The sequence below is a fragment of the Haloarcula onubensis genome (assembly GCF_031624605.1).
Lineage (GTDB): Archaea > Halobacteriota > Halobacteria > Halobacteriales > Haloarculaceae > Haloarcula > Haloarcula onubensis.
Window position 1 is genome coordinate 1 of the sequence record NZ_JAMQOS010000008.1, and the last position, 224581, is coordinate 224581.

A 224581-nucleotide genomic window follows, 5' to 3' on the forward strand; every position below is an offset into this window, starting at 1 on the left:
CCGCGTCCATGCACGAACAGAAGTGTTTCTTGCGCTTTGCCTACGGCTTGTCGTTGCAATCACCAACTACGAGCGAGGAAACGATCCGGGCTGTGAGAAGCTATGAGATTGATTCTATGACACGCTCCCCTAACCAAGTGGGGAACGAGCATCCATTCGCGGAGATCTATGTCGACGGGGCCCTCCGTATCCTCTCCCGGGCTAGCGGATTCAAGGGAAATCTGTTTGAACTGGTCGCCCGTCCTATACCTCATGTCAGAGAACGTCTCGTCGCGATTCGGGAGCCAAGACACATATTCACAACAAATGTCGGAACGGTCTCCGCAAATACACAGCGTCGCAGTGATCGGCGGAGCCGTCGGCGGCCTCGCCGCTGCTGAAGGCTTTTCCAAGCGAGGGTTCGAGGTAGACCTTTTTGAACGCCAGTCGTACGATGACAAACGAGTCAACTGCGGGGAAGCGATGACGGCCGTCTCTAAGATTCCACTTAGTTCGACGCCAACGAATGGGTTCGTCAATGCTCTTCCGGAGTTACGTGTAGAGATCTACGACGGAACGGCATCCCGAAGACAGCTCACCGGAGAGGGAACGTTCCCGGCCTCCGATACGTACATCACTGACAGAAACGTCGTCGAACGGCGATGGGCCGAACGCCTCGCTGAAAAGGGCGTTTCGATTCACGAGAACCACCAGATCACGAAGGCGAAGTTCCGGACGTTGGCCGACGAATACGACCTCTTGGTTGACGCGACTGGCCAACCGTCGATCACCAGCAAGATTCGAGGGAGAACGGACGAGTACGCGGGTCGGATGATCGCCATTAACGCTGACGTGGAGGGCGACTTTTCGGATCTCTACCCGAATAGCCAGATCATTCTTGAGGGCTATACCGGGTACGCGTGGGCGTTCTCGAAATCGCCCGAGCGGGCAAACGTCGGCATCGGGTGGACTGAGAGCGAACGCCCAGCCGATTACATGGCCGAATTTGTGGCGGCATGCGAACGAAACGGCTGGCCGATGCCATCTCGGAGTCAGACGAATATTGCTATTATTCCCGAAGGACCGAGTCTCGATCCTGCGCTGACCTATCTACCTGAGTGGCCCGTCGTTCGTGTCGGGGATGCGGCTGGACTCGCGAATCGGCTGACCGGGAAGGGGATCTCGCAAGCAATTCAGTCGTCGTATCTCGCAGCCAAGTTGACGGCGGAGGGAAGTCTACAGGAGTATCCAGACCGACTCTATCGGATGATGAAAGGGGAGTACCTGCTCGCCCGGATTATGCGGCACCTCGTCGAGACGCGTCAGATGACCGTTCTCGGTGATGCCGTCCAAGTGGTGTCTGGAATCGACATTGAAGACATCGATCGATCCCCACGGGCGGTTCTTCGTCGCTTCTTGGGGCATCCACGGGTGGCTGCTCGGATCTTCTCCAACCCGGCTGTAATCAAGCAGACGTATGCCGCCGTCACAGACGCCTGGGAATACGATACTATTCAGCCAGTATGACGGTATCGGAGAGATCACCCCGAAAAGGGCGCTCTATTCCGGTATGGCGAGATCCCACCGCGATTTTATAACACCTTCCCGGGAATTAGCACGATATGGCATCTCAAGAAGTTCAATTAGAAAGTACGATCGGGGGGTTCACCGCAAGCGGTCGACTACACACGTTGAGTGTCTGGTTTATCTTCGCGCTTCGGTTGATGATGGGACTGGCGTTCTTCCAGAGTGGTCTCGACAAGGTCCTCTCGGGGAGTTTTAGTGCCGGTGGATATCTCACCGGGGCCGTTCCGAATAGCGGGAGTCCACTCGCTGATCTGTTCGTCGCGATGGGGAACACGCCGTGGTTTGTTGACTTCGTGAACGTTGCAGTACCGTGGGGAGAGCTGCTTATCGGCCTCGGGTTGTTGTTCGGTGCCCTCACTCGGCTCGCTGCGTTCTGGGGGGCATTTATGATGCTCATGTTCTATTTCGGCAACTGGGATGTCACACATGGCTACATCAACGGTGATTTCGCGTACATGCTCGTGTTCCTCTCAGTCGCCGCGTTCGGTGCGGGACGGATACTCGGCCTTGACGCGTACATTGAACAGTACGAGGTTGGTGGAGTGCCGCTTGTCGAACGGCATCCCTGGACTCAGTATCTACTCGGGTAAGTAAGCGTGTCATCAATAGATACCACTATTACGAATCCCGGTGCTTGGGGCCTCGCGATTATCTTCATTGTCGTCGTTTCTTGGTTCTTCTATCGGTACTTCGCTCCTGACAGCTGGCGGGAGTGGGTCGGCGCAGGAGTGGTACAGGCGTTCATCATCGCATTATATGCGGAGATGTACGGGTTTCCACTGACGATCTATCTGCTGGTCCGGTTTTTCGGTCTGGACCGCGAGTACGTCAGTACCAATCTCTGGTCTACACTGATCGGGTTTGGCGAAACGGGTATGTTCGTATCAATGCTCCTCGGCTACGCTGTGGCGTTTGTCGGCATCGGCCTGTTTGCTCAGGGATGGCGACAAGTCTATCGTGCCCGACAGGACGACCGACTGGTCACAGACGGGCTTTACAGGTACGTCCGCCATCCACAATACACCGGTCTGTTCATCGCTCTGTTTGGCGAGGGCATCATTCACTGGCCGACAATCTTCTCTGTCGCTCTATTTCCGCTCGTCGTTGTGATTTTTACGTGGCTTGCACGGAGAGAAGAGCGTGATATGATCGATACATTCGGTGAGGACTACCGCACTTATCAGCGCAAAGTGCCGATGTTTATCCCCCGCTGGGAGCAGTGGCGCGATCTCGTGGCTGAGTCTCGTAGCAGCAGTGACGATCTCAAAGACCCATGACTTCGACGAGACCGCTCTGGAATGAATGGTATTCGTATCGAAACTGTGGTTGGGCAGTGGAAGGGAGTCAGGGATTAATTGCCCGACACCGTAGATGTTCCTTGTCTGTGTCGTCGAATTATTGATAGACGAAATTCATATTGTGAACTACGTGAGAAGGTAGATACCCGTCAGTCCGTCATTGCCGCATGTCTCTCGTCACCGCGTTCCCCACCAGCCACCGAATCCTGGTTGTGGAGCCAGTAGAGGAACGCGAAGAACGCCGTCGCGAGGACGTTCAACACGAGCTTGTAGTTGAGCTCGATGGACACTTCGGCGATCTGCGCGGAGGCCCGCGACGGGATGAGGCCCAGGCCCAGGAACAGGAAGTGAACCACGAACCCGGCGATAACGGCGGTGACGAAGATCATCAGACTGAGTACCGCCGCGAAGGTCGTCCCGTAGTACTCGTCGTAGGCTTTCATGATCGGCGGAACGATGAGGTCCGCGAAGATGTACGAGAGCACCGAGCCGAAGGGGAGCCCGCGCGTCCAGAGGACGGTCCCGAACGGGACGTTCCCGACCGAGCAGACGAAGGTGACGACGCCGATGATCGCACCCAGCGCGGCCGTCCAGAGGACGTACACCGGCAAACCGAATACGGCTCCGGAGAAGACGCTCGTCCAGACCGACTCGGGGATGAACCCGGCGATGAGGCCGGCGAAGATGAACCCGATGGCGATCTCGTCCCACAGCATCGCCCACTCCTTCCACTGTTTGTCCGCGAGCGATTTCCACCCCGACCACGAGGTCGCCTTTTCCGGAATCGACGTGTTCGCTTCCTCCGGGTCGAAGGAGTCCTTGCAGGACTGCGAGCAGAAGTAATACGTCTGGCCCTCGTGCTCGATGGAGTAGTCGGTTTCCTCAGGGTCGACCTCCATTCCACAGACCGGGTCTTGGACAGTGATGCCCTCGTCGTCGGTGACGTTCTCGCGTGCTTCGTCGAGGATCTTGTCGGGGACGACGTAGACGAAGCCAACCGACATCAGGCCGATGAGGAGCAGGCCACCGACCACGTCGGCCAGCAGGAACTCCCAGCCCAGCAACAACCAGATGACGATGCCGATTTCGATGACGAGATTCGTCGAGGCGAACTGGAACGCCGCCAGCGCCGCCGCCGCGGACGCCCCCTTCTTGTAGAGGTTCTTCGCCGTGGCGATCGCCGAGTACGAACACGACGAGGAGACGAACCCGAAGAACGTCGCGAGGCCGATGGAGCGGGGTCCGTGGCCTTCGAGCAGCTCCGAAATCTGCTGGGTCGAGACCCATGCCTCGACGCCGCCGGCGATAGCGAACCCGATGACGAGCGCCCACCAGGTGATCCACGCCATCGCGGCGGTCGTCGTCGCGGCCTGCCTCGTGCTCTCCACGACGAACGTCCCGAGCGGTTTCGTCGTCGTGACGATGCCGATGGCGACGGTGATTACGGCGATGACCGAGAGGATCGCGTAATCTGATCTGTCCATTGTCTTGGTGGCCTACATCTAGGGGCTCCTCTCCTAATGCGGTTGTGGCTACATCTGTGGGATATTTCGTTTGTGATCCTTTGGATACCGGCGTCACAACCCTGGTGGAATTTGGAATCAAGGGATACGCCACTTCGGGTGCGGAGTAATTGACTTGTGGCTGGCGGGGGAGGATAGCCGTATGCACACGTCCTTCAGTGAACTTCTCGTGACGGGTATCGTTCTCGCGAGCACCGTGTACACAGTGAGCAAAACGCCCGCTATCTGGCACCAGTACGAGGGAATATATGGGCACCTACTCGTTGGCGTACCGCTCGTTGGGTTACTGTTCGGGATCGCCCATCTCGGGATGCTCACGCCGCTTCCGCATGGTCTGCTCGCTGCAGTGGAAACCGGTGCTCTCCTTAGTCTCGTGGCCGTACTCGGCGGACTCGGATACATTCACCCGCGCCTTAGATATTCCGAGGGAGACCCCCGATGACGGCACTCCTGTTCTCGTTACTCTCGGCAGTCGTCGCTAGTGGGCTTGCGTTCCTTTGTTACATCCTGCTCTACGGGGACACCGTGTTGGTGATTCAGCGCCCGTTCTTTTTCAGAATCGGCGTTGGAGCGCTCTGTGCTGCCGTCCTCGGGGCGAGTGCGGTAGTGGTCGGCTGGATTCCGACACATCTTCTTCACGCTATCTTCGCAGTATCAATCGCTGCGGCGGTCCGGACAGTCCATAACGGTCTCCATCCGGACACTGAAGCGTGGTTCTACTCGCTCTTCCGAACCTGAGCATGGAAGCAGACGGTTTCTACTCCCCGGGCTGAGGTGGTTTGGATTCGTAACGACAAGACGTCTAAAGATGGCACCCCAACGGAGAGACGATGAGCGAGAAGCTGGGCCGTCTCGGTGCAGTCTCGATTGCGCTCGGGGGTATGATCGGAGGTGGGATCTTCGCCGTACTTGGCGTCGTTGCGGAAATGTCGGGGCCTGCGGCGTGGCTCGCCTTTACCGGCGGCGGTGTCGTCGCGTTCTGCGCTGGCTACTCGTACGTTCGTCTCCAGCGGCTTGGCGACGTGTCCGGCGGCTCGGTCAGTTTCTTACAGGAGTTCGGTGAGTCGACGACGGTCGCTGGGATGGTCGGCTGGACGCTTCTGTTCGGCTATATCGGGTCGATGGGAATGTACGCGTTCGCATTCGGTAGTTTCGCGACGAAACTTCTCGGCGTCGAAACAGCCCTCGGGGTTCCACTCCGCCCCGTCGTGTCGGTTCTCAGCGTCCTGGGGTTTGTACTGCTGAACGTCCTCGGCGCCCGGGCGAGTGGCGTGACCGAGGTGCTCCTCGTCGCGGCAAAGGTCGGGATTCTCCTCATTTTCGGTGTGTGGGGGTTCTATTTTGGAGCGCGGACAGGACAGTTGACGACCGGGTTCTCCTCCGTTGCGACGGGCGGGTTGCTCATGTCCGCCGCCCTCTCGTTCGTCGCCTTTCAGGGTTGGCAGCTACTCTTTTACGACGAGGGAAGTCTTCGGAACGCCCGGACGACCATCCCGCAGGCGATCTATTTCTCAATTCCCGCGTCTCTTGGGCTGTACGTCCTCGTGGCAGTCGTCACGACGAGTCTGCTTCGGCCCGAAACGATCGCCGCGAACCCCGAGGTGTCACTCGCCATCGCGGCCGAACCGTTCATGGGGCAGATGGGGTTCATCCTCATTTCCGTGGCGGCACTGTTCTCGACTGGGAGCGCGATCAACGCCACGCTGTTCTCGGCGGCCCACTTTGCGACGGGAATGCTTGAAGACGACCTACTTCCCGACCGGATCGGAGATGCCGATGCCGACGGTGCTCCTACGCGAACACTTCTCGTCTTGGGCCTGATAACGGCCGCGTTCACCGCCTACGGTAGTCTTCAGGGAATCACGTCGTTCGCGTCGCTTGCCTTCATCACCGTCTTTGGGTCGATGAGTTTCCTCGCGTTCAGGCATCGAGCGGGGCTTCGCACAGGGACCCTCCCCGCCGTCGGCGTGGTGGGTGCAGTACTGTTCTTCCCTTCGTTAGTGTACCACCTCGCCATGATGGAACCCGCCGTCTTCAGTGTGGTTCTCGTTGTGACGGTCGTCCTCCTGGGACTGGAAATCCTCTACTTCGAGCGTGAGACTATTCGCTCCGAAATCGATGGCGTGTGATGCTGACGGGGCAGCAGTGCGTGAACGGTTTACGTAACCTGGACAGTATTGTTGAGTGTGCTCTTTTGGGTCCACGCTGCAGTCGCGTATCTCGTTTACCGAGGCATTTCTGGTGGTTCTACTGACCGAAGTGACGATGCCCCGATCATTGCCCTGTTCGGGGGTGCGTTGCTCCCGGATATCGTCGACAAACCACTCGCGTTTGTACTTCCATCGCTCCCGAGTCGGTCGGTCGCACACTCGGTGTTTACTGCGGCACTCGTCGTCCTGATCGTCCTCTACGTCACGAAACACAGAGACCAGTGGGAGGTCGGCGCGGCGTACGCGCTCGGATATGGATCACACCTCGCTGCGGACCTCATTGATTACCTGTTCGTCCCCGAGGAGACTCTACTGTTTCTGTTCTGGCCGGTCGTGACTGACTATCACCACGTCGAGACGATTGGAGACCTGCTCGCGCTGGTTAGACCCACCCCGTACGTCGTCGGCCAGACTATTGTCACATTGCTCGCAGTTGCGCTCTGGTTCGGAGCTGGCAAACCGGACACATTCACCGAATGAGCCGGCGTTCTTATCCGTGTCGTATGCTTCCATCCGTCGTCACGCTGTGCGTGAGCGTGGAACGGTCCAGAGCATATTGTCGATCTTGAGCGAAAGCGTCTCGATTTCGTTCTCGATGTCATCGAATCGGTCGCACGGAATATAGACCGATGGATACGTACTCATCGAGTATACTTCCGTGTCGAACTCCGCCCTGAACAGTTCCATAGTCTCTCCGTTGGATCGGATGCTAGTAAACCGGTAGGTGTCCGCCGGTGCAAGACCAGTCCGCGATTCGACACTGGTCACGTGGGTCGGTTCGCCATCGTCAAGGTCGAAGGCCTCCCGACAGGCCTGCTCGAACCGCGACTCAATCCCTTCCGTGACGTGGTTGACGTATCCGACCGACGCTCCCCACGTGAGCAACCCCATTAGCACCCCTCCGACCGAAAATAGTGCCGCAGTACCGAGACCGTCTCGCCCGAGAACGAACGAGCCGGGGATCATGAACGCGTTCCCCAGCGCGAAACCGAACACCCAGATACCGCCGATCGTTGCCAGCGGGTGCCAGGCCGAACGCCAGAATATCCTAGAAATAACGCCCTCCGGTACGGCGTTTGAGCGCATCGGCGACTCCATAGTGTTAGATACTCCCAAACATACATATAGTTTCTCCGGAGAGAACGAGGTATGTTCGGGGAGTTCGGTTACGTCACGACGGCTCTGTTCGCTCTCATCGTCGGGTCGGTTGCCGGAACAATGGCTATCCTCACTTGGGACGTCTTTCGCGAATCCACGTTTGGAACGGCAATTATCGTCCTCGTAGTCGTATTTTCGATATTCTCCCTCCATCACGTCTTCTTGCTGAGTGTGGAGCCACGACTCGCTGAGTCTCGGTTGTACCAAGCGCTCCTGAACACCGTCGTCGTGATCTTCGTCGGGTTAGTGATTCGTCATCGAAACCGCCTCCAAGCGACAACGGGGGGATCTCGAACGTGATTGATATACTCGGTCTCTACAACATCGTCACTGGTGTCGCCGCGGGAGCTGGCTTGTTGTATCTCCTCTCCGAACAGCATTTCGTCCACCAACACCAGCGGTTCGTCGTCGTGATGCTTGCGGGACTTCTTCTCTACGTAGCGGTTTCACCTATCGTGAACGCCGTCGCACCGCATCTAACGCATCTGATCCATATCTTCGCCGGACTGCTGATCATTTGGGGGTTGTACAGCCCTCTCCACAACGATTTACGAACCAATCAGTGGGATTCCCTTCTCTTTCGTAATCCACAATCGGTTCGGAAGTCCGAAGAGTGGATGACGCCGATGGACGACGAAATTCTCCAGGTATTCCACTCGACACAGCTCGTACTCTCCCCGTCGATTATCTCACGGAATATTCACCGGAGCCGAGATGAGGTCAACCGGCGTCTTCGGACGTTAGAGAAACACGGCTTCGTCTCAAGGGTTGATCGCGGACGATACAAGCTCACGTCACAGGCGGAACGGTATCTACACGGAGGGGCATACGAACCCATCTTCCAGAAGAAAGAAAATATATCTGATACGTCGGGTCAAGAGTTGTAATCGACAGATAGAGGCGCCCCACATGAATTAATGTGTGACCGTATCGGCCAGTAGTATCATCTGAAAGGTCATTATATTATATTACCCCACACGAGAATGGGCTGCCCATGTCAGTACGACTCATGGGTGATTGGCGTGGCTAACGAGATAGATCGTCGTCGTTTCTTGCGACGTGCTGGCACTGCCGGAGCGATAGGAATGATGTCATTCGCTGGTTGTCTCCAATCGCAGATGACCGAGGGTTCCATCGGTGCGAACATGCAGCCGATGATGCAGATGGGGTTCGAGGCGATGGTGGGATCACCGGCGATGGATGAGTATCCGGCTGAGCCGAACGACGAGGGGTTCGTGGATGTTGCGATGATCGCCTACGATGACGACACGAACAACTATCACTTCATGCCGCACGTGGTGTGGGTGGAGCCCGGAACAACGGTTCGTTGGGCGCACACCGCCAAAGGCATCTCTGAACGACGGACACACTCTGCGACAGCCATCACGCCTGACCTTATGGCAGGCTATCCGCGGTTGATTCCTGAAAACGGAGCCTCGTTCGACTCCGGGTTGCTTCCAGGCAGTCACGACAGCGAGTTCGACGCGGTGGGCGAGACCGAACTCATACGATATGGACCATATACCCACACGTTCGAGGAGAAGGGGGTCTACTTCTATCTCTGTCAGCCCCACTACGGGGTTAGTGGGATGGCCGGCGCCGTTGTGGTCGGGGAACTCTGGGAAGAGAACCAAGGCGAGGGCTGGTCACCCGGCATGACCGCTGACCTCTCGCCCATCGTTGAGGCAGACCCAGTCAACGGGCCCGTAATCAAGGAGAAAATCGAGGGCGATCTCCGAACCATGGTACGTCACGGTGAGGAGGGCGGCGAAGGCGGAGGTGGACACTGATGACAGAACACGCTACGGACGACGGTGGGAGCGACTACGACGACCACGACGGCCACCACGGCCCGTCTGGATGGCGGTACTGGCTGTATACGACCGATCACGAAATCATCGGCATCATCTACCTCTGGAACGCGCTGTTCTTCTTCGCGGTTGGCGGGCTGGCAGCACTGGTGTTTCGGACGGAACTGGCACTCTCCCCTGCCAACGCGATTCTCAACTCCGCGGGGTACAACAGCCTCCTCACGCTCCACGGATTGACGATGGTCTTCTTCGTCATTCCGCCGCTGACAGGGGCATTCCAGAATTACCTCATCCCTCACTGGGTTGGAGCCGAGGAGATGGCCTATCCGCGCTGGAACGCGCTCGGTGCATGGTCAATCACCGCGGGTGGGCTGCTCCTCTGGCTCCCGCTGTTCACAAACGCCCTCGGACTCACAGGGCTCCCAGCGAACGGTGGGTGGTTCCAATACCCACCACTCACGACGATGCTCAACTCGTCGGGGATCGACGCGGAGATTGTCGGACTCACGCTGCTTCTGGGCGGCGGCTCGATCCCCGGCGGCATCAACTTCTTCGTCACCGTCGTGAACGAGCGACGGCCGGATCTCGGGTGGTTCGACATTCCGATGGCCTGCTGGGCGATCGGTATCATCACGCCCGCACTCGGATTCTATACGTTCCCGTGGGTCGTCACCGCACTCAACCTGAACTTCCTCGAACGGGCGCTTGAGATGACGTTCTACAACGCCCGAACTGGGGGCGCACCCTTACTCTACCAGTGGATATGGTGGACATTTGGTCACCCGGAGGTGTACATCCTCGTTATCCCCGGTATGGGGATCGCAATGGAGATCATCGGCCGGTTCAGCGAGCGCCCCATCTTCGGGAACAAGTGGGTCATCGTCAGCTTTGTGACGCTCTCACTGTTCTCCGCGGGCGTGTGGGCTCACCACATGTTCACCACCGGACTTGGGGCCTCTCGGTACGCCTTCATGGTGTTCTCGATGGTCATCGCCCTCACGTTCAGCCTCTATCTCTTCAGCGCTCTCGCAACGATGTACAAGGGACGGGTTCATCTCACGACACCGATGCTGTTCTCTATCGGGCTTCTCGTTGGACTCGTCTACTCCGGGATGGAGGGCCTTCAGCTTGGTCAGCCCGCGTTGGACCAGAAGCTCCATTCGACGTACTTCGTCGTCGGGCACTTCCACTTCACACTCTTCATGGTCGGCGTTATGGGCCTCCTCGCGGGCGTGTACTACTGGTATCCACTCATCACTGGGCGGATGTACAATTCCCTCGCCGGCAAGTACCACGCAGTCACGACGCTGGGAGGACTTCCACTATTGTTCTTCCTGATGGCCCGGCTGGGCGAACTCGGGATGATGCGGCGCTACGCGACCTACACCTACATGCCGGAACTCCAGTTCTGGCATATACTGACCACCGGAGCCGCGTTCTTCGTCGCCTCCGGACAGCTTGTGTTCTTCGTCAATATGCTCTGGAGTCTTCGATATGGAGAACAGGTCGATAACCCGTGGGAAGACGTCCTCTCAGGACAGAATATGCCCTCTCCCGAGTGGGACGGCTTCCCGCACCACGCGCCGACGCCGGAGAACGTCTACGACGACATTCCCGATGATGCCGTTGACGTTGACCTTGACGACGATTCTGGGACGGTCGTGTCGGATGGTGGCGTCGGCGTCAATCTCGGAGGTGATAACGATGAGTGACGCGGACGACGACGTTACCGTGCCGGACGACAGCTCATACGGCACGCTCTCGGGAGCATTCTGGGCGCTTGTCATCGCGTTCGGACTCGGGCTGTTCTTCTATGACTTCGGGGTCGTTACGCTCGAAGAGGTCGCCAACGGTCAACCCATCGGAATCATCCACAACTTCCGTGTGACGATGTCCGTCATCGCGATGGTTGGTGGCGGGGGGTTCGTCGCTGTGACTGGTTGGTTCGTCTATCGATACGCCGCTCCACGCCGTGAAACTGCCGCGAAACTCCGTCCCGGCAGTGGTCGCTACACGTTCAGCGTGTGGAGTCTGGGCATCGCCTTCTTGGTACTGATGACCGTCTTCATGGGGGCGGGCGCGCTCGCACAGACCGACCAAGCCGCCGACCCGACCACACAGGCCGGAACGGACCGCGTCCTCGAGATGGACATCACCGCAGGCCAGTGGTTCTTCCGGTACGACGTTGCTGGCGTCCCGTTCACGCAGGGGAATCACGTCGTCCTGCCTGCGGACACCGTGATTAAATTCAGAATCACATCAGCCGACGTGATTCACTCCTTCGCAATTCAGGAACTCGGCGTGAAAAAAGACGCCATGCCGGGACAAATCAACTCGGCGTGGTTCTCCGTTGAAGGGGTTGAGGGAGAACGGACCATCACGGTAAATGGAACTGAAATCCCCGCCGACACATATCAGGTCACGTGTGCCGAACTCTGTGGAAAGGGCCATTCGCAGATGGTCTCACAGGTGTTCGTCGTCTCGCCAGAGGACTACCGGACGTGGGTGGAGGCCAACGGTGGGACAGTTCCGGAGAGTTTCGAGGCTAGCGAAGGCGGCCACGGTGAGGAAGAGGAAGGAGGCCACTAACCATGTCAAACGAAGATATGTCTGATCGACCCGGTGAACCGGTTCGCCGAGGGGAGGGAGCCGAGGGCTTCCCCCACGGTAGCAAGTACCCGCTGTTCGTCGCCCTGGGCATGTTCTTCACGGGGCTCGGGCTTTCGATGTTCACCGTGGCGCTGGTCATCGGGATTCCGGTCCTGATATACGGTATGTGGGGTTGGACGAAGGAATACACGATCGAGGAGTTTGAGACGGGTGTTGTTCCGGCGCAAAAACGTCAGCTGCTCGGGTTCAAGTCCGGCTACATCTCGATGTTGCTGGTCATACTCGGCGAGTTGATAATTTTTGCCTCGCTGTTCGTCGTCTGGTTTTACCTCAAGGCGACGCGTGGGCCGTTCCCTCCCGAGGGAATGCCGGGACCAGATCTGATGCTTGGAATCGTGATGACGGTCCTGCTACTCGCGGCCAGCGTCGCTCTTGGCTACGGCCGCTACGCTATCGCACGAGATGAGCGGGCGCCATTCAACTGGGGACTCGCGCTCTCGATGGTGTTCGGTGTGGCGTATCTCGTGGTGTTCGCGCTTGACTGGATGAATATGGCTGCTGGCGGCGCAGTTCCCTCTCAGGGTCCGTATCCAGCTGCCTACTACGTGCTGACAGGGACACACGCGGCTCACCTCTTAGCAGGCCTGGTGTTGAGTGGCATTATCGCCTACAGGGCGTGGGGGCGAGATCACTTCAGTTCGAACCGTCACCTCATGGTCAAGACGACGGAGGCGTATTGGCACTTCCTCACCTTCCTTTCCATTCTCATTCTGGCCTTCGTCTACTTCCCGGGGTGAGCGTATGCCAGCCCACACCGATTCTGTCGACCGGCGTACGACTGACGCCCTGTTCACGCTCGTGCTCGGCGTCTACGCACTTATGCTGGCTGGGGCGACGACTGCCGTGACGGGGGCGTCTGCCGCGTGTCCGACCTTGCCTGCCTGTGATGGGCTGACCTTCGAAGAGGGAATATCCGCGCTCGTAATCGTTGTTCTCTCTCACCGGGTGCTCGCACTGATCGTCGGCCTCGGTCTGCTTTGGCTCACGTGGCATGTCCGTGGCGACAGCGTCGCCAAGGGAGTGCGCCGCCCCATCATCGCTGCCGTCACACTCTACCCGGTTCAAGTCGCGGTCGGAGCACTGGCTGTAGGAGCAGACACGTCGGTTTCGGTCAGCGGGGCGCATCTGGTTGTTGCCGTGGCCATCTTCGGCGCATTGACGGTCGCGCTGGCACGGCAGTTAACCGACGTCTCGGACGAGTCCGATATTCCGAACGCCGGTGTGTTCGACCGCCATGACGGTGTCGAAGCGGAGATGGCTGGTGACGATCTATCCATCTCCGCGGCCGAACCGGGCTCTGCTCGCGGGCCGAGCGCTTCGAGTAAGTCGACGCGGATGGGCGTTCGTTCGCTGTTTCCGGGACGTTCGTGGGAGTATCTCCGGATGACCAAGCCCCGGCTGATGTGGCTGCTTTGTCTCGTTGCACTCGCGGCGATGCTACTGGCCGGGGGACGCACCGTTCCGATGGACCGCATCGCGTGGACGCTCCTCGGTGGTGTGCTGGCGGTCGGTGCGAGCGGTGTGTTCAACAACGTTCTCGAACGCGATGTCGACGAGCAGATGAATCGGACGGCGGACCGCCCCCTCGTGGAACAGCGGGTCTCGGTCCGGCGTGCGACGGCTTTCGGGATTGTGCTCGCGTTCGCCTCGCTGGGGGTGTTAGCAGCCCGCGTCAATCTCCTCGCAGCGCTGCTCGGTCTGCTGGCGATCCTATCCTACAGCGTTGGCTACACCATCCTGTTGAAACCGAACACCACCCAGAACATCGTCATCGGCGGCGCAGTCGGGGCGTTTCCCGCACTCATCGGGTGGAGTGCCGTCAGAGGTTCGATCGGGTTCGAGATTCTCCTGTTGAGCGTGGTCATCTTCCTGTGGACGCCCGCTCACTTCTACAATCTCGCACTTATGTACAAGGAGGAATACGCAACTGCCGGGTTCCCCATGTTGCCCGTCGTGCGGGGCGAGGAGACAACCCGACGACATATTGTGCTGTACCTCGCGGCGACGATGGTTGCGGTCGCGTTCCTGGGTGCGTTGACGGCCCTCGACTGGCTGTTCGCCGTGAGCGCCGTCGTCGCCGGCGCCGTCTTCCTCTGGTTCGTCGTCCGACTCTGTCGTCGCAAAACCGATCGGGCGGCCAGGAACGCGTTCGTCTCGGCGAACGCGTATCTCGGTGTGCTTCTTGTGGCCATCGTGGTAGACTCCATCTTCGTGTGAGCATTACGGGCGGTGTCCCTGTCCGTTGTCCTCAACAGTCACCCGTCGCCGGCGGGTACCCAGCGGGTGAGCCTCGCTCCGAGTTCGTCGCTCCAGTACAGCATCCCGACTGTCGCCACGAATACGAGCGTCGAGAGGTCCCATGAGAGCCACGCAATCGTGCTGAATGTGGAGGCGCCGAGTAACGGCACGAGTAGCGAGAAGGAACAGCCGACGCACGAAACGAGACCGAACACCCCGGAGAGGGCGCCCTTCGTCGCGTCGAGTAGCCGAGCGTACAGGAGGTACGCAATCGAAAGGTACCCCACGAGTTTGAACGGGACAATGACCGTTTGTACCAACGTATTTCTGAATACGATGATTGGCCCCCAGCCAGGAGTGACCCAGGAAATACGAAACTCCGCTCCGGAACCGAGGTGTTGGAACAATCCGAGCTGAAGTAACCCACCGAGCGTCAGCAGTACGAACAGATATATTCCCGTTATGGACGCCGCCGAAGCGCGTACACCGAATCGACGAGCGGATGGGCGTGTCCGGGAAATTGCGAGTGCTCCGAGATTGATCCAGACGAATGGATATACCACATACCTCGGTTCAGTCACGGACGTTTGGGTAACGAGGAAATACCCCCAGACCACCGCTAACTCGACCCCCAAGACCGCCCCCCAGCGGACGATATCGCTACTCTCGATGCCAAAACGAACACGGATCTCGTCCAGATATTCCGTTGCTGTACTCATCAGTTCAGCTTTCGGTACTGTGTATTATACACCGTACTCAATAAGCGTTGTTCGCCCATTTGTCTCGCCTACCCGATTTGTTCATTCCACGACGACACGACCAATCATCCTGTTCTCCTCGTGTGGCAAGCAAAAATATCGGTACGTTCCTGGGATATCGAACGTGTGGCTATATGTCTCACCTCGTTCGAGAAATCCTCTCGACGACGTGCTCTGTCGGACAGCCCGTTCGGATTCGTAGCCACCGCTGGCGAAATACGCCGCCTCCTCTGGCAGCGACTCTTCGTATGCTGATGCCGTATGGGGAGCAGGACTCTTGTTCTCCCAGGTAACTTGCTGGCCGGGTTCGATTGTGATCTCAACAGGATCGAACCGAAGGTCACTCGTCATCGTGACTATTGGCTCCGGCGGGCCTCCCCCTCCGAGGCAGCCAGCAATTCCGGCCATCCCGGCAGTTAGCACACCCCCGCTCCGACGAAGCACCGTTCGTCGTGAGCAGCAATTCATTAGTCCAGCCCTCGTTTGGAGGGATCACCGCTCGGTTCGAGTTTCTTTATTCGCGTCGCTAGTGCCAGAAACGTCGCGGCAAGCGTCAGCGTCACTGCCGCGGCCGCTGCGAAGTCGTGGGCTTGCCCCGAGTGATCAATGATTCCGTTGACGAGTTCGGCCCGCAGGAACGTGTGATGGAACTCCCCAACGAGCGGCGCAAAGTAATCCACGATGTCGTTAAGCCCGTACCAGACGGTAGCGACGGCGACCGCACTGACTGAGAACTCGGCGTAGCGATAGATCAGGAACGACTGCAGACTCATCGCGAGATGGCTCACGATGAGAAACCAGTAGAGCCAGGGTTCGATATCGCCCGCCCCGTTGAGAACCAGCTGGACGAACGGCGTCCAAAGCCCGAGTTTGATGTTTCCGAAGAAGGCGAGCATATGGAGCCACTCGACGTCGTAGTCCAGTTTCCACGCGGCGAGACTAAGCGCGACGAACAGCGTCGCAGCGGGGCTGTCGGGGACGAACGGCCACATCACTATCGGGGTTTGGGCCAGCTGGAAGCGGTAGTACCAGAACCCGAACGCAGTCCCGGCCAGATTAATCGCGACGATGGCCCACGCGTACCGAAGTGCGAGGTCCTCGACGCGCCGGGGGAGCGGGGCGAGGTAGCTGGGCAGTCGATTCGTTGTCGCTGTAGGTACGGACGTCATTCGTCTCGCCGAATTACATCCCTGAGCTGTCGTTTCGCCGGTTCATCATGATGATCCCACTGAACAACATCAGGACTGCGAGCGCGACCATTCCGAGGTTCCAGGCCATCCCGGCGGTCATCGTCGAGCCCATGCCACCGCTCATCCCGCCATCCATTCCGCCGTTCATACCGGACTCCATCCCGCCACCCATTCCCCAGTTCATACTCCCGGTAACACCGACCAGTGCCTGGTTGAGCAACATCACGAGCGAGTAGCCGATCATCAGGGGACCACTCGCGTTCCCGAGCCGACTCGCGTAGGGCGTCAGCAGGACGACGCCGTGGACGACCACGACGACGCCGAGGAGTGCCATAAGGAGCCCGCTGTTCGAGCTCATCATCCCGCTGCCGGTTGTCGCGGAGAGCAGCGAGTAGACTCCCGAAACAAGTGCGATTGCCGCGCTGTACTGCCGTATCGTATCGCTCGTGTTCATCGTCTCCATTGTCAGACCCCGAGCATCATTCGAAGGGATCCACGGACGCCCATTGGGAGTCCGATCGCCCCGATGAAGAACGTCATGAGCCACCACCACGTGTGATTCATCTCGTCTTTCACGTCTGCGAGGTACCACACGATGCCACCGGTTACGAGGAGTTTGAGAACGAATGTTGACCCCGAGAATCCAGTCGCTTGATACACGAGATTCGTAACGACCAGCTTGGGGGAATAGCCGAGGAAGGTCACGCCGACGAGATTCTGCGCAGCGTCCCACATCTGCCCGAAAACGGCCAACAGGAACAGCGGATGGCGGAGATGTGCAATATCGACGAGGCTCGCCCCCCAGTAGTAGAGCGCGGTCACGCCGAGGGCGATCCCCGTCGTCGCAACAGGAACCCACAGGCGGAATGTCGCTGCCGTCGAGAGTCCATACCAGAGTGCCCACCCGACGGCTCCAATCGCCCAGACCGACCCGACGAGACCGACGATCGACGGGATGGACCCGATATTCCGATTGCGAGCGAGTGCGCCGACGCCGAGTGCGAGGACGGTGACGGCGGTAACGACGAAGTAGATCGAGGGCGTGATGAACCACACTGCGTAGTCGCCGAGCAGTCCGATATCCTCGAGGGCGCGCATCGCCCCGCCGGCGACGATGATTGGGGCGAACCCGTACGCGAGCCGCGCATCGAACGTGACATCGAGGTAGTCGAGATATGCCCGGAGTCCTGGGAGACTGTACACGACGGCCGCGAGATAGGCCACCGTGTTCACGGTGTTGTATCCGCGGACGGCCTGTATTCCCTTGTGTGTGACTGGCTGGCCGGCAGCGTCGGCGACGACCGGGCCCCAGAGATACTGCCAGACGAACCGGTCGTAGACGAGCGACGGGAACGCGAGGAGTGCGGCACCGACGAGGACGACCGGGGCAAGCAGATACAGCGCCCACCATTCTCGGGTGCCGGTGTCGGGGAGGACGGTTTCGACGCGCCCCGCAACGGTACTCACGATTCGCTCACCTCAATTCGCCACGTTGTGCTCTTCGAGCGCCCCCACTGTTCGAGCGACACGTCGGTGAGGTCGTCTTGGAGCTGGCTCAGATACTGTGCGACGGCTTTCGGTGACCCATCGAGGTCGCTGGCGATATCCCGAGCCCGAAGGTACGTGGGCTCAGTATCGGCGTTCTCGACGAGATACGCGTGTACCATGCGGCGGGAAATAGATGACATGAGTCGAGGGCAGTAGTGTTCAGCGGAGTTTCCCGAGCAGTTTGTAGTCGTGATCTGGGGTGTACCGCCGGAACAGCAGGCTGTTCGACAGCACCGACACGCTGGAGAACGCCATCGCGCCCGCGGCGAGCACGGGTTGCAGGAGACCGAGTGACGCGAGCGGGATCATCGCCGTGTTGTAGCCGAGCGCCCAGACGAGGTTCTGCTTGATCTTCGCGAGCGTCGCGTCCGAGATGCGGATCGCTTTCACGACGTCGACTGGGTCGTCGCGCATCAACGTGACGTCCGCGGCCTCGATGGCGACGTCAGTACCCGAGCCGATGGCCGTTCCAACATACGCGACGGCAAGGGCGGGCGCGTCGTTGACGCCGTCACCGACCATCATCGCCTGCCGCCCCTCGTCCTGGATGGACTCGACGGCGTCGGACTTGTCCTCGGGGAGGACCTCCGCGCGGACGTTCTCGGGGTCGATGCCGACCTGTTCGGCGACGGCGCGGGCGGTACGCTCGTTGTCGCCGGTGATCATCATCACGTCGACGCCGCGCTCCTGGAGCTGACTCACCGCGTCTTTCGCGCTCTCCTTGATCGTGTCGGCGTCCGCGACCACACCCACGAGTTCGCCCTCGTAGGCGACGAGCATCGCCGTCTTCCCCTCGTTCTCGAGGCGCTCCATCGTGTCCTGCGCGGGCGACGGGTTGATTCCGTTGTCACGGAGGAGCTTCCGATTTCCGACCAGGACCTCGCTGTCACCGACGGTCGCTTGGATGCCGTGGCCGGGGACGTTCTCGAAGTCGTCCGGGTCGGTCACGTCGATCCCCCGCTCTTCGGCGCCGTCGACAATGGCACGGGCAAGCGGGTGTTCGCTCGCATGTTCGGCCGTGGCCGCGAGCCGCAGGACATCCTCCTCACCGAGACGGTCACGAGCGGTCAGTTGGCCACCATCGGCAGCAGTATCGCCGCCATCCGTGAGCGGCTGTCCGTCACCGTCGAACACGACGACGTCGGTCAGTTCCATCTCACCTTTCGTGAGCGTCCCAGTCTTGTCGAAGACGACCGTATCGACGTCCTTCGCGCGTTCGAGGATGTCACCACCCTTGAACAGCACGCCATTTTGTGCGCCGATAGTCGTCCCAACCATCGTCGCGGCGGGCGTCGCCAGCCCCAGCGCGCAGGGACAGGCGATGAGCACCGCGGAGGCGAAGACGATAACGGCGAACTCGAAGACCGAGACGGCCCCACCTGCGACGGCTGGCCCGCCGGCGACGAGGCCCCACAGCGGGAGCCACTCGACGAAGCCGGCGAGCACCTCGGGGAACAGGAACCACACCAGCCCCCAGAAGACTGCGTTCCCGATGACCGCCGGCACGAAGTACGCAGAGATGCGGTCCGCAAGATTCTGGATGTCGGGCTGGCGCGACTGCGCCTCCTTGACCGTCTGCACGATCTGCTGGAGTGCCGTGTCCTCGCCGACCTTCGTCGCCTCCACGACGAGCACGCCGTTCTCGTTGATGGTGGAGCCGACGACCTCGTCGCCCTCGCTTTTCTCGACGGGGACGGATTCTCCGGTGACCATCGACTCGTCGACCGCCGACTGGCCGTCGATGACCACGCCGTCCGTCGGGATTTTCTCGCCGGGTCGGACCTTCATCCGGTCGCCGACCTCGACGTCTTCCAGCGGAATTTCCTCCTCGTTGCCGTCCTCGTCGACGACGGTGGCCGTCTCGGCTTCCATCTCCAGCAGTTTGCGGAGTGCTTCGCCGGCCTGGCCCTTCGAGCGGGCTTCGAGGTAGTTCCCGAGCGTGATGAACACGAGGATGAGCGCTGCGGTGTCGAAGTACAGGCCGCCCGCGATGAGCCCGGAGAGGACGGCGACGGAGTAGACGTACGCGGTGGTCGAGCCCAGCGCGATCAGCACGTCCATGTTGGCGCGCTTGTTGTTCACCAGCGCATTGTACGAGTTCTTGTAGAACGGCCAGCCGAGCACCAGCTGAACGGGCGTCGCCAGCAAGAACTCGACCCAGCCGAACTCGACACCAAAGACCGTCTCCGGGACGACCCCGCCGCCGAGGAGGTACTTCTCTAGCAGGAAGAAGAGAAGCGGAGCGGCGAGTACCGCACCAAACAGGGTCAGTCGAAGCTGTTTGCGGATCTCAGCCTGTCGCGCGGCGTCGCGCGCGTCCTCACCGGAGTCGCCGTCGGCGCTGTCCTCTCGGACGGGCGAGTAGCCCGCGCTCTCGATGGCATCGTAGAGTGCATCCAGCGACGTGTCCGCGGGGTTGTACCGGACTTGGGCTTCGTCGGTGGCGAAGTTCGCCTCGGCCGCGATGACACCTGGTGTGTTCTCTAGGGCAGTCTCATTGGTCTGTACACAGTTGGCACAGGTCATATCGGAGATGCCGATTGTCACGGTGTCAGACACCGCACCGTACCCGGCATCTTCGATGGCCTCGAATATCTCTTCGAGCGATACCTCGTCAGGGTCGTACTCGACGGAGCCCTCGTCAGTGGCGAAGTTCGCGTTCGCCTCGACAACGCCGTCGAGGGACTCGAGCGCATCGCCAACTGTCGCCGAGCAGTTAGCACAGGTCATCCCTGTGATGTCGAGATGTGCAGTTCGCGTTCCCATTCCTGTCCTATACTACGTGGTCCTTCCTTAGTGCAGTTACTGTTTCGAGACTAGGGCTTTAGACTGGTGTAGAATTTAGATTCAAAGGTCTACTTCCATTTCACCGCCGAAGGATGCCAATGTCGACCCCATCGACTCGGAGCGGAAACCGCGACTACAGCTTAGGCCCCTTCTTCGAGACGCTGATACTGGTCTTCGAAGCGACTACGGCACGACGGACAACAGAAGTGATAGACATCATCGTCGATTCGAACGGATTCGCCCTCGCTATCGACCGTATTCCCACACTCGGCACATGTGATTGCGAACTCAGTGCCGTCGAGTGAGGGCGTCCATTCGAGGTCATCGACGAGCGTCACCGAGTAGTCCGTCGATGGCGCATCTTCGAGGAGGCTATTGATCCACCGTCGAACGTTCTGCCCCTCCGCACGGCCGTAGAACCAGATTTTCCCCTCGGCAGTGACGAAGAGGTGTTCGATACCCTCCGCATCCTGGAGTCGGCTTCGAAGCGGCTCGATAGCCGATGTGTCGTTTTCAAACCGGACGAACACCGGAACGCCAGCTCGCAGCTGTGCCCGGTTCACGTCGATGGTGAAGCCGTTGATGATGTCGGCTTCCTCTAACCGTTTCACACGGTCCGAGACGGCTGGCCCTGAGAGATCCACTTTCTCACCGATGCTACTGAACGAGCGCCGTGCATCCTCTGCCAGTAACGAGAGGATCTCCATGTCTGTCTCGTCTAAATCACGCATATCTACGCATAGAACCCCCGCATCACAAGACTGTTTCCCAGCGTGAGATTTCGAATGCCATTTTCCAATACCGGATAGACTTTGGATTCGAAGCAGAAAATGACAAAGAGGTCCCTCTCGTATGTATCTGTGTATGTCGACGACCATCACCGTTGAGGGAATGACCTGCGGCCACTGTGAACAGACCGTCGAAGACGCGCTTCGAGAAGTGAGCGGCGTGACCGACGCGAACGCTGATAGAGAAGCTGAACAGGCGAGCGTCGATGGCGATGCTGACGTCACGGCACTCGTCCAGGCCGTCGAGGACGCTGGATACACCGCCTCCGCCTGAGAACCACCGGAACGCACGCCACCGACCGCCCCGCCGTTCTCGTTCGTTGCCGACCCTTTCGATGGCACCGCGCTGTATCAGGGTCTGGACAGCATAATAAGGGACGGCACCAAAACCCACGCCATGAGCAACAATCCAGACCACGAGACCTCCGAAAATCCCTCTAAAGAGGGCCACACCTCACATCAATCCGAAGGACCCGTCTACTGTTGTCGAATTTGCCGATTAAAAGCAGAGTCGGAACCACGAGCATCAGCCCACGCGTCATCAGAGCAGCATTCCCACTCTCCTGAGCACGAAGCACAACCTACGGCGGATGAGGCCCCCACGGAATCAGAACCCCCGGACGAACACGCGCAACACGAGCACGATGCCGAACACGCGCACCGCCCCGCTGCGGCCGAGCACGCTCACTCTACAGAAGCAGAGCACGTACACGACGAGCACGACCATGGTGGTAACGCCCACGAGAAGGGACACAGGGGTGGAAACGGGGACCACAGCGATCACACGGATCACTCAGGCCACGAGGCAATGTTCAGGCGACGATTCTGGGTGTCGCTCGCGCTCTCGGTGCCAGTCCTCATCTTTAGCGAATTCATTCAGGACGTCTTCGGCTATACGGCCCCTACGTTCCCCGGGAGTGCGTGGATAACGCCGGCACTTGCGGTCGTGATCTTCGCATACGGTGGTGTGCCCTTCCTCTCGATGGCCCGGACGGAACTGAAAAACCGCGAGCCGGGCATGATGATGCTCATCTCGCTGGCGATCTCGGTCGCGTTCGTCTACTCGGTTGCGAGTCTGTTTCTCGAAGGGACGACACCGTTTTTCTGGGAACTCGTCACGCTGATCGACATCATGCTGCTGGGCCACTGGGTGGAGATGCGGTCGGTCCGAGCAGCCTCAGGGGCGCTCGACGAATTGGCGAAACTCATGCCCGACACTGCCGAGCGCATCACAGAGAGTGGAGATACCGAGGAAGTGCCCGTCTCCGAACTCGGCGAGGACGATGTCGTGCTCGTTCGCCCGGGCGCGAGCGTGCCTGCCGACGGCGAAGTCGTCGAGGGCGAGTCGTCCGTTGACGAGTCGATGATTACCGGCGAATCCAGACCAGTTGGGAAGGAGCCCGGATCAGAGGTGGTCGCCGGGACGGTCAACCAGGACGGGAGTCTCCGCGTCAAAATCACGAAGACCGGCGACGAGACGACGCTGGCGGGCATCATGCGACTGGTCGACGAGGCCCAGCAGTCCAAATCTCGAACCCAGTTGCTCGCCGACAAGGCAGCTGGCTGGCTGTTCTATATTGCACTCGGCGTCGCGGCGATTACTGCCGTCGCGTGGGTCGTCGCGGTCGGGTACAACATCACCGTCCTCGAGCGCGTCGTGACGGTCCTGGTCATCGCGTGTCCCCACGCACTTGGACTTGCCGTCCCGCTCGTGGTCGCGATCAACACTTCCACGGCTGCCCAAAACGGGATGCTCATCCGCGACCGCATCGCCATGGAGGAATCTCGAAATCTGGACACGGTGATGTTTGACAAGACCGGGACCCTCACGAAGGGCGAACAGGGCGTCGTCGGTGTTGAGACGGCAGGCGACTGGACTGAAGAGCGAGCATTCGAAGTCGCCGCTGGTGTCGAGGGTGACTCCGAGCATATGATCGCTCGCGCCATCCGAGACGCCGCCGAGGAACGGGATATCCAGCGAGCGAAGGTTTCGAACTTTGAGAATTTCCGCGGTCTCGGCGTCAGAGCCACTGTGGACGGCGAGACGGTTCATATCGGTGGACCGAACCTGATTGAGAAATTCGGTATCGAGCGGTCCAACGAAATCGCTGCCTTCGCGGAGGAAGCTGGCTCGAACGCAGAGACGGTTATCTACCTGGTTCACGACGAATCCGAAGTTGTCGCAGCATTCGCGCTGGCGGACGTTATTCGGGAAGAAAGCCGGCAGGCCATCGAGGCGCTACACGCGATGGATATCGAGGTGGCGATGCTGACCGGTGACTCGGAGGACGTCGCACGGGCTGTCTCGGAGGAACTCGGCATCGACCAGTACTTCGCGGAGGTACTCCCCGACGAAAAGGACACGAAAGTCGAAGCGCTCCAGTCCGAGGGGAAACTGGTCGCGATGGTCGGCGACGGCGTCAACGACGCGCCGGCGCTCACGCGAGCAGATGTCGGTATTGCCATCGGTTCAGGGACCGACGTCGCCATCGAGTCGGGCGATATCATCCTCGTCGACAACAATCCCCTGGATGTCGTCCGTCTCATCAAGCTCTCGAAGGCGAGCTACCGGAAGATGCAGGAGAATCTGGTCTGGGCGACCGGCTACAACGTCTTCGCGCTCCCACTCGCTGCCGGAGTCCTCGCGCCTATCGGTATCCTGCTGTCGCCGGCGATCGGCGCGGTGTTCATGTCTCTCTCGACAATCATCGTCGCTATCAACGCCCGTCGTCTCCGCAGCGCCGATATTTCCGTGCCCGACATTGGTGCGTGATCCCTATGGCACTCCAGGCGACACAGACATTGTTCAGCGTCAGTCTCCTATCCGGGGGACTCCTACTGGGTGGCCTCCTTGCCACCATCGTCAGTCCGACATTCCGGTTCTGGCCGCACGGGACGCGGAACTGGACGTTCTGGGTCAGCTGGACAGCCTGGACGCTATACGTCGTGGGTCTGGTCGGCATTGCATACCTCGACTGGTGGCACTGGTACGAACCACCGGTGGTGGTGCAACTCGTCAGTGTGCTTGTTTTCGTAGCAGGCACAGCGCTGTCTATCTGGGCGATGTGGACACTCGGATTCTGGGAGAGCAGTGGTCTCGAAGGCCACCTTCAAACTGAGGGACCGTATCGCTTCTCTCGCAATCCACAGTACGTGGGGTTCATCACCATGCTCGCCAGCGGAGGCCTCCTCGCAGGTTCGATTCAAACGGTCATTCTCGCTATCGGTGGAATCGTGTGGTTCCTGCTCGCACCACTCGCCGAAGAGCCGTGGCTCCGCGAGCAGTACGGGGGCGAATACGAGTCATACTGCGAGGCGGTTCCACGATTCCTTGGTAAACCCAGTAGACGTGCAGCGCAGACACATTCAGAGCAGTCCGAGAGTGATTCTCAATGACTGGATCCGCGACACAACCGATTGAGGTCGGCGGCCGAACCATCTCACCCGGAGAGAAGCGCCAGTTCCGCTATTCGGTGGGAACAAGTTTCCACGGCGACCCGATCGACATTCCGGTCACGGTCGTCAACGGAGAGAATGATGGCCCGGCGATGTTCCTCAGTGCTGCCGTGCACGGCGACGAACTGAACGGCATCAAGATCGTCCAAGAGGTCGCAGAAACCTACGGTCCCCCGGACATCCACGGGGCACTCGTCTGCCTCCACGTACTGAACGTCCCGGGATTCATGGCCCAACAGCGCTACATCCCGATCTATGACGAGGACCTCAACCGGTCGTTCCCCGGGAATCCACAGGGAACGATGGCGAAACGTCTCGCCCATACTATCTTCGAGGAATTCGTCTCGAAGTGCGACCTAGGGCTGGATTTCCACACCTCGACGCGCAACAGGACGACGATGTATCACGTTCGGGCAGATATGCGCGACTCTGACGTCGAACGCATCGCCCGTGCATTCGGAACGAGCGTGATTCTCGACGGTGAAGGCTCAAACGGGACGCTCCGAAAGGCAGCATCGAAGACGGGGGTTCCGACCGTAACTGTGGAGATGGGGCGCGCCCACCGGTTCCAATCGACGCATCTCGAACGCGCCCTTCACTGCGTGGCGAGTGTCCTCGCTGAACATGAGGTTCTGCCAGACCGGCCGGTCTCTTGGCCTGGGTGGACGCGTGTGGTCGCACGCGACGGTGAGAAGACGTGGCTTCGTGCTGCCACCGGCGGACTCGTCGATATGAAGTGGGGCCCACAGCCGCTCGTCGAGGACGGGGAGCAGCTGTTCACTATCTCCGATCACTTCAAAGATGAGGTCGAAGTCGTTCGTGCACCGTCAACTGGCCTCGTCGTCGGTGTCCTCGAGAACGCAGTCGCGTACCCGGGGCATCCGCTGTGTCACTTCGTGAGCGTCGACGAAACGACCGCAGACATCATCCGGGACGACATCGAGCGGGGTGAGTTCGATGTCTACCGTGAGGGTGGTTTCCAGCGGCCGGAATATGGTGAGAGCGGTGAGTATGAAGGACGAGATCCGCTCTCTTGACGGGCCAGCGTCTGCTGACAGGCTCTTCATCGGTTCGAAGAGCCCCCCATAATTGCCTACTGGATCGTTCTTCGGCCAATAACCGTTCCAAGTTCTAATTCGTACGGTATGATGGTCGGCTTTTATCGAACATCGTCGAGATCACCTCAGCAAGATCGTGCCCTCTCAACTACAGACTCGCCGGGTACCAGTGTGTAAACTGTGCAGATCTGCTAGGTGATGCCCGGTATAGTAACGCTCACCCCAACTTTTTCGCGACCTATTGCGCGTTTTCAACCGCTTTCCTTACGTCAACCCAGACTTCATCAGGAGACTGTTTTCCGTCGACACGTTCCAGTTGACCTCGTTCTTCGTAGTATTCAATAACTGGTTCAGTGGTCTCACGAAATACACGTAGACGTTCACGGACTGTCTCCTCGGTATCGTCATCCCGCTGCTCAAGTCGTCTTTCAACTTCAGGATCTTCAGGCGGACTATATTTTATATGATAAGTGTCCCCTGTTTTTGGGTCTATACGGCGACCCGTGAGTCGTTGAACAAGTTCCTCCTCGTCTACGTCAAGATATAGAATAACGTCAACGTCGGTCATATTATTGAGTTCCTCAGCCTGTTCTACGTTGCGGGGATACCCATCCAGAACAAAGCCATTGACTTGCGATAGAGCCTCTTTAACGAGCAGAGTGACAACCTCGTCCGGAACAAGCTCACCTTGATCCATATATGTGCGCGGGACATCATACTCTGATTCAAATTCTGAAATATCCCTGTCCTTATTTGCCCGAAGGAGCTCCCCGGTAGTGATATGCTTTACATTAAACTCCTCAGAAGCCTTTCTACTCTGCGTCCCCTTTCCTGCGCCTGGTCCACCGAGGATTAGAATCCGTGGTTCGGCCATGTCTCTCTTTTGATGTCAGTCACGAAAAAGACACGTATCGAGAGTCTCAGATGCGGAGGTTACTTTCTCTGGGACTCTGACCGGATGATCCCGGAGAGATTGTCCATCTGTGCGGAGACATGGGCAGCTTCTCCCGCGAGGTGAGTGATGAGATCGTCAAGGGTGACGATCCCCACAACTGAGCCATCTTCGACAACGGGAACATGGCGGGCAGCCGCCTCGTTCATTTGTCGCAGTACCCTCGGTACCTCCGCCTCAGGCGTTACGGTGAGGGGGTCGGAGGTCATCACATCTCCGGCGGTTATGTTGGATTCGCTCTGATCCGTTGCGAGAACGTTGAACTCACTATCTGGCGTGAGGAGCGCGCCAATCAAATCTCGATCTGTAATGATGCCCACGAGCTGGTCGTTTTCTTCCACAACGACGTAGCGGGCACATTTGGTTTGCGCGACCATCGTTTGGGCGACCTCTGCTACCGACGTATCCGGAATAACGCGACCAACTGACTCGTCGGCGATACTCCCAACACGTAGTGTGAGATCGGATCGATTCTGTTCCATACTGGGGGATTGGTTAGAGAGACTAAATAATATGGCGGCAGTTCCTCACTTCATAGAAGCATCTCAGGGAGTTACGGTGCTTGCCTTCGGTAGATAGTAGCACGTTTTGCGCTGCTACTATCCGACTGGTCTCCCGCGTAATGTTGGAACCAAGTGTGGTGAATGTGCGACCGTAGTTACTAGTGGGCAGTCCAGCCTCCGTCGACAGGAATGTTTGTGCCTGTGATGTACGTCGCCTCATCAGAGGCGAGAAACATCGCAATGCCGCCGATCTCCTCGGGTTCGGCCACTCGCTGCATGGGTGTCTCGTCTCGGACGAACTCGTAGAACTGTTCCTGGTCGAGGTAGTCGTCTGTCATCGGCGTTTCAACGAATCCAGGGCAGATACTATTGACACGTATCCCTTCTGTGGCGTAGTCGATGGCGAGCTCTCGTGTGAAATTCACGACACCACCTTTTGCTGCCGAATAGGCAGGTGATCCAGGACCACCAACGAGGCCATAAATCGACGCGACATTAATGATGCACCCCTCACTGTCTTTGAGATACGGGATCGCCGCTCGCGAGCCGTACATAACCCCTGTGAGATTAATTTGAATGACCGTATCCCACTCTTCGAGCGACATTTCTTCGATGGACCCTACTTGGCCAATTCCAGCGTTGTTTACGATTGCGTCAAGCTGTCCGTATTCGTCAACCGTACTGTTGACGAGGGTCTCTACCTGCTCATACTCCGTGACGTCACATTGGTGGAATTCACAGCCGAGTTCTTCGGCAGTCTCTCGGCCGGTTTCTTCCGTGCGACCTGCGATAACGACTTCGGCTCCGTAATCAATGTACTTCGAAGCAATTGCTTTGCCGATCCCGGTTGCACCACCAGTGATGATCGCAACTTTATCTTTGAGCATATCAGGTACTTCGCATAGACGCCACAAAATAGTTTGAGGCGTCGTGGGGGTACTCCGTATTCGAGATACCAGTTATCGACGCTGTTGCCTTGATGAATGAATGAATAAAATGGTGAAGCCGAGTGCGACGACGATCCCAACAGTAGCAGAGATCTGACTTACGGATAATGCGAGACCACTCGCTACAAATGTTCCTCCTGCGAGGATGGCGTACCCGATCGAACGAGTCTGCCGTCGTTGGCTCTGTGCGATCTCCTGAGGTATCACTGTGCGTTCCTGTTCTCGTGCGTCCAGTTCACGATCCAATTTCGTGGGTAGCCGGAGGAGGGCCCAGAGGGAGGTTTCGATGTCGGACTGAGCTTCGGCGAGTTTCATCCGGGCTGCTCGCTGGAGGAAGCCGTGTTCACGGAGGAACGCCTGCGCAGCTGCGAGGATATTGAACTCGGGATCGAGCTGTCTAAGAACACCTTCACCGATCGATCCCACCCGAATGACTAACATCACGTCTGGCGGGATACGAAACGGAAACTCTCGGAGCATTCCGACGACCACGTCGATTATCTGCTGCCAGTTCACATCACCACTCCCTTCGAGGTCATCGATAACTAACTCGAGAACGTGGCCGACGGCGGCCCTGTCGGCGTCGGGATCGAGTGCACCAAGGGCGACAAGTTCGTCGATGAGGGATTCGACATCCCGGTTGACAGCGGCCAGATAGAGGTTGATCACGCTCGCTTGCATCGCCGGCGTGAACCGACCGCTCATCCCGAAGTCGTAGAAGACGATGCGGCCATCATCGTCGACAGCGAGATTTCCAGGATGGGGATCGCCGTGGTACACACCGTGATCGAGTCCCATCGTGAAGTAGGCATTCGCCACTCGTCGGGCGACGTTCTCCGGATCGTAGCCCTTCGCTTCGAGTTCCTCGAGGTCAGTAACCTTCGTTCCCTCGGCGTACTCCATGGTGAGGACACGTTCGGAGCAGACGTCACGAAACACGCGTGGGATCGTAACGGTCTCATTCTCGTCGGCAGCGAAATTTTCCCGAATCTCCTCCATCATCTGGGCCTCTCGCTCGAAGTCCAGTTCCTCCAGAATGATGCGCTCAAAGTCGTCCGCCATGTTCCGGAGTGAGAAACTGAACCGATCAGGTGCGAGAAACAATGCAAGGGGAACGAGGCGACGAATAATGCGCAGATCGGTCTCGATGAGGTCCTTGATTCCGGGGCGTCTTACTTTCACGACCACCTGTTTTCCCTGATAGGTCGCCCGATAGACCTGTGCTAGCGATCCGCCGGCGATGGGTTCGGGATCGAAGTCGTCGTACGAGTGATACCCGACGTCTTCGGCGAGAGCCGGAATCATCTCGCGATACGGACCCGCCGGGATCGCATCTTGGAGCACTGCGAACTCCTCCGCGTACACTTGCGGAACGAGATCTGGGCGCGTCGAGAGAACTTGGCCGATCTTTACGAACGTCGGCCCAAGGTTGAGCATCGCCTCCCGTAGACGGCGGGCACGCTGCTCGTGCTGGTCCCGTGGCACAGTGCGTGACCCACCGACGATCAGAAACCGATGCCGATCACGGAGAAAGCGTAGGATGAACGGGGTGAACGTCCCAAGAATACGAATTAGACGGAGAAGAAATCGAACCATGGGCGTTGTCATAGAGTTCTTCCGACGGCCCTTAATACGTGCCCGTCGACCTACTTCGAAATACCCAATCGGCTTGGAGACGGATCTGTGAACAGAATGCCGAGGGATCCCGTCTGCGGTATGCAACTCAGAGTTGACGAAGCGGTAGCTTCAGTCCGGCACGACCAGGTGACGTACTATCTCTGTAGCGAAGAATGTCGACAGCGCTTCGAGAAACAGCCCGCAGTATACACCGAGTAGGGAGCCTACGCACAGTAGCAAATGGCCGACTGACGTTTATGGAAGGGCGAGGCGTACTGCCAGTATGCCAGTTGAGCCGGTCTGCGGTATGGAAGCCAGCGACTCAAGCGAAATCACCGCCGATTTCGAGGGGACGACGTTCTACTTCTGTTCGTCCGACTGTCGTGATTTCTTCGAAGAGCACCCGAAGCGATTCGTCGACGAGCCACGACCCCACCTCTGTGATGCGAGTGGCGTAATGGTACCGCGCTTGCACTACGGCCGCGCCGTCGGTGAGTTCAACCTGACGGTCGCCGACCCGGAATTGCTGAGCGTCGGTCTCGAGGACGACACCGACCTTCAGTTCGATCTCGAACGGGCGAATAAAGCTGCAGAACGATCCTGATTCCTTAGCGAACTTCGGATACTTCGCTACCGTTTTCGTCGACCGATTCTCGAACCGTCATTTCCAAATCCCGGTCCTCTCGAACCGTCTTGATGAGTGCTTCAAGCAGACTGTTATACGCATTCGGGCGCTCTATCATAGCGACGTGACCGGTACGCTGTAGCCTGCAGAAAACGCTCTCGGGAATCCGCCTCGCGGTTCCGCGTGCCACCTCGATGGGAACAATACCGTCGGCTGGTCCGTGGATGACGAGCGTTGGGGCATCGACTCGCTCAATATCGGGGCGACCGTCGTACCCCCAGAAGGCCTCGGTGACAGTCGTCCACGCTGAGCGACGGTGGGGAAGCGGGTTCGATTGCAGGAAGTCCTCAACCACGACCGATGGCGTCTCCTCGTGGAAGCCGACGCTGTAGGCTAACTGCCGGATGAGCGCGTCGTTCGCGGGTATCTTATAGAGTCGGAGTGCCAGAAATAGTCGCAAAAGCGGTTTCTCCCCCGCGGGGGTGAGATCATGATCGCCCCCTGCGTGTAACACGAGCCCGGCTGTGGGATGGCGCTTCGCGTACTCGATAGCGAGGGCGGTACCGTAACTGTGGCCGTGGATGATCGGATTCGTGATACCGAGTTCATCAAGGAGATTCAGGAGGTCAGCTACATGCCCGGAGAGGGACTGCTCCTGCCGCATGGTCGAGTTTCCGTTGCCGGCGAGCGCATACGTGACCAACTCGTGGGGCCCCTCGAACGCGTCTAGTTGTGGATACGGGTTCCAAAGCGACCCGAGACCACCGTGGACGAACACGATCGCCGGGTCCGGCCCGGGGAGGTGAAGCGTCTCCAGTTCAACTGATTCCGACACCGGAACGGGTGTCGGTTCAGGAAGCGTTTCGGAAACGTCGTCGAACCGGACGTATCCCGGTGGAAAAGATGGTGACGCCATACTGAGTTAGAGATACCCCCTGCGGTGGTGTCGAATAGACGGTCCATCTGAGAGCCTGCTCCGAGGATCGTCTCGGTGGACACTAACCATCCTTGACAGTTATCGGTTGAGGGCGATTGTCTGGATGACCGGGTTACCCGTCATCGTGGATCTCATGCCGATTCCAGAGCAGGGCGAACAACCCGCCCATGAGATATCCTGCAACTAACGCGATCATGAGGCCGGCACCAGCCAGAGAGAGGTCGAAATCGACCGTGTCCTCGTACTCAACGAAGTTGGTCCGGGCGACAGTGGCGACCGCTGTTTCAGAGACGCCCGAGACGACGAATCCGATCCATGCAGCGTGCGACGCTGCGAAGATGGCACCGAATATGAGTCCTGCCCGGTTGGCGGAGATTTCCTCGCTCATGGTTCCGCCTCTCCTATCGAGTCATGAGCTGGTCGCTCTTCAGGGGCGGTTTCATCAGCGAACAAACCCAGCATGTCTGTCATACTTGTAGCACCGGCTACGGTCGCCTATTTCACTACGATTGTGGTTTCGATACTGGCATGACAGAACACCTCTCGTTAGAATGTGAAACCGATCCGTGGCTGTAGTGACGATGACCCCAACCTGTCGAATCAAATTTCGGAGTTCTCTGGTAATCGAGCGTCCAGAGCGAACGCTCGGTCGTCCTTTAGAATTGTAAGCGTAATCGACTGAAACGAGGGGAACGACAACCAACATGAAAACGTAGGTGACCATATGGAACTGGCACTCTTCGGTGCGACAGGCGGGACCGGACGTGAACTGACGGCACAAGCGACCGAAGTGAATCACTCGATTCGCGCGCTCACTCGAAGCCCTGCAAAACTCCCACCGAACCAGGCAGTCACCGCCGTAGAGGGGGATGTACTCGATCCGGACGCGGTCGAAGCCACCGTAAACGGATCAGATGCGGTCATCTGTCTTCTCGGTCGAACGTCGGACAATCCCTCCGACGTGGTCTCTCGCGGGACCGCGAACATTATCGATGCAATGCAGGAACGGGGGATCGAACGCCTGGTCGTCCTGACATCGATGGGGTTAGGATCGAGCGTCCAGCAGGTTCCGTGGTACGTCCGCCTTGCGAACGTGACGGTGCTCTATGACCTGATGGCCGACAAAGCCAGACAGGAGGAACTCGTCGCTGGGAGCGGTCTCGACTGGACGATCGTCCGCCCCGGCGGTCTTACAGATGGACCCAAAACCGGGGAGTACGAACACGGCGTCGACATTGACGCCACGGCTGGTCCGATTTCACGCGCTGACGTTGCGGACTTCCTCCTTGAGATCCTTCAGACGGACTCCTATCTCCGTGACGTGCCAGTCGTAACGACGAACCAGAGCGTTGACGCCGAATTCCTCTGGGACCAAGTCACGGCTGTCGCGCAACGTCTACGAGGATGAGTGAATAACCGTCTCACTAATTCACGATTCCAAGATACTTTGCTGAATCGGGAATTCAGGGGTTCGGCGCATAGAGCGCGTACAAGATTGAAAGCATTCCCGCTGCCGCGACTAGTGCAGCCACGAGACCTGCCTGGAAGATTGATACCTGGAGCAGTTCGAATAGCACTCCTTCGAGGAGCCCGCCGAGGCCAATTAGTGCGAACCCAAGGGCGACGTAGAGCATCAGCTGTGTTCCGTGGCGTTGGTAGCCGCGATAGGCTTGGTACGCGATGACCAGAGCCAACGCGGTCATGAACAGCTTGGCGATGACGAATAATGTGTGTTCCATGAATCAGTCTCCTCGCATGTTTTCGAAGATGGATGTAATCCGGTCCGCGGGATCCGGCCGGACATCGATATGGATGTCAAACCCCTCGTCTTGGAGGAGGACTTCGATACGTTCGAGACGTGCCTCATACTCCCGATAGTGCCGACCAGCGGGATCGACGTGCGTGTACTCTTCGAGAAGTCCTTGCTCGACGAGTGTGTTGACGCGACGGGAGACGGTTGGGCGTGACATATCGCATTCCTCGCTGAGTTCTTTTGCAGAGAGTCGGTCCGTCTTCGTCGCCACGAGAATATCACGAGCGTACTCGTCGTCGAGTGTGGCAAAGACGGCTGGTGGGCTCAACTCCTCAGTCACACTCGCATACTCGTCCTAGTGGGGTAAAATAGCCGCCCGGTTTTCTGACTCAGAACACTGGCTTACCGGTATATCGTCTCTCCCTGCGTACACTCACTCGGTGAAGTAACAATGTCTACGATCAACTCTGGCGTCAACCAACTTGAGAGCAAGGTCGGCGGACTGACCGTCGGTGGACGTGTCCACAGCCTGAGCGCGTGGTTCGTGCTCGCGCTACGTCTCATGATGGGCTACGCGTTCGCGTACTCGGGATTCACGAAGATCGTGGCTGCCGAGCCGTTCTCGGCGGGTGGCTACCTGGCGAACGTCGCGGCGACCAACGGCAACCCCCTCGCGGGAATGTTCGCGTGGATGGGTTCGACCCCGTGGTTCGTCGAGTTCGCGAACGTAGCTGTCCCGTGGGGCGAGCTGTTCATCGGTCTCGGACTGCTCGTCGGCGCTGTCGTCCGCCTCGCGGCGTTCTTCGGCGCGCTCATGATGGTCATGTTCTACTTCGGGAACTGGGACATCGCCCACGGCGTCATCAATGGCGACTTCGCGTACATGCTCGTGTTCCTCGCGGTTGCGGCGTTCGGTGCGGGCCGCATCCTCGGGCTCGACAAGTACATCGAACAGTACGAGGTCGGCGGCGAGGCGCTCGTCGAGCGCTACCCCGTCCTCGAGTACATCCTCGGCTAACCACGCCGAACCATTTCAGGAGAAATATACATGACAAACTCAATTCAACCACGCGGTACTCGTTCCCTCGGACTGATCGTCGTCGGTGCGCTGACGGTCGCGGTTATCGGGGGTATGGCCCTGACGCACGCAGCCGTCCCGGACGCGGTGATGTGGGACTGGCACTACGGAATGTGGGACGACGGCCACATGACCGGCTGGGGGCTATGGGGATGGGGCATGATGCTGTTCGGCATCCTCTGGATGGCCCTCATCATTGGTCTACCCATCTATCTCGTCTATTGGCTGGCTACCCAATCTCAGGCTGACGGACCCGCCGAGGATAGAGCCCTCGTGACTCTCCGTGAGCAGTACGCCCGCGGTGAGATCGACGACGAAGAATTCGAACGCCGCCGTGGCCGCCTCGCGGCGAATCGCTAACATACGTCGCTACCGAAGAGGAGAGCTACTACCGACATCCTCCGAGATGGAAATCACACCCATCGCGGATTTTCAGATAATTCATGGACATTGGAGTAGCTGATCTGTACGAGAGAACCTACGCAGGCGCAGACTCTCCAATCTCGATGTACTGATGCTCCCACTCACGGCGAGCTTCGATTTCACGGCGGCCGCGGCGCGTGAGCGTATAGACGTTCGTCCGGCGGTCCTTCTCACCTTTCTCGACGAGGCCTTTCTCGACGAGCGTGTCCAGATTCGGATAGAGCCGGCCGTGGTTGATCTCCTGTTCGTAGTAGTCGTCGAGTTCGGCCTTTACTGCGAGCCCGTGTGGTTCCTCAAGCCCGGCGATCACGTACAAGATATCCCGCTGGAACCCGGTTAGATCGTGCATCCGTCCGTTCCCTATCTTTGAGGGGTGGCATATGTTCTCTCTGGTGCTCGAAGGCCAATATTCGATACGACGAGGCGAGAACCCTGCGTGAGAACTTCGAACCTTTATATAGTGGACAAGAGAAGTCCGCGATGGAATGTCTGACCTAATCGTCAAAGCAGCCGTGAAGGACGCACTCTCGGACCACAACGTCTCGGCAGATTTCTACGATTCCCTCAACGAAGAGGTCGCCGAACTGCTCGACGACGCCGCAGAGCGTGCTGAGGCCAACGACCGGAAAACGGTCCAGCCCCGCGACCTGTAGGCCTGCGTAACGCAGCCAAACCCGGCACTCGAACGTAGCTTTTTGAGGTTCCTGTTCAGAAGTTAGGAAACGGAGATGGCGGACGCACCGGATACCGAACGGCAGGCGGTCGAACCCGATGCGAGAGAAGTCCTTAGCGTGTCCCAGCTGAACGACCGGATCGCGTCGGTCGTCCAGGACACGCCTGCCCTCAACGGCGTCCGCTGTATCGGAGAGGTCACTGACCTCCACAAGAACAGTACGGCGCTCTACTTCACGCTCACCGACGGCGACGCCGAGCTCCCCTGTATGATCTGGGCGAACCGCTATCGGAAGATGGACGCCGACCTCGAGGACGGCACCGAGGTCATCCTCGAAGGCGATATCGACTACTGGACTGAGGGCGGGAAGATCGACCTCAAACCGTGGGAGGTGATCGTCGTCGGCGACGGCGACCAGGCGGCTGCCGTCGAGCGACTGCGAAGCGAACTCGAAGAGCGTGGCTGGTTCGACGACGAGCAGAAACAGCAACCGCCGGCGTTCCCGGAGCGGGTCGGCGTCGTCACGTCCCTTCGAGGAGACGCCCGGTACGACATCCAGAACGCGATCCACGGACAGGACCCCACCGTCGATATCCTGGTGAAGGACGCAACCGTCCAGGGGTCGAACGCGCCGACGTCACTCGCGAACGGCATTCACCATCTCGACCGCTCGGAGGACGTCGACGCCATCATCGTCGGTCGGGGCGGTGGGAGCGATTCGAACCTCCAGGCCTTCAACACCGAGCGGGTTGCGGAGGCGATCTTCACCGCCAATACCCCGGTGGTCACCGCGATTGGACACACCGATGACCGACTCATCGCGGATCAGGTGGCGGACGTCGCGACGATCACGCCGACCGCCGCCGGCGAGTATATCGTGAACTCCCGTCAAGAGTTCCTTGCGAGTGAGATCGAGCCGCTGGAGCAACAGCTCGACGCCGCGTACGAGACCTTCCAGCAGGAGCACGAACACCAACAGGAACTCGCCGAAGCAGTCGATGAAGCGACCGCACCCGAGGGTCTCTCACCGATTTACTACAAGGTCGCCATCGTAGTGCTGCTGTTGCTGTTGCTGGTCATCACCGGACTTTGGCTGGGGGTGATCTAACCGTGGCAAACGACTCCGAAATCCACGATCGACTGAGTCGCGTCGAGGAGATCATTGAGCAGCTCGACGCAGATGAGTGCGACCTCGACGAAGGTACAGCACTTCACGAGGAGGGTCAGGAACTCCTGACCGAGGTTCGAGAGGTCCTCGACGGGGGAAGCGGCGAAGTTGTGGAGCTCGAGTAAGTGAGCTGATTCTCACTCTTAACCAACAGACTTCTTCCTCCTGCGCCTTCGTTGGTTAAGTTTTTCCTACGAGGTCAACAAGTGATTTGGTTATAATTTACTCGACAAATTTACAGCAGTTGATAGCCAGAAAGCATTTAGGTATTATCCAACTACCGCGCCAATATGTACCGTGACTCAACCGGTGCATACCCATACCCATACCCGCATGTATGATTACGAGGTCAGTCACCATCGAAGACATCGATGACCTGTACCTGATGTGGAACGACCACATCAACGCCTCCGCCCTCTATCGCCGCGCCCTCCGCGAGGAAATGGAAGTCCGGGGTGTCGACCCCGATGAACTCCGCGACCTCCTCGAACGGGCCCGCGAGCAGGGCTACACGCTCGAAGAGATCGCAGAGGACACCAATCGCTTCGACGACCTCCAGTCGCTCGTCGAAGAGCAGCAGAACCAGCCACCGACTGGAGACGCCACGGATGATTAACCCGCTATGTCACAGGACCAAACTCCCTCCGACCCTGAGCGTAGCGTCGAAAACCAGTCACCGCTGACCGGGAAGATCCCTCGGCAGGCAGCGCTCACCGTCGTCCTCCTGAGCCTGTTCGCTGTCCAGCCGGTCGCCGCCCAAAGTAATGCTGTATGTAGCGCAGACAACCTCCCGGGCATGATTGAGGGATTCTTCCAGCTGACCACAGCGCTGGGAATCGTCGGCCTCGCTATCGTCTGGCAGGCTGACTCCCTCATCGAGATGTTCACCCTCAATCCCGAGCAGAAGAAGGGCCTCAAGCGCCACAAGCGCTCGGCGATGAAGTCCGCGGTCGTCCTCGTCGTGCTCGGCCCGCTGTACACCGTCGCCGGGTCGATGATGGGCCTCCCGCTGGCGCAGTGCGTCGACCTCGTCCCCTGGTAACCACCCCGCAGTCCCCGTTGCGAGCCCTATGAACCATCGAGAGCTCTCCGTGCTCATGGCCGGCTTGCTCGCGACGAGCCTAGTCACGGGTATCGTCGCCGCTGATCCGCCGCGACCAGGTACGGAGGGGAACGGGCTCACGGAAAACGAGTCGGCAACGCTGTGGTCACGTGATGCGGACAACTACATCACGCAAGAGGAGTACCGCCAGCGGTACGGCGAGAATCGCTCCGCTGTCCACCAAGTCGCGAACGGGACGGACATTACGTTCAAACGACCGCCGGAGACTGCGGCGACGTGGACGCGGAACGACTTTGAGGACCTCGACGCTGGCGGCCCGGATACGTCCGTGCATCCGCCGCACGCAGACCTCGAGGACGGCGTCTTCATCGAAGATGCTCACGCAACGATCTTCGCCGTCCAGCCCTCTACTCGCGGACACCTCGAGTCCGGTGAAACCCCACTCTACATCGCGCCGAATGGGACAATGCGCGGGTTCGTTGATTACCGCGTTCGTGTGCCCAACGGGAGTTCCTCTGGCAACACGACTATCTCGTGGTCGCTCACGGAGCACGAAATCGAAGAAGTCCGGTTGAAGAAGGACGGCGAGACCATCGCCGAGCGTGACGGGACCCATACGCCTGCCCTCGACTACCAGATCGAGGACGACTGGAGTGCGAATCTCACGCTGGAAGCGGAGATTAGCGTCCGGCTGAAGAAAACCGTCAGGACCGACCTGGGTGATCGAACGGACGTCGACATCACCTATCGGACGGAAACACGGAACGTCTCCGATTCGATCGCCGTGGAGATCTACGACCTCTCGGCGTACCCCTACTACGCCGAGTATCCGAACGGCGATGCCGGCGTGGCCATCTTCCAGTCGCGGCCGTGGCAGGGGTACACGCTCACGGAGGACGGTGAGGCACGGGTCCGTGGCATCTGGCGGTTCTACACCGCTCGGAACACCAACTGGGACACGCTCGTTCGGTCGAATCGCACGGATAGCGCCACCGTCGAGTCAGACGCGATTCCGGTGTACGTCCACGCCTATCCCTCGCGGATCGGGCCGCGTGCCGAGCCGGTTCGAGACGGACCGGAACTCATCGAGACCTGGGGGACTGACCGTCCGTCGCCAGTCGGCACCCTCGGTGAGAACATCAATATCGACATCGTCAACCAGTCGTACACGACGACGTACGGCGTCGCCGTTCGAGCTGAGAACGTCGATCGAGAGGCGCTGCACGTTGCGGGCATCGTCCGGGGCGTGAATGCGTCAATCGCCGAGCCGGATGCCGGCTCCAAGCGACAACTCCGCCGCAGTAATCTCACTGTCGAAGTTATCCAGCAGAATCAGTCGCAAGCCACGCTCAGGGTTGAACTCCGGGATAATCAGACCGGCGCACCAATCGGGCTCGACGATAGCCGTCAGTATCCAATCGGCGGCACCACCCGAAACGGGTACATCACGGTCGCAGATCAGCGCGTCGAGACCAACGCCTCCGGTGTGGCGATTGTAACCATCGACGAACCGGGCATCTACACGGCTCGGTACCATCCAGGCTCGTGGCTCGGTCACGACCCGGCGTACGTGAGTGATACCGCGACGGCCCGCTGGCATCCTCTAGGGACGATCGACGGCTGGTTTGCGCTGGTGTTCGAAGTCGGCTGGCAGCTCCTGCCGTTCTTCGTGATGTTCTACGCTGGCAAGCGCCTCCTGCGGATGCTCGGCCCAGAAGACATCTTCGGACAAAACCCGTGACATCCTCATCCACCATGAACGGTAGAGTCCCCTACAAAGGAAGGCTCGCGGAGCGAGGAGGTATCGGAACTGTACGCCGAGAGAGTCATCTGTCGGGGTTTCCGACTCGTCTCTCGGTGTCCCGTGGTGCTGTCACAGGCACTCCCGTCCCGTGGCGAGTCATCGCCCGCCGGTTTCAACGGCAGGCTCTCTCCCCACGGGTCGAGACGGTTAGCGATGTTAACCGCCGCGTTCAGATCTGCCTGATACGTCGTCACCCAACAGCTGTCGTTGGTGCAACGAAACTCCGCCTGACCCGAGCGCGATCCGATGTGGGCGCACGCATGGCACGTCTGCGACGTGTACGCTGGATTGACGTACTCGACAGGGATGCCAGCATCGAGGGCTTTGTCCTCGATACGGTCCTGCAATCGGGCGAACGCCCATGTGTGAAGACGACGGTTCATCCACTTTCCGCAGTCCAGCGACTCACGGATGTACGACAGATCTTCGAGGACAATTACTGGCTTCTCAAACTGCCCGGCGTACTCGACGGCCTCTCGGCTCGCCTTCTCGACAATATCCGTGAGTGCGTTCTGGTGGTAGTTGGAACGCTCGTCAATCCGCCAATCGGCGGCGTTACGCTCTCGAAGACGACGGAGCGTCGTGAACATCTCTTTCCGAAGATGTCGCGCGTGTCCACCGTCAATGAACAGTGGGTCTTGTGGAGCACCGCGCTCGACGGCACAGCCGACGAGCAACGCCGACTCACCCACATCGAAGCCGATCGGTGTAGGCTCTTCAGGCGGTTCTTGCTCCGGTACACTGTATTCGACGGTGACGTTCAATGTCCACGACGTTCGGGTTTGGCGCAATCGGAACTGGCCTACAGACACGTCACCATCGTAGAGGCGATCCCACAACTCCCGCTGATCGGGATTGATGCGAAGCGGTATCCAAAACGAGGTGCCGCGCCCAGCTTGTGGAACGCGCCAGCAGAACTCGTGGGTCCGATCGGGCGAGTGATCCAATTCCCAACCCCGGTTCGTGAACCGGACTGGGTGATCGTCAGTCAATTCCTTGGCGTTGTACGTATTGTAGAGTTGCGGGACGTAGGACTTGAGCGCGTCCTTAGCGTAGGACGTGAGGTTGTAGTCCGTGACGATGTTGTTGACTGCCGAGCGCGTCTCCGCACCACTATTGAACGCGTCCGAAAGGGCACGGCGATACGTGGCCACGGTTCGCTGAAGGCGTCGCTCTTTGTGTGTCGTTGGAGGAACGAGCGTGGCCTGAAGCGTTTTCGTGACCGTGGTACCCACACTAATGTTAACGAAGGGGTGATAGTTAAGGATAATGAATTACTAAGTTCCAGAGTAGATGCCGAACCTGAATATCGAGGTCAGCGAGGAGGAGTACGAGCAACTGAGCGAAGTCAAAGACGCTCATGGGCTTACGTGGCGAGGATTGGTGTTACAAGGAGCAAGAGCGCTCGACAAAGAAGGGCCACTCGGATAGTAAATACACGGTCCCGTGTTCGTAGCCGCTCCGTCCCGCAGAGATCTGTTCCCTAAAACAATGACTCAAAAATACTCACAGCTCAGCAGACGGACCGCCCTCCAGACAATATCTACTGCCGCCCTAGCCAGCATAGCTGGGTGCATGAATTCAAATGGGAACTCCGAATCCCCCAGTGACGGAACTCCCTCTTCGAACGATCAGGGTCCACTTCAGCGCGTTGTAGTCGATGGGACAGCGATCATAGTGGAACTCTCGGAAGAGACCGATGTTAGCCAAGTCAACCTCATCCAGCCGAATGGGGAACCGTTTGGTCAGCGTGACGTAGCAACAGGAGCACAGCAAGTTTCGTTCGAGATTGGAACCTCCTACACTCCAGGAGAGTATCGTGTTCTCGCGCTAGAGGGCGAGGAGACTGTACAAGAGTCTGCTCTTTCCGTTCAACCGGATCTTAGCATTATGGAGATGGGGATCGGGAAGAATCAACCTGAAGAGATGTGGGATAGCTCGAGTGACAAAATCTCAAAAGAGGCCTTCGTTTCTGTCGAAAATCAAGGGAATGGTCCGGATGCAATCACGCAGCTCCTCTTTATCGGTGATGTTCCATATCCCTCGGGTGATGAAGGGACGAACTACGATGAAAACGACGATGTCAGTGGCATATACGATCCAGAAGAAGATTCAGAAGTTGACGAGGTAGTCATAGAACCGGGAGAGCAGCTTACATTGTACAGTTACCGTTCACCGTTCGCATTCGTTCGAGGTGAGGGAACTTCGTGTGAGAGTGAAGAACAAACCGGGAGCTTCGAAGTCATTCTAGAAACTCGAGTAGGGACTAACCGCGTTTCCAATACTTACAGTATCCACTACTCCGCTTCAGAAGAGTTCGATAATTGTGAGATTACGATTAGTGAGGGGTAACCATGGTGGACCTGATTGATGTCGTCTTAGAGGGATTCAAAGACGTCGTCGATTGGGTTATCTCCCTCTTCATGGAGGGACTGAACACTGGTTATGAAACCCTCACTGAGGAGATGTTCGGGACTCCAACGCCTGAAACGGAAGGCGCGTTTGTCTTTGGTGCGCCAACAAACGGACCTTGGCCTGCAATCCGGGATGCGTTGGTCGGTGGTGAGATTATGCTTATCTCACTGCTTCTACTGGTGATGTGTGTTCAAGGGCGACACACAATTCGGATATTCAATATCGGAAGTGCGTACGAGGCAAGGCGGACGAAGAAGACTGCGTGGGTTGGTGCATTCCTCATCATCAGCTGGTACTGGGTCAGTATTCTTGGACTCTACATCGTCGATGGGTTCACGATAGCGTTGATGCCGAGTCTGGAGACCCTAGGTGATGCGATGCTGAATTTCCTGAAAGAGTCCCTAACCAATCCCGGGCTTGCGTTCGTGTTCGCAATTGTTGGCGGTCTCTCGATGTGGGCACTTGAGGCTCTCTACTACATTCGAGAGGTGTTACTTTACGTGTATGTCTACGGAATGCCGATAGCTTTCGCTCTCGCCTATGGTAACGTTCCAGTCCTTTCGGACATCGCGATGGGATTCTCCAAACGGTTTGTCCCTTTGGCGGTTCTACCCCTCCCAGCAGCAGTCGTGTTCAAAGGATACGATCTGCTCTATTCGGAAGGAGCGCTCACGCCAAATAGTGCGTTTCTGAAGTACCTAGTTGCGTCCTCACTACCGCTTATCGCGCTCTATCTCACTTGGAAGACGTTCAAATACGCAACCCCGCTGACGGCGAAAGTTCTCGGCGGCGCCACCAAGGGAGCGGCCCTTATCGGCGGCGTGGCAGCCGGTGCATATGCCGGGGGTGCCGGCGTCGCGACCACCGCCGCTCGGTGGGGGCCGAAAGCCGCAGCCGGCCATGCCGTCGCACAGAAAGCTGCGGCCCGCGGTGGTCATGGCGAGGGTGGAGATAGTACGCCCTCGTACCGACGCACCGAGAATGACCCAGGTGGCACTACGTCGGAAACATCGGGTGAGGAACGCGGAATGGACTTTGATAGAGGTATCCACTAAACATGTCCATCGACGAAGACGCAGCCGCACGGCGCATCATGGACCAGTTCGGTGAGGAGAGCCGCATCCCCTACCTCAACATCGAGGAAGGCGACGTTGGCGTCCTGATCGCTTTCCCGATCGTCGGCCTGTTCATCGCCGGCCTCACCGGCATCGAATCACTCGCCCTGCCGTTCGTCGCGGGTGGGTTCGGGTTCGGCGTCGCGATTGTCTACGTCTCGCCCGACCACCTCAACGCGTGGACGTGGACGAAGGATGTCTACCGCTACGTTAAGCGCCCCCAGATAACGTTCAGCGCGCCGGAGGAGGCCGACAGTAGCACCAACGAGACGGAGCGCAACGAGGGCGGGCTCGCGAACTACACACCGTTCAAGCCCGACGAGCGGACGCAGGACCTCACGAATATCGAGCGGGCGTGGCCGGGGGCAGGCGCGATCCAGCGCGCCGACGGCACGATGGAGGCGTTCATCGAGATCGACCCTGGGAACATGGACTTCGCGATGTCCGACGATTGGGCGCAGCTCCAGGACGCCGGCGAGGAATTCGCCAACAAGGAACTGGACTCGAAGCTTAAACTCCACGCGACGACCCGCTCGTTCCCAGTCGAACAGATCACCGAGAACATCGAAGACCGCCTGAACGACGAGGACGTCAAAGAGAACCCCATCTTCCGGGAGCTCCTCAAGGAGTATCGAGAGACGCGGCCGAAAGAGATGCGCGACCGTGGAATCCAGCAGATGCGGTACTACATCGGCGTCCAAGTTACCCCGCTGGAGGTCTATGACCGCTTCCGAGACGAGGGGACACCGGCCGAGAAGCTGACGCAGTTCCCCGTCATCGGGTTCCTGTTCAACCCATTCGTAACCCGCCGCGAGGACCTCACCGACGTCGAGCGACGCGCACAGATGTTCGAGAAGCTGGACAGCCGGGTCAACGACGTGCGGTCGGAGTTCATCCAGCAGGCCTCAGGGTGGTCCGCTCGGCGGCTCAGCACGGTCGAACTCTTCGTGTTGAATATGGACTTCTGGAACGGCCGCGAACACGAGTACGACGACGCAGAGAGCGTCGTTCGCGAACAACCGATCATCGGCCATTCGCGCCGGGAGGATGACCACGATGCGTAACCTCGTCCTCCAGACGGGCAGCGGAGCCGTCGGCCAGCTCACAGAGTGGCTCACGAATCCGACCTCAGCTGAAGGGGCGGCCCTCTACATCCTGCTCGCGGTACTGGTCGGTATCGGCGGGAAACTCCTCTGGGACTGGTACACCGACGACGATGAGGAAGAGGTTGAGTTCTCGGATTTGCTCGACGAGGAGACCATCGAACAGGGCGCGGCCGAACGCCAGCTCCTCGACGACATTGCCGAGTCACACAAGACGGTGACGGCGCCGGCGGCGATCGAGTGGGAAACGCGCGCGGCACGGGTCGGCGAGCAGTGGACGACGACGCTGTACATCGCTGACTACCCGGACTACCCCAACGACGGCTACCTCTCCGAGCTCTTCGAGATGACGGACGTGCAGTTCGATTTGACGGCCCATATCACGCCGAAGAACCAGGAGCGGGCGCGGAACGAACTGCAGGATATCGCTGACGACCTTCAGGTGGACGCTGACCTTGAACAGAGCGTGCGGAGTGCCTACCTGCAGGAGCGCGCCAACGAGGCCGCAGCGACGTACAAGGCCGTCGAGAACGGCGCGAACGTCTTCGACCAAGGGATGTTCATTACGGTCAGAGCCGACGAGAAGGAGGACCTCCGCGACGCCGTCCAGAAGGTCAAGAGCGCGCTCCGCGACGACCCGGCGAACCTCACGCCGAAGACGGCGATCTGCCGGCAGGATCTCGCCCTCCAGTCCGCCGCGCCCATCGGCGACAACGAGTTCGGCCGCACATCGATTGCCCTCGGCGGCGCCGTCGGTGCGTTGCTCTCCTCGCCGCACAACGCAACGATCCTCGAGGAGGGTGGCGTCGAGTTCGGCATTCACAAAGATAACCAGAGTCCCGTGGTCATCGACCCGTTCGCGCGGGACAACGGCTACGCGATGTTCACCGTCGGCGACACGGGGTCGGGGAAGTCGTTCAGTTCGAAGCAGAACTTCATCCGGTCGATCGAGCAGAGCAAGGACCGTATCGGCATCATCCTCGAACCGCTGAACAACTGGGCCGGCGTCGCCGAAGCGCTCGACGCCAAACGCATCACTGTCGGCGGGACGCTTGGGCTGAACCCCCTGGAGATCCGCGAGACGCCAGAGCACGTCCAGCGGGCGATGGGCGAGGACGCGAGCCCATTCAACGAGAAGCTCGACGACGCGATGAGCTTCCTCACGAACTTCTTCGCGCTGCGAGGCATCTCGCTGGGTGACCGCCGGACGACGCTGGAACTCGGGCTCAAGCGGGCGTACAAACGCAACGGGATCACCGACGACATCTCCACGCACGGCAACCCGAGCCCGACGATTCAGGATATGATGGACGTCTTCGAGGAGATGGTCAACGACCCCGAGGAGTTCGTCGTCCGGTCCGACGAGGAGGCGGGGAAGATCAAAGAGGACGCGACGTGGCTCCTCGACCAGCTCCGCCCGTTCGAGGACGACGGTCGGCACGGCAACCTCGGCCAGGAATCCGACTTCGATATCCGCGACGAGAAGGTCATCTACCTCGACCTCGCCCAGCAGGAGGGCAGCGTCGACAGCAGCACGGCGCTGACGATGCAGCTACTAATCTCGCTGGTGTATGAGCGGGCGAAAGTCTCGGAGAAGGAGGTCGTGTTCTACATCGACGAGGCGCGCTACATCATGCAGGACGCCGCGAGCCTGGCGTTCCTCGAGACGGTGTTCCGCCACCACCGGCATCACGACCTCTCGATTCGACTGGTCACGCAGACCGTCGACGAGTTCTTCGAGCACGCCGAGAGCGAGGCCATTCTGGACCAGTGTGCGGTCAAGCAGTTCCACCGCCTCGACGGGATGGACGAGGAGTGGGCCGACGAGTTCGGCCTGAACTACGCACAGATGCGGTTCGTCCAAGATGCCGTGCCGGGCAACGAGGACGCCGGCTTCTCCGAGGCACTCGTGGGCGTCGACGGCGAGTGGCGCGGCATCCAGGTCAAAGCGATGCCCAAGGAGAAGCAGGTCATCGACTTCGACCCGACCTCACAGGTCCGGTCCTCACTGCCCGGCGCCGGCGACGACGCCGTCGATACCGAGATGGAGGAGTTCCAGGACGAGCTCGAGCATCGAGCAACGAACGGAACGAACGAAACGAGCGAACTGAACGAGGAATCAGACGCCGTCGAAGCTGAGCCAGACGGCGGGTCAACGGAGGAGACCAACGATGGCTGAGTACCTGCGCGTCACACCGACATCCGAGCGACTTGACCCGGAGAGCATCTCCCGCGTCCTCGACAGTCTCCACAAGCTGACCACGCCCGGCTCGTCGGGCCTCGGGGCGAAGCTGAACCCACTCCACAGTGAGACACCACCCCGATTCGAGTTCCTCGCAATCAGTGATGGTCCGGACGACCCGGTAGAGTTCTTCTACGGGGCGGATGCTCATCTCGATACGCTTGAGAAGCGCCTCCGCTCCATCTATCCGGCCACGTTCGACATCGAGCGCGTCGACGTCGACGTCGCCGCTCGGCTCATTCAGCCAGTCAAGTTCACACCGCAGGAATTCGTCGACCACTACGAGGCCGGGCGGCTGCAGTACGAGTTTGGCCCGGCAGAACAGTACGACATCGTCGACGAGGAATCAGAGGACTCCGAGCCAGCCGAAGCGGACCCCGTTGTCGACGGCGGTACGGCAGCCACGAGCGTCCCCGATCATCACGTGACTGTCGGGGACTCAGCCCTCGAACTAGCGCCGCCCGATGCACTTCCAGACGACGAGGAAGAGCGACGGGCCATCGAGAAGCCGACGATGACACCGGCGGGAACGATTCTGGCTCGCCCGGCACAGGACGCTGTCTCGCCGCTCGGTGTCCGGTGGTGTGGCGCCGCGTCGCGGAAGCAGGACTGGATGACCTCGCTGACGCCGTTCACAGCGGAGGAAACGAACGGCGATCTCTCGTCCGTCGACGAACCGGGCGCAGCGCTGGCGTCGCTAATCGACCACTTGATGGAGGCGACAGCGCCGACCGCGTTCCAAGTCGTCTTCCAACGGCGTGCCAGCTGGCAGTCCGACTCGGAGGTGCGGAAAGAGGACCTCGTCGACGGCCGGGATACGTTCTTCCAGGAGGTCGTCGGGTCGTTGCTCGAGGTCGAGGAGCAGCGGAGCGACCAGGACGACCGGCAGCTCAGCGAGGCCGTCGAGAAGCGGATCGAGTACATCGACGCGAAGAACGCCAAACGGTCGTTCACGGTCAACATCCGGGCCGTCGGCGTCCCCACCGACAACACCCGCGACGACCTCGATGGCCGGATGGACTCGCTCCTCCCCGTGTTCGACCCGCTTGATGGGCCGTTCTACGAGGTCGAGGGGCAACGCCTCCGGGACAGCGGCTTCCGTGAGAAAACGAAGGAGAAGAAGGCACGGGCCGCTCTCCAGCGCCTCCTCAATCGCGAGTTGACGACGGGACGAGGGAAGACCCGTCCCGAGCTGGTCCTCAGCGGGACGGAGCTCGCGAACTTCGTCCTCGTCCCCTCCTCCGAACAGTTGACCGTCGAAGGGACGCGGGGAACGAGGGCCGAACAGCAGAGTCGGAACCCGCTTCCGTGGCCCAATCCGGATCTGATCCAGCAGTTCCAGGACGGGATGGCCATCGGCTACGCGCTCGACGAGAATGGTGAGCCACGGCCGGACCCCATCCGAATCCCGCCAGATCTGTTGCCGACGCATTACGGGCGGTTCGCCTCGACTGGTGGCGGGAAGTCGAAGGCCATCATCAACGACGCCCTCTCGCTTCGCGAGTCGACGGGTGGCCCCGTCGTCCTCGTCGACCCGAAGGGGGACGGAATGTGTGAGAACTACCTGCGCTGCCACTACGAGCGGTTCGGTGGCCTCGACGACGTCTACCACTTCCGCGTCCCGGAGACCATCCCCGCGTTCTCGTTCTTCGACATCCGCCCCGCGCTCGAGGCCGGTCGCAACCGGGAGGACGCGATTCAGGACAAGGTCGACCACTTCCACGACATCCTCCGGATGATTATGGGCCGCGAGCAGTACGGGCAGGCGTTCGTCGCGAACGAGATCCTCAGCTACCTGATTAAGGCGCTGTTCGACGAGGAGTACGGGAGCGACGTGTTCGGCTTGGACGACCTCTTCGCCGCCGCGCTCCGGATGCAGCGCGACCAGACGATTCCCCCGGTCTCAGCGGATAACCAGAACATCGAGGAATCGCTGACGCGCCACTTCGCGAAGGACAACCACCAGTTCCAGGTGTCGATGGACGCCGTCGGGAACCGCCTCGACAAGCTCAAAGAGGACGCGCATCTCCGGCGAATCTTCAGCCACGTCCCCGAGCAGAATGACGCCGGCGAGTACGTCGACAACCGGTTCGACTTCCGCGAGTTCCTCGATAAAGACGCCACCATCATCTTCGACCTCGGCGACCTGCGGCCGGAGGCCCAGCGAGCGATCACCCTACTACTGTTGAGCAATCTCTGGGACGCCGTCCAGGTGCGCCGACGCGACGGCCAGACCGACTACGAGAAGCTCACGAACCTCATCATCGAGGAGGCGGCGCCGGTTGCGTCGACGAAGCTCGTCTCCGAGCAGCTCCTGCCGCAGGGCCGGTCGTTCGGCCTGAGTATGGGGCTTGTGATGCAGTTCCCTGAACAGGTGCGGAACCGGAATGAGCGGGCCTACGACGAGGTGCTGAACAACATCAAGACGAAGCTCATCGGGAACATCTCGATCGAGCGCGATCTTGCGGAGTCGCTTGCCCACGAGGACCTCTCTCCGACCGAACTCCGCAACCGGATCAACACGCTGCCGAGCGGCGAGTGGATTGCGCAACTCCCGAGTCCGTCGTTCGGAGAGACTGGTCCGCCACCGTTTTCGCTGAAGCCGCTCCCGATTGCGCCGGGGCATCCAGAAAGCGACCAGCCGCTCACAGAGCCCCAGGAAGACCATTTCGAGTCTGTGTCCCGGCCACGGATGGTCGAGCGGACACTGGCCCAGTACGGGCTGACAGAGCCGACTGAGTCGAGCACTGCTCCGGAAGAGACTGGCTGGGGTAGTACGGGGTCTGAGTCGACAGGCTCGGCTGCCGATGGCGATGCAGCGACCGACCCGACGCAATCCGCGTTCATCAGCGAATCGACGACCGAGGACGCATCGACCACGCCGACCGAGACGGACAGCGACCCAGATGCAGACGAGTCAGAGATAAGCCCCCTGTTCGGGCAGGCCACCGAGACGGACGAGGAACCAACTGGTTACCAAGCAGCGCAGCCGGAGAACGGGGCAACGCCCGTCCAGGAAAGCAGCGTACCCGTCCCCGATGACGAACTCCGACAACGCGGGCTCAGCCGTAACGACGTCCGGTTCCTGAATCGGGTCCTCGACGTGATGAACCGAGCAGACGACGAGTACACGCTACTGGACAGGATGAGCCAGCTTCGGGACGAATATAACGACCTCCATATAGAGCGGCTCACAGAGCAGGATCTCCTGGAAGCGGACTCCGCTGCCGGGCGCAAGTACTACACCGTCCTCCCCGACGGTCGAGACCTCCTGGGGAGAGAATTGAAGGCGGGACCAGGAGCGGGCGATCTCGGCGAGAAAACGCCACACAAGGTTGGCGTCCGACTCCTCGAACTGTGGATCCACCAGCAGGACGACGTCGTTCGTGTGGAGCCGTACTACGAAAGCGACGACGGCACGGTACTGGACGTGGCCGGCTTCGACGAGGACGGCGATCTCGTCTGGGCCGGCGAAGCAGAGCTCGCGAGTAACAACCGGCGCGCCCCGGTCGAGGATTACGACAAACTCAGCGCGGTGGACGCCGACGCGATCTGGGCCTTCAACAATCGCGAGACGGCACTCGACGTATTGGAGAGTCTTGCCGACGCGGATCGGATCGACGAGCGGGTCAGCGGGCGGGCGGCACGGTCGTTCGCGACCATCAGAGACGCCGTCGGCGAGTTCGATGCTGATGGGCTGACCACCGTTCGGGGCTTCAAGAATCTCGATCAAGAACTCAACCAGTGACATCCTCACTCGCCCTAACGGACGGAGCTTCCTACAAGGGAAAATTCGGTTTCAGAGGTTTCGGAACCGTACTCCGAGAGAGTCATCTGTCGGGGTTCCCGACTCGCCTCACGGCGTTCCGCGGCCCTGTCACAGGGGCTCCCATTCCGTGGCGTGTCATCGCGCACCGATTTCCAAGGAACGCTCTCACCCCACGGATCAACGCGGCGAGCGATGTTCGCCGCGGCGTTGATATCGGCTTGGAACGTGGTGATGTGGCACTCGTCGTTCGTACAACGGAATTCAGCCTGTTCGTCACGGCAGCCGACGTGACCGCACGCATGGCAAATCTGCGAGGTATAGTGCGGTTGGACGTGGTTCACCGGAATCCCTGCCTCGAGTGCCTTGTCCTCGATTCGACCTTGGAGCTGAGCGAAGGCCCACGAGTGCAGCCGTCGGTTCATGTACGCGCCGTAATCCAAGTTCTCACGGATGTACGACAGATCCTCGAGGACGATTACTGGGTCGTCGAACTGGCGGGCGTATTCGACGGCCTCATGCGAGGCTTTCTCCACGATATCCGTGAGCGCATTCTGGTGGTAGCCGAATCGTTCCTCGATTCGCCAGTCGGCGGCACCACGTTCTTGCAGGCGTTGCAGCGTAGTATACATCTCCTTGCGGAGGTGTCGGGCCCGGCCACCATTAATCAACAGTGGCTTCGTCGGCGTTTCGCGTTGCAGGGCACAGCCCGTGATCAACGCACTTTCGCCGATATCGAATCCGATGAAGGTCGGATCTTCGTCCGGTTCGGGATCGTCGACGGTGTACTCGACGGAGACATGCAGTGTCCACGTACTCCGATTTTGGATCAACCGGAATTCGCCGACAGAGACCTCACCATCGAGCACGTCAAACCAGAGCGATTCCTGTGCGGGATTAATCCGCAACGGGATCCAAAAGGCGTTGCCACGGCCCGCTTGCGGGATCCGCCAGCAGAACTCGTACTCACGGCTTGGCGAATGATCGAGACGGAAACCGCGGTTGGTGAATCGAACTGGGTGATCCTCATCCAGTTCCTCAGCGTCGAAGGTCTCCCGAAGCTGAGGAACGTACTGTTTGAGCGCGTCCTTGGCGTAGGAGGTAAGGTCGTAGTCGGTGACGATGTCGTTGACCGCCGATTGCGTGTCCGCCCCGCTCTCGAAGGCAGTATGGAGTGCGTCGCGGTACGTCGCTACAGTGTCCTCAAGCTGACGCTGTTTGTGTGCCGTCGGCGGGACTGTCGTCGCCTCAAGCGTCTTCGAGACGGTTCGTTCGGCGGCCATCCGACGGTGAACAGTAGTACCGTAACACACAAAAAGAACACGGTAAACTCACGTATGTATGGGGAAAGAGGTCCGGTTCACAGTAAGCGACGACCAGCACGAGCGCCTCAGCGAACTCAAGGACGAACGCGGTTACACTTGGAAGGGGCTGATGCTCGAGGGCGCGAAGTGCTTGGAACGCGAGGACTCGTAGAGGGCCGACAATCAGCTAACTGGGGGAGTCATCTGCGCCATGAACGGCGCCGTCTCTCGCTGGAGGAACAATGACCTGGCGACAGGCGACCCGCGAGGAGATTTACGCCTACTACGCCGAGGAGTTCCCCCGCTATCTGGACGACCTGCCGGAATTCATCACGGCGACCGGCCCGAAACAGTACGCCGTCGCCTTCCGAGAGTCCCACCCGGTTCGCAAAGACGAGGTGCCGGCCAAGGACTTCATCAGGCGGGATACGTGGCAAACAGATGCGTCGGGCGACCGAACGACGCCCGAGTTCGACGACTTCGAGGACGTCGTCGAGTTCATTCGACACCCCGCTCGCAACGACCCGCTGGGGCGGAGCGAGTTCGCGCTTGCTGATCCGGAGGTGCTGGAGCAACCGGACCCACGTCCCGACGCCGTCTACTACGCGCTGGATCACTGGGAACGACCCTGGGTCCTCCTCGTCGACATCGACGCGAAAGAGATCGCCCGAGACCGAGCGGACGAGATGGTGTCGGCGGCCGTCGATGATCAGGACGACGATGCGCTCCTCGACGCTGCGGGTATCCTCGACGCCGCTCCCGAGGGGTATCCGTACGCCTTCGAAGACGTCGACCGCGCCATCGAGTACGGGTTCGAGGTGCGCGATATCTTCGAAGACGATTTCGACGCCGAGGAGACGATAGTCGTATACAGCGGGCAGGGTGTCCACGTCTACCTGCTGGATACCGACCCGGCGCACCGATACGACGAGCAGAGTCGCGAGGTGTTGAACGACCTCCTCCTCGAGACGTACGACATCCCGATCGACCCCGTCGTGACGGCCGACCGCCGGCGTGTCGCCCGCCTGCCCTACTCGCTGCACGCCGACGTCTGTAGCATCGTCCAACCTATCGAGAGCTCGGCGTTCGACGTTCGGTCGGCGACGCCGGAGGTGATCGACGAATGAATCCGAGTACGCCCACCGACGACGAGGACATGGCGTATCGAGTTGCGGCACTCCCGCTGGAGTACGGTGAGACCCGCATCAACCAGCTGTTTACGCGTGGCTACAACCGATACGTCGTCGACGGCGAGGACCAACCCGAGGACCTCGTGAACGACGTCGAGCGGTTCGGGACGGCAGCGTTCAAAGAGCAGGTTCGTGCCGACGCCGCCGAGGAGCCGTTTGTCGACGAGCCGGGGACGCTCGCCGTGCTCGCGACGTTGAGTGCGATCTGTGTGAAAGAGCACCCGAAGTTCGAGCACGCGTCACCACGGAACATCCAGGTACTCTACGACATCCGAGAGCTGTACGTCAACAATCTCGCCTCCCTCATTCGGGGCCACGGCGATGGGTCGCTCCAACAGGACATCGCCGACGTGCTGTACAGCAAGGAGCCCGGTGAAGATGGCCCGCACCCGGGCCGGGTCTGTACGGGCATCACGGAGATGCCGGGGTTCGGGGATGGCCTCTACCTCGAAATCCCGATGGCGGCGGCGTCACGCAAATGTCTCGTTCGGGAGGACGAGTCGTCGACAGGGAATGACGATGGCGGGGAGATACTGACGCGAGTGAAGGACAACAACCTGTACGTCCCGGTCAGTGATTTCGACAGCAAATATCGGGGCTACGCGGAACGGGCGTTCAAGAAGCTCCTGCGGGTGCAAGAAGACGGGCTCTCCGACGACCAGCTATCGTGGCTGACCACGAACGAGTCGGCAATTACGGAGCGAATCGACCGCTTCCTCAAGACCGGCCATCACGAGCGCATCTGGCAAAACTGGGACCGTGGGGAACGGACGATCCGCGTCCTCCGGCGGGCCCTGAGTGATGCCCCCGACGACGTGGCGCAAAAGGGCGAGTTCCACACGGCGAAGGAGCTCTACCGAGCGGTCGAAGCGTACGACGCTGAGGACGAGTGGGAATCCTCTGTAACGGACTGGATATCGAGTCCGAGCAGTCTCGCGAAGACGCTGGCCGACCACGAGTCCCACTCGGCCGTCACCATCGACCGCGACGGGCGCGTCAATACGTACCGAATCGGACGAGCCGGAACCGGTGCCGAACAGATCGAAGTGCGAGAGATCGAGGACCTCTTTGAACTCCCCTGTATGGCGAAAATGGAGGAGCGACTACACGAGAAGAAGCCGGTTCGAAAGGATCTCTACAACTTCGCGCGGATGGTGATGTGGCTCCCGCAGTACCAAGACAGCAGCCTTGACGAGATCGTCGCGGACCTCAAGGACGTCTTCTCCCGGTGGCCGTGGTACGACGAGCAGGAAACCGAGTACCAGGTTCGCTACGAATTCTCGAACACCATCGACGGCGACACACCGTTGCCGATGAACTGCGATAACGACGATCTACAGCGCTACTGTATCGGCCAGGACCAGTGTCCCTACTCGATCTGGGGCAGCCTCCCGTTCCCGGATGAGATGTACGAGCAGGTCGAGGAGGAATCAGCTGGGCCTACTGAGCAATTCTGAACTACGAGTTCCTTTTTCTTTTCGAGAACAGGGCAGAGAGGTCTTGATATTAATCACCTCAGTTTCGGGAGTTCGAAAGACACAGACACGTTCGTCAAAGAGTCGGATACCCGGCCAGCCAAGTCGACGAAGAAACTATTCCGGCGCTCTGTCTCCTTCTCTCTTCGACGGCCGATAGCCCGCTCAAAATTCATTCTGACTTTGTCGGCCTCGTCATCAATCATGCGGCGAACCCTTCGGAACTGATTCTGGGTCAATGGTTCCTTCCCAGCTATTTGCGCCATTTCCGGCGTCACCAACCGTCCAGGATTGTATTCAGCCTTGAACTCCTTGACCTCGGCCTCAAATAGGTGCTTCTGCGACTGAAGCTTGTTCTCCGGCAGCTCCTCCAGATTTTCGACAGCGTAGGTCTCCTCCCACTTCTTAAACTTATCCTCCACCCGTTCCGGCGGGAGCTCTACCTCAGTCATTACAGAGCTGTAACCCGGCCAGCTGGAAAGAAATACCGGACCAAACACTTTGTCAGCAACAACCAATCTCTTACTTATGGAAGAGATTCGGCTTGAAGCCGTAACGATCAACAAAGAATACGATGGCACAAAGGAGGAAGCACGGGAGCAGGTGAGGCAGTTCCTCGAAGAAGCTGGAGACGGCATAAAACCCGAATACACTAAGCAAGTCAACGAGGACGGCGACGTCATCAACAAAGAGATCCGCGGCTACACCAGGCAGTCAGATATCTGGTGGACCAGCATCGCCATCCTGGTTATCTCAAACCCCAACGGAGTCATCCAGTTCATTAAATGGGCGAAGGACATCCCTGGCCTGACGATGGGCCTCACGATGCAGGGCAACTCCCGGATCAAGCTTTTCTCCGATAACGACTTCACGTTCATCGACAGTTCTACCGAGTACAACATCGAGAAATTAGGCGAGGTAGACGACGAAGTCGCAGTGAAGATGTCCGAGGAAACCTGGCGACAACTGAGGGACGACATCGATACTGGGGAAGTTGACGTCGAACTGCCGCCCGAAGACCAGATTGGTCCCTGAGCCGATTTGAAGTCTGGTTCTCCAGCAGCGCCTAGCCACCGTTGTGGCGTTAAAATCCTGGCCCTTGAGATTCTACTTGACCGGAATTAATCTCAGTGAAACAGGTGTTGGGAAGGTTGTAGTTTCGGTGTGTTCAGCATGGCACCCACAACATATCAAAACTAGAGAATTACAACAATTCCGCTCAAAAGTAGAAACAGGTCGCATGAAATCCCCGTCGAGCAATTTTCAACGGCTAATACGACCAGGATCGAGGGAATCGGGGTGTTTCACGGCTCCAAGTGCCGGGACGGAGGACCTCGAGGGACTCAGAATAGATGAAGCAGCAACCCTAAGGAATCCAGATACGGCCGATATCACCTTCGTTACCCCGCCGTCGAGCAATTTCTGAAACTACAGCATTATCACGGAACTCGTCGAGATACTTTCTATGCGCTCAAATCAGCCCGACGGGGTTCTTCTGCGATTTGAGGGCGTTATATCGCCTTGCATATCGGGGATTTCGTCCAAAGAAAGAGGCGATATGCAATGTGCGAAGGCCGCCGGCTCTCTCAGGCCGAGGGGCCATCACAGGGGTAGCGGAACTACGGAAGTATCAGAATTAGCGCATAGGTTGACCGAGTACGTTTCGGTGGTGTCTGTTGCCCCCGCGAGGGGGTGGCGGGGCGCATCACGTGCCCCCGATAGACGATGGCTTCGGACCAACGCAGCAAGAGACGAGCAGCGGATCACGCAGCAACTACCACTGACGGTGAGGCGCCGTGGGCGGACCTCGAGATGACGGTTCCGACCGACCGGGATCACGCATCGGTCGTCGCCCTCGTGGAGTGTGCTCTTGTCGAACTCACGCACGAGGCCGTGGGCGCCGTCTTCGTCTCCCGGCAGGTCGGGCGGTCGACGCGGACGCAGTACGTCGCCGCCGACGACGTCGGCGAGCAGTTCCAGAAGCGGCACTTCGACGACCGGCTGGGCTGGCACGAGACCACCGTCCCTCGACGAGCCGTTCGCGACAAGCTCATCACCCAGCTCACGCAGTCGTCCTCGACGTCGGCGGAGCGATCAGGTGAAGGAGCAACCAGCGAGCCAGATACCTTCGCTGTGAAGCCAGTTCGAGAGCTCCGAACGCCGTAGCAGCTAGGCTTAACCAACGTTCTCGGTCGATACCGACACGGTGTTGGTTAACGTTGGGGGTGGATCCACTCCCTTTCCCCCACCCTCCGCCCGACTCCTCGAGTTAGTGTATCCTGGCGGCCGGTGGGCTCGAACGGCCGTCGCGACGGGTTTTATCGGGCCACTGTTCGTCGAGTGCGAGTATGGTCGTCGTCGAGGAGGTCACCAAACTGAGCGAGCGCCGTACCCAAACCTCGTCCGAGGTATTTCCGGACGATGCGCTGGCGTCGATTCGGTCGGCCGTCGAGGCCGTCCCAGCAAGCGTCTTCGACGGCTCGACGAAGCACACAGAGGTCGGCGGCTTCGATGCCGCGATCGCCGACAAGCTCTCGCAGTACGAGTACGAAGGGGACGCCGCCGGCGGTTACAACCCGAACTGCAAGCTCTGGTCGCATCAGGGGTTTAACTACAGCGTCGACCTCTACGACGCCGACACCCGCATCGCCATCGAGGTCGAGAAGAGCGAGCGGAAGAACGTCAGCGACGACCTCCTCAAGTTCCAGAAGGGGTACCGCACCAAGAAGGACGGCCGGCCAAAGATCGAGTTCGGTTGTCTAGTGGTGCCGGTGAACTATCTCGGGCGGCATAACCTCTACCAGCACAGTCTGACCAAGCTCGATTTCATGAAGGGCGTCCTGTTCATCGACGACGTCGCCGTCATCGGCTATCGAGACCCGCGACCGGACTGATACTGTCGGCCCTGACTGTTTATCGGCGCCAGGAGGCGTGTAGCGCGCAATAGCGTGCGCTGCGTGACTCACCATGCCTGGTCCCGATCCGCACGACGACACGAGTCGCGACTACGAACGGTTCGAGAAGGAACAGCTCGCCCAGGACCGCGATGCCGCCAGCGTCGACACGGCAGACGTCGACGACAGGACGGCCCAGAACCTGATCAACGACCTCGTCGACGCGGACGTCGTCACTCCGGTTCCCGAAGACCAAGTTCTGGTTCACGAACCGAGCAGCGCCGCGTTCGACTCATCGACGCAGCTGGCCGTCTTCCACCGTGGCTGGACGGCTGGCCGTGACGCCGACTGGGAGGGCGAGTGATGCAGCAGACGATCACTGGCTGTGCGTTCTGTGAGGCCCCGCCTGGTACCGAGACTGGCGAGGCCCATACCTGGGGGCAGGACGAGCGGGTCACCCACCCGATCTGTGTCGACTGTGCGATTCAGACGCGGCCGGATCCCGACGAGCGCGATCACGTCGCCTGTGACGGCTGTGGGCTGGTCGTCGATACGCTCGCGGCACTCACGCGGTTCCGGGTAGAACTCGGGCATCTGGAAGGCCCGTTGCAGCTGTGCGCCCGCTGTAGTCCGGGTGGGCTCGCGACGTACTGGACGCGAGACCTCGAGGAGCATCTCGTCGCGGCGCCGGCGGAGTGACCCCAACACTCTTTACTGATTCGCTGTAAACTGTAATCAAGAAGGAATCGTGTCACGCACCTCAAACCGCGCCGACGGCGACATCGTCCAGGACTTCCTCTCGGTCGCGGACCTCCTCGAGGAGCCACAGCTCGCCCAGCTGTACGCGTACCTCACTCGGGAGGGGGAGGCGACCGTCCAGGACGTGATGGACGACCTCGAACTCGCCCAGGGGACGGCCTACAGCTACGTCAACCGGCTCGTCGATGCCGGCGTCGTCGACGTCACCGACGACGAGCAGCCACGCCGGTACGCCGCCCGGGAGATCGACCTGACTGTAACGACGGCCGCCGGCGACCGCGAGTACACGATTACACCGGCGCTGATCGACGCGGTCGGCCGCCGCGAGACGGACGCCGACATCGATACCTACATCGACCGCCACGGCGTCGCCGGCCTCGCGACCGCGCTCACCTACGCCGTCGCTCGGGAGCGTGGGGAAGTAACCCACCGGCTGATGGCCGAGGACCTCGACATCTCGCCGCTGGCGGCGGAGATGATTCTGCAGGCGCTCCGGCCCGTCGTCCACGAGCACTACGACATCGAGGAAGCTGGATCGGGTCTCGATGAGTTAGACATCGACGGCGACGCGGCTGACGACGCGTGAGCCGGCTCCACATCGCCGACACCGGCCTGTTCGTCGCGATGGGACAGCTCTCGAACAGCCGGTACCAGGCTGTTCGCCGATTCGCTCGCCGGAACGACGTCACCTTCGTCCTGCCCGAACGGGTGTACGAGGAGCTGACCGTCGACGATCCCGACGTCGAGGCGCCACCCATCGACACCGCGATCGACGAGGACTGGGCGACGGTTGCGTCACCGCTCGAGTTCTCCGAACCGGTTGTCTCGCGGATGATGGACGGCGTCCAGCGGTACATCGCGAACGCCGACGACCGGCCTGCCGACGAGGTCGAGCGGGCCGACGCCGCTCTCGCCGCCCTCGCTGCCCAGCATCTCAGTGCGGGGTCGGCGGCCGAGGTGTACATCTACACGACGGATATCGCCGCCGGCGAAGGGGCCGAAACCGTACTGGCAAGTGAGGGCTACGGTGACTCGGTGACGTACGTGAACGGGTTCCGGTTCATCGAGGACCTGGTCACCGGTGACAGCTGACGCTATTCGGGGTCGAGATCACGGGCGTCTACGTCGCCGGAGAGATACTGCTCTCCTGTTCGCGTGATATCGTAGACGCCGTTGCCGAGGTGGACGAGGAGTCCGTATTCGACAAGCGTCTTGCAGCGGGCATTGATGTGTTGACGGGAGAATCGGACCCGATCGCTGTCCGCCATCTCCTTCGGGGTATCGGGGCCGGCTTCAGAGAGATGCTCTAGTATGCGGTCATCAGCGCGAGACATCCAGTCGGCGTCAAAGCGCATAATCGCTTGTGGTTGCGCCGACGCTATCCCGAACGCGCTAAGTCAAGTACCAAAGCGCTGCGCTTCTGTAGTTGACTCATAACGTTTTACAAGCCTGCCACTCTTAGCCCCGAGCGTTCAGATGCACTCCCCTCCAATGGACAGTTCGGATGGGTCGAGTGACCTCCTCGTGGAGATTATCGAGACATTAGAGACGTGTGGACTCGAGGACGATTCCTACCAGCTCCACGATTACGTCGACCCCGATGCGCTCGAACAGTTGATCGCCTCTGCCGATGAGAACATCGCCGTCCAGTTTACTGTCGAAGGGATTCCACTCGAGGTCTCACCGGACGGTGTCAACGTCATCGTCGAGGACGAATCGCAGTCCGTCGGCGAATAACGACGTGCGGGTCCGAATAGGGATCGTTCCTGAAAGCCCTCGGCCGCTCGACGTCCCGCGACCACCGCTGCGCGCCTCGTCCCTGCGGTGCTTGCGGGGTCGGGGGACGGCCGAGGCGGCCCCGCCCTTTCTGAGTCCGCCAGGACAGTGGATGGCCCACCGAGCGACGTAGCCGGTTGAACGGGTGCGTACGTAACGGCCCGCCCCGCTCGCCGCTGCCGCCCTCCGCGTCGCTCGCGACCGACCATTCCGGGCATGCGGGCGCTCTCCGCACCGCCCGCGCCCGTTCCGGGCTAAAGTGCATGTGCCCTCGGCGCCAGCGGGTAAGCGCGAGGGGTTGCGCGGCGTAGCTGCTCACCCCCCACGCTTACTCCGCTGGCCGCTCGCTCCGGGCGGGTCGGCGCGCGGTGCTGGTTGGGACCACCTCATGCAGGCGCGCTCTCGCTCGCGCCCGGTAGGGCGCTCGCGAAGGCGCGAGCGAGAGCGCGCAGATGGTTCTGTCGGTCGTTGTCGTCGGAAAACCGCGATGTGGTAGCATCGCGGAGTCGGCGCGTGAGCGCCTTCGTCGGAAATCACCTTGTGAGTGATTCCAATGTCTAGTAACAACGCTAGCGGAAAGGTCGTTTCGGTCGATGAACAGGCATTCGAGAAAGCGGGCGGTCAGGCGGTCGATGAAGACGGCTTCCCGGTCGTCGACGAGACGCCGGAGTTCGAGGCGGCGGTCGAGCAGGAGACGCAGGCCAAGGTGGATGCGAACCACCCGGACGGGATCGCAGACACGAGCACCGAGCGGATTCACGGTGTCACCCTCGAACAGGAAGAGCGCATTCGGGCGCGGGAAGCCGAACTGGAGCGCATCAGTGCCCAGGCCGAGCTGGGAACGCAGGAGGGTCGCGAGCAGCGCACGCGGGAGGTCGTCAGCGAGCTGTGTGGCCGTGACGAGCCGGCGCCGGCGGAGCGCACGGATCCCCGAGAGAAGCTGACGCAAGAGGAACTCGCGGCGGTCAACAAGCAGGCGATGCGGATCAGCGACGAAGTGAAGGGCGGCTGGTCGAGAGCGGTCGTCGCGAAGCAACTGGCCGAGAAGGTGCAGCGCGGGCGGGACGTGACCAAGGCGGTGCTGGAGACGTTGGAGGAACTGAAGGCAGTTCCCGGTGCAATCGTGCCCGTCGCAGATGTGCCGGACGTGCCCGTCGGGGAAGTGACGGTCGAAGGAACAATCGAGACCCTCTGGGAGCCTTCCTCCTCAAGCATCCAGCAAGTCGGGCTGATAGCGGATGACAGTGGAAAAATCAAGTTCACCTGCTGGGAGAAATCGCAGCAGACAGTGGTGCAGGAAGGCGAAACGGTCCGGTTCCGGGCAGCAGCCAAGAACTGGTACGAAGGCCGGTGCTCAATCGCGCTGACCGGGTGGTCGCGTATCGAGTTCCCAGAACGCGGCCGTTGGTGGGAAGAATAGCGAGCGACGCAGTCTCTTTCTTTTTTGTGTGCCGGACCAGACCCAAGCCCCGCCGCCCCACCCTCCGCTCCGTGCTCGCTCCCAATGGTCGCTGCGCGCGCAGCCACGACCGTGAGGTAGGATGGGAAGGTGAGTTGACCTCTTCTGGGAGGTCAATGTGTAGCAGTGAGAGTTTGTCCGCGCCGCCGATGGGCGCAGCGCGATGTCCAACAGTTCATCCGAGACCCATGATTTCGATGCGTGGTTCACTGGCTTCTTCGACGGCGAGGGCTGTATCCGTATCTCAATTGCCGACCGAGAGCGGTACAGTACCGGCTTTGAACTTGCACCAATGCTCCGAATCACCCACGAACAGTTGACTGGAACTCTCGACGCAGAAGGCTGGATTGGCGTGAAAGTAGATCAGAATAGTGAGTATCGAGTCGACCATCGACTTCAGCCGCAGATCGAGGTCACCGAGACGTATCGTGACCACCTGATGGAGGCGCTTTGTGCGTACTGTGATGCTCGCGGCGTGAACTGTCATGTGTCCAGTCTCGAATCCAATGAGAACCGGAGCGATCAGTACATTTGGGGCGTGCAGGGTATCAGCAATACACGGACGCTCCTGACCCCGCTCCGCGATCAGTTCATCGTCAAGCGCGAACAGGTCGATCTCCTCCTCGACGAGATTCTGCCCCGGATGGACCAGGGCGTCCATCACGAGAAAGAAGGCTTTCTTGAGGTGATGTACTACGTCGACCGGTTCAACTCGTACAAAGGTGGCAGTCGAGGGAAATACACACTCGAGTATTTCGAGGAACTCTGGGGGATGGAGTACTCACCGAAGTAGTCAGATCGAGCTCGACTCAGTACTTGCTTCGGTGTACGCGCTCCCAAGACGAGGAAGGTGAGCGTGCAGCGTGAGGTTTGTCCTGCCCTCAAAAGGGTGGAGGGCGATACAATTCGTCCTCTCGGACCCAGTTATGAGTGATCAACAGACAACGACAAGCCGCGAACGGCTGCGAATGTATCTCGTGCAGGCACTGACTCGTACAGAATCAGACGATGTCCAGTGGCATCTCAAGGCTGCGTTGCGAGAATGGGAGAACTTGCCGCCGACACCGCTGCAAGAGTGTCCTATCTGTGGGAAAGTCGGACTACCGGAACGGATTCAGCAGCATAAATGCACTAATTGAGAGCAGATAATGAGATAGTTCGCACACCCTTCAGCGCAACCACCAAACGAAAGGTGAGTACAGATGAACGATAGAACAAACTAGGTCATAACATCCCAGATTCCCGTCAGAAGCGTCGTGACCGAGACAGAGGAAGGATATATAATATCAGCGGGAGACTAGAAAGGTATGTCCGGCTCAGAATTTCCGTCCTCGTGGAGCGACCCTCAATACGTCACAGCTATCGTCGGTGTGCTTGCTGTCGCCGCACTCTATGTCTATAGTGCCCTCACGCAGTCTGGCCCAACAACAGGTGAAATCACGTTCGTCTTACTGGTTGTCCTCCTCCCAACCACAGTAGCCTATGAAGTCGCTCGTCGCTGGTGAACCATCTCGTTCAGTTCGCACACCTACCTAACGGCTGGTTCAGAAGGAAGTGGGTGAAATAAAGGACTAGTCGTGCTGAATGTAGGCTCTACACTGAGCGATTCGGACAGCATGATTCTGACATCCCCTCCGTGCTGAATATGCGCTGTTTATACAGCACGGGCTTAGAAATACCCACCGGAACTGACAGCTTCTCCCACAATCCGTTCATAGATTTGTATAGTACCTGATCTACAGAATATCAAGGAAGAACATCCTTCGGAGCAGGCGGTGGTTCAAGAATTGAGGAAGCCCAATTCAAGTACGCTAAGAAATTGGTACCAAGGTCGGTGCAGTCTCGCGATCACGGGCTGGAGTCGGATCGAATTCCCAGAGCGCGGTCGGTGGTGGGAAGAATAGCCAGTCGAAGCAACCCTCTTTTTTGCTGTGTGCCAGACCGACCCAAGCCCCACCGCCCCACCCTCCGCTCCGTGCTCGCTTCGCTGCGCGCGCAGCCACGACCTTGTAGACGGACTAACAGAGGAGATCATAGACAGTCCCTCCAGAGGTCGAGATCAATCTATGCTTCCTGACGTGACTGGTACGTAGAGCGTGCTTATTTTTTCTTGTCCTCTTTTCGACGAGCGAAGTAGTCGTCCGCAATGCCGGGATAGAAGCCAAGATGATGTAATAGCAGGAAGAACCCGATTCCAACGACGAGAACTATCACGACTTGTAGAAGTACGTTAACAAGGAGTGAGATACCTCCCATCCCCGCCCGGGAATACGCGAAAATACCGGCAACGGCCGCCATTGCCAGAATCGAGGCGATCTCCCACTTCCCCAGTCCCATAAATCGCATATCTTAATACTTGTCTGTGAGAGGGAAATACTTTCCCTGTATGCAACATGGAGATTCTATCAAACGAATACTGTAGGCTGGTCTCAGCGATCAATTCCCCGACAATGCACAGGGTGTTTTATATCGTGGCCATCAAAATAATCACATGCCAACAACTGTGGACAACGAGGAAACCGACCGTTCACGCACAGAGTTGGCCGGGCTCGCAGCCTTGGGGCTTGCGTACGTGCTCGCCGGTCTGGGGTTGTTCTACGGACTTGCAATCGACTCAATGCAGGTGTTCACCGCTGCAGTAATCGCGATTTTAGTACTGCTGGCTGTTTCGATGGTCATCATTGTACGGAACGAACCACTTGTTTCCCGCGAGAACGTTGTGATTTCAGTCTGTGTATTCGTAGCGGTGGCCCTCTTCCTCGGATTGAGTACCTTCACTGCTCTTCCGTATACGGTGCTTGTCGGCGTCCTCATTCTCGTCGGCGTAATTATTCCTGGGCTGGTTCTTCAGTATGGGCCGTCAATTGTCAATTGAGATGGCTCACTCAATACCCTGTAACTACCAATTAGAGTGGTCGGTCGATGTTATGGGATGAAAACAGGCGATGGTGAGTTGAGGGAGGCTTATCGTACATAGCGCTCGTTTGATAGGGTCCAACTGTCCGCAGATGCTGCTGTTCGAACCGTTCTCTGTGGCTATACCTCGACGGCTACGCTGACTGCGTCTCTGCACGAGATTTCCGGTACAAATAGACGAGCAGCCCCGGTACTCCCAGGAACCCATACGTGACCCCGCGAAGTTGCGGCGAGGACAATCCTCGTTTCACCGAATCCCGGTACACATAGTACCCAACCGTCGGCCAGAAAATCAAAAGATACAGCCCCATACGAACGAGGAGGCCGTTGTATGCAGTGAGCCAATCTATTCTCACACCGTCGACTGTTGTCGCCGAGCAACACGCCAGATCAGGACCCCGAACCCGACAGCGACAGCGTAGCCGAGGATGATGAGCGGGCCACGTCCGTTCACGAGCACGTCGTAGAGCACGACGAATCCACCGAGCACACTCCCGACAATCAACCAGAGGAGCTGGCTGCCTTCGGTCTTCGCTTTTAACTCCAAACCAGTCGCGAGACGGATCCCAACCAGTAGGGCTGCCAGCACCGAGGCCGTGAGGAGAGGTAATCCCAGCGCGGTGAGTGCTGATGCCGCAAGCACATCTGTCGACGTGAGGATAAGCGACCAGCCAAACAGGCCGACGGCCAGCCAGACGACGCTCCGCCAGAGCTCCTCGTTGATGATTTCGCGCGTATCGGGTTTCATAACGGGAAAACTACGACTTGGGCACCAATAAATGTAGTCTGGTTGGGATTCAGACATCCCAGTCGAGGAGGAGCCAGGGCGACGCGCTCCTTTTTGCTGGTGTGTAGCGGTCACCGCCACCTCCCACCACCTCCACGGTCCGGGCTGCTCACGGCGCTGCGCGCCGTTGCGCGGCCGGGCTTTCGCCACCGCAGTCCATCGGAGTCAGCGCCGTCCCGTGTGGTGTGTATTTGCCCCGTGATGGGTGAGGGGCATTCCGAGAGCGCGATTCGCGTGCGTCCCCTCGTGTGTATTCATGGCAACCAGAGACATCTACGAAACGGGCTTCGACGAAGACGTCCGAACGGAATCGAGTGCGAACCAGTGTCCCGAGTGCGACGGTCGAGTCACCACGAACGCGGTCGAAACGGTCTGCGAGGACTGTGGCCTGGTCATCGACGAACAGCGTATCGATCACGGGCCGGAGTGGCGGGCGTACGACGACGAGGAGCGCGAGCGAACGGGCGCTCCACTCACTGCGGCCCGCCACGATCGCGGCCTGTCGACGGAGATCGGTCGCGGTACCGACGCGAAGGGGAACGAGATCTCTGGGCAGAAGCGACGGCGACTCGCGCGGATGCGTCGTGAGCAGACCCGTGGGCGCTGGCGGTCGAAAGCGGAACGGAATCTCGCACACGGGTTGGGCGAGGTGCGCCGTCTGGCCAGCGCGCTCGACCTCTCCGATTCGGTCCGTGACCAGGCGTGTCAGCTCTTCCGGAGCGCCCAGAACGAGGATCTGCTTCGTGGCAGATCCATCGAGGCCATCGCCGCGGCCAGCGTCTACGGGGCCTGCCGGTGCAACGGCCGGTCGCAGCTCCTCGACGACATTGTGGCGGTGGCGACGGTCGGGGAATCGCGGGTCACGAACGCGTACAAGACACTCAACAAGGAGCTGGGACTCCCAGCCAAACCCGTGAGGCCGACGATGTACATTCCGCGGCTGGCATCCGACCTCGACTGCTCGGAGCGGATCCGACGCCGGGCGCGAGTACTTGCCGAAGCAGCCGAGGAGGCGGGGGTGACGACCGGCGTCCACCCGGCCGGCTTCGCCGCAGCCTGTCTCTACACGGCCGGCCAAGAACAGGGGCGGTGGGTGACGCAGTGTGCTGTCGCCGAGTCCGGGAACGTCACGCCGACGACTGTCCGGGCGCATTACGAGACACTAAAAGAGCAGGTAGCCTGAGAACGCTCCTGCACGAACACAGACAAAAAGAGATAGTTTTCTCAGAAAATTATTTGTTCCTAGCCCGCATAGCACCCAGTATGACCGAGACGTGGGACGACGTCAACGAGCAGGTCAAGGCGGACTGGAAAGACGACACCACGCCGTTCGAGCGAGTGTACGAAATCGTCGAACAGACCCACGACGGGCAGTCGGCGGTCGAGATCGCCGACCGTGCCCTCGTGAGCGAACCGACGGCGCGTCGCCACTGTAAGACCCTCGTGAACACCGGGTTCGCCGAGACGGAACCGGACGGCCAAACAACGCTGTACAAGCGCAACAGCGACCGAATATTGATGTCCCGGATCCGCGAGCTCCGAGAGGAAGTCGATCGGCCGGAGTTACTCGACAGCATCCAGGAGATGAAGACCGATATCCGGCGCTACGAGGACCGCTACGACGTGGTGTCACCGGAGGAACTCGCCCAGCAACTCGACGCCGACGAGACAGCGGGCTGGGACGATCTCACCGCGTGGCGAACGACGCGGCAGAATCTCGCCGTTGCCCAAGCAGCACTCGCCTACGACGAGGCCAGCCACCAGCTCGCTGTATGAGCGATGACGACCGCGCCGGCGAGTTCGGACCAATCTATCTTCCGGCACTCCAGCGGATTCGTGACCTCTGGCTCGAACTCGAACCGCTTGTAGACGAAACAGCGTACGACGACGTCGTCGCCCCCACGGAACTGCAGATCAGTCTCAGCGACGGGCTTGGCAACGCCGAGAGCGCTCGACTCGATATCCAATGGAGCGAATTGGGGATGTACTCGTTCCATTACGTCGATAGCGACGACGTCAATTGGCGCTTCGATCGCCACCCGAATACACACTCTCCCGAGACCCACTTTCATCCCTCGCCCGAGGCTGCCACGACGGCAGCTGAACCGTCCTGTATCGACGTGACCGAGGTCTCACTCGTGACTCGTGCAGTCCATACAATGTGGCGAGCAGCGTACGAGGACGACAACATGGACCAGCTGAATAGCGCATCAAACCCGCCGTGAGACGGCATTAGCGCATGGAGCGGTCAGCCACGTCCATCATCTGCTCACGAGCGGCTTCGACATCCGAGTAGAGCGTCAACGCGTGCTTGATGAGGCGACGGTCTTCCAGATTCTCCTCCCACCGCGTGATCACCTCACGGCGCTCGTGGAGCTCCGCACTTGCAAGGTCACCGTCGGCGAGCGACTGTTCGAGCTCCTCCCACGTCTCGACGTCGTAGGTCGCCTGCCACTCCTCGATCTCCTCGGTGATCGCGGCCAATTCGCTGCGCAGCTCTTCGCGCGTGTTCTCCTCGATGAGCGTCCGGATCTCCTCGAAGAGCAGACGCGTGTAGTCCGGCTGGTAGCGCGTCGTCTCACCGGCCTCGACGCGACGCAGCTGGCCCTGGTCGACGAGATCCTGAAGTTCGTCGTTGGTCGTACTCCAGGCGGCGTCGGCCTGCTCGCTGATCCAGTTGACCGACCGCGGTTCGCGAAGCGTCTCGGTGACCGCTCGAATGCGGTCGCGGGCGCTCATCGACTCAGTCCACGACTGGACCCCATCTCGCGAGGATTCGGACATGCTTGGCACCTCTTGCGACAGTGTTGGCGCTGAACTCCCATATATGATTGTACTATCTCGCATAATCAAGAGTTTGTTACGAGCGAAGGCGTCCGGACGTTGAAATACGAAACCGACTGAAACTATGAGCCAACCGATGCACAACCGATATACTGACTTTGCCGAACTGCGGCCGACCGGCGAGGCGTCCCACATTCCGGACACGAGGCTGGACGACGGCTGTGAGGGTGCCCCCCGGCGGCAACGCGTCGCAACAAGCGCTGGTGGCTACCCTGATGCGCCGACGGCCGCCGATGGCGAGTGCCGGTCCTGTGGGGCGTCAGTCCCAGACGGCCAGACGAAATGCCGGTTCTGTCTCACCAACCATCTCGAGAGTGACGCCACCAGCTCGGTTGAGTCAGCGTCGACGACGTATCTCGGTATCATCCACCTGGTCGTCGAGTCGACCACGTTCTACGGCGCCGTCGCGAAGGGCGGCGCCGCGGCGAACCTCCTCTCCGCCAACGAGGCGGAGCCGGCCGTCGACGACTACACGCTCATCTACGATCTCGACGAGGCGCCAGCGCGCCAGCTGGCCGAGCAATGGCCCTCACTTCCCGACGCGATTCAGGTATCGTCAGGAGAGGGAGAGCGGCTTCTCAGTGCCGCCCGTGACCGGACAGGGTGGCACAGGCAGGAAGCGTCGGAGCGTCAGGAGCAGGCCCCGACGCGGCTCTACGACCAGCGTGGGGACGGCATCCGCGACGCGTCGCGTCTCGACGCGGTCCTCGACGACGCCGTCGACGCGGTGTGGCTGGTTCCAGCGATGGCGCTGACCGAATCCGCCGGCGAAGCTGGGGCTGATCGGCAAGAGTCGTCGGTACCGACGACGCAGGAACTCGACTGTCAAACCTGTGGACGGGCGACCGACCATCGGTTCAAGACCCACGAGTCGGTCCCGGATGAGGCGTGGACGGGACAACCGATCTGGGAGTGTCGGGTGTGTGGCGCGGCTCGCTACGGACCCAGTCTCGAGTAGCGCCAGTGCTGGGCGTTGATTAACCAACACCCTGCGAGTAGCGTCGAGGGTCGTTGGTTAAGGCAGCGAGCTCCTGCAAGCCCGACGCCAGTCTCGATGGGGTGTCTTTCCGCGCCGGCGAGCGGTGAGGCGCTTCCGATGGAGCAAGAGTTCAAACAGGGCTACCGGATGCATCGTATACTCAGCAATCTCAACCGACTCGACGTCGACCGATTAGACGACGCGGATCGAGAACGAGTCGAGACCGCGAGAGACCTCCTGGAAGAGGTAAGCCTTCTCACGCGGCCGAGCGACGGAGCCGGGGCGGACGCCCACGCAGATTCCTGACTGGAGTCCCCGGCCACGACCAGGGAGGCACCTCTCGCGTCGGTTTATCGCCCCCGACAGGGGTGCGGGGGCGACCCCGTGAACTCCAGACATGGCGACACTGCAAGCTGCGACGACGTCGACCGGCGCGATCGTATCGGATCCGCAGGTAGTCCGCGAGCTCTGTGAGAGCTACTGCTTCGGGACGCTCGACTGGGAGGTGACCGAAGACGGAGAACTCACCATTTGGGGATACGACGGTTTCGAGGTGTACGAGGCGCGGGAGAACGGCCTCCCAGACTACAAGGGCGGCATCGTGACCCACGAATTCCTGCAAGAACTCGCCAACCACCTCGAAGCCGACGAAGAGTTCAATATCCAGACAGCGGGGTTCACCAAGTGCCGCTTCCCCGTGCTGGCCAGGCGGTACGTCGTTCGCGACGGCGAAGTCCTCCACGCGGACCTCAGTTCCCCCGACCCGATCGACGAGTAGCGTTGTTCGTCCCCCGGGAGGGGTGCGGGGCGATCCAGTCGCGGTCGCCCTGCGAGGTGATTGCTTGATGGGACATCGCGCACTCGTTGCGTACGAACGCACGGACGGACAGTATACACACCACTACAGCCATTGGGGTGCAGCGAACCTGAAGCTCAAGCACCGAATCTCGGCTAAGTCGCCGTTCGGTGGCGACGACACCGACTCCAAGTGGGCGAAACAGCTCCTCGCAGAGCTTGCCGATGGCCTCGAGGCAGATGCGGTCGACGGCTACCTCGTTGACGAGGACCGACCGTCGACGGTCGTCGAGCCGAAACCCCGCGCCACCGCGCTCACCCTCGACGAGATCGTCGCTGACCATCTCGACTACCTCCACCACGAGGCGTTCTTCGTGGTGTCGACGACGTTCGAGGTGACCGCCTACCGGACGCTGTGGTTCGGCCTGCAGTACGACTCGGAGACAGTCGAACAGGGAGAGACAGTCGGGAACGGCGCGCTCGCGACGGTGCGCTGGTACGACGGCGAGCCGGTCGGCGACGGCCACCTGCAGGGCCAGTTCGCGGCCCTCAAAGACGTCGTCGGCGATATGCTCGACAAGGGCGTCTTCACGCCGTCAACGGCGATACAGTATCTGAAACGGAAGCTCGCTGAGCGGGTCGGAGACCGACAGGAGCTGCTCATTCCGACCGGAGAATCACCCTTCGAGACAGCGAGTCTCGGCAAGCCGTAACACCAATCCCTTAGTGGATATCGGGGGACGTCTAAGTATGTCAAATCAGTCTGAAGATGACGTTCGTGTTTGGCTTGTCGAACGGACGTACTCCGATGACGAGCAGAACCTGATCATCCTCACCTACGCAACACCCGATGGCGAACAGTACTATCGGAAGGAGCGGGCGCTAACCTCATTTACCGATGTCCGAGATACGACGGCAGCAGTCGATGCTGAACTCGACAATCTTGGCATGGTCGATGAGCCAGACCTCCAGGAACAATACGCGGCCGAAGCGCAGCGAATGCAGGAGGTCCACGACCCGGACGACGTGATCTGATACCCGCCAGTAGACATCACCCCGGACCATGGGTTATGTCGTAGGAGGCCGTACACAGGATATGCGCGAACTCATCTTCGCACTCGAATACGAGCCGGGCTGTAACCGGGTGGCTGACGCTCTCGCCGACCACTCCGACGCCCGCGTCCGCTCGCTCTCGCTGCACGCCACTGCCGAGCGTCTCTGGCGGGTCGACCATGCCACCGGTACGCCTGAGGCGCTCAACGCCATCGAGGACGCCTTTCTCAACGGCGACTACTACGCTGACTGTCTCGCCACCGAGGACTGCAACGCCACACAGACCACCCGCGTCCTCGACCGCACGGACGACGCGCTCATCCTCTACTCAGATTGGGAGCGCACTCCGACCTGCGCCTCAGTCCCCCACATCGCTCGCGACCATCTCGGCGACGGCGTGCTGTTCGAGACTCGTCACGAGGGCCGCCACTACACGTGGCGACTCATCCACTCCGGTGAGGGCGACGTGGCGGCGTTCTTCGACGCTCTCAAAGTCGCCGTCGGGGAGTGCGCCCAGATGGAGATGCTCCGCACAGCGGACACAACATCAGCTAGGGGAAGCGACGGGACACCGAGTGGATTGCCTCCAGCCCAAGAGGCTGCTCTCCAGGCCGCCGTCGAACACGGCTACTACGAATCACCCCGCGAGGTCGATGTTGGAGAACTCGCAGAGCATCTCGACGTGCCACGGTCAACACTCACCTACCGACTCCGGCGGACGGAAGAACATTTAGCGAAGCAACATGTCGCCGGCGAGCGGGTAGCTGAAGAACGGCTGGCATCGCACTGAAGGCCGCAGTTGGAATATTCCAACAAAGACATATCGAACTCCCGCTCCTACCGTGAGGTAATGACAGAGAATCCGGACGCAGCAGGAGGAACGAGCGGCGGCGGACAGCGACGTGAGCTGACCGCCCGCCTCGCCGTTCCCGAGATGGACTGTCCCTCTTGCGCCCAAAAGGTGGACAAGAGCCTCCAGCGTGTCGACGGCATTACTGACGCCACGCTCCAGCCGACCACCGGCACGGCCAACGTCACGTACGACCCTGATCGGACCAGCGAAGCCGACGTAGTCAAGGCGATTGAAGGCGCCGGCTACGAGGTCGTCGGAGGCTCGGACGCCGAGGGCGAGGATGAGGACAACCAGGCGACCGATGGCGTCGACATCGCGCCACCATCGGAGGTCTGGACGAGTCCTCGCGCGAAGAAGACGTGGCTCGGCGCGGCGTTCGTCACGCTCGGCCTCCTCTTCGAATTCCTCCTCACCGGACAGAACGTCACGGTGGCGAGCGTCCTCGAGTACCCGCTCCACATCGCAGATGTCCTGTTCCTCGGCGCCGTCGCGGCCAGTGGCATCCCGGTCGTCCGTAGCGGGTACTACTCCGCGAAGAACCGAAGCCTCGACATCGACCTGCTGATGGGGACGGCGATCATCGCGGCGACCGGTATCGGCTACTTCGTCGAGGCGGCGACGCTGGCCGTCCTGTTCAGCATCGCCGAGCTGCTCGAGGACTACGCGATGGACAGGGCACGGGACTCCCTGCGCGAGCTGATGGAACTCTCGCCCGACGAGGCGACCGTCCTTCGCGACGGTGAGGAAGTGACCGTTCCCGCCGAGGAGGTCGACGTTGGCGAGACCGTGGTCGTCCGCCCCGGTGACAAGATTCCGTTGGACGGCACGGTCATCGACGGCGAGAGTGCAGTCGACCAGTCGCCGATCACGGGCGAGAGCGTCCCCGTCGACAAGGCTGCCGGTGACGAGGTCTACGCTGGCGCGATCAACGAGGAGGGGTACCTCGAGGTAGAGGTCACCTCGACCGCTGGCGATTCGACGCTCTCGCGCATCATCGAGATGGTCCAGGGCGCACAGGCGAAGAAGACCGAGTCTGAGCAGTTCGTCGACCGCTTCTCCGGCTACTACACACCCCTCGTCGTCGTGCTGGCAATCCTGACCGCCGCTATCCCGCCGCTGGTTATCGCCGACCCCATCTCGGTCGACCTGGCCGGATACGGGTTCACCTTCGCGAGCGACTGGCAGACGTGGTTCATCCGGGGGCTCACCCTGCTGGTGATCGCCTGCCCGTGTGCGTTCGTCATCTCCACACCCGTCTCGGTGGTGTCGGGCATCACCAGCGCCGCGAAGAACGGCGTCCTGATCAAGGGCGGCAACTACCTCGAAGCGATGGGCGAAGTCGATGCCGTCGCGCTCGACAAGACGGGGACGCTCACGAAGGGCGAACTCGCCGTCACCGACGTCGTCCCGGTCGGCGACACCACGGAGGCCGATCTGCTCCGTCGCGCCGCCGGGCTGGAGCGGCGCAGTGAGCACCCCATCGCTGCGGCGATTCTCGCCCGTGCTGAGGAGGCGGGCGTGGGTAACTTGCCCGACCCGACTGGCTTCGAGAGCCTCACGGGGAAGGGCATCCGGGGCGAGATCGACGGCGAGACGTACTATGCGGGCAAGCCCGCGCTCTTCGAGGAGTTGGGCTTCGATCTCTCTCGGGCACGCCGCGAGACGGACGGCGGCGTCGCGGCGGAAGAGGCGGCCGAGTACGACGACGGGGCATTCGCCGAGGACGCGCTCGCCGCACTGGAGCGGGAGGGCAAGACGGTCGTTATCGTCGGGACGGAGTCGGAACTGCTGGGTGCGATCGCCATCGCCGACGAGGTACGCCCGGCCTCGAAGCGGGCTGTCGAACGCCTGCACGAGCTGGGCGTTGAGCGCGTGGTGATGCTGACCGGCGACAACGAGGGCACCGCCCGCGCCATCGCCGAGCAGGTCGGTGTCGATGAGTATCGCGCCGAACTCCTACCCGACGAGAAGGTCGACGCGGTCGAAGAGTTACAGGCGGAGTACGGGGAGGTCGCGATGGTCGGCGACGGCATCAACGACGCCCCCGCGCTCGCCACTGCGGAGGTCGGCATCGCGATGGGCGCCGCCGGCACCGACACCGCCCTCGAAACGGCTGATATTGCGTTGATGGGCGACGACATCGGGAAACTCCCGTACTTGTACGATCTGTCGCATACGGCCAACGGTGTGATCCGGCAGAACATCTGGGCCAGCCTCGGCGTGAAGCTCCTGCTCGCGCTAGGCGTGCCGCTGGGCCTGGTCAGCGTTGCGCTGGCAGTCGTTGTCGGAGATATGGGGATGAGCCTCGGCGTCACCGGGAACGCGATGCGGTTGTCCCGGATTGAGCCCGATCGAATCATCGACGCCTGACTCTGCGGCGGGAAGTGCGGGCAGGACGCTCTTCTTTCGGGACTTACCTCCGCTACATCGAGACAAGTTGTGGTTTGTCTGGGGCAGAAAGGACTGAGCCCCACCGTGGGCTCTGATTTGATGCGCGAGAATCCAGACGACGATCCATTCCACGATTGTGAGTTCGGTCCCGACGCAGTCCTCGGGACGCACACCTTCCACGATGTCCTGTTCACCGACGACACGGAAACCCCGGTAAACGTGCTCACCGGCGAGACGCCCGTACATTCGCAGGCGAGCGTCGAGGAAGCGAAGGCGTTCGCTGCGAGTATTGACACCGACACGCCACAGATCGCACTTCCGGCGTCAGTCGAAACGCAAATCGAGACGCAGAGCAAGCCCTACACTGCAGCTGCGTTCTTCCACTTCAAGGCGACGGGGTCGCTCGAACGACACCGTGCCTACCACGCCGCGTACGACTCGGATGCGTTCACCGTCGACTTCGAGGCCGACTACGAGTCTGGGGACCTGACCATCACTGTCGACCGAGCGAACGACTCCTAAGAATCGACCGCTAGATCAGGTTTTTCGAGTGCCGGCGATGGGTGCCGGCGCAGCAGGAGCAAGCGAGCAACGACTCCCGGTGCGTCGGCGCTTCGAGGTGTTCGAGATGCACATGGTCATTTACAGCCTGGTAGAAGCATCGACAGAAGACGAAGCACTATCCACCGGAAAGACGGTGTTCGACCGCCTGGTCGGCGCGGACCCACACGCTGGCGCAGTCTTCGACTACCACGTGACTTTTGATGAGGAAGACACGTCCGTTGCGGGGAAGGCCCGATGGGGTGAGTTGCCGACTGCAGCCCCCGTCGACTCCGACGATGGCCAAGACCTGCTTGAGCGTGGCTGGGAGGCGACGAAAGAGGAGTTCGAGCGGAATCTCGAACGGGTGAGGGAGGCACTTGACGAACTTTCCGATGAGGAGATCATGCGCGACGAAGAACTCGCTCGGCACGCCTTCCACCAGGTCGGCGCCTACGACGGGCCAACGATCTTCCTGTACAACGAATATGCGAACGGTATCCGTCACCGCGAGCAACTGGATCGAGTGCTGGAGGAGAGCGAGGAGCTCTGGATCGTGCCCGCCGACGTCCACTTCTAACAGATGTCCCGGATCACAAATTGGAAGCGCGAGAGCCGCACGCCCACACTCGCATACCGGAATACCGAGACCGGCGCTCGGGCGGTCTTACACCGAGCACCGGATTCGTACCGCTACAAGTGGCGTGGCGTAATCCTCGTCGACGGCTACCCAGTGTGGTCGCGGGGGTACGAGACGAAGGACGTGAAATCGTTCCGTGACGAGCTCCGTGACCGGCCAGCGCCCGAACTGAGTTGTCCCGAGTGTCTGAACAGCGACGTGGCAATCGGCGGAAAAACGGCTGACGGCGCGAAGGTTCAGCGCTGGGTCGAATGTCGGAGCTGTGGATACGAAGCATCCTCGAGAATCGTGTACGGCGCCGAGCGCTGATTGATGGGAACGTTTCTGCGGTGACGTTTATTTTGGGCCGGGATGGGTGGCCCGTCTCAATCGGGCCAGATCCACAGATGAGTCTGGGAGTCATCGACCGCCACAGCGAAGCACTGTTCGAGTTCCTCTGGTGTCCCGTCTGCGGGCACGAGGTATTCAGTCACATTCCGTTCGAAGGTGTGTTCTGCAAGAACTGCAACACGCAGGTCGAACTCCAAGAATCCCGAGAGACACGTGGCTACGAGGAGGCCGTCCTCGCCTGCTTCGACACCCACTCAACGTGGAACCTCCACGTCGACGAGAAGCTCCGTCGCGACCTACCCGATGGGTCGGCACGGGTGAAGATCCTCGGCGCACCAGGTGCCTACAAGGTCGACTGGTGGAGTCCAGCACCCGGTGATGACTGGGAGCCGGTCGAACGAGGCGAGTTCGACGATGTCGACGAACCAGCCGATATCTCCCATCTCGCGTAGGGGAAAGCAGGTCCTGTGGCTGTTTTTCACCCCCTGAGGGGTGCGGGGGTGCTCGAACGAGCAGCTCCCGAACAGACCGATGAGTAAACCTAGCGACACACACTCGCACGAACAGACACACCCAGCGAACGACTGCGAAATCGCCTACGTCGGGTATCGGCAGAGCGGGCGGGCTATCGTTGAGAAACGTCCCGGCCAAGAACGGCTCACGCCAGAGCGGAGTCTCGCGCTGGTGAACCACAGTCCCTCGGGATTCGAATGGGGATACGGTGGTAGTGGTCCGGCACAACTCGCGCTCGCACTCCTCCTCGATTACACGGATGACGAAGCGTTCGCTCTCGACCACTACCAGGCATTCAAAACCGAGGTCGTGAGCCAGCTGGGCTGCGCGGGGTCCGACGAGTACTGGCGACTCACCTCTAGCGAGATCGACGCAGCCCTTCGTGAGACGACTGGCGAGCCAGTCGCACCGACCATCAACTAACGATCACAAAGAGCAATCCATGGCAGAACCCACTCAGCAGTCGCACACGCCCGCCGAATCGACGGAGAACACTGAGCGACAGGCACCAACCGAGTACGTCGAGCGAAGCGATGTCGGCGTCTCACTCACCGTGAAGCTCACTCGCGGCACTGGCACCCGCGATCAGGACAAAATCGTGGCCAAAGCGAAAGGCAAGACGCTCGAAGATGCCCGCGAGGACATGGAAATCCTCCGGGAGTACATCCACGATCTTGCTGAGGACGCTCGCCAAATCCAGCCAGCAGATCTACACGAATAGTAATTCTTTTGGGTGTTGCACAGAATTGTGTAATCATAGGATGTACGAAGTATGCGGTGAAAAGGAACTCAAGGTCATCCTCGCGCTTGATCAAGGCGATTCCATCTCCGGCGTCGCGCGAAAGATCGACGAGAACCGCGAGACGATTCGGCGCGTCGTGAATCGCCTTGAGGAGGCGGACTACGTCGCGTACGATCATGGCCTCCAGCTCCTCGATCAGACGCTCCGCGACGTCGGTCTCGAGTTCCTGGCGGCCGCAGCAGACATCTCGCCGCCGTCGATCTCGGAGGCGTACGTCCTCCCGCAGTTCGCTGGCATGAACTACGCGTTCACCGCCATCGATGCGGTCTACGTCTGGACCCGCGGTGGCTACCAGGTCGCTCGCGACACAGAGGACTATCCGCTGTTCATCGCCGTCCACGAATCCGAACTCGACGCCTGGACGTCGTTCTTCAACCAATTCGGAATCCCGACTACAGAAGAGCGCCAGCCCGCTGACGATCTCGATGGCACCATCCAAGTCGTTCTGGAGCCACGGTCACAGATCGAGGCCGAGATGGTCGACGGACGGCCCGTCATCCCGCTTCAGGAAACCGTGGCGTTCGCAAACGAGTACTACGCGACCTTCGAGTCGGCACTCGATATGCTCGGCCGGATGTACGACGACATCGACACTGACGCAGCCTACCGGATGGAGCCAGCCTGAACATGAGTCAAGAAGACCGAAGCGAGGCACTCATCGAAGTGCTCGAAGAGCTGGAACAGTCCGATATCGGATTCGTCCTCGTTGGCGGCTACGCAATCAGTCAGTTCGAGGCGCGGTTCTCGACCGACCTCGACCGCCTCGGCTGCCGACAAACCAAGGCAGAGTGGTCGTTCGACTATCTGCGCACACACAGTTCTCCGACGACGATATCAGGCGGCACTCAGTCGACGACGGCACGAGCAGCCGACGGGGAAGTACTCGTCGCGGCCAAGCTCCATAGTGGTCGGAAAACGGATCTCGCTGACGTCCTCGCTGCGATCCCGTCGATCAACCTCGACATGGTCGAGACGCACCTGCATCGCGGCGATGCTGACGCCCTTCGTGATCAGCTCAGTGAGGCACAAACGTTCATCGAAGAGGGCGGGCTCGATCACCGCTTCAAGAGTATGTTCGGTCAATCATCAGCCTCGGCAGAGGATATCGAGACGCTGCTCGAATTCCTCAAGCGACAACAGGAGTGAGATAGCGCTCACTGTGACAGCAACAGCGGCGGTATCTGTGAGTGGCCGTCGCCGAAGTTGCGCTAGGACGGAAATGAGCAGGTGCTGTTTGTCGTCGCCTTGAGGGCGCGGAGGCGAACACCAGTGAGTGACTCATCAGATCAATCTGTAGAATCGGGTGGCCTAACACCAGAACAGCGTCTCGAACCACCGAACACGCGCCTCATTAACGCCGGTATCGTGACGATTCACGATATGGAGACGCTGCGAGCGTGTGTCGCCTACGAGAACACGAATCAGCAGCGTGTTCGGATTCTTCGCCAGCTCAAGCAGCAGGCCGACGAAATCCGCTCACAGGACTGAATCACTGCTCATGGAGGCTGTTTTTCACCCCCAGTAGGGGTGCGGGGTACTCGACCACCCGCGTTCGACACATGAAAACAGATCTGACCGACGGTCCCAGAACAGAAGTACAGACTGAGAGCGACCCCTGCCCGACGAACAGAGACCACGTCGAGTATGTGGGGATGCGCGTCGGCGACAGAGCGGTCGTACTCAACCTCACCGAACACGAACGACTCGCCCCCGACCGAAGCCTCGATCTCATACGACAGAGCCTGTCGGGATTCGAATGGGGCGACACTGGCAGTGGTTCGGCACAGCTCGCCTGTGAACTCCTCCTCGATTACTACGACGACGAAGCCGTCGCCTCCCAGCACTACATCCAATTTTGCGATGACGTGGTGAGCCAGCTGGAGTGCACTGGACCAGCTAATTGCTGGCATCTCACCGGCAACGACATCGAGGCTGCACTCGCTGACTGTAACGAGCACCACGCTCTCACGCCGGACGGTGGCATCCCGTCGTCGTCGCTACCGGCGAATTGGAGTGTCGTAAACCGAACAGATCGGACGGTCTTCCAGCGTCGAGACATCGACCACTACGTCGTCCTTGGCGAAGGGAGTACAGAGTGGCTGATCGTACTCTGTGCGCAGGGCGACAGAGCGTATCCCGCCCCGCTCGATCATCGAACCCTGCCGGTCGGAACTACTCCTGCTCCCGCCGTGCAGGAACTGGTCACTGAGAGCAACAACCTCGTCGAGCCGGAGGAAGAAGCCTGATGGAGACCCTTCGCCTCTCCCGAAGCGCATTCCAGCTCATCGGACGCCCTGTCGAGGCGCTGGAGCGCATCGGCCGGGAACTCAAACGATACAACGACCGGCACGAGCGAACAGCTGAGGAAGACACCGACGACTCATGACCAGCGAAGCGACTCTCGGTGAGTTCAAGGTCGAGGAGTCGTCCGGTGAGTCCCGCTCGCCCTCACTTGAAGAACGCCTTCTCACTCCGATCTCACCGTCCGTCGGACTACGGCTGATTCCCGGTCGAGGTGATTCACTCTATCTCCAGAACCGAGGCACGGAGCGGTACCTCTTCCGTGACGAACACGACCGGTGGTTCGTTCTCCAACCGTCCGCAAAAGACTCAGAAACGGCGTTCGTACGCTGGGTGTACCTCCCGAATGACAAACCCGAACGATTGGCGCGGGCAGCGCTTCGACGACGGACGGTGGTCGGCTACGACTACGTTCGGCGGGGGGCTGCTCCCACTCCAGTTAGATCGACGGTGACGGCAATGTTCGTTGCGGAACGCTGGCCCGAGACGACCTACGAGTGCGGATCGTGCGAGGCACTGTTCGACTCGGCACGAAACCACGCGCTCCACTGCTGGAACGCCCATCCGTGGGTACCGAACCCAGAGCAGGTACGTCGCCGACGTAGGGCCGACGAGTAAGTCAGAGAATCAAAGACAGGTGTCGAGACCATTCAAGAGAGTAACCAACAACGCTGGGATATCGGGGGAGCTGTTGGGTAAGTAGTAGTTGTTTTTGCGCCCGTGAGAGGGGCCCAAGGCGCATGACGAGAGTGATTCCAAGAGGCAATGAGCTGAAGCTCGAACTCCCTCATATCTCAGCTGTTCTCTGTTGCCCACTCAAGTAACGGTTCCAGGCGTGTTCGAACCTCGTCGCCGTCGTCCGTCAGCGCATACTCGACACGTGGCGGGATTTCGTTGTACTGCGTCCGTGAAACGAGACCCGCCTCCTCGAATTCGTCGAGGCGTTTCGAGATCGTGGACGTACTCGCGGTCGGGAGGTGCTCCTCAATCTCCGCGAACCGCAGTGCATCGTGTGCGCCGATGATGCTGACGAGTTGCATCGCGTATTTCCGGCTCAACGTGTCGATAACTCCTGTGAGCGGGCAGTAGCACGTGCCGTCGATATCGCACGCGGGCGCCGATGAAGTAGTATCTGCCATAGCTTCGTGGCCTCCAACCTACTCCATAGCTTCGGACTCTGGAGTATAAGAACTTCCTGTCGTAAAGTATCGGTATAGATGACTCACACCTCCGACTATGATCTCGTGATCCTCGGCGGCGGAGCCGCTGCCTTCGCCGCCATCACTGAAGCAAGCCGGCGGGACCTCTCGACGGCGATGGTGAATACGGGCTTGCCCATCGGCGGGACGTGCGTGAACGTCGGCTGTGTCCCGAGTAAGCATCTGCTCGCCGTCGCCGAGAGTAGTGCTGCAGCGTCGGAGAACCCCTTCGACGCCGTCACATATCCCGAAGAGCCGACTGTCGACTGGGCCGACGCCCTCGACGGCACCGGCGAACTCATCGAACGGTTCCGGCAGGAGAACTACGTCGACGTCGCTGAGCACTTCGAGACCGACATCTACGAGGGGTACGGCCAGCTGGTCGACGATACGACCATCGAGGTCGTCGACGGCGCCGACGAGGGCGCGCACATTACTGGGAAGAAGGCGCTCGTCGCGACGGGCAGTTCACCGTGGGCGCCGCCCATCGACGGGCTCGACGACGTCGACTACTACACGAGCGAGACCATCCTCGAGGAGGGCGACCTCCCCGAGAGCATCGTGATCCTTGGTGGCGGATACATCGCGCTGGAGTGGGGCCAGATCCTCCACCGTGTCGGCGTCGACGTAACCATCCTCCAGCGCTCCGGTCACGTGCTCTCAGATATGGAAGGTCAGCTCGGCCGGGAGATGCAACGAGCCTTCAATGAGGAGGGAATCGACGTCGTGACCAGTAACGACTTCCAGCAGGTTCAGGATGTGGCTACCGACAGTGGTGCTGACCCTGGTCAGAAGTGCGTCGCTGTGGAGACTGTCATCGAGGGCGAGGAGCAAGCGTTCACCGCAGAGGCGTTATTCGTCGCAACCGGCGTCCAGCCCAACAGCGAGGACATCGGCTTGGAAGCAGTCGGCGTCGAGACCGAATCCGATGGCGCGATTCGCGTCGACGAGCATTTCCAGACGACCAATCCCGACATCTACGCGGCTGGCGACGTGATCGGCGAGCCCGAACTGGAGACGGTCGCCGCCAAGGAGGGCAATCACGCCGTCAAGAACGCCTTCGGGGACGAGGGCGTCAGCATCGACTACGATGCAGTCCCCGCAGTCGTGTTCACCAGTCCCGAGGTAGCAGTCGTTGGGACAACTGAACGCGAATATATGGACGAACACGGTACCTGTTCCTGCCGGACGGTTCAGATGGAAGATGTCCCTCGGGCAAAGGCCGTCAAGAACACGGATGGACTCGTCCAGGTGGTGAAGCACCACGAGACCGACGAGATTGTTGGCGTCCACATGGTCGGCCCCCGCGCCGCCGACATGATCATGGAAGCCACGCTGGCTGTGAAGTTCGGTCTCACCGTCGACGACATCATCGATACTGTCCACCCGTTCCCGACGTTCTCCGAGGCGTTCAAACAAGCCTGTCAGGCCTTCCGCCGGGATACGTCCAAGATGAGCTGCTGTATCGAGTGAGCCTTAGTCGTCGGTCGAGAATACGTCGTCAAGTGTGCCGCTATCGCCTAATTCGATGAGGGCACGGTTCAGGAGTTCGCGAACGATGAACTCCTCGTAGTGCTGGGTGTCGCAGTACTCACAGGGCTTCATCTCGCGGGCGACCGCCTCGATCTCAGTACCGTGTTTCGTATACAGCGTCTCAATGAGGGATGCCAACTCCTCGGACGTGGTGGACTGCGCCCCCGCAAGGGTTTCGTCTGCTTCCTCCGGGAGCTCATAGGAGAAGACCCGCGTGTTCGACTTGTAGAACTTCCGCGTTCCGCCGCCGGCTTCCTCGAGCCGGGCGATCTCGATCATCCCCGCATCCTTCAGAACGTTCACGTGGTGGCGCACAGTCGTCTCAGCCTTCTCCTCACCGCGACGATGCAGTTCGTCGTGAATCTCTTCGATCGTCATTTCTTCGGCAGCGAGCATATCGAGAATCTTCGCCCGAACGTCGTTCTCCAACGCTTTCGCTTTCTCCGGGGCCGTCGTCACGACTTCACGGATCGGCACGTCGGATTCGAGGAGCGCCATTCTTGTGAGGACGTAGGGGAACGACGATAGTAAGAGTAACGCAACACACTCGACAGCAGTCTTAGTTATTCGATACCGCTATAGCTCTAGTCGTAATGGTTATCCAATTCGCTGGGTAACTAGCGACCACGATGGGAACAACACAGGAACAATTCAACGTCGGGGGGATGTCCTGCTCGTTCTGTGCCGAGAGCATCAAGAAGGCCTACAGCCGGACCGACGGCGTCGAGGACGTCGACGTGAGTCTCGCCCACGAGGAGGTCCTCGTTCAGTACGACGACAACATCCTGAGTGAAGTCGAAGTGAAGGGCACGCTCCGGGATCTCGGTTATACCATCCGCGACCCGGACAAAGCGAAGCGATACGAGCAACAGCAGGCCGAACTCGCCGACGGCAAGCACCGTCTCCTGCTCGCCGGCGGCGCGTCCATCGTCGTTGCCGCGCTGATGGGCTGGATGATCGTCGTGATGGGACGCTTCGAGTCGGCATCTCTCGTAATGGATCTGGTGACGCTGGGGCTGGCGCTGGGGACGATGTTCGTTCCTGGACGGTATATCAAACAGAAGGCGTTCCAGAGCCTGCGCCGGGGGATCTTCAACCAGCACGTCCTCCTGGAAGCGGGCGCGTTCGCCGGGCTCGTCGGTGGACTGCTTGGCCTGTTCGTGTTCCCGAGCTTCCCGACCGTCCACTTCTTCGCCGTTTCCGTGTTCATCACCACCTACCACATCCTCTCGGAGTACACCAGCCTCATCGTCCGCACGCGGGCTTCCCAAGCCGTCCAAGGCCTTCTCGACCTCCAGCCCGACACGGCACGCCGCATCGGTGAGGACGGTGACGTCGAGGAAGTCCCCCTCGACGGCCTCGACGTCGGCGACTACGTCCGGGTCAAGCCCGGCGAGAACATCCCTGTCGACGGTGAGGTCGTCGAGGGTAAATCCGCAGTCGACGAGTCGGTTGCCACCGGCGAGTCCATCCCCGAGGAGAAGGCCGAAGGCGACGAGGTGATCGGCGGCAGTGTCAACGAGACCGGGACGCTGCTCATCGAGGTAACTGCCACCGGCGAGGACGCATTTCTCAATCAAGTAGCCCGCGAAATCGAGGAAGCACGCGCTATGAAGCCCGGCATCATCCAGCTCGCCGACCGCGTGCTCAAGTACTTCGTCCCGGGCGTCTTGACGATCGCTGCACTCTCATTCCTCTTCTGGATGATCGCACCGCTCGCGTGGGGCGGAGGTCCGAACATCCAGCGCGGGGCGTTCGCAGCGCTGGCGGTCCTCGTGCTCGGCTATCCATGTGCGCTCGGGATGGCGACACCGCTCGCGCTAATTCGGGGCGGCGGGAAGGCCGCTGACCGAGGCATCCTGATGCGCTCCGGTGACGCCTTCCAGATATTTCCCGACGTCGACCACATCGTGTTGGACAAGACCGGCACCATCACCGTCGGCGAACCCGCCGTTAGTGAGGTCGTCGCGTTCGGTGCCGACGAGGTGGATGTACTCACGACTGCGGCCAGTGCAGAGGCCTTCTCCGAGCACCCGCTCGCCGATGCGATCCTCGAGGCCGCCGACGAGCAAGATGTCGAGTACGCTGACCCCGATGCCTTCGGCTCCGTGACCGGCAAGGGCGTCCGGGCAACCGTGGCCAGCGACGACGTACTGGTCGGGAAACCGGGATGGCTCAGCGACGAGGGAATCGACCTGTCGAAGGGAGACGCCGATATTGAGCGACTCCAAGGCCGCGGCCTCACCGTTGCTGGAGTTGTTCGTGGCGGTGACCTCATCGGCCTGATCGGCATCGGCGACGAAATCAAAGCCGATGCCGCCGAGACGATCCGGCGGATGCGCGACGCCGACATCACGCCCGTGATGATCACCGGCGACAACGAACGCACCGCGAACGCGGTCGCCAAAGAGATCGGCATCGGCCGGGTTATGGCCGACGTCCTCCCTGACGAGAAACGCGAGGAGATCGGGCGCCTGCAGGAAGCCGACCACCGCGTGGCGATGGTCGGCGATGGCATCAACGACGCTCCTGCACTCACGCAGGCGGACATCGGCATCGCCATCGGCGCTGGGACCGACATCGCCATCGAGTCGGCGGATATCGTCCTGATGGGTGACCGGCTTGGTGGCGTGATGGACGCCTACGAGATCGGGAAAGAGAGCTACCGGAAGACCCGCCAGAACCTCGCGACGGCCTTCGCGTTCAACGGGGTCGGTGTCGCCGCCGCGACGACCGGGCTCGTCCACCCAGTGTTCGCGATGCTCGCGATGGTGCTGTCTGTCTCGGCCGTCCTCGCCAACAGCTTCGCTGGTCAGCTCCTCTCGGGCGAGGGTGTCAACACCAAATTCGCCCTCGACGAACGCACCGACGGCGAGCGGGAAGACGGCCGAGCGGCGGCCGATTAGGCCTTGACGTCGTAGCCAGCCTGTTCGATTGCCGCGTTCACGTCGTCGTCTGCGACTCCATCCTCGAGAACCACGTCGACCGTGTCAGCTTCGTGGTCGGCCTCGACCCGACTCACACCGTCGAGGTTTCGCAGGGCGGTCTCCACGTTCTGTTCGCACCCGTTGCACGACATCCCGGTGACGGAGATCGTCTTTCGCTCCATACGGGCCTGTAAACACTCGCGGGGAATGACCATTACGGTAGCTGTTGTATCGGTTTTACCCTATGAGAGGTGGGGCGTTATCGTCCGGAGAGTTGTTTGTGTCGGCCCCAACGGGGGTGGAGGCTCTTTGAGATGGGGTCCACTGACGAGCAAGAGAGTAACGAATTCTCGCCAGAGAAGCGGCTTGAAGCATCGAACACGCGCCTGATCAAGGCAGGAATCGCGACGATTCCGGATATGGAAACCCTCCAAGAGTGTGTTGCCTACGAGAACGCCAACCAGAATCGAACGCAGATCCTGCGCCGGCTCAAGTGGAAGGCTGAAGAGCTACGTGAGGGCGAAGAGTAAGCTCTATCCTTAACCAACACACTCCACGTGGGTTTCCCCATTGTTGGTTAACAGGGTGTGCCTCAGTTTTTCGGCCCCCTCGATGGGTGCGAGGCAGCCAGCAGCGGCCTCGCGGGATCGAATAGAAGCTCAGTCAGCATCAACAGGTAACGACTCACAAACACGAGAACTGACATTCAAATACCAAGCCGGGACCAAACTGAGTGATTCAATCACATCACAAATCATGGGCAAGAAGCTGTACTCAGACGAAGAACTCCTCAATCGTCTCCGGGAATTCGCGTCGGAACTCGGGCGGCCCCCGTCGCAGAATGAGATGAACGAGTCCGGCACTCATGCCGCAAAGACCTACGCGGACCGTTTCGGGTCGTGGAATGAAGCGCTCAAGACTGCCGACCTTGAGACGGGAACAAACGAACCAAACGGAAGACCAGCGACACCGAAAGCCGATCTTCTTGTGGACCTCAAATCAGTCGCTGAAATCGTAGGAGAGGCACCTTCAGAGCGAACCTACAGAAGTTACGGGAAGTACTCGGTGAAAACGTACTGCAAGCGATTCGGCGGGTGGAACTCAGCTCTACGGGCAGCTGGGTTGGAGCCCAACGTTGAACTGAATCTCTCCGAAGAAGCACTTATTGCTGCTCTACAGGAGTTCGCTGAGGAACTTGGCCGCCCACCCACGACAGACGAGATGGATCAAGATGGTCCGTACACCTCGGATCCGTACAAACGGGCCTTCGGAAATTGGAATCAGGCTCTTCAGAGGGCTGGCTTAGAAATAAACTATACACGAAACGTGAGTGAAGACACTCTGCTGTCTGAACTCAAGAGACTCAGCGAAGAGTTGGGACACATTCCGCGCAAAGAGGAGATGCAGGACCAGGGAAAATGGAGCGGATCGGTCTACCAGAAGCGGTTCGGTTCTTGGAACGAGGCGCTTACAGCCGCTGGCTTCGAGCCAAATACCCGGTGGCGAATTCCACGTGAGGGTTTATTGACCGAATTGCGAGAGCTCGCCGAAGAGTTGGGTCATCCGCCGACAACGGGTGAGATGATTAAACACGGGGAATTCACGACCCAGCCGTATCGGCGCGTATTCGGATCATGGCGAACAGCCCTACAGGCGGCCGATCCAGACTATTTAGACGACTACCGCCAGTCAAATACCGAGACAGTACCGTTCGGCTCGAACTGGCCACAGATTCGTGAGGAAATCATTACCCGTGACAATGAATCCTGTCTGCGCTGCGGTATGGGCCGCGAAGCTCACCGCGATAAATTCGGACGTGATCTCCCGGTTCATCATAGGATCCCTCGACGCCGGTTCTACAACGACCCAGACCGGTCGGTCGACGATGCAGATGTACCGAGTAACCTGTTGACTCTCTGTATCCCGTGCCACCGCCGCCTCGAACGGCTTCCAGTCCAACCAGTGGTTGACTAACAAGCGAAGTTCCACGTTCAGCACGATAGTCTGCCGGCGAGCAGAGCGTCTACCTCCCGCCGGCGTGACTTCGCGACCTGTTTTTCGTGCCCCCAGAGAGGGCGAGGGCTCCTTCGAGAGCCCTCAGAGGTGACTTCCAGTGAGTCAACAACAGCGTCCTGACAACGTCTCGATCGACGAGATCCCGGTCGACATCGACAACACGCAATCAGCGGAGGTCGATTCCGCCGATGTCCCCGACGAAATCGAGTCCATCACCCGTGGGCTCGCCGGTGAGCAGCCGCCGACGAATCCCATAGTGGTTCTCAAGGCGGCCCGGTGGTGGTACATTCACGGCAAGGGCGGCACGGATCCCGCCTTCCAGTGGGCCATCGAGTGGGCGCGTCATCTTGCGACCGACACGCCCAGTGACGTCGAGCGGTTCGACGAGTTCCTCGAGTACCTCGTCACGGTCGGCTTTGCAGACGAACGCCACGAGCTCCGCTGACCGACAGAGCGGTTTTTTGAACGCCCCTGAGGGGTGCGGCGCGGTCTGAACAGACGCAGTCGCCGTGAACTCGATTCGGTGAACACGATGTCTACGACCAGAGACTCGTCGGTCTCCTTCGACCAGACCGACACGCGATCCGACGAGATGAACAGTACCATCGAACAGTGGATCGACGACCTCGTCGCCGGCGTCGACGACGCGCAGGCCAGCGACGAGTTCCAAGAGTGGCTCGATGTCCAGAGTCGTTTCCACGACTACTCCTACCGGAACACGCTCCTCATCAAGCGGCAGTGTCCCGAGGCGAGCCGGGTGGCGGGCTACCGGACGTGGCGGGAGGAGTTCAACCGTCACGTCACGGAGGGCGAATCAGCCATCTGGATCTGGGCGCCGATCATCACCAAGCAGTGCCCGGAGTGCGAGAATTCGCCGAGCTACCACGAGGACAGTGACTGTGAGTACGACGAGACGCCGCCCGAGGAGTGGTCCGAGGGCCTGGTCGGATTCAAGCCTGCGCCGGTGTTCGACGTCTCGCAGACCGAGGGCGAGCCGCTTCCCGACCTGGACACGGAAGCGACCGGCGACGCCGGCAATCTCGTTGAACAGTTGACTGACGCCGCTGACGACCTCGGCGTGACGGTGCAGATCGTTCCAGCCGAGGAGTGGACCCACGGCGAGGCAAAGGGCATCTGCGAGCAGCTGAGCCTCGTCGACGTTCAGCCGCTCGTCGAGGTGCGTGATCGGGAGAACGAGGCCGACCTCGCGCGGACGCTAATTCACGAGTACGCCCACGCTCTGCTCCACTTCGACGTCGACGACGACACCGAGCGGGCGAAACGCGAGGTCGAGGCCGAAGCCGTCGCATATGTCGTCGGGCGGTACTGTGGGTTGGACACTAGCGGGTCGGCGTTCTACCTCGCTGCGTGGGAGTCGGACGATCCCGAGGTCGTTCGCGAGCGGCTCGGACGGATCAGTTCTACAGCAGAAGAGCTCATCGACGTGCTCGAAGGAGACTCCTCGTCCCAACATAGTTAACCAACAGAGTGATGGATTCCTTCCGTTCTGTTGGTTAAGTTTTTCAGCGCCCGCCGAGGGGCGGAGGCGCATTCAGACCTCCGTCGAATGATGACTGAACCCAATCTCACGACGGTCCTCGAGGAAGCCGAGCACGTTGCCGAGCAGCACGACCAGGTCGCTCGTACGACAGACAACCAAGCCCACGAGTACCTCCGATACGCCGTTCTTCGGGTGCTTGAAGGCGAGGCGGACCACCTCCCAGCAGACTGGACGCCGACCGACGGCGTGACCGTCGGCTACGGGAGCGATGAGGCGATGTTCGATAGCTGGGGCTCCAGCGAAGACTGGTGGGAGACCGTCCCGCCGCGAGAAGCGTGTACCCGCTTCCGGGTGTTCTTCCCGGACGACCACCAGGCAGTTCCTCGCGCCATTGTCGACGTGATGGCCGCGCTCGGTGCCTGGCGCGTCTGGACTGGGAGCGCAGCCGCGTGCGGCTCCTACGACCATCGCGAGCGTCGCGAGGTCCACTACCTCTGGCCGGAAGGCCATCCGGTGGAGGAAGTGCTTCACGAGCGGCTCAGTGGCCCTGCGGAAGCCGTCGCTCCCGACGGTGGCCGAACAGGCGACGTTCGCGACCGACTGGTCGTCGACGAGAACGCACAGTCGGAGGACGATCTTGAGCCCCGCACGAAGCGTGCCGTCGCCGAAGCGATGGACGTCTCACTCCTCTCGAAGGGTGGCCGCTACGAGGTACAGTCTGCGTCAGGGAACCGGTACGAAGTCGACGTCATCGACGAATCGTGTACCTGTCCCGACTGGCAGCAACGTTCACCCGAGGGCGGCTGCAAGCACCTGCGCCGCGTCGATCACGAGATTAAACGGGGCCGCGTTCCCCGACCAGACGGCCGCCTTCCCTCCCCGTAGTCGTGGCCAGACTACTCCACGGGACGGACTGTGTCGCCATCCCGACGGACCCGGTCGAACGTTGAGAGATACGCGATCCGGTCGTGAACCTCCTCGTCATCCAGCTCCAGTTCCGCGGCCAGTTCGTCGACGGTCATCGGTTCATCGAGTGCCTGGAGGACTTCGAGCCCCCGGTAGTACCTATTCGTCAGTTCCTGAACGCGCCCCTCGATCGGCGTGGTTACTCCGTACCGCTCCTCGAGTTCGACCAGGGCCTCGTTCGCGAACGTGGCGAACTGATCGTCCCCCAGGCGTTCGATCTGGGCTTCGAGTTCAGTCCGGACGACGTCGTAATCGAGACCGGCCTGTACGAGCATATTCATGTCCTCGATGTCGTCGTCGCGGCCTGCGATCGCCTTGAACAGGAAGATATCTTCGTTGCTGACCAGCCGGACCGTCAGTTGATCTGTGTCGAGGAACGGCTCGCTGCGCTCTTGCATCCCGTCGGTGAGCACGAGCTTGTTCGCGACCTGCTGGTTGAAGATGTCAAGGCGACACCCGTCGTCGTTCTCAACGCAGCTCGTTGCCCCCAGCGCCCGATAATCTGGATCCAGCGATTGAACCTCCGCATACCCGAGGTCCATCAAGACGGCCCACAGCTGACCGTACGCGTCGCCATCCGGGACGACCAGGTCGATATCTTTCGTCGCCCCCTTGAGGTCGCGCAGCGACATCGCGCCACCACCGATCAGGTAGACCGCGAGCGGGGCTGAGAGGCCATCCACGATCCGCTGGAATTCGTTCTCGATGTACTCGCGTCCGAATGTTGGTCTCATTTTGGTAATGGCACCTCGTAGTCAGCCGCCAGCTCCTGGAACTCGTCCCACTCCGGGAGTCGGTCGTCGTCTACCTCGCCGTGCGTCTCGAGGTAGCGGAGCAAGGCGTCGATATCGTCTTCGAGGCCATACTTCGCCGCCTGCTCTCGGAGGTCCGCCTCGTCGACGTCGACGTGGCTGAGCAGGAGGAGACAGTACGAACGGTGGCGGCTGCCGTCGTCGATCAGCAGCGTGTGACAGCAGAGCTCCGCCGGCGAGACTGCGTCGAGATCCTCGGAGTAGAAGTAGTAGCGATGGCCGGTGAGCAGGAACTGGAGGTCGAAGGCTGCGAACCGAGCGAGGCCGGTTTCGTGGAACGCCGCCGCGTCGATCTCCGTCTCTGCCTGCGCGAGGAATTCGTCGTAGTCCTCCCAGAGAATCGTCCCCTTCGGGGCAACGGCTTCGAGACGCTGGCGATGTAGATGATGTACGAGTTCCCGGGCGAACTCGTGGAGGCGGTCGAAGTCAGCGTTGAACTCGTAGTGGCCGTCGGCCGTCCCGACGAGACCACGGTCACGAAACCGCTTGAGGACGCGGTTAACCGTGTTGCGGTAGTTGTCGCTCCGGTCGGCGATTTCGGAGACGGTTCGCGGCTGGTCGAGGTAGTACAGCACTTCGAGTGCCTTGCCCGTCAGCAGTTCGGGGAAGTCGATATGGGAGTGCTGGCGGACGAGGTCCCGGTAGAGTTCGACGGCGCGAGCATCCGACGGAACGACTCGTTTTCGCCGCCCGTCGCGTTCCGTGAAGACGAGTCCCTTTTCGACGAGGTCGGCGACGGCACGAGAGAGGTAGCTCTCGCTGTGGTTGAGCTTCGTCGCGAGTTCGGAGATCGTGTCGCCGCGGTCGACCGTGGCGAGGACCTCGAGTTCGATACGCCGGAGCACGGTGTAACATAGTACGAAACTTGTATATAAAGAAGTTTCGAGTAGTGTTACAGTCAGCAGGCACGAGAGTCGTCTCCATCGTCTTAACCAACAAAACTATGGATTCGTGGGCCGTGTTGGTTAACACGAGAGTAGCCGATGTCCTACGAACCCCCGACCCCACCGGCGAACCTCCCGACGGAGATCGTCAACACACTCAACGAGTCGGAGCCGGAGCAGCTTCGAGACGTTGCAACGTACGCTGAGGCGCTCGCCGAGCACAAGGAACGAGAGGCCCGTCTCGAGGAGTCGGCAGATCAAGAAGAGGTCGAAGAGCGACCGGACGATCTCCCGGACGACGTCCCTGCCAAAGCGACGATCACGATCAAGGAGATCAACAACAACCACTACTACTACTGGCAGTGGCGAGAAGGAGAGAAGATACGCTCTCAGTACAAGGGCCCGGTCAACCCGGACGAGTAAAACTCGGTGAGGGAGGACACCCACCCCACGTTTCCGTCGTAACTGGAGGTGGGTGGAGGGGGTAACGCTGATTTGGAAGGGACCACACCCCCCGCATTTCCGTCGTTTCTCCACGACGGCGTAGGGAGAGGCTACGATAGTGTTATACAGCCACTAATTCTGTTGACCAAGAACCGATCAAGAGATGAACTAACTTCTGGAATACATAGATTAAAGTGCCATAGCTGAGAAACGCTCATTAAGCGTACTTCGCTTAAGGAGGGGGCGAAGTACTTCGCCCCCTCAGCTGAAACAATCCTTTCCAGCTGCTCCTATAGGCGGCCAGGTTTGGACGGCTAGGCCGCTCTCGTCTTTGGTATCTCGTCGTGAACGTCTTCTTCGAGTTCCCTCCCCACCTGTTCAGTGATTACGACGGAAACGTGGGGTGTGTGGGTTCGGGATTCGACAACAACGCGCCGCTTCCGTCTACGGGTTTCCTCTCTCACGTCGGAAACGCGGCTATATTGTCAGCAATCCAATTCCACCGAATTACGGCATTTTCCCGCTGATATCGGACAAGGAACGTCGGAAACGCGGGGTGGTGTTCTCCACTAGATTTATACTCCCCCCGCTCACACCGTGTGATATTCAATGACGCCCGACTCTTCACCCAGTTCTGTCGACGATCCACTCTTTGAATCCGGGCATCGCATCTTCGCGAACAAGGATCTCCTGAAAATCGGTCACGTGCCGGAGGCTGACCGGATCGTCGGTCGCGACGAGGAAATCTCGAAGCTCGCGAAACGTCTCAACGGTGCTGTCCACGGGTACTCCCCGGAAAACGTGATGATCTACGGGAAAACGGGGACCGGCAAATCTCTCGTTTCAAAACACGTCTGTCAACGAGCTCAAAATGCCGCTCAGGATGGCGTCGAGATTGGAACCGCGTATATCGACTGTGCTGAAGACAATACCGAAACTCAAGCAATCTCCTCACTGGCCGCGAAGCTGAACGATGAATCTTCGACTGGAATCTCCGTCCCACATACCGGCCTCAGTACGTCGAAATACTACAAACTCCTCTGGAAGACCCTCGATGCTCAATTCGATTCTGTGATCATCATCCTCGACGAGATCGATCTGATGAACGACGACAGCGTGCTGATGAAGCTCTCGCGCGCTGAGGAGGCGGGGAAAATCGACTGTAGCGTCGGTGTCATCGCGATCAGCAACAAGATCCAGTACGTCGACAACGTGAACGAGCGCGTGAAAAGTAGCTTCCAGCACAAGGAGCTGTTCTTCAAGCCATACGACGCCAACCAGCTCCGGGAGATCATGTTCAACCGCGAGGACGCCTTCCAGGACGACGTCCTTTCCGAGGACGTGATTCCGCTCTCGGCGGCCTTCGCCGCGCAGGAACACGGCGATGCTCGGAAGGCGATCGACATTCTTCGCCACGCCGGCGAGGTCGCCTACGAGGCCGGGGCAGAGCAAGTGACGGAGGAACACGTCCGCCAGGCACAGCAGCACGCCGAAAAGGACCGGTTCAGAGAACTCGTGAACGGCGCACCCACGCAGGCAAAGGCGGCGTTGCTGGCGCTCACGGAACTGAGTGTCAACAGCAACGACGATGCGTTCCTCACGAGCCGGGTGTACGACCAGTACGAACGCATCTGCAACCATCTCGATATGGATATCCTCTCCGTCCGCCGGTTCCGCGACATCCTGAAAGAGCAAGCCTTCCTCGGAGTTGTCGAAATCGAGAAGATCAACAAGGGGAGTGCCGGCGGCATCCACCTCCAGAACCGACTCATCGAAGATCCCCAGGTCGTCCGCGAAACGATCCTCGAGGACAGCCGGATGCAGGACTGGACTCGCGAGTAGTGACCCCCTACTACTGAGTGGGTGCGGACGACGGAAATCCGGGGTGGGGCGTGAGGAAACGACGGAAACGAGGGGGGTCGAAAATTACGTCGGAAACGTGGGGTTGGATCGAAACGACGGAAACCAGGGGTGGGGTCCACTACGACAGTTCGTTGGAGGCTCCGAACGAGCTCAAAACGGCGTCCTTCTCACCGGAGAGCTCTCGGCGAATGTCGGATCGATCCCACCCGAGCGGTGACAGCACGCTCTCGACCGCTCTAACCAGCTGCGTCTCGTAGTACGAGGCGTCGTAGGTCTCGATCTCCTCGTGGGCGAGGGCGACCCGGTCTCGCGAGGATTTCTCGTCGTCGACGACCACGTACTCGATATCCTGGCCCGGGTGGACTGCTAGGTCCTGCTCGCGGGCTCGCTTCAAGGCGGCCACGTTCTGGGTATTCTGTGAGTAGCCTTCCAGGGGCTTGGAGACACGGTTCCGCTCGACGAGCCGCTCTACTTCTACGTTGCCCGCCTGTAGTTCGCCGATTGCTCGTTCGAGCCGTCCGAGCACCGCGTGCGGTGACCGCGTGGCATCGAGCCGGTCGAGACAGTCCCGCTGGACGTCCTCGATGAACGGCGGGGTCGAACGCTGTCGAGCTTCGATACCTCTTACCTTGAAGTCGTCGTCGCCGGCGACCTTTCCGAAGTACTTGGTTAGCGCGCCGGCGTCGCTCTCGCGCTGCGGGGCGAATGCCACCCAGTCGTAGTGAGCCTCGTGTTCGAGCCGAATCTCGACGCGTTCCGTGATCTCCGTCGCGAGCGTCTCGAGGTCCTCGCGGTCCTCGTCGTCGACGTCGGGGTCCGGCGTCACCCAGATGGAGTCGACGATGCCGTGGACGACCCGCCAGCCGCCGGCTTCCAGCCGCTGTTTCGCCGTCAGGAGAATCTCGCGAGCGAATGCGTTGATCGCTTCGTGACACTCGATGCGGCCGAACTTCGCGTTGCTGAACCCCTGATAGCCGAAGCAGGCGACGAGGATCCACTTCAGCGCTCCCGACCGTCCCTCGAGTTCCGCCAGCCGGTCCTCGTCGGGGTCGTCCCGTTCCTTCTCGCGACGGATGGCCGCCTTGATCTCGTCGCGAGCGTCGATGATCGGCTGTAGCACGTCGACGAGGTAGCCCCGGTCGTCGCAGATCGAGTACCCGAGGCCGGGGACGTCGTCGCGGTCGCTGTGGCAGTCACACCGGATGACGTCCGGCGAGACGTTCCGGGTGCAGATGATGTTCGGGTACAACGAGGAGAAGTCGAGTTCGTGGACGTTTTCGTGGAGGCCGACCTCGGGGGCGAAGATGAAGCCGCCACGGTCGGCGTCGTGGAGCGTCCCCATCGGCTTGTAGAACTCGTGGCGCCAGGAGTTCCACGGAACGAGGACGCCGCGGTTGTGGGCCTCGCAGATCTGGATCGCCGTGAGCACGTTCCCGATCGACGCCCACGCGAGCTCCTGGACGGGCTTTTTCGAGCGCGACACGAGGTCGAGGACGCCGTCGAGATTCGTCTCCCCGTAGAAGAACGTGTTCGATTCGTCGATGATCACGCGGCCGGGCACGTTGTACCGCGCCGGCGAGTGGCCGACGCGGCCGTAGCTCGAGTACGTCGACCGGCTCGCGAGCTGCTGGTAGTCGATGTCCGGCCACCGACTCAGCGAGAAGTCGTCGACGCCGGCGTCCGTCGCCATCTCGTACAGGGTCGGGACGATCTCGCTGGTTGAGCAGACCAGGACGTCCGGGTCGTGCGCTTCGAGTGCCCCTTGGACGGCGGTCAGGATATCCGTCGGCGAGCCGGTGACGGTGTCGCCGGCGACGGTCAGCTCGCCGTAGACGTCGTTGCTCGTTTCGGTCACTGGGACGCTGAGCCGGCGCGTCGACAGCTCGCTCGCCGGCGTCGGATCGGCGCCGGTCTCCAGACAGTACCGGAACTCTCGCGAGAAGTCGACGTTGAAACAGGCGAGATCCCCAACTGGATAGTCCGACAGCTGGCGTGCCTGCCGGGCGAGTGGGGTGACGCGGTCGATGTGGGCGACGTCGACGGCGAGAACGGCCTCCTCGTCTCGGCGAAAGCCGGGGCGTCGCGCAACCATCTCGGTCGCGACGACATCCGGGTGCTGGTCGTACACCGATTGGAGTGTCGTGAGGTCGATGTCGGACGCTGGGTCGCGAGCGGCGACGTAGAAGCGTGGGGTGTAGTCATCGCGCTCGGTCGCGACGGCGCCGTCGGCGGTTGCCTCCCACTCCAGGACGCGGCCGTCGTCCAGAAAGTCGATACTGAACGGCATCGTCACGAGTTCGCGTCCGGTGGGCCACTCTCCTGGTCATCGCTCGTTGCGACCGCGGCTTCGAGCTCCTCGAGGCGCTCTTCGTGGTCGTCGAGGCGCCCCTCCTGTTCGAGATCGATGCTGAGCAGCGCCGGCAGCAGCGGGTTCTGGTGGTTCAACAGCCCGCTCGCGTCGGCGTGCTCGCGGGCGTACTCGAACAGCCGGTCGAAGCGCGGCTGGTCGCGACGCCGCAGTGCCCGGCGGAACTCCGCCCACCGCTCTTCGATGGCCCGGAGCGCATCCCGGTACGTCGGGTTTGTGCGCCCCATCGCTATCGGCCTCCTGTCCCGGTCGCGGTCCACGCATCGAGCAAGGGGTCCGCAGTGGCCGCCACCGTCTCACCGTCAGCTGTGACGCCTGTCCCGACACCCTCCGGAGTCGGCGTCGACGGCGTCGGAGTTGTCGCTTCCACGCCGACCTGCGTGGCGCGTGCCGCGAGCAGCTGCCGCCAGTACGCGAACGTCGTCTGGTAGTACGCGCCGTCATCGACGGGAAAGACGAGCGTCTCGAAGTTTTCGCCGACGACCCGTGGCCCCATCCGGGTTTGCTCACACTCGAGGTGGTGGTCGGCGACCGTCGCGACTGATTCGGTGAATCCGTTTCGTTCGTTTCGCGTAACGAGAACCGGGATGTCGTATCCCTCGGCGTAGGTCGCCAACCGGGAGAGAATTCGAGCCTGAAGAGTTTCCGCGTGGGTTTCGCCGAGGGTATCGTCGGTGCGGTACTGGGCGTCGACGGCCGGCGCGACGATGAGGGCGGGCGTGTGGGGCGACGTGTCCTCGTCACGACTTGGTTCCCCTCGACCGGCCGCCCTGGTGTCGGTGGTAGACATCTGGATCGACTTGTTCACTGCCGTCGGGAGATCACAGACGGCGCCGTAGTGCTGGTAGGCGGTGAATCCGCGGGCGACGTGAATTCGGTTGAGCAACCGTTGACTGGGCGCGATCTGGGCGAGTGTCGTCGTCGTCGCGTGACCATTTGCGTCGACCCAGAAGGCGGGCCCGTCGTGTAGGAGGAGGTGGTCGAGCACGAGCGACTGCAGGATCGGGACGCCGCGGCCCCCCTCGACGTCGAGCAGGGTGATGCCGTCGTCGAGCTGCGGCAGCAGCATCTCGTCCGTAGCCGGATCGGCCTGGTCAGCGAGGGACCGATTGCGGTCAGCTCCCCGTGTCGGCTGGTCCACCGCCAATCGGTTCGACGTTGAGTGTTCTCCCATACTCGATTAGTTGTCTACGTTCCCGATAAGCCGCGGCGTGTCGCTTCCGCGTTTCAGGAAACTCGATGTGATCCCCTCCAATCCCGGTACAGTCCCGAGTAGTCTCTGTTTTGAACCCGTTTCCGAGAATAGTTCCTGAATCCAGCGTTCTCCGTGTTAACCAACATCCGGCCGTATTGGCGGCGGCGTGTTGGTTAAACCTCCACGGCTGTAGTCTCGAGCCTAACTGCTCGGAATGTTAATGCTCAACGCCACGTTGGAAGAGGTGCTCTATGAGCTACCCACGAACCCACGTCGACCACCGAAACCCCGATCACCACGAGTCAATGCACCCAACTCGAAATATCGTGAACGCCCACGTTGTTGTCGGGGAATTTCTCACTTCGCGGTACCACGAGGCGCTTCAAACTGTTCTCCATCCCCTCGGCGAGTCTCTGGACACCAAAGACCAACATGCGCTCAACGACCTTGGCATCGTCCATGCTACTGGTTCCTTGAACGAGCTTTCCCCGATCGTTCGCACATACGTCAAACTCGACGAGTATTGGACACGTACCCATCGTACTGCACTCAACGAACTATTCGCTGATCGACGTGCTCACGTCCTGAGTTGCTGTACGCGGTTCCTTTCTGAGTTCCCTCGACACACTCTTGAAGCCGAATCTGGCCGTTCCGGAACTGCGCTGGATTCTACCCTTGCTCCGCTTCTCGAGTGCGGATTTCTCTCTCGCACCGACGACGAGAAAACGACCTATACTGTCGATGAACATCACGCGCTGTATCGACCGACTGAACGGCTCTTAGACGCACTTCTTGACCAAGCAGCTGTTCTCTGTGAGCTTCTGCCACCGACCGAGCTCTAATCACACGATTCAGAACCTTTTCGGCTCTGTGGAAATCCTCTTGGTCACATACCATCTGCGGTGAAATAGCCGGGAAGTAGGCTTGCTCACCGACGACTAACGCCAACAGGGTTCTTCTTTTCCAGAGTCCTTAATTCTACAAGGCTGTGAAGCCGTGAGAAGCATTACTTGCCCAGACTGTCAAGAACGCCAGTATGAGCGACGTGGAGGACACGAACTGGTTTGAGGAGGCCGTCGAGAACGCATTAAGCATCGACCCCGAAGACATCGCCGCCGACACAGACGAGATAGCAGACTTGGTATTCGAGTATAGTGACGAACTCCTCGCCGAATACGCGGTAAAATACCCATCCGTGATGGACGATGAGGCCGCCACCCGGGAAGGATTCGAAACGCGTCTACACCAACGATGGGGACAAGCCTTCGACAACCTCGAGTTCTTCATCTTGCTGAACCACGAGGCAGGTTCCACGTTCAAACAACACCTAATCGAGGATGACGAATTATCTGACACAGACCCACTCTTCTCCGCGCTATTCCGGCTTCACGCACGGGCTTGTCAGGTGTCACGCGAAGTGCTGGCGTTGATACGAGCTGGATACGCCGACGGCGCATTTTCACGGTGGCGCGCACTCTACGAGATCGCAATCTCTGCCCAATTCATCTCAAAGCACGGCAAGGATACGGCAGAGCGATTCCTCCACCACAAAATCGTCGACGACTACTTTGAAGCCGAACTTCTTCAGGAACACCACGAGGAACTCGGCGTTAAATCGTTTTCAGATGACGAAATGGAAGATATCGAGGAACGATTGGAGCAGATGGTGGACCAGTATGGGGGTGCGTTCAAGCAATCCTATGGATGGGCGCACGTGGAGTTGGATGAGAACCCCTCCAGACGCACGGTCGCCGAAGATGTCGGATTGGACAGGTACGAACCCTACTTCGCCTTCGCAAGTGATACTATCCACGCCGGTGCGAAAGGCACCCTGTACCGGATGGGGTTAACCCCCAATACTCAGACGGAAGTAATGGCGACTGGCCCGACGAATACCGGGTTCACAGACCCCGCACAATTCACCGTGTTGATGCTCGCCGAGGTCACCGAGGCTCTGCTGCTAAATCGGGAACAAATCACGTGGTCACTTGTTTCTACGTCTGTGTTCGAAATGACCCACGAAGTCATTGCGACGTTCGACGACATCCGCAAGCAGTTAGAGGCGGAAGTAGCGATGGCCGAAGGGAAAGGGTACACTATCGGCGGTCGAGACTGATTAGCAGATTTGAGTTATCGACGGCGACGAAATCGTCGTCTCGGAAGTCCACCGGCACGCGTTCCCCGCTCTCCACATCCTCAAACACCAGACACCCACCCATTCAATGTTCTCCCCCTGTACTCACCGATTGTCCCCAAATCTACAATCAAATGAGGGGGCAACAGCACCAGCCCTTCACATTTCCAGATACGTTGAAGACTCTCCCGGTCGGACCCGGATGTATGTGTGGCCGAAACTCGCTCTTCATCGACCAAACAGACCTCGAGGCTCGCTTCGACGCCGAGGTTGTCACGGACGGCGGGTACACACCCCGATACAACATTGCGCCTGGCGACGACCTCCACATCGTCACGAACGAGGCTTCCGATGAGATCGACGCCTACCACTGGGGGCTGATTCCGTTCTGGGCGGACGAACCCGAAGAGGGCATCATCAACGCCCGCTCCGAGACTGCCGACGAGAAACGCGTCTTCGAGCGGGCGTGGGAATCACGTCCCTGCCTTGTCCCCTCGTCAGGGTTCTACGAATGGAAATCGCCGAACGGCGGGTCGAAACAGCCCTACCGGATTTACCGGGAGGACGACCCCACATTCGCGATGGCCGGGCTCTGGGACGTCTGGGAGGGCGACGACGAGACGATCTCGTGCGTCACGATTCTCACAACGGAGCCGAACGCTCTGATGAACTCAATCCACGACCGGATGCCGGTCGTCCTCCCGCAGGACGCTGAGTCCGACTGGCTCACCGCAGACTCGGACACCCGCAAGGACCTGTGCCAGCCTTATCCGAAGGACGATCTGGACGCCTACGAGATTTCGACGCGGGTCAACAATCCCGGTAACGACGATCCCCAGGTCATCGAGCCGCTTGACCACGAGCAATCGGGCCTCGGCGAGTTCAGTTCGGGATAGCTGACGGCGTCACGGTCACTGCATCGGCGACGCCGCTGCCGAATCGACAAGCGAGTACTCTCGGTCCCGACTCGTCCCTTCCGCCTCGAGGAGGTTGTACTGCTCCATTTTCGAGAGGTACGTGCGGATAGTCCGCTTCGTCCGCGGATCATCGACGTCCTCGGAATCTCGCTCGGCCCGACCGGGCCGTGCTCGCGAACGATGTCGTAGACGACGCGCTGGTGCGGCGTGAGCGAGTCGAGGCTCTTCTGCTTGATCTGGGCCCGAGCATCCTCGGCGGCGTCCAGGAGGATGTCGTCGGTGATGCGCTCGTGATTCTCGCGATCGGCCTTGCCGGCGGCCGTTCGGAGGATGCCGATTGCGAGGCGGGCGTCGCCGGCGGCCGCGTCGGCGATCCGGTAGAGCTGGTCGTCGGTGATGACGTCCTCGTCGAGGCCCCACTTTGCTCGAGCACTCAGGATGTCGTACAGCTGCTCGTCGTGGTACTTGTCCATCCGGACGTGTTCGCTGGAGCGCAGCCGGCTCACGAGCCGGTCGTCGACGCGGCTGAACAGCTCCTCTTCTTTGTTCGCGATGCAGATGATCGCGAACTGCGGGAGGCTGTGGAGGTCGTAGATGACGCTGGGGTCTTCGAGTTGGTCGACCTCATCGAGAATGACGACCGTTCGCGGGCCGTCGTGCTGCTGGAGGCGGTCGACGAGTTTGTCGTGCGGCGTCGACTGCCGGTGGATGTCGATGGTCGCACCGAGGTCGTCGAGGATCTGGTAGAGCGTCCGAAATCGGGTGTAGTTACGCCAGCAGTTGACGTAGATGGCCTCGACGTCGAGGACCTCTTCACGCAGCCGTTCCGTGACGAATTTCGAGATGCAGGTCTTGCCGGCGCCGCTGGGCCCGGTGACGATGGCCGTGTCGGCGGGTTCACCGTTCGTGATGGGTTCGAGGACGCTGGAGAGGTGGTTGACTTCGGCGTCGCGATGCTCGACTTCCCGAGGGACGAACCCGGCCCGGAGCACGCGAGCATCGCGGATCATCTATTACTGCTCGACTTGTTTCCCGTCTAGTCATAAAAGCGTGACCGGGTTGTTTCCGGAAAGTATTCTTACAGAGGTTCCAATAGTGCTGAAGAACAGTCAAAAAGCCTGGATATGGTGTTTTCAGGGTTTAACAGTCCCTCGATTCCGGAAACGTCCTACTTCCTGAATATGGTTACCGGCGGAACCATTCGAGTAGATGTTCGAGGGCATCTTCGCCACCGGAAACAAGACGGATTGCTTTCGCGGCGATGGAGACGCGATCATCAGCTGTCATCAGTCCCAGTCGTTCTCCCCAACCAACGGCTGACGCAATTATTGGAACCACTTTCACGACTAGTGCTGCGAGGATTACTGGGAGCAGAACGATCATTATTAGAATAGTCTTGAACACTCCAGGTGCGAATTCCAAGAGGAGGCTGAGAACTACAAATCCCAAGACAACCCAATTTCGAATGAGTTCAAAGGCGCTAGCGTTATAGAACCGATCATAGACCCAGAAGAGGAATCGCAACCATACTCCTGGCTGAGGATGACCTGAATCCGAATCTGCGGATTTCGTGGCCATTATGGAAGCTTATACTGCAGGCTCATCTCCGTACGAATGGGCGATTTGAGCCAAGATTTGGCTTTTGAGTTCATCCCAGTCCGGCTGATCCTTCTCTGATTCCATCTGCTCGATCCATTGCTGGTCGAATTCGAACAGCAAGTAATCTGAGTTCTCTGAACAGCGAATAATGCCTTTCACGTCCTCAAATACACCTTTCCGACAAGCCATCAAGAAGACTTCAGAGACCATCTCACGGACCTGATTTTGTTCCTCCCGTAGTGCTAGATCTCCCTCATACTCTAATTCAAGTACGACAGTTTCCTCGCGAACTGAAAGGTCCTCGAAGTGAAGCTGTGGAATGCGGGTATTATTCTGAAGATAGTTGATGAAGGGCTGATAGCTCCGGCGAGTTGAGGGCATAGTACAATTCGGAGTATCGTTTTTAATAGGTCTTGTGCTGAGAATACTGCCACTGACCATCAGAACCCTCTTTGGTGCTGTCTAAGACTGACCTGAATATATGGAATTCCCAGAAGAAATGGTCGGGGTTGCACTCGCCATTTTGGCGATCATCAGCGGTCTCCTCTTCATAACAGCGGGAATCGGGCTCTCATTGGTTCCTCCAACGGTACCGATTTTTGGATCAGCTTCTCAAATCTCCTCTGTACTTTACGTATCTGGTGGTGGTATACTCGTGACGGTGGGCTGTGTAGGAATATACTCGATATTCCGGGATTCACTCGGAGGCTCACGTGGAAGAGGAGGATTCAACCGATAATCTGTCCGGTCGACAGTCTATTCCACTTCAACGAAATCTGCTGTTACAGCCAACCCCAGAACTGCTACAACCTCTACTTTCACCCTGGTTAGCGTGCCTTTTTGAAACTACAGCCAAGTGTTAGATATATGGACGACAAGAGTAAGAATCAGCTCGGTGGTGGGGCGATCGGCGGTGCCCTTGGGGCAGCAGCTGGCGGCCCGGCTGGTGCAGTCGTCGGTGCAACACTTGGCGGGTGGCTGTTTGGTCGAGAGAGCGATCACAACGACACTCTCCGCAAAACGTATTCGGCAATCAAAGAAGCGACGAGTGACGAAGCGCATCTTTACGTCTCCCATATCGACCCAGACGGAGCCGCATCGACGAGTCCTCAGGGGGTAATCGACGGGGTCAACGGGGAACCCGATATCATTTCGATTGATTCCACGAGCGCGAACTTGATCGTCGAGGTAGAGACGATGGAGGCTATCGCCGAAAACGGGAGTCACGCACTGAACCAGCTTCAGGACTACCGGACGTCGGGATTCAAACGAGTTCTTGTTGTCCCTGAAGAGGGGATTGACGCTGCAATCGAGTGGGTAGAAGCACACGAAGACCAAGGTGCCTTGGAGGGGTCACTCACCGTCGCGTCTCCCGAGCGGATCGCAAATGTCCTCTAATCTCCCGAGCTACGACGACCTGGTGCGGTTCTCAATGAATTCCTGCGCCCATTGATTGAGGAACTCCACTGTCTCTGACCGGTCCTCAACTGAGCCACCGTCCGTAAGCTGGACGAGCGACGTGTCCGCAGCGTCTTCTTCGACCCACCCTGTCACAACCCACGGCTTCTCAGCGGTTCCGACTATTTCTCCGTCAGAATTCGCAGTACAGGCGGATTGGGTGAGATTCAACCGATCCGACGTTTCGACGAGCGTCGCTGCTAACCAGTTGAACAACGGACTCCCTGGAGCGAGGAATCGGAGTGAGGGGTACTCGTCAGCTGTATCGGGGTCGAAGGTTACCCCTATTCCTTGGTGCTGATTTGCGATGCTCGCTGCGAGGGTATCCTCACTTTCCTCCGCTGTGATGGGAGCGTCCCCCGGATGCTGAAGGCAGTAGATGAATTCTGCATCTTCCGGTTCAGTGAGGTCGAATTCGAAATCCAGGTGCGACAGTAGATCAAACTGAATCCCCGCCTCGGTGAGCGTTTCGTTCTCCAAGAAGACTCCCTTGGCGGCGTCTACGGTAAAGACGGGGTCTCGGTTTTTACTCGGGTTCCCGACCTTTCCGAGATCAGGATGGGAATAGGTTTCCCAAGCGTCCAGACGTGCTTCTTGGATAACCTGTTCACGTAGTGGTCGGTCGCTGTCGACCTCTGCGAGTGAATCCTTGAGCTCTACTGGGTCGTCCTCACCTTGCTGCTCCTCGATATCTTGGTCGATATCTCGTTCGAGTTCTTCATACTCCTCGCTGTCCGCCTTCGCCCCTTCTACCATCGTCGCCTCTCGAATCTTCGACCCGACACTGGATAGAATCGGCTGCATATCGCCAACGACGTACTCAAATAGACCGATACGGTCGTCCAGTCGGTCATAGATATCTGATTCGACGGTGTCCTCGTAGCTGTAGTTGAGGATGTAGACGTCGTCGTATTCCTGACCGATGCGGTCGATACGTCCGATCCGCTGCTCCACTCGCATCGGATTCCACGGGAGGTCATAGTTGATCATCGCACCGCATTCCTGCAAGTTCAGCCCCTCACTTGCAGAGTCCGTACATACGAGAATATCGACCTCTCCGTCGTTGTCGGAGAATTCTCGCTTGACACGTTCCTTCCCCACGTTTCGCCAGGCGTCTGCTTCTTCGTCGTACATCTCGCCGCCGTCGCCCGAGTAACAGGCGATATTCTCGCCGTACTTCCACCGGAGTTGCTGGCGGACGAAGTGCATCGTGTCTTTGTACTGCGTGAAGACGATGATTCGACTCCGTCCCTTCCGATCGAGCATGTCGAGGTCCTCGTACAGCTGATCCATCTTCGGGTCGTCATCGACCTGCTTGACCTCCTGGATGAACGACTCCAGTTCCTCGATCTCCTCCTTGAGAAGATTGATCCCCTCGTCAGTAAGACTCGGTGCGAGTTCGGTGAGATCGACGTTCAGCACGTCCTCGCCGGCGTCTTCCAGCTCGGCGATCTCGTCTTCACTGTATTCGCTAAGTGCGTCTAGGGCGGCCTGCCGATCTTCATCCTGGTCGTCCCGAATTCGTTTTCGCCGTTCGAGTACCTTCCGCTGCGTTCGAAGTTTCTCCAACCGCGTAGAGAGACTCTGTGAAATCGCGTATACACTGCTAGTAAGCCGCTGGCGATACGTCGTCATCACGAACCCAATGGCGCGGGCTTCCGTCTCTGTTGACTGCTGTGCCTTCTTGTAGAAGGTTCGGGTGTATTCGTCGATTCGATCATACACCCGACGGGTTTGCTCGTTGAGTTCGATACGTCGTCGCTCGGGTTTTCTGGTCGGGACCGTTTCTTCGAGCAGCCCTGCTTTGCGATATTTCCTAAGGGTATCCCGGGTATTACGGTGGATACAGGCATCGACTGGGGTTGCCCACGAAAGTACGTCTTGGAGTACCTTCCAGCCGTCCTCGCTGAGTTCGTCGAGGGCGTCGAGACGGTCGCTTCGTGAGGAAATAATCATCTCCTCATTCAGGACTGATTCCGGATACAGCAGCCGTTTGAGCTTGGTATCTTCATCCGCTCCGAACGGATCGATTTGCTCCTCAATCGCGGCGTCCACCTTCCGTCGGTAGTCGTCGTACTCCTGGCCATACCCTCGTGCCAAGTTACACGCCTGGAGAAGCCGCTGTTTCGCGACGCCTCGACCTTGGTCCTCCAGCCCGAGTTCGTCGACGATCCCCTCGAGGACGACGTCCGCGTACTCTATCGAGGAATTGAACCGATCCTGAAATGTCCCATTGAGAGTCGCCTGTGACGGATCACTCGATGTCCGGGACGAGAGATCGGCTCCGCCTTCGATAACGGTCGACAGCGCCTGGCGGGTCTCGAAGAATTCGACAAATCGGTCGCGATCATCCCACGCCTCGGGAATATCGAGGAGGGTCAGGAGATCGTAGAGTTCGCGATGGTGGAGCTGCATCGGGGTCGCAGTGAGCAGGTAGTAGCAGTGAGTGTGATCGCGGAGCCGTTCGAGGAGGTTGTAGAAGTTACTCCCACGACGTGCGTTGTGTGACTCGTCGACGACGACTGCGTCCCAGACGCCTTCACGGCCGTCCGGGTTGCGTCCGCGACAGCTTGCCGGGATGTCGTCCCTCGTCCGGGCGGTTCCGTCGTCAGCGGGGGCGACCTGGTCCCACCGGCCTGTGAGTCGCGCTGTGTGCCAGGACATGATGATGACAGTCGGCGTCGGGTCATCCTTCCGAGTGTGTGCGAACCGCCACAGCGGGCTGTTCGTCCATGCCTCGTTCCGCCGATCCGCATCAATGTCCAGGTCACCCGTCCCCGGGACTGGATGCTCTTGGCCGAAGGAATCGATGAAGGCGTAATCGTAGTCACTCCCTCGATCGTACCGATAGGCGTTGATGTTGAACTTCTCCCAGAGTTCTTCTTGCCACTGGACGGCGAGACTCGCTGGTGTGAGAACGAGTGAGTTCTCGAGTTCGCCAGTCAGACCGAGGCGGGAGAGTGTTAGGCCGACCTCGATAGTTTTCCCGAGGCCGACCTCGTCGCAAAGGAGATAGGAGTTCGGATACGTGTTGACTGCCGTATCGGAGACGACTCGCTGGTGTGGCCACGGATCGATCGTGCTCGCTTCCTCGGCGAGTTGGAGGCCACCGGGGGCTTGTGCCCCGTCAGCTAGGATCCGCCCTTTGTCGCCGTCAGTCGGGGCCTCTGGTTCGCGGAGTTTCTCGACGATTTGGGAGACTTCGACGTCGTTGTCGGGGGCCTTCCAGTCGATGAGCTCCTCTTTCAGGGCCTCCGGAAGATCGTAGACATCGACGTAGGCGTGCTCGTCTTGCCACAGCTGCTTAAACGACTCTCGGTCGCCTTCGACGTAGGGGGCTTGACCGTCGTCCCACGAGCGGTGGACTTTGAACCGCTCGTAGTTCCGCGTCCAGCCACCGGCCGTCTCGTTGATGCTCCCTTCGAACGAGATCCAGTTCCCGTCCTCATCTCGGAAGATACCTACTTTGGGGTGGAAGATACCCCACTCCCCGCGGCTGGGGACCGCGATTTTGAGCTCGAGTCGATCCTCCCGAAGGAGCCAGGCGAGCAGCTGGAGCTGCTGATCGAGCGTTTCGTCATCCAACCCCGTCAGGTTCTCGTCGAGGTCGTTGGCGAGTGCTTCCAGCACAGGCCGATCCTTCGGCTGAAGCTGTGCGCCGACGATGAGTCGCATTCGGCCGTCGTTTTCGACGAGTGCCTCGATTCCGTTCCCAGCAGCAGCGAGAGAACCGCTATCGAAGTAGCCTGCAATTCGGTCGTACTGGACACTTCGTTCGAGCGCCGGGACGTAGAACTCCTTGATTAGATGAGCTGCGTCGTTGCTGGGCTGGCTTTCGTAGATAGACTGCCAGTCGTAGTCACGGAGGGACCTAGCCATCTGATATTGACGTATGCCTGCTCCACAACATAAAGAGTGGGTACATTTTGATAAAGCAGCACAGAATTTTTGCGGTGCCGCTTGGAGGTGTGTTTCATGCAAACTGGGAAGAAGCCCTTCAAAAACCTCGTTCCCGGTCGTGACTTGTTCTACGTGCCGAAATACCAGCGCAACTACTCGTGGGATGAGAAGCAACGCCGCGAGCTCTGGGAGGACCTCCTCGAATCTCTCGACAAGACGCACTACATCGGAACGTTCCTGATCGAGGATTCGGACGAATCAGATGACGGGCTCTACGATGAAGTCGGAATCATCGACGGACAGCAACGGCTCACAACACTCCTGATTTTACTCTTCGAGCTACAGGAACAGCTCCACGCTCACGGAAGAGAGGAGTACGCGGTCGACATCCTGGATAACTACCTCGTTGCTTCTGACCAGCAGCGACTTCGTCTCCAGGAGGACGACGATGCGAAATTCTTCAAGAAATACATCCTTGAGGACGTCATCGACACGGAAAAATCGACACAGAGCTCGAACCCCGAGGCAGAGTACACGCTCGACACACCCTCGAAACGCCGGCTGGCGAATACGAAGTCGTTCTTCCGTGAGAAACTAGAGGACGCCCCGCCGGAAAACACCGATTACGAGGACCCGGTGGAGTTCTACACCGACCTCTATTCGACGATTCAGAACCTCGATCTGCTCGCGTACGTCGTCGAATCGCGGGCCGAAGCCGCGCGGATTTTCCAGACCGTCAACGACCGGGGGAAGGGCCTCACTGACCTCGAAATCACAAAGAGCTATCTGATGCACCGGCTGGCGCTGGTCACCGATGACGGACCTCGTGACGGGAAGGACGACGAGGAACAGCGGACCGAGGGCCTCATCAATATCGTCCAAGAGAACTTCGGCGAGATCTACTCGAACATCGAGCAGATCACCGACACCGATGTCGGGAGCGGCCTCGACGAAGACCAAATCCAGCGGTATCACTTCATCCTCTGGGATGCGAACTGGACGACGAGCTACGATAAACGGTACTACCAGAATCACCTCGAGTACGTCAAGAAGGCGTTTGCCACGGACAACGGCGACCTCGCCGAGGAGATCATCGACTATACGAACGATCTGAAGCGATCCTTCCAGCGGCTTCGGGAACTGGTTACGCTGGACGGAATCGACAGTACCCGTATCGAGACACGATTGGAGAATCTCTACGCCGTAGGCCGTCTCGGGAATTTCTACCCCCTTCTCATCACCGCCTACGACCAGTACACCCGCGACCTCATTTTGGAATCAGACTTCGTCCGTCTCCTCAAGAAGATCGAGACGTTCATCGTTCGAACGTATCTGATCGAGCAGAAAGCCGCTGATACGGGGCGAACAAGAGCCTATCCCCTGGCCCGACAGCTCTACTACAACGAACCGGGCAAGCAGGCAGAGGACATCAGTCCGAGTTCCGCCGACGACGTCATTGACAAGCTCGCTGACCACGTCCACAACTACTGCGACGATGAAACCCTGATGGATACGCTCTACGACGCCGACGTCTATTCCTACTACAGTGATTCCAACCGGAAGAACGAGCTTCGATACCTGCTCTATGCGTACGAACTCTCGCTAGAACGCGCACGAGAAAACATCCCCTTCGAGGTGCAGAAGGTCGTCGACAACGAGGACGACCGTTTCACGATCGAGCACGTCTGGCCACAGACCGTTTCAGACGAGTTCCCCGAGCACCTCCACGAGACCATCAACGAGAACAGTGACCGGCTGGGCAATTTGGCGCTGATGACTATCGAGGATAACGCCGGGAATCAGAACGACCCCTTCGAGAAGAAGAAAGCTGCCTTCGATGAGTCCAAGTTCCGGATGCTCAACGAGATCTTCGAGAACAAGGAGTGGAACGAAGCAACGATTGATGAACGGGAGAGACGAATCTTGAACGTGATTCAGGAACGATGGCCGGATGAGGTCGCACGCCGGAAAGAGGAATCCCCTCTTTCAGCGTTCCAAGAGGATTAGAAGTCGTTTAGACTCCCCTGCCGATCTTCATCATCCTCATCGTTGGTAAATATTGACGAGTCAAGGTCAAGGTCCAGCATTTCACCTGTTTCGCCAGCTTCGAGGTCCCTTGCTAGCTTCCAGTCGTCGTGATCGTGGGGAAGCACCCGCAGAAGTCCTTCGAGAGTAGCCTTGAATGAGGGGTCTGACCCGCAATTCCGATCATTCATCCAGTTCCATGCTTCTGTTGCTCCCTTCGCGTCGTAGATGTGCATCGCGGCGTGGACTTTGTCTAAGGCGGTCGAGAACGAAAGACTATCTGGGTCCACCGGTTTTCTACCTGAGCGGTTTTCGGGTGTCTTGTTCACGTCCTGAACGCGATCACCATGTGGCCGAAGGACTATGTCTCCACTTTTTGTCCGCCACATACGGTTCTCCTTTTTCAGGCTATCAACGTTTTCTCCCACTCCAACAGCCAACCGTCTTCCTTCATCATATGGGAAGCGTTGAGCTTCAAAGACGAACCAAGCTAGGACGTACCACTCTGTTTTGGCGTCGACATCTCGGATTCCTTCATTTAGATATTGCTCGATGAGATAATCCCGAACTGCCCCTCTGGCTTCGTCAAGGGCAGTCTGAGGGGAGACTTCTTCACCCGTATCATCAACTACGGGGTAGTTTTTGGTAAATATCTCAAGCGTTGGACCGAATGAGGCCAACATCATATCCACCTTGGTAAACTCGGCTTCTTGGGACTCTAATTGCTTGACCTTCTCCTGAGCCCGAACCTGTGTATCTTTCTTGACTTCCTCCCACAGAGTTGGCTCGGACCGCTGGAGGTCCCGCTTCTCACTTGATAAGAGAATGGTACTGTCTGCACTGTTCCTTCCCGCCTGCTGAACACGGTGTTGATTTTCCGTGTTAACTGGGTGTGAGGCAGTAACTACGAACCCAGATTCGATGAGTGCTTTTGTTAGTGTATCCCACGCCTCCGTTTCCTTGTGCGTGAACATCATAGTGAAGATGCCGCCGGGATTGAGGACGCGGTACATCTCCTCAAATATATTTGTCATTTTCCGCTCGTATTCCCGACGGGCCAGTTCCTTCTTCGACAGCTCGTCTGATTCAACTCCTTCAAAGCGAGATTTGTTGGCCACTGCCTCATCTTCTTTCTCGGTTAGAGTGGAATTGAAGAAATCTGGAATTATGTCTTTTAGATACTTCTTCATCCAGACGTAGAAATAATCTCCCAGCTCTGCATACATTATCATCCCGTAATAGGGTGGATCAAGAACTACTGCATCAACATCACCATCGTCGATCGATAGGTCTGCTGCGTCACCTTGGAGTACCTCTGACGGGGCGTCTGAATTTTCTAATAGCTCTCGGACACCTCCATAGACATCTTCTGCAATATTCGATAACATCCAGTCATATCCGTGATCTTCTACTGTGAGATTATGTTCGACAAAAGACCAAGAGAAGGCAAAATCTGATCCTGCGAACATGTGGCCAATCTTCGGTTGGCTCGCGTCCCATTGGGCCATCCGACTGTTGTAATCGAGGGCCTTGTCCGCAACCAAACAAAGATAGACTAAGATGGATTCCGCCTGTTGTTCCGGGTATTCGTCTTGGATTTCTTGTTTAACCTCCTCGAACTTTTGCCAATACGTGTGGTGTGTGAGAAGCTGGCGAGGTGTGAAAAGATCTCTCCACTCAGTCATCCCATTTCTACGCAACTCCGTCGTCTTTTCTCCAGATGGGATAGATTCCGTTAGCGAAGTAGAGATGTCTACATCTGAATCTGCAAATTCAGTTGCTTTCTCAAAAGCCTCGAAATCCTTTTCCTCAGGCTTCCTGAATTCACACCCGCCCGATGTATACGTGTCATAATATATGGCATAAAGCTGATAGTCGAAATCGTCTTCCTGAAGTTTCTCTTTCAGAGAATCACTTCCCAGAGTAACATGGCACCGAGGACACGTCATCTTACTATAGGATATTGTGCCATCTGTGGGATTGAATTCGTCTCTCTCTACGTCTTCAGGAATATCAACGATGTCGAAATCAACATGATCGCTCTCATCATTGACCCGGGGCCTGACGGCTTTTCCACTCCCCCGATTTCGGTCCAACCACCAATTTGAGGCCAGCGGGACTTTCAACCCACAATCTGGGCAGGTGACTCGGTGGGCAAAGAGATATGTCTGAATCTTCTCATCATCTCTCTCTGGGAAGAATTCTTGTAATTCTTCTCGTGCCCTGCTATCTATCTCATTCCCCCATTTGATGATGTCGTCTGTTAGATCGACATCTGTCCTGGTATATTCTAATAACGCCTTGAGGACCACTGAAGGAACTGGATTTAGTTCGTTAGCAATAGTTGGGAGTCCGTATCGAATACTCTCTAAAGGTATAGATCCGCCGCCCGCCGTTGCGTCGAGGACCGTTGGGAGCTCTCCGTCCCAAGTATTTTCTAATGAGTTGTGAATTTCATCTTTTTCAGTGTCAGAGGGGGTGTACCGCCAAATTTTCCGGTAGCCATAATGCTCGTGTTCCGACCCACTCCGCTGATCTTTGGTTTGTCTCTTGTTACGTACGTGCTCCGCTATGGAATCGTCTGGATTACGATTGGATGGCTTAAATCCCATCCAGTTCAACAGGGTGTCATCATCAATAGAGTCCGGGAGTACGGATGCTAAAACAGCTAATCTAGATACAGGTGTTGGTCGTGGAGCGAACCACACATGGGCATATCTGTGAGGTGGCCGGTGCTGGAAATCCAGATTTTCTCTTTCCGTCTCAATCCCAATTGTCCGCACCGGTACCGTGTCCTGAATCTTAAATTGCCGATTATTGTCAGACATGATTTATTCGGTCAGTAGTGTTCGTAGTGCCTTCGCGCCACCAGAGCTATTCGGAGACCTGCACTTTGCGTTCCAGTAATAGCACTCCTCTAAACTCATTCGAGCAACTCCACGAGCAAGATCTCTCATTCGATCAACCCTCCGCAGTGGCTTAATTCCAATAAAACCCAAAGAAAGCCTGACGCCAATTTCCTCGGGCAGTAGGAGAGTTGCTGATCCAGTACTCGTAACTTGCTCAGGCTTGATATCCGCTTCTCGAAGACTCTCATCGATAAGCTGGAGAATACTCCTTAGACGTGACCCGGATAACCTGCTTACCTTTACCCCAACCCAGTTGTCCCATGTCCACTCTTCGGAGCCGTTGGTCTCTCTATTGATTATTTGTTCGAGCGGGAGGGTTTTTGATGAGAGCTGCCGACGGCGTTCCAGCCGTCGTTTCCGTGCATCAGCCTGCTCGGTCGGAAGTAGCTCGTAGAGTGTAATCGTCGCCTTGTTCCCTGTCTCATCACGCACGAGCGCAAATGTGGGACGACCACCATAGACGCTACTTCCTAGAGCGAATGACTCGCCTTGTTCCTCGTCTCGTTGGATACTCATGAGTCGTCACCTTCGATGTTCGTCGGTCCGCCGGCCTGCGCTCTGACAGTGATGTTTGTCCCGTCGAGTTCCTCACCAAGTTGTGCGAGTACGTCGTCTTCGTCGCCGTCGATGGCCTCCGGTTCGTCCATCTCGAACTTAAAGCTCAGCTTGATCTTCTGACTTCCACCTGCCCGGTCACTGAATCCCTCTGGGCTCTGAGTAAGTGTCGTGAATGCGTCGACAGGCCCAGTAAAGTTGGCGTTGAATGTAGCTTCGCCGTTGCCCATCTCTGCACGGCTCTTGTAGTCGAGATCCACGATAATGGATTCATTTCGGGACTTGACGGGCGATCGTTGCGCAACGAAGGATCCGTGCTTGAACGGCTGATCACCTTCGATTTGGACGATGAGTGAGTCGATTCCCGCCGTCGCATCACCGCCAGCTTGGGAGACGGCGTGCCCCCGAATTTCGCTGAAAGCCCGCTTCGCGCTCATCGACCCGGTGGATTTGTTCCACGTTCCACCGGGACCCGTTTTGCATTCCTCGCAGAGGACAGGCTCGTCGGCTTTCGTCTTGCCTTCGACCTCTTCTCCGCAGTCGTCACACTCGGCGGGTTTGTTCCGACATTCCTCACAGAGCTTGTGGGTGCTCTGGGGTGGGAGGTCCTTACCGCAGTTCGCACATTCCGTCAGCTCTGGCGGACGAATCTCGTCGGCGTGCTGATCGAGGAGGTCCTCGATACTATCGAAGAGCTCGTACTCGTCGCCGATCTTGACCTGCGAATCCGTAATCGAGGTCGTGACGTCCGGCGACTCCGGGAGCGGCGCGTCGTGTTGCCAATTATCTGGCTGGGACTGGGCGTTCCAGTAGGCTGTCCCCGTCTCGCTATCCCAGTAGGCGTACTCGTGGTCCGAGACCATTCGGGCGATGGTCTTTCGCAGCGGTTTCGTACTTAAGAGGAAGGGCAGCCCCGGCTTCCGGGCGAACTGTGCTTCCAGGTCCGCTGTCGTCATCCGGCGCTTCTGGCTCTGCCACAGCTTCTGCTCGAACCAGACCTTTCCTTTGGGTTGGTCGTCGTCCCGGATGATCCGGTTCATGTCCTCGAGCGTGGTTCGGACCGCGTCGACGAGCTTTGTCCCGCCACCGGCGTCGACGGACGTGATGGTCACGTGCGTTAGCCCGTCGTCCTCGACATAGAACAGGTGTCGATAGACGTTCCGAACGCTCTCACCGAGGAGCCCGCGTGCTTCGTCCTCCCTGTCCCGGAGTTCTTGAAGCTGTTCGTCGGAGAGGTCTGCAGTCTGCTGAGAGTCGTCTCGGAGGTCTTCGATAGCTTCGAGCCGCGTCGCCTGGTCGACCGCATTCTCGAGAAGTTCCGCATCCGGGGCGAGGAACAAGACGTAGTTCTTGTGCGAACGACTCTGGATGGTTCCTCCGTGTTTTGCGGCGGTTTTCTCGTACAGCTCCTGGATTTTGTCGGGGACCTTGGTTTCCTGCCCACGCTCCGTTTGTACGGGCGCGGTGAGCATGTGCATAATCGAGAGCGTAGGTGTGGAGCCGTCATCTGCCACGTCCGCTGGCTCCTCGGGGAACATCTCGACGTTGAATCCTCCACTCCCGACCTCGCGATCCAGTCGAGCTTCGAACCGGCTTCGAGCCTGCTCTTCGGAGGTGTTCTGGATCCGCTGGTCGATGATTCGAATCAGGTTTGGCTCGGCTTTGAACCGGATCTGATCCTCGTCGTAGAGGTAGTAGCAGGCGACATTCATGTCGTCGCCGCCGAGGTTCTTCAGCGCGTTATCGTAGTGGTCGAAGGAGACGCCAGGATGGGCGACAGCCTCGTTGAGCCCTCGTCGAGCGATTCCTGACGCCTGCTCACCGAACGCGAGACTATTCCAGAGCACCGTCGTCGTGATGTGGGATCCGAGCGCGGGGATGCCCTTCTCCGTCCACTTCTGGTCCTCGAGTTGGGCGTGTGCGGTCCCGTCCCGAGTATAGATGTCCGCAGTCACCGCCGCACTCAGATCGACGAACTCGAACAGGGATTCGTTGAGTGTCGCCCGAATACTCCCGTCCGGAGCATCGTCTGCCGGCGTGAGATCGTAGAGACGGAGGAAGTGACGGTCATACTCCTCGGGCTGGTGATTCCACAGATAGTGAATCGCTCGTCCGAGCAGTTTCAGTGCTCCACGAGTCCGCTGGAAGTCCGGGATCGTGTCGATCTTCTCTGTCAGTGTTTCGAGAACAGTGGGATGGAATGGGTATTCCCGTTCGAGTTTCGAGCGGTAACTGTCCTCGCTAGCCTCCTGCGGGAACTGACGGGGGGCTTCGTCGTAGAAGTGGAAGTACTGCTCGGCCACCGTAGCTGCCACATCTGTATCGATTTCGTCGAACAGTCGATGCTGGAGAACAGCCCCGACTTCCGTCTCGCCGGTCGGAGTGATCACCTTCTGTTGGCGCTGGACGACAGCATCCAGTTCATCGACCAGGCCACGGACCTCTTCGGCCTCCTCCTTGAACGCCGAGTCCGCGATACTGTAAATGACGGTGAGTGAGTCAGCTTGGGCGGCTGTCTCCAGTAGCGACTTTATGAAGGAGACGGTCTGACTGGCTAGGGTAGCCCCACCGACCTCGAGCGTCGACGCGTCCTCGAGATACTCCGCGATCTCGTCAATAAGGACCACGGAGGGCTGGTCACTCTGTTCCAGGAGATCCTTCAGCGTGTTCTGACCAGGGGCCTGCCGGTCCCGGTCGTAGTCCTCGATCTCCCGATAGCCGTCCAGCCCGAACAGCTGGTAGGCAATCTCGCCCCACATCGTGTTCGTATCTGGGGCGTCCGGGTCAGTCCGACTACTTCGGGCGCTGCGGGCGTCGACGTGCCCGCCGACGAAGACAGCTGAATTTGCTTCGAGCCCATCGGAAACAGCGTCCAGATACTCAGTCGCCAGCTCGTCCTTATCGACGAACTTTGAGAGATTTCCAATCTCAGTCGGGTTGTTTGCGAGATGATACGAGGCTATGAGGTCGTGAGTTTTCCCGCCGCCGAAGGTCGTATCGAGACAGAGAATACTGCTCTTGTAGCCGTGCGTCTCCCGGTCTGCGGCAGCCAGGAACCGACCGGATAGGTTGCTCAACAGTGTGGTCAACCCCTCTGTCGGATATGTGGTATCGAAAAATTCCGCAGCGTCACGATACACAGGGGCGGCTTCACCGGGCTCGTGGGCGACGGTCGCGAGGTTTGCAGCGAATTGCTCCTCCTCCAACGTCCCGTCGATAACGTCGGAGCGAGGCTGGCAGGCCTCGAAAAGCGAAGTCACCTCCTCCTTTTGAGTACTCATCGTATGACAAGACGTGGTTTTCACACCACCTTAAAAGTTCGAACCTGTGTGACCAGTATCTGGCAGCAACTCATCACCGGGATTGATGACAATTTATCAAACACTCTTAATCAGAACGGGTTTTCGTGGGAGGTATTAGGTTCTGCTAAGTCTATCTGGCTGGACTCAGGTAAGCGACCTTGAGGCCGATATCGCTCCGTATCAAAGGAACTCCTGAGGCAGGGAGGGGCCTAAGGCGGAGCTAGTACGACGGGGTGCATACAGTATCCGGCTATAAAATCAGCTAACGGTTTCTGCACTTACCTGATGATGTTGTTGGGCGCTGACATCGATCACGTGGATAGAGAGGAATCGATCATCTGGTCCTCCATCCGGCCGGCGATAGATGCGTGAATACGGGGTATCGTTCATTTCATCCTCCAATTCGAAGTCTCCCTCGAGTTCATCCAACCTCTCATCTATCTTCTCCCACACCCTTCGGATGTCGATTTCTTGGAAATCATCTGACTCAAAGAAGATAATGATGGAATTGAATGTCTCACCCTGGTCGTATGTCGCCAGCTGTTCGAGAGGTTTCTCGAGATTCGATTTCACGCCAGAATTGCTCTTATTCCAGTACTTACACTCGCCAATGTAGATGACTTCCCCTTCATCATTCCGCAGGCGAATATCCGAGGGTCCTCGTCCGGTTTCTGCCTCACGAGTGAGATTACCGTCGATTCGTTGATCCAGTCCAACAGTGATGACACTCCGATACCCTTCCTCGTCAAGTTCGCTAAGATCACCAGCAGTCAATCCAAGCCCTTCGCCGGCTTCGTCGATCATCTCCACCAGCCGACTGAAACTATCGTAATCAAATTCGCCATCCACCAAGTCGGCAGTACTGGTCTCCGTACCCACATCGTCGAAGAGAGCATTTAACGACCCTCTGAAGCCCTCGGCTGTCTCACCCGAGTCGAGCTGGTCTTGGATGAAACCCTCGATGCCCCTGAAGGAGCTCTGCCTTACTATACCTAGTAGCGAGTCTGATGCTGTGTTGTCCGATGCAAAACTGATACCTGCCAAGAGTCCAGCGGCGGTCAGGTATCTCCTGCTTCTCGGAAGGTCCTCGTCAGTAGCTTGGTCATACAACATCTGAAAAATTGCATCCACCTCTTCGATAGAGTCGGCCTTGATGTTCGAGAAATCAAGGGAGTGGTCTTCAGATTCGAGTCGTAGATTCTTGCTTTCAGATACTGTTTGGTGAGACGCGAAGTAGAGGCGATAGTGTTCAGTACCGACAATTGCACGGAGAATATCATCCGCGAAATCCTGACTGATAACTCCTTCATCGTTATGCTTCGCGAATACCACGTCTCCGTTGTCGGTTTCTCCTTCGAATTTCTGTATATTGGACTCGGACAGCTCGACCCTTGAGTTGTGCTCTGTGTACGCTGTTTCATTACCGACAAGGTTCCGGTAGATGCGGCTAGCTGTCAGCCATCCGTGCTTGAATTGGATGACATCCCGTTCGAATTTTGAAACATCTTCGCTCCGTGTAAGTCCGAACCACCCACCTTCAAAATTGTATTCCAGCATATGGGGTTCGCCTTCGAGTGATTTCTCGATCAAGAACGAGTTCGAATGCGCATTGAGCGATAGGGAACTGTCTTCGACCATGGCCAAACATCGATCTCGTGCAAAAGAGTATCTAACAGTGTATCTGTCGTCGTAGAGCGGATTTCCGTTGATGTATACCTCCCGTTCAGGAATCTCCCGAAGCACATCGTCTGAGAGGACCCCAAAAATCTGCATGAACGTTGTCGACTCCGTATAGTAGTCAGCGTCCACAGCTGATTCGCCGCCATCAGCGGATGGCTCTAATGCAAACATGCTGATGACACTATCTTTGTCGACACGATCTCCACTGATCAGTTCGTTTGAATCCTTAACCCACCCCTCACTAGCGTGGTAGTGTGCCACGAGTACTTCGGAGTCCGTACTGTGGAATAACAACCCCTTCTCGGTCTTTTGTACTGGATGTAGCTGCTTTGACAGAGATGTGATATTCTCTTTAATTATCTCCTCGTTTCCATCCTCTGCCCAAGATTGCTGATAGACCCTTGAGAGTTCGAAGTTAGTTGTCAACTCATCCTCTGAATCTAATCTATTTGTAAAGGTTCTTTTCAGCTCCTCTATGAAGCCAGATTGAACCTGAACATCTGTCACCACCTCCCCCAGTTCTGGTGACTCGTTTTCGGAAAGCGTCTCTAAATCGACAACGAAACTTGGCATTAACCCTGGTATTCTACCTAACTACAATTATATATTGTGACAGCGTTTAGACTCCGGGATTCGAACGTTTTGGGGCGTCACCACAAAGGGGATCTCTGAGGTCAAACACCTCCTATGACAGCAAATCCAGTGGATAAACTCGATGATCTAGCGGATCAGGTCGCTGAGGAATTTGAGGCGCACAGGCAGCCAGATGAATTCAAAGACGTATCGCTTGTTATCGACAATAACGATCCAGACCGGCCAACGCTGATCGTACACGTCGATAAAGAGAACGCCGATACGCTGGCCGATGAAATCGAGGACTTCCTGCAAGAACGGGGTGCTCGAACTCAGCGCGAAAGACACTCGGACACAGATGTCCGGGTGCTAGCGACCGTCGACTAAATCCTCTGGCCTCTCTGATTTATTTTGGCTACTCTCGGTAAGGCACTTCTAAGCTGTCAGTCTCGCCAAGAGTGAAGTGAGACCGATATCTTGGTAGGGAGTGTTCGATGGATTCAACGCTTCTCACCGGCCCGAAACACGCCCGATTGGAACGACGGGCATTTCAGCGGGCTGATGACATTGCCACCGACTCGCTGGGGAGTATTCTCTACATAACGCGGAACGACGCTCGCCGGAGTATGGTCGAGGACAGCTGGGCCGTTTCACACGAACCTCTCCGTCTTCGTGCCGAGACGCTCGACGCGGTCGTTCGGGAGTGGTACGAGCATCTCCACGGTCCGGTTCAACCCCTATCCGGGCAGCTGAACCGCCGGCTGGCGGAGTACGCACTCGACAGAACGACAGCCGAGACAGATGGTGCTCTCGCCGGCGAACCGTCCTCTGCCGCTCTCGCAGATTCGTTCAGTAGCCGCTTCTCGCTCTTCGACGACGCCGGCGTCGGTACCGCTGACGCGCTCGTAGCGGAGTTCGAGGGCTCAGCCCTCGATGACCGTATCGCGACAGCTACTGTCGACGCGTACCGACAGTACCGGGATCTCCACGGCGACTACGTCGACGAGTGGGTCTGTACCCGGGGAGAAATGTTCGACGCCGTTGCGACGGCGGAGCAGTCACTATCGGCGCTCTCCCCGGAACTGGATGTCGTCGTTCTCTCCGGGTATCACGAGTTCCGTCCCGTCGAACGCCGCCTCATCGAACGCCTCGCCGACGAACTTCCGATAATCGCACTTCTGCCACTCCACCAGGGTGGCCGGAGCGGAGTCGACGCCGTTGCGGAGGACGCCTTGGAGGTCTACGAAGAACTTGACTTTGAGACAGTAGAACTCGAGCCCGTCGACGAGTCAGGGCGGGCCTTTGGAACGATCACCGAGTCGCTCTACCGCCCGGATCCCGACACCGTCCCTGCTCCAGACACTCTGCGATGGCGTGAACTCCCGACGCCCGAGCGCGAGATCCGCTTCGTTGCTCGCGAGCTCCGAGCCGAGTTGGCCAGTGGTCGCGATCCTGACGACCTGGCTGTCGTCGTCCCGGGGACTGAGGCCTATTCGGGGTACGTCGAGGACACGTTCGATACGTTCGACATCCCGCACGTCACGACCGCCGCCTCACAGTTGAACCGGACGTTCACCGGGAGCGTTGTACACGATCTCCTGAACCTCGCCGAACCCGAGCCCCGTGCTGAGGATCTCACGTCCCTGTTAGCGAATCCACTGGTCGACGTCGTTGACACCGACCAAGCCAACGCCGTCACGGCAGCTGCACGCCGGCGTGACACGGTTTCTGTGTCACCCCTGCTCGATGACGTCGACGACGACTCGGCGGCGCTGATCGAGGAACTACTGGCCACGCTAGAGACGCTCCGAACAGGCGACGTCGAGGACGCAACCGAAACGCTCCGTCGACTGTTGGACGACCGGTTCGACCTAGAGGCGGCGACAGAGGACTACGCCAGCGGTGCCGAGCAAGCCGTCGAACAGCGAGCCTACGACCTCGTGGACGAGGTCCTCGCCTCGTTCGAGTCGCTGGCGGCGGTCAATAGCGACCTTTCCCCGTTGGCACTGTTCACCCGTGCGTTCGATGGCGTGCCGATCCGGGTTCCCCAGCGCGCTGCTGGCGGCCACGTTGAGGTGATGGGGCTGCTCGACGCCCGTATGCGCTCGTTCGAGAAAGTGTTCCTCGTGGGCCTGACGAGCGAGCACTTCCCGGTAACGCCGGAACGCCCCGCCTTCTTCGAGGAGATGACCGACGCCCATCCGCGGTTCGACACTGGCGACGAGCGCCTCCGGGGGCGCTATCTCTTCGCGACGCTGCTCGCGAATGTCGACGAACTTACGATCACCACACCAGAGACGGGCGACGACGAATCCGCCGTCGTCCGGTCGCCAGTCCTCGACGAACTCCAGCGCGTGACCGGCATCGAACCCGAAGACGGCGTCGACGACCGCGTGGGCTCTCGCGAAGATCTCCAGCGCCACGTCGCTGCAACGGCCGACCGGCGTGCGGCAGTCAGCCACGCCGGCGACCGAGGTGACCTCTCTCCCGAGCAGACCAAGCGCACGGATCGGGGACTCCACTGTGCGGGCAACAGGGGAACGGCTGGCCTCTCTGAACACGACGGCGTGTTAGAACCCGAGACAGTCGCTGAGGTATACCCTCCGTCGGAGCGGGAACCCTACAGCGCGAGTCGAATCGAGCGATACGTCGAGTGTGGGTTCAAGTTCTACGCTGACGAAATGCTCGGAATCGAGGATCCCGATGATGCCGAAGTCGTCCCCACCCCCCTCGAAACCGGGTCGTACGTTCACGATGTCCTCGAACGGTTTTTCGTGGATCTGCAGGACGAGACCGAGGATGGTGTCGATCTCACAGACTTCGACCGGGACGACCTGGCGACGCACCTTCGCGAGATCGCCGTTGACGAACTCCGGGATGCTGACTTCGAGTACGACGGCCTGTTCTACGAACGGTGGAAGGCGGAGCTGTTCGCGGGTCTGGGTGACGGCGTGAGCGCTCCGTACGAGACTGGGAGCAAACCCCACGACGCACCGGAACAGGGGTTGTTCGCTAAGTTCCTCGACAACGAGCTCTCGCGGGACGGCGCCGGCCGCCCACACCTGTTCGAAGCCCCGTTCGGCGAGGGACTTTCCGACTCGGATGCTGGGCCGTTCACAGTTGAGCGACCGGACGGCTCGACTGTCTCGATTCGGGGTTACATCGACCGGGTCGACGTGAGTCGGGACGGCGAGCAACCGACGCTCACGCTCTACGACTACAAGACTGGGCGGGCACCGTATATGACGAAGACGACCGGTGGCACGAAGTTCCAGCTCCCTATCTATCTGCTCGCTGCGGCCAACGTCGTCGACGGTGATCTGTTCGAGCAGGGATCGCTTTCAGCGACGTACTATCAGGTGCGACCCCCCAACGACCTCAAGGTTCCACGCGGGGTCGAGTCGAAGTTCGATTCAGAGGTCGAACTCCGCCGGTTCCTGAACGATGTCGTCCCGGAATGGTTGGGCCAGATCGACGAGGCGATCGGCAACGGACGGTTCCACACGACGCTTCTGTCGGCCAGCGGAGCGAACTGCCGATACTGTGACTACCGTCGGGCGTGCGATGTCCGCCACCACCGCAAGCGGGAGTTCGTCGACAAGATCCACGAGGACGACACCGCGTACGTTCCGCTCCGTGTTCGCGACGAGGAGGACATCGAGGCGGTGATGAGCGATGACTGAGGACCCCGAGGAGATTCAGCTCACGGAGGAACAGGAGGACGCGCTCGTCCAGGGCCGGAACGTCGCGATCACTGCCGGCGCCGGGACGGGGAAGACGACGACGCTCACCGAGCGGTACGTGACGATTCTGGCCGAGAACCCGTCACTCACGCCGGAGAACATCGTCACGATCACCTTCACGCGAAAGGCTGCTGCCGAACTGACCGAGCGCGTTCGGGAGGAGGTGTACGACCGGCTGGAGACTGTCGATTCACCAGAGGCCTACCACCGCTGGCGAAACGTCCTCGACGATCTGGAGGACGGCTATGTCCACACCATTCACGCGTTCTGTACCCGGCTCCTTCGAGAACGGGCCGTCGAGGCTCCGGTCCCGCTCGGCTTCGACGTGCTCGACGAAGACGGCGCCGCGACACTCCAACGCGAAGTCGTGACGGAGTTTCTCGAACGCAACCAGGACGATGATGACGTCGCACTCCTGGCTCAGCTTTGGGGTCGCGACCAGCTGGTCGATGTACTCACTGGACTACTCGATGAGCGCCCACAGAGCGAGGCGGTCCTCGAGGAGTGGCGTGATGCGGAGGTCGACGACTATGTCGATATCTGCTGGGAGGTCGTTTGTGATCTCGACGTCGCCGACGCCCGACAGACGCTGTATGCGAACGGACTCCTTGAGCAGCTACGCACGGTCGCGAACCGCGTCGACCGCGAGGACACTCTCGCCGACGAGGACGGCCTTCGAGCCTACCGGACCTTCACCGAGGTCGCGACGACACTCTCGGACGACCAGGAGGAAAGCGATCCTCGCAACTGTCAGCGGGCAATCCTCGAGCTCTACGAGGCCTGTGAGAAGAAGAACGGCGGCCTCTACAGCAGTTCGGGGTACGTCATCGGTGACCGGGACGATTGGGGTGAGTACGGTGACGTCTATGACGACCTGAAAGACACCATCGACACGGTCATCGATGCCGTCGAACCGCACGCGGATGCGGTCGAGACCACACCCGGTGAGCTCGAAGCGAACAGCGCTCACTACGCGCTGGCTCTGATGCGGGTTTTCGACGACGTCCTCGCAACCTACACCGACGAGAAGGACCGCCGGGATACTCTCGACTTTCCCGACGTAATCGAGACGACCCTTGAGTTCCTGCGAGCCAACGATGCCGTCACGGAGCGGCTTCGAGAACAGTTTGCGGCCGTGATGGTCGACGAGTTCCAGGACACGGACCCGCGCCAGTGGGAGTTGATTAAGCTCCTCACGGGCGTTGACGAGCAGGCGGCGTCGAACGTCTTCCTGGTCGGCGACGAGAAACAGAGCATCTACGGATTCCGTGGGGCCGACGTGACGACGTTCGGGGATGCGCGCAGAGAGCTCCAGACCGTCAACGAGGCTCGTGGGGTTGACGACGTTCCCGACAGCGATGCCGAGAGTCCGACCGCGCTCGAACTCTCCGGGAACTTCCGGACGCTGGACGAGCCGCTGTCGTTCCTGAACGAGCTCTTCGAGTACCTATTCCAGCCGGAGGGTGACAGCCACGAACCCTACGAAGCGCCACCGCAGGAGTTGACCACACAACGCGACCGTATCGAGGACATCGAGGGTCTGACCGGGAGCGTTGAGTATCTCGCTGTGCCCGACGACGCCGATACGGCAGCGGAGCTCTTCGGCGACGACCATCCGGTCGCCGAAGGTGCGCTCGACCACACTATCGAGGCCGAGGCGCAAGCGCTCGCTGCTCGACTGACCCACTTGTTCGACGATCCGCCGCAAGTCCAAGACCCCGATACAGGTGTCCATCGTGACGCTACTCCCGACGACACGGCAATCCTCCTCCGCCGGCGAACCCATCTGGATCGGTATCAGCGTGCCCTCGAGGAGTACGACATCCCCTACACTGTCGTCGGTGGCGTCGGATTCTACGATACGCCTGAGGTCCAGGCGCTCACGAACCTCCTTCGAGTACTCGGTGACCCACAGGACGACGTCTCCCTCTACGGGGTGCTTCGGTCGCCGCTGTTCGGATTCGCGGATGATCGCCTCGCACCGGCTGTCGCAGAGGCCGATTCAGTATGGGACGCACTCGCCGAGACGGACGATCCACAGCTCGCGGACGCGTTCGATCTCCTTACGACGTGGCGGACCCTCAGCGGCTGTGCGACGCCGTCCGAAGATGGCGTCCTCCCGTGGAACCGCCTGCTGTCCCGAGTGATCGACGACACGGGGTATCTGGCGAGTGTGAGTGCTGACGAACGCGGTCGACAGGCCGTCGCGAACGTCGAGAAGTTCCGCGACCAGGTCCGTACTTGGAGCGAGAACGGTGTTCACACAGCTGCTGGGTTGCTCCACCGGATCGACCGCCAAGCCGAGATCGACCCTCGTGAGGGGGAGGCAGATATTCCCGGTGACGCCGAGGGCGTCCGGATTATGACGATCCATTCAGCGAAGGGACTCGAGTTCCCGATCGTCACCGTCCCCGATCTCGGGAGTGACCTCAACTTCGGTCGCTCCGTCGACGACCATGGGTACGTTCGACTCGTGGACGGAACTGATGACGCGCCGCCGATGCCGGCAGTCGGCGGGCCGAATCCGGGCGATGCGTTCTCCATCGAGAAGACGGCCGTCCACGAGTACGCCGACCGACGGTCGCGTCCACAGGAGCGGGCGGAGTCGAAACGCCTCCTCTACGTAGCGTGTACACGAACGCGCGATCACCTTCTTCTCTGCGGCACGCACGACATCGATGTCGACGAGTCTGGTACAATCGAACTCGGCGAGCCTGCAGCCTTCGACGACGCAGACCGGTGGCGCGACTGGTTACAGCCAGCCCTCCTCGACGGAACACTCGTCGCCGAGGCGGTTCGTGACGGACAGGCTCGTGGTGAGATAGATGGAGCCAGCTATACTGTTCGCAGGCCGCCGCGCCCAGTAGACTGGTACACCGACGACGACGCTGTCGATTCAGCGCCGGAGATATCGATTCCCTCACCGCCGTCGTTAGCGCCGGCGAAACGGATCGCGGCTACGACCCTCGTGAATGCGGTGGCGGATGCGTCTCCAGACGGTCACAGTTACTCTCAGCGTGAGGAGTCGGCCGGCCTGAGTCCAACGACGTTTGGGACGGTCGTCCACCGGGTCAACGAACTTCGTCCACCGAGAGACGAGTGGACCACCCTGATCCGTCGTTTGAGTCAGATGGCTGGTGAGGAGCCGACAGAATCGGACCTCCATGATGCTGTCAACCACGCAGCTGATGCAGTCGAATTCGTTGATCACATCGAGTCTGATACTCAGCCTCAGGAGGTTTACGACGAGTACTCTGTTGTCGCTCGAATCGGTGAGTCGCGGATTGTCGGTGATATCGACCGGCTGCTCGTCACGCCAGACGCATTCCACATAATCGACTACAAGACCAACGAGCTCTCAGCTAAGACCTCGGATGAGCTCGCGGAACACTATCGACCGCAGATGCTCGCGTACGCTCTCGCTCTCCTCCAACATGACCGGAATCGTGACGTACGAGCTTCACTCCGGTTTACTGACGAGGGGATAGAGGAGCGGTTCCATTGGGTGTCGGATCAGATGACGGAGATGGAATCTGAACTACGGTCAATGGTGGATTTGGTGGATTAAGCCTCTGTTTTTGCCAACTCACCCACCTTGCGATAGGTCAGGACAAGCTCTTGGTAGCAGCCTTCGAAAAACGAATAGAACGAACGAAACGAACGCAACGAGAGTATTTCGAGTAATGAATGAATTTACTGGAACGAGCCGAACCGACGCTGGAACATAGTATTCGGTGAACGAAACGAGCTAAACGAGAGAAACGAACAATATGATGAAAATGAACGAAACCCCATCAACGAGTGGAACGAACAGTTGGTTTTAACATCGTAGTAATCCTCTCACCGAGTGAAACACCCTCACCGAACGCACCGAACTAAACGACCAAAACGAACGAAACGAACATAACGAGAGTAACGAAGATAATGGCCGACACCAATACCGCACGAATCACGGTGGCGAATCAGAAGGGAGGCGCGGGGAAAACAACGGACGTCATTCATACTGGCGGCGCACTTTCCGCCCGAGGCCACGACGTCCTCCTGGTCGATATTGATTATCACGGCGGGCTTACCTGCTCGCTCGGCTACAACGATCTGTACTACGATACCGACCGTACGACGCTGTTCGACGTCCTCGACTTCGACCAGATGGAGTCGGTGAACGACATCATCGTCGAGCACGAGGAATTCGACATTCTTCCCGCCAGCGAGAAACTCGCGAACAACAAGAACATCCAGACGCTGCTTGAGGCGCCGAAGAGTCGCGAGCGGTTGGAGATGACTCTCGACGAACTCGAGAAGGACTACGACTACATCATCGTCGACACGCCGCCATCACTGAACGTCCTCACCGACAACGCCCTCGTCGCGACCGGCAACGTCGTCATCCCCGTCATTCCCGAGAAGCTCAACGCCAACAGCCTCCAGATTTTCGCAAAGCAGCTGAGTTCCCTCGAACAGGCGTACGGAGACATCAATCGGCTCGCGATTGTCTGTAACCGCGTCGAGCAGAACGCCGAGCACCGCGACACCATCGAGGAGATCAAGTCGGCGTACTCCCTCCCAGTGTTCGAGATCCCGAAGCGGACCGACCTCTCTCAGTCGATTGGCGAGGGTGTGTCCGTCTTCGGCTTCGGCAAGGAGAACCAGCGCGTCGAGGATGCACGCGACCTGTTCAACGAGATCGCCGACCTGTTCGATGAGACGTTTGAGAAGACCGCACCTGAGGAGGTGGAAGCATGACCGACGGTTGGGGCGATGCATCCGGCATCGAGGGCAACTACGAAGAGGAGGACGACGAGGCTGATTCCAGCGAAACGAGTGGGGTGAGTGAAACGGTGGAAACCAGTTCATCGACCGAAACGACCGAATCGACTTCAACGAAGGAAACGAACGAAACGAGCAAAACGAAGACGAACATCAAGGACGAGTGGAACGGGCGAACGATCTACATTCCCGACGATGTCCTCGACGAGATGGAGGACACCTACCTCGAGTCCCAGTTGAAGCTCCGCAAGGCGGGCCGGAACGAGTTCAAGAAGAACCGCCACTTCTACCCGCTACTCGTCCAGTTCGGTATTAAGGCGCTCTCTGAGGCGGATGCCGAAGAAATCCAGACTCGGCTTTCGGAACTCGGCGACGAATGACCTCACGCAGAACACACCCTCGGAGGATAGAACTGATGCATGCCTTATTTTCTACTAAATGAGTATAAACCGATAGGGGCAGTCGAGCGTGCGCATTCGTTCTCGTTTTTGCCAAAACTGATTTCGAGGCCGAAATCGGGCAACTTCGCGGCACTGAAGCGGATGCGAACCGTTACGATAGCGTTCGACGAGTCAATCCCGCTGCAGTCGTCGAGTACCGAATCGGTGTCGATCCCTGATCTTGAGGATCCCGAGCGGCGGCGACACAGTCAGTTCTTTTGCCCCGCTGTACATCGTCGTCGAGTCAGCCCGACTGGGAGTCTCGATCTTGACGCGGATGGAGCTGCTTGCCGTGTCGACGTCGCCAGCGGCTCTACCCCCCACCCACGTCGGTCTGGCATTCGACGCCGTATTCAAAAGAAAAGGAGAACATCGAAGCTGCGCTTGACGATCGGTTCGGCGAAGAAGACGAGTATGAGTAATCTGAGGCAATCACAATCGAGTGCAGTAGCACGTTCGATGGTCGTGGATTTATTAGTTCACAAGGAGACACCTCCGACGTGTCCGAACTGTTGGACCTCTCGTTCGACCCCTACGCCGCTATAGCCGTCGGTGGCACCGTCGTGCTTGCCGTTGGATTGGTCACCGTTGATCCGGCGCTACTCGTCTCGGGGCTGGGGCTCTGTATCTTCGGTGCACGCGGCGCGCTCTCGGATTTCTCACTTCATCCGGCCACCATAGTCGCGCTCGCAGTCGTAGTCTACCTCGTAGTTGCGTACCGAGAAACCATCCCTCAGGGAGTGTTGATAGCCGGGACGGTCTTCTTTACCGGGATCAGCCTCGCCGTTCTGGTCCTGAAACGGCATTCTTGATATCGAAGCGTGGAATCGGTACTCCGAGCAAGTCTTACTTACGGCGTCATTTTCTCCTCTCACTGCCGTAGACTGGCCAAATCTACACGGCGTCATGCCGGATTTGGACGGAACGATTGTGCGTGGCGAGCAAAACGACAGCTACAGTAGAGAACCCTTTACTATCCTTCAGTACAGATCGTTGTTTAGAGATTGTTGGTAGATTCCACCGCTACTACCGACCATAATCCCAATCTCCGTCTGGCCACTGTACAGGACTCCATCATGAATCGTTGCACCGGCATCGTGAATGATATCCCATCCACCCAATTCCTTGGACCTAACGGCTCCTCCACTTCCAGCGATAACCGTTCGGTGGTCGTTGCTCAGTACCGCATTGTGAGTACTACCCCCAAATCTCCGATTTGACCACTTGTATCCGTCGAATTTCGACATATACCCACCACCGCATGCAACGACTACACCTTGGGAAGACAGTGCGGTAATATCGTTCGGGGTCCCTCCCACAGAGAGTGATTCTAGTTCCGACCAAGACGCCGCAGCATCGGTTGTTCGGTATACGTCTCCATTTGTGTCACAGAAGAACCCTACTCTACCCGTAGCGAAATTGATACCCGTGATTGCAGACCCAGTGGCAGGAACGCTCGGGTCCTGCCATTCCATAGTTCCGGACTTCCTTCTTCCAATCAGAATCTGGCCCGATCCACTACCGAGAATAACGAGATCGGATGCAGAATCACCCATTACTTCCATAGCGGTCCAACTATTCGTGATGTTCGATGGCGCAGTGTGATCAGTCAAAGACTCATCGGCGGTATTGTATACCCCGAGGGTGCCGCTACTGCCTCCGAACCAAACATTCTGTAGATCGGTAGTACTAGCGGCGACATTCTGGGTATTGCCACCCCCGGATGGCCCTGAAGATACAATCGTTGTCCAAGTACCTCTATCTCGGAGAAGCACCTTCCCACCACCGCCTACTGCAATCGGTCCCCGATTGGATTTCGATATCCCATATAGAGTATTTGAGGTTGGGACCTCTGGAGAGAACCAGGTCGTCTCCGCGATCTCTTCCGGGGCCACAGGACTCCCGTCCTTACGGATAGCTAACTCCTCACCAATTCCGGAAGTGAATGAGATATCTTCCATTCTACCGGAGTATTCATACGAATCTTCATCGTTGTTCTTAGTCTCAAGGCTTCCAGAGATTGTCGCACTATTGCTACTGCTGGATACGGTGTCACCCGGGTCAGCCAAGTGGGTCTTAGTCGCGGTTCCGGAGATATTGATATCATACGACACAGAGGATTCAGAATGATTCTGAATCCTGATGTTCAGCGCGTTATCAGTATATGAACCTCTCTCAAGTACTGTTCCATCCTCCGAGGTTGTGCGCAGAATGAGGCCCGGAATTTTGTATAGCGATATACGATATACATTTTCCTGTAGTGCGGGATTCCGGCGCTAAGAGACTCCAGACCCTCGAATTCTTCCGATTGGTCGAATACAGCAAGTGGTCCTGATTATGCTCGTAATCACGACCACTTTGAAGTGCCCCGCCGCCGTCGGTGAAGCACGAATGCTGCAACCCCCTCACAACGGCGCTTCCCCCGGGGTAGAGCCGACAAGACCGGGCTCCGAGTTTGCTCTGACTCTCCTCAGCCGAGGTCGAGGCGATGGCGAAGAAGCGCATTCGATATAGGACTAATGACCTCAATCTATATTAAGACACAGTCCGAAGGGTGTTGTATGACCGAAGACGAATCGAACTCCGAGGGCCTGATGGAACGCCAGACCACGGGTGAAGACCGCGTGCGGATGGTTGCTCGGCAGCTGTCGGAGCCACAGACAGCCAACTGGATCGCCTCCGAAGCGGGCTGGTCACACGAACCAACTAAGCGCGTCCTCGAGCGACTCGTCGACGACGGCGTCCTCCACCGTGACGAAAGCGGTACTCACACGACGTATTACCCTGATTATCGCCGCCAAGCGATGCAGGAGGCGATGCGCCTTCGAGACAGCGGACACACTGTCGAGGAGCTTACGGACCGGCTCGCCGATATGAAGACCCAGATCCGCGACTGGGAGGACGAATTCGGCGTCGAGTTACCGAACCAGCTTCGCGGAACGCTCGCTGACGAGTCCCTTGACGGTGACGAGGAAGACCGTCGCCGTGAGATTGCCCGCGAGTGGGAGCACCTTCAGCGTCGTATCCAGATCGTTGGCTTTGCCATCCGCGAATGGGACTTCCTCGCTCCGACGACAGAGTCTGCCGAGGCCAGCAGCTAACGGATGTCGGTCCCGCATCCAGGTGGTGACCCGAACGCGAACCTCTACGCCCAATTGAAGCGGGACGTCCTCGACCGTGTCCCCCAGATCACGGCCGTCGAGTACGTTCCTGACGATATCGAGGCCAAGCAGCTACGGGCGGTTTTTGATCCAGCCCGTCTGGATCCCCCGACAGGCCCTGATTCGCCGGAACTGACCGTCAAGTGGTATCGACAGGCCCCTCACGATTGGTTCCGTATCAACTACACCGATCCGAACACGGGCTTTCACGCCGGCTGGCACCAAGACGAGGACCATCCCGATCTCGGACGGGCGCATTTCCAGTACTCTGCCGCCAATACGGAGGACCGCTGTGGGATCACATTTGAACACGAGACTCCTTCCCTGATCCTCTGGGAAATCGTCGAAGCACTCCTCGAGGATGTTCGTCTGACTTACCAGTACGCGAACGAAGAACCATGACTCCCCGAGAACGCTCCGATCAGTCACTCGCGAGTTCCTTCGAGCGCTATCTCCAGGACAAGGGGAAAGGCCGCGGTGGCGACGGCGGGAACTATCGACGAAACGCTGCACGCGAGCTCGAGCGGTTCGTCAAGTGGGCCGCTGGCGACCGCGGCGACGACTGGATCGGGATCGTCCCCGATGACGTCGACCGCGAACCCACCTTCGAAGATCTCGACGAACGCGTGTTCCGGGAGTACGCCCGGCATCTCGGTGGAGATCGGGGACTCAAGCAGAACACGGTACAAACCTATTACCGCTATATCTCTGCCTGGTGTGGGTGGTGCGTCAACGAGGGATATCTCGAGGCGCATTACGCGCAGCGGGCCAGTGCGATGGCGCCGCTGCCGGAGGACGACGGCCGCAAGCCCGGCGACCAGCAGGCCTGGACGTCTGAACAGCGCCACGCCCTCACCCGCCACGTCGACGAACGGGCCCGCGACGCCGTCGAGGCGTACACGATACTTCCGGAGGATACTGACCCCCTCGACAAGCAGCGAAGACGCTACGCGGCGCTGAAGGCGGCTCGTGACCGGGCGCTGGTGTTCGTCCTCGCGTACACCGCCGTCCGCGTCGGCGAACTCCTCCGGGACCCGAATGACCCGCGCCGACGCGGTGTTCGCTGGGAGGACATCTCCCTTGACGACGGGAGTATGGACGTCTACCGGAAGAAACAGCAGTGGGACGCCGCCAGTCTTCCCGACCCGGTGATCTCGCCGCTCCGGAGCTACCGCCAGCTGATGGACCCACCGACGGAGCGGTGGCCGGTGTTTCCAACGTTCGACCAACGGACGCTCGCAGGGCTCGTCCGGGAAGAGCTAGCCGAACGAGGGGAACGCTCAGAAGCAATTATTGAACGCCGTGAAGAATACGCTCGCGACCTCCTGCTGGCGCTCGATTGGGACATTCGGCCGCCGTCGATCACGACCGATGGTGCACGGTCGATTCTCCAACGACTCACCAAGGAGGGGGAGGTCGACATCGTCCACCCGAAACACGACTACCTCGCTCCTCACGGCGGTCGACGAGGCATGGGAGAGGTCCTCGTCAGAGCATTCGGCTACACGGTCGCAGCTCGATATCTCGACAACTCGGAGGAGATGGTCCGCGAGCGCTATTCCCACATCGAGGCAGGCGAACTTGGAGACGTGGCGACTGAAGCTCTCAACGAGGTTGACCACATAGGGAAGTGATCGCCTTCTACAGTTGCTCTCGATTGGTGCTGCGAGCGACACGTACGTTGATAGGGAGTGGACACGTTATTCTCTAGCAGACCGACTGAACGATTCCGACCCCGGCCGTCCGTGAACGAGCCATCAATTCAGCGTACCCATGCCAGTTGACCCCGTGTGTGGGATGGAAATTCCACCCGAATCTGCCGAAGCGACAACCGAGTACGAAGGTGAGTCGTTCCACTTCTGCTCGAACGACTGCCAAGCGTTGTTCGATAGCGCTCCCGAGAAGTACGTCGAGACGCCCCATCCACATCTCGTCGAGGCGAGTGGAGCCATTCTCCCTCGCCTGCCATATGGCCGGGCAAAAGGCGAGTTCGATATCGAAATCGAAGATCCCACGTCGCTCCAGGAGGGCGACAGCGTTCGCTTCTCGAAGGAGATCACGGACGACGACGTCCGAAAATTCGCCGAAGCGACCAGCGACACGAACGCCCTCCACCTCAACGACGCGTTCGCTGAGAAGACGCGGTTTGGCCACCGGATCGTCCACGGGACACTCGTCTCCGGACTCATCAGCGCCGCCCTCGCGTGTTTTCCCGGCCTCACGATCTACATCTCGCAGAATCTCGAGTTTCGACGCCCGGTCGACATCGGCGAGTCACTGACGGCTCAATGCAAGATCGTCGACGAACTCGAAGGCGACCGGTATCGGCTCACGACGCGCATCGAAAACGACGCTGGTGAGATAGTCCTCGATGGAACAGCGACAGTGCTGATCGACCCCCTCCCGGAGTGACTCGTCCGTACAGCTAGATTAAGATCATGAATCCGTTCACAGTCCCACTGGAGATCCAACGCAGAATGCTCGCCCAGGGAACGGACGCCGCCGAGAAGATGCGCCTACTTCCGGATCGGCTCGAAGATCTCGCCTCCTTTGAGGTCGGCCAGACGCCAAGTGAGGTCATCCATTCGGAGAATAAACTCGACCTCCTGCACTACGAGGCCCTGACCGACGACCGACACGACGCGCCCCTGCTCGTCGTCTACGCGTTGCTCAACCGACCATATATCCTCGACCTCCAGCCGGACAAGAGCGTCGTACGACGGTTTCTTGAGGACGGCTTCGACGTCTATCTCATCGACTGGGGGGAACCGTCCCGACTCGACGCGTCGCTGACGCTGGGAGACTACGTGAATCGATACATCGACAACTGCGTCGATGTCGTCCGCAATCGAACTGAAACTGACGAAATCAATGTCCTCGGTTACTGCATGGGTGGGACACTGAGTACGATGTACGCTGCGCTACACCCGGAGAAGGTCCGTAATCTCGGCCTCATGGCGACGGGATTGTATTTCGACGATACGGGTGGTATCCTCGAGCAGTGGGGAAGCGAGGAGTACTTCGATCCAGGAGCGATCACCGAGACGTACGGAAACGTCCCGGCGGAGTTTCTCGCGACGGGGTTCGCCCAGATGAATCCCATCGAGAATTACGCCGGGAAGTACACCATCCTGTTCGACAACCTCGAGGACAAGACTGCCGTCGAGAACTTCGGCCGAATGGAACGCTGGGTACGTGATGGGGTCGACGTCGCGGGGGAAGCCTATCGACAGTTCATCGAAGATATCTACCAGGAAAACGCCCTCTACCGGAACGAAGTCGTGCTGGATGGCGCCCCCGTCGACATCGAGAATCTCACGATGCCGGTCTTACAGATCATCGGCTCGTTCGACCACCTCATCCCGCCGGACGCGAGTAAACCATTCATGGACACTATCCCAAGCGAAGACACCGACATCTACGAGTTTCCGACCGGTCACGTCGGGATGGCCGTCTCGGGCAAGGCCCACGCGGAGCTGTGGCCCCGCGTGGCGACGTGGTTTCGAGAGCGGTCGGTGACCTCGACCAAAGGAACGGATACACCCGGCGGGAGCGATGTTCCAGAAGGAGCTGACCAGGAACAGTCGTTGCAGAAGCTCGACGGCATCGGACCAGCGTACGAGGAGCGTCTTCATGACGCCGGGATTTCTACGGTGAGTCAACTCGCAGCCGCGGATCCGGCCGCGCTCGCTGAGCGACTGGGTATCAGTGGCTCACGAGTGTCGTCGTGGATCCAGCAAGCCCAACAGCTCTCCAGCTAGTTCGCTCCCCGCGCTGTTTCCCGGACAGTTTCCCCGGTGACATCTACGACGGATCCCTATGTGATGACGATGCCACCGTCGATTTCCATGTACGGGTGTCCATAGCCACAGTAGGTCAGGCAACTCAGCGTGTAATCGCCCCGTTGCGTCGCCCCTAACTGTCGAACGATGGGTCTGGTGGCATTTTGCGGAAGTGCAACCGGGTGCATCATCATTCCACCGCCCATGTGAACCTGTCCGGAGGGCATGATCGCGAGGCTATGATCTGGGTACTGCTCGTTCGCTTCTTCGAGTAGCTCGTGGAAGTCGCCGTCGGCCGGGTCCGGGATGCGTTCCGCGTTTCGTTCTTCGAGGGCCTCGTGGTCGGGGAGGGCGTCTCGAATCGACGCCGGGAGGGATTGGACGGCCTGACTCGCGAGCGTGTTGAACGATACGACACGGAGAACATCGTTCCGTTGCAGTCTGATGCGGTCCTGTTCCTCGCCGGAGTCGTCGACGATGATGAAGCCCCAGTGATACGCGCCGACGTAGATCGTTCGATCGACCCCGCCGCTGCTTCCCGGGAGATTGCCGACGCAGCCCGCTAAACCTGCGATGCCGGCTCCGAGCGCAGTGAGAAACTCGCGTCGCTGTACTGTCGGGGACATGATTGCAGACTACTGCGACTCCTCGCGGGTGAGTTTCGCACGCCGTTCTTCGAACTCCTCGTCGGAGAGATCCCCTCGTGCGTACGCTACTCGGAGCTCTTCGAGTGCCCTATCAGTGGTTAGCGACGACCCGACCCCACCGACGAGGCCGCGATAGAGGAGGTAGCCGATGCCGACGAGGACGACGAGCCAGACGAGCATCATCCCGACGCCCCACAGTGGCGAGAGGCCGCCGGCCGTGCCGCCGCCCCACCACCAGCCCATCATTCCCATCATTGGAGCGGCGAAAACCATCATTAACATCGGAAACAGGACGACCACTGCGAGGACGATTAGGACGATTCGGAGCAGCCCGTCGGACGTGCGCTCTGTCGACATGGGTAACCACTACTGACTTCGCCGGCTGCATTCATAAAGTTGGACGACCAGAACTGCTCTATTGGTAGTTCCTGGGCGGGGTGGCGGCCAATACGTCGCTCCGTGTCTTGCTTGGGGTGAGCGCACTCAGCAGCAGTGGGGGTCGTCAGGCGACCACTCGCACGCGTCGCCAGCCGTCAAGTTGTTTTCGTCCACGTAGGTCGAGAGACACGCGTAGTTGCAGAAGTAGGTCGCCGACCCGCAGTCGTCGGTACAGTCGCGCACACAGATCGGGTCGTGGTCGAAGATACGCGATCCGCAGTACGCACAGGCCTCGTCGACGTCGGGAAGTTCGACGGTTGTAAACATACCTGCGCTACGGGCACGAGCCAAAAACGCATTTCGTCAGCCGACCATGCATATACGTTGCTTCCGGGCTGTCCGCGGCGGAGGCGTGAGACGGAGCGACTAGAATTCGACCGCTCCGATCATCGGTTCGCCGACACACTTCGGGCAGACATCGGTGTCGTATTCCGCCATACAGTGTCGGTGGCAGGAGACCCCGCAGTGCTCGCAGACGAACACCTCGTCGTCGCTAGCGCATTCCGAGTCACAGATGTAGCACTGAACCATGGATACTCGAACGTTGGCTCGCAAACCGCATCAACGCTATGCTCGGCGCCTGATAGATGTCTGATTTTCATGACGGCTACCGCCCAAGTCTATCCCTGTTTGGAGACAAAATGAATGCCAAATCGTTGGCTATCCATTGCTCTCTTCGAAATACAACCCAATCTCCGGGTTCTTCGACGGGGTCAACTTTCGATTCCTAACAACAATTCGATTGAATGAGTAGAACGTCTTTCTACGTATGGAAACGACCACGGCACCCACGGAGACGGTCGGTGAGAGTAAGACGCTCGTTCGAGGCAACGCCCTCGAGAAAACCTACGGGTCACGACTCCCGTTGGGACGGTCGACGCCCGTTCTCACCGGTGCGGATATCGAGGTCCGTGCCGGCGAGATCGTCGGCATCGTCGGCGAGAATGGGTCGGGGAAGTCGACGCTGATGAAGATCCTCGTCGGCGTCCTTGATCACGATGTGGGCACGGTTGAACGGACTGGGACCATCGGCTGGTGTCCGCAGGAGCCCCTGCTCTACGATCGGTTGACCGTCTCAGAAACGTTCCGACTGTTCGGCGCGGGGTACGGGATGAGTCGCGAGGAGATCGACGCGGCGAAACGGCGACTGGCGGACGAACTCGACTTCGAACGGTACCTCGATTACCGAGTTGACCAGCTCAGCGGCGGGAACCGACAGAAGGTCAACCTCAGCATCGCGTTGATGCACGACCCGGACGTTCTCATGCTCGACGAACCCTACACCGGGTTCGACTGGGAGACCTACCTGCGGTTTTGGGACATGGCTCAGGACCTCGCAGACGACGGCACTGCTGTCGTCATGATCTCTCACCTCATCGAGGAACGAAGCCGTCTCGACCGCGTCTTCGAGGTGCGGGATGGTCTGGTCCACGACGTGACCGACGAAGAGACCGTGAGCGAACTCAGGAGCGACCGGGAGGGAGACGATGAATAGGTTCGCCGTGGGCGTTCGATCAAACGTTAGGACGTTCCTCAGGACGCCCCTGAACGTGGTCCTCGCGCTGGTGCTGCCGCTCGTGGTCATCGAGGGGTGGGGACAGGCGATGGCGGGGCTACCGTCGATGCCGACCGTCGAGGCGATTCCGCTCGATCTCGGGCGCGTACTCGGCGCGATCTTCGGCGTCGCCATCATCGCTGGGCTGATGGGTCTGGTCCAGATGATCAGTGCCCGGGAGGCCGACCGACGGCTCGTCCAGACCGGGTACTCGCCGAGGACGTTACTTGCGACGCGGCTGGCGACTCTCGCGGGTGTCACGATTGTCGTCGCGGGGGTGAACTTCGGGGTCCTCTGGCTGACCGTCGAACCCGAGGCACCGCTGCTCGTGTTCGCGTTCCTCGCGCTCGCGGGCGTCGTCTACGCCTTCCTCGGTGCGCTCGTCGGCGCAGTGCTTCCGCGGCTGTTCGAGGGGTCGCTCGTCGTCGTGTTCCTCGCGATGATGGACGCGTTCCTCAGTGGCGACAGCCCGCTCGCCGCGGATGTCCCCGACTTCGTCCAGTACTTCCCGCTGTATCATCCGAAAGAACTTCTCCAGTCGGCCGTCTTCGACGGCACGTTCGCGGCGGGCGACCTCGCCTTCGTTGGCGGATACGTTCTCGTGTTGCTCGTCCTCGTGACTGCCGTATTCGGTGCGACGATGCGCACGTCTGGGGGGTGGTCAGCGTGAATCGAACGGCCACGGCGTTCGGTATCGGGCTCCGGGAACACGCCCGTAACTACGTCCTCGTGGCGCTCCTGGTGATTCTCCCAGTGTCGTTCATCACGCTCGCCTTTGCGGTCACCCAGGACGTCCAAATGCCGGTCCGGACGCTCGTCGACGGCGAGACGACGACCGTGATGCGAGGGATGCCCGAGGTCCATGGCGTGATCATGACACCGATCACGAGCTCGTTTATCGCTGGCTTGGCCGGCCTGTTCCTGATGCGCGAGGCGAGAGATACGGACGGCCGCCTCGCGGTTGTCGGCTATCGCGCCCGCGAGGTTATCGCCGCACGGTTCGGCGTCCTCGCCGTGATCACGCTTGTCGTTGTCGGCGTTTCCGTGGGCGTGATGCTCGTTGACTTCCAGCCCGAACAGCTGTGGTGGTTCGTCGCCGCGATGGTCATCCTTTCAGTTACCTACGGACTTATTGGGATGCTCGTCGGCGCCGTCTTCAACCGTCTGGCCGGCCTGTGGATCATGTTGATCCTCCCGATGATCGACATCGGTCTCTTCCAGGACCCGCTGTTCGTCCAGTCGGAACCCGAGTGGTGGATGAAACTCTTCCCAGGGTATCATCCTGTCCGGGTGATGGTCGATACCGGACTCACGACGGACCTCGATACTGCTATGTCGCTCGGTTGGGGATTCGGCTACCTCCTCGTCGTCGGACTCCTCGCTATTTGGGTGTACTACCGAGGAACTCGAGCGACGTGACGACGCAATCGAAAGAGGGCAACCTCCGCAGACGGACGAATTTACAGACGTCTCCCCGAAGGGGTTTGTTGACTCACCTCACAGGGAACGGTCGTCTTGCCTGTCCTCCAACCGTTCACGACGCTGCTGGAACTCTTCTTCGTCGATCTCACCTCGTGCGTAACGGCGTTGGAGGGTTTCCATCGCAGACGTATCACTCCGGGAAGGAGCGTCACCTCGACCCAGTGCCCAGTAGAGGAGTCCACCGATCAGTCCCAGCATTCCGAGTGCCCCGCCGACGAACGGGACGCCGCCCCATCCGCCCCTCGAGCCACCCATCATGCCCCCTCCGCCGGGCCCCATCATGCCGCTATCGGTGCTCCCGCTTCCGTCGACGTCCGAGCCGATGGCCACGGCGCCGTTCTGAACAATCGTCTCGCTGTCGGGGACCTCGCCGTCCGGTATCGGGCTGTCTTCAGCTGGACCGCCAGGGCTACCAACGACGATGCGACCGACCATGCCGACCGTCTTGTGCGGGATGCAGTAGTAGTCGTACGTGCCTGGCTCTTCGAACGTGTGCTCGAAGCTCCCCTGCGAGATGGTCCCGCTGTCGAATGCGCTGGCGTCGGATGGAATCCGGTCCTCGTAGGCGGTCGCCGAGTGGGCTCCGGCCGCTAGCTCGAAGCGAACGGTCGTGCCGGGTTCGACGTGGAGTCCGATCGGGTCGAAGTAGTTGTTGCCCATTTTCACGACGGACGTCTCCTGTGCGGCGACTGGTTGGGTGAATCCCGCACTCGCGACTGTGCCAGCACCGAGCGCTCCCAGGAACTGGCGTCTACTGTAGTCTGTCATTGTAGCTGGTTGGCTTCTGTTATCCACGGATGATGCTGGCGAGCCGGTTCGCGAGTCCGGGCGATTGCTGGCCGGCGCTCTCGATGGCAGCCTCCAATTCGTCCCGGTCGACGATGCCGATGAACTCGGCCGTCTGTTCCCCGTTCGCATACACGAGCGTCGTTGGCGTCTTTCGGACACCGTACTCTTCGGCCGTCTCCAGATCGGTCTGAATGTCGACCTCCCGGAACTTGACACCCGGATACGCATCTTCGAGGCCCTCGTTTTTCTCTCGTTGCGTTGCGCACGCTCCACAGGTCTCCTGCGTGAACAGGATAACTTCCGTCATAGTAGCTAGTATGGTCTTGTGCCTTTAGCACATTTCTATTTACATCCGAAAGCTGTGAGGGTCACAGATTCCGGATTCCAAGGGGGCGGACGTGAGTAACGCCGGAGGTTGGTGGTCGGACCGTCACTCCGAGCGTTCGAGCTTGTTCCGACGCGCCTCGAACTCTTCCTCGGTGAGATCTCCGCGGGCGTATGCCATACGCAGCTCCTCCATTGCGGGATTCCGCGACGACTGCGATGCCGTCACGCGACGGAAGACGAGATATCCGCCACCAAGCAGGAGGAGGAGGAAGACCAGCTGGACGAGCATCCCGACGAGTGGCCACCAGCCACTGGTCGTCCCGTATCCACCCATCATTCCACCGTATCCCATCATCCCGCCGAATCCCATCCCCATCGTGAGCAAGGGGAGGACAATGATCGCCCCGAGGATGAGGAGGACGATGGTTGTGGTGTCGAGTTGGTTTGATGATGTCATGGTTCAGATTTCCGTCGATGATTCGAGTTCGTCCGCGACACTGACGAGAACGCGTTCGAACCGGTCGTGGACCTCGTTCGCGATCGAGTCGAGTGCCTCGTTGTCGGCGATGCCGACGAGCTGTTGTGGGTCGACGGCACTCACCATGACCTCGCCGTCGTCGGTTTCGTAGACGATGACGTTACACGGGAGGAGTGCGCCGAGTTCGATCTCTTCGTTCAGGCCCTCGTGTGCCAGCCCCGGGTTGCACGCACCGAGGATGCGGTACTGTCGAAACTCCTCGCCGAGTTTCTCCTCGAGCGTCGCTTGGACGTCGATGTCACAGAGGACGCCGAATCCTTCGTCTTTGAGCGCCGCAATCGTCGTGTCGACGACGTCGTCGAACTCACCGGTGACTGAAGTCTGTATTGTGTATTCCATGAAGTATCATACCCCGTCTACGGGGTTAACGGTTGGGTGCCGCAACGGCGAGCGTTGGAAGTGTGGTGCACCGGTTGGAACAGCAGCGGTTCCGGTCATCCGGTACGTTCGAGCTGTTTTCGCTGTCGATCGAATTCGTCGTCCGAGAGCTCCCCGCGGGCGTAGCGCTCACGGAGTACCGACAGCGACTGCTCTTCGGTCCCACCGGATCCTCGGTTGAGGAGCGCATAGACGAGGTAGAGCGGGACGGCGATGAGGAGCCCCATCCAGAGGAGACCCCAGAGCCCCATCGCTCCGCCGAAGAGGCCCCAGTCACCCCCCATCATGCCGCCGCCGTAGCTCCCGCCGCCGTGGGCAGCAGCTGTTCCAGTCGCTGCGACCAGCAGTGGGACGGCGAGTAGCGCGAATCGACGAGCAGTGCGTCCGATGTGTGTAGTGAGTTGCGTCATTATCTTGCGTTGGTGAATCGTGGTATTCGGTCGAAGCGATCGAAACGGTCAGGGCCGTCAGCAGTGGCCCTGTCCGTACATCCCGCCGTTGTAGTCGTCGTCAGCCATGTCCTGGGCCATCTCGTCGACGGTCACACCCATGTGCGACTCCATCCACTCGACGCTACCCGGGCCCATGTGCTCAGTCATCTGCGCCTCCATCCAGGCCGCCCAGTCATCGGCGGTAGCATTGTCAGTGGGTGCACCGTCTGTGGTCGTGTCGGTGCCGTGTGCGCTGACCACGGGAGCGGCGAACGCGAGTCCGACGATCGCGAGCGCCACGAGCAGCCAGCCGCCGAGTTTGAAGTTGGTCATTGTCTTTCTCCTCGGTTAGTCGTAGAACCGCTCGGGAGTTATCTACGTGGGTGTGAATTCGCGTAGGAGAACGTTCGAGAACGTGTATAGGGCGTTCTAATCGTTTTTCAGGATGTGGAACGTTCATCCCCATCGAATTCACCGGACCTGGGCGGCCGCCTCGAATGTCTCCAGTTCGCGGCGGGGCCGACTCTGACGGTGGGGCTTGCTTTGGAATGTTAACCACAACTCCCGAAAGTATTCCTCCCCTATCAGTGCCTGTACCGGGCCATCGATTGGCTGACGGGAGTATCCTGCTCCGTACCGCGCACCACTTCCAGTGACCATGCCACTCAACGGACTCCTCACACAAATCGAACACGCGCTCGCACCGGTTCGTCACGTCATGAAACCGATTTTGTCGGACCCGCTCGTGATGGGTGTCTGGGCACTGTTCGTCGTCGCGTCCGTGGGCACCCTCTGGTGGGACATCCGCGAGCGGAATCAGGCGCTGCCATCGCTGATGAAAGGTGTCTGGACGCTGGTCGTCCTCTACTCCGGCCCGTTCGGCCTGGCCATCTACTGGTACTCTGGACGCAGCCAGATTAGTCACGACTCGCTCTGGCGGCGCGGGTTCCGCTCGACCGCTCACTGTTATTCGGGCTGTGGGGCTGGCGAAGTACTCGGGTTCGCGCTCCTCGCGGGCCTGCTCGCACTCCAGAGTACGCTCCTCGTCGCTGCAGGAACGTTCGCGCTCGCGTACCTGTTCGGGTACGCGCTCACCGTCGGGCCGTTGATGCAGGAGGGCGTCGGCTTCGGCGAGGCGATGCTCGACGCTCTCTACAGCGAGACGCCGAGCATCACCATCATGGAGATCGCGGCTATCGGAACAGACCTGCTGATCGCCAGTCAGGCCCACATCTCTGATCTCCTGTTCTGGGGAGCGCTGGCGTTTTCGCTATCAGTCGGGTTCGTCTTTGCGTACCCGGTCAACGCCATCCTCGTCTACTTCGGCGTGAAGGAGGGGATGAAGAACCCCGCCGAGATGGGGCAAAGTCAGTCGACGGGGCAGGTACAGGCTGCCGATTAAACACGCGATCCAGTCGCAGACTGCGAGACGGCAGCGTTGGCTGGCGAACCCACTGCTGTCTGAGTGCGATACCGGCTAGGATTCGTGGGTCTGACGCAGATCTTCGCTCGGGTAGATTCGATACGTCCGCCCCTGACGTTCGCGGTATAGCAAGCCACGCTTCTCGAGTGCGCTGACCGTCTGGCTCACCTTGCTCTTCGAGAAATCCGACCGATCCCGGAGTTCGATTTGCGTGATGCCCGGCGAGGAGAGAACTGGTTCGAGGATGCGGCGTTCGTCGTCCGGCAACAGGTCCAGTATGCGGGCCCGAGGCTGAGTTTCTGGATTGATGCCGTTACCTGGTTGAGCGGTCTGGGTCGACGGTTCGGATTCGAAATCAGAGCGTTCCTGGTCGATTTGATCCGAGACATCGCTCCCTTGTCGATCGACCGCCTCCGTGCTGGTGACGTCGTCGCGAACCATCAGATATCCTCCGCCGATGACGACCGAGACGAGGATGGTTCCGAGGACGTACCAGAGCGGATTCGTGCCGTGAACTGCTCCCATCGAGGTTCCCATCATCGACCCCATCTGCTCGAACGCTTGCTGTTGCTGGTACGCTTGCCAGCTGAGCACACCGCCGATGATGAGGACAGCAGCGACCAGGCCACCGACTACCGTATCGGCTCGCCGTCGATTCATCCATCCCGCTTCGGTGTGTCGTGGCATCCGTTCATGAGTGACAGTTGGCGAGACATTGCTGTAGCAGTTGTGATTGGTGTTGGCGGACTTATTGAGAGACACTCTTCAACTGGCACAGATAATTATTTTACAAGTCGGTTTCGTAGTGACACTGGTTGTCGCGGCCGGTATGCTTCCCGTACTGTACACGCTTCGGTGGGCCGTAGTTCGTCCCTGTTCCTTATGTGTACAGGGATGACAGAGCTATCAACTGGCGGATAGCGACCGGACGTGAGGCATCCACGGTGACCTGCCATTACTAAGATATTTCCCGGTATGAATCGTACCGGCTAGTATGGGAACTAGGCCCACGGACCTCCGGATGGATATCGGGCGAATCGCAGATGAGTCGGTTGCCCGTGTCGCCCCCGATGCCACGGTCGCCGAGATCGCGCACACGATGATCTCTCAATCGCGGTGTGCGAGGTATGTAGTGGTGGAAGAGGCCGATCAGCTCGCCGGGATCATCACTGATCGGGACCTGATCGCTGACCTACTCACCGAGGAGAGTGAGTTCAGTGTGCTCGCTGCCGAGACGAGCGGAGACAACATACGAGCCAATGACATTATGACGCGTGACCCTCTCACCGTATCAGCAGATGCTGAGATCCCAAAAGTGCTCAGAGAGATGGACGATGCTGGTGCTCGACACGTCCCGGTCATTGAAGACGAGAGCGTCGTCGGTATGATCACCTTGGATGATCTAATTACGCACGTCGCAGGCGAGAGCGCACATGTTTCAGCACAGATGGATAACGTAGCGGGTATCATCCGCACGGAGTCCACGCACGATTGAAACACACATTTGGTGTCTCAGAGCGCCTAGTGATGCTAATGGCTCTGGGAATCTCCAGATTCTGAGACTTGCGGGTGCTGATGTGCAAATTCGGATGGGTGCTTCTCGAATGATCGCTTGCAGGCGTTCGAGCAGAAGTAGTAGGTCTCACCGTCGTAAGAAACGCTCGGGCTGTCCTCGTCCGTCCGCATCCCGCAGACCGGGTCGCGATATTCCCCCGGCGCACCGAGGCCGCGACGGTAGACGTACAGCAGGAATCCCGAGAGGGCGAACGCGATCAAGTTGAGGTAGAACGTGTAATCAAGCTTGAAATAGGTTTGATCGGAGGCGGTCTGCGCGCCGGCTAGGTTCGGCACGATGTCGAGCGCGTCGAAGAGCAGTTCCATCAGGAACCCTGAGAACGCCATCGTGACGAAAAAGACGCCGAGGATGTAGGCCATCACCTTCCAGCCGTAGTACTTGCGGTAGACGTTGAGGACGGGGATAGTGATGAGGTCGGCGTAGACGAACGCGATGACCCCGGCGAAGCTCACCCCGCCGCCCCAGAGCGCCACCGCGAACGGGACGTTGCCGATGCTCCCGACGAAGCTGATGACGGCGATGGCCACACCCATCAGGGCGTTCTCCGCGCTGAAGAGCAGCCCATCTCCCTGGAGGAAGAGCGTGTTCCAGACCCACTGGGGGACGAAGACGATGACGAAGCCCGAGATGAGAAAGCCCGCGATGACGTCCTTCCAGATCATCGACCACTCTTTGCGGTACTGGTTGCCGATTTTGTACCAGCCACCCCACGAGAGCAACTCGTCGCGCCAGCCGCCGCTGCTCGCCATTTCCTGTTCATAGGTCTCCAGACAGCCCGCCGAGCAGAACTTCAGCGTCTCGCCGCCGTCGGTCACGAGCGAGAACTCATCCTTACCTTCCATGCCACAGGTCGGGTCCTCGGTGACGCCAGCCGCGCTATCTCGTTCGTTCAACTCCTCCCGGACGCGATCGAAGAGGTTCTCGGGAAGCGTCAAATGGACGATGACCGCCATCACAGCGATGAGGATCAGCCCGCCGAGCAGCTCGGCGACGAGGAACTCCCAGCCAAGCAGGATGAGGATCATCAGCCCGAGCTCGACGATGAGGTTCGTCGAGGCGAACATGAATGCGAGGAAATTCACCGTGTGCGCTCCCTTCTTGAACAGCCCCTTCCCGATGGCGACCGCACCGAAGCTACACCCACTGCTCGCAGCGCCGAACACTGTTGCCTTCGTGAGACCACTCAGGTTTCCCTCTCCGAGCACCTGTGCCATTCGCTCTTTGGAGACGTAGACCTGGACGAGACTCGTGATGACGAGCCCCATGATGATGGCCCAAGCTGCTGTCCAGAGGAAGCCGACGCCGATTCGTAGCGACTCGAGAATTCCGTCGACGAGGGCGGCTTGCATATATAGACTATCACAGCCATCTACTTTGTTAATTGCGCTTAGGAAACGGTGGTGTTTCGACGGAGTAATTCTTGGATTCAAAAGTACCTATGGCTATTAGCTGTGGTCAACCCCGCGAGAACTGCGTTCGCGCTCAATAGTGGCTGCGCGTCACTGATTCGGTTCGCTGGCTGTTGTTCGTTCTTTTGACATAGAAGTCTGACCAAGATGAGCGTTGTACTGCTGTTTCTCCCACTATATTCCCGTGCCATGTCTCCAGAGTGACTCTCCCTTTCGAATTGTAAGAGAAACCCGATTGAATGAGGGGAGCGTATCTCTAGTTATGAGCACGACGACCACTCATCAGGACACGTACGATCCGGAATCCACGACCAGTGTGATGCGCCTCAATGCGCTGGCCCTGGCGGGCGCAGCAGCAGTCGTCTCTGCCATCGTGATGCTCCTCCTCGGTGTCTTCGGAGCGATCGGCGTCTACGAGGGAGCTGTCGAGGCGATGGAGCAGTGGCACCTGTTCTTCGAGCCGACCGTCGTCGGAACGGTAGCTGGCATGGTCGAAGCAGCGGTGATCAGCTTCGCCCTTGCGTATGCTCTCGCCTGGCTGTACAATACCCTCGCACGGTAACTCGGAGAATCAAACCATGTACACAGATATTCTCATCCCAACCGATGGCAGCGATAACGTCGAGCCGGCAATCCAGTACGGACTTGATCTCGCTCGTCGATACGATGCAACCGTCCACGCGCTCCACGTCGTCGATAGTTCGCCGATCGAGCGAAAGCTGGATCTGACCGCGCTGGAAACCGATCTGGAGACACTCCCGGACACATGGTATGAGGCTGGCGATGCCGCCACCCAGCAGATCGCAACTCGAGCTGCAGAACATGGCCTCGATGCGATAACTGAGGTTCGCCGTGGCATTCCAGCGCGTGAAATTCGTTCCTACATCACTGATACCGGGATCGACCTCGTCTGTATGGGAACCCGAGGACACACCGGTCTCGACCGAGTCCTGCTCGGCAGTGTAACGACCCGACTCGTCCGTACTGTCGATATCCCCGTGCTCACTGTCAAAGCAAAGCAGGCGCTATCAGAACCCGGAATGCGGGGAGGCTTTGAGACTATTCTCGTCCCGACTGACGGGAGTAAGCCCGCACGAGAGGCAGTCACGCACGCTCTTGATTTGGCTCGGACGTACGATGCGACACTTCATGTCCTCTACGTTGTGGATAGAGGTGCCTACGCGTCTCGTCCGGGATGGACGTGGGACGAACTGCAGCAAGTACTGGAGCAAAACGGAGAGACTGTCGTCGAAGATGTCCAGTCCCGGGCAACTGCCGACGGTGTTTCAGTCGCTGCTGAGATCACCCACGGTGTTCCTCATCAGGCAATCGGAGATTACTGCGATCAACACGGAATCGACCTCGTCGTGATGGGAACACACGGACGGTCCAGCCTTTCACGACGGATCATCGGAAGTGTGACCGAACGGGTTCTTCGGAACTCGGACGAGCCAGTATTGACCATTCGAGGAGTATAGCCGTGGCTCGAGCTACCGGCGAAGCGAGATGAGAAGCACCACGAATCCGAGACCGATGGCGACCGATTCGATGATGTGGACAAGGGCGAGATCAAGCCCCCCGAACTCGAACAGTACTCCTTCGATGAACACACCGAGGGTAATAATTCCAAAGCCAACTGCAGCGTTTCTCATATAGTACGTCCCTGTTCGTCGATACGCCTCGAAACTGTAGTACGTGATCAGAATACCGAGGGCAAGGACAGCCAAGCGGACGGCCACGAGAACGGCTGTTGTCGTATCCACCATTAGTCAGTCCTCCAGTTTCTGCGGGTCACGTCCGTATAGAGCGTAGAGGATCGTGAGCATACCAATCGCGACGATGGTTGTTGCCACCGTTCCCGCATTATGTAAGGTCAGGCCAACCACGTCGAACAAGATTCCTTCGACGATCGCGCCGAAGCTGATAATGGCGAACCCGACCGCGAGGTACAGCATCGATTGACTGTTGCTACGTCGGTACCCTCGATAGGCCTGATAGGCGATCACGAATCCCAGAACCATTGTGACGAGCTTTGCGACGATGAGTCCGGGGTGCATGGTTATTCGGTCCTCATTGTGTTCCACAACCGGGCAAATCTGTCGGGCGCGTCTTCTCGAAGTTCGATACGGACGTCGAATCCTGATTCGAGGAGCTGGACCTCGACGCGGTCGAGTTGGGCTTCGTATTCGCTGTAATGATGACCGTCGGGATCAACGTGCGTTCGCTCGATAAGCAGATCGTACTCCAGTAACGTGTTGACCCGTCTGGAAACTGTCGAGACTGACATGTCACACTCTTCGCTGAGTTCCTTGGCGGACAGCTGTTTTCGGCGAGTCGCCTCGAGGATCGCGCGTGCATAGTCGTCGTCAAGGATTTCGAGAATCCCCGAGATGTCTCGCTCCTCACTCACAGTCCGTGTTGTTGTGGGTGGGTATATAAAGGAACGCCGATTTGCTGACCCAGCAAATCTGCTTTCCGGACTATATGCCCAGACCGTGTAGGTTCACCTGTAAGGTGACCGATGCCATGACCGATTCACTCACGCGTCGACGGATGCTCCAGCTGACTAGCGGTGCGGCAGTCGTTGGGCTTGCCGGGTGCACTGGAACGCAGAACAACGACGGCGGAGCGACGAACGGAACGCCGACCGAGAGTGGCCACGACGACGGCGGCACGGAGTCCGGTCACAGCGACGACGAGGATGGCCACGACGAAGCAGTCGGGGCACCGTCCGATACGGCCGAGGTGCGGATGATCACCGAGGACGGGGGCTACCACTTCGAGCCCCACGTCGTGCGGGTGAACGTCGGGGGAACGGTCACCTGGAACAACGAGAGTGGGAGTCACTCGACGACCGCCTACCACCCCGACAACGACCAGCCCCAGCTCGTCCCCGACGGCGCAGCCGCGTGGGACAGCGGCATCGTCTCCGAGCAGGGTGCGACGTTCGAACACACCTTCGAGACCGAGGGTGTCTACCACTACTACTGTACGCCCCACGAGAGCCTCGGGATGATCGGTAGCGTCATCGTCGGCGAGCCGGACCCCCACGAGCAGGTCGCACTCGAAGAGACGCCGGCCGACAAGCCCGAGCGCGTCCGCGAGAAGCTCGAAGAACTCAATGGGATGATTCGGACGGCACTCGGCGACGACCACGAAGAGGACAGCCAGTAGACCCACATAGCTTTCCCACCGTAGCAAGCACTTCTCATCAGGACGGAGGAGCGTCGACGGATGGGTATTTCAACACAGCACCAAGATCGACCACTCGCGCTCTGGGCACTCATCGCGACGATTGGTGTGCTCGGTGTGTCGGGACTCGCCGGCGGCGGCCAGTTCATCCTCGCTCCCTCGGGGCGTCTTATTGGAATCTCGCCGACGCTTCTGGCTGGTTTCCCGTTCGATAGCTATCTGGTTCCCGGTCTCATCCTCTTCAGTATCCTCGGTGTGTTCCCGCTGGTCGTCGTGTGGGGTCTCTACCGTCGAAAACGATGGGCGTGGCCGGCGGCTATCGCCGTCGGCGTCGCGCTCGTCGTCTGGGTCCTCGTCGAAGGGGTCGTCATCGGATTCGGGAAACGGTTGCAGTATCCCCACCTCATCCAGGGTGTGGTGATCGTCGGTCTTGCAGTACTTCCCTCTGTTCGAGCGGCTCTCAGATGAGCACGTTGTACCCGACGTGGGCGAACGCGAGGGCGAGATACCCGAGCACGAGCGCCGCCAGGGTTCGTCGAGAGAGTGATGGGAACCCGATGTCGTCGGAGCCGTGAATCCGCTCCCCGAGTGCGTACGCGAACCGCCCGGCGAGTAACGCGAACGGCAGGTGGACGAACACCAGCGGGAGCACGAGCGAGTCGAACTGGACTGTCGCCTCCAGCCGCGACAGGTACTCGAGTTTGAGCACGAGTTCGAGGAGCGCAACGGTCAGCCCGGAAGCCACGGTCGCGAGCAACCCCTCGGTCTTCGAGAGGAGCTGGCCTCGCCAGTAACTCCAGCCGTAGAAGACGAGTATCAATGGGACGAACCGGACAAATGCCTCCTCGACGAGTCCGACCAGAAGTGTCCAGGTCGCGACGGTCGTCACTCCGAGCAAGAGAAGTTCGAACTGGTAGGCGATCCACACGCCAACCCCGGTCACGACGCTGCTCACGCCCACGAGCCCGACCAGTGACCGATACTGGAGCGTCATGAGTGGTGACGAGACAGTGTCTATACGTCAGCGCGCACCGAAATAGGCGTACCCGTTCGAAACGCGTACACGAAGAGCATTTATTACTGCACCCCTGTTACATGGTACCACGGGAACCCAGCGTAGCCACGCACCATACTGCTATGCCCACCGATGACTCCGCGTCCGTCTCTCGCCCGTCCGATACGGAAAGAGACGTTGTAGGGCGAGTGGAAGAGACGATTCTGTCACGGCGGGGGTTCCTCGCAGGACTCGGCCTGGGGAGCGTCGGCGGCGCTGGGGTGGTTCTCGGTCTAACGCGAGCGGGGGAGGGTTTTCAGTCGCTGGCGACGCTTGCGGGTGGGGCCACGCTTCCCGCCCCAACGCGCTACTACCTTCCAGCGGTCGACAGCTTCGGTGACGGTCTCATCGTCCCGTTCGAGGTGGAGTTCACCGACGGGGAGGGTGAGCTGTTCGTGAACCTGAACGGGATCGAAATCCGTCACGACCTCCAGCTCGCGCTCCGAGAGGCGAGGGAGACGGCCACACGTCTCACAGGGGGGTCGCTCACCAACACGGCGACGCACGTCACGTTCGAGCCCCCCGCCTCTGGTGTACTCGCACTCCGCGGGAAGAGCTGGGAGGCCGGTCTCACCGTCGCACTCGTCGCCAGCTTCCGTCAGGAGTCACTCTCACAGGAGACGCTCATCACGGGGATCGTCGACGACGAGGGCACGTTGCTCCCCGTCGGCGGGATCGAGACGAAAGCCCGCGCGGCGCGAGCAGTCGGCGCACGGGAGCTGATCGTCCCGGCGGGCGAACCGACGGACGTGGCTGTTCAAGGGTTCCGAATCGTCGAATCTCCCTCGATTACAGATGCACTCGACCGGATTCTGTGACCGGAGTGCCCCACGGCCGACGAAATCCATGGGAGCGATGATCCAGTCGTCAGATCGCCCACGGGAAACGATTCAAGAGCCGGGGCGCCGTAGCTCAGGGTATGGCCGAAACCGATCCTTTCGACGCGATACGCGAGTTCGAGTTCGACGGAGATGCCTATCGGATGGCGGACCTCACCGCCCTCGAAGAGGCGGGACTCTGTGAACTGGACCGTCTCCCGGTCAGCATCCGTGTCCTCCTCGAATCCGTCCTCCGGAACGTCGACGGCGACACGATCTCCGCCGAGGACGTTCGAAACGTCGCGTCGTGGCAACCTGACGTGCCGGACGTCGAACTCCCGTTCACTCCCTCACGAGTCGTTCTTCAGGACCTCACCGGTGTCCCTGCCGTCGTCGACCTCGCCGCGCTCCGATCAGCGGTTGACCGGAAAGGCAAGGATCCCGCGATCGTCGAGCCAGAGATTCCAATTGACCTCGTGATCGACCACAGCGTCCAGGTCGACTATTTCGGCTCCGAGGATGCCTACGAGAAGAACGTCGAACTGGAGTACGAGCGCAACGGCGAACGCTATCGCGCCCTCAAGTGGGCACAGCAGGCGTTCGACGACTTCCGCGTCGTCCCGCCGGGCACCGGTATCGTCCACCAGGTGAACCTCGAATACCTCGGGCAGGTCGTTCACGCCCGCGAGCGGAACGGCGAGAACTGGCTCCTCCCCGACACGCTCGTCGGCACGGACAGCCACACGCCGATGATCGGTGGCATCGGCGTCGTCGGCTGGGGCGTCGGTGGCATCGAGGCCGAAGCCGCGATGCTCGGCCAGCCCATCACAATGAAGCTTCCCGAAGTCGTCGGGGTCCGCCTTACCGGAGAACTCCCCGAGGGTGCAACTGCGACTGACCTCGTGCTTCACGTCACCGAACAGCTTCGCGAGGTTGGCGTCGTCGATCGCTTCGTCGAGTTCTTCGGTCCCGGCGTGGCGAACCTCACGGTCCCCGACCGGGCCACTATCGCGAACATGGCCCCCGAGCAGGGATCGACAATCTCGATGTTCGGCGTCGACGAAGCGACGCTCGACTACCTCGAACTCACGGGTCGTGACGAGGAGCACATCGAACTCGTTCGCGAATATCTCGACGCACAGGGACTGTTCGGCGAGCAGAACCCCGAGTACACGGAGACGGTCGAGCTCAATCTCTCGACGATCACGCCGAGTCTCGCGGGACCAAAGCGACCCCAGGATCGTGTCCCGATGGACGATATGAAGACCCACTTCCGGGGGCTGGTCCACGGCGAGTTCGAAGACGAACTCGACGAACTCGACGAGGACGCGCTCACCCGCTGGCTGGGAGAGAGCAGCGTCGCCGCCGACCGCCCCGACGCCGACCTCCCGGAACCGGACGTGGGCGAACTAAACGACACGGTCGAGGTGGATCTTGACGGCGAAACAACCGAAATCAGGCATGGGAGCGTCGTCGTCAGCGCCATCACCAGCTGTACGAACACGTCGAACCCCTCGGTAATGCTCGCCGCAGGCCTGCTCGCCCGCAACGCCGTCGAGTACGGCCTGGATGTCCCCGAGTACGTCAAGACTAGCCTCGCGCCCGGGAGCCGCGTCGTCACCGAATACCTCGAAGCCTCGGGATTACTGCCGTATCTCGAAGACCTCGGCTACAACGTCGTCGGCTACGGCTGTACGACCTGCATCGGGAACGCCGGGCCACTCCCCGAACCCATCGAGCGCGCCATCGACGCCGAGGACCTCTGGACGGCGAGCGTCCTCTCGGGCAATCGGAACTTTGAGGCGCGCATCCACCCGAAGGTCAGAGCGAACTACCTCGCCAGTCCGCCGCTCGTGGTCGCTTACGGGCTGGCCGGTCGGATGGACATCGACCTCGACACGGACCCGCTTGGCACCGACGGGGACGGCGAGCCGGTCTACCTGTCGGACATCTGGCCCGACGCCGACGAGATTCACGCGGCAGTCCACGACAGCGTCGACGCCTCGATGTTCGAGGAGAAGTACGCCGAGGTGTTCGAAGGCGACGAACGCTGGGAGGCCCTTGACGCCCCGACCGGCGACGTCTACGAGTGGGACGACTCCTCAACGTACATCCGCGAGCCGCCCTTTTTCAAGGACTTCCCGCTGGAGGAGCCCGGTGTCAGCGACATCGCCGACGCTCGCACCCTGATGCTGCTCGGGGACACCGTCACCACCGACCACATCAGCCCGGCCGGACCGTTCTCTCGGGAGCAGCCCGCCGGCGAGTGGCTCGTCGACCAGGGTGTCGAACCTCACGAGTTCAACACCTACGGTGCCCGCCGGGGCAACCACGAGGTGATGATGCGCGGCACCTTCGCCAACGTTCGCATCGAGAACGAGATGCTCGACGACGTCGAGGGCGGCTACACGATTCACCAGCCGACGGGCGAGCAGACGACCGTCTTCGAGGCGAGCCGCCGCTATCGGGAAGATGATACGCCGCTGGTGGTGTTCGCCGGCGAAGAACTCGGCACCGGGTCGAGCCGCGATTGGGCCGCAAAAGGGACTGACCTCTTGGGCGTTCGCGCAACCATCGCGGAGAGCTACGAGCGCATCTTCCGTGACAACCTCGTCGGCATGGGTGTCCTCCCGCTGCAGTTCGCTGACGGTGACTCGTGGGAATCCCTCGGTCTCGACGGCTCGGAGCGGATTGAGATTCGTGGCCTGGACGACGGCCTGAACATGAACGACGAGTTGACCGTCGTCGCAGAGCGGGACGACGGCTCGACAGTCGAGTTCCCGGTCACGGCACAAGTTGGGACGCCTGCGGCCGTTCGATACGTCAAAAACGACGGAATCCTGCATCTGGTGCTCCGTCGACTACTCACAGAGGAGTAGCCGACGCACTGCGAACCAAATCAAGCAGTTTGCTCCTTTAAATCAAAAGCTCTGGACTCATCGAAGGCTAAGGTACTACGAAGCTGAGCTTCGAGAGAAAGCTGTTTGTAGCTACTGTTTGGGCGCGACTCGCTTCAGATACTTTGAGATCGAGAAACTAGGAGGGTAGTGATTCTGGCCATAGAAAGAAGAGGAAAGAAAACTGTGTCATGCCTACGTCCGCTCGAGTTCCACTCGATCTGGGTCCAAGTCAACACCTACCTCGAAAATCCAGACTACCAGTCGATAGGCCGCACTCTCGGCTTGATTCACCCCTGAACGTATTTCGGAGGAGTACCGTGTTAAGGAGACGATTAAGGGCGTTTTGGGCGTAGATGTCGGTATGGCAGCCCAACCACCTCACCAAACAACCGTAAACGTAACGACGACAGAGGCACCTGCCGAAACGATTATCGCTGGATTCTCGGCATACGGCCTGGCCGGCCTGACTGCTGCCGATTACCTCGTCACTCAGCTCGGTCTCGAGGAAACAGGATACGTCACGATAAACGCGCTGCCGACAATCACGCCGTTCGCCGATGGCTCCCCACGCCACCACACTCGATTATATTCCCGATCCGATCTCGACGTGACGGTCCTCGTCAACGAACTACTCGTTCCTAGATGGGCGGCAGATCCGTTCGCATCGGCTGTCATCGAGTGGTTGCACGAATACCGCGTCGACGAAATCAGTCTTTTATTCGGGATACCTGTCGTTCACCAACCGGGGGAACACGACGTATTCTTCGTCGCGACTGACGACTATCGAACACACCGCCTGGTAGAGACAGACCTCGCTCCGATGGGTCGTGGCTTCCTTGAGGGCATCAATGCGAGCCTCATCGAACATGGGATGGATACGTCGTTACGAGTCGGGCTACTCAGTACGCCCGTTCACGAGGAGGTCCCGGACGTCGAAGCGGCGATCCGTCTCGTTGAGGCCGTTGACACCCTCTACGAGCTAAACGTCGACACGAGTGAACTCGAAGCGTTTGCCGTCAAGATAGAAGAGTACTATCAGGAACTATCCGAGCGCGTCAAAGCGGACGAAACAACGCAATCACCGGCTGATGGGATGTTTATGTAAGAGTCGACACGAGCCGTTCCATTGATTTCACTCGACAGTGAGCATTCCGGCATACCACTCCGCGTGGTCGAAACCACAATGTGGGCACACAAACCCCGAGTGATCTTCGTCTTCGTCCGTGGCCTCGAAGTGGTGTGAACAATCCTGGTTCTGGCAATCTCCGGTGTATTCCCGTTTGAATCGCTGCTCTAGTTCAGTGTGGTGATGTTCGAGTAGATGCTGACGTCCCTGTTCGTTTCGTTCATCCTCGGTTTCTGTCTCGATTACCGTATCACAGTACATACACTGCCAATTCATATTGAAGCGTACGCCGACCCGTCTCAAAGATGTTGTGTGGGCGGCTCGTCTGGCTTTGATTCGGGACAGACAACCACCTGAATCCTCAGTAAACTCGGGAACACGATAGCGATTGACGCACCAGCGGAGTCGCCAGAGCCGTGATCATTACGTGATACCTCTTCACCGACTAACGCGGATATATAGAGTCTTCGTCAACTTCGTTCGTTCAACCAAGAAGTGAGTTCCGAGACTGTCCCCGTCAAATAAGCCGTTCCCCATATCGCAACGACGAGCCCGCCGACGGTATCGAAGACAAGATCGAGCATCGTGTCGGTCAACCCATACTGAATGAGTACATCTTCGCTTCCGATGACGACTGCCAGTTGCCCTGCGAGGAATTCGAGCACCTCCCAGAACACACCTGCAGCCAGTACGAACAGCAAGATGAACACGAACATCAGCCGAGAGGGAATCCACACATCAGGAGTGTACTCACTGACCGCACGTACGGTCGTGTAGCCGACTGCTGCGACGACGGAGGAAGAAAGCGTGTGGGCAAGTTTATCCCACAACCAAATCGACTGGTACGGTCCTAGGGCACCAACAGCGTGAACGACGACGGCTGCGGTAATCCAGAGCACGAGCCCCGAGTCCATGGGAAGACCGTAGTCCCGTTTGAGTAACGCGGGAAGCTGCGTCACGCCAAAGCCCAGTGCACTGTTGACGATAACGCTCGTGTCTCCTCGAACGCTTCCAACGACGAGTATGCCAAGAAGAATCATCTGCAGGAACCGGACGATTAGTCGTTCATGAGATTCAGATATCCCCAGTCGGTCACGAAATCGGACGAGAGATCGAGTTGGCTCAGCTCTCGTGTACGGAGGTCGGATGCCGGGGCAACACCGCTGATATAGAATGGTAATGCGACGAAAATACAACGTGAACAGGAGGGCACTTCCGATCCCGGCGACCGTCGCACCAGTGAAGTGGAGCATGAGCGTCTGTAAATTCGGAATGAAAAACGTCCCGAAGAGCTCGTCAGCTACCCACTGGATGACCGCCCACAGACCCGCCGTAGCTAATGTGATAATGACGACGAACGAGACCGCGAACCACTCGTTCATTCGAACGGCTGTAAACACGTGGAGTTCGACAGCGATGAGAAGGGCGAGTGCTGCGACCGAAAGATGTGACGTGAATAACTGAGCTGAGCCCCCCGAGATCACTAATCGCCCTACGAGGGGTAGCGTGACTAGCAACAGTACCTCCCACGGTAGCATGACGCTGGTTCGTCGAAAGAACAGCGGTGGAACAGCTGCGATTCCCAGAATCAGCATCGCAAATCCTGTCCAGAGGAAATCGCCTGATACGAGACTGTTGCCGGCGAAGATACCGACGCCGAATAATAGGCTCCACGAGAGTGCTGCATTCGTGCGTGCACTCCGTAGTAACGCACCTATTTTCCCGGTCTGATCCATGCACTGTTGTTCATCTATCAGGACCATTTGTCTTTTCACCCCTAGAGCGTGTCATAGAAAGCGTCACTTACGAAGCGGCAGGGTGCGCGAAGTGTGTCCAGCACAAGCGCAACCCTGCAAGACGTAGCTTCGGTAGACGACTTCTTGAATGCGGCGGCGACCGAGACAGTCCCGCTGTTCGAACACCTTGAGTTCGAGTTTCTGCTTGAGTACGACGTGTTCGCCCCCGACGAGCGGGGGCGAACACGAGTGCATCAGCCACCCGATCTCTTTCGGGGGTTCCTCCACTGCTACTACGAGAACGTCTACGGCACACGCCCGGTAACGCGAGAACTCCAGCACAGCCTCGTCTGGTACTACTGCGGACTCGACAAACCGCCATCCAGAGACACTGTTGACCGGTTTCTCACCGATCTCCAACACGTGATCGACGATGTCTTCGGCAGACTCGTGGAGCAGGCCGCCGCCCGCGGCCTGCTCGACTCCACGTACTCCATCGATTCGACCCACATCGAAGCGATCCAGTACAACGACGCAGCCTCGTGGAACTACGATCCGACAGCCGAGGAGTACTACTACGGCTTCGGCTGTACGATCGTCTCAACTGGCTCAAAGATCCCGATAGCAGCGGAATTCACACAAGCAAAACAAGCCGATCAGGAGACGGCGATGCGCGTCACACGTGACGCGCTCGCCGTCGAAACACCGATTTGGATGCTTGGAGACAGCGCCTACGACATCCTTGACTGGCACGACCACCTGCTGGCCGCAGGGGTCGTGCCGGTCGCTCCGTACAACCCACGAAACACCGACGATCCGAAAGATATCGAGTACAGGATCGAAGACCGCATCGAGAAACACAGCGAGGACATCCAGCTGAAGCAATCCATCTTGGACAAGACGTACAACCACCGGACAGGAGTCGAACGAACCAACGACGCAGTCAAGGACTGCGGCCTCGGGCACGTCCGCGCCCGAGGCCGCGTCCATGCACGAACAGAAGTGTTTCTTGCGCTTTGCCTACGGCTTGTCGTTGCAATCACCAACTACGAGCGAGGAAACGATCCGGGCTGTGAGAAGCTATGAGATTGATTCTATGACACGCTCTACGTCACCAAAATCGGACGTATGATTGCCGGACTTATCGTACACAGTTTCGGCACTGTAAAAATCGCGTTCCCTGAGCCGGGCTACTATCTCTTCAGGAATCCCGTCAGTTCCGTTGATATCGAGAATCAGCAACCGGTCAGTGAAACTCTTCGCGAGGAACGCATCATCTACCGTCTCGTGTGTCCGAATATCGGCGACCAGTTCCCGAATTTGACGCTCTCTATCGGTCACTTTGAACAGTTCCATCTTCAGAATCATAGTGATTCACGTGAACATGTTCGTACGACGAGAACTTACCCGCGAGAAATTGTATCGCGGTATTTGATATGCGCAATTTGGATTCGTCCAGAGCAGCCCTTCTCAAGTCTCAAGCGCCGGAATTCGGGGCCTAATCGTTTGAGTACAAGTGCGTACCCCTCTCTCGATAAGCGTATTTGTCTGATCAATATCCCACAGACGAATAGAACTCTATCCTTGTCCTCGTTCCTGCATTCGACGGTAATCAGCCCAGCTGGTCGACTTGCGATGACAGATATCACTGGCGAGTGTTACCATTTTCTTTGAGTTCAACCTGCAGAACTTGCCAGAGAGTCTACTTAATAAGGCTAGCCTCCAAGACTGTCCTAATAGCCTAACTTGTTGGTCTAACTTGTTAGTGTAACTGCTTAGTCTAACTAAACAGTATAATTGGTTAGTGTGTGCCGTGCGTCTGACTGGAGATTATAACCAGTGAGGCCAACTGGTTAGATATGCTTGCGTACACGATTTACTCCGAGGCTGGCGGCGTCGGCAAGACGACGCTCGCTGCGAGCCTCGCGACGGCGCACGCGGACCACGGTCGAGACGTTCTGGCGATCGATCTGGACCCACAGCAGGGCTCGCTAACCTACTTACTCGGAGTCGATGCACCTCGGGGCGACGGCGATGCCGACAACATTGGGCGCCACCTTATCGACCGACCCCTTGGCGAGTTTGACGACCTCGTCCACGAGACGGGATATGGATTCGACCTCGTACCGAATCACGACATGCTCGAAAATCTACCGAGCCTGCTCTCCAGAGCTGAGGAGATGGCCGAGGACCTCGGCGAGTACTTTTCGCCCAACGAACGGCTCCTAGAGGTCTTAGCTGAAGCTGGAGTGATGGATGACTACGACACTCTCATCATTGACCCACCAGCGACCGCCGGACCGCACCTCTACAACGCTATTCATGCGACACGATCGTTGGTCGTGCCGGTTGAGCCCACCGGCAAGGGCATACAGTCCGTTGAAGGCCTCGAAGACGTCGTCTTGAATCTGAGCGACTCGCTCGATATCGACGTTGGTGTGTTGGCCGTCATCCCGAACGGTATCGGCTCGACGAGTGACCAGGCGAAGTACCTCGAGCGTATCCGCGACCTCGGTTTCGACGCGCCAGTTGCGATTGCCGACCGATCCTCGCTGTTCGAGGGCTGCTGGGACCAGCAGTACCCCGCGTCACATTACGTAAAACAGGTCCGCTCAGCCTACGACTATGAAGAAGAAACGTTAGCACAACTCGAAGACCTTGCGACGCACGTTGAGGAGGTGGCGTAGATGGCTAACGGCATGAAATCTGGTTCTGGCGAGGACCCGTTCGCTGACGTTGAGACTGGCGGCAGCAACGACGCGTCCCGCGGTGATGAAGAGTCTGGGTCTGAATCTTCGGCCGAGTCTACTGAAGCTGTTGTTGACGAGGTTGAGGAGGGCACCGGAAGCAGTGGTGGGTCGACAACGGATTCGAACTACCCGTGGCTGTTCACGCGCTCGAACGCAAAGGATGGCCGCGAGATGGTCCAGTTTTTCCTGCAGCAGGAGACGCAAGCGAACGAGAGCCACGCTCAAGCCGATCTTGAAGCGATGCTTGGCGAAGAGCCACTGGTTCTAGACATCCGCGAGGCTGCCTACCAGGTTGCCCTTGAGCAGCATCTTGAGGACGTTGCCACTCAGTTACGGGAGTGGGGTTATGATGCGAAGTAGCGAGATGCTCCGGAAAACCAGACCAGTCTGTTGAACGGTCCATCAGCTGTATCGGGGATACAGTTGATACGGCCACCTCTCCAAATCCACAGAAACAGTAGCTAGGCCCGGCTGTCTCAACCACGTCACTGGCTTCGACTCCCACTTAGCGGTCGTAGTTCGCTTCAAGCGAATTTCCGCTTTTGATATATCAATATACCATTTATAGTTCGTGGATTGCGCGTACCAGCCACTCTAACATCCAAATTCGGCATTTCGGTCGAAATACAGAGTGGTCGTGATTACTCCAATAATCACGACCACTTTCAAGTACCCCGCCGCTGTCGGGCACGCACGAATGATGCAACGGGCTCAGGACGCTGCTTCACCCAGCTAGAGCCGGCAAGAACAGGATTCGGAATTTCTCTGGATCTTCTCAGCTGAGTTCGAGGTGATACCGAAGAAATACGTTCAATATAGAACGAAGGACCTCAATCTATATTAAGACAAAGTGCGAACGATGTTGTATGACCGACGACGAATCAGACTCCGAGAGCATGATGGACCGCCACACCACGGGTGAAGACCGTGTACGGATGGTCGCACGCCAGCTTTCGGAGCCGCAGACGGCAAACTGGATCGCCTCCGAAGCTGGCTGGTCACACGAGCCCACTAAGCGCGTACTTGCACGGCTCGTCGACGACGGTATCCTCCACCGTGACGAGAGCGGTGCCCACACTACGTACTACCCTGATTACCGCCAGCAGGCAATGCAGGAGGCGATGCGCCTTCGAGACAGCGGCCATACTGTCGAGGAGCTCACGGATCGGCTCGCCGAGATGAAAGCACAAATCCGAGATTGGGAGGACACATTCGGCGTCGAATCACCGAATCAGCTGCGCGGGACCCTCGCCGACGAGACCCTCGACGGCGAAGCGGAAGACCAGCGGCGTGAAATCGCTCGTGAGTGGGAACACCTGCAGCGGCGCATCGAAATCGTCGGCTTCGCCATCCGCGAGTGGGACTTCCTCGCCCCAACGACAGACCCTGCCGAGGCTAGCAGCTAACGGATGTCGGTCCCGCATCCCGGAGGCGATCCAAACGCGAACCTTTACGCCCAACTGAAGCGGGACGTCCTCGGCCGCGTGCCACAGATTACGACGGTCGAGTACGTTCCGGACGATATCGAGGCCAAGCAGCTGCGGGCGAGTTTCGACCCGGACCGTCTTGACCCCCCAACAGCCCCTGAATCGCCGGAACTGACCATCAAATGGTACCGGCAGGACCCGCACGACTGGTTTCGTATCAACTACACCGACCCGAACACGGGATTTCACGCCGGATGGCACCAGGACGAGGACCACGCCGATCTTGGACGGACGCATTTCCAGTACTCATCCGGCGATGAGGAGGATCGCTGGGGAATCGCGTTTAACCAACAGACTCCCTCCCTGATTCTCTGGGAAATCGTAGAAGATCTCCTCGAGGAAGTCCGTCCGAACTACCAGTACGCGAATGAGGAAGCATGACGCCGGAAAATACATCTGGTGAACGTACCGGGCGCTCACTCACGGATTCGTTCGACCGATACCTCCAAGACAAAGGAAAGGGCCGTGGTGGCGATGGTGGGAACTATCGACGAAACGCCGCTCGCGAGCTCGAGCGATTCACCGAGTGGGCCGCCGGCGAGCGCGGTGACGATGACTGGAGCGGAATCGTCCCCGATGAGGTCGACAGGGAACCGACCTTCGCGGACCTCGACGAACGCGTGTTCCGGGCGTACGCCCGTCATCTGACCGGCGACCGTGGACTCAAGCAAAACACCGTCCAAACCTACTATCGATATATCTCCGCGTGGTGTGGTTGGTGCGTCAACGAGGGGTATCTCGAAGCACACTACGCGCAGCGAGCGAGTGCGATGGCTCCACTCCCCGACGATGACGGTCGCAAACCCGGCGACCAGCAGGCCTGGACGACCGAACAACGGCACACTCTCACCCGGTACGTCGACGAGCGCGCTCGCAACGCCATCGAAACGTACACCACCCTGCCAGCGGAGACCGACTCCCTCGACAAGCAGCGAACACGTTACATGGCCCTGAAAGCGGCGCGGGACCGGGCGCTCGTTTTCGTACTCGCCTATACAGCTGTCCGTGTCGGCGAGCTACTCCGCGACCCGGACGACCCTCGCCGGCGAGGGGTCCGATGGGACGAAATCTCGCTCGAAGATGGCAGTATGGACGTCTACCGGAAGAAACAGCAGTGGGACGCCGCGAGCCTCCCCGACCCGGTGTTGTCTCCGCTGCGAAGCTATCGCAAGCTGATGGACCCGCCAACGGAGCGGTGGCCGGTGTTCCCGACGTTCGACCAGCGGACGCTCGCGACGCTGCTGAAAGACGAGCTGGCCGACAGCGGACTCAGACCGGACGCTATCGACGAACAGCGTGACGAGTACGCTCGCGACCTCTTGCTGGCGCTTGCAGAGGACATCCGACCACCGTCAATGACGACGGATGGGGCGCGGTCGATCCTCCAACGACTCTCTGCGGACGGGGAGGTCGACATCGACCATCCTAAGCACGACTATCTCGCTCCCCACGGTGGTCGCCGTGGAATGGGTGAGGTTCTCGTCAGAGCGTTCGGCTACACCGTTGCAGCTCGGTATCTCGATAACTCCGAAGAGATGGTTCGAGAGGGGTACTCACACATCGAGGCGGGTGAACTCGGTGATGTCGCGACTGAGGCACTAGAAGAAATTGACAGGCGTATCGAGTAGCACTGGTGTACTCGCGCATGGCCTCGACGAGCAGGTCAGTTCAGTCTTTCCCCATCAGGTCGGCGGTAGCATCCAGTCGCTCGACGAGACACTTCAGGAATTGGAAATCAACACGGCGCGGCTCGTCGGTACCCATCTCATCACCATCTCTTCTACGTCGGCACCTCAGAGTCTGTGAACAACCGTTGTCCCCCGACACACCTATCACGCTGACCTGAGACACCTTACCCGTGCACGCAGCCCGGACCGAGTCCTCAGGAACGTGGCATCTCGTGGGCAGCCGTGGGTGTGGAGCCGACCCGGACGGCGACGCGGTTGAGGGCCCATGGGCGACGATTCGCGATCACGTCGACCGCAGCGAGGGTAGTCGCTGTACCCGATGCAACTGGCCCCCGGCTCGCTAGACGGGACGTGCCCACGTATCGGACGATGGGCCTATTTGAGGTGAGAGCTGACCAGCTACGGCCCGACAGCCGACCAAGGCGAGGTAGTCAGTTTCACCGCACCACACAGTCACCCACTACCGGACATTATCTCTTCCAGCCCTTCCGGCTGGCCTACACCAACCACGCTATCGAATATCCTCGAGGGACGTCGTAGAACTTAGCCAGCAGGGTCACCGCTGCCGCCGACGGCCTCTCGTGAGACCAATAGGAACGATAGGACAAACGACCCCACAAACAGCACTGGGAACGTGCGAACCTGCGTCAGCGGGTCCGGTGGTGTAACGAAGGCCCCAACCACAAACGCCAACAGGACAGCCACCGAGTATGCCGTGACCAGCCGTTCGCGTCGGTCAGCTGGCTGTGAACGTGCCTCCCAGTTGTTTCTGACGTAGCGGACCCACACGTAGTAGACGAGCCCGTAGCCCGAAGATAGCATGACGAATGTCCACAGCGCCGAGCTATCACGCGCCGCTGCCTCGGCACGAGCCCAGTAACCGATTGCAACAAGATTCCCGACCAAAATGACTAGCGTCAGAGCGAAGGTAGCACCGAGCAGAGGTGTTTCGACGAGAGACGAACCGAACTGCACGTCTGCAACTGCTTACTGGACAGTCATAGGTTTTCGGTCCGGGTACCAGCAAACGGCTCTGTTGAAATCCGCTGGAACTGATAGAACCAGCGTGCGAGATACAGAGGATGTAGTCATCACAGGAACTGCGTCATTTTCTACAGCGTATTTCTGAATAAGCCGTGCGAACAAACGTGCGTATTAACTTGGCCTTGACGTAACAGCCGCTCAAGAGATAGTTCGCAGCGGCCACAGCGGCCCAAGCACGGTGAACTGTCAGGCTAGATGGCCGAATTTTATATTCAGTGACGATTCTGGTTGCTAACATGGTAGCTAAACACCTCGCACGCCGAGAGTACCTGACTGCCGTCAGCGCTCTCGGACTTGGGGGCATAGCTGGCTGTTCGGGCGACCAATCTTCTGCTCCGACGGATGGTGAGAGCACTCAGACGGGCGAAGGCGACAGTACACCGGAGCTACAGGGCGCCGCAATGTTCCAGTACGACCGCGCTAACACTGGCCACAGCAGCGAGCAAACTGGTCCGGGTGGCTCTGGCACCGCGCAGTGGACGTACTACACGGGCGCCGAAGTGGAGTCCGCACCGGCAGTCGTCGACGGAACCGTCTACGTCGGCAACGCTGATGGGGCTGTCTGCGCAATCGATGCGAGCGATGGCACCGAACAGTGGACGTACGAGACGGGAGATGACGTAGAAACCTCTCCGGCGGTCGTCAACGGAACTGTCTACCTCGGGAGCAACGACGACACGGTCTACGCGCTGGACGCGGCCGACGGCGCCGAACAGTGGACCCTCCAGACTGGCGGACGGGTACAGTCTTCCCCGACGGTCGCGGGTGGGACTGTCTACATCGGGAGTGGGGACGGCAACGTCTATGCCTTTGGCGCAAGCGACGGCGCCGAACAGTGGCGGTACGAGACTGACGCAGGTGTGTCAGCATCGCCGGCAGTGGTCGACGGCACCGTCTACGTCGGCAGCGAGGGGAGCACCGTCTACGCGCTGGATGCAGAGGATGGTGCGGAGGAGTGGACGTATGACACCGGGAGTAGTGTCCACTCATCGCCAGCGGTAGTCGACGGCACCGTCTACGTCGGCAACGACGACGAGACGCTCTACGCCATTGAGGCCACTGACGGGACTGAACGGTGGCACTTCGACACCCGCGCAACTATCTACGCTTCGCCGGCGGTAGCCAACGGCACTGTCTACGTCGGGAGCCTGGACGACCACGTCTATGCGGTCAACGTGACAGACGGCACCGAACGATGGCAGGCCGAAATGAACGGGAACGTACTGTCCGCTGCAGTAGTAATCGACGGGTTCGTCTATGTTGAGGACGGCTGGGAAAATATCTACGCTCTGGATACGACCAACGGCTCCTCACAGGCCGTCTACGGCACTGGGGAAGACCCCGCATCGCCGGTGGTAGTAGACGGGACCCTCTATGCCGGGAGCGGGGATGGCGTCGTATACGCTTTTGCCGAGGAGTAACGCGGCGCTCTGAACGGACACGGTATCCGTTTCCTTTCTGCGTGTTCCGCATCCGCCTTCTCTGAGAGGCGATACTATCCGGGCGGTGGCTTTACTGCTCGCTCAGCGCGTACAGGTTCTCATCGACACTGAGGTAGAGTGTTCCATCGACAACTGTCGCTTCCAAGTCTACTCCGTCGTTCGTTTCGTAGACCCATTGTTCACTGCCGTCATCGGTGTCTAAGGCATACAGATTGGTGTCGTTGCTTCCGATGTAAACCGTGCCGTCGGCGACCACCGCCGGCGCATCGACGTAGTCGCCAGTCTCGTAGGACCACTGTTCAGTGCCGTCGACAGCGTCCAGCGCGTACACGTTCCCGTCCCACCCTCCGACGTATATCGTGTCGTCCGTCACAGCCGACGATACCGAGCCCCCTGTCTCGTAGGACCACTGTTGGGCGCCGTCGGCCGCGTCCAGCGCATACACGTTCCCGTCCCAGCTCCCGATATACACCGTCCCGTTGCTCACAGCAGGTGCCGCTCCAACCTCGTCGTCCGTCTCGAAGACCCACTGTTCGGTCCCATCGGCCGCGTCCAGCGCATATACGTTTCCGTCGTACGCGCCAGCGTAGACGGTCTCATCGGCTACCGCTGGGACCGAGGTACCCCCGCCAGTCTCGTACGACCACCGTTCGGTGCCATTGGCCGTATCCAGCGCAGAGATGCCGCGTCCACCCTGGACGTAGAGAGTCCCGTCGGCTACCGTCGGCGACGATATCGCTGAGACTGCCGTGCTCCACTGCCGGGTGCCATCACCCCCATCCAGCGCGTACACTGTGGTAACGACACTTCCCCCGGTGAGCTCCTCTCCCCAAACATAGACGGTGCCGCCATCGACTACAGGCGTCGACGCTGCTTGGTCGCCTACGCTCTGTGTCCACTGCTCGGTCCCGTCGGCTGTAGCCATCGCGTACACGGTTCCATCAAATCCGCCCGCGTAGACAGTCCCATCGGCCACCACGGCGGACGACGACCATCCATCCGTCTCACGACGCCAGTGCTCCGTGACTGCCTCTTTCGGACCCGTTTCATCCGGCGCAAAACCTGTGTTGGCCGCATTGTATTGGAACTGTGGCCAGCTACCTAGGTCCCCGGCCGCTGTCTCCGTTTCAGTAGTCTCCTCGGTCTCGGTGCTGTCACCCACGCTGTCCTGGCTGGCACAGCCAGCCAGGGCAGTAATTCCGAGTGCCCCAGCGGCGCCGATTAATTCTCTCCGTGTGGAGATTCTTTTGTTCATATATATATTCATACTCACCTACAAAAATAATATTGTTGGAATATATAGAAATAGCGAAATATGAGATTATCAGCCAGAGTTTACTGCGTACTGATTCGTTCACTTCTTCACCTGTATTGACCGAATAGCAATCTCACGCACCCAGTTAGTTTCTGCCAGGGTCTCCTATGAGTTGTGGAAGAATGATAGTCTCGAGGACTTCGCGGCCATGCTCAATTGCGTCGTCATCGCCAAGGCACACTTTGTGCATCCGAGAGGTCGAGATAACATCGATAATCGCAGTCGCAAACGTATCTGCGTCCACATCTTTGAAATCTCCTTGTTCAATCCCTTTCTCGATGATGGCGACGAGAATCGCTCTGAGATGGTTGTAGTTCTGCAAGAGTAATTCTTGATGGCGTGGATAGTGCTGCGCCTGTGAGCGAAGTTCAATGAGAGCCGTAACGAACGCCCAGTGGTCGAAGTTCTCGATATCCGGTCCGTGGAAAAACTGCCCGATATAACTGTGCAGTTGCTGTTCGGGGTCGACATCATCTCCGACCGCGATGCCGCGTTCATACTCTTCAAGCAGATATTGAAGTACGGCCTCAATGAGGTCGTCTTTGCCGTCGTAGTAGTGGTTGATAAGCTGACGGCTTTTGCCGAAATAGTCGTCGATATCTCGCACCCGGAGGCGACTGTATCCGTGTTCACACAAGGCACGAGCAGTCGCTTGCATCAGGTCCTCGTAGGTATCCTCTGGAATCTCCGGTCTGCTAGTCGTCATGTTCAATTGGTATAAGCTGAGGAAGTTACTCCTGATAACGATGGGGGATAGTCAGCACCACATTCCGTGGGCAGATTCATCGGCTGCCTATACTTCCTCTGCGATTTCGTCCCATAACAGGGGATAGTCCTCGATTCGGTTCCACCCTTCCGACTCGATCACGTTCTCCTTGACGACCACGATATCGTTGAAGTACTGCTCTAATACGTCACGCTCCATCGCAAGCGGCGGCGAGCAGTAATCCTCCTCGACCCAGACGGCTTCCCCCGACTCCCGATCGAAACGTACGTTGTTCATCGATTTCGTCATTGCCCGACCGAACGGATTCATCTGTTCGATTTCACCATCGTCCAGCCGCCTGCGCAGCTCAGACAGCTGGTCGAATATCGGACGAGCACGAACGAATCGATACGCCATAGAGGAAGTACGGGTCGAGCGATAATAAGCGCGTGGCAGACCGGCGGATTGGGTATCCGAAACCGGGCATCCGAAACAGACTTTCACAAAATACATACGAATGTTTTCCGAACGGAAAACAAGAGATGTTTGGACAGCGAGTCCACCACCAGCAACAGCAAAATAGGGCAACGAGTTGGAAAATGGCGCTCCGGCGGTTCGGAGAGCAAAGAACTGAGTGATGAAGCTAGTAGTCTTCGGAGCCACCGGACGAACGGGACGGCGGGTAGTTGAGCAAGCACTCGAAGCAGGTCACGCGGTAACTGGGATCGCTCGAACGCCAGCAAAACTGAATCGCACGCACGAACGGCTCACGCTGGTACAGGGCGATATACTGGACTACGATTCGTTCGCCAGTGTGCTACAGGGACAGGACGTAGTGGTTTCCACCGTCGGTAAGGGCGCGGTCTTCGGCAGCGTCAAACTGTATTCCGAAGGCATCGAGAACGTCATCCGGGCGATGGAGGAATACGGCCTATCACGGCTTATCGCCATCACGAGTGGGGGTACCTATCCCGGTTGGGACGACAACAATTCGATATTCTACGAGTTGCTCATCAAGCGAGTCATCCTGAGAGGGGAGTACGCAGACATGAGACGCATGGAGGAACGCATCGCGGAGACAGACTTGGAGTGGACGATAGTCCGACCGTCTGGACTGAGTGACGAAGACGGAACCGGGGCGTATCATGTGAAAGTCGGCTACAGTCTGCCGGCGAGTAACACGACGAGGCGGGACGACCTGGCCGAGTTCATCGTCGACGAACTTGAATCCAACCAACACCCGCGACAGGGTGTCGCAGTCGTGAACATCTAATGTCTGCCCACGATTGCAGTCGTTCGCTTTCCCATCAGACTCCTGTAGTCAGCGGCCGGACGGGAGCTGTAACACGGTTTTCCACGTAGCCTTCTCGAAACGATTATCCCTGTTTACCACTTGGAAAACAGTGACGACCATATGACGATATACGAGAAGCCGACGCGACGGTCGAGGAAGACAGAATGAGCGGCGGTCCCGGCCGCGATCGGTCCGTTAATCTCGTTGATGGCGACTTAGTCAAACCGCTCGTCGTCCTCTCGATACCGATTGTCCTCACGAACCTCTTGCAGGTGGGCTACAATCTCGCCGACACCTTCTGGGTCGGTCGACTCGGCCAAGCAGCCGTCTCCGCACTCTCGTTTTCGTGGGCAATCGTCTTTCTCATCATCAGCCTCGCCGCTGGCTTCACCGTCGCAGGGACGGTACTGGTAGCACAATATAAGGGAGCGGGAAACAGTGATAAGATCGGTCGCGTTGCAGGGCAGACGATCTCGTTCATCGTCTTGCTTTCTGCAGTGCTATCAGCAGGTGGGTACTTCCTCGCCCCGAATATGCTGCAGTTAGTTGGTGCGGTCCCCGGAACAGAAGAGTTCGCCCTGTCGGTGGCGTACACCCGAACGATGTTCCTCGGCATCCCCTTTGTCTTCGGGTTCTTCATTTTCATGTCGCTGCTACAGGGGTGGGGAGATTCACGGACACCGCTGTATCTCATGTTCTTCGGTGTCGCCCTCAACGTGTTGATTGACCCACTCTTCATCCTGGGCTTTCAGGATAACATCCTCTTCAGCGTCCTGGGACTGGAGTCGCTGGAAGCGTCGCTGTATGCGGCGACGGGGTTCACTGGCTGGGGTGTCCAGGGGGCGGCGCTGGCGACAATTAGTTCGCGGGGGATCGGCGCCGTCATCGGTTTCTGGCTCCTGTTGTCCGGACGTGTCGGAATCGCCCTGTCGCTCGCCGATTTCAAACTCCGCTCCGAGACCGTCCGGAAGATAATCGAAATCGGAACGCCGGCGAGCATCGAACAGAGTACTATCGCCCTCAGTACGACCGTCCTGACGGCGTTGGTCGCCATCGCCGGTGCCGAAGCTGTCGCTGCGTACGGCATAGGTACCCGGGTCACGTCCCTGGTTGTACTCCCCGCACTGGGGTTACAGCGTGGGGTCGAGGCTGCTGTCGGGCAGAACCTGGGTGCGAACAAGGCGACGCGAGCAAAACGGGCAGTCTTTGCCGCTGTAGGTCTCACCGTCGCTTCGCTGATTGTCATGAGTGGGGCCATCTTCGTGTCTGCGGGCTCAATCGTCGACGTGTTTATCACTGGAGCGAGCGCCGCGGCAGTCATCGAACTCGGCACGGAATACCTCCGGATAGTGGGAGCCACCTACGCATTTCTGGGTGCGTTCTACATCATCCAGGGCGGGTTTCGGGGAAGTGGCAGTACGCGCACCGCGATGATATTCGCTATCCTCGGGTTCATTGTCTTCCGTGGCTCGCTGGCATATGTCTTCGTCGACCCACTCACGCTCGGAGCGACAGGTGTCTGGTACGGTGAAGCGGTAGCGAACGTGCTCATGGTATTCGTTGCCGGTCTATACTTCCTCCGAGGCAGTTGGCAGGATGGTGTCGTTGAGACTCCCTCCAGTGGCGTTCAACGGGATGATACGACCAGCGACGACAGTCAGTCCGTCCCGAGCAGTGGCGGCGAAGATTGAACCTTCTACTCCTGGCCACTCTTCGTAGGAGTTCTTGCTACAGTTCGGTTTTCCGACGCTGATAGCGGGAACACACCTCTCGAGAGAACATACGGTAGTCGAGGTGCTTGCAGTAAAGCAAGGGTTTAAATTCGTTTGCCACTTGGAAAACGACGGAGCGAAATCCATGTCCGATCACGAACTACCACCGCTGCCGTACGACTACGACGCACTCGAACCGCACATCTCCGAACAGGTGCTCACGTGGCATCACGACACGCATCATCAGGGCTACGTCAACGGGTGGAATAGCGCGGAAGAGACGCTGGCAGAGAATCGTGAGGAGGGAGACTACTCTTCGACGGCTTCCGCACTGGGCAACGTGACCCACAACGGGTCCGGCCATATCCTGCACGACCTATTCTGGCAGTCGATGAGCCCTGAGGGTGGCGAGGAACCCACAGGCGACCTAGCTGACCGCATCGAAGCGGACTTCGGTTCGTACGACGCGTGGAAGGGCGAGTTCGAGGCCGCCGCCTCCGCCGCTGGTGGCTGGGCGCTGCTCGTCTACGACAGCTTCAGCAACCAACTGCGCAACGTCGCGGTCGACAAGCACGACCAGGGCGCCCTCTGGGGGAGTCACCCGGTTCTGGCCCTCGACGTGTGGGAGCACTCGTACTACCACGACTATGGCCCGGCGCGAGGCGACTTCATCGACGCCTTCTTCGAGGTCGTCGATTGGGAAGAGCCCGCTGACCGCTACGAACAAGCCGTCGAACTGTTCGAATAGCGGGTTCACACGATATCTCGGTTGCATTCCGTCCGAGTGCCAATTGTCATGAATTTTTCCGTCTCCTCACAGTAGCCTGGCAGGAGTTGTTCGACCACTGTAGCTCGCGTTTTCGGTAGGAGCAACGCTAATATCCGGAGAGAATAGCAGTCCGTAATAAGACATCGAAGGGGCATCCAGTGGTGATGCCAACCACGGGTGCCCTTAACTACGATGTAGGCCGGCCGCCGGGGGATCGGTGGCCGTACATCCACGGCTGGGATGCGATTTACCATATGGCAAACAGAGATATAAGTTCATCGGCGGTCGACATTTCCGTCTAATGATTCGTTCGACAGGCGAGCGAGCGCCCTCAGCGCCCGTTGCGGGTTTTCGCCACCCAAACCGCCCGGCAGCGGCGGGGCGAGTGGGCGAGTGAATGTGATAGACTTGCTCTCTGTTCACCAATCGAACGAGTTCAGATCGAGCTGGTGTTGTCTATTGACATCCACCCACGACTGAAGTCGTGGGATTCCTCTCGCGGGAGTCTCAGTCGGTCTGAGACTCCCCGAGAGCGACATTCCCGCGCTTAGTGGTACTCTGGTCTGTATATTCCTCGTTGGCTGTTGTCTCCATGATGGAGGGCGGGCTCTGATGGTCCCGCCAATTGTCTTCGTCATGGGTCTGGGCACGTCACTTTTGTGCCTTCATCCGCTTCACACTGAGCCAGCTGAGTTTTTTCCTGATCAGTCTCGTACACTGTTACTGTAAGCGTCTCACCTTTGTCTATTGCATAGGGGATGGGGAAATTGAACGTAATACTACCACCGTTAGTTGAAACCCATCCTGCTCTTGGGTCCGCGTTCTTGTTGGCTTTCCCTCCTGGTTCGTCGTCTACAACGACGTAGACGTTGTCGTTTGACACTCGACCGAACTGGACGTTTTGAACGATGACCTCTCCGTCACGATGTGCCGGTGGCCAACTACTACCTGTGTCGACACTCCCGATTGACGCCGTCGGAGTGGCACCGGCAGGCACCTCGTACTCTGCAAGCATTGCGGTCTCATCGCCGTCGGGAGACTCCCAGATGAGACTCAGCGTCTCGTTGGCTTCAACATTGACCGTCGCCGAGTCACCCGCGGTGACATCACCTCCGTTCCATTCGGTGATACTGCCGGTAGCGATCTTTTCGAGTGCGGCGCCTGCGAACCGCAACTGGTTCCCATTCAATTGATCACCACTCTCATGCGTGACCTCGATATCTCCATCGTCCAAAATCTTGAACTCGAAACTCGAACTTGGGGCTGCACTATCTACGCCCTCCGCCATGCCTAGCGCGAACACCGATACGACAGTCCCCAGTATCACAACGACACCCACCATCAGGATAACCGAGATGACCGATGAGACGGCGTCGTTGGCACTTCGTATATCCCCGGCACCCATTACTTGATAGGTAATGGGATTATCTGCGTTTGAATCTACTGGTGATAACCAACGATGCTCGGAGTACCGTTGAGTATCCGCATGTGATGCCCATTTCATATCAGTCAGTGCCTAGTCCTGATCTAATAACTTGTTCAGGCCAAATTTCGATGATATAATCGAGCAGGCTGTGGCGGATACGCGCCCTCTATTCAGCAGTGCCTCCTCCAACTACTCACTGTCTGTCAGCAACGTCGTGACCGATACAGAGGTTGAAGTGGGCGATGGGACACACTGTGGTGTTCCGCTCGAGAAAAAACTAGCATACTGACACAGCGTAGAACGTCGGTGACAGGGCGTTTGTCCACGATAATCTACAGCTAGTATTTGACTGTTGTCGACGTCATTACATGCATGGCTACTATCCTTACCGTGTTTGGAACTGGCGAAGGACAGACCGCAGAGATAGCCGACAGCATCACGGCGGAATTCAGCGCCCGCGGCCACACGGCGACGACGGTGAACGTTGTAGATATCGATTCCGAACTCGATCCCGACGAGTTCGACGCGGTCTTGGTCGGCGCGTCGGTCCACTATGGGAGACAGCAGACATCAGTTAGGAGGTGGGTCAAAACGAACCGCGACGTGCTGGTGAGAAAGCCGAACGGGTTCTTCCAGGTCTCCGGTGCGTCCGGGGCGAAGAATGACGAGGGGCTCGCGGAGGCGACGGGATATCTCGACAAGTTTATCGACGACACGGACTGGCGGCCCGACAGGATCGCCCTCTTTGGCGGGGCACTCCGCTTCTCAGAGTATGGATTTCTCAAGCGAGCGCTGTTGAAATTCATCGTGAGGAACCAGGAATTCGAGACAGACGAGTCAGGAGACGCTGAGCTCACCGACTGGGAATCGGTCGTGTCGTTTGCCGATGAGTTCGCTGTGTTCGTTGAGGAACGGCTGGGCGAGGCGGTCGAAACAGACTGAGAACTGACCGATAGCAGTCGCTCGGTTGGCCTTCACGAACTGGCACCAGGCGGTCACTGCCGAGGCTTTCAACAGAGCCGCCAATCCCAGACCGAGATATGGCTAGCGCATAGCAGCTGATGTCATTTGTGAGTGAATGGGACTATCGCGTTTCCGAGGCCAGATGACGAGTGTCTGACGCGGTTCTTTGTGGCATACAGACATAGAACTGCCTATGAGTAGCCAACTGAGCAAGCCATCCGGAATCCAGTCACGGACGCTGTCGTGTACCTTCTGTGACTGTCTGTTGACCGAGCGAGTACTCGCCCTCCAGACCTATCCCAGTGAGGGGACCACGGTACCTGCGGGTATCCCAGATGACGGGGGCCTCACCCTCTGTCCGGAGTGTGCGAGCGAGGTAATCGAGCTCCTCACCAGCTGGCATCCCCATGGAGAGCCCCGAATCCGTGCGGACGCGACCATCGGTGACGCCTATGCGGAGGCGGCCGCGAACTGTAGTTTCTGTACGAACAGTTTCGATGATTCCGGACTCGGGGTCGAACTCTACCGGCGCGTCGGCAATGAGTTACCTGCGTACGCCAATTACACGCTCTGTGAACACTGTCAATCCGTCTTCGGTGAGTTTCTCCAAACCATCGCTACGCAGTCACACCCATAGATGAGGAGTCTCCAACGACGAGTGTGACAGCCGCGAGCAATAGATACTGGCGAGCTACTGTGACCGGCGTGGTGTCCCCTCGCCGGCCGTGAAGTAGCTGTTCTGGGCGTACACGTCCAGAGCCCGTACCATCCCAACGTAAGACGCCGCTACCAACCGAGAACGCGACCAAGGAAGGAATGATGAACTGGCGGACCATCGCTACCTCGTGGGTCACACCTCGGAGCCTTGAGTCGCCCGTTAGCAGCATTGTCGGGCGCTGACGGTGATGTCACACGAAGAACAGCGCGAAAGCCCATGACTTCAGTCGTGGGTAACTGACAGGCGTTGTGAAATGGCTCTTTGCGAGTACACAGGTAGGCCTGTGCCGGTGGAGACGGGAGGGTCCCGCCTGCTGTAGCAACCCCAGTGTCAGTACAGATACGTGCTACGCAGCTGTCTCCCCGCGCGTAGAAGAACTGGCTTCCCTCTGGGAGACGAAGCGTCTGGCATGGGCGATACCGGCGGCGAAGTCACTGTTGGAGAGCTGGTAGACTACTGTCAGACACAGGCGCGACTGCTTCACGGACAGGTCGAGACGCTGGAGGAGGAAACTGCGGCGTTGCTGGCCGACATCGATGACGAACTCGCGACAGTTCGAGCCCAGCTAAACGAACACGAGTCCACGACCACTGAGTCATCGCAATCGCCGCCGAGCCCCGACACCAGCGAAACTGACGATGCGCTTGCCAACTTGGAAGCGATAGAGGACGACCTCGCCGAGCAACAGGCTGTGGTCGAAGCCAAACAAGCCCGTCGGGCTGCGTTCGACGAACTGGCCACCGACTATCTCGACCTCGCTGAAACGCTGGCCGCTGAAACACCACCGGTCTCGACGGCGTTGACGCGTGTACTGGAGTTCGAACGTGAGCGGGATGCAGACACCTACTTCGACGACCGGCTCACGCTGCTCGAAACTGCGGCGAAGAGTGGCAACGAGTAATCGGGTGATAGGGAGCGCTTTTTCGGGTAGCGCACTCGAGCCGGGTCATCGACACTGTATTCGTGGGGTCACGGCTCGTCATCCAAGGGCGGGCAACTCGACAGCCAGTCAATCAACCATTATCACGGCCGTCCCGCGCTTGTGGCCTGTATCGACATAGCGATGCGCTTCAGCGATTTCTGCGAGTGGGTACCGTCGCCCGATCACCGAGCGTATCTCCCCGGAGTCGAGAAGCCCTCGTAGCTCTCTGAGCTGTCGTTTCCGTACGCCGGTCGACTTCACGCCCGTGGCCGCAAAGACGGCCCGTTTGTCGCCGACCACCCTCGTTCGGGCCACGTCGAAGAGAACCCCGACCGAAGGGACAGTTGTGATATACGTCCCCCCTGGGTTCAACGCGTCTGCGAACTGTGAGAACGACCCCTTGCCCACGGCATCGAATATCACGTCGTACGTCTCGCCAGTTTCGGCAACGTCGGTCGTGGTATAGTCGACCACCGCGTCGGCGCCGAGCGAGCGCACGAGATCAAGGTTCGCGGTGCTGCAGACGCCGGTGACTTCGGCGCCAACGCTGTCGGCGAGCTGGACGGCAAAGGTCCCGATGCCGCCCGAGGCGCCGTTGACGAGGATCGACTGGCCGGGCTGGAGGTCAGCCACGTCTCGGAGGAACAGCATCGCTGTGAGGCCGTTGTCGGCGACGGCGGCGGCCTCGGCGTCGCTCACACCCGTCGGTGTCAGTTCGAGCGTACTGTCTTCGGGGACACAGACGTACTCGGCGTGAGCGCCCGACTCGGGCGCAGTCGTCCCGAACACCCGGTCGCCGACGGCGAAGTGGGTGATGTCCCTCCCGACGGCCGCAATCTCCCCGGCGAACGCGTCACCCGGGATGGATGTTGGGCGTCGAAGGCCACTGAAGAAGCGGACGGGGAACGGTCGCCCCTCACGCATAGCCGAGTTGGCCGGTCCGACGGTGGACGCTCGAACGCGGACCAGGACCTCGTCGGGTTCCGGGGTCGGTTTCGGCGCTGTGGTGAGTCGGAGAACCTCCGGACCGCCGTACTCTGTGGCCGCTACGGCGTTCATTCTATATGCGCTCCCGGCCGATTGTTCTGTGGCGGTCGTGGGCATTTCGGTGGACTAGTAGGGCGGCAAAGAGCATGAACTGAGTGCTGGGTGCGAGACCTGTACCGAGCGAGCGCCGTTCCGATTGGCTGCCTGAGGGGTCAACGGCTGAGTAGCGCGTCTGATATCATAACCCCGGCTCACTCGTAATGAACTCTCGTCACTACCAGATTGGTACTTCCGAGCAGACGTTGTTCCATGTCCAAGAGGGGGAGGAGCGGGCGGAAAAGCCTGTGGGCGCAGGCACTGTCAGTCTTTGGCGAGCCGGCGCCCATCGGGCCCTCCCCTCACATCGCTCAATGCGCATTACACAGCTCGCTGTGGACATCGGCCGGCTGAGCGCGGTGGGCACTGATTCGGGCGCTCACGAATAACAGCGATGACTTTCGGCCGTGTGTATCGCCGGGAGGAGCGCTGTCACGTGCTTCAGACCGTGTTTCGTCAAGAACGTCCGCTCTGATGCAGCGATGATGGCAAAGTAAAGTACCGTGACACGCTGCACACTTCAATTTCTCAACTTTTCTCTGGACCTACTGACTGGCCCTAGATTACTCCTCTTTCTCGAACGGACTCCCGGGCAGGCGCGGCCACAGAACCCCGCTCACCCAAGCCATGTACGGTGCACAGAGCGTCACGATTACGCCGGTGACCAGACAGCCGATAGCAATGCCGAGATAGACACCGACCGGCAACGCCGACTCAGCAACGAGTTCGAGAGCGAACCCAACATAGAACGAGAACACAACGGTGCCGGTCAGCAACATCGTGAATCCGAGGAGAGCGAATGCTCCAGGCCCCGTCCGTGTATGCTTCTTCAAAAAAGCCCAGAGGTCGGCATAGAATCGTCGCACTGCCATCGTGGTCTCTGTGTGTCCGGGGTCGTACATGTCGACGTCCCAGGCGAACGTGGTCTGGCCATCGCGACGGTCGAGCCACTCCTCCATCTCGGTGGTGTGGTTGCTGATGGTCTGGTTCGAACACCCGAAGCGCTCGGCGAGTTCGTCTTGGGTGTACTGGCGGTCGGGGGTGGCGTACAGCAACTCGGCGATCGCGAAGAATGTCTCGCCTCTCGCCTCGAATTCCGCTTCGAACTCTGACGGGACCTGCGCCATGGCATGCTGTTAGACAACCGGATAGATAAAGGGTGAGCCACGGGGTTGATAAGAATCAAGGCGCGTCTTTATTACGTTCAATCCGGGGTGTGGACGTTCTAAACGGTGTTTGCGGTTTTAGCCCCCTGCCAGTGTCGACTGGGGTGTCGATGACAGCTGACGACGAGAGTGCAGGACACTGCACACCGGTGGAACGAGTATTGCACACTGATCAGGTCCAACAGCGCGGACAGGTCGACGGCCGGCTCATACGCGGGGCTGTCGTCGCAATCGTCTTTGCTGTGCCACTATCGACGGCTGCCGTCGATATCCAGTCTAGCCTGGCCGCTGTGCCCGGCTTCTCGTGGCTGACAGCGGCGGTCGTCGCCTTGCTGCTCGTCGCTGCGATGGTAGCAGCAGTGGTGGAGGGGGCGTAGACGGCGCCATGACTGACTACAATGCCTGGGACAGGCTCTTCGAGTGCCTCCAAGAGCAACCGCGGCGCCGGCTCCTGACCGGGCTCGCCGCGTGCCAGCCAACGGAGACGGTCCATTTCACGGAGCTTCGGGCTGACGAATCAGCGCCAGGGACACCGATTCACGCTGAATATGTCCACATCCACCTGCCACAGCTGGCCGCCGCTGGCTACATCGTGTGGGACGACCGGAGCCACGAGATCAGCCAGGGGCCACGCTTCAGGGAGATCGAACCGTTACTCGAACTGGTCCAGACCCACAGCGAGCGACTGCCCGATGGCTGGGTGTGACAGGTCGGTCGCAACAGCGGCCAGACCAGCGCTCGTCGACGAGTGCCGTCGGCGACTCACCTTCCGGGAGCGGCCGGCGACGCAGTCACTCGTGTTGGCACTGTTGTTGTGGTACGGCGTCGAGATTGGGACGCTGTATCTCGGCTGGACGGTCGCGCAGTGGCAGTGGGTGTTCACGACGGAGGCGTTCCCGACGCTCTCGCCGGGGCTCGTCTTCGCGATTGTCTCGCATAACCCCGCCGACGTGGCGCATCTCTTCGGGAACGTCACCTTCCTCTGGCTGTTCGCCGGCGAGAGCGAGCAACACATGGGCGGCCTCGAGTTGGTCGGCTTCTTCGTCGCGACGGCGCTGGTGTCGGTGACGGTCAGCTCGGCGGTGACGGGGGACAGTACACTGGGCGCCAGTGGCGGCGCACTGGCGTTCGTGGGGTTCTACGGGGCACACCGCTTGTTCGCACATCGAGACGCACTGGCGTTGGACACGCGCGACTACGGGCCTGTGGATGTGGGGGCGCTGCGTGCGTACTGGCAGGGTGCCTCGGTGCTGTTCCCGATTGGGTTCGGGCTCTTCGAACTCATGCGGTGTGCTGGTGTCGTACCAGCTGGACGGACCGACGTGACTGGGCATCTGGTCGGGTTGGTAGTCGGTGTCGGGTACGCGGTGGGGAGAGAGTGGTCCTCCTAAAATTCTGCTCTGAACTGGAGGCGGCCGTCGACGAGCCCGCCGATACGCGGACCGTCACAGCCACGCGACGCCGTTAACCAACAAGTCCCGGTGGGAGCGGCCGGCTGTTGGTTAGCAGACGGACGGGGGTGCTGACTCGGTTGGTACAGGGGTCCATCTATCGATTCGAAATTAGAACTATCGGAACATCGTCATTCAACCCGTGCGAGATACAGAGGGCACATATCGCAGGCAGCTTTCCGATTGATACCGACAATCAACTTCCGACTGAACCGATTCACCACTTGTAGAGCACGTCTTTTTCAGGGGGAAACTCCGACAGTTCGATACCGCGCGGATATGGTTCTGAGATGATTTCTTCTGGGTCACGTGTGTGGCTTGATTCGAAGCCGGGGGGAGCTAATGTTCCAATGTAAGCGCCTTCTGGATACCGTTCGACAGGGTGCGCATCGAGAATCTGACTGATTCGATCCGCTGCGTCCTCGGGGAGTTCATCTACGTCTTCGTAGGCAACTACATCAGTCCCATCCATACTCCCTGCGCGTAGATGAACACGGGTTCGCACGTCCCTAGAGTCCGTTCGAATAAATTCCATACGTACCGTTGTCAGTGCTGGGACGAAATAGTTTGTAGATCGAGGCTCCTGTGGGCACAAGTAGGAGATGCAGGCTATGTATTCAGCACGGCTGCTGAAACCGATCACCGAAGAAGTAGTGCAATACTGTCTGCCGACTCAAATCCGCCGCGCCGTCGTCACGACCACCCGGCCGGTCACGCGCCACCACCACCTCGATCCGCACAAACCCGCCGTCCGACCACTCCACAACTTCGAGGAACACGGCCCAGTCGGTCAGCCCGATTACCCTCGACGCAACGCTGTTCTCGTGTCAGACCTGTTTCCAACAGGGCCAGACACCCTAGAACTGGGACAAAGCCGTCCTCGTCGACTTGCACGATGGCGACCCGCCCGAGGAGGGGACGGAGAACGCGCTCCTGTGGACTGATGCCCATCGAGGAGCGCGACTCTAGCGCTGTCGTCACGCCGGCCTGTCCCTACTGTCAGTGACCCACGACTGAAGTCGAGGGCTTCCTCCTTGCATCTGTGTGAAGCGATGAAAGTAGGGACTCCCACGGTGCCGAACTGCTCGCTCTGTTTCGAGTAAGCGAGACAGTTGATACGGGGCTAACTGGCGGGGATTCTACGGATGTACTGGTCAACTGGTGAAGGGGTACCCCGATTCAGATGGGTCTTGGGGTATCTCGAAACTGGACCGTACAACGTCGACGATTGTGATATTCACCGGACCGACAGGGCACTCACCGGTATGCTAATAACGAAAAGCGTCGCGGCTACTCGACGACGACGGTACCCGTCATCTCTGAACTCTCGTGTGGAATACACACGTACTCGTAGGTTCCGGAGAGCTCGAAGGTGTGTTCGTACGTGTCCCCTGAAGCGATCAGTCCACCGCTGATGTCGTTTCGTGCAGCCGTTTCCGACTCGAAACCACCACTGGCAAAGTACGCCGCATCGGATGGAATCTCATCGTTGTACGCGGTCACCGTATGTCCGACTGCACTGTCGTTCCTCCATCTGACGGTGGTGCCAGCGCTTATCGTGGACCGCTTCGGGTCGAATTCGAAGTCGTCGTTCATCGAGATTCGTTTCGCGCCGTCTGACCCACCGGTGGCTGAGCAGCCCGCAGAGACCGTCGCTGCGAGTGTTGCCCCACAAAGTCGGAGTACCCGTCGTCGGTTCATAGCTAGGTGAGTGTTGGCCGAGGGGGATTAGAGTGCGACGAAGAGGTCGGTGGCGTACATTACGACGAGACCAACGAGGAACGTGACGAGGTTCAGTGCAGACGCTGCCCGTCCATTCCGGCTCATCATCCCCCACAGCTCCCAGATGACCTGCAGGATAGCGCCGACGCCGATAGCGAGGAAGAACGCCCCCAGCGTCGGCGAGAACGCAAGGCTCCCGAGCCAGCCACCGAGGATTACGGGGGCGCCGGCGAGGAAGCCGAGCGCGAGGAAGTGCAGGATGCTCGGGCGCTCGCCACGGGCGACAGGTGCGACGACGGCCGGTCCCTCGGTCACGTTGTGGAGCATGAAGCCGATGACGAGGAACGCACCAAGCGAGACCTGTCCGAGTGCGAACGAACTCCCGATGGCCAGTCCTTCGGCGAGGTTGTGCAGCCCGATGCCTATTGCAACCAGATAGGCGACCCAGAGACCACTCTGTGCACGAGCATCACCGGCAGCAGCCCGGCCTTTCCGCCACGCACTGACGGCCTGTACGGCGAGGAGTGCGCCGATGATTCCCAGTGCAACCAGGGCGGTTCCCTCGAACGCGCCTGGCACCTGCTCGCCGAGTTCGAACGCCTCGAACCCGGCGTCGATGGCGAGGAACGCGAGGATACCCGCCGAAAAGGCGAGGATGGCGTGGAGCCACCGGTCGTTCATCGACTGCAGGAACGGGAACCACAGCATCCCCAGTGCGACGGGGATGACACCGACGAACAAGCCAATGATGGCCATCGTCAACAAGAGGTCACCCGTCAGACCCGGTGACTGGCTGGGTGCCACGATCGTGTGGTGAACTGTAGCGCCGTCTGAGAGCAACAGCGCAACGCTGAGGTCCCAACCAGGGTTCCAGTGATATGGGATGACGACCTGCGCGCTCTCACGCGGTGCAAGAGTGGTATCGCCACCGGCACCCTGTACCTCGAAATTCCAGTAGGCATCGTCGACGAGGACCTGTGAGACGGTCACTTCGCGCGGTCCGTTGTTCGTGACGTGGAGGACGACCGTCTCGTCGTTCGGCAATGTCGTGTGCGTCACCGAGACGTCTGGGAGTGGTTCCCCACCGGTATCAAGCGACGCGAACGGAGTCGCCGCGAAGAAACCACCCGCGATGAGGCCCAAGAGGAGAATCGGGAGGAGTGCTGCTACCCACCTGGGAAGCCCGAGTGGGCGCTCTGTTCGACCGACTGTGGTGCCGCCGTCGGTGTTCGGTTTGCTCATTTAGACCACCTCGAAGAAGCTCATCCACCCGAGCTCGGCAAACTCGGACTGATGGGCGTGGAACATGTAGAGTCCCGAGTCGTGGTTGGAGTAGTCGAGTTCGATAATGCCGCGCTGTGCCTGACATTGCATGACCGTGTCGACGGTCTTGTTCGTCGGTAGCAGGGTCGTCCCGTGGTCGTAATAGTCGAAGAACTGCGAGTGGGTGTGGAACGAGTTGATGAGGTCGAACTCGATGGCGTTGATAAGGTAAACCCGGTGGCGCTTCGTCTTATCAAGCTGAATCGGGCGCTTCGTCTCGCCCGCTTGCCAGTTTCCGTTGCCATCGGTTTGGCCGACGCCGTAGGCAAACGCCCGTGTGTTGAGGGCGTACACTTCGTTGTCGCCGTCGAAGTTGGTGTCGAACCCGTTCATCAACATCACCATCTCGTTGACGGCGTCGTTCTCTGGATACTCGTGATTCCGACTCTTCGCCTCTGTAACGAGGTCTGCACGGAGTTCGTCGGTGATTTGCGAGGGGTGGAACTCACAGTACTCCGCTGGATTCGCCGCGACGCGCTCTGGGTCCGGATCGATGATGATAGCCCCGTACAGCCCTCGGTGGATGTGCTCTTTCAGGGGGAGCGAGTGGCAGTGGTAGAAATGGCTGCCTGCCGGTTGGGCGATCCACTCGTAGGTGAACGAGTCACCGGTATCGAGAACGCCAGGACCGTTAGTTGGTACGCCATCCATATCCGGGTCGAGGTTCCGCAGGTGTGGGTGGATGGTGTGGGCGTGCCGTCCAAGGTTCTCGAACTGGATTCGTATCAGGTCACCCTCGACGGCGCGAATCGTCGGGCCGGGTACCTGCCCGTTGTAGGCCCATGCCGAGAACTCGATTCCCGGGGCGATAGTGACCGTGGTGTCGACAGCTTGGAACGTAAATTCACGGACTGTCCGGCCATTCTCCTCGTAAATGTCCTGTGGGACGTTCTCCTGTTCGCCGCGACCTGTATTGAACTGATACAGATACTCGTGTGGGTCGAAATCGAGGTCGCTATACTCACCGACGGCCCCGAAGTTTCCATGTGAATCACCGCTTGGGCCGTGGTCTCCAGTATCCGCCGATCCACCACCTATGAGAGCGGTACTCCCTGCCAGGCCGATTCCGCCAAGGACGGCTCTGCGAGTGGTCTCGAAATCCGATCCAAGAGAGTCGGTTAGTCTATGCTCTAGCTGCTCTGTGAGCTCTGCTGCTCGTGAATAAGGTAATGATGGCATCTAACGTGCCTCGCTGAACTGCCCGGGTTCGCTGTTCGAATGTTCGTTACACTGTGAAACGAAGATGTTCGGTGCCGGTTCGGCAGGCAGTGAGAACCGCTCGCCGGTGTTGCTCACTTCGAGGGTAATCATCCCAATCGGAGCAATCTCGGTCACTTCAACTCTTGTTCCAAACGTCACACCTGCCCTCGTCAGATAGTCCAACACAGCCGGGCTGCTGTCTCGGACTTCGGAGACGACGACGATATCTCCTGCATTGCACTCTGGGACCGGCTGTCGTCGTGGGTTGTGCTCCACTGTGAGGTCGGCAGTTGGGATGGGTGCACCGTGTGGGTCAACCGTCGGGTATTCCAGAACCGTCGCGATTCGTGCTTCGAGTTTCGTACTGACGTAGTGTTCTAGTACGGCGGCTTCGTCGTGAACGTCAGACCAGTCGTAGCCGAACTGCTCGGTCAAGAACAGTTCGAGAAGGCGGTGGTGACGGACTGCTTTGAGGGCTCGCTGTTCACCGCTGGTGGTGAGACGGACGCCCTGATACGGCTCATAATCCACGAACCCATCGGTATGCAGCCGCTGTAACATCGCCGTCACAGTTGGTGGTTCGACCCCCATCGCGGTCGCGACCGCTGACGGTGCGACCCGCGTGTCGTCCTGAAGATCGTAGATGGTTTTCAGGTAATCTTCGACCTTGGGGGAGACCATGACAGAGAATTAGACATGTCTAAATTTAAATCTTCTCTTCTCAAATATGTTGATTAGAAGTGAAAAATCACTCTGAAATATGGCGTGACTGTCCAAGATACTCTCTGCCGACCTGGCACTGGAAACGATTTGACTGGACATCTGTCAGCAGAAGGCGCTCACCGGTGTTTGATGGGTATTGTCGTGATACCTTTGACGACAACAGCGACGTTCACTCCGACAAGAGCGTACACCGAGAGGGACTCCCCGTCACGCTCGGATGTAGCGCGATGAACGTCCGAGGGTATTGAACAGACCGTGAACAGCGTGAGCGCGAGCACACTCCCCATGTGTTGTTGAACAGCCAGGTGTAGACGAACGCCGTGGCGACGATCGACAGTCCCCAGAACGACAGTGGGAATCCGCTGTTGGCGTCTCCCGGGGCGAACTGGAGCGGGACGTGCCAGGCGAACCAACACACGCCGAGGACGAGACTCGCGACGGCCGCCCCGAACCGCGTCTGTAAGAGGGCAGTAGATAGCCACGCCGCCCGAGTTTCTCACCTATCGCAAGCACGAGTGACACCAGCAGTGCAATCGGTACGATAGCGACGCCGAGTGGTCCGTCCAGTTGTGCCAGTGCTGGTGCGGTCTCGAACTTACGGGAACGGTGAGGGTCCCCGGCCGGTCGTAGAGGGCGCCGGAGACCACGGCGTTGAGGGTGTTCAACGAGCGAGTTCCCCAGTCTCGACGAGCAACCGTGGTCATGGAGAGCGCTACGAGCTATCTTTCATCACATGTGTATTTATATATAAAAATGTAATATAACTAAACAATGAAACTACGCACACACCTCTGGAATCACTCGGAAGACCGACTTCGTGCGCCGGTCCGCCTTGTCGGTGGGTTCTTCCTGATCGCGCTGTTGGCCGTTGTCGGGACAGTCCTCACTGACGTTCTCGCAGCCGTGCTGTGGCCGTCAATCCCGTCGGCGTACTATCTCGTCGTGACGACCGTCGGCCTCGCGTTGGGCGCGGTTTTCGGTGTCGTGGTGGTCGCTCGAACCATCGACCGGCGATCCCTGCACGATTACGGCTTCCGTGGCGGTCTGGCGTGGTGGCGTGACCTGTTCGTCGGTATCACGTTGGCAGTCTTCGTTCAGGCCGTCGTACTGGGCGTCGAGCTTGCGACCGGATGGGCCGTCGTTACCGATACCACCGTCGCTAGTGGCGGGTTCGTGACGCTGCTGGTCGCTTCGGTCGTCCTGTTCGCAGTCGTCGGGTTCTACGAGGAACTCGTCCTCCGAGGAGTCGTCCTGAAAAACGTCGCTGAAGGACTTGCCGGACGGGGAGCGGTCACGGCGGTTACCGTGGCCGTCCTCGTCTCCAGCCTCCTCTTCGGTGTCATCCACCTGTCGAACGGTGGCGCGTCGTTGGTCTCCGTCTCAGTGATCGGGTTCATCGCGCTGACAGTCGCCGCGAGCTACGTCCTGACCGGCAGACTCGGCTTTGCGATAGGCTTCCACGCTGGCTGGAACATCGCCATGGGCGTGCTGTTTGGCCAACCCGTGAGTGGGATTACCGTACCCGCTCGCGTCCTCGCAGTGGACGTGACCGGTCCGTCGCTCTGGACCGGCGGTGCCTTCGGTCCGGAAGCAGGTCTGCTCGGCGTCGCTGCAGGCTTCCTCGGCCTCCTCGGGGTGCTGGTCTATACCCGGGTCGTCGAAGGCAACCTCCGTATCCACCCCGATATCCTCGTTCCCGGTCGGCGTGTCGAGGATTCAGTCGTCGAACCGCCGGTTCACGAAACCGGTGCTGGCGGCGGGACGTTCCCAGATGAGGCTAGCGTCGAGCCGAGGAAGTAACTGCCCAGACCCCGTTTTTATATTGTCCTGGACACAGAATCAGCGGCCTGTACCGACGCTATCTAGCGATTCAAGACAGTCGTTCAGCACAAGATAGCACTACCCTTGGACTCTTGCTCCTCGGGGCAGTCGCCGTATTCCTCTACAGTCTTGACCTCGAAACCGACGTCAGAGCCGACGGAATCCATTTCAGGATGTGGCCACACCACTGGTCGTCCCGTCGGATTGAATGGGCTACATTGAGCTACGAGGCGAAAACATACAATCCAATCCGCGAGTTCGGTGGCTGGGGCGTTCGCTGGGCCCCGGGAAAATCGCCTACAACGTCGGCGGAAATCAGAGGATTTGTATCCAGCGGGCAAGCGAACGCTCTGTTCTCCTATGGTCACACGCGTTGCGGAGGTTGCCGATGCGCTTGACGAGGTCTACGAGCAGTAAGTGAGAGCCATAGCCCGCCTCGTGCATTGAGACCGCTGGCGAAGCCAGCTACAACAAGAGTTCCATTGCTACCTTCGGTTTTCAATAATCAGTTCTGCAAGCCGCTCTGGCTGTTCGATGGCAAGTTGTAAGAGTGCCTCGTGATATTCGCGCTTAGGCACATCTCGGAGTCCCTCGTCACGGAGACGACGCTTAACCTCAAAGTCCAGCGTATCGTCGAATTCGGTGAGAGTCTCTACAGTCGGATAAATTGCCTCTTGCTTGCTATCCTCAAACGGGAATGCAGGGTGATCAAGAGAACTCGTTGAGGAGTCGTCTTCGGTAGCGTCCGTGGTTGAGCCCGTGGGCCGTTCTAGATTCGCAGTGGGTTCTTGTGCAGGCTCCTGCCGGTCATCTTCGGGCGTATCAGGCGTAGTTGTCTCCTCCGCGTCCTGCTCACTCATCGCTTCGTCCAAATCATCGAAGCCCATCAGCGAGCCACCCCACCGGTTTCGACGATTTGGGCGAGCTCATCATAACACACGAGCTGGTCACACTCAGAATCATAATCCCTGAGTGGAACTCCCTCATCGTTCGCATTGTCGATAGCGGCTCGATGGCGGATACCTGGTAATGGGCCATCGTATCCACCGTTGTCGACCGCTTCCCAGTCAGATTCGGAGAGGTATGCGAAGTTCGGGACGTGCTTCGCCACAGCTTCTCGGGTGGTCATCTCTCTGAGTAGAGCCCGGTCTCGGGTATCCTGGTCGATTCGGGTAGAAAGGTCAGTCGGAACCACACTGAGAATGTTGAGGTCAAAGTACTCACGCGCGTCCATCACTAACCGCTGGACGGTATTCGTCAGTCCCGTCTCGTAGCCATTCTCGGGTCGTAGTGGGATGATAATGTTTCCGGTGGCGTACATCGCGTTGTCATTGAGTTTCCCGCGATTCGCCGGGCAGTCAATGACGATGTAGTCATACGCTTCACCGAGAAGTTCGTCGACCAGTTCCTGTTTTAGACGCGTAGTCCCCATCGTCGCCTCTTTCAACCCGGATTGGACGTCCTCGAGTTCGACGTGTGATGGAAATAGGTCCAATCCATCGGCGACGCTCGTGACGTACTGCTGTGGGTCCTCGCCGTCAAGAAGCACGTCGGCAGTGTGGTTCGTGCCCCACCGATCACCACTATAAGCGTCATCATGACCGAGAATGAGTGTCATGTGACCGTTGTCGTCGAGATCAACGAGGAGCGCCCGTTCGTTCCGGTGACCGAGTTCCCGTGCAAGATTAATCGCAGTAGTGGTTTTCCCAAAACCGCCTTTTAAAACGCCGACTGAGACCGCACGAGGGTCGTTACCTTGCACATCACTCATACCTTGCTTACCCACCGCAGGTGACTTAGCTATTCTGCCTCAGGTGCCTTAGGTAAGCAAGCTTGTTTAGCTAATGTGGCTAAGCCACCTAAGGTAAGTTAGATGCGGTACCTACGGTAGCATAGATTGGCTGTGTATCGAAGGAAGACAATCCCCTGTCGATTATAATTTGAACGACGAGCTCACTGATTCACACCAGACTGGAGCAGGCAAGCGTTCGGCATCAGACTAAGGCGCCGGTGAAAATGCGACCGATAGCTGTTGACGCCGGTGTCCCGGGACAAAGGACGCTTATCGAGGGAAACGTAAGCAGTTGAAGGCGACGGTCGTTATCGTGGATTCGGGCTTTTCAAACCCCAGAAGAGCCGTCTTTGAGGCTATGTAACGAAGCCGCGTACGTACCCAGAAGCACCCTCGCGTCCTGCACCGATTCGATAACTGTACGAAGATTCGAGGGTTGGACGCGAACGCCTTACTAAGACTGTCTCAACCCTCTATTTGTAATGGCAGCACACAACGACCGACACGTCGAAGAGAGCGGTACTAAACAGAGGGGCAGCTAATTATGCGGGTTCCTGTCCCGAAGAACAAACTCGTCGCTTTCACTCTCGTCGGTGCGCTCCTCACAGCTGGCGTCGCCGGGGCCCTGGCTCTGCCCGGTGGCGGCCTCGCGCAGGCTGGCGAGCAAACTGACTCCCCCGGTTCAACGGCGTCGGACGTAGCACAACCGGCCGATTCGGATGGGCCGGCGCCGAATCAGGACTTCACGCCAGCAGTCCAGACCCGGTCAGGCTACGAGGATGAGGAACACGAGGAGGACGAAGAAAACGACGAACACGAAGAGGAGAACGAATACGAAGAAGAACACGGCGAGGAATACGAAGAGGACGAGTGACCGAGATGTTGGAATCGCTCGAATCGGTGTACGAACGGTTCGGGGACACTCACCGCGAGTTCAGCTGTTGTGACACGACGTTTCGGATTCAGGCGACAGGCGTCCGGGCCGAGACTGCGGCAACCGCGGCCCGAGAAACGGCTGAATCACTCGAAGCACAACTGAATGCCTTCGATGAAGCGAGTGCCGTCAGTCAGCTCAACCGTGAAGGAGAGGTCGTGAACGAACACGTTGCCCGAATCGTTCGCCGTGGAATCGAATACAACGACCGGACCGGCGGGGTGTTCGATATTCAGCAGGGGCGTGTCGAACACGACCTCAAAGCGTTCCTGCATGGTGACAGCGAAACACTACCAACGGAGTTTGACACTGGAACTGTCCAAACCACGGGGTCTCACATCACGACCGACGTCGAACTCGACCTGAATGGCCTCGCCAAGGGATACATCGTTGATCGAACCGCCGAGACGCTCGCGGGACTCGGTCGATGCGGGTTCGTCAGTGGTGGTGGGGATATGTCTCCACCGACGGGCCCGGTTGCCATCGAGAGCCCGTACGGTGACGACACACCGCTGAAGATCCTAGATACGGACTGGTACGTCGCAACGTCCGGCGGATACCGACGGGCGCGAAACGGCACTGACCACGTCTACGACCCCACCACCGAATCGCTCGGCTCTCGTCATGAATCGGTCACCGTCGTGGCGCGCCGAGACTGTATGGAAGCCGACGCTATCGCGACGACTCTCGCAGCACTCCCACTAGCCGAGGCTCGCGACTTAGCATCGGAATGGGAGGATCTGGAGGTACTCGTCGTCCACGATGGCGTCTTTCATACGACAGCTGGCTTTGAGACACATGTCCCCGACACATAAGCAACGAATCACCGTCGTGGCGATAGTCGTCTTAGTGGTGGCTGTCCCTGCGCTCTGGCAGCTCGGAGACGTGCGTGCTGCCCAAGCGACCGAGCAAAAACAAAGCGACCTCGTCGACCAGACCGTTTCGACGAGACAGGCGCCAACCGATTACGACGGGGACGGTATCAACGACTCCGTGGATAAATGTCCGACACGACCGGAGAGGAAAAACGGATTTCAGGACGCGGACGGCTGTCCCGATATCGTCGAAACAACGGGGGCATCGTAATGTCACAGCTCGTCTGGCTCCTCGACAGAGGTGCTGCACTCGTGACGTATCCGGCGTTGTATCTGGCAGTTCTCACGGGCATCCTCTATAACACGGAGCCGTTCGGTGTGCTCCACGAGGCAGCCCGACGTATCCACATCGAACTCTCCGTGTTCGCGATGGTCGTCACGTTGCTACACGCGGGACTCGGTGTACTTGATGCCTGGTTCGTCGTCACCGGACAGGTCCCGGCGCCGGCATACTCGATGCCGTACTTCCTCGGCGGCGTCGCCGTCGGCGCGGGAGCGCTGCTCATGCTCGTCGTCGCAGTACTGGGTTTCACCGACGCGAAACGCTTCCAGCGACCCTGGGGACCACGCGTTGTCCACTCGTTTGCGTACGTCGGATTCGCCTTCGGGACAATTCACGCAGCCGCAATCGGGACTGACCTGCCGGGACTCGTCCGCCCTCTGCTGGGACCATCGGTGGCGTTTCTCGTCTACGTGCTCCTGTTGCGCTTGCTGGTGCTTCAGGGCACCCCCTCGAACGTGACGGCGAGCTAATAGCTGTCCCAGAGGCCCAGAATACGGTCGACGACTTTGTCTGTGAACGAGCGCCGGTGAACTGTATAGAGGTATTTGACCCGATTCGGATCGCTGACCTCGTAGACGACACTCCGGCCGTCGCGTTCTTTCGTGACGAGGTCAGCCTCGGCGAGCTTCGAGAGATGCCACGAGACGGTCGACTGTGCCTTGTCGAGACGGTCGCTGAGTTCGGTTGTCGAGAGCGGGCCGTCCGTGAGAAGATGTGCGAGGATGCGACGACTGTATTCCCGGCGCAGCGCGTTCATCACTGTTCGATCGGCGTCGTCGAACTCGGCAGCCGGATAGTACCGCGTGTACTTGCCGTCGTCCGAGACATCGATCAGGCCCTCGTCGGCGAGCCACCTGAGCTGGTACTGGAGCGTCCCCTGTGCGTACTCGAGATTGTCGAGGAGCGCGCGAAAGTGAATCCCGGGCGTATCGGCTATCCGCTGGTAGATTTCCCGCCGAGAGGCCAATTCGAGATCCGGGTCCGACATTGCTCAGTCCCGCGTCAAGGCGACGAAAAACGCCAGGAGGCCACCGAGGATCAGGACTGCACTCCCGTGTTCGAGTAATTCCAGCGTCGCGTACGGGAAATACGGGAGCAGCGGGTACTCGAGAAACACGATGAGTCCGTAGACGGCGAACATCGCGTATCCGAGCGTAACGATCCACATACGACGAGCACGTTCCCGCCGCCACGCGAGAAAGCTGAGAACACTCAGGCCTGCAGCGAGGACGAAGATGCCCAGACTGACGTACTGTTCGAGGAGTTGAGCGAGTGGCATACGTTACTATCTGTACACTCTGCCGGCGTGACGTGCTCGGCGATCGATACAGTTCAGACGAAGGGGGTAGCGGGGAAAACAATTGGCGTTCAACCGTCGAATCCAATCCGGTGCATAGAGCGCCAGCCTCAACTACTGTCTCTGTGGTTAGCAGTACAACCCATAGGAGTCCACCTCCTCGCATCTAACCGTCGTCTTTGTCAATGGATGATTGCACAGGCCTGACTAGTAATCGTCTGCGGCATGTGTGATGATGCGAATCCGCCTGTTCTGCTCGAAGAGATGAACTGCGAGGGCGACTATCGGCCCATCGCGACGATTGTTTGTCGCGGGATACTTGCTCTGTTGGTCGAGGAAGTGGTTCGACTCTTGCCACGACCCAGCAGCGACAGTCGTCCAGATTCAGCATCGGCTTGGTCACCCTCAGGGTGGGGGAGCGTCGCGAGACGAATATCGGGCGGGTCCCCAGCAATCTGAGCACGTAGCCCAATCATGTGTCAGGCTGTCGTTCGGCCGCCAGAGGATACAATCTACACGGCGTCCGGGAGGGGGGCGCTTCTCTCGATGAGAAGTATCGACGTCCCGCCGAAGCAATCGTGTAGCCACACTCCTGGTTTCGTTAGCAGAGCAGCAGATACAGCCAATACGGCAGCTGAATGACGCCGTCGTCGACCTGCAGGATTGGTTCCGAGCCCCGAACAGTGTCGCCCGCGAGGAGGAATCCAACCGGAGCGTCGTATTCGGCCTGGAATTGCTTGATAGCGGCAAGTGCTGTGTCCCTGTCGCGCGACCGATAGGCGAGTCCGATTGGAACAGGTGTATCTCCGATTTCGAAGACGAAGTCGACCTCTCCGTCCCGCCCACGCCAGTACTGGACACTCGGTGTGGGGTCGTTCCCTTGTGCAGCGTTGACCCCATAGGCGAATCGCATCGTGTGGTCGAAGGCGGCCACACGAGCGAGTTCCGCTTCGCGCTGGAAATCGTTGCGCACTGACGATGCGTCGCCGTCAGCTAACGCAGTTACGAGACCGGTGTCGCGGAGGTAGAGTCGGACGCCGCGCGGACGGCTGTTATCGTACTCGGTGACGCCAGTAAGGACGTACAGCTCACTGAGTGCGGGCAGGTAACTGTCTGCGATCGTGCGGCGGTCGACGTCGAACAATTCAACGAGCTCCTGGTAGCGGAACGATTCTGTTGCGCGGTTCCGAGCGGCCAGTGCGCAGAGGCGTTCCAGGTCGGCAATTGTTTGAATTGATTCGAAGCCAGGAACGTCTTGGTAGAGGGCAGCACTGACGTTCTCGCGGAGGTGGGTGTAATCCTCTGGTGTGAGGTCGCTCGCTGATTCGATGGCGCCGTCGTGTTCGTAACTGATGATGCCACCCATCGTCAGGTACTCGACGACTTGCGACTGAATCCGGCGTTCCGCGGCAGTGACTTTCTCGTACTTGCGCTGCAGTTCCGTGACCAGCCCCGACGTGTCACCTTCGGCTATCGCTGTCGGGAGGCTGTTCTCGCCCGCGCGTATCGAACTTGGACTGACACGGGTATCTTCCGCTTCGAGGTCGGGGTAGAGTGTGAACAGGTAGTCTCGGAACTTCTCGGGGAGAATCGGTTGCACGTCGTAGGCGTCCGCCGAGAGCTCGGTGGCTGCCAGTTCGCGGTCAATCTGGACTTCGGCGCTGGCCGTCATGACGACATGCCGGTCCGAGGGCTGCTCGATGAGTTCGGTGACGGGCGCGCCCCATCCGTCGATCGTGGGTTTACTCGCGTGTTCGATTTGATGGATGTCATCAATGAGGACGAATTGCGGCCCGTCGTCGAGTGTCCGTCCGTAGACGCGGCTTTCGTAGTAGCGGACGGCGCGCGCGAGTTGCGCATCAGACTGCAGCTGATAGAGTGGGTCAGCGTCGAACGGGAGATACAGGAATTGCTCTGGAGCAGCGCCGGCTTCGATTCGATGGTGGACGAACTGGTGGAGGAGCGTGGTTTTCCCGACGCCGCGTCGGCCGACCAGTGCGAGGATTGATTGATCTTCGAATTGGCTGCCGGACGATTTCGGCCGTGCGAGGTGGTAGAAATCGCTTTTCTGGCGAGCAGGCAGGTCGAAGGCGTCGGCCCCGTCGTCCCACCACGGATTGTGTTCGTGGAGGGACTCGACTAAGGCGTCACCAGCATCGAGAGACATTGGACTGTTGCCTGTTCGACGAGCGCCATCGCAATGATTGTTACGACCGTTTACTCACCGTCGCAACGTCGAGTTTGCGGGTCGAAACCACCCGATACGTCTTGCGTGACGTGCGACAGGAGTCAAACAACATTGTACTGTAGATTAGCGAGCTATATACGACTCTATGATGCTTTCTGTCGAAACGTTTATATCGGCATGAGACATAATGTTGGGTGTAAGTGTGACAAAAGCGCCACTGCGATGGTGCTTATTGGCTTGCACGCGAGGGAGACGCGTGTATCGTCGTCGAGGACCCGCCGGCTGCCCGGGTGAGCGGCAGCTATCAACAACAAATGGATGGGATATTCGCGGACGTACGGCCCGGCGCACGACTCGACCTCACGGTCGAGTTCATCACTAAACGACCACTCGCCTGCGACGGAGCGACAGTTTGCCGGCTACTCGTTACCGACCAGGCAGGCGACCAGTTCAGCATACTCGCCACGCCGGATAGCGACTCGCTATGGCATCTCGAAACCGGCGAAAAATACGAGATTAGCGGGTTGCTCGGTGCCGGGCCCGTCGACACGTCACAGGCGCTCGAAGACGAGTGCCCGCACTGTGGTGACCAGCTTCGGGCAGGGCAGGCAATCGACGCTGCCGGGTCCGCAGTCGTCGCTGCGGCCGAGAAACTCGGTTTAGACAGCCGGTTCGGTATCCTCGACGAGACGTCCTCGGTCAAGACTGTCGCGGAGGATACCGACGCTGTCGACGACTGGCTCCCGATGCAGGACGACCAGCCAGTTGAGACGCCCGACTTCGTGTGTACGTCGTGTGGTCGCCACGTGGCTCAGCACATGCTCGCACGTGACGAGGAGCCGGTCCTCGAGAACATGGAGGCTGAGGCGAGCATGGGTACGATGAACCACAGCATGGCGAGTCCGGAGACAGTCGGGCTCGCCGCTGGTGGCGCGAAAGACGTGACGAACTTCCGGGAGAACGTGGCGAACGGATACACGCCGGGCCCCGAAGCCATCAGCGACGAAGGCCTGTTCTACGACTACTACTTCGAAACCGGGGAGCGCACGGCGACCGACTCGCTGTTCGCCCCACGGTACGCCGCGGCAGTCAGCGACCACCCGTTGACCGGAGAGACCGAACAGTACCTCTCTGTCGGCCTGGATTCGACCCTGTCCGTCGAGGAGTTCGAACGACCACGTCTCGACCTCGTGGCGGTCCTCGACGTCTCCGGATCGATGGCCAGCGCGTTCGACCAGTACTACTACGACGAGCAGGGGCGGCGACACGAAGCCGAAGGTGGGAGCGAGACGAAACTCGAAGCGGCAACGCAGTCCCTGTGCGCACTCACAGAGCAACTCCACGCCGAGGACCGTCTCGGTGTCGTCCTCTACAACCACCGGGCCCACGTGGCGAAGCCGCTGCGTGACGTCGGGGCGACGGACATGCCGGCGATCCGCCAGCACATCCGAGACATCGCCGCTGGCGGGGGAACGAACATGGAAGACGGGTTCGAGGCCGCCGCCGATATGCTGGCTGACGGGGCGACCGGTCACAGCGTCGAGCGCCGCGTCATCTTCATGACCGATATGATGCCTAACACCGGGGAGACCGGTGCGAACGAACTGAGGGCACGGTTCGCTGACGCCGCCGCTGACGGTATCCACACGACGTTCATCGGCATGGGACTGGACGCGAACGCGGAGCTGGCCGACACGGTGTCGGCGATTCGCGGTGCGAACCACTACTTCATCCACTCGGCCGACGAGTTCGAACACCGGCTCGGCGAGGAGTTCGACTACATGGTGACGCCGCTCGTGTACGACCTCGACCTGGAACTGGACGCAACGGGCTACGAAGTAGCGGCCGTCCACGGGTCGCCGTCGGCCGACGAAGCGAGCGAGCGGCTCATGCACGTGGGAACGTTGTTCCCGTCTGCCAAACAGGACGGTCAGGCTCGTGGCGGGGCCGTCCTCGTTCGCCTCTCGCGGACGGCGTCGGACGCGACGCTCGAACTGCAGGCGTCGTGGACGGAACGGGACGGGGCTGCACAGACCGAGCGCGTGGCCGTCTCGATACCCGAAGAGGCAGAGTCGTTCGCCCACGGCGGGGTTCGGAAGGCCGTGGCGCTCGCCCGGTACGCTCGGGAACTCCGTGCGTGGGCACGGGATGTCCACGACCGCGCCCACAACGCGACGGGCGTCGACGACTGGCTGCTTCCCGATCAGCGCGGTGAGCACGAGCGTGAGTCCGTTCCGCTGGTCGTCCCCGACGAGTACAGAGAGCGGTTCGGGACTCTCCGTGAGTATCTCGCCGAAGAGATGGACGCCGTCGGTACCGAATCGCTCCAGCAGGAACTGGAGCTGTTGGACATGCTGTGCCGACCAGAATCGGTCCGACAGGCGGGGGTGTCCGAGTGACGCTGGTCTTCGCGTTCGACCGGGACTGGACCGTCGACGTGAACCCACACCCGCGCCACGAGGCCGTCCCGCTGGGATGGGTTCGTCACCTCGCCCACGAGACCGACCACACGGTGTACGCAATCGGGAATCAGACCCTAGCCGAGGAGGCAGCGATTCCCGGCGTCGTCGACATCGTCGGACGACACGACGACGCGTGGGACGAGTGGCTCGGCGGGAAACAGCCCGACGGGTACTACGAACAGTTCCCGTTACGGCGTGAACGGCTCTCGCTCATTGAGGACTTGCATCCAGACGCGGACGGCTACATCGTCATCGATGACCTGGATTTGAGTGACGTAGCCGGGTGGGAGCACTACCACGCGTGGGATTTCGTCCCGGCCGTTGAGCAAGGTGATATCGACCCGGCGTTGCCGTGGGCGCGTGACCCGGTTACCGACGGTGGCCGTCCGACGACCGCCGGTGTCGCTCCCGTGGACGAGTCACACCTCTCGTCGTGGCTCAGCGACCACCGCGACGCTCAGGGCTTCGAACTCACGTACAGCGACGCAGACGGCGTGTCCACGGTACTGGTCTCGGATATCTCAGTCGCCGCCGTGCGACTCGAAGAGCCATCGAAAGCGCCCGGAGCCCGTTGCACGCCGTTCGCACCGGGCAAGGACAGGTTCGTTGTCGGTATCGAAGCCATCAAGCACGTGGCTACTTTGAATATCTCCGCTGAGGAAGCGCAGCGGCTGACGGCGCAAGCGGAGACGTTGACCGAAGAGGCGGTCCTGCTTCGCCGGTTGGCAGCCGCCAATCCCAGCGCTGTTCGTGTCTCTCCAGTCTTGTCGGTCCTAGACCGCGAAGCGACGGCCCCACTCCAGCAACGAGAAGCCTTGCAGGCACTTCGTTCAATCGCGGGTGTACATCCCGAGGACTGCACGCCGGCGGTCCCGATCCTCCGGTCGCTGTTGAGTGACTCCGATATCATTTCTCCGGATGATGCCTTAGCGATACTCAGTTCGGTCGGTGAGTGCAGTCCAGGTGCGATCGCGTCGGCGACGACCGTCGTTACGCCGTATCTCGATTCGAACCGCGTGTCAGCCCGTCGTGAGGCAGCCGCATGTATCGCACACATCGCGTCAGCAGACCCGAGCGATGCGGTTGATGCTGTTCCGGGGTTAGCGACTGTCATCCAAGACGATGCTGACGGGACTAGCGATGCTGTGGCCGCACTCACCGATGTCGCGAGTGAGTACCCCGAGGCTGTTGTGCCGGTCGCAGAATCGCTCGGAACGGTCGTACTGGATGAAACACAACCGGACGACGTTCGATTGTACGCGACGGCTGCGCTCGGTCGTGCTGTCGAGACGGACCCAAGCCTCTCCGTTGACATCGTCGACGATGTCGCACAACTGCTGACTGCGGAGAACCCCCGGCTTCGAAACAACGCGGTCGCGTTGCTCTTCGATGTCTCATCAGTTCACACCGATGCCGTCGAGCCGTTCGTGGACCATATCGCCGACCTCCTCACGGTCGAGGACGCGTACACGCGAGTCAATGCGAGCGGGACCCTGGCCCGTGTGGCAGAGGACTTCCCGACTTCAGTCGAGGACGTGACGCCGACGTTCGTCGACCGACTGGCCGACGACGAGTCGGCCGTCCGAGAGAACGCCTGTTGGGCGCTCGGGTATCTCCGCGCCGCGGACAGCGAAGACGCGCTTCGAGAGCGCCTGCAGGAAGACGCTGACAAGGGCGTGCGAGCCCGCGCCTCGTGGGCGCTCTCACGGCTGGAGGCGTGACGTGCGGGTGAACGCTTATGAGAACGTGGTGACGTGATAGGCACGATGGATAATGTGTGGGTGAGTTCGGGGAGTACGACCGTCGAGGCGATGGTGAATCCAATCGCGGCGGCGTGTGCCGGAGACGGCTTAGACAGCACTTTCGTGCCCGATACCGTGTATTTTCTCGACAACCCGGGACTCGGTGATGCGCTATCGGACACGAAAGTCCTCACCAGGACGCTGCTAGAGCGGTACGGCGTCGAGAGCCCGACCATTAGGACGGGACACGTCGACCACGAGACGGACTTCCAGGGAATTGCAGCGCACTTCCAGGACGCAATCGGGGAGGCACGCGATGCGGCCGCGAACGTCGCTGTGGACGTCACGCCCGGCCGGAAGTTCATGTCCGTCATCGCGTTCAACGCCGGGATGAGATACGACGCCGACCACATCTTCTACTTCTACCTGGAGTCGAGTGACTACTTCAGCCGCATCTACCCTGAGATTCCCCGCACAGCGGCGACACTGTACGACTTCACGGAGATTCTCTGATGCAACTCGCACACGAAGACCTGATGCTCCTGTTGAACGGCCTGTACGAACTCGGTGAGGAGTCGTTCTCGGTCGTTCACCCGGCTGAGGAAATCGGTGAGCTACTCCGTATCGACCTCGGTGACGCTACGGAGAGTACTGTCAGCATCACCACCGGCGCAGTGACGTACGAGGACGCGCTCGACGAGATCGAACGGACATACGGGCGCACGGTTCGGAGGGAACTCCCGAACGAGGCGGCGTACGTCAAAGCAGTCACGGCCAGTCGACTCGTCGATATTCAGAACCGTGAGGAAGTGAACAAAGTGATCAGCCGGTACGGGTACCAAGACTTGCAAGAAGGCCATCCGCCGCGGTACGCTGGCTTCGACACGAATCTCCTGCCGTGGCGGATGCACGAAGTCCTCGGTATCGATCCGGAGCGACACACTACATCGGGTGGGCGAGCACCAGTCAATGGGTACGCCTTGCTTGAAGGCGTTGACACGGAGTTGAGCATCAGCTACCGGTACGGGAAGAACGCGATGCCAGCCACAGCGTTAGCGGACGCGTTCGGCCCGGAGTACGAACGCCTCGCTGGACAGCCCACGGAAGACAACCGCGAGACACGCCTCGGACTGCGGGAATACCGCCGGTTGCGAGAGACCAGGCCGCACGACATCGTCTCGACCGGGACCGGAGACACCGACATCATCGACGGCTGCGCCGAGTACTACGCGGATAAGCCAACCGGCGTGATCCTCTTCTCGAACGACTACGGCTTCGTCGACGAAGCCCGGTCACGAAAGGTTCCAGCCGTCCACGTCGACTTCAGCATCGACTTCCCGCGCCGCGTCACCGGGAAGTGGGACCAGATTGCGACGCTCCTGTACGGACTCGCCGTAATCTTCGGCGTGCTAATCCTCCCGCGAGCGACCCTCTACGGCGTATGGGAAGGCAAGAGCGAACGCAACTGGAAGCGGGAAGAAATCGATATCGATACGCGAAGTGAGAAACTGGCTACGATTCTCGAACGCGATAAACCGATTGTTGAAGCTCACGCTGCTCGGCAATGACACGAAATACAGAATATAAACGCATCAAAAGGTAGAATTCTTGTAGTCACCATGGGTGAAAGTAAGGAAGAGAACAAGGGAATGATTCCCTGTATGGCCTGTGGTGAAAGAAAGAAGTACATCAACACGTCTCATATGAAAGGACACGACTCTGCAGAGCCTCAGACGATAGCTGAGTATCGGGATTGGGTAGCGAATAATTTGACCGGAGTCATCCGGCTATCGATTCGAATCAGTTACTGAAGCCACAGCGCTGGCGGGAGAACGAACATCACTTCGAGGGATGGCGAGACTGGAAATAGCATCGCTGAAGACGGCGCAAACTCACTTTGAGTAGGTTACTCCACTTTCGAGACTGAGGAGGCACACGGCAGTTCGTTGTGGGTACACCACTGGCAGTGCGTATCTGCGACGAACTCGTCGTATGAGAGGTCACTGATAGTCGAGAGCACACCTTCGATTTCTTGCTCGACGCCCTGTAACTCACTCTCGGAGAACGTCTTGGTCTCGGTTTTCGGACCGAGCGGGCCGACGTACGCGTACCCGGCGCTGTGGATTGGTTCGTCGTACAGGTCGCGGCACGCGAGCAAGTACAGTGGCAGTTGCCTGTTGCCTTCGATGTCGCGTTCGCGTTGGGTGGCTTTGTAGTCGATGACGACGAGGTCGTCGTCGGGGGTGCGGTAGACGGCGTCGATGTACCCGACGATTTCCTCGCCATCGATGTCCATAGCGAATTCGCGTTCGGCGTCGACGACGTCCCACTCGCTGAGTTCGAGTGCGAAGTACCGGTCGATACACTTTTTCGCCTCCGGGAGTGCGTCACGGGCCCGTTTCTGGTTGGCGAGTCGCTCGCAGATGTCGTACCAATCGCTCGGTGACGACGCGTGCTCGTCGGCCGCGATTTCTGCCGTGTCGTGGAACAGTATCCCGACGGTTTGCTGTGACGGGCCGGTGTCGTTCTCTGTCCACGCCTCATCGCTTGGCGTGTAATCTCGGAACGCGTTGACGACGTAATCGAGGTAGTGTTGCCGCGGGCACTCGTCGAACGTTTTGAGTGCCGTGTAGCTGTGCCGGATTTCCGGGGCTACGTCTGGTGGCCCGGTGAGTGACTCTATAGCGAGCCGGGACGGCGCAGTCGGGTCGACAGTTCCTGCCGCTAGATTGTCGCCGAGCGTGAGGACCTCCTCCCGTGCGGTCCCGGGGCTAATGGTGGCGCCGTTGTGCGTCACTGTCCCGCCGAGTTCACCGACGACAGTGTCGGCCAGTGATTCGGTCCAGTCTGTGGCTTCTGGCGGGAGACAGCCCTGGATGTCCTGCCAGATGGGGAGGTTGTCGGCATCGGGTTCCCACGGCAGTTCCGGTGTGAGTGTTTCCCGCAGGAGGTCCTCCATCGACTCGTCACTCGCGCCCTCGTCCTCGCTCGACCCGTGCAGGACGAGTACGTCTTCGGCGCGTGTGAGGCCAACGTGGAGGACACGCCGTGTCTCCCGGGCGTCGTTGGCGACGAAGTCCTGTGCGAACGCTGCGTCCGGTCCGTCAGTCAGCGACGCTTCCAGCGCGTCGTACGAACGGCCACGTGGTCCCCACTCGTCGGCCGTCAGTCGCGGCATCAGGACGACCGGGAAGTCCAGTCCCTTGCTCTTATGAATCGTCATGACGTTCACCGCGTCGTCGGCCAACTCAGGCTGGTCCGTCGGTGTTCCACCGTTCTCGGCGAACACCTCGTCGTGGTGTCTGAGTGCTGCCACGAACGCACCGGTCAGTGACGGCTGGACCGCGTCGTCACCGAACTGCTCGATGACGTCCTCTAGCTGGTCGAGGCTTCGGCGGTCCTGTTCGCTGAGGTACCACTCGATGTCGGTCACGTCCTTCATCTCGCGGTAGAGCCGTGCGAGTGATGCGCTATCACGTAGTTCGAGTAAGTGCGAGACGTGGGTCCTGGCGGCTTCGACGCGGTCAGGCTCGTCGAACTCCGAAAGCGGCGCTTCACGTAAAGCTGTGAGGAGTGTCTCGTCGCGCGTGTTGAGGTGGTGCAGGTCGGCGTCACAGAGCCGGTACCGCATCGTCAACACGCGATTCCAGCTGACTTCGTCTTCGGCCGGTCGAGCAAGCGCTTTGAGAAACGCGACGACCGTCCCGACACCGACCGAATCTGTTGCCAAATCGCCGGCTACCTCGTACGGAATCCCGAGGTCCTCGAACCGCTCGACGAGTGGTTCGGCGTGCTTGTGCTTCCGAACGAGTAACGCGATATCACCGGGGTCGTACGCTCTATCGAGTTCATTTGCGGCGCCCGACAGCAGGTTCTGCACGACGGTGACGAGCTGGTCTGCCCGGTCAGCGTCACCTTCGGCTTCCTCGACAGTGACGACGCTATCGCCGTCGTAGTCTGGCTCGTCGACGCGCGTGAGCGTCTTGTCGCTTTTCCGGTCGTCGAGTTCGTCGAGCGCAGCGTTGGCGAGGTCGAGAATCGGTTGTCGGGACCGGAAGTTCTGTTCGAGGGGTTCGTCGGCAAGCGCGTCGCCGAACTCATTGTCGAGTTCGTCAGTGATGTTGGCGACGTTCGCGCCGCGCCACTCGTAGATCGCCTGGTCGTCGTCACCGACGACGAACAGATTCTCGTCGGTGACGAGCGACGTGACGAGGTCGAACTGTAACCGGTCGGTGTCCTGGAACTCGTCGCAGAACACGTAGTCCCACCGGCCCGCGATGTCGTCGACCGCATCAGTTTCTAAGAGCTTGACCGTCTCGACGACCAGGTCGTCGTAATCCAGGAGTCCACGGTCGGCCAGTTCCTGTTCGTACGCGGCGTACCCGGCGACGAGATCACGGGCCTGCAGGCAATCGTCGAGGAAGTCCGCGAGGTACTCGGGAAGTTCGAGCCCGACATCCGGGATACCCTTCGGCGCGCCACTGGCGTACCCGCCGAACAGGTACTTCGGAATCTTGTGCGCGTTCTCCGGTAGGGCACGCTCTCCAGACTCGGCGGCTTCGAACGCTGCGGTGAGGGAGCCACACACCGCGATAGCACCATCGAGGAAGACCGAGATACTTGCCTCGACGCCGTGGTCACCGACATCTTCGCGAGCGTCACGGAGCGCCTCCCTGACCGCCGGGAGCCCGTCGAGTACCGTGGAGACAGACCGGCCGCCGAGATTGTCGCTCGCCGCATCTTCGATGGTCGCAGGAATGGCCGCGAGTTCGTACAGCCGGTCAGCCGAACCGAGGTACGCGCCGATAGCGTCCGGGTCGATGCCGCTTCGTTTCATCGAGCTGATGAACCCGGTAAGCGCGTCCGCCGCACCGCTCCCGTGCGAGTTCGGCCCGTAGACGTTCGGCTTCACACTCCTGTACTCGATTTCGTCGAGCACGTCCAGTGCCACGGCGTACTTCTCAGCGTCCGTTGCCACGTCGAACTCCGGATCGATTCCCGCGGTGTACGCGTAGTCCTGCAGGATAGCGTTACAGATGGAGTGGTACGTGTACGCGTCGATATCGTACCCGGCGGTTCCGAGTTTCTCCTGCAGTTTCTCCTGCATCGAATCGGCCGCGTTGTTCGTAAACGTCAACGCGAGAATCCGGTCCGGGGAGACGCCTTCCTCGTCGATGAGGTGCTCGATTTTCCGAACCATCGTGAACGTCTTCCCGGTCCCTGCCCCGGCTAGAACTCGCATCGGGTACTCGCCCGATCGGATAATCTTCTTTTGCTGGTCCTTCGGGTCAACGTCCTCCTCGATGGTCGGGAGCCACGCCGGCAGGCTGTCCTCGCTGTCGGTCATTGCTGCACCTCCGTGGTGATGTACTCGGGACACATCGACTGGTAATCACAGTCGTCGCAGGCTTCTGCCTGGATGAGGTCAAACGGGCTCGGGGCGAACCGCTCAGTCGTGATTCCTTCGTGCGCGGCCCTAATGAGGTCCCAAATCGTGTCGTCGTACTCCTCGTACGCTTCGGTCGTCTCTCGGGCCCGACCGCTCGCCGTCACGGTGTACCCGTCCGGGGTACTCTGCGTGTCCGTCGAGTGCAACAACCCGTAGAAGCTGAACCGAACGGACATCCCCGATTCGTACAGGGATGAGGCTTTGATTCCCTCTGTGTACGCGGCAGTCTGGAACGCGTTCTTGACGCGTTGGGCTTCGTGGGCGTCTTCGTTCAGGTGGTCTTCGAGGCGGTCAGCACTCCAGGACCCGAGGACACCCCTGACGTTACGCTTGTAGTCGATGAGATGCAGCGTGTCGCCGTCACGAAGCACGTTGTCAGTGTACCCGTGCAGTCCGAGTCCGTCGCGTTCACACTGGATACGTTTCTCCGTCGCCACCGAGTGTTGTGCGTGCTCGATACCGTCACCGGCCTCGGGGTCGAAGAACGATTTGATGCCGGCGAGTGTCTCCCGGCGCTGATACTCCTGGTGGGCGTCCGAGGCGTAATCGTCCGGGTCGATATGTTTCGCCCACGTCTCATCGAACACGTCCATCGCTCGCTCGTAGATGACAGCAGGGTCATCGTCACGGGCCGTGGCATCGCAGACGCGCTCGATAAGCTCGTGGTAGGCTTTCCCCTGATGGAGATACAGTTTCGTCTCGTCCGGCGAGGACACGTACTGGACGTGCTTGTACTCGTACTGTCGCGGGCAGGCGGCGTACGTCGCCAGACGCGTCGGCGAAACAGATACGACGTCAGTCACGACGGACCCTCCCGGCCGCAAAGTCCACACGAGCCTGCAATGCCTCTCGCATCGCCTCACCGCGTTCGCCGCTCTCGTCGAGCAGCCGGTGAATCTCACCGATATCACCCGAGAGGTCGTCGAGCGACACCGTCATGTCGCGGCTCTGCGTTCGCCGCACGTCAGCCAGCGCCCTGTCCACGCGAGACAGGACGAACTCCTCGGCGCGTCGCTCACTGCGAATCTCGTCCTCGGACTGGTCTCGAATCCACGACAGCTTCCGGTACGCGTCAGTGAGGAACCGCGACGGCTGGACTTTCTCGTCGAGCCCGCCGTCCTCGTGGTCGTACAAACAGAAGTACAGCCGCTCCGAGGCTGCGTTCGCTCCGATCGCTAACCGCCGCCGGGACTGTTCGACGTGGTACTGCGTTATCGGTTGACTGGACGCCGTCGAACGCGTCCGGAACGTGGCCTCGACCTCACTCGCCGTCACGTCAGTCACGCCGGGGAAATCAGGCATCTGCAACACGCGTTCCTGTGGGAACAGCCGAGTCAGGAGCGGCTCTCCCGGGTACGCTTGGTCGATAACGTCGGGAATGAACACGGCCCGCCACGACCCGTTTTTCACCGCTTGAACGTGGTCGACACGCACACCGCCGTCCAAATCCGTGGCGCTCGTTCGGGTCTCTGACTCCGCGTGCTCGTGGGCGCGTTCCAGCATCTCCGCGAACACGGGCCAAGACGCGTCGATAAACGCCGTGTCTTCGAGGAACGCCGCCATCGCAAACGCTCTGCGGACGTTCCCGAACTGCGAACGCGCGTCCAACGGCGAGGCCCGCGACGCAATCCGGTCTTTCAACCCTGACGCAGTCGCCCATCGCCGTAACACGTCCGCGATTGTGTCCGCTTCAGCCTGAATCGTCGAGAGTAACGCCCCATCGACGGCGTCACTATCGACGGTGAACGCAGTCGCCGGCTCGGCCTGTACAGCGTAGTATTTCGTGACTTGCAGCAACTCACGGATCGCCGGGTCGTCACCGAATCCCGTGACCGTCGTCGACTCCGTCGGCACACCAGCCTGTGTGAGCGCGTGAATCACGTCTGACACTGCCTCACCACCGTGACCGAGCGCTACCGCGAAGTCGCTGTACTGCCACCCGCGCGTCTCCCGTAGCCGCTCTATTTCACCAGCAATCTCGTCTAACTGCGCGTCTCCGGAATCAGCGTGGAGTACCGTCACATTACCCGCGCCCGGGTCGTCAGGAACCCTTCCGGTAGCCAGGTACTGCGCTGTCGCCTCCGGCCGAGACGACGGCGACGATACCGATTTGCTTTCGCGTGTCGTTCGCGACACGTGCTCTGTTACGGGGGCAGTCTCGACACCCGTCCGACGGACGCTACTGTCTCGCTCACGCACACAGACAAGCTCCAAATCCGCCGTCAACGCCGCCAAGTACCGCCGGTCGAGTGGAAAGAACTCCTCGAACTCGACGGCCAGTACGGCGTCGAAATCGACGACAGCGTCCCTGTCACCGGGTTCCGCCAGGTGCTCCAGCGCTGTCGAGACGAGTTGCCCACGTTCGATATGGTCGTGGTCGGCCAGCCACGCTTGGAACTCATCGATAACCGACTGTACTTCTATGAGTTCAGGCGACTGGTCGAGCTCGGTGTCTTGCCACGTCGCGGTCTCCATGAGCTGTGCGACGTCACCTGCGAACGAATCGAGTTCCGACGCCCGGTCGAGATACGCCGTTTCCCACTCCGTGTCCGCGAGAAACCGGTGAACGAGTTCCCGACGCAACGTATCCGACAGGATTGTCTTGTCAGTCACCGAGTTCACGACATCCGTCGCGTGCACGACCAGCGACGAGACACGCGGGACACCCGCCCCGGGAACCTCATCACGCAGAAGCTCCGCGAACGTCCCCATGCTGGTCGGTGAACCAGTCAACACGAGCACGTTCTCAGGCCCATACTCGTCGCGCACCGCTCGAAACCGATTCCGAACTGCCGACTCCGTCTCGGACTGCCCGAATGGGACTGTAACAAGCTCTCCATCCAATGCTGGTTGCTCACTCATCAATGCACGCTCGCAAAAAAACGCCCGAGTTACCCGACAGACAAACGTCCATACACAGTGTGAGTGAAACTTGATAATTAAATCGTCGGCTACTGAACTATTTTTGATAACTCTAATCCGCACCGCTCACAGGAGAGCCGTTCAGAGCAACTTGCAGATCACCTCTCTAGTTCGTCTTCCGACTCCACAACTGCAGCTTGCAATCTCGCTTCGTCGAGACTCCCGCCAACAGCTTCCGACTGGGTGTCTACCTCAGGGGTTCGAATATCGAGACGAACCGGCTTGAGTGGCAGTGAATATCTAACAAACCAACACCGTTTCTCGACCGGCGGCGACTGATGACCTGTTCCGACACCGGGGTACAAGTTATTGCCAACGAAACGCTGGAGACATCCAATGGTATCTACAGATGCTGCGAAAGGAACGCTTCTCGGCCTGGCCTGCGGGGACGCATTAGGTCGCCCCGTCGAGTTTCGCTCCCCCGAGCAGATTACGGAGCAACACGGCACGCTCACCGACATGGTCGGGCACGGCACGCACGGTCAACCCGCTGGCACCGTCACCGACGACACTGACTTAGCGCTCTGTATCGCTCGGAGTCTCGTCGAGCAAGCCGCGTTCGACGGACAGGACATCGCCGACCGATTCGCAGCCTGGTACGACGGCGGACCGTTCGATATCGGCCTCATGACTGCCGACGCCATCAGCGAATACCAGTCCGGCACGTCGTGGCGCGACGCCGGGCGCGAAGTCTGGCAACGCCGCCCCGAAGGGTCGAACGCCGGGAACGGTAGCATCATGCGGTGCGCTCCACACGCGATCGCCTTCGCCGACAGCCTGGACTCACTCGACCGCGTTAGCAAGCAGTCTTCTGCGATCACGCATCACGACACGCGGTGCCAGTACGGGTGTGTACTCCTCAACCACATCATTGCCGGATATCTCGACGGTGACGACGAGCCGGTGACTGACGCGGTCGCACGTATCGACGGTGATGCACCGGACGAACTCGTCGAAACGATTCGGCTCGTGCCCGACATCGTCAACGAGACGCAGTTAGAGAACACCGGGTATGTCGTCCACACGCTTCAGACGTCGCTGTTCGATGCGGTCACAGCGGACACTGCGGAGGAAGCGATCATCGCGTCGGTGAATCGTGGTGGCGACACGGACACGCTCGGCGCCGTTACGGGCGCGATAGCCGGAGCGCGCTTCGGAGCCGACGCACTTCCCGACCGGTGGCTTGACACACTGGAATACCGTGATGAACTGGCTCTACTTGGAACAGCGCTTGCGACGACGGAGATTACGACGTAGCGTTCAGAGACATCACGTGTAGATCCGACGGAGCAATTCCTCATCCACATTCACACCGCTTTTCAGTTCATATTTACCTTCAGCATTTTCCCTCACTGCGCCGATCTGTTCAAGAATTCGAACCCCATCCGATAGCCGTTCCTGAATTCGTGGTCCACGTCGCTGGTACCCAATCAGGCGAGTCGTCTCCAATATCAAATCGTCTTTGGTCATGAGTCCTCCCTCGTCGAGAATAATGGTCATGGCTTTTGCGATCTCTTCTTTCGGAATCTCGTCGACAGACCGAGAGTCAGTATCAGTGTTCACTCTGACCGAGAAGTCCAGTTCAGCTTTCTTCGGCCACAGGAACTCGCCTCTCTGATACACCTTCTTTTGTTGTTTGAGCTCTTCGAGACGACTGTTGAAGATACGCTGGACCTTTTTTCCTGCGCGTGATTGGGCCCACACATCGAGGCACGTTTGCATTGCGGTATCATGCTTTATCGGGCCGTTATTTTTAATCGTATCTTGAATCGAATTCAGCTCTGCCTTGTTCGGTCTGGTCTTACTCATCGAATAGCGAACACTGTTTTTCAGTTCGAACCCGTCGAATTTTCGCACTCCTGGATGAGCGAACTTGGTACTGCTTGCGACGGCCTCTGGCTCATAAGTTCGCACATCTTCCTCAGACCTCGGCTCGACACCATCCGTTATCAGCGTGTCAACACGGTCGGTTATGTTCTCGATTTCTCGGTTCCGGTTCGACGCCCAATCTGGCGACCAGATTCGATGGATCGTCCACCCGAGGCTCTCCAGCACCGTCTGGCGCGTCCGGTCTCGGTCTCTCGCTGTCTTTGAAGAGTGGTAGGCTGCTCCGTCACATTCGATGCCGAGGACGAACTTTCCGGGCTGGTCCGGATGCTTGATCGCCAAATCGATACTGTAACTGGAGCTCTGTACCTGTGAGACCACGTCGTGTCCCTCGGCCTCCAGCGCGGTGTACACTGCCTCTTCGAATCTGGAATCGAAATCGAGTGTCTGTGTGACTCTATCGTTCCGTTCGAGTGCCCGCTTCCCCTTCTTCGCGTATTGGAGGTAGTTTTTGAAATGCTGCGCACCCGTACTCTGTGACCCCGAGAGATCGATATCACCTGGTTGCATCGAACAGACCACGGTGACCTTCTCTTTGGCCCGTGTCACTGCCACGTTGAGTCTTCGCTCCCCCCCGGATTTGTTAATCGGGCCGAAGTTCGTCGATATCGTCCCGTCTTCTGCCGGGCCGTACCCCACACTGAATATCATCCGGTCTCGTTCGTCGCCCTGCACCATCTCCAGGTTCTTGATGAAGAACTCGTCTAACACGTTGTCTTGACTGACGAAGGCGTCGAGGACGCTACTCTCTTTGCGTCGTACTTCGAGCTCGTCCCGAATCGCCTGCTCCTGTGCGTTACTGAACGCGACTACACCGAGGCTCTTATCGCTGTGATTCGCCGCGTGTTCCTCGATTAAGTCGATTACTCGCTGTGCTTCGATTTCGTTCTGCCGTGACCCGCCTCGGTCGTACACTCCATCTTCGACGTACTCGAAGGACACACCGGTTTCAACGTCCGGGTCGTTCTCCGGGAACGTCCGCAGACTGTTGTTGTAGTAGTGGTAGTTGGAGAACTCGATGAGTTCGTCCGTTTTACTCCGGTAGTGCCAGCGCAGGTGCTTTTCCGGTAACACTGACGCCGTTTCTTCGAGGATACTGTCGAGGTCCTCACGCACGTCTTCCGTCGTCTCCACATCCGACTGGAAGAACGACGTCGGCGGGAGCTGTTTCGTGTCGCCAGCGATAATCGCCTGGTCGGCCCGAATCAGGCTACTGACCGCATCCTGTGGCAGTATCTGTGATGCCTCGTCAAACACCACCGCATCGAAGTCGATGGACCCCGTCTTCAGGTACTGCGCCACTGAGAGCGGACTCATCATGAAACACGGCGTGAGCCGCGTAATGAAGGACCCGGCCTCCTCGAACAGTTCGCGGAGTGGTTTGTGACGCCGCTGTTTTTCCGCTTCCCGTCGGACCATGACTTGCTCCGAGCTCGAAGCGTGTTCCAAACTCAGCGACGGCCGCTGTTGCGTGACTCTGTGTTGAATCTCGATTTTAGCTAACTCCTGTTGTTCCCGATCCAGTTGTCGGAAATCTTCGAGATACCGCTCCATCTCGTCCGAATTGAACGACCCGAGGTCGGTGTGCTCGTAAACGGCATTGAGCCACTTCGTGTAGAACCGCTTTTTGAACGCTGCCACGAGGAATTCGGCATCGTACGCAGACTCCAGGAAGCGATTGACATACTCCCCACAGACTGTAGTGCGGACGTCATCGAGTTGCGCTTCGAACTGGACCCGTCGCTGTAACTGCGGTACAGCACGTTCCAGTTCCTCTAACTTCTCAGCGAACTCTGACAGGGGGGCTTCTTGAAGCGGCTTCCCATTGACCGACATCTGCTCAACCGCCATCGAGTCATCGAGGAACGATGCTGCCCGCTCGTACTGGTCGAGGAGCTCCTCGGTACGGGTACGCAGCGGGCTGATGTCTTGCAGCCCGCTCGCCAAGAGCCGATTGGTGATCGGAGCAGTGTGCCGCTGATCGAATTCGTCGAGCTCCGCGACCCATTCACGGACGCCAGCCAACGTCTCCCAATCGGTATCACTGCCTTCGTAGAGTGGCCCGAGCCGCTCGATGACGCCCTGGTAATCGTCACGGAGTTCCTCGATTCGCTGCACTTGGGATAGCATACGCGTATCTTCGAGTAACTGGTCGTGCCCCGGTTCGTACCCCTCTCGCACGTGTGCTGTGACTTTCCGCTTCAGCGACCGGTAACTCGGCTTCAGAATTTTCAACATCCCGTAGGCCGCAAGTTCGTTGTTGAGTTGTGCCCCGTTCGACGAGAAGAAACTCCGCTCATAGCTCTCAGAGAGCGCTTGCATCAGTTCGTCTCGTTCCTGTTCGAGCGCCGCCAGCTCGTCTAACCGACTGCCTTCTTGAGCGAACGATTCGTCGAAAAACGCCTCTCGCCACGAAATCGACGGTCGCGCCGAAAGATGCCCCAAGAGGGCTCGAATACGGCGGAAATCCGAGAGCGACTCGGGCCGGATGTCCAGTGTCGACTCCAGCTCCGCAGCTAGCTGCTGTATCTCGTCCAGCGTGGCCATCTGTTGGTCCAGCGACCGACGCATGGAATCCGCCGTATCGACACCCCAACTCGACAGCGTCGTATGCCGCCACGGACTCGTATCGTACGTGTCAATCTCGGATTCGAACCGGGCGAGTGTTTCCAGTTCGTCGATGCCCGTCGACAGCGCGTCTTGCCCGATACGCACTGGCTGATCGAGTCCCACGCTCACCCGCGGAGCGTCCATGTGCTCACTCACAATCCCGAACGCTTGGTACGCACTGAGGTCCCACCCGTCCGGCGAATAGAACAGCTCATCCCCGTACGCGTTGATCGTATCCCTGCGCTCACGGAGTTTCCGCAGTCGCTGCACACGGTTGTCTGCCGATTTGACCTGCCCGGCTTTCAGTTCGGTCTCAAGCGCCCCGAGCACGTCATTGTGGTTCGCCCGTTCGCCGTGTACTTCGAGACAGAACCGGCCGATACCGACATCTTCGAGCCGATTTTTCACCACGTCCAGCGCAGCTTGCTTTTCGCTGACAAACAGTACGCGCTCGCCGTCGGCGAGTTTCTCTGCGATGATGTTCGCAATCGTCTGACTCTTCCCGGTTCCGGGTGGCCCTTGGAGCACGAAGCTCTTGCCGCGCTTCGCAGCCTCTATCGCCTCTTGCTGACTCGAATCGGCGTCCAGTACTTGATACGTATCGACTGGGTCAACAGCGTCGTCCAATTCGTCCGCCGACGGCGTCTCGATATCGCCCTCTGCCTCCCGTATTGGCCCCATGTCGCCGTTGAGCGCCCGAACAATCGGGTTGCTCTTGATTGCAGGACGGTTCCGCTCAAGATCGGAGTACAGACTGAATTTGGTGAAATCGAAGATCCCCAAGACGACATCCGATTGGATGGTCCAGCGGTCGAATCCACGCACCGCTTGATACACTGATTCGAAGGCGGCGTCGATCTCGTCGAGCGACAACGCCGTATCTGCTGGCAGCCGTATGTCACGCTCTGCAGCGAGCTTTTTCCGTAGTGCCGGATTCAGCCGTAGCTCTTCAGCTTTCGCTTCCAGCCTGTAGTTATGCCGGTCCGCATCGTTTTGTGTGTCTTCGACTAGTTCGACTGGTGCCAGGAACAGTGGGGACCTGTCAGCGGCGTCACTGTGCTCGGCCTCGTACCACCGCAGCATCCCCAAAGACAAATACAGCGTATCGACACCTCGCTCCCGGAGGTACTGCTTGTTGTTCCGCCCGATATTGTGCAACGACTTTTCAGCCTCATCGGCGAGCCGGGTCGGAATTAGCTCGTTCCGATTGATATCTGTGATCGCTTCGAGCGAGACTGCTTGGCCCTCGTTGTCCTCATCTTCCGGGCGCTTCCTGATGTACAGATCCTCGTTCGCTTCGAGTTCACCAGCGACCGTTATTGGGTCCGCACCGTCGAAGGGGAGCGACTTCGTCTTCGTCGGTTTAAACGCGATGAGCGTGTTCCGCCGGGTCAAATCCAGGAGCTGCGACTTCCACTCGTCGATTTTCTTGTCCAGCGCATCGCTATCCGCATCTGCGCTGTCTTGCAATTCGATGTCTTCGTCGCTGTATTCAGTAATCGCATCGACAGCCTGATTCCAGAAAATCGCTTCCTCTAGCCCACCTGCCTGGCGAGGTGGAGTCTCCGGCTCATCCGGGCTATCATCGTCTTCCGGCGGTTCGGTCTTCTCACCACCAGACGGTTCATCTCCTTCTCCACTGTCTCCTCCGTCACTCGGTGGTTTCTGCCGTTTGGGCGGGGCAGCAGCAGGCTTGACCGGGAACTCCTCGAGTAGAAGCTTGGCTTCCTCTAACTGTTTTTCAGACTCAATCCCTATCGGTAGCGGAGTGTTCGTTTTGGGCGATACTGGGATATAGATCTCTTCGTTGGAGTTGATTATTCGCTGTTTCACCAGGCCCTGCTTATCATCACCAGTCAGCTCCGCGGACGGGATACACGTGTACTCGGTCACTGTGTCTCCGTTGCCGAACGCGTCACGGTACGCTGACATCGTCATCGGGTTCCGGTTCCGCTGCTGTGAACCGTAATTTGGCCCCTCTCCAAGCCCATCCCCGAACACGATGTCGTTGATTGTTTCGTACCACTGGCTCATCGGAGTGTCTCGGTCAGGCTCGTACGTGGTCTGGTCGGACTCGATAATGCGGCCGAGCAATGAGTCGAAGGTCCGGAGGATTTCGTAGTACTCTGCCAGTTGGTTCGCTACGACTCCGTCCCTCTCAACGTTCTCAGTACTATCAGCGCCCGGTTCATGTGCTTGACCCATTGTGAGCTTCACTTCCCCATCCGACACAGCGAACGATTCCGCGACGACCGGCGCGACAGTCTCGGCATGAGCGAGAATCGGGTTGGTCGACGGTTGCTCGACGGTCCCATCGTCAAGGTGGGCTCCAACAATCTCTCCAATGGTTGTCTGCATCTGCTCAATCAGCATTTCGACCTTCGATTCGAGCGTTCGAGCAGGAGTCCTGTCGGACGGTGTCTTTAGATTCCCTGCATCATACACTTCGATGAGTTCTTCAATTCGAGTGAATCCGTGCAGTACAGCATCTTCGGCCTGCTCCTGTGCGGGCTCGGGCGCTCCTGTTCCCGCGAAATATGCGGTCAGTGTCTCGTATCCTGCCTCGCTCCCTCCCGAGGTTTCCCCGGTACTGCCGCCACCGGTTAATCCATCGGGGGCTACGCGTGCGACCCCTGCCGCTGCCCGCGCGTCGTCAATGGAATCGAAATAGTTGTAGACTGCTCCAGCGCTGAACGATGCGCCCTCATTGATGTCGTTAACACTCGGCGGATGACCGAGTTCGGCACCGAGTTCCCGCAATCCGTCGATGACTTCTTGACGTGAGTATTTCCGCTGTGTTGCTCCGTGCGGTTCGAAACCAGCCGCCCGAATCCCGGCCGACCACGTCCCGAACTCCTCTTCGTACTCTGTGACCGTGTACTCGCCATCGTTTCGCATATCGGCTTTCGTCGGGGTCTCGTCCAGGGCCGCGGCTAATCGCTGCACTTCCAGAATCAGTTCCGAACGGGAGGCAGCATTCGTATCCGAACCCGTTTGTAAGTCGTCTGCAGACGGTCCAGTCACATCCACCTGCAGGTCCTCAGCTTTGCTGTGTTCCCACGCATACTCCTCCCACGCGCCTAGAATAACATCTGTGTCGTCAGAGTTGGCCTCGATGGCTTCAAGCAGTGCCTCGAGATCTTCCCGCGTAATTGTCTCGCTGTCCCACTCGTATTCCCCATCCGCATCGAGCGAGCGAATTTGCGACGCGCCTTCCTGCAGTAGCGTCGCAAAAACGTCCTTATCTAAGGCTGCGGCCGTCGAAAAGCCGGGCAGCTTATCGAATCTACCGCCCAACCCGCAGAATCCTGCCGCTTGTTCTATGATCCGTTTCCCATCCTCTCGCGGGACAGCAGCATCGATCGTCGGCGGAGCACCGACGACGTTGTAGAACATCGCGTGTTTCGGCGTATCCACCGGATTCCGGAGGACGCGACCGATTCGCTGGACGAGTTCCGGATTCACTCCCCCCGTCGCCATGTTTATCGCAACCGACGCCTGCTGCATATCGACGCCCTCACCGAGCAAATCACCGGTTCCGAGCAACACACCCGCGTTCTCGGACGCATCGAACGCATCAATGGTGTCCCGCAGATCGCCACGGCTCTGTGACTGCGAGACGACATGGATCGACACCGCATCCGGCACCAGTTCATCGAACCGCGATTCTAACTCTTCGACTTGCGCGTTGCTGTCAGCAAGAACCACGACCTTCTCAGTCGTACACTGCTCCATTACTAAATCGACGACTGCATCCAGTACCGGAGAGAGATTCCACTGTTTCGTACGCCGTGAGAACAACCGCGTCACCAACTCCCGGAACTCCTTGTTCTGCTGTTTTAGCTCACTGCCCTCAGTTGTATGCGAGAACCGCCGCAAATCTTCATACGTTTTGAGACGACGGTCTGTCTCGAGCACGATTTCACCGCTGTGTCTCTTCTGTTGGAACGCGCTGAACGACTGTTCGGCCCGTGCCGATGCTTTTGACAGTTCGTCGCCGACGACATCGTACGGCGCGTACTGGACTTCCCAATCGAACGACGGGATAACGCCGTCAGCTTTCGCATCCGTAATCGTGTAGCGCTTGACTTCTCCCCCGAGGCTGTTCGATAGTCGATTCTTGATGCGCTCACTGTCACTACCAGCGTCGTCGACAGACCCCGACATCGCCAGCACCGAACCGTCGAACTCGTCCAGCAACGCCCCCCACTCGCTCCCCGTCGCGTAGTGGTGCGCTTCGTCGAGTAACACGAGCGCATACGCCACGCGGTTCTCGTTCACTAGCGTCTGCGGTGTGCGAAAGTGTACTGTTCCCCATTCCAGTGCGATATCTTCTGCCCCGGCAGTCCGCTCTCGCGGAATGTTGAGATGCCTGTCAAACTCTCGCCGCCACTGCTCTAGGATCAGATCGCTGTGAGCGACAATCAGCACATCTTCTCTGCCGTGGGAACCCGAAACGGTGTCCGCAGACAGTATATCTTGGTCGTCCGGATGAAGTTCACCGTACCGGAGCGCGATTGTAGCCAGCCCGAGGACTGTCTTTCCGGTTGCCGTCGCCATATCGACGTAGCCCCGACCGCCGTTGTCACACCACTGCTGGAGAGCCTCGCGTTGGTGCTCCCACAGCGGCGTCATCATCTGCGGTTCGTCCATCAACGCAAAGAGACCCTTCGAGACGCCTTCTTCGAACCCCTGTAGAATGACATCGACGTTCGATGCCACTGACTCGTTTTTGAACAGTTGCGCAGCAATATCCGTGACTGTACCACCGGTAATATCAAGCGTCGTGTTCAATTCTTTCCCGGCATGCCGCGTAAGCAATTTCTCGATGATTGCCTCTGTCGCTTCCCGCACATCATCGACACCGAAGTCCGAAGACGTTAGCTCGTAGCTCAGTTCGTTCAACTGGTACGCCAACAGCCCGAGTTTCTCATCACTGACCTGATTCCTGAGCACTGACGGCAAATCCGCATACCGGCCCGCTGTCTTCTCTAACCCCCGTCGATAATACCCCCCAACTTCCTCCCCGAAGTTATTCTTTGAAAGGTCAAACTCGCCGATCTGAATCCCTGCAGAGATGTCTTTCGCTGTCTCATCAATGTACGGCGACCACTCTGTCTTCGGGCGCTTCACTAAGAATGCGTCGTAGTACCCTTCGCCCGCTGACTGGATGCCACGTGTTAGGTCATCAGCTAGATCGTCAATATCACGAACCATGTTGAAGCTTGAGTGATACGCTCCTGGTAACATATCCCATGAGCGCATATGTACTTTACTTTGACAGCAGAAACGACATGCAGCTATCAATTCGACGACGCTGAAACTGAATAAAATATACCCGCTACGTCAGCGACAATCCGGAGCCAAGTGGCAATACAGACTCGTTCTATAGCACATTTCTAATCATAAATGCTTGTTCACTGGCCTGTACGGCTATACCGACTAACTCTCCGCCGAAGAGACGAGTCGGTACGCAGTCGCATCATCAACGTCCCACACGGCTTGCTCAGTGGATTCCTCGTTGACCTCGTAGTACGACAGCACGTACACCTCTGCGTACTTGTCCAGGATTTCCCTGTCAATCCGATACTCGCGCTCCTCGCTGAACTTCAGGTCAGCACCGTCTTCGGATCGGATGAACGTCGAGGAGACCGTGATTCCAGGGTGCTCGGTCGGCTCGAACTCGACGGCTTCTGGAATCCCGTCCTCATTCTCCTCGGGGTCTGGCCGGTCCAAGTGCCGCCCGGTCGTGTCACGATAAAACAACTCGACGATGTGGCCTTCACTGCGTTGGGACCTCATGTGGGGTTGCTCCGGGTCTTCCTGCCAGACTCGTCGATTCACTGCATGGTGGAATTCGGCTGGCTCCTCTCCGAGAGGCTGTTCCTCGATAGTAAAGCGCTTCTCGACCGGGTCGAAGTCCTCTGGTGGCCCACGAGCCTGTTCGATGACGATATCGGTAGGCGTCTGCGTCAGGGAGAACTGCCACGGCGTCGACTCGTCACCGCGATGCGTCTCGATTTCGAGGGGTTCCTGACTCGGTTCCGTCGCCGGTGCGACGTGTCCGTCAGCAGCGCACAAATCGCCCGCTGCAACGAGGGAAGTTAACTCCTCTCGCACCGCATCTCCATCGTACCCGGCCGATCGACACTGCCTGATGACTATATCTTCCGGAATCATTCCGCTACTGTCCTGCAACGCAGCGAACAGTGTCTGATAAATGTGATTACGAACTGATCCCATGCGAAGAAAAGGCGATTTACTGGTAAAAGTGTTTGCGGGCCCTTGCCGGTCCAGCAAGTTGCTGTTGCTCTAGATGAATCCTCGTGCTCGGGGTCAGAGTCCGGCACAGTTTCAACTGAAGCGGTAGCGCGGAGTCCCCTTCTGCTCACGGCTTCGCCGTTCGCATGGTCAGCGGAACCTTCGGTTCCGCACTATCCTCAAGGAGCGACCGAAGGAAGAGTAGGGAGGGGAGGAGCGCGTTCGTATAGATTGCAGAAACTGATTCATAAGTAGCCACAATACTACATTGAAACTGTGGCAGCCGACTACGTGCGTCGGACAGCAATCACCCGCCTGTCGGTAGATGGTGAGCAACGCGAGCTGCTTGGGGAAACCATCTCTGAGAACATCGGCATGCAGTACGTCCGCCGAGGCCAACAGTCGTCTCGGCGGACGGGCAACAGTCAACTTGCCCTGAAGTCTGGAACGGTGACACCGAGTGGCGGATTTACCGCCCACCCGGACGGGTTCGAGGTCGAGGACACGGACAAGCCCCACCCTCAACGAGCGAAGTCCTCAGACTGAGCGAAGTAGGGCGGGGTAGTTGACACAGCAACTACGGCATCTGGACGAAATCATTCGAATGAGATACAGAGAGCCTATTTACCACAGCTCGGACTATCTACTCTGGAATGACTGTCCTCCACAGTCTCGAGAAACGGGTCCGGCCGGTGGCGCTACTGGTCATGTTGATACTCACCGGGGTAGCCACCTACTTCGAGTTCGTCTATTACGGACCTCCGACGCTGTATTCTGTCGGCCTCTGGATAATCGTCGTTCCGATGCTGTTGGCGTCGACGGTGCGGGGTCTTCGAAGCCATCCCCTGTATCAGCCACTCCTCTACGGTGGGTTCATCGCAATCGGCGCGCTGCAGTACATAGACGGTGAGTGGGTCCTGCTCGCTGGGGTGTTCGTCCTCGGCGGAACTGTCGGTCTAGCCATCGAACTGCGTGACTGGCTGAACGTTGCCAACGAGTGAGTGAAACAAGCGAACGCGGCACACAATCGAAATCCAGTGCTTCCGGGCCCGCACCGATCTCTCTGCACACTCACACGCGGATTGAGTAACAGTATGCGCTCAACAGACGCTAAGACGAGGAGGATTTCCAGTACCGAGTTGTTCGAAGGAGTTGGTGGTCAGGCTTCTCGCCGAATGCTCAAGCAAGCCGTGCAACGATAAGTACAGATAATGTACTGATCGAATCGCAGTTTTCGACAAGTCGGTGCTGCTGAGGCTGGTGGCGAAATCACTAACCCACTCGAATACGTTGTATTCGATATGAGCTCATCAATCCGAATCTCCGATGAAACAAAAGCGAAGCTGGAAGCGGTCAAACGTGAAGATGAAACGTTCGACGAGCTGCTGGACCGACTCGCAATCACTCGGACTGCAGAAGACGTTCGGGACATGGCTGGATTCGCTGAGGAGGGCATCGAAGACCACATGAAACAGAAACGTGAGGACCTCAATGACTCGTTTGAGGCCCGGACAACGGGCTCGGAATGATTCTCCTCGATAATAACATCATCCGAAAGTACGCCCGCTCGGACCCGGATGAAGCTGTTATCAACTATCTGTCGGAACACCGAACTGAACCGTGGGGTATCTCAGCACTCGTCCTCTTCGAATTTCTGTCCTACTACGACACGCAGTCAAAACAGCGCACGCGGCGAAGCCAGTTGACACAGGCTGTAGACAACGTGCTCGGCTTCGATGGTGATACTGCTGCCGAGGCGGCCAGCATGGAGACATCGCTCGAAGCCGCCGGTGTCTCACTCGACGCTGTTGATCTGCTCATAGCCGCGACAGCGCGTCAACACCAAGCGACGTTCGTGACGGCCGATAAGAACGATTTCGACAAGCCACCATTACACGAACTCATGGACATCGACATTGTTGACGCTTCCTAACTCTGTTCGTTTCGCGCCAAAGCTTTTGAGGCATCCGCTCACTACGCACAAACTACCTTACGGCTGTTTCAGACAGAGATGGGTCTGAAGAATAGGATTTCAACAGAGCCGGCTGGACAGTTTTTGAGTGTGCCACACCTATTTACTTTGTCTGGAGAATAACTTGTTCTGTGCCCTCCAAAATCAAGGATGTAGTGTTTAGTGAGCCCTCCGGACGAGCCCAAGCGTTCGTCATGTTTGCTGCCTCGTTCACAATGTTAAGCATCTACATTTACTACGACGTTCTCCGCGGTGTTTCCAGCATCAATTCGCTTGTTATGGCGGTTGGATTCGCTCTGTCTGGACTTGCTGAGTCCCTCCCATCGGAGCGCCGACAGCTAGTAGGTGGATTGCGTGTCACCGCGATCCTTGTGCTGACCGGTCTACTCATCCTCATAATATTTGCTCCCGAAATGTTTCTCGGGTCACAGTAGTGGAGTCGTGTTCGATTTGCACGCTGACTGATGAGTGTAATCGCTCAAGACCCGGTGAAACAAAGAGGGAGTTCCAGTACCGATTTGTCCGAAGGAGATTGTGGTCGTGATTATCCCAGCATGCTCGAACTACCTAGAGATCAGTACAGGTCACGCACCTATCACGGCCAGCGACCACTTTTCAGAAGTCTATCAGAAACACCGTGCAAGATATAGAGGGTGTATTCAGCACGTGCATTCCGTTGGGGGCCACGGAGTCCAACTGAAGTCTGTGGCACCTCTCGAACGGTAGACATCGGACCACCAAGAGCATATTACCGACGCGGCAAAAACCACTAACTATGACGGATTGGTCCCTCCGTGACACCTTCGGAATCGTGATCGTGCTAGGAATCACGCTTTCGGCCGCGAGAGCCGTCGACGGCATCGCACAGGCGTTGGTCGTTCTGGTTGGTGTGGTGGTTGCCCTGCTCTGGATCGGTAATTTCGTTCTTCGGGGCTACACAGAGGCGCTCACGACACCGGACGCGGAAAACTGACCTCCCTTCGAAATGGCTTCCTCGCTTCGTATCCACAGTCTCTCCCCGGCGTGGCGATTCGCACTCATCGGTGTATCCGCCTCGCTCCCCGCCACAGTCGTGCTCAACTGGCTGCCGGACTCGCAGGCGACCGTCGGTGGGAGTGCCATGATCGTGGGGGCGTTCATTGCAGGTGGCCTCGCAGCAACCCGTTCGGCGGACTCAGGTGCAACTGGACTTCGCGCTGGACTCCTCGGTGGCGTCATCGGTCTCCTCACGTTTGTCGTGACTGTCGATACGACAGCGCCGTGGCCGGTGTCGAGAGTCCTCTTCTGGGGCTTGTCTGGGATTGCAGTCCTGTGCGTTGCCCCGCTGTTTGGTCTGGGATGCGGTCGCCTCGGTGGGTGGGTCGCAAACGCGGTTATCTCCGACTCGAAGACCGGCGCGGAGACATCGTAGGAGCTCCAGAGACGAACGGTCGCTTCCAGTAATCACCTCTTCGACGTCTTTCAGTACCGATGTGACCGACTCAGAGGGTGTGTGCAGCATGGGTTGCTCCGCTCGCCCGATTCGTGCTTGGTATTTACCAGTCACTGAGAGGACTACTGACGGACTGTCAGTAGCGGCGTGCGTGATACGGGGGCCGTTTACAGGAGCGATCTATACCCACGTGGAGATCAGAGGGGTGCTCAACTCGACGAGCGCCGCTGATAGAGCGTCCAACCAACCGCAAAGATAGCGACGACAGCACCTACAGCGAAGGGGATGGTCCCTCCAGTCTCTCCGAACCGCCAGCCAAAGACAGTGTAGCCGACGATTGCGATGAGCGCAACGGCGATTCCGATGTATTGGAGCGGCTTTGACTGCGAGGACCGGCCGGGCATATTACAGACGTGTCTCTGATTCCTGAAGTAGCTTCTCCTGGGTCGAATCTCGGACCTCCGCTGAGGGGTCTATCGATCAGTCTCAACTGGGACAAATCACCGGGCGAGGGGAGCGCTCTACGTTGATTAACCCCTTCGGCTACTCTCCAGTGGCCGTCGTCAGTAGCGGTGTGCCCGATACAGAGGGTGTATTCAGCAGGGTACTTGTGAGAACCGCTTTCTCACAACGCCGGTGGACTCGAAGGCCTTCCAGTTATCACGTAGTGATGAGGTCGGGGACGACGAAGATGATTACGAGGAGACTCACCAGTACAGTAAGCGCCGTGACTCTCAGGACGCCGGCTTCCCGTCGACGGGGTTTCGGCAGGGATTCGGCAATTCCGGAGAGCGCCATCCCGACGATCATAAACAGACTAGGGTAGAACAGTGTCGCCCCTTCTACAATGATGTAGTACCCCTGCTGCCCGGCCAGCAGGAGTGCGCCACAAAGGAAGACCAGTCCGAGGGGACGTCCAGAGGGCTCGCTGAACAGCGTTTGGTCGATGAGGGAGGGCATCAAGCGTGTAGTTACCCACGTGAAATAAATAGGGACTGTGTTCGCCCGCGGGCTGCAGGATTGTTCATACCTGTGCCGAGCGAACGGTGTCGGTGGCTCTGACCGACTCGCGCCCTGTATCTTGCACGGTTATCAGAATATTAAACGGATCTGATAGCACATTCTGTGTTCGGTACGCATCCGGTGTGAGCAGCGTATTCGCTCAACAGACGGTGAAACAAATGATGAATTCGTGGGAGATTCATTAGAGTCGTTGCTCTCTACGCTATCCGATAGTATACCACCGAACCGTCCCCAGCTTCGATTTCTTTTGTGGTCACAATACCTTCTTCGACGAGTTCATCAAGGGCCTCGTCAACGTCGTCGATAACCATCGTTGTGGCAGTGACGTTCCCAGCAAGGTTGATCAGGCCATCAGCGAATTTACCGAGCGGGTTCTGCGTCTGATGCATCAGCGCAGGCGTGAAATCAGCACCGAGCACGATCTCGCGCTCGGTGAAGGCCTTGTCTTGTCGTTCACTCAGAAACGAGGTGATGAGGTCTTTCTCGGTCTCGATGGGACCTTCTTCGTCGTTCGAGATGGGATCGGCACCGCTAGCTTCGACAGTCCCCGCCTCGAATTCGTCGTTAGATATCGGCATTCGTGTGTGTTGTACAGAAGGCCACGATAATTAATTGTCGGGCACCGTGAGTCTTGGAATTTAACAGACGCAGGTGACGTCTGCTCCGCCTTGAACGGCGGGTTTCTCTCCCCGAACACAACAGATTCGACTCGAAGCGACAGATATGCACCCGCTATGAGCAGTTTGTGCATCCCAGTAGTTCCGGAACCAACTCTGTGAGAACTGTCCTCTGGCTCCATATCTACGTATTCGATATCTGGTTGCGCGTGTCGCGCTATTCAGAGGTGATGGTCCCTGAAGCGTATCTGAGGAATAACTGCTCGTGATTATCTCACTAATCAGGACAATACTCTGGAGACCCCTCTGAGCCTATCGCTGCCTTTCCGGAAACCCCGGAAAACAGCAACTTTCCGGAATGAGAATCGCTCGACAGCGATTGAATTGTCGAATAGAGCGACCGGTAGCCACCTTGTTTCCGGAAGTTACCCAGCCACCATTATATGACGTGCTAGACAACCAATCTACTGAGCAATCCATGATTCGCGATGCGCGTGTGCTTCGGGCAGGATTCATACCGAAGGAGATTGAGCATCGCGACGCCGAGGTCAACCACCTCTCCAGCGTGCTCGAACCAATCACGACCGGAGAGCCTGCCGACACCGCCATCGTCACCGGCCCCAGCGGCGCCGGGAAGACCTGCATCTCGAAGTTCGTCACCGAACGCCTGCGCGAAGAGGTCCTGGACATCGAGACAACCTACGTCAACTGCTGGCGCAACTATACTCGGTTCCGAACGCTCTACCAGATTCTCGACGACCTCGGCCAGACAATCGATATCCACCGGCAGTCGACGCCCCATGACGAGCTCGTCGACCGTCTCCAGCAGTACGACGGACCCCGAACGGTGATCATCCTCGATGAGGTCGACCAACTCGAGGATCCGGGAATCCTCTATGACCTCCACAGTTTGGAGCAGTTCGCACTGATCTGTATCGCCAACAAAGAGGAAGAGTTGTTCAGTCGCGTCGACGACCGACTCGTGAGTCGCCTCCGCTCTAGCGAACACGTTCGGATGGACAAGTACCACGACGAACAGCTCTATGACATCCTCCATGCCCGCGCAAGATGGGGACTCAACGAGGACGCCATCACCGACGACCAGCTCTATCGCATCGCTGACGCGGCCGCTGGCGACGCCCGTCTCGCAATTGGGATTCTCCGTACCGCCGCTAGCGAGGCTGACAGAGAAGATGCAGAGGGAATCACCAACGAAATGCTGTTGGACGCTGCGGATGACGCCCGGGCACAGATCAGGCAGACGAGTCTCGATTCGCTCACACCGCACCAGCAAACCGTCTACGAAATAGTCCACGAGGCCGGGCCGCTCGGTCCAGGAGCCATTCACGAGCGGTATCGCGACGCCGTCGACGACCCCCGAACGAAACGGACTGTTCGGACGTATCTCTCGAAAATGGTCCAGTACAATCTGCTGGAAGCCCACGGGACGAGCCGTGACCGCCAATATTCCGTCGTCACCGAGCCAGTCAGTTCGCCGGCGAACTGAATCCCACGCAGCGATTCGACGCCACGTTTGAACTATTAACCAACAGCCGGACAGACGGGAGCCGAATTGTTGGTTAAGCTGTCGCAGCGGATTCCGGAGACGTTCACGGAAGCGGACGAGAGATGAAAAATTCCGGGCACAGCAACCTGTTGGAGATTGCTACGGTCGGTTTCCTGAAACGCGGAAGCGACACGCCGCGGCTTATCGGATTCGTGGACCTCTACTCACGTATGTCAGACAAGTCATCCTCGAATCGCTTAGAGGTTGAGCAACCAACGCGAGGAGCCGACCGGAACCGGCCTATTCCCAGCCAGCCCGATACAGCGAGCGACGACAACCTGTTTCCCTCTCTCGATGACGGCATCACGCTGTTGGACGTCGACGGCAGTAGCGGCGTGCCAATTCTGCAGTCGCTAGTCCTCGATCATCTACTCATGCACGACGGGCCCGCTTTCTGGGTCGGCGCCAACGGACACGCAACGACCACCACACTCTCACGGATCGCTCCGAGCCAACGGTTGCTCGACCGAATCCACGTTGCACGCGGATTCACCGCCTACCAACATTACGGCGCAGTCTGTGACCTCCCGGAGGCAGTGAACCACTGTATTCAGGAATCGACGACAGGGGACAGCCTGGGAGGGCGACGGGCCACGGATGGCGACGGGGAGACGTCTCCGCACACACCCTCACTCATCGTCGTCCCAGCCGTCGATGCGCAGTACCGCGCCGACGATACCCTTGGAGAGACACACGCCGAGACACTCCAAGTCCGAACCCTCGCCAAGCTAACGACCTATGCTGAGGGGTACGATATTCCGGTGCTCGTCACCCGAAGCAAGGGCGATGAATTCACGACGCCGGTTGCGACGGTCGCCGACCACCAGCTTGAGTGCGAGCAAACCCAGATGGGGCCGCGAATCAGTGGTGACGACTTCGAGACGCTTCTCTATCCCGTCGACGACAGCACGTACTACCAGACGACGTTTGCCTACTGGCGACAACTGCTTGCGGCACGCGCCACGCAAGTCGGAGTCGAACCAGCGACGCCGGCGCCGTCGACCCCAGAGGGTGTCGGGACAGGCGTCACAGCTGACGGTGAGACGGTATCGGCCACTGCCGACCCATTGCTCGATGCGTGGACAGCGACCGGCGCTGGAGGCCGATAGCGATGGGGCGCACGAACCCGACGTATCGAGATGCGCTCCGAGCCATCGAAGAACGCTGGGCGGAGTTCCGCCGGGCACTGCGGCGTCGTGACCAACCACGGTTCGACCGGCTGTTCGAGTACGCCCGCGAGCACGCCGACGCGAGCGGGCTGTTGAACCATCAGAATCCGCTGCTGCCGGCGCTGCTCAGCATCGACCTCGAACAGGAGGCCCGAATCGACGAGCACGAAGCACGTCTGGAGGACATCGAGGCCGCACTAGAGAACGGACACGGCGATACCATCTCAGGCAATGTGCCAAAGGAGAAGGACGACTGATGGCCGCTCTCAGCACCGTCGCGTTCGATATTGAGACGACCGGATTTACGACGACGGATCAGCTCACTGTCGTCGGCTTCGACGCTGACATCAGTTCGCGGGTATTTCTGAACGTCGACGAGCGAAGCCCACCGGACACACTCGAAGCTCGACTCAATGACCGAATGCAGTCGCCACTCACGCTCTCATTGCACCAGCACGAAGCGGCACTGCTCGACAGCGTCACAGCCTTTGTCGAGTCGACACTCACCCAGCGGGAGATCAAGCTGGTTGCGTACAATGGCGAGACGTGGAAGGGCGGCTTCGATCTGCCGTTCCTCCGGACGCGACTCAGCATGCACGACCTCGAATGGCCGTTCGCCGGCTTGCCGTATATCGACGTGATGGACGTCTTCAAATCGCGGTTTAACACGACTGAGAACACGCTCCCGGCGGTCTACGACGAACTCATCGACGACGGGATCAGTGAACTGGATCCGTTCGCGGACAGCGCTGAGACCGTAGCTGCATGGGAGGCCGGCGAGTTCGGATCCGTTGTGTTACACAACGTCGCCGACATCCGCCGAACGCGAGCACTGATGAATCTGGCTGAACGGTACTGCTCGAAGTCCGATTTCTCGATGAAATCGCTTGACCCGGTCGTGTGAACAGCGGGGAATCTAAGTATGTGTAGACTCTACACACGAGTTGATGGCCGAAGAGAAAACGCGCGTCGATTTCAACGCTCCAAAGTCCCTCGTCGAGCGTGCCGACAGCGTCGTCGAAATCCTCGATATCTCCCGGACCCGTCTTCTCATCGACGCACTGGAGGACGAATTAGAAGAACTCGCAAACGACGAGGAGTTTCGCCGGCGACTGAGCGCCGCCTACTATGACGGCCGTGTCGACTACGAGACGGTCGAAGCGATCCTCGGCCGTGAGGAGGCGATGCGATTGAAGCTCCTTCGAGATTCGATTGACCGGACACCCGCTGTACCAGAACTCGAGGACGACCTCCCCAGTGATGAGGAATTTTACGACGGCGAGATTGCCGAATGGACTGATTCGGAGTCGTCCGGTATTGACGATGAACCACAGGCGTGACGATGTCGGAGCGCCCCGTTGCTGTCGTCGATACGAATGTACTGTTGAACCTCGCAACAGCGGTCGTCGACGGACGAACACAGGCTCCTTCCGGTGAGGACCCGTTCAAAGCGCTCCTTACGGCGTACGATGTCCACATCCCCGCAAGCGTCCTCGGCGAGGTCACCGACACAACAGGCGACGATGACCTTCTCGCCGCCGCTGGGGACCTCGTACTCCAAGCGGTTCACCATCTGACGACCCACGAGGTTGACGGCCAGACCGACGAGCCACTCGACTACGGGCTGGATCGGGGAGAGTCGGATTGCATCTGGCTGGCTAACGAGTTGGCGGCGGATGTCTTCATCACGGATGAATTCAACACGACGAACTACTTGTTCGTCGCGCTCGCACTCAACGACCGGAATACGCTCTTCACTACCCCACAGATCCTCTGTACCCTCGCAACGCATGAGATTCTCGCTGAGGAATACGTCGACGCAGCGCTGACGTACTATATCGAAACAAAAGGGTGGGATGCGCAGTACGTGACTCAACTGCGCCAACGGTACCTCGGAGAGTGAAATCGATGCTGCCAGTAGTGGCAGCTATCCCTCGCTGAGAGCGTCTGCTGAATCGGGGTTATTTTCTCGGATGTCGGCGGGGAGTGTAATCGTCGCGACGTTCCCACCATCGTAGCCGAACGTGAGTTCGCCACCGACTGCAGTGACAGCCCAAT

The 224581-nt window shown here is 59.2% G+C and carries 229 protein-coding genes and 4 pseudogenes (1 of these 233 cut by a window edge); 147 read left to right on the forward strand and 86 right to left on the reverse strand.

Annotated features, from left to right (window positions below):
• From NDI86_RS19440 to NDI86_RS19455, 4 genes and pseudogenes are all read left to right on the forward strand, one after another.
• Window positions 1–106, forward strand: a pseudogene (locus NDI86_RS19440) (IS5/IS1182 family transposase); the annotation flags it as partial.
• A gap of 146 nt (window positions 107–252) precedes the next feature.
• The gene (locus tag NDI86_RS19445; protein WP_310902003.1) at window positions 253–1506 is read left to right on the forward strand and encodes an NAD(P)/FAD-dependent oxidoreductase; all 1254 of its coding nucleotides are present in this window, start codon (window positions 253–255) and stop codon (window positions 1504–1506) included.
• Between the two features lie 95 nt (window positions 1507–1601).
• On the forward strand, window positions 1602–2156 hold the full coding sequence (locus tag NDI86_RS19450) for a DoxX family membrane protein (protein ID WP_310902004.1): 555 nt from the start codon (window positions 1602–1604) through the stop codon (window positions 2154–2156).
• A 6-nt stretch (window positions 2157–2162) separates the two neighbouring features.
• Entirely contained in the window at window positions 2163–2843 is a 681-nt protein-coding gene (locus NDI86_RS19455) for a methyltransferase family protein (RefSeq protein ID WP_220619855.1), read from the forward strand.
• 170 nt (window positions 2844–3013) lie between these two features.
• Here NDI86_RS19455 and NDI86_RS19460 read toward each other — a convergent pair whose 3' ends face one another.
• Window positions 3014–4348 (reverse strand): permease, encoded by a 1335-nt coding sequence (locus tag NDI86_RS19460; RefSeq protein WP_220619854.1) that lies wholly within the window; start codon window positions 4346–4348, stop codon window positions 3014–3016.
• Window positions 4349–4529: 181 nt separating this feature from the next.
• Between NDI86_RS19460 and NDI86_RS19465 the strand changes: the two genes are divergently transcribed.
• The 4 genes from NDI86_RS19465 to NDI86_RS19480 all read left to right on the forward strand — a co-directional run bounded on the left by NDI86_RS19465 (window position 4530) and on the right by NDI86_RS19480 (window position 7077).
• Entirely contained in the window at window positions 4530–4829 is a 300-nt protein-coding gene (locus tag NDI86_RS19465) for a hypothetical protein (RefSeq protein WP_310902005.1), read from the forward strand.
• Window positions 4826–5125, forward strand: coding sequence for a hypothetical protein (locus NDI86_RS19470; protein WP_310902006.1), 300 nt, complete (start codon window positions 4826–4828; stop codon window positions 5123–5125). The genes NDI86_RS19465 and NDI86_RS19470 overlap by 4 nt, the downstream gene beginning before the upstream one ends.
• 92 nt (window positions 5126–5217) lie before the next feature.
• Window positions 5218–6516: an APC family permease gene (locus NDI86_RS19475; RefSeq protein ID WP_220619851.1), complete on the forward strand. Its 1299-nt coding sequence runs from the start codon at window positions 5218–5220 to the stop codon at window positions 6514–6516.
• Window positions 6517–6573: 57 nt separating this feature from the next.
• Window positions 6574–7077, forward strand: a complete 504-nt coding sequence (locus NDI86_RS19480) for a metal-dependent hydrolase (RefSeq protein ID WP_310902007.1) — start codon at window positions 6574–6576, stop codon at window positions 7075–7077.
• A 39-nt stretch (window positions 7078–7116) separates the two neighbouring features.
• Here the strand turns inward: NDI86_RS19480 and NDI86_RS19485 are convergent, their stop codons facing one another.
• Window positions 7117–7695: a hypothetical protein gene (locus NDI86_RS19485; RefSeq protein ID WP_310902008.1), complete on the reverse strand. Its 579-nt coding sequence runs from the start codon at window positions 7693–7695 to the stop codon at window positions 7117–7119.
• Between the two features lie 51 nt (window positions 7696–7746).
• Here NDI86_RS19485 and NDI86_RS19490 point away from each other — a divergent pair, with 51 nt between their 5' ends.
• The 7 genes from NDI86_RS19490 (at window position 7747) to cyoE (ending at window position 14453) form a co-directional block, all read left to right on the forward strand.
• Window positions 7747–8055: a hypothetical protein gene (locus tag NDI86_RS19490; protein ID WP_310902009.1), complete on the forward strand. Its 309-nt coding sequence runs from the start codon at window positions 7747–7749 to the stop codon at window positions 8053–8055.
• Window positions 8052–8642, forward strand: a complete 591-nt coding sequence (locus NDI86_RS19495) for a hypothetical protein (RefSeq protein ID WP_310902010.1) — start codon at window positions 8052–8054, stop codon at window positions 8640–8642. The genes NDI86_RS19490 and NDI86_RS19495 overlap by 4 nt, the downstream gene beginning before the upstream one ends.
• Window positions 8643–8873: 231 nt before the next feature.
• Window positions 8874–9545: a cupredoxin domain-containing protein gene (locus tag NDI86_RS19500; protein ID WP_310902011.1), complete on the forward strand. Its 672-nt coding sequence runs from the start codon at window positions 8874–8876 to the stop codon at window positions 9543–9545.
• Window positions 9545–11278, forward strand: coding sequence for a cytochrome c oxidase subunit I (locus tag NDI86_RS19505; RefSeq protein ID WP_310902012.1), 1734 nt, complete (start codon window positions 9545–9547; stop codon window positions 11276–11278). The genes NDI86_RS19500 and NDI86_RS19505 overlap by 1 nt, the downstream gene beginning before the upstream one ends.
• Complete coding sequence (locus tag NDI86_RS19510) at window positions 11271–12155, forward strand: cytochrome c oxidase subunit II (RefSeq protein WP_310902013.1); 885 nt, start codon at window positions 11271–11273, stop codon at window positions 12153–12155. The genes NDI86_RS19505 and NDI86_RS19510 overlap by 8 nt, the downstream gene beginning before the upstream one ends.
• A gap of 2 nt (window positions 12156–12157) precedes the next feature.
• Entirely contained in the window at window positions 12158–12973 is an 816-nt protein-coding gene (locus tag NDI86_RS19515; protein ID WP_310902014.1) for a cytochrome c oxidase subunit 3, read from the forward strand.
• A gap of 4 nt (window positions 12974–12977) precedes the next feature.
• Window positions 12978–14453, forward strand: coding sequence for a heme o synthase (gene cyoE / locus NDI86_RS19520; protein WP_310902015.1), 1476 nt, complete (start codon window positions 12978–12980; stop codon window positions 14451–14453).
• Window positions 14454–14491: 38 nt separating this feature from the next.
• Here the strand turns inward: cyoE and NDI86_RS19525 are convergent, their stop codons facing one another.
• The 8 genes from NDI86_RS19525 to NDI86_RS19560 form a co-directional block, all read right to left on the reverse strand.
• Window positions 14492–15193, reverse strand: coding sequence for a DUF7546 family protein (locus NDI86_RS19525; RefSeq protein WP_310902016.1), 702 nt, complete (start codon window positions 15191–15193; stop codon window positions 14492–14494).
• Between the two features lie 81 nt (window positions 15194–15274).
• Window positions 15275–15655 (reverse strand): plastocyanin/azurin family copper-binding protein, encoded by a 381-nt coding sequence (locus NDI86_RS19530; RefSeq protein WP_310902017.1) that lies wholly within the window; start codon window positions 15653–15655, stop codon window positions 15275–15277.
• Between the two features lie 44 nt (window positions 15656–15699).
• Window positions 15700–16401, reverse strand: a complete 702-nt coding sequence (locus tag NDI86_RS19535; protein WP_211087805.1) for a DUF1405 domain-containing protein — start codon at window positions 16399–16401, stop codon at window positions 15700–15702.
• A 13-nt stretch (window positions 16402–16414) separates the two neighbouring features.
• Window positions 16415–16885 carry a hypothetical protein gene (locus NDI86_RS19540; protein WP_310902018.1) on the reverse strand — a complete coding sequence of 157 codons (471 nt, stop codon included), beginning with the start codon at window positions 16883–16885 and terminating at the stop codon, window positions 16415–16417.
• 2 nt (window positions 16886–16887) lie between these two features.
• Window positions 16888–17889, reverse strand: coding sequence for a DUF63 family protein (locus tag NDI86_RS19545; RefSeq protein ID WP_211087807.1), 1002 nt, complete (start codon window positions 17887–17889; stop codon window positions 16888–16890).
• Window positions 17886–18089 (reverse strand): DUF7123 family protein, encoded by a 204-nt coding sequence (locus tag NDI86_RS19550; RefSeq protein WP_245333057.1) that lies wholly within the window; start codon window positions 18087–18089, stop codon window positions 17886–17888. The genes NDI86_RS19545 and NDI86_RS19550 overlap by 4 nt, the downstream gene beginning before the upstream one ends.
• A gap of 40 nt (window positions 18090–18129) precedes the next feature.
• Window positions 18130–20736, reverse strand: coding sequence for a heavy metal translocating P-type ATPase (locus NDI86_RS19555; RefSeq protein ID WP_211087809.1), 2607 nt, complete (start codon window positions 20734–20736; stop codon window positions 18130–18132).
• Window positions 20737–20897: 161 nt separating this feature from the next.
• On the reverse strand, window positions 20898–21488 hold the full coding sequence (locus tag NDI86_RS19560; RefSeq protein WP_211087810.1) for an AsnC family transcriptional regulator: 591 nt from the start codon (window positions 21486–21488) through the stop codon (window positions 20898–20900).
• A 133-nt stretch (window positions 21489–21621) separates the two neighbouring features.
• On the opposite strand from NDI86_RS19560, the gene NDI86_RS19565 reads away from it, so the two are divergent.
• The 4 genes from NDI86_RS19565 (at window position 21622) to NDI86_RS19580 (ending at window position 26038) form a co-directional block, all read left to right on the forward strand.
• A complete protein-coding gene (locus tag NDI86_RS19565; protein WP_211087811.1) occupies window positions 21622–21819 on the forward strand; it encodes a heavy-metal-associated domain-containing protein in 198 nt (65 codons plus the stop codon).
• Between the two features lie 534 nt (window positions 21820–22353).
• On the forward strand, window positions 22354–24318 hold the full coding sequence (locus NDI86_RS19570; RefSeq protein WP_310902188.1) for a copper-translocating P-type ATPase: 1965 nt from the start codon (window positions 22354–22356) through the stop codon (window positions 24316–24318).
• A 5-nt stretch (window positions 24319–24323) separates the two neighbouring features.
• On the forward strand, window positions 24324–24941 hold the full coding sequence (locus NDI86_RS19575; protein WP_092893792.1) for a methyltransferase family protein: 618 nt from the start codon (window positions 24324–24326) through the stop codon (window positions 24939–24941).
• Window positions 24938–26038 carry a succinylglutamate desuccinylase/aspartoacylase family protein gene (locus NDI86_RS19580; RefSeq protein WP_058365807.1) on the forward strand — a complete coding sequence of 367 codons (1101 nt, stop codon included), beginning with the start codon at window positions 24938–24940 and terminating at the stop codon, window positions 26036–26038. Before NDI86_RS19575 ends, NDI86_RS19580 begins: the two co-directional genes overlap by 4 nt.
• 259 nt (window positions 26039–26297) lie before the next feature.
• Here NDI86_RS19580 and NDI86_RS19585 read toward each other — a convergent pair whose 3' ends face one another.
• The 4 genes from NDI86_RS19585 to NDI86_RS19600 all read right to left on the reverse strand — a co-directional run bounded on the left by NDI86_RS19585 (window position 26298) and on the right by NDI86_RS19600 (window position 29898).
• Window positions 26298–26933, reverse strand: coding sequence for an adenylate kinase (locus tag NDI86_RS19585; RefSeq protein WP_080508370.1), 636 nt, complete (start codon window positions 26931–26933; stop codon window positions 26298–26300).
• A gap of 59 nt (window positions 26934–26992) precedes the next feature.
• Window positions 26993–27493, reverse strand: a complete 501-nt coding sequence (locus tag NDI86_RS19590; protein ID WP_058365806.1) for a CBS domain-containing protein — start codon at window positions 27491–27493, stop codon at window positions 26993–26995.
• 179 nt (window positions 27494–27672) lie between these two features.
• Complete coding sequence (gene budC / locus NDI86_RS19595) at window positions 27673–28401, reverse strand: meso-2,3-butanediol dehydrogenase (protein ID WP_119713009.1); 729 nt, start codon at window positions 28399–28401, stop codon at window positions 27673–27675.
• A gap of 72 nt (window positions 28402–28473) precedes the next feature.
• A complete protein-coding gene (locus NDI86_RS19600; protein WP_310902019.1) occupies window positions 28474–29898 on the reverse strand; it encodes an ABC1 kinase family protein in 1425 nt (474 codons plus the stop codon).
• Window positions 29899–30361: 463 nt separating this feature from the next.
• On the opposite strand from NDI86_RS19600, the gene NDI86_RS19605 reads away from it, so the two are divergent.
• Window positions 30362–30682 carry a YHS domain-containing protein gene (locus NDI86_RS19605; protein ID WP_119712794.1) on the forward strand — a complete coding sequence of 107 codons (321 nt, stop codon included), beginning with the start codon at window positions 30362–30364 and terminating at the stop codon, window positions 30680–30682.
• A 4-nt stretch (window positions 30683–30686) separates the two neighbouring features.
• Here NDI86_RS19605 and NDI86_RS19610 read toward each other — a convergent pair whose 3' ends face one another.
• Window positions 30687–31619, reverse strand: a complete 933-nt coding sequence (locus NDI86_RS19610; RefSeq protein ID WP_119712795.1) for an alpha/beta fold hydrolase — start codon at window positions 31617–31619, stop codon at window positions 30687–30689.
• A gap of 133 nt (window positions 31620–31752) precedes the next feature.
• Window positions 31753–32028: a hypothetical protein gene (locus NDI86_RS19615; RefSeq protein WP_119712796.1), complete on the reverse strand. Its 276-nt coding sequence runs from the start codon at window positions 32026–32028 to the stop codon at window positions 31753–31755.
• Window positions 32029–32364: 336 nt separating this feature from the next.
• Between NDI86_RS19615 and NDI86_RS19620 the strand changes: the two genes are divergently transcribed.
• Complete coding sequence (locus NDI86_RS19620; RefSeq protein WP_119712797.1) at window positions 32365–33048, forward strand: NAD(P)-dependent oxidoreductase; 684 nt, start codon at window positions 32365–32367, stop codon at window positions 33046–33048.
• 55 nt (window positions 33049–33103) lie between these two features.
• Here the strand turns inward: NDI86_RS19620 and NDI86_RS19625 are convergent, their stop codons facing one another.
• Together NDI86_RS19625 and NDI86_RS19630 are read right to left on the reverse strand one after the other, a co-directional pair.
• A complete protein-coding gene (locus NDI86_RS19625) occupies window positions 33104–33379 on the reverse strand; it encodes a DUF7521 family protein (protein WP_211087819.1) in 276 nt (91 codons plus the stop codon).
• Window positions 33380–33382: 3 nt separating this feature from the next.
• Window positions 33383–33733 carry an ArsR/SmtB family transcription factor gene (locus tag NDI86_RS19630; RefSeq protein ID WP_310902020.1) on the reverse strand — a complete coding sequence of 117 codons (351 nt, stop codon included), beginning with the start codon at window positions 33731–33733 and terminating at the stop codon, window positions 33383–33385.
• 111 nt (window positions 33734–33844) lie between these two features.
• Between NDI86_RS19630 and NDI86_RS19635 the strand changes: the two genes are divergently transcribed.
• Together NDI86_RS19635 and NDI86_RS19640 are read left to right on the forward strand one after the other, a co-directional pair.
• Window positions 33845–34411, forward strand: coding sequence for a DoxX family protein (locus NDI86_RS19635; protein ID WP_211087821.1), 567 nt, complete (start codon window positions 33845–33847; stop codon window positions 34409–34411).
• Window positions 34412–34441: 30 nt separating this feature from the next.
• On the forward strand, window positions 34442–34831 hold the full coding sequence (locus NDI86_RS19640; RefSeq protein ID WP_211087822.1) for an SHOCT domain-containing protein: 390 nt from the start codon (window positions 34442–34444) through the stop codon (window positions 34829–34831).
• A 118-nt stretch (window positions 34832–34949) separates the two neighbouring features.
• Here NDI86_RS19640 and NDI86_RS19645 read toward each other — a convergent pair whose 3' ends face one another.
• Window positions 34950–35243: a PadR family transcriptional regulator gene (locus tag NDI86_RS19645; protein WP_092893800.1), complete on the reverse strand. Its 294-nt coding sequence runs from the start codon at window positions 35241–35243 to the stop codon at window positions 34950–34952.
• 136 nt (window positions 35244–35379) lie between these two features.
• Between NDI86_RS19645 and NDI86_RS19650 the strand changes: the two genes are divergently transcribed.
• The 6 genes from NDI86_RS19650 (at window position 35380) to NDI86_RS19675 (ending at window position 39539) form a co-directional block, all read left to right on the forward strand.
• The gene (locus NDI86_RS19650; protein ID WP_211087823.1) at window positions 35380–35547 is read left to right on the forward strand and encodes a DUF1931 domain-containing protein; all 168 of its coding nucleotides are present in this window, start codon (window positions 35380–35382) and stop codon (window positions 35545–35547) included.
• 75 nt (window positions 35548–35622) lie between these two features.
• Window positions 35623–36675 (forward strand): exodeoxyribonuclease VII large subunit, encoded by a 1053-nt coding sequence (gene xseA / locus NDI86_RS19655; RefSeq protein ID WP_310902021.1) that lies wholly within the window; start codon window positions 35623–35625, stop codon window positions 36673–36675.
• 2 nt (window positions 36676–36677) lie between these two features.
• Window positions 36678–36860 carry an exodeoxyribonuclease VII small subunit gene (gene xseB / locus NDI86_RS19660; protein ID WP_310902022.1) on the forward strand — a complete coding sequence of 61 codons (183 nt, stop codon included), beginning with the start codon at window positions 36678–36680 and terminating at the stop codon, window positions 36858–36860.
• Window positions 36861–37072: 212 nt separating this feature from the next.
• Complete coding sequence (locus tag NDI86_RS19665) at window positions 37073–37351, forward strand: hypothetical protein (RefSeq protein ID WP_310902023.1); 279 nt, start codon at window positions 37073–37075, stop codon at window positions 37349–37351.
• Window positions 37352–37357: 6 nt separating this feature from the next.
• The gene (locus NDI86_RS19670) at window positions 37358–37777 is read left to right on the forward strand and encodes a DUF7985 family protein (protein WP_310902024.1); all 420 of its coding nucleotides are present in this window, start codon (window positions 37358–37360) and stop codon (window positions 37775–37777) included.
• 28 nt (window positions 37778–37805) lie between these two features.
• Window positions 37806–39539 (forward strand): DUF8186 domain-containing protein, encoded by a 1734-nt coding sequence (locus tag NDI86_RS19675; RefSeq protein ID WP_310902025.1) that lies wholly within the window; start codon window positions 37806–37808, stop codon window positions 39537–39539.
• Between the two features lie 5 nt (window positions 39540–39544).
• On the opposite strand, the gene NDI86_RS19680 is transcribed toward NDI86_RS19675, so the two are convergent.
• Window positions 39545–40837 carry an RNA-guided endonuclease TnpB family protein gene (locus tag NDI86_RS19680; protein ID WP_310902026.1) on the reverse strand — a complete coding sequence of 431 codons (1293 nt, stop codon included), beginning with the start codon at window positions 40835–40837 and terminating at the stop codon, window positions 39545–39547.
• A 256-nt stretch (window positions 40838–41093) separates the two neighbouring features.
• Here NDI86_RS19680 and NDI86_RS19685 point away from each other — a divergent pair, with 256 nt between their 5' ends.
• Genes NDI86_RS19685 through NDI86_RS19705 form a run of 5 tightly spaced genes read left to right on the forward strand, consistent with a single transcriptional unit; the run spans window position 41094 to window position 50225 of the window.
• Window positions 41094–41954 carry a hypothetical protein gene (locus NDI86_RS19685; RefSeq protein ID WP_417936296.1) on the forward strand — a complete coding sequence of 287 codons (861 nt, stop codon included), beginning with the start codon at window positions 41094–41096 and terminating at the stop codon, window positions 41952–41954.
• Between the two features lie 2 nt (window positions 41955–41956).
• Window positions 41957–43072 (forward strand): TrbL/VirB6 family protein, encoded by a 1116-nt coding sequence (locus NDI86_RS19690; RefSeq protein ID WP_310902028.1) that lies wholly within the window; start codon window positions 41957–41959, stop codon window positions 43070–43072.
• 2 nt (window positions 43073–43074) lie between these two features.
• Window positions 43075–44196, forward strand: a complete 1122-nt coding sequence (locus NDI86_RS19695) for a TraC-like domain-containing protein (RefSeq protein WP_310902029.1) — start codon at window positions 43075–43077, stop codon at window positions 44194–44196.
• Window positions 44180–46414 (forward strand): VirB4 family type IV secretion system protein, encoded by a 2235-nt coding sequence (locus NDI86_RS19700; protein WP_310902030.1) that lies wholly within the window; start codon window positions 44180–44182, stop codon window positions 46412–46414. Before NDI86_RS19695 ends, NDI86_RS19700 begins: the two co-directional genes overlap by 17 nt.
• The gene (locus NDI86_RS19705) at window positions 46407–50225 is read left to right on the forward strand and encodes an ATP-binding protein (RefSeq protein WP_310902031.1); all 3819 of its coding nucleotides are present in this window, start codon (window positions 46407–46409) and stop codon (window positions 50223–50225) included. The genes NDI86_RS19700 and NDI86_RS19705 overlap by 8 nt, the downstream gene beginning before the upstream one ends.
• A 14-nt stretch (window positions 50226–50239) precedes the next feature.
• On the opposite strand, the gene NDI86_RS19710 is transcribed toward NDI86_RS19705, so the two are convergent.
• Entirely contained in the window at window positions 50240–51526 is a 1287-nt protein-coding gene (locus NDI86_RS19710; protein WP_310902032.1) for an RNA-guided endonuclease TnpB family protein, read from the reverse strand.
• 58 nt (window positions 51527–51584) lie between these two features.
• On the opposite strand from NDI86_RS19710, the gene NDI86_RS19715 reads away from it, so the two are divergent.
• The 3 genes from NDI86_RS19715 (at window position 51585) to NDI86_RS19725 (ending at window position 54194) form a co-directional block, all read left to right on the forward strand.
• A complete protein-coding gene (locus NDI86_RS19715; RefSeq protein WP_310902033.1) occupies window positions 51585–51719 on the forward strand; it encodes a hypothetical protein in 135 nt (44 codons plus the stop codon).
• Window positions 51720–51789: 70 nt separating this feature from the next.
• Window positions 51790–52674: a bifunctional DNA primase/polymerase gene (locus NDI86_RS19720; RefSeq protein WP_310902034.1), complete on the forward strand. Its 885-nt coding sequence runs from the start codon at window positions 51790–51792 to the stop codon at window positions 52672–52674.
• On the forward strand, window positions 52671–54194 hold the full coding sequence (locus NDI86_RS19725) for a primase-associated protein (RefSeq protein ID WP_310902035.1): 1524 nt from the start codon (window positions 52671–52673) through the stop codon (window positions 54192–54194). Before NDI86_RS19720 ends, NDI86_RS19725 begins: the two co-directional genes overlap by 4 nt.
• A 53-nt stretch (window positions 54195–54247) precedes the next feature.
• Here NDI86_RS19725 and NDI86_RS19730 read toward each other — a convergent pair whose 3' ends face one another.
• Entirely contained in the window at window positions 54248–54664 is a 417-nt protein-coding gene (locus tag NDI86_RS19730) for a hypothetical protein (RefSeq protein WP_256422155.1), read from the reverse strand.
• Window positions 54665–54740: 76 nt separating this feature from the next.
• On the opposite strand from NDI86_RS19730, the gene NDI86_RS19735 reads away from it, so the two are divergent.
• From NDI86_RS19735 to NDI86_RS19765, 7 genes are all read left to right on the forward strand, one after another.
• The gene (locus tag NDI86_RS19735; protein WP_310902036.1) at window positions 54741–55247 is read left to right on the forward strand and encodes a hypothetical protein; all 507 of its coding nucleotides are present in this window, start codon (window positions 54741–54743) and stop codon (window positions 55245–55247) included.
• Window positions 55248–55937: 690 nt separating this feature from the next.
• The gene (locus tag NDI86_RS19740; protein WP_417936297.1) at window positions 55938–56378 is read left to right on the forward strand and encodes a DUF8030 family protein; all 441 of its coding nucleotides are present in this window, start codon (window positions 55938–55940) and stop codon (window positions 56376–56378) included.
• A gap of 182 nt (window positions 56379–56560) precedes the next feature.
• Complete coding sequence (locus tag NDI86_RS19745) at window positions 56561–57106, forward strand: hypothetical protein (protein ID WP_121538085.1); 546 nt, start codon at window positions 56561–56563, stop codon at window positions 57104–57106.
• A 73-nt stretch (window positions 57107–57179) separates the two neighbouring features.
• Window positions 57180–57470, forward strand: coding sequence for a DUF8069 family protein (locus NDI86_RS19750; RefSeq protein ID WP_310902038.1), 291 nt, complete (start codon window positions 57180–57182; stop codon window positions 57468–57470).
• Window positions 57470–57805, forward strand: a complete 336-nt coding sequence (locus tag NDI86_RS19755) for a DUF7558 family protein (RefSeq protein ID WP_310902039.1) — start codon at window positions 57470–57472, stop codon at window positions 57803–57805. Before NDI86_RS19750 ends, NDI86_RS19755 begins: the two co-directional genes overlap by 1 nt.
• 49 nt (window positions 57806–57854) lie before the next feature.
• Window positions 57855–58451, forward strand: a complete 597-nt coding sequence (locus NDI86_RS19760) for a DUF7437 domain-containing protein (RefSeq protein ID WP_310902040.1) — start codon at window positions 57855–57857, stop codon at window positions 58449–58451.
• Window positions 58448–58957 carry a PIN domain-containing protein gene (locus NDI86_RS19765; protein ID WP_310902041.1) on the forward strand — a complete coding sequence of 170 codons (510 nt, stop codon included), beginning with the start codon at window positions 58448–58450 and terminating at the stop codon, window positions 58955–58957. Before NDI86_RS19760 ends, NDI86_RS19765 begins: the two co-directional genes overlap by 4 nt.
• Window positions 58958–58959: 2 nt before the next feature.
• Here the strand turns inward: NDI86_RS19765 and NDI86_RS19770 are convergent, their stop codons facing one another.
• Entirely contained in the window at window positions 58960–59220 is a 261-nt protein-coding gene (locus NDI86_RS19770) for a MarR family transcriptional regulator (RefSeq protein ID WP_310902042.1), read from the reverse strand.
• A 121-nt stretch (window positions 59221–59341) separates the two neighbouring features.
• Between NDI86_RS19770 and NDI86_RS19775 the strand changes: the two genes are divergently transcribed.
• From NDI86_RS19775 to NDI86_RS22185, 4 genes and pseudogenes are all read left to right on the forward strand, one after another.
• Window positions 59342–59602, forward strand: a complete 261-nt coding sequence (locus NDI86_RS19775; RefSeq protein WP_417936298.1) for a HalOD1 output domain-containing protein — start codon at window positions 59342–59344, stop codon at window positions 59600–59602.
• Window positions 59603–60194: 592 nt separating this feature from the next.
• The gene (locus tag NDI86_RS19780; protein WP_310902044.1) at window positions 60195–61061 is read left to right on the forward strand and encodes a DNA-binding protein; all 867 of its coding nucleotides are present in this window, start codon (window positions 60195–60197) and stop codon (window positions 61059–61061) included.
• Between the two features lie 202 nt (window positions 61062–61263).
• On the forward strand, window positions 61264–61893 hold the full coding sequence (locus NDI86_RS19785) for a hypothetical protein (protein WP_142980796.1): 630 nt from the start codon (window positions 61264–61266) through the stop codon (window positions 61891–61893).
• A gap of 1021 nt (window positions 61894–62914) precedes the next feature.
• Window positions 62915–63004: pseudogene (locus NDI86_RS22185) on the forward strand (DNA-binding protein); the annotation flags it as partial.
• 196 nt (window positions 63005–63200) lie between these two features.
• Here NDI86_RS22185 and NDI86_RS19790 read toward each other — a convergent pair.
• Window positions 63201–63446 (reverse strand): hypothetical protein, encoded by a 246-nt coding sequence (locus NDI86_RS19790; RefSeq protein ID WP_142980793.1) that lies wholly within the window; start codon window positions 63444–63446, stop codon window positions 63201–63203.
• A gap of 145 nt (window positions 63447–63591) precedes the next feature.
• Here NDI86_RS19790 and NDI86_RS19795 point away from each other — a divergent pair, with 145 nt between their 5' ends.
• Window positions 63592–63975, forward strand: a complete 384-nt coding sequence (locus tag NDI86_RS19795; RefSeq protein ID WP_142980792.1) for a DUF7987 family protein — start codon at window positions 63592–63594, stop codon at window positions 63973–63975.
• Between the two features lie 393 nt (window positions 63976–64368).
• Here the strand turns inward: NDI86_RS19795 and NDI86_RS19800 are convergent, their stop codons facing one another.
• A complete protein-coding gene (locus NDI86_RS19800; protein ID WP_310902045.1) occupies window positions 64369–64764 on the reverse strand; it encodes a hypothetical protein in 396 nt (131 codons plus the stop codon).
• A 295-nt stretch (window positions 64765–65059) separates the two neighbouring features.
• On the opposite strand from NDI86_RS19800, the gene NDI86_RS19805 reads away from it, so the two are divergent.
• The 3 genes from NDI86_RS19805 (at window position 65060) to NDI86_RS19815 (ending at window position 67028) form a co-directional block, all read left to right on the forward strand.
• Complete coding sequence (locus NDI86_RS19805; RefSeq protein WP_220619784.1) at window positions 65060–65986, forward strand: transcription initiation factor IIB; 927 nt, start codon at window positions 65060–65062, stop codon at window positions 65984–65986.
• Window positions 65987–66066: 80 nt separating this feature from the next.
• Window positions 66067–66579, forward strand: coding sequence for a winged helix-turn-helix domain-containing protein (locus NDI86_RS19810; RefSeq protein ID WP_142980788.1), 513 nt, complete (start codon window positions 66067–66069; stop codon window positions 66577–66579).
• Window positions 66576–67028 carry a toxin-antitoxin system TumE family protein gene (locus tag NDI86_RS19815; protein WP_142980787.1) on the forward strand — a complete coding sequence of 151 codons (453 nt, stop codon included), beginning with the start codon at window positions 66576–66578 and terminating at the stop codon, window positions 67026–67028. The genes NDI86_RS19810 and NDI86_RS19815 overlap by 4 nt, the downstream gene beginning before the upstream one ends.
• Window positions 67029–67035: 7 nt before the next feature.
• Here the strand turns inward: NDI86_RS19815 and NDI86_RS19820 are convergent, their stop codons facing one another.
• A complete protein-coding gene (locus NDI86_RS19820; protein WP_142980786.1) occupies window positions 67036–67587 on the reverse strand; it encodes a DUF7342 family protein in 552 nt (183 codons plus the stop codon).
• A 136-nt stretch (window positions 67588–67723) separates the two neighbouring features.
• Between NDI86_RS19820 and NDI86_RS19825 the strand changes: the two genes are divergently transcribed.
• The 19 genes from NDI86_RS19825 to NDI86_RS19915 all read left to right on the forward strand — a co-directional run bounded on the left by NDI86_RS19825 (window position 67724) and on the right by NDI86_RS19915 (window position 79462).
• A complete protein-coding gene (locus NDI86_RS19825; RefSeq protein ID WP_220619922.1) occupies window positions 67724–68605 on the forward strand; it encodes a biosurfactant protein 1 in 882 nt (293 codons plus the stop codon).
• A gap of 138 nt (window positions 68606–68743) precedes the next feature.
• Window positions 68744–68932 carry a DUF8012 family protein gene (locus NDI86_RS19830; RefSeq protein ID WP_006183366.1) on the forward strand — a complete coding sequence of 63 codons (189 nt, stop codon included), beginning with the start codon at window positions 68744–68746 and terminating at the stop codon, window positions 68930–68932.
• Between the two features lie 91 nt (window positions 68933–69023).
• Entirely contained in the window at window positions 69024–69404 is a 381-nt protein-coding gene (locus tag NDI86_RS19835; protein WP_310902046.1) for a hypothetical protein, read from the forward strand.
• Window positions 69405–69471: 67 nt separating this feature from the next.
• Window positions 69472–70134, forward strand: coding sequence for a DUF6735 family protein (locus tag NDI86_RS19840; protein ID WP_310902047.1), 663 nt, complete (start codon window positions 69472–69474; stop codon window positions 70132–70134).
• Window positions 70135–70171: 37 nt separating this feature from the next.
• On the forward strand, window positions 70172–70456 hold the full coding sequence (locus tag NDI86_RS19845) for a DUF7967 family protein (RefSeq protein ID WP_115803949.1): 285 nt from the start codon (window positions 70172–70174) through the stop codon (window positions 70454–70456).
• Window positions 70457–70517: 61 nt separating this feature from the next.
• Window positions 70518–71264 (forward strand): helix-turn-helix domain-containing protein, encoded by a 747-nt coding sequence (locus tag NDI86_RS19850; protein WP_310902048.1) that lies wholly within the window; start codon window positions 70518–70520, stop codon window positions 71262–71264.
• A gap of 60 nt (window positions 71265–71324) precedes the next feature.
• Window positions 71325–73697, forward strand: coding sequence for a heavy metal translocating P-type ATPase (locus tag NDI86_RS19855; RefSeq protein ID WP_310902049.1), 2373 nt, complete (start codon window positions 71325–71327; stop codon window positions 73695–73697).
• A gap of 120 nt (window positions 73698–73817) precedes the next feature.
• On the forward strand, window positions 73818–74240 hold the full coding sequence (locus NDI86_RS19860; protein WP_220619921.1) for a DUF8025 family protein: 423 nt from the start codon (window positions 73818–73820) through the stop codon (window positions 74238–74240).
• A 106-nt stretch (window positions 74241–74346) separates the two neighbouring features.
• The gene (locus tag NDI86_RS19865) at window positions 74347–74838 is read left to right on the forward strand and encodes a DUF7995 family protein (protein ID WP_220619932.1); all 492 of its coding nucleotides are present in this window, start codon (window positions 74347–74349) and stop codon (window positions 74836–74838) included.
• Between the two features lie 3 nt (window positions 74839–74841).
• Window positions 74842–75207: a DUF7568 family protein gene (locus NDI86_RS19870; RefSeq protein ID WP_220619920.1), complete on the forward strand. Its 366-nt coding sequence runs from the start codon at window positions 74842–74844 to the stop codon at window positions 75205–75207.
• 77 nt (window positions 75208–75284) lie between these two features.
• Window positions 75285–75680, forward strand: coding sequence for a DUF7567 family protein (locus tag NDI86_RS19875; protein ID WP_220619919.1), 396 nt, complete (start codon window positions 75285–75287; stop codon window positions 75678–75680).
• A 79-nt stretch (window positions 75681–75759) separates the two neighbouring features.
• Window positions 75760–76164 (forward strand): DUF6166 domain-containing protein, encoded by a 405-nt coding sequence (locus tag NDI86_RS19880; protein ID WP_220619918.1) that lies wholly within the window; start codon window positions 75760–75762, stop codon window positions 76162–76164.
• 19 nt (window positions 76165–76183) lie between these two features.
• Window positions 76184–76462, forward strand: coding sequence for a DUF7389 domain-containing protein (locus NDI86_RS19885; protein ID WP_220619917.1), 279 nt, complete (start codon window positions 76184–76186; stop codon window positions 76460–76462).
• A gap of 40 nt (window positions 76463–76502) precedes the next feature.
• Window positions 76503–77168, forward strand: coding sequence for a helix-turn-helix domain-containing protein (locus NDI86_RS19890; RefSeq protein ID WP_220619916.1), 666 nt, complete (start codon window positions 76503–76505; stop codon window positions 77166–77168).
• 2 nt (window positions 77169–77170) lie between these two features.
• Window positions 77171–77689, forward strand: coding sequence for a hypothetical protein (locus NDI86_RS19895; RefSeq protein WP_220619915.1), 519 nt, complete (start codon window positions 77171–77173; stop codon window positions 77687–77689).
• Window positions 77690–77812: 123 nt separating this feature from the next.
• Window positions 77813–78031, forward strand: coding sequence for a DUF8129 domain-containing protein (locus NDI86_RS19900; RefSeq protein WP_220619914.1), 219 nt, complete (start codon window positions 77813–77815; stop codon window positions 78029–78031).
• A gap of 71 nt (window positions 78032–78102) precedes the next feature.
• Window positions 78103–78789 carry a DUF6166 domain-containing protein gene (locus NDI86_RS19905; protein WP_220619913.1) on the forward strand — a complete coding sequence of 229 codons (687 nt, stop codon included), beginning with the start codon at window positions 78103–78105 and terminating at the stop codon, window positions 78787–78789.
• Entirely contained in the window at window positions 78789–78929 is a 141-nt protein-coding gene (locus NDI86_RS19910; protein ID WP_220619912.1) for a hypothetical protein, read from the forward strand. The genes NDI86_RS19905 and NDI86_RS19910 overlap by 1 nt, the downstream gene beginning before the upstream one ends.
• Entirely contained in the window at window positions 78926–79462 is a 537-nt protein-coding gene (locus NDI86_RS19915; protein ID WP_220619911.1) for a hypothetical protein, read from the forward strand. The genes NDI86_RS19910 and NDI86_RS19915 overlap by 4 nt, the downstream gene beginning before the upstream one ends.
• A gap of 176 nt (window positions 79463–79638) precedes the next feature.
• On the opposite strand, the gene NDI86_RS19920 is transcribed toward NDI86_RS19915, so the two are convergent.
• Window positions 79639–79983 (reverse strand): winged helix-turn-helix transcriptional regulator, encoded by a 345-nt coding sequence (locus NDI86_RS19920; RefSeq protein WP_220619910.1) that lies wholly within the window; start codon window positions 79981–79983, stop codon window positions 79639–79641.
• A 78-nt stretch (window positions 79984–80061) separates the two neighbouring features.
• On the opposite strand from NDI86_RS19920, the gene merA reads away from it, so the two are divergent.
• The gene (gene merA, locus NDI86_RS19925; protein WP_310898195.1) at window positions 80062–81516 is read left to right on the forward strand and encodes a mercury(II) reductase; all 1455 of its coding nucleotides are present in this window, start codon (window positions 80062–80064) and stop codon (window positions 81514–81516) included.
• A 3-nt stretch (window positions 81517–81519) separates the two neighbouring features.
• Here the strand turns inward: merA and NDI86_RS19930 are convergent, their stop codons facing one another.
• Entirely contained in the window at window positions 81520–82074 is a 555-nt protein-coding gene (locus NDI86_RS19930) for an ArsR/SmtB family transcription factor (RefSeq protein ID WP_220619908.1), read from the reverse strand.
• Window positions 82075–82205: 131 nt separating this feature from the next.
• Between NDI86_RS19930 and NDI86_RS19935 the strand changes: the two genes are divergently transcribed.
• Window positions 82206–84482 carry a heavy metal translocating P-type ATPase gene (locus NDI86_RS19935; RefSeq protein ID WP_310902051.1) on the forward strand — a complete coding sequence of 759 codons (2277 nt, stop codon included), beginning with the start codon at window positions 82206–82208 and terminating at the stop codon, window positions 84480–84482.
• Here NDI86_RS19935 and NDI86_RS19940 read toward each other — a convergent pair.
• Window positions 84479–84685: a heavy-metal-associated domain-containing protein gene (locus tag NDI86_RS19940; protein WP_137783042.1), complete on the reverse strand. Its 207-nt coding sequence runs from the start codon at window positions 84683–84685 to the stop codon at window positions 84479–84481. The two genes, NDI86_RS19935 and NDI86_RS19940, sit on opposite strands and share 4 nt — an antisense overlap.
• A gap of 132 nt (window positions 84686–84817) precedes the next feature.
• Here NDI86_RS19940 and NDI86_RS19945 point away from each other — a divergent pair, with 132 nt between their 5' ends.
• The 5 genes from NDI86_RS19945 to NDI86_RS19965 all read left to right on the forward strand — a co-directional run bounded on the left by NDI86_RS19945 (window position 84818) and on the right by NDI86_RS19965 (window position 88905).
• Window positions 84818–85033 carry a DUF8129 domain-containing protein gene (locus tag NDI86_RS19945; RefSeq protein ID WP_144800152.1) on the forward strand — a complete coding sequence of 72 codons (216 nt, stop codon included), beginning with the start codon at window positions 84818–84820 and terminating at the stop codon, window positions 85031–85033.
• Window positions 85034–85259: 226 nt separating this feature from the next.
• Window positions 85260–86477, forward strand: a complete 1218-nt coding sequence (locus NDI86_RS19950; RefSeq protein ID WP_144800151.1) for a homing endonuclease associated repeat-containing protein — start codon at window positions 85260–85262, stop codon at window positions 86475–86477.
• A 139-nt stretch (window positions 86478–86616) separates the two neighbouring features.
• On the forward strand, window positions 86617–86964 hold the full coding sequence (locus NDI86_RS19955) for a DUF8013 domain-containing protein (protein WP_115821801.1): 348 nt from the start codon (window positions 86617–86619) through the stop codon (window positions 86962–86964).
• Window positions 86965–87051: 87 nt separating this feature from the next.
• Window positions 87052–87999: an ArdC-like ssDNA-binding domain-containing protein gene (locus NDI86_RS19960; RefSeq protein WP_310902052.1), complete on the forward strand. Its 948-nt coding sequence runs from the start codon at window positions 87052–87054 to the stop codon at window positions 87997–87999.
• A 90-nt stretch (window positions 88000–88089) separates the two neighbouring features.
• The gene (locus NDI86_RS19965; RefSeq protein WP_144800149.1) at window positions 88090–88905 is read left to right on the forward strand and encodes a hypothetical protein; all 816 of its coding nucleotides are present in this window, start codon (window positions 88090–88092) and stop codon (window positions 88903–88905) included.
• A gap of 11 nt (window positions 88906–88916) precedes the next feature.
• Here the strand turns inward: NDI86_RS19965 and NDI86_RS19970 are convergent, their stop codons facing one another.
• Window positions 88917–89720 (reverse strand): DUF6036 family nucleotidyltransferase, encoded by an 804-nt coding sequence (locus NDI86_RS19970; RefSeq protein ID WP_144800148.1) that lies wholly within the window; start codon window positions 89718–89720, stop codon window positions 88917–88919.
• On the reverse strand, window positions 89717–90643 hold the full coding sequence (locus NDI86_RS19975; RefSeq protein WP_310902053.1) for a helix-turn-helix transcriptional regulator: 927 nt from the start codon (window positions 90641–90643) through the stop codon (window positions 89717–89719). The genes NDI86_RS19970 and NDI86_RS19975 overlap by 4 nt, the downstream gene beginning before the upstream one ends.
• Window positions 90644–90781: 138 nt before the next feature.
• Between NDI86_RS19975 and NDI86_RS19980 the strand changes: the two genes are divergently transcribed.
• The gene (locus NDI86_RS19980; protein ID WP_310902054.1) at window positions 90782–91105 is read left to right on the forward strand and encodes a DUF6788 family protein; all 324 of its coding nucleotides are present in this window, start codon (window positions 90782–90784) and stop codon (window positions 91103–91105) included.
• Window positions 91106–91735: 630 nt separating this feature from the next.
• Complete coding sequence (gene orc4 / locus NDI86_RS19985) at window positions 91736–92968, forward strand: DNA replication protein Orc4 (protein WP_136718528.1); 1233 nt, start codon at window positions 91736–91738, stop codon at window positions 92966–92968.
• Between the two features lie 139 nt (window positions 92969–93107).
• Here the strand turns inward: orc4 and NDI86_RS19990 are convergent, their stop codons facing one another.
• From NDI86_RS19990 to NDI86_RS20005, 4 genes are all read right to left on the reverse strand, one after another.
• Window positions 93108–95276 carry a type B DNA-directed DNA polymerase gene (locus tag NDI86_RS19990; RefSeq protein ID WP_310902055.1) on the reverse strand — a complete coding sequence of 723 codons (2169 nt, stop codon included), beginning with the start codon at window positions 95274–95276 and terminating at the stop codon, window positions 93108–93110.
• A gap of 2 nt (window positions 95277–95278) precedes the next feature.
• Window positions 95279–95584 (reverse strand): DUF8156 family protein, encoded by a 306-nt coding sequence (locus NDI86_RS19995; RefSeq protein ID WP_310902056.1) that lies wholly within the window; start codon window positions 95582–95584, stop codon window positions 95279–95281.
• A 2-nt stretch (window positions 95585–95586) separates the two neighbouring features.
• Complete coding sequence (locus NDI86_RS20000) at window positions 95587–96426, reverse strand: hypothetical protein (RefSeq protein ID WP_310902057.1); 840 nt, start codon at window positions 96424–96426, stop codon at window positions 95587–95589.
• A gap of 428 nt (window positions 96427–96854) precedes the next feature.
• Window positions 96855–97013 carry a hypothetical protein gene (locus tag NDI86_RS20005; protein ID WP_310902058.1) on the reverse strand — a complete coding sequence of 53 codons (159 nt, stop codon included), beginning with the start codon at window positions 97011–97013 and terminating at the stop codon, window positions 96855–96857.
• Window positions 97014–97588: 575 nt separating this feature from the next.
• Here NDI86_RS20005 and NDI86_RS20010 point away from each other — a divergent pair.
• On the forward strand, window positions 97589–98668 hold the full coding sequence (locus NDI86_RS20010; RefSeq protein ID WP_310902059.1) for a DUF5677 domain-containing protein: 1080 nt from the start codon (window positions 97589–97591) through the stop codon (window positions 98666–98668).
• Between the two features lie 224 nt (window positions 98669–98892).
• Complete coding sequence (locus NDI86_RS20015; RefSeq protein ID WP_310902060.1) at window positions 98893–99582, forward strand: SOS response-associated peptidase; 690 nt, start codon at window positions 98893–98895, stop codon at window positions 99580–99582.
• Between the two features lie 15 nt (window positions 99583–99597).
• Here the strand turns inward: NDI86_RS20015 and NDI86_RS20020 are convergent.
• The 3 genes and pseudogenes from NDI86_RS20020 to NDI86_RS20030 all read right to left on the reverse strand — a co-directional run bounded on the left by NDI86_RS20020 (window position 99598) and on the right by NDI86_RS20030 (window position 101583).
• Window positions 99598–100613, reverse strand: a pseudogene (locus tag NDI86_RS20020) (Cdc6/Cdc18 family protein).
• A 175-nt stretch (window positions 100614–100788) separates the two neighbouring features.
• Window positions 100789–101181 carry a hypothetical protein gene (locus NDI86_RS20025; RefSeq protein ID WP_310902061.1) on the reverse strand — a complete coding sequence of 131 codons (393 nt, stop codon included), beginning with the start codon at window positions 101179–101181 and terminating at the stop codon, window positions 100789–100791.
• Between the two features lie 9 nt (window positions 101182–101190).
• Window positions 101191–101583 carry a hypothetical protein gene (locus tag NDI86_RS20030; protein WP_310902062.1) on the reverse strand — a complete coding sequence of 131 codons (393 nt, stop codon included), beginning with the start codon at window positions 101581–101583 and terminating at the stop codon, window positions 101191–101193.
• A 100-nt stretch (window positions 101584–101683) separates the two neighbouring features.
• Between NDI86_RS20030 and NDI86_RS20035 the strand changes: the two genes are divergently transcribed.
• Complete coding sequence (locus NDI86_RS20035) at window positions 101684–101941, forward strand: hypothetical protein (RefSeq protein WP_310902063.1); 258 nt, start codon at window positions 101684–101686, stop codon at window positions 101939–101941.
• Window positions 101942–102069: 128 nt separating this feature from the next.
• Window positions 102070–102600, forward strand: a complete 531-nt coding sequence (locus NDI86_RS20040) for a hypothetical protein (protein WP_310902064.1) — start codon at window positions 102070–102072, stop codon at window positions 102598–102600.
• Window positions 102601–102609: 9 nt separating this feature from the next.
• Here NDI86_RS20040 and NDI86_RS20045 read toward each other — a convergent pair whose 3' ends face one another.
• Complete coding sequence (locus NDI86_RS20045) at window positions 102610–106539, reverse strand: helicase-related protein (RefSeq protein ID WP_310902065.1); 3930 nt, start codon at window positions 106537–106539, stop codon at window positions 102610–102612.
• 96 nt (window positions 106540–106635) lie between these two features.
• On the opposite strand from NDI86_RS20045, the gene NDI86_RS20050 reads away from it, so the two are divergent.
• Window positions 106636–108567: a DUF262 domain-containing protein gene (locus tag NDI86_RS20050; protein ID WP_310902066.1), complete on the forward strand. Its 1932-nt coding sequence runs from the start codon at window positions 106636–106638 to the stop codon at window positions 108565–108567.
• On the opposite strand, the gene NDI86_RS20055 is transcribed toward NDI86_RS20050, so the two are convergent.
• The 4 genes from NDI86_RS20055 to NDI86_RS20070 form a co-directional block, all read right to left on the reverse strand.
• Entirely contained in the window at window positions 108564–111413 is a 2850-nt protein-coding gene (locus tag NDI86_RS20055; protein ID WP_254824892.1) for a DUF1156 domain-containing protein, read from the reverse strand. The genes NDI86_RS20050 and NDI86_RS20055 overlap by 4 nt on opposite strands.
• A 3-nt stretch (window positions 111414–111416) precedes the next feature.
• Window positions 111417–111926: a DUF7680 family protein gene (locus NDI86_RS20060; RefSeq protein ID WP_310902067.1), complete on the reverse strand. Its 510-nt coding sequence runs from the start codon at window positions 111924–111926 to the stop codon at window positions 111417–111419.
• A gap of 80 nt (window positions 111927–112006) precedes the next feature.
• The gene (locus tag NDI86_RS20065; RefSeq protein ID WP_310902068.1) at window positions 112007–115330 is read right to left on the reverse strand and encodes an ATP-binding protein; all 3324 of its coding nucleotides are present in this window, start codon (window positions 115328–115330) and stop codon (window positions 112007–112009) included.
• Between the two features lie 279 nt (window positions 115331–115609).
• The gene (locus tag NDI86_RS20070) at window positions 115610–117604 is read right to left on the reverse strand and encodes a hypothetical protein (protein ID WP_310902069.1); all 1995 of its coding nucleotides are present in this window, start codon (window positions 117602–117604) and stop codon (window positions 115610–115612) included.
• 114 nt (window positions 117605–117718) lie between these two features.
• Here NDI86_RS20070 and NDI86_RS20075 point away from each other — a divergent pair, with 114 nt between their 5' ends.
• From NDI86_RS20075 to NDI86_RS20100, 6 genes are all read left to right on the forward strand, one after another.
• The gene (locus tag NDI86_RS20075) at window positions 117719–117991 is read left to right on the forward strand and encodes a hypothetical protein (RefSeq protein WP_310902070.1); all 273 of its coding nucleotides are present in this window, start codon (window positions 117719–117721) and stop codon (window positions 117989–117991) included.
• A 239-nt stretch (window positions 117992–118230) separates the two neighbouring features.
• Window positions 118231–121287: a PD-(D/E)XK nuclease family protein gene (locus tag NDI86_RS20080; RefSeq protein WP_310902071.1), complete on the forward strand. Its 3057-nt coding sequence runs from the start codon at window positions 118231–118233 to the stop codon at window positions 121285–121287.
• Window positions 121280–124915 carry a UvrD-helicase domain-containing protein gene (locus NDI86_RS20085; protein WP_310902072.1) on the forward strand — a complete coding sequence of 1212 codons (3636 nt, stop codon included), beginning with the start codon at window positions 121280–121282 and terminating at the stop codon, window positions 124913–124915. The genes NDI86_RS20080 and NDI86_RS20085 overlap by 8 nt, the downstream gene beginning before the upstream one ends.
• Window positions 124916–125271: 356 nt before the next feature.
• Complete coding sequence (locus tag NDI86_RS20090) at window positions 125272–126090, forward strand: ParA family protein (RefSeq protein ID WP_310902073.1); 819 nt, start codon at window positions 125272–125274, stop codon at window positions 126088–126090.
• Window positions 126087–126494: a DUF8160 family protein gene (locus NDI86_RS20095; protein ID WP_310902074.1), complete on the forward strand. Its 408-nt coding sequence runs from the start codon at window positions 126087–126089 to the stop codon at window positions 126492–126494. Before NDI86_RS20090 ends, NDI86_RS20095 begins: the two co-directional genes overlap by 4 nt.
• A 560-nt stretch (window positions 126495–127054) precedes the next feature.
• Complete coding sequence (locus tag NDI86_RS20100; RefSeq protein ID WP_310902075.1) at window positions 127055–127366, forward strand: hypothetical protein; 312 nt, start codon at window positions 127055–127057, stop codon at window positions 127364–127366.
• A 168-nt stretch (window positions 127367–127534) separates the two neighbouring features.
• Here NDI86_RS20100 and NDI86_RS20105 read toward each other — a convergent pair whose 3' ends face one another.
• On the reverse strand, window positions 127535–128623 hold the full coding sequence (locus NDI86_RS20105; protein WP_310902076.1) for a WD40/YVTN/BNR-like repeat-containing protein: 1089 nt from the start codon (window positions 128621–128623) through the stop codon (window positions 127535–127537).
• Between the two features lie 450 nt (window positions 128624–129073).
• Between NDI86_RS20105 and NDI86_RS20110 the strand changes: the two genes are divergently transcribed.
• The 5 genes from NDI86_RS20110 (at window position 129074) to phaC (ending at window position 133476) form a co-directional block, all read left to right on the forward strand.
• Window positions 129074–129655 (forward strand): DUF7342 family protein, encoded by a 582-nt coding sequence (locus NDI86_RS20110; RefSeq protein WP_142980819.1) that lies wholly within the window; start codon window positions 129074–129076, stop codon window positions 129653–129655.
• Between the two features lie 3 nt (window positions 129656–129658).
• Window positions 129659–130117: a hypothetical protein gene (locus NDI86_RS20115; RefSeq protein ID WP_142980818.1), complete on the forward strand. Its 459-nt coding sequence runs from the start codon at window positions 129659–129661 to the stop codon at window positions 130115–130117.
• Complete coding sequence (locus tag NDI86_RS20120) at window positions 130114–131349, forward strand: tyrosine-type recombinase/integrase (RefSeq protein ID WP_310897856.1); 1236 nt, start codon at window positions 130114–130116, stop codon at window positions 131347–131349. Before NDI86_RS20115 ends, NDI86_RS20120 begins: the two co-directional genes overlap by 4 nt.
• A 139-nt stretch (window positions 131350–131488) precedes the next feature.
• Complete coding sequence (locus NDI86_RS20125) at window positions 131489–132127, forward strand: MaoC/PaaZ C-terminal domain-containing protein (RefSeq protein WP_310897855.1); 639 nt, start codon at window positions 131489–131491, stop codon at window positions 132125–132127.
• A 26-nt stretch (window positions 132128–132153) separates the two neighbouring features.
• Window positions 132154–133476 carry a class III poly(R)-hydroxyalkanoic acid synthase subunit PhaC gene (phaC, locus tag NDI86_RS20130; RefSeq protein ID WP_417936300.1) on the forward strand — a complete coding sequence of 441 codons (1323 nt, stop codon included), beginning with the start codon at window positions 132154–132156 and terminating at the stop codon, window positions 133474–133476.
• Between the two features lie 56 nt (window positions 133477–133532).
• Here phaC and NDI86_RS20135 read toward each other — a convergent pair whose 3' ends face one another.
• From NDI86_RS20135 to NDI86_RS20145, 3 genes are all read right to left on the reverse strand, one after another.
• A complete protein-coding gene (locus tag NDI86_RS20135) occupies window positions 133533–134123 on the reverse strand; it encodes a cupredoxin domain-containing protein (RefSeq protein ID WP_310897853.1) in 591 nt (196 codons plus the stop codon).
• Between the two features lie 9 nt (window positions 134124–134132).
• Window positions 134133–134501: an SHOCT domain-containing protein gene (locus NDI86_RS20140; RefSeq protein ID WP_119712874.1), complete on the reverse strand. Its 369-nt coding sequence runs from the start codon at window positions 134499–134501 to the stop codon at window positions 134133–134135.
• A 126-nt stretch (window positions 134502–134627) separates the two neighbouring features.
• A complete protein-coding gene (locus NDI86_RS20145) occupies window positions 134628–134849 on the reverse strand; it encodes a hypothetical protein (protein WP_277524742.1) in 222 nt (73 codons plus the stop codon).
• Between the two features lie 502 nt (window positions 134850–135351).
• On the opposite strand from NDI86_RS20145, the gene NDI86_RS20150 reads away from it, so the two are divergent.
• From NDI86_RS20150 to NDI86_RS20160, 3 genes are read left to right on the forward strand one after another with little or no spacing between them, the layout of a single operon-like run.
• A complete protein-coding gene (locus NDI86_RS20150; RefSeq protein ID WP_277524741.1) occupies window positions 135352–136077 on the forward strand; it encodes an ABC transporter ATP-binding protein in 726 nt (241 codons plus the stop codon).
• Window positions 136070–136807, forward strand: a complete 738-nt coding sequence (locus NDI86_RS20155; RefSeq protein WP_119712877.1) for an ABC transporter permease — start codon at window positions 136070–136072, stop codon at window positions 136805–136807. The genes NDI86_RS20150 and NDI86_RS20155 overlap by 8 nt, the downstream gene beginning before the upstream one ends.
• Window positions 136804–137556 (forward strand): ABC transporter permease, encoded by a 753-nt coding sequence (locus NDI86_RS20160; protein WP_310902078.1) that lies wholly within the window; start codon window positions 136804–136806, stop codon window positions 137554–137556. The genes NDI86_RS20155 and NDI86_RS20160 overlap by 4 nt, the downstream gene beginning before the upstream one ends.
• A 78-nt stretch (window positions 137557–137634) precedes the next feature.
• On the opposite strand, the gene NDI86_RS20165 is transcribed toward NDI86_RS20160, so the two are convergent.
• From NDI86_RS20165 to NDI86_RS20190, 6 genes are all read right to left on the reverse strand, one after another.
• Window positions 137635–138387: a plastocyanin/azurin family copper-binding protein gene (locus NDI86_RS20165; RefSeq protein ID WP_310902079.1), complete on the reverse strand. Its 753-nt coding sequence runs from the start codon at window positions 138385–138387 to the stop codon at window positions 137635–137637.
• 19 nt (window positions 138388–138406) lie between these two features.
• Window positions 138407–138715 carry a thioredoxin family protein gene (locus NDI86_RS20170; protein WP_310902080.1) on the reverse strand — a complete coding sequence of 103 codons (309 nt, stop codon included), beginning with the start codon at window positions 138713–138715 and terminating at the stop codon, window positions 138407–138409.
• 123 nt (window positions 138716–138838) lie between these two features.
• Window positions 138839–139192 carry an SHOCT domain-containing protein gene (locus tag NDI86_RS20175; RefSeq protein WP_004594615.1) on the reverse strand — a complete coding sequence of 118 codons (354 nt, stop codon included), beginning with the start codon at window positions 139190–139192 and terminating at the stop codon, window positions 138839–138841.
• Window positions 139193–139195: 3 nt separating this feature from the next.
• Window positions 139196–139612: a DUF302 domain-containing protein gene (locus tag NDI86_RS20180; RefSeq protein WP_310897849.1), complete on the reverse strand. Its 417-nt coding sequence runs from the start codon at window positions 139610–139612 to the stop codon at window positions 139196–139198.
• A gap of 95 nt (window positions 139613–139707) precedes the next feature.
• The gene (locus NDI86_RS20185; RefSeq protein WP_310897848.1) at window positions 139708–140061 is read right to left on the reverse strand and encodes an SHOCT domain-containing protein; all 354 of its coding nucleotides are present in this window, start codon (window positions 140059–140061) and stop codon (window positions 139708–139710) included.
• A 57-nt stretch (window positions 140062–140118) separates the two neighbouring features.
• Complete coding sequence (locus NDI86_RS20190; protein ID WP_310897847.1) at window positions 140119–140415, reverse strand: hypothetical protein; 297 nt, start codon at window positions 140413–140415, stop codon at window positions 140119–140121.
• Window positions 140416–140740: 325 nt separating this feature from the next.
• Between NDI86_RS20190 and NDI86_RS20195 the strand changes: the two genes are divergently transcribed.
• Window positions 140741–141484, forward strand: coding sequence for a DUF4396 domain-containing protein (locus tag NDI86_RS20195; protein WP_310897846.1), 744 nt, complete (start codon window positions 140741–140743; stop codon window positions 141482–141484).
• Between the two features lie 75 nt (window positions 141485–141559).
• Here the strand turns inward: NDI86_RS20195 and NDI86_RS20200 are convergent, their stop codons facing one another.
• The gene (locus NDI86_RS20200; protein WP_345784927.1) at window positions 141560–142165 is read right to left on the reverse strand and encodes a helix-turn-helix transcriptional regulator; all 606 of its coding nucleotides are present in this window, start codon (window positions 142163–142165) and stop codon (window positions 141560–141562) included.
• 334 nt (window positions 142166–142499) lie between these two features.
• Between NDI86_RS20200 and NDI86_RS20205 the strand changes: the two genes are divergently transcribed.
• Window positions 142500–143000: a CBS domain-containing protein gene (locus tag NDI86_RS20205; protein ID WP_310897844.1), complete on the forward strand. Its 501-nt coding sequence runs from the start codon at window positions 142500–142502 to the stop codon at window positions 142998–143000.
• 35 nt (window positions 143001–143035) lie between these two features.
• Here NDI86_RS20205 and NDI86_RS20210 read toward each other — a convergent pair whose 3' ends face one another.
• Window positions 143036–144430 carry a permease gene (locus NDI86_RS20210; protein ID WP_310902081.1) on the reverse strand — a complete coding sequence of 465 codons (1395 nt, stop codon included), beginning with the start codon at window positions 144428–144430 and terminating at the stop codon, window positions 143036–143038.
• A gap of 322 nt (window positions 144431–144752) precedes the next feature.
• Here NDI86_RS20210 and NDI86_RS20215 point away from each other — a divergent pair, with 322 nt between their 5' ends.
• On the forward strand, window positions 144753–145052 hold the full coding sequence (locus NDI86_RS20215; protein ID WP_310897842.1) for a hypothetical protein: 300 nt from the start codon (window positions 144753–144755) through the stop codon (window positions 145050–145052).
• Window positions 145053–145068: 16 nt separating this feature from the next.
• Window positions 145069–145968, forward strand: coding sequence for a universal stress protein (locus NDI86_RS20220; protein WP_310897841.1), 900 nt, complete (start codon window positions 145069–145071; stop codon window positions 145966–145968).
• Window positions 145969–145980: 12 nt separating this feature from the next.
• Here NDI86_RS20220 and NDI86_RS20225 read toward each other — a convergent pair whose 3' ends face one another.
• Genes NDI86_RS20225 through NDI86_RS20235 form a run of 3 tightly spaced genes read right to left on the reverse strand, consistent with a single transcriptional unit; the run spans window position 145981 to window position 146900 of the window.
• Entirely contained in the window at window positions 145981–146256 is a 276-nt protein-coding gene (locus tag NDI86_RS20225; RefSeq protein WP_115819528.1) for a DUF7521 family protein, read from the reverse strand.
• Between the two features lie 3 nt (window positions 146257–146259).
• A complete protein-coding gene (locus NDI86_RS20230) occupies window positions 146260–146547 on the reverse strand; it encodes a DUF7521 family protein (RefSeq protein ID WP_049983676.1) in 288 nt (95 codons plus the stop codon).
• Between the two features lie 2 nt (window positions 146548–146549).
• Complete coding sequence (locus NDI86_RS20235) at window positions 146550–146900, reverse strand: ArsR/SmtB family transcription factor (protein ID WP_220619862.1); 351 nt, start codon at window positions 146898–146900, stop codon at window positions 146550–146552.
• Window positions 146901–147016: 116 nt separating this feature from the next.
• Here NDI86_RS20235 and NDI86_RS20240 point away from each other — a divergent pair, with 116 nt between their 5' ends.
• Both NDI86_RS20240 and NDI86_RS20245 read left to right on the forward strand, forming a co-directional pair.
• A complete protein-coding gene (locus NDI86_RS20240) occupies window positions 147017–147664 on the forward strand; it encodes a cupredoxin domain-containing protein (protein WP_310897840.1) in 648 nt (215 codons plus the stop codon).
• 60 nt (window positions 147665–147724) lie between these two features.
• Window positions 147725–148150, forward strand: coding sequence for a hypothetical protein (locus tag NDI86_RS20245; protein WP_310897839.1), 426 nt, complete (start codon window positions 147725–147727; stop codon window positions 148148–148150).
• Here NDI86_RS20245 and NDI86_RS20250 read toward each other — a convergent pair.
• Window positions 148143–148676, reverse strand: a complete 534-nt coding sequence (locus NDI86_RS20250) for a hypothetical protein (protein ID WP_310897838.1) — start codon at window positions 148674–148676, stop codon at window positions 148143–148145. The genes NDI86_RS20245 and NDI86_RS20250 overlap by 8 nt on opposite strands.
• 209 nt (window positions 148677–148885) lie before the next feature.
• Between NDI86_RS20250 and NDI86_RS20255 the strand changes: the two genes are divergently transcribed.
• The 3 genes from NDI86_RS20255 (at window position 148886) to NDI86_RS20265 (ending at window position 153559) form a co-directional block, all read left to right on the forward strand.
• On the forward strand, window positions 148886–149554 hold the full coding sequence (locus NDI86_RS20255) for a S16 family serine protease (protein WP_310897837.1): 669 nt from the start codon (window positions 148886–148888) through the stop codon (window positions 149552–149554).
• Between the two features lie 101 nt (window positions 149555–149655).
• The gene (acnA, locus tag NDI86_RS20260) at window positions 149656–152433 is read left to right on the forward strand and encodes an aconitate hydratase AcnA (protein WP_310902082.1); all 2778 of its coding nucleotides are present in this window, start codon (window positions 149656–149658) and stop codon (window positions 152431–152433) included.
• Between the two features lie 382 nt (window positions 152434–152815).
• Window positions 152816–153559: a proteasome assembly chaperone family protein gene (locus NDI86_RS20265; RefSeq protein WP_310902083.1), complete on the forward strand. Its 744-nt coding sequence runs from the start codon at window positions 152816–152818 to the stop codon at window positions 153557–153559.
• Window positions 153560–154050: 491 nt separating this feature from the next.
• On the opposite strand, the gene NDI86_RS20270 is transcribed toward NDI86_RS20265, so the two are convergent.
• A complete protein-coding gene (locus NDI86_RS20270) occupies window positions 154051–155316 on the reverse strand; it encodes a DUF2238 domain-containing protein (protein WP_310902084.1) in 1266 nt (421 codons plus the stop codon).
• Between the two features lie 93 nt (window positions 155317–155409).
• Here NDI86_RS20270 and NDI86_RS20275 point away from each other — a divergent pair, with 93 nt between their 5' ends.
• Window positions 155410–156402 carry a transposase gene (locus NDI86_RS20275; RefSeq protein ID WP_310902085.1) on the forward strand — a complete coding sequence of 331 codons (993 nt, stop codon included), beginning with the start codon at window positions 155410–155412 and terminating at the stop codon, window positions 156400–156402.
• On the opposite strand, the gene NDI86_RS20280 is transcribed toward NDI86_RS20275, so the two are convergent.
• A complete protein-coding gene (locus NDI86_RS20280; RefSeq protein WP_310902086.1) occupies window positions 156397–156672 on the reverse strand; it encodes a hypothetical protein in 276 nt (91 codons plus the stop codon). The genes NDI86_RS20275 and NDI86_RS20280 overlap by 6 nt on opposite strands.
• A gap of 503 nt (window positions 156673–157175) precedes the next feature.
• Here NDI86_RS20280 and NDI86_RS20285 point away from each other — a divergent pair.
• The 5 genes from NDI86_RS20285 (at window position 157176) to NDI86_RS20305 (ending at window position 161181) form a co-directional block, all read left to right on the forward strand.
• Window positions 157176–158003: a ParA family protein gene (locus NDI86_RS20285; RefSeq protein WP_310902087.1), complete on the forward strand. Its 828-nt coding sequence runs from the start codon at window positions 157176–157178 to the stop codon at window positions 158001–158003.
• Entirely contained in the window at window positions 158004–158426 is a 423-nt protein-coding gene (locus NDI86_RS20290; protein ID WP_310902088.1) for a DUF7970 domain-containing protein, read from the forward strand. It abuts the gene before it with no gap.
• 506 nt (window positions 158427–158932) lie between these two features.
• Entirely contained in the window at window positions 158933–159472 is a 540-nt protein-coding gene (locus NDI86_RS20295; RefSeq protein ID WP_310902089.1) for a DUF7342 family protein, read from the forward strand.
• Between the two features lie 3 nt (window positions 159473–159475).
• On the forward strand, window positions 159476–159934 hold the full coding sequence (locus tag NDI86_RS20300; protein ID WP_310902090.1) for a hypothetical protein: 459 nt from the start codon (window positions 159476–159478) through the stop codon (window positions 159932–159934).
• On the forward strand, window positions 159931–161181 hold the full coding sequence (locus tag NDI86_RS20305; protein WP_310902091.1) for a phage integrase SAM-like domain-containing protein: 1251 nt from the start codon (window positions 159931–159933) through the stop codon (window positions 161179–161181). Before NDI86_RS20300 ends, NDI86_RS20305 begins: the two co-directional genes overlap by 4 nt.
• A 603-nt stretch (window positions 161182–161784) precedes the next feature.
• Here the strand turns inward: NDI86_RS20305 and NDI86_RS20310 are convergent.
• On the reverse strand, window positions 161785–162216 hold the full coding sequence (locus tag NDI86_RS20310; protein WP_310902092.1) for a hypothetical protein: 432 nt from the start codon (window positions 162214–162216) through the stop codon (window positions 161785–161787).
• A 305-nt stretch (window positions 162217–162521) separates the two neighbouring features.
• Here NDI86_RS20310 and NDI86_RS20315 point away from each other — a divergent pair, with 305 nt between their 5' ends.
• On the forward strand, window positions 162522–163706 hold the full coding sequence (locus NDI86_RS20315; RefSeq protein WP_310902093.1) for a beta-alanine-activating enzyme beta-propeller domain-containing protein: 1185 nt from the start codon (window positions 162522–162524) through the stop codon (window positions 163704–163706).
• Between the two features lie 91 nt (window positions 163707–163797).
• On the opposite strand, the gene NDI86_RS20320 is transcribed toward NDI86_RS20315, so the two are convergent.
• From NDI86_RS20320 to NDI86_RS20330, 3 genes are all read right to left on the reverse strand, one after another.
• Complete coding sequence (locus NDI86_RS20320) at window positions 163798–164982, reverse strand: outer membrane protein assembly factor BamB family protein (protein ID WP_310902094.1); 1185 nt, start codon at window positions 164980–164982, stop codon at window positions 163798–163800.
• 145 nt (window positions 164983–165127) lie between these two features.
• Window positions 165128–165748 carry a TetR/AcrR family transcriptional regulator gene (locus tag NDI86_RS20325; protein WP_310902095.1) on the reverse strand — a complete coding sequence of 207 codons (621 nt, stop codon included), beginning with the start codon at window positions 165746–165748 and terminating at the stop codon, window positions 165128–165130.
• 87 nt (window positions 165749–165835) lie between these two features.
• Window positions 165836–166165 carry a hypothetical protein gene (locus tag NDI86_RS20330; RefSeq protein WP_310902096.1) on the reverse strand — a complete coding sequence of 110 codons (330 nt, stop codon included), beginning with the start codon at window positions 166163–166165 and terminating at the stop codon, window positions 165836–165838.
• Between the two features lie 220 nt (window positions 166166–166385).
• On the opposite strand from NDI86_RS20330, the gene NDI86_RS20335 reads away from it, so the two are divergent.
• From NDI86_RS20335 to sod, 3 genes are all read left to right on the forward strand, one after another.
• The gene (locus NDI86_RS20335; protein WP_310902097.1) at window positions 166386–167021 is read left to right on the forward strand and encodes an NAD(P)-dependent oxidoreductase; all 636 of its coding nucleotides are present in this window, start codon (window positions 166386–166388) and stop codon (window positions 167019–167021) included.
• A 185-nt stretch (window positions 167022–167206) separates the two neighbouring features.
• On the forward strand, window positions 167207–168733 hold the full coding sequence (locus NDI86_RS20340) for an MATE family efflux transporter (RefSeq protein ID WP_310902098.1): 1527 nt from the start codon (window positions 167207–167209) through the stop codon (window positions 168731–168733).
• 166 nt (window positions 168734–168899) lie between these two features.
• A complete protein-coding gene (gene sod, locus NDI86_RS20345; RefSeq protein WP_310902099.1) occupies window positions 168900–169502 on the forward strand; it encodes a superoxide dismutase in 603 nt (200 codons plus the stop codon).
• Between the two features lie 655 nt (window positions 169503–170157).
• On the opposite strand, the gene NDI86_RS20350 is transcribed toward sod, so the two are convergent.
• Window positions 170158–170928, reverse strand: coding sequence for a type IV pilin domain-containing protein (locus NDI86_RS20350; RefSeq protein WP_310902100.1), 771 nt, complete (start codon window positions 170926–170928; stop codon window positions 170158–170160).
• A gap of 393 nt (window positions 170929–171321) precedes the next feature.
• On the opposite strand from NDI86_RS20350, the gene NDI86_RS20355 reads away from it, so the two are divergent.
• The 3 genes from NDI86_RS20355 (at window position 171322) to NDI86_RS20365 (ending at window position 173531) form a co-directional block, all read left to right on the forward strand.
• Entirely contained in the window at window positions 171322–171891 is a 570-nt protein-coding gene (locus NDI86_RS20355; RefSeq protein WP_310902101.1) for a flavodoxin domain-containing protein, read from the forward strand.
• 214 nt (window positions 171892–172105) lie between these two features.
• The gene (locus NDI86_RS20360) at window positions 172106–172549 is read left to right on the forward strand and encodes a hypothetical protein (protein WP_310902102.1); all 444 of its coding nucleotides are present in this window, start codon (window positions 172106–172108) and stop codon (window positions 172547–172549) included.
• Between the two features lie 490 nt (window positions 172550–173039).
• The gene (locus tag NDI86_RS20365) at window positions 173040–173531 is read left to right on the forward strand and encodes a hypothetical protein (protein ID WP_310902103.1); all 492 of its coding nucleotides are present in this window, start codon (window positions 173040–173042) and stop codon (window positions 173529–173531) included.
• A 108-nt stretch (window positions 173532–173639) separates the two neighbouring features.
• Here NDI86_RS20365 and NDI86_RS20370 read toward each other — a convergent pair whose 3' ends face one another.
• Together NDI86_RS20370 and NDI86_RS20375 are read right to left on the reverse strand one after the other, a co-directional pair.
• Window positions 173640–174611, reverse strand: coding sequence for an NAD(P)-dependent alcohol dehydrogenase (locus NDI86_RS20370; protein ID WP_310902104.1), 972 nt, complete (start codon window positions 174609–174611; stop codon window positions 173640–173642).
• A gap of 587 nt (window positions 174612–175198) precedes the next feature.
• Window positions 175199–175762: an HTH domain-containing protein gene (locus NDI86_RS20375; protein WP_310902105.1), complete on the reverse strand. Its 564-nt coding sequence runs from the start codon at window positions 175760–175762 to the stop codon at window positions 175199–175201.
• Between the two features lie 149 nt (window positions 175763–175911).
• Here NDI86_RS20375 and NDI86_RS20380 point away from each other — a divergent pair, with 149 nt between their 5' ends.
• The 3 genes from NDI86_RS20380 to NDI86_RS20390 are packed head-to-tail and all read left to right on the forward strand — an operon-like array spanning window position 175912 to window position 177192.
• Window positions 175912–176178 carry a hypothetical protein gene (locus NDI86_RS20380; protein ID WP_310902106.1) on the forward strand — a complete coding sequence of 89 codons (267 nt, stop codon included), beginning with the start codon at window positions 175912–175914 and terminating at the stop codon, window positions 176176–176178.
• Between the two features lie 8 nt (window positions 176179–176186).
• Window positions 176187–176507 carry a hypothetical protein gene (locus NDI86_RS20385; protein WP_310902107.1) on the forward strand — a complete coding sequence of 107 codons (321 nt, stop codon included), beginning with the start codon at window positions 176187–176189 and terminating at the stop codon, window positions 176505–176507.
• Window positions 176494–177192 (forward strand): rhomboid family intramembrane serine protease, encoded by a 699-nt coding sequence (locus NDI86_RS20390; RefSeq protein WP_310902108.1) that lies wholly within the window; start codon window positions 176494–176496, stop codon window positions 177190–177192. Before NDI86_RS20385 ends, NDI86_RS20390 begins: the two co-directional genes overlap by 14 nt.
• Window positions 177193–177469: 277 nt before the next feature.
• Here the strand turns inward: NDI86_RS20390 and NDI86_RS20395 are convergent, their stop codons facing one another.
• The 5 genes from NDI86_RS20395 to NDI86_RS20415 all read right to left on the reverse strand — a co-directional run bounded on the left by NDI86_RS20395 (window position 177470) and on the right by NDI86_RS20415 (window position 182178).
• Window positions 177470–177724, reverse strand: coding sequence for a hypothetical protein (locus tag NDI86_RS20395; RefSeq protein ID WP_310902109.1), 255 nt, complete (start codon window positions 177722–177724; stop codon window positions 177470–177472).
• A gap of 818 nt (window positions 177725–178542) precedes the next feature.
• Window positions 178543–178848 carry a plastocyanin/azurin family copper-binding protein gene (locus NDI86_RS20400; protein ID WP_310902110.1) on the reverse strand — a complete coding sequence of 102 codons (306 nt, stop codon included), beginning with the start codon at window positions 178846–178848 and terminating at the stop codon, window positions 178543–178545.
• A gap of 132 nt (window positions 178849–178980) precedes the next feature.
• Complete coding sequence (locus tag NDI86_RS20405) at window positions 178981–180216, reverse strand: ZIP family metal transporter (RefSeq protein ID WP_310902111.1); 1236 nt, start codon at window positions 180214–180216, stop codon at window positions 178981–178983.
• Window positions 180217–181476, reverse strand: coding sequence for a multicopper oxidase domain-containing protein (locus tag NDI86_RS20410; protein WP_310902112.1), 1260 nt, complete (start codon window positions 181474–181476; stop codon window positions 180217–180219).
• A complete protein-coding gene (locus NDI86_RS20415; RefSeq protein WP_310902113.1) occupies window positions 181477–182178 on the reverse strand; it encodes a metal-dependent transcriptional regulator in 702 nt (233 codons plus the stop codon). It lies immediately after the preceding gene.
• An 813-nt stretch (window positions 182179–182991) separates the two neighbouring features.
• Here NDI86_RS20415 and NDI86_RS20420 point away from each other — a divergent pair.
• Window positions 182992–184020, forward strand: a complete 1029-nt coding sequence (locus tag NDI86_RS20420; RefSeq protein WP_310902114.1) for a CPBP family intramembrane glutamic endopeptidase — start codon at window positions 182992–182994, stop codon at window positions 184018–184020.
• Between the two features lie 506 nt (window positions 184021–184526).
• Here the strand turns inward: NDI86_RS20420 and NDI86_RS20425 are convergent.
• Both NDI86_RS20425 and NDI86_RS20430 read right to left on the reverse strand, forming a co-directional pair.
• Window positions 184527–184928, reverse strand: coding sequence for a DUF7970 domain-containing protein (locus tag NDI86_RS20425; protein ID WP_310902115.1), 402 nt, complete (start codon window positions 184926–184928; stop codon window positions 184527–184529).
• Window positions 184928–185812, reverse strand: coding sequence for a ParA family protein (locus NDI86_RS20430; protein WP_310902116.1), 885 nt, complete (start codon window positions 185810–185812; stop codon window positions 184928–184930). Before NDI86_RS20430 ends, NDI86_RS20425 begins: the two co-directional genes overlap by 1 nt.
• A gap of 565 nt (window positions 185813–186377) precedes the next feature.
• Here NDI86_RS20430 and NDI86_RS20435 point away from each other — a divergent pair.
• The 4 genes from NDI86_RS20435 to NDI86_RS20450 are packed head-to-tail and all read left to right on the forward strand — an operon-like array spanning window position 186378 to window position 188395.
• Window positions 186378–186707, forward strand: a complete 330-nt coding sequence (locus NDI86_RS20435; protein ID WP_310902117.1) for a hypothetical protein — start codon at window positions 186378–186380, stop codon at window positions 186705–186707.
• Between the two features lie 5 nt (window positions 186708–186712).
• Window positions 186713–187582, forward strand: a complete 870-nt coding sequence (locus tag NDI86_RS20440; protein WP_310902118.1) for an FAD:protein FMN transferase — start codon at window positions 186713–186715, stop codon at window positions 187580–187582.
• Window positions 187566–187853, forward strand: a complete 288-nt coding sequence (locus NDI86_RS20445; protein WP_310902119.1) for a thrombospondin type 3 repeat-containing protein — start codon at window positions 187566–187568, stop codon at window positions 187851–187853. Before NDI86_RS20440 ends, NDI86_RS20445 begins: the two co-directional genes overlap by 17 nt.
• A complete protein-coding gene (locus tag NDI86_RS20450) occupies window positions 187853–188395 on the forward strand; it encodes a ferric reductase-like transmembrane domain-containing protein (RefSeq protein WP_310902120.1) in 543 nt (180 codons plus the stop codon). Before NDI86_RS20445 ends, NDI86_RS20450 begins: the two co-directional genes overlap by 1 nt.
• Here the strand turns inward: NDI86_RS20450 and NDI86_RS20455 are convergent.
• The 3 genes from NDI86_RS20455 to NDI86_RS20465 all read right to left on the reverse strand — a co-directional run bounded on the left by NDI86_RS20455 (window position 188392) and on the right by NDI86_RS20465 (window position 191389).
• Complete coding sequence (locus tag NDI86_RS20455; protein WP_310902121.1) at window positions 188392–188913, reverse strand: winged helix-turn-helix transcriptional regulator; 522 nt, start codon at window positions 188911–188913, stop codon at window positions 188392–188394. The two genes, NDI86_RS20450 and NDI86_RS20455, sit on opposite strands and share 4 nt — an antisense overlap.
• Before the next feature lie 3 nt (window positions 188914–188916).
• Window positions 188917–189204: a hypothetical protein gene (locus NDI86_RS20460; protein WP_310902122.1), complete on the reverse strand. Its 288-nt coding sequence runs from the start codon at window positions 189202–189204 to the stop codon at window positions 188917–188919.
• Window positions 189205–189823: 619 nt separating this feature from the next.
• Window positions 189824–191389: an ATP-binding protein gene (locus NDI86_RS20465; protein WP_310902123.1), complete on the reverse strand. Its 1566-nt coding sequence runs from the start codon at window positions 191387–191389 to the stop codon at window positions 189824–189826.
• A 335-nt stretch (window positions 191390–191724) separates the two neighbouring features.
• On the opposite strand from NDI86_RS20465, the gene NDI86_RS20470 reads away from it, so the two are divergent.
• The 4 genes from NDI86_RS20470 to NDI86_RS20485 are packed head-to-tail and all read left to right on the forward strand — an operon-like array spanning window position 191725 to window position 197182.
• Window positions 191725–193809 carry a vWA domain-containing protein gene (locus NDI86_RS20470; RefSeq protein WP_310902124.1) on the forward strand — a complete coding sequence of 695 codons (2085 nt, stop codon included), beginning with the start codon at window positions 191725–191727 and terminating at the stop codon, window positions 193807–193809.
• A complete protein-coding gene (locus NDI86_RS20475; RefSeq protein ID WP_310902125.1) occupies window positions 193806–195593 on the forward strand; it encodes a HEAT repeat domain-containing protein in 1788 nt (595 codons plus the stop codon). Before NDI86_RS20470 ends, NDI86_RS20475 begins: the two co-directional genes overlap by 4 nt.
• A 45-nt stretch (window positions 195594–195638) precedes the next feature.
• On the forward strand, window positions 195639–196127 hold the full coding sequence (locus NDI86_RS20480) for a hypothetical protein (protein WP_310902126.1): 489 nt from the start codon (window positions 195639–195641) through the stop codon (window positions 196125–196127).
• Window positions 196127–197182, forward strand: coding sequence for a hypothetical protein (locus tag NDI86_RS20485; protein WP_310902127.1), 1056 nt, complete (start codon window positions 196127–196129; stop codon window positions 197180–197182). Before NDI86_RS20480 ends, NDI86_RS20485 begins: the two co-directional genes overlap by 1 nt.
• A gap of 338 nt (window positions 197183–197520) precedes the next feature.
• Here NDI86_RS20485 and NDI86_RS20490 read toward each other — a convergent pair whose 3' ends face one another.
• The 3 genes from NDI86_RS20490 to NDI86_RS20500 are packed head-to-tail and all read right to left on the reverse strand — an operon-like array spanning window position 197521 to window position 203676.
• Complete coding sequence (locus NDI86_RS20490; RefSeq protein ID WP_310902128.1) at window positions 197521–200961, reverse strand: ATP-dependent helicase; 3441 nt, start codon at window positions 200959–200961, stop codon at window positions 197521–197523.
• A complete protein-coding gene (locus tag NDI86_RS20495) occupies window positions 200958–201866 on the reverse strand; it encodes a RecB family exonuclease (RefSeq protein ID WP_310902129.1) in 909 nt (302 codons plus the stop codon). The genes NDI86_RS20490 and NDI86_RS20495 overlap by 4 nt, the downstream gene beginning before the upstream one ends.
• The gene (locus NDI86_RS20500) at window positions 201859–203676 is read right to left on the reverse strand and encodes a PD-(D/E)XK nuclease family protein (protein ID WP_310902130.1); all 1818 of its coding nucleotides are present in this window, start codon (window positions 203674–203676) and stop codon (window positions 201859–201861) included. Before NDI86_RS20500 ends, NDI86_RS20495 begins: the two co-directional genes overlap by 8 nt.
• Window positions 203677–204321: 645 nt before the next feature.
• Between NDI86_RS20500 and NDI86_RS20505 the strand changes: the two genes are divergently transcribed.
• Window positions 204322–205242, forward strand: a complete 921-nt coding sequence (locus tag NDI86_RS20505) for an ADP-ribosylglycohydrolase family protein (RefSeq protein ID WP_310902131.1) — start codon at window positions 204322–204324, stop codon at window positions 205240–205242.
• Window positions 205243–205254: 12 nt separating this feature from the next.
• On the opposite strand, the gene NDI86_RS20510 is transcribed toward NDI86_RS20505, so the two are convergent.
• Together NDI86_RS20510 and NDI86_RS20515 are read right to left on the reverse strand one after the other, a co-directional pair.
• The gene (locus NDI86_RS20510) at window positions 205255–213699 is read right to left on the reverse strand and encodes a DUF4011 domain-containing protein (RefSeq protein WP_310902132.1); all 8445 of its coding nucleotides are present in this window, start codon (window positions 213697–213699) and stop codon (window positions 205255–205257) included.
• A 225-nt stretch (window positions 213700–213924) separates the two neighbouring features.
• Complete coding sequence (locus tag NDI86_RS20515) at window positions 213925–214725, reverse strand: hypothetical protein (RefSeq protein ID WP_310902133.1); 801 nt, start codon at window positions 214723–214725, stop codon at window positions 213925–213927.
• 378 nt (window positions 214726–215103) lie between these two features.
• On the opposite strand from NDI86_RS20515, the pseudogene NDI86_RS20520 reads away from it, so the two are divergent.
• The 7 genes and pseudogenes from NDI86_RS20520 to NDI86_RS20545 form a co-directional block, all read left to right on the forward strand.
• Window positions 215104–215289, forward strand: a pseudogene (locus NDI86_RS20520) (zinc ribbon domain-containing protein); the annotation flags it as partial.
• A 107-nt stretch (window positions 215290–215396) separates the two neighbouring features.
• Window positions 215397–215744 (forward strand): hypothetical protein, encoded by a 348-nt coding sequence (locus NDI86_RS20525; protein ID WP_310902134.1) that lies wholly within the window; start codon window positions 215397–215399, stop codon window positions 215742–215744.
• Between the two features lie 300 nt (window positions 215745–216044).
• Window positions 216045–216272, forward strand: a complete 228-nt coding sequence (locus NDI86_RS20530) for a DUF7557 family protein (protein WP_310902135.1) — start codon at window positions 216045–216047, stop codon at window positions 216270–216272.
• Window positions 216269–216676 (forward strand): type II toxin-antitoxin system VapC family toxin, encoded by a 408-nt coding sequence (locus NDI86_RS20535; protein ID WP_310902136.1) that lies wholly within the window; start codon window positions 216269–216271, stop codon window positions 216674–216676. The genes NDI86_RS20530 and NDI86_RS20535 overlap by 4 nt, the downstream gene beginning before the upstream one ends.
• A gap of 170 nt (window positions 216677–216846) precedes the next feature.
• Complete coding sequence (locus tag NDI86_RS22295; RefSeq protein WP_470303465.1) at window positions 216847–217149, forward strand: DUF8011 family protein; 303 nt, start codon at window positions 216847–216849, stop codon at window positions 217147–217149.
• A gap of 341 nt (window positions 217150–217490) precedes the next feature.
• Window positions 217491–217688, forward strand: a complete 198-nt coding sequence (locus NDI86_RS20540; protein ID WP_310902137.1) for a hypothetical protein — start codon at window positions 217491–217493, stop codon at window positions 217686–217688.
• Window positions 217689–217700: 12 nt separating this feature from the next.
• The gene (locus tag NDI86_RS20545) at window positions 217701–218126 is read left to right on the forward strand and encodes a DUF5518 domain-containing protein (protein ID WP_310902138.1); all 426 of its coding nucleotides are present in this window, start codon (window positions 217701–217703) and stop codon (window positions 218124–218126) included.
• A 681-nt stretch (window positions 218127–218807) separates the two neighbouring features.
• Here NDI86_RS20545 and NDI86_RS20550 read toward each other — a convergent pair.
• Both NDI86_RS20550 and NDI86_RS20555 read right to left on the reverse strand, forming a co-directional pair.
• Window positions 218808–219107, reverse strand: coding sequence for a DUF8011 family protein (locus tag NDI86_RS20550; protein ID WP_310902139.1), 300 nt, complete (start codon window positions 219105–219107; stop codon window positions 218808–218810).
• A 260-nt stretch (window positions 219108–219367) separates the two neighbouring features.
• Window positions 219368–219748, reverse strand: a complete 381-nt coding sequence (locus NDI86_RS20555) for a hypothetical protein (RefSeq protein WP_310902140.1) — start codon at window positions 219746–219748, stop codon at window positions 219368–219370.
• Between the two features lie 517 nt (window positions 219749–220265).
• On the opposite strand from NDI86_RS20555, the gene NDI86_RS20560 reads away from it, so the two are divergent.
• The 6 genes from NDI86_RS20560 (at window position 220266) to NDI86_RS20585 (ending at window position 224426) form a co-directional block, all read left to right on the forward strand.
• Complete coding sequence (locus tag NDI86_RS20560; RefSeq protein ID WP_310902141.1) at window positions 220266–221294, forward strand: Cdc6/Cdc18 family protein; 1029 nt, start codon at window positions 220266–220268, stop codon at window positions 221292–221294.
• A 230-nt stretch (window positions 221295–221524) separates the two neighbouring features.
• Window positions 221525–222463 carry a hypothetical protein gene (locus NDI86_RS20565; protein WP_310902142.1) on the forward strand — a complete coding sequence of 313 codons (939 nt, stop codon included), beginning with the start codon at window positions 221525–221527 and terminating at the stop codon, window positions 222461–222463.
• A 2-nt stretch (window positions 222464–222465) separates the two neighbouring features.
• Entirely contained in the window at window positions 222466–222780 is a 315-nt protein-coding gene (locus tag NDI86_RS20570; protein ID WP_310902143.1) for a DUF8156 family protein, read from the forward strand.
• Window positions 222780–223427, forward strand: a complete 648-nt coding sequence (locus tag NDI86_RS20575; protein ID WP_310902144.1) for a hypothetical protein — start codon at window positions 222780–222782, stop codon at window positions 223425–223427. Before NDI86_RS20570 ends, NDI86_RS20575 begins: the two co-directional genes overlap by 1 nt.
• A 43-nt stretch (window positions 223428–223470) precedes the next feature.
• Window positions 223471–223863, forward strand: a complete 393-nt coding sequence (locus NDI86_RS20580) for a hypothetical protein (RefSeq protein ID WP_310902145.1) — start codon at window positions 223471–223473, stop codon at window positions 223861–223863.
• A 2-nt stretch (window positions 223864–223865) separates the two neighbouring features.
• Window positions 223866–224426 carry a hypothetical protein gene (locus tag NDI86_RS20585; RefSeq protein ID WP_310902146.1) on the forward strand — a complete coding sequence of 187 codons (561 nt, stop codon included), beginning with the start codon at window positions 223866–223868 and terminating at the stop codon, window positions 224424–224426.
• A gap of 24 nt (window positions 224427–224450) precedes the next feature.
• Here NDI86_RS20585 and NDI86_RS20590 read toward each other — a convergent pair whose 3' ends face one another.
• Window positions 224451–224581: the end of a histidine kinase N-terminal 7TM domain-containing protein gene (locus NDI86_RS20590; RefSeq protein ID WP_310902147.1), read on the reverse strand. The gene runs 1582 nt beyond the window's last position; the window shows 131 of its 1713 coding nt (coding positions 1583–1713); its start codon lies off the right edge, out of view; it ends in the stop codon at window positions 224451–224453.

Excerpts from the sequence above, each read along its gene's own strand:
- phaC (WP_417936300.1), top strand. The coding sequence starts at position 132,154 with ATGAATCCGTTCACAGTCCCACTGGAGATCCAACGCAGAATGCTCGCC.
- NDI86_RS20580 (WP_310902145.1), top strand. The coding sequence starts at position 223,471 with ATGGCCGAAGAGAAAACGCGCGTCGATTTCAACGCTCCAAAGTCCCTC.
- NDI86_RS19930 (WP_220619908.1), bottom strand. The coding sequence starts at position 82,074 with ATGGCGCTCCTCGAATCCGACGTGCCGATCCGTGAAGTCGTGACGACG.
- NDI86_RS20320 (WP_310902094.1), bottom strand. The coding sequence starts at position 164,982 with ATGAACAAAAGAATCTCCACACGGAGAGAATTAATCGGCGCCGCTGGG.
- NDI86_RS19695 (WP_310902029.1), top strand. The coding sequence starts at position 43,075 with ATGTCCATCGACGAAGACGCAGCCGCACGGCGCATCATGGACCAGTTC.
- NDI86_RS20585 (WP_310902146.1), top strand. The coding sequence starts at position 223,866 with ATGTCGGAGCGCCCCGTTGCTGTCGTCGATACGAATGTACTGTTGAAC.
- NDI86_RS20530 (WP_310902135.1), top strand. The coding sequence starts at position 216,045 with ATGAGCTCATCAATCCGAATCTCCGATGAAACAAAAGCGAAGCTGGAA.
- NDI86_RS19940 (WP_137783042.1), bottom strand. The coding sequence starts at position 84,685 with ATGGAGCGAAAGACGATCTCCGTCACCGGGATGTCGTGCAACGGGTGC.
- NDI86_RS20280 (WP_310902086.1), bottom strand. The coding sequence starts at position 156,672 with ATGGAACTGTTCAAAGTGACCGATAGAGAGCGTCAAATTCGGGAACTG.
- NDI86_RS20360 (WP_310902102.1), top strand. The coding sequence starts at position 172,106 with ATGAGTAGCCAACTGAGCAAGCCATCCGGAATCCAGTCACGGACGCTG.
- xseA (WP_310902021.1), top strand. The coding sequence starts at position 35,623 with ATGGCGGACGCACCGGATACCGAACGGCAGGCGGTCGAACCCGATGCG.
- NDI86_RS19500 (WP_310902011.1), top strand. The coding sequence starts at position 8,874 with ATGACCGAGGGTTCCATCGGTGCGAACATGCAGCCGATGATGCAGATG.
- NDI86_RS20335 (WP_310902097.1), top strand. The coding sequence starts at position 166,386 with ATGAAGCTAGTAGTCTTCGGAGCCACCGGACGAACGGGACGGCGGGTA.
- NDI86_RS20195 (WP_310897846.1), top strand. The coding sequence starts at position 140,741 with ATGCCACTCAACGGACTCCTCACACAAATCGAACACGCGCTCGCACCG.
- NDI86_RS20175 (WP_004594615.1), bottom strand. The coding sequence starts at position 139,192 with ATGACATCATCAAACCAACTCGACACCACAACCATCGTCCTCCTCATC.
- NDI86_RS19980 (WP_310902054.1), top strand. The coding sequence starts at position 90,782 with ATGTCCTACGAACCCCCGACCCCACCGGCGAACCTCCCGACGGAGATC.
- NDI86_RS19770 (WP_310902042.1), bottom strand. The coding sequence starts at position 59,220 with ATGCGCTTTGACGCCGACTGGATGTCTCGCGCTGATGACCGCATACTA.
- NDI86_RS20525 (WP_310902134.1), top strand. The coding sequence starts at position 215,397 with ATGACTGTCCTCCACAGTCTCGAGAAACGGGTCCGGCCGGTGGCGCTA.
- NDI86_RS19640 (WP_211087822.1), top strand. The coding sequence starts at position 34,442 with ATGACAAACTCAATTCAACCACGCGGTACTCGTTCCCTCGGACTGATC.
- merA (WP_310898195.1), top strand. The coding sequence starts at position 80,062 with ATGACTCACACCTCCGACTATGATCTCGTGATCCTCGGCGGCGGAGCC.
- NDI86_RS19490 (WP_310902009.1), top strand. The coding sequence starts at position 7,747 with ATGTTCGGGGAGTTCGGTTACGTCACGACGGCTCTGTTCGCTCTCATC.
- NDI86_RS20315 (WP_310902093.1), top strand. The coding sequence starts at position 162,522 with ATGGTAGCTAAACACCTCGCACGCCGAGAGTACCTGACTGCCGTCAGC.
- NDI86_RS19670 (WP_310902024.1), top strand. The coding sequence starts at position 37,358 with ATGTCACAGGACCAAACTCCCTCCGACCCTGAGCGTAGCGTCGAAAAC.
- NDI86_RS20270 (WP_310902084.1), bottom strand. The coding sequence starts at position 155,316 with ATGGATCAGACCGGGAAAATAGGTGCGTTACTACGGAGTGCACGCACG.
- NDI86_RS20005 (WP_310902058.1), bottom strand. The coding sequence starts at position 97,013 with ATGGACGATGCCAAGGTCGTTGAGCGCATGTTGGTCTTTGGTGTCCAG.
- NDI86_RS20215 (WP_310897842.1), top strand. The coding sequence starts at position 144,753 with ATGAGCACGACGACCACTCATCAGGACACGTACGATCCGGAATCCACG.
- NDI86_RS19615 (WP_119712796.1), bottom strand. The coding sequence starts at position 32,028 with ATGAGCGAGGAAATCTCCGCCAACCGGGCAGGACTCATATTCGGTGCC.
- NDI86_RS19485 (WP_310902008.1), bottom strand. The coding sequence starts at position 7,695 with ATGGAGTCGCCGATGCGCTCAAACGCCGTACCGGAGGGCGTTATTTCT.
- NDI86_RS19875 (WP_220619919.1), top strand. The coding sequence starts at position 75,285 with ATGAGTCTGGGAGTCATCGACCGCCACAGCGAAGCACTGTTCGAGTTC.
- NDI86_RS19785 (WP_142980796.1), top strand. The coding sequence starts at position 61,264 with ATGTCCAACAGTTCATCCGAGACCCATGATTTCGATGCGTGGTTCACT.
- NDI86_RS19705 (WP_310902031.1), top strand. The coding sequence starts at position 46,407 with ATGGCTGAGTACCTGCGCGTCACACCGACATCCGAGCGACTTGACCCG.
- NDI86_RS19710 (WP_310902032.1), bottom strand. The coding sequence starts at position 51,526 with ATGGCCGCCGAACGAACCGTCTCGAAGACGCTTGAGGCGACGACAGTC.
- NDI86_RS20285 (WP_310902087.1), top strand. The coding sequence starts at position 157,176 with ATGCTTGCGTACACGATTTACTCCGAGGCTGGCGGCGTCGGCAAGACG.
- NDI86_RS19790 (WP_142980793.1), bottom strand. The coding sequence starts at position 63,446 with ATGCGATTTATGGGACTGGGGAAGTGGGAGATCGCCTCGATTCTGGCA.
- NDI86_RS20050 (WP_310902066.1), top strand. The coding sequence starts at position 106,636 with ATGCAAACTGGGAAGAAGCCCTTCAAAAACCTCGTTCCCGGTCGTGAC.
- NDI86_RS20145 (WP_277524742.1), bottom strand. The coding sequence starts at position 134,849 with ATGTTTACAACCGTCGAACTTCCCGACGTCGACGAGGCCTGTGCGTAC.
- NDI86_RS20000 (WP_310902057.1), bottom strand. The coding sequence starts at position 96,426 with ATGCTGCTGCCGCAGCTCGACGACGGCATCACCCTGCTCGACGTCGAG.
- sod (WP_310902099.1), top strand. The coding sequence starts at position 168,900 with ATGTCCGATCACGAACTACCACCGCTGCCGTACGACTACGACGCACTC.
- NDI86_RS19645 (WP_092893800.1), bottom strand. The coding sequence starts at position 35,243 with ATGCACGATCTAACCGGGTTCCAGCGGGATATCTTGTACGTGATCGCC.
- NDI86_RS20400 (WP_310902110.1), bottom strand. The coding sequence starts at position 178,848 with ATGAACGACGACTTCGAATTCGACCCGAAGCGGTCCACGATAAGCGCT.
- NDI86_RS19805 (WP_220619784.1), top strand. The coding sequence starts at position 65,060 with ATGGCAACCAGAGACATCTACGAAACGGGCTTCGACGAAGACGTCCGA.
- NDI86_RS20120 (WP_310897856.1), top strand. The coding sequence starts at position 130,114 with ATGACTCCCCGAGAACGCTCCGATCAGTCACTCGCGAGTTCCTTCGAG.
- NDI86_RS20550 (WP_310902139.1), bottom strand. The coding sequence starts at position 219,107 with ATGCCCTCCCTCATCGACCAAACGCTGTTCAGCGAGCCCTCTGGACGT.
- NDI86_RS19920 (WP_220619910.1), bottom strand. The coding sequence starts at position 79,983 with ATGGCAGATACTACTTCATCGGCGCCCGCGTGCGATATCGACGGCACG.
- NDI86_RS20455 (WP_310902121.1), bottom strand. The coding sequence starts at position 188,913 with ATGTCGGACCCGGATCTCGAATTGGCCTCTCGGCGGGAAATCTACCAG.
- NDI86_RS20055 (WP_254824892.1), bottom strand. The coding sequence starts at position 111,413 with ATGTCTGACAATAATCGGCAATTTAAGATTCAGGACACGGTACCGGTG.
- NDI86_RS19650 (WP_211087823.1), top strand. The coding sequence starts at position 35,380 with ATGTCTGACCTAATCGTCAAAGCAGCCGTGAAGGACGCACTCTCGGAC.
- NDI86_RS20250 (WP_310897838.1), bottom strand. The coding sequence starts at position 148,676 with ATGACGCTCCAGTATCGGTCACTGGTCGGGCTCGTGGGCGTGAGCAGC.
- NDI86_RS20420 (WP_310902114.1), top strand. The coding sequence starts at position 182,992 with ATGAAACTACGCACACACCTCTGGAATCACTCGGAAGACCGACTTCGT.
- NDI86_RS20070 (WP_310902069.1), bottom strand. The coding sequence starts at position 117,604 with ATGCCAAGTTTCGTTGTCGATTTAGAGACGCTTTCCGAAAACGAGTCA.
- NDI86_RS20025 (WP_310902061.1), bottom strand. The coding sequence starts at position 101,181 with ATGGCCACGAAATCCGCAGATTCGGATTCAGGTCATCCTCAGCCAGGA.
- NDI86_RS19905 (WP_220619913.1), top strand. The coding sequence starts at position 78,103 with ATGAAAACAGATCTGACCGACGGTCCCAGAACAGAAGTACAGACTGAG.
- NDI86_RS20030 (WP_310902062.1), bottom strand. The coding sequence starts at position 101,583 with ATGCCCTCAACTCGCCGGAGCTATCAGCCCTTCATCAACTATCTTCAG.
- NDI86_RS19885 (WP_220619917.1), top strand. The coding sequence starts at position 76,184 with ATGGCAGAACCCACTCAGCAGTCGCACACGCCCGCCGAATCGACGGAG.
- NDI86_RS19810 (WP_142980788.1), top strand. The coding sequence starts at position 66,067 with ATGACCGAGACGTGGGACGACGTCAACGAGCAGGTCAAGGCGGACTGG.
- NDI86_RS19690 (WP_310902028.1), top strand. The coding sequence starts at position 41,957 with ATGGTGGACCTGATTGATGTCGTCTTAGAGGGATTCAAAGACGTCGTC.
- NDI86_RS20380 (WP_310902106.1), top strand. The coding sequence starts at position 175,912 with ATGACAGCTGACGACGAGAGTGCAGGACACTGCACACCGGTGGAACGA.
- NDI86_RS20155 (WP_119712877.1), top strand. The coding sequence starts at position 136,070 with ATGAATAGGTTCGCCGTGGGCGTTCGATCAAACGTTAGGACGTTCCTC.
- NDI86_RS19775 (WP_417936298.1), top strand. The coding sequence starts at position 59,342 with ATGCACTCCCCTCCAATGGACAGTTCGGATGGGTCGAGTGACCTCCTC.
- NDI86_RS19700 (WP_310902030.1), top strand. The coding sequence starts at position 44,180 with ATGACCACGATGCGTAACCTCGTCCTCCAGACGGGCAGCGGAGCCGTC.
- NDI86_RS19625 (WP_211087819.1), bottom strand. The coding sequence starts at position 33,379 with ATGGAACACACATTATTCGTCATCGCCAAGCTGTTCATGACCGCGTTG.
- NDI86_RS20010 (WP_310902059.1), top strand. The coding sequence starts at position 97,589 with ATGAGCGACGTGGAGGACACGAACTGGTTTGAGGAGGCCGTCGAGAAC.
- NDI86_RS20465 (WP_310902123.1), bottom strand. The coding sequence starts at position 191,389 with ATGTCTCTCGATGCTGGTGACGCCTTAGTCGAGTCCCTCCACGAACAC.
- NDI86_RS19995 (WP_310902056.1), bottom strand. The coding sequence starts at position 95,584 with ATGGGGCGCACAAACCCGACGTACCGGGATGCGCTCCGGGCCATCGAA.
- NDI86_RS20515 (WP_310902133.1), bottom strand. The coding sequence starts at position 214,725 with ATGGGATCAGTTCGTAATCACATTTATCAGACACTGTTCGCTGCGTTG.
- NDI86_RS20405 (WP_310902111.1), bottom strand. The coding sequence starts at position 180,216 with ATGAGCAAACCGAACACCGACGGCGGCACCACAGTCGGTCGAACAGAG.
- NDI86_RS20440 (WP_310902118.1), top strand. The coding sequence starts at position 186,713 with ATGTTGGAATCGCTCGAATCGGTGTACGAACGGTTCGGGGACACTCAC.
- NDI86_RS19735 (WP_310902036.1), top strand. The coding sequence starts at position 54,741 with ATGGAAGAGATTCGGCTTGAAGCCGTAACGATCAACAAAGAATACGAT.
- NDI86_RS19745 (WP_121538085.1), top strand. The coding sequence starts at position 56,561 with ATGGTCGTCGTCGAGGAGGTCACCAAACTGAGCGAGCGCCGTACCCAA.
- NDI86_RS19555 (WP_211087809.1), bottom strand. The coding sequence starts at position 20,736 with ATGGGAACGCGAACTGCACATCTCGACATCACAGGGATGACCTGTGCT.
- NDI86_RS19715 (WP_310902033.1), top strand. The coding sequence starts at position 51,585 with ATGGGGAAAGAGGTCCGGTTCACAGTAAGCGACGACCAGCACGAGCGC.
- NDI86_RS20410 (WP_310902112.1), bottom strand. The coding sequence starts at position 181,476 with ATGCCATCATTACCTTATTCACGAGCAGCAGAGCTCACAGAGCAGCTA.
- NDI86_RS19525 (WP_310902016.1), bottom strand. The coding sequence starts at position 15,193 with ATGAGTACAGCAACGGAATATCTGGACGAGATCCGTGTTCGTTTTGGC.
- NDI86_RS19840 (WP_310902047.1), top strand. The coding sequence starts at position 69,472 with ATGGGACATCGCGCACTCGTTGCGTACGAACGCACGGACGGACAGTAT.
- NDI86_RS20445 (WP_310902119.1), top strand. The coding sequence starts at position 187,566 with ATGTCCCCGACACATAAGCAACGAATCACCGTCGTGGCGATAGTCGTC.
- NDI86_RS20240 (WP_310897840.1), top strand. The coding sequence starts at position 147,017 with ATGACCGATTCACTCACGCGTCGACGGATGCTCCAGCTGACTAGCGGT.
- NDI86_RS20435 (WP_310902117.1), top strand. The coding sequence starts at position 186,378 with ATGCGGGTTCCTGTCCCGAAGAACAAACTCGTCGCTTTCACTCTCGTC.
- NDI86_RS20575 (WP_310902144.1), top strand. The coding sequence starts at position 222,780 with ATGGCCGCTCTCAGCACCGTCGCGTTCGATATTGAGACGACCGGATTT.
- NDI86_RS20490 (WP_310902128.1), bottom strand. The coding sequence starts at position 200,961 with ATGACCGACAGCGAGGACAGCCTGCCGGCGTGGCTCCCGACCATCGAG.
- NDI86_RS19515 (WP_310902014.1), top strand. The coding sequence starts at position 12,158 with ATGTCAAACGAAGATATGTCTGATCGACCCGGTGAACCGGTTCGCCGA.
- NDI86_RS20390 (WP_310902108.1), top strand. The coding sequence starts at position 176,494 with ATGGCTGGGTGTGACAGGTCGGTCGCAACAGCGGCCAGACCAGCGCTC.
- NDI86_RS20170 (WP_310902080.1), bottom strand. The coding sequence starts at position 138,715 with ATGACGGAAGTTATCCTGTTCACGCAGGAGACCTGTGGAGCGTGCGCA.
- NDI86_RS20165 (WP_310902079.1), bottom strand. The coding sequence starts at position 138,387 with ATGACAGACTACAGTAGACGCCAGTTCCTGGGAGCGCTCGGTGCTGGC.
- NDI86_RS19725 (WP_310902035.1), top strand. The coding sequence starts at position 52,671 with ATGAATCCGAGTACGCCCACCGACGACGAGGACATGGCGTATCGAGTT.
- NDI86_RS19845 (WP_115803949.1), top strand. The coding sequence starts at position 70,172 with ATGTCAAATCAGTCTGAAGATGACGTTCGTGTTTGGCTTGTCGAACGG.
- NDI86_RS20095 (WP_310902074.1), top strand. The coding sequence starts at position 126,087 with ATGACCGACGGTTGGGGCGATGCATCCGGCATCGAGGGCAACTACGAA.
- NDI86_RS20040 (WP_310902064.1), top strand. The coding sequence starts at position 102,070 with ATGGACGACAAGAGTAAGAATCAGCTCGGTGGTGGGGCGATCGGCGGT.
- NDI86_RS19585 (WP_080508370.1), bottom strand. The coding sequence starts at position 26,933 with ATGGCCGAACCACGGATTCTAATCCTCGGTGGACCAGGCGCAGGAAAG.
- NDI86_RS20200 (WP_345784927.1), bottom strand. The coding sequence starts at position 142,165 with ATGAATCGACGGCGAGCCGATACGGTAGTCGGTGGCCTGGTCGCTGCT.
- NDI86_RS19685 (WP_417936296.1), top strand. The coding sequence starts at position 41,094 with ATGACTCAAAAATACTCACAGCTCAGCAGACGGACCGCCCTCCAGACA.
- NDI86_RS19600 (WP_310902019.1), bottom strand. The coding sequence starts at position 29,898 with ATGCTCAACCTTGGGCCGACGTTCGTAAAGATCGGCCAAGTTCTCTCG.
- NDI86_RS19720 (WP_310902034.1), top strand. The coding sequence starts at position 51,790 with ATGACCTGGCGACAGGCGACCCGCGAGGAGATTTACGCCTACTACGCC.
- NDI86_RS20245 (WP_310897839.1), top strand. The coding sequence starts at position 147,725 with ATGGGTATTTCAACACAGCACCAAGATCGACCACTCGCGCTCTGGGCA.
- cyoE (WP_310902015.1), top strand. The coding sequence starts at position 12,978 with ATGCCAGCCCACACCGATTCTGTCGACCGGCGTACGACTGACGCCCTG.
- NDI86_RS20370 (WP_310902104.1), bottom strand. The coding sequence starts at position 174,611 with ATGAACGCCGTAGCGGCCACAGAGTACGGCGGTCCGGAGGTTCTCCGA.
- NDI86_RS19780 (WP_310902044.1), top strand. The coding sequence starts at position 60,195 with ATGTCTAGTAACAACGCTAGCGGAAAGGTCGTTTCGGTCGATGAACAG.
- NDI86_RS20150 (WP_277524741.1), top strand. The coding sequence starts at position 135,352 with ATGGAAACGACCACGGCACCCACGGAGACGGTCGGTGAGAGTAAGACG.
- NDI86_RS19510 (WP_310902013.1), top strand. The coding sequence starts at position 11,271 with ATGAGTGACGCGGACGACGACGTTACCGTGCCGGACGACAGCTCATAC.
- NDI86_RS20210 (WP_310902081.1), bottom strand. The coding sequence starts at position 144,430 with ATGCAAGCCGCCCTCGTCGACGGAATTCTCGAGTCGCTACGAATCGGC.
- NDI86_RS19945 (WP_144800152.1), top strand. The coding sequence starts at position 84,818 with ATGGGGTCCACTGACGAGCAAGAGAGTAACGAATTCTCGCCAGAGAAG.
- NDI86_RS20565 (WP_310902142.1), top strand. The coding sequence starts at position 221,525 with ATGTCAGACAAGTCATCCTCGAATCGCTTAGAGGTTGAGCAACCAACG.
- NDI86_RS20555 (WP_310902140.1), bottom strand. The coding sequence starts at position 219,748 with ATGCCGATATCTAACGACGAATTCGAGGCGGGGACTGTCGAAGCTAGC.
- NDI86_RS20350 (WP_310902100.1), bottom strand. The coding sequence starts at position 170,928 with ATGGGTGCCGGGGATATACGAAGTGCCAACGACGCCGTCTCATCGGTC.
- NDI86_RS19465 (WP_310902005.1), top strand. The coding sequence starts at position 4,530 with ATGCACACGTCCTTCAGTGAACTTCTCGTGACGGGTATCGTTCTCGCG.
- NDI86_RS19935 (WP_310902051.1), top strand. The coding sequence starts at position 82,206 with ATGGGAACAACACAGGAACAATTCAACGTCGGGGGGATGTCCTGCTCG.
- NDI86_RS19590 (WP_058365806.1), bottom strand. The coding sequence starts at position 27,493 with ATGGAACAGAATCGATCCGATCTCACACTACGTGTTGGGAGTATCGCC.
- NDI86_RS19475 (WP_220619851.1), top strand. The coding sequence starts at position 5,218 with ATGAGCGAGAAGCTGGGCCGTCTCGGTGCAGTCTCGATTGCGCTCGGG.
- NDI86_RS19635 (WP_211087821.1), top strand. The coding sequence starts at position 33,845 with ATGTCTACGATCAACTCTGGCGTCAACCAACTTGAGAGCAAGGTCGGC.
- NDI86_RS19860 (WP_220619921.1), top strand. The coding sequence starts at position 73,818 with ATGCGCGAGAATCCAGACGACGATCCATTCCACGATTGTGAGTTCGGT.
- NDI86_RS19825 (WP_220619922.1), top strand. The coding sequence starts at position 67,724 with ATGCACAACCGATATACTGACTTTGCCGAACTGCGGCCGACCGGCGAG.
- NDI86_RS20365 (WP_310902103.1), top strand. The coding sequence starts at position 173,040 with ATGGGCGATACCGGCGGCGAAGTCACTGTTGGAGAGCTGGTAGACTAC.
- NDI86_RS19550 (WP_245333057.1), bottom strand. The coding sequence starts at position 18,089 with ATGGTACACGCGTATCTCGTCGAGAACGCCGATACTGAGCCCACGTAC.
- NDI86_RS19835 (WP_310902046.1), top strand. The coding sequence starts at position 69,024 with ATGGCGACACTGCAAGCTGCGACGACGTCGACCGGCGCGATCGTATCG.
- NDI86_RS20140 (WP_119712874.1), bottom strand. The coding sequence starts at position 134,501 with ATGTCGACAGAGCGCACGTCCGACGGGCTGCTCCGAATCGTCCTAATC.
- NDI86_RS19570 (WP_310902188.1), top strand. The coding sequence starts at position 22,354 with ATGTTCAGGCGACGATTCTGGGTGTCGCTCGCGCTCTCGGTGCCAGTC.
- NDI86_RS19665 (WP_310902023.1), top strand. The coding sequence starts at position 37,073 with ATGATTACGAGGTCAGTCACCATCGAAGACATCGATGACCTGTACCTG.
- NDI86_RS20230 (WP_049983676.1), bottom strand. The coding sequence starts at position 146,547 with ATGCACCCCGGACTCATCGTCGCAAAGCTCGTCACAATGGTTCTGGGA.
- NDI86_RS20205 (WP_310897844.1), top strand. The coding sequence starts at position 142,500 with ATGGGAACTAGGCCCACGGACCTCCGGATGGATATCGGGCGAATCGCA.
- NDI86_RS19450 (WP_310902004.1), top strand. The coding sequence starts at position 1,602 with ATGGCATCTCAAGAAGTTCAATTAGAAAGTACGATCGGGGGGTTCACC.
- NDI86_RS19800 (WP_310902045.1), bottom strand. The coding sequence starts at position 64,764 with ATGAAACCCGATACGCGCGAAATCATCAACGAGGAGCTCTGGCGGAGC.
- NDI86_RS20570 (WP_310902143.1), top strand. The coding sequence starts at position 222,466 with ATGGGGCGCACGAACCCGACGTATCGAGATGCGCTCCGAGCCATCGAA.
- NDI86_RS19915 (WP_220619911.1), top strand. The coding sequence starts at position 78,926 with ATGACCAGCGAAGCGACTCTCGGTGAGTTCAAGGTCGAGGAGTCGTCC.
- NDI86_RS19815 (WP_142980787.1), top strand. The coding sequence starts at position 66,576 with ATGAGCGATGACGACCGCGCCGGCGAGTTCGGACCAATCTATCTTCCG.
- NDI86_RS19890 (WP_220619916.1), top strand. The coding sequence starts at position 76,503 with ATGTACGAAGTATGCGGTGAAAAGGAACTCAAGGTCATCCTCGCGCTT.
- NDI86_RS20125 (WP_310897855.1), top strand. The coding sequence starts at position 131,489 with ATGCCAGTTGACCCCGTGTGTGGGATGGAAATTCCACCCGAATCTGCC.
- NDI86_RS19990 (WP_310902055.1), bottom strand. The coding sequence starts at position 95,276 with ATGCCGTTCAGTATCGACTTTCTGGACGACGGCCGCGTCCTGGAGTGG.
- acnA (WP_310902082.1), top strand. The coding sequence starts at position 149,656 with ATGGCCGAAACCGATCCTTTCGACGCGATACGCGAGTTCGAGTTCGAC.
- NDI86_RS20110 (WP_142980819.1), top strand. The coding sequence starts at position 129,074 with ATGACCTCAATCTATATTAAGACACAGTCCGAAGGGTGTTGTATGACC.
- NDI86_RS19755 (WP_310902039.1), top strand. The coding sequence starts at position 57,470 with ATGCAGCAGACGATCACTGGCTGTGCGTTCTGTGAGGCCCCGCCTGGT.
- NDI86_RS20290 (WP_310902088.1), top strand. The coding sequence starts at position 158,004 with ATGGCTAACGGCATGAAATCTGGTTCTGGCGAGGACCCGTTCGCTGAC.
- NDI86_RS19445 (WP_310902003.1), top strand. The coding sequence starts at position 253 with ATGTCAGAGAACGTCTCGTCGCGATTCGGGAGCCAAGACACATATTCA.
- NDI86_RS20075 (WP_310902070.1), top strand. The coding sequence starts at position 117,719 with ATGACAGCAAATCCAGTGGATAAACTCGATGATCTAGCGGATCAGGTC.
- NDI86_RS20485 (WP_310902127.1), top strand. The coding sequence starts at position 196,127 with ATGCAACTCGCACACGAAGACCTGATGCTCCTGTTGAACGGCCTGTAC.
- NDI86_RS20015 (WP_310902060.1), top strand. The coding sequence starts at position 98,893 with ATGTGTGGCCGAAACTCGCTCTTCATCGACCAAACAGACCTCGAGGCT.
- NDI86_RS20295 (WP_310902089.1), top strand. The coding sequence starts at position 158,933 with ATGACCGACGACGAATCAGACTCCGAGAGCATGATGGACCGCCACACC.
- NDI86_RS19850 (WP_310902048.1), top strand. The coding sequence starts at position 70,518 with ATGCGCGAACTCATCTTCGCACTCGAATACGAGCCGGGCTGTAACCGG.
- NDI86_RS20560 (WP_310902141.1), top strand. The coding sequence starts at position 220,266 with ATGATTCGCGATGCGCGTGTGCTTCGGGCAGGATTCATACCGAAGGAG.
- NDI86_RS20425 (WP_310902115.1), bottom strand. The coding sequence starts at position 184,928 with ATGGGCTTCGATGATTTGGACGAAGCGATGAGTGAGCAGGACGCGGAG.
- NDI86_RS19950 (WP_144800151.1), top strand. The coding sequence starts at position 85,260 with ATGGGCAAGAAGCTGTACTCAGACGAAGAACTCCTCAATCGTCTCCGG.
- NDI86_RS20115 (WP_142980818.1), top strand. The coding sequence starts at position 129,659 with ATGTCGGTCCCGCATCCAGGTGGTGACCCGAACGCGAACCTCTACGCC.
- NDI86_RS20220 (WP_310897841.1), top strand. The coding sequence starts at position 145,069 with ATGTACACAGATATTCTCATCCCAACCGATGGCAGCGATAACGTCGAG.
- NDI86_RS20180 (WP_310897849.1), bottom strand. The coding sequence starts at position 139,612 with ATGGAATACACAATACAGACTTCAGTCACCGGTGAGTTCGACGACGTC.
- NDI86_RS20510 (WP_310902132.1), bottom strand. The coding sequence starts at position 213,699 with ATGGTTCGTGATATTGACGATCTAGCTGATGACCTAACACGTGGCATC.
- NDI86_RS20045 (WP_310902065.1), bottom strand. The coding sequence starts at position 106,539 with ATGGCTAGGTCCCTCCGTGACTACGACTGGCAGTCTATCTACGAAAGC.
- NDI86_RS19865 (WP_220619932.1), top strand. The coding sequence starts at position 74,347 with ATGCACATGGTCATTTACAGCCTGGTAGAAGCATCGACAGAAGACGAA.
- NDI86_RS20305 (WP_310902091.1), top strand. The coding sequence starts at position 159,931 with ATGACGCCGGAAAATACATCTGGTGAACGTACCGGGCGCTCACTCACG.
- NDI86_RS20300 (WP_310902090.1), top strand. The coding sequence starts at position 159,476 with ATGTCGGTCCCGCATCCCGGAGGCGATCCAAACGCGAACCTTTACGCC.
- NDI86_RS19910 (WP_220619912.1), top strand. The coding sequence starts at position 78,789 with ATGGAGACCCTTCGCCTCTCCCGAAGCGCATTCCAGCTCATCGGACGC.
- NDI86_RS19960 (WP_310902052.1), top strand. The coding sequence starts at position 87,052 with ATGTCTACGACCAGAGACTCGTCGGTCTCCTTCGACCAGACCGACACG.
- NDI86_RS20065 (WP_310902068.1), bottom strand. The coding sequence starts at position 115,330 with ATGAGTACTCAAAAGGAGGAGGTGACTTCGCTTTTCGAGGCCTGCCAG.
- NDI86_RS20035 (WP_310902063.1), top strand. The coding sequence starts at position 101,684 with ATGGAATTCCCAGAAGAAATGGTCGGGGTTGCACTCGCCATTTTGGCG.
- NDI86_RS19505 (WP_310902012.1), top strand. The coding sequence starts at position 9,545 with ATGACAGAACACGCTACGGACGACGGTGGGAGCGACTACGACGACCAC.
- budC (WP_119713009.1), bottom strand. The coding sequence starts at position 28,401 with ATGCTCAAAGATAAAGTTGCGATCATCACTGGTGGTGCAACCGGGATC.
- NDI86_RS19620 (WP_119712797.1), top strand. The coding sequence starts at position 32,365 with ATGGAACTGGCACTCTTCGGTGCGACAGGCGGGACCGGACGTGAACTG.
- NDI86_RS20395 (WP_310902109.1), bottom strand. The coding sequence starts at position 177,724 with ATGGATGGGACTGATGTAGTTGCCTACGAAGACGTAGATGAACTCCCC.
- NDI86_RS19565 (WP_211087811.1), top strand. The coding sequence starts at position 21,622 with ATGTCGACGACCATCACCGTTGAGGGAATGACCTGCGGCCACTGTGAA.
- NDI86_RS19970 (WP_144800148.1), bottom strand. The coding sequence starts at position 89,720 with ATGAGACCAACATTCGGACGCGAGTACATCGAGAACGAATTCCAGCGG.
- NDI86_RS20190 (WP_310897847.1), bottom strand. The coding sequence starts at position 140,415 with ATGACCAACTTCAAACTCGGCGGCTGGCTGCTCGTGGCGCTCGCGATC.
- orc4 (WP_136718528.1), top strand. The coding sequence starts at position 91,736 with ATGACGCCCGACTCTTCACCCAGTTCTGTCGACGATCCACTCTTTGAA.
- NDI86_RS20535 (WP_310902136.1), top strand. The coding sequence starts at position 216,269 with ATGATTCTCCTCGATAATAACATCATCCGAAAGTACGCCCGCTCGGAC.
- NDI86_RS20325 (WP_310902095.1), bottom strand. The coding sequence starts at position 165,748 with ATGACGACTAGCAGACCGGAGATTCCAGAGGATACCTACGAGGACCTG.
- NDI86_RS19895 (WP_220619915.1), top strand. The coding sequence starts at position 77,171 with ATGAGTCAAGAAGACCGAAGCGAGGCACTCATCGAAGTGCTCGAAGAG.
- NDI86_RS20505 (WP_310902131.1), top strand. The coding sequence starts at position 204,322 with ATGGTATCTACAGATGCTGCGAAAGGAACGCTTCTCGGCCTGGCCTGC.
- NDI86_RS19675 (WP_310902025.1), top strand. The coding sequence starts at position 37,806 with ATGAACCATCGAGAGCTCTCCGTGCTCATGGCCGGCTTGCTCGCGACG.
- NDI86_RS20460 (WP_310902122.1), bottom strand. The coding sequence starts at position 189,204 with ATGCCACTCGCTCAACTCCTCGAACAGTACGTCAGTCTGGGCATCTTC.
- NDI86_RS20450 (WP_310902120.1), top strand. The coding sequence starts at position 187,853 with ATGTCACAGCTCGTCTGGCTCCTCGACAGAGGTGCTGCACTCGTGACG.
- NDI86_RS19460 (WP_220619854.1), bottom strand. The coding sequence starts at position 4,348 with ATGGACAGATCAGATTACGCGATCCTCTCGGTCATCGCCGTAATCACC.
- NDI86_RS20385 (WP_310902107.1), top strand. The coding sequence starts at position 176,187 with ATGACTGACTACAATGCCTGGGACAGGCTCTTCGAGTGCCTCCAAGAG.
- NDI86_RS20355 (WP_310902101.1), top strand. The coding sequence starts at position 171,322 with ATGGCTACTATCCTTACCGTGTTTGGAACTGGCGAAGGACAGACCGCA.
- NDI86_RS19750 (WP_310902038.1), top strand. The coding sequence starts at position 57,180 with ATGCCTGGTCCCGATCCGCACGACGACACGAGTCGCGACTACGAACGG.
- NDI86_RS19870 (WP_220619920.1), top strand. The coding sequence starts at position 74,842 with ATGTCCCGGATCACAAATTGGAAGCGCGAGAGCCGCACGCCCACACTC.
- NDI86_RS20265 (WP_310902083.1), top strand. The coding sequence starts at position 152,816 with ATGGCAGCCCAACCACCTCACCAAACAACCGTAAACGTAACGACGACA.
- NDI86_RS19855 (WP_310902049.1), top strand. The coding sequence starts at position 71,325 with ATGACAGAGAATCCGGACGCAGCAGGAGGAACGAGCGGCGGCGGACAG.
- NDI86_RS20090 (WP_310902073.1), top strand. The coding sequence starts at position 125,272 with ATGGCCGACACCAATACCGCACGAATCACGGTGGCGAATCAGAAGGGA.
- NDI86_RS19575 (WP_092893792.1), top strand. The coding sequence starts at position 24,324 with ATGGCACTCCAGGCGACACAGACATTGTTCAGCGTCAGTCTCCTATCC.
- NDI86_RS20415 (WP_310902113.1), bottom strand. The coding sequence starts at position 182,178 with ATGGTCTCCCCCAAGGTCGAAGATTACCTGAAAACCATCTACGATCTT.
- NDI86_RS20480 (WP_310902126.1), top strand. The coding sequence starts at position 195,639 with ATGGATAATGTGTGGGTGAGTTCGGGGAGTACGACCGTCGAGGCGATG.
- NDI86_RS19795 (WP_142980792.1), top strand. The coding sequence starts at position 63,592 with ATGCCAACAACTGTGGACAACGAGGAAACCGACCGTTCACGCACAGAG.
- NDI86_RS20080 (WP_310902071.1), top strand. The coding sequence starts at position 118,231 with ATGGTCGAGGACAGCTGGGCCGTTTCACACGAACCTCTCCGTCTTCGT.
- NDI86_RS19880 (WP_220619918.1), top strand. The coding sequence starts at position 75,760 with ATGAGTAAACCTAGCGACACACACTCGCACGAACAGACACACCCAGCG.
- NDI86_RS20430 (WP_310902116.1), bottom strand. The coding sequence starts at position 185,812 with ATGAGTGATGTGCAAGGTAACGACCCTCGTGCGGTCTCAGTCGGCGTT.
- NDI86_RS19830 (WP_006183366.1), top strand. The coding sequence starts at position 68,744 with ATGGAGCAAGAGTTCAAACAGGGCTACCGGATGCATCGTATACTCAGC.
- NDI86_RS20545 (WP_310902138.1), top strand. The coding sequence starts at position 217,701 with ATGGCTTCCTCGCTTCGTATCCACAGTCTCTCCCCGGCGTGGCGATTC.
- NDI86_RS20135 (WP_310897853.1), bottom strand. The coding sequence starts at position 134,123 with ATGTCCCCGACAGTACAGCGACGCGAGTTTCTCACTGCGCTCGGAGCC.
- NDI86_RS19610 (WP_119712795.1), bottom strand. The coding sequence starts at position 31,619 with ATGGCGTCACCATCTTTTCCACCGGGATACGTCCGGTTCGACGACGTT.
- NDI86_RS20185 (WP_310897848.1), bottom strand. The coding sequence starts at position 140,061 with ATGACGCAACTCACTACACACATCGGACGCACTGCTCGTCGATTCGCG.
- NDI86_RS20375 (WP_310902105.1), bottom strand. The coding sequence starts at position 175,762 with ATGGCGCAGGTCCCGTCAGAGTTCGAAGCGGAATTCGAGGCGAGAGGC.
- NDI86_RS19965 (WP_144800149.1), top strand. The coding sequence starts at position 88,090 with ATGACTGAACCCAATCTCACGACGGTCCTCGAGGAAGCCGAGCACGTT.
- NDI86_RS19535 (WP_211087805.1), bottom strand. The coding sequence starts at position 16,401 with ATGACGTCCGTACCTACAGCGACAACGAATCGACTGCCCAGCTACCTC.
- NDI86_RS20540 (WP_310902137.1), top strand. The coding sequence starts at position 217,491 with ATGACGGATTGGTCCCTCCGTGACACCTTCGGAATCGTGATCGTGCTA.
- NDI86_RS19820 (WP_142980786.1), bottom strand. The coding sequence starts at position 67,587 with ATGTCCGAATCCTCGCGAGATGGGGTCCAGTCGTGGACTGAGTCGATG.
- NDI86_RS20470 (WP_310902124.1), top strand. The coding sequence starts at position 191,725 with ATGGATGGGATATTCGCGGACGTACGGCCCGGCGCACGACTCGACCTC.
- NDI86_RS20340 (WP_310902098.1), top strand. The coding sequence starts at position 167,207 with ATGAGCGGCGGTCCCGGCCGCGATCGGTCCGTTAATCTCGTTGATGGC.
- NDI86_RS19540 (WP_310902018.1), bottom strand. The coding sequence starts at position 16,885 with ATGGAGACGATGAACACGAGCGATACGATACGGCAGTACAGCGCGGCA.
- NDI86_RS19470 (WP_310902006.1), top strand. The coding sequence starts at position 4,826 with ATGACGGCACTCCTGTTCTCGTTACTCTCGGCAGTCGTCGCTAGTGGG.
- NDI86_RS20085 (WP_310902072.1), top strand. The coding sequence starts at position 121,280 with ATGACTGAGGACCCCGAGGAGATTCAGCTCACGGAGGAACAGGAGGAC.
- NDI86_RS20330 (WP_310902096.1), bottom strand. The coding sequence starts at position 166,165 with ATGGCGTATCGATTCGTTCGTGCTCGTCCGATATTCGACCAGCTGTCT.
- NDI86_RS19740 (WP_417936297.1), top strand. The coding sequence starts at position 55,938 with ATGGCTTCGGACCAACGCAGCAAGAGACGAGCAGCGGATCACGCAGCA.
- NDI86_RS19580 (WP_058365807.1), top strand. The coding sequence starts at position 24,938 with ATGACTGGATCCGCGACACAACCGATTGAGGTCGGCGGCCGAACCATC.
- NDI86_RS19605 (WP_119712794.1), top strand. The coding sequence starts at position 30,362 with ATGCCAGTTGAGCCGGTCTGCGGTATGGAAGCCAGCGACTCAAGCGAA.
- NDI86_RS19560 (WP_211087810.1), bottom strand. The coding sequence starts at position 21,488 with ATGCGTGATTTAGACGAGACAGACATGGAGATCCTCTCGTTACTGGCA.
- NDI86_RS19730 (WP_256422155.1), bottom strand. The coding sequence starts at position 54,664 with ATGACTGAGGTAGAGCTCCCGCCGGAACGGGTGGAGGATAAGTTTAAG.
- NDI86_RS20225 (WP_115819528.1), bottom strand. The coding sequence starts at position 146,256 with ATGGTGGATACGACAACAGCCGTTCTCGTGGCCGTCCGCTTGGCTGTC.